The sequence below is a fragment of the Rhodanobacter sp. B2A1Ga4 genome (genome assembly GCF_018101315.1).
Taxonomy (GTDB): domain Bacteria; phylum Pseudomonadota; class Gammaproteobacteria; order Xanthomonadales; family Rhodanobacteraceae; genus Rhodanobacter; species Rhodanobacter thiooxydans_A.
In genome coordinates, this window is the sequence record NZ_JADBJR010000002.1 from 282,533 (window position 1) to 513,218 (window position 230,686).

Below are 230,686 nucleotides of genomic sequence, written 5' to 3' on the forward strand. Positions count from 1 at the left end.
TGTCCAGCCCGGCGCGGCGGCGCAGCCAGTCACCGAGGCTATGCCGGCCGCGCGGCGCGGCCAGACGTCCGGCGAGTACGGCCTCGCTGTAGCCGGGCACCAGGTCCAGTTGCAGCAAAGCTTCGCCGTGTTCACGGATCTGCTCACGCAGCTCGGCGCCGATCGCATAGACCAGGCTGCCCTCGATGCCGTACTCGCTGAGCACGCATTCGCCCTGGCGCGAATGGCCCACGCCGTGGCGGTCGATCCAGTGCGCCACCACCGGTTTCAACGGGGCGCCGGCGAAGCGGGTGGCCAGATGCTCGCTCCATGCCAGCTCGAAGCCGCAGTTCGCCGGCTGCAGTGGCGCAAGGTCGACGCCGGCCTGCCGCAGCGGCGCCACCCAGGCGCCATCGGAACCCAGCTGCGGCCAGCTGGCGCCGCCGAGCGCGAGCACCGTCGCCGCGGCCGCCACCGTGCGCTCGCCCTGTGCCGTGGCGAAGTGCAGCGCGCCATCGTCGTTCCAGCCCAGCCAGCGATGGCGCAGGTGGAACGTCACGCCGGACTCGCGCAGGCGGCGCAGCCAGCCGCGCAGCAACGGCGCCGCCTTCAGGTCGGAGGGAAACACCCGGCCGGAGCTGCCGGCGAAGGTCTCCACGCCGAGCCCGCGCGCCCAGGCGCGCAACGCCTCCGCGTCGAACGCGTCGAGCCAGCGTCCCACCTCGTCGCGACGCGCGCCGTAGCGCTCGACAAAACGGGCGCGCGGCTCGCCGTGGGTGAGGTTGAGGCCGCCCTTGCCGGCCAGCAGGAATTTCCGCCCGACAGAACCTTTCGCGTCGTACAGGTCGACCGCCACGCCAGCCGCGCAGGCGGCCTCCGCCGCCATCAGTCCCGCCGGACCGCCGCCGATGATCGCCAGTCGGGGAGAAGCTGTCCGGGTCATCCGCGCATGGTCGCATGCCGCCCGCACGCCATGCACGGATGGATGACGCCACACGCCACGACCGACCGGGCCGGAGTCCGCAAGTCCGAGCCAACTGAATCAGAAATAAACTGGATAACCCCATCGAGGCGGATTTATGCGGTTTATCGCCGGCGCGATTATCGCAAAATAACACGATACCTGCCGTGTCCGTTCCTGGAAAATCCGTCGAAACGCAGATAATTACGTATTCGCCAGCCTGATTCCGCATACGGGTGAACGATGCCGCCTCCCGCCCCGGTCGCCTGCAAACGCTTGGACCGGGCACGCGCCATGGCCATTCATCTGCTTGATATGAATGAAATAATATCACCATGCATGGTGCCGGCCACGAAATACATCCAGCGCCATTGCCCGGCATGCCGTGGCAACGACGATTATCGAAAATACCTGCGACTTAACCGCATCAACGTAATTCCATGATTATGTGACGGCAATCACCCATCATTTCAAAAAGTCCTATTGACTGGTTTCATCTGTAACTCATACCGTCGCCGCATCCGCCAATGGGGAGCTTGGCGGATGATCCTGCCGCCACGCCTCTGCAAGACCATTTCGATTCTGCATTCGGCCCTGAGGGAAAGCTGGGGGAGGGCCAGGCGCGAAGCACGGGATCGCAAGGCAATCCAAAAAACTCTGTGCCGCGTCTGTCCGCGGCACTCCATGACATGAGGTCCTCACGACCCCATCGGGGTTCGTTTGCCTCAAAAACTTTGGGAGTTCCACATGCTAGGCAATCTTCGAATGAAGTCGTGGGCCCTCGTGGCGGGGGCCGCCATCCTGGCGGCGTCCACCGCGGCGGCCACCAATGCGGTACCCGCACAAGGTGCGGCTACGCCAGCGGCGGCAAGCAACCCGACAACCAACCCCTACTCGCCGGCCTACGGTCATGCCTATCGTCATGGCGTGTTTCCCACCAAGGAAGCCCATGCCCGGATGAAGCAGTACCAGGCGCTGCAGGCGACCTCCACCACGGCCGCCACCGGCACCGAAACACTCAGCTACGGCGGTGGCGTCGACGGCATCGGCGTCACCAGCGGCACGCCGAAGGTCTACATCGTGGTCTACGGCAGCCAGTGGGGCACGGCCAGCACCAACAGCAGCGGCAACATGACCCTCTCGGGCGACGCCTACGGTGCCGTGCCTTACCTGGAAAACCTGTTCAAGGGCCTGGGTACCGGCGGCGAGCTGTGGTCGGGCGTGATGACGCAGTACTGCGACGGTTCCTCGGTATCCAGCGGCGCCACCTTCTGCCCCAGCGGCGCCCCGACCATCGGTTATCCGACCGGCGGCGCCTTCGTCAACATCTGGTACGACAATTCGGTGGCCTCGCCGTCCAACGCCACCGGCGCGCAGCTCGCGCAGGAAGCGATCAAGGCCGCGCAGCATTTCGGCAACACCACGGCGGCCTCCAACCGCTACGTGCAGTACGTGATCCTGTCACCGACCGGTACCCATCCCGACGGCTTCAACACCAGCACCGGGCAGTTCTGCGCCTGGCACGACTGGAACGGCGACCAGAGCGTCAGCTCGCCGGTGGGCGACGTTGCGTTCACCAACATGCCGTACGTGCATGACATGGGCACGAGCTGCGGCATGAACTCGGTCAACGGCAGCGCGGGTGCGCTGGACGGCTTCTCGATCGTGGAAGGCCACGAGTACGCCGAGACCGTCACCGACCAGAACCCGGCCGGCGGCTGGACCAACCATACCGGCGACGCGACCTACAACGGTCAGGAAAACGGTGACGAGTGCGCCTGGATCACCTCCGGCCAGGGTGCCACGGCGAACGTGACCATGGGCAACGGCACCTACCCGATGCAGAGCACCTGGTCGAACGACACCAACGAGTGCGACCTCTCCCACCCGATCGTGGGCGGCGGAACGTCGACCGGTGGCACGCCGGCGGCCAACTTCAGCTACACCACCAGCGGCCTCACCGCCAGCTTCACCGACAGCTCCACCGACAATGGCGGCACGCTTTCCGCCCACTCGTGGAACTTCGGCGACAGCAGCAGCTCGACCGCCACCAACCCGAGCCACACCTATGCGGCAGCCGGCACCTACAGCGTCAGCGAGACGGTGACCGACAGTGTGAATGGCCAGACCAGCAGCACCACGCAATCGGTGACGGTCTCCAGCGGCAGCGGCGGTGGCGGTAACGTGCTGCAGAACGGCGTGGCGATCACCGGCCAGTCCGGCGCGCAGGGCGCACAGTTGTTCTACACGGTGGTGATCCCGGCCGGCGCCAGCAACCTGGTGATCTCCGAGTCCGGCGGCACCGGCGACGCCGACCTGTACACCAAGTTCGGCTCCGCCCCGACCCTGACGAGCTATGACTGCCGGCCGTACCTCACCGGCAACAACGAGAGCTGCACCGTGGCCTCGCCCCAGGCCGGCACCTACTACGTCATGCTGAACGGCTACGCCGCGTTCTCCGGCGTCAGCGTCAAGGCCACCTGGAGCACCAGCAGCGGTGGCGGCGGCAACGTGCTGCAGAACGGCGTGGCGGCCACCGGCCTGACTGCCACCACCGGCAACAGCGTCAACTACACCATGGTCGTGCCCGCCGGCGCTACCAACCTGAGCTTCAAGATTGCCGGCAGCGTGGGTGACGCGGACCTGTACGTGAAGTTCGGTTCCGCCCCAACCACCTCGAGCTACGACTGCCGGCCGTACCTGACCGGCGACAACGAAACCTGCACGATCAGCAATGTGCAGGCCGGTACGTACTACGTGATGGTGCGTGCCTACCAGAGCTATTCGGGCGTCAGCCTGACCGGCAGCTACACGCCGTAAGCGGCATGGCATGAAACGGCGCGCAGGGACGCGCGCCGGAATCTGTCTGGAACCGGAGGCCCGATCGGCGACGATCGGGCCTTTTCGTTTCCACACGCCCGGGCACCCACCGCGTTGTATCGTTGCCATTCCGACGCCGAGGAAGATGGATGATGTTCCGAGCCATGCCGCTACTGCCTTTCCTCCTGCTGGCGGCGGCCAGCGCCAGCCAGGCGGCACAGGCGCCGGCCGCGCCGTTGCAGCAACCGGCGCTGCACGCGCTGGCCACGGCGCCAAGCGAGGCGGAACTGCGCGCCACGATCACCAAGCTGGTCGGCTTCGGCACCCGCCACACGCTATCCGACACGAAGTCCGATACCCGTGGCATCGGCGCCGCGCGGCGCTGGGTGAAGTCGCGCTTTGAGGCGATCTCGAAGGACTGCGGCGGCTGCATCGAGGTGGTCACGCCCTCGCAAGTCTTCAGCGGCAAGCGCATCCCCACGCCAACCGAGGTGATGGACGTGGTTGCGATCAAACGTGGCCGGCGCGACCCGCAGCGGGTGATCGTGATGACCGGCCACCTCGACTCGCGCGCCAGCGACGTGATGGACGCCACCAGCGACGCGCCCGGCGCGAACGACGACGCCTCCGGCGTGGCCGCGCTGATGGAAGCCGCGCGGCTGCTGTCGAAGCATGACAACGACGCCACCCTGGTGTTCGCCGCGCTGTCCGGCGAGGAGCAGGGCCTGTACGGCGGCAAGGTGCTGGCCGACTACGCGGTCGCGCACGGCTGGCAGGTCGAGGCCGATCTCAACAACGACATCGTGGGCAACAGCCAGGGCCAGAACGGGGTGCGCGACAACACCACGGTGCGGGTGTTCTCCGAGGGCACCCGCAGCAACGAGACGCCGGCCCAGGCCAACTACCGCCGCTACCACGGCGGCGAAGTGGATTCACCCTCGCGCAACCTCGCCCGCTACCTCGACCGCCTCGCCGACAACTACCTGCCCGACTTTCGCGTAAACATGATCTACCGCACCGACCGCTACGGCCGCGGCGGCGACCAGGTGCCGTTCCTGGAAGCCGGCTACCCTGCCGTGCGGGTCACCGAGGCGCACGAGGACTACACCCGGCAGCACCAGGACCTGCGCACCGAGCACGGCATCCATTACGGCGACACCCTCGACGGCATCGACTTCCGCTACCTCGCCCGCGTCACGGCGTTGAACACCATCGCCATGGCCGCGCTTAGCCGCGCGCCGGCGCCACCGACCGGCATCGACATCGCCGGGGCCGTGGCCACCGACACCACGCTGACATGGCACAAGGTGCCCGGCGCCGCCGGCTATCGCGTGCACTGGCGCGACACCACCGCGGCGCAATGGCAGCATGCGCGCGCGGTCGGCGACGTCGATCAGGCCGTGCTCAAGGACGTGGTGATCGACGACGGGTTCTTCGGCGTGTCCTCGGTCTCCGCCGACGGCTACGAGAGCCCGGTAGTGTTCCCCGGCGACGCCGGCAGCTTCGAGCGCTCGCCGGCACCCGCCGGCCAGCCCTGAGTCGGACTGCCGCCACTGCGCCCCCCTCAACGCCGAGGATACCGGCATCCCTTCGGGATTATCCCGGGCAGCGACAGACACCCGTTTCCGCAATAACTTTCGTATTAATCGCAATTAATTGATGTCGATTAATCCGATGGTGGAACGAAGGTGTTTTTCGCCGTGAAGATTCTGCTTTTTGTTCCATATTTGAAAAAATCCTATTGACGGTTTTCGCCCGCCTAACCTAAGTTGGCGGGATTCGCCAATCGGGGAGGTTGGCGAATGATCCCCGAGGGAGGCCCGGCCACACCGGTATCCCGGAAAAGCGACGGCGGTCTCGTCCGAAGGATGCAATCAGGGACGACCGCTGGTATTCACGGGATCCCGTTCCAGCCTGCAATGCCATTACTTGCCGCATGCAATGCGGCCATTCCTGCATGGGGTCGATTCGACCGCATCGGGTCCGTTTGTCCTGAAAATCCACGGGGAGTCATATGTCGACGTCATTGAAGCGCAATCTGCTCATCGCATTCGCCAGCACCGCCCTGCTCGCCGCAACCCTCGGCTCGGCAGTCGCCGGCAACACGGATGAATTCGCACCGAACCCGTATGCGCCCTCGTACGGGCATCCCTATCGCCACGGCGCGGTGCCCACCCAGGAAGCGCTGGCCCGCATGCGCCAGTACGACAACCTGCACGCCGCGGCGTCCCACAGCGGCTCGACCACCAGCGGCAAGACCCTGAGCTATGGCGGCGGCGTGGACGGCATCGGTGTCACCAGCGGCACGCCACACGTCTACATCGTGGTCTACGGCAGCCAGTGGGGCACCGCCGGCACCGACGCCAACGGCAACATGACCCTGAGCAACGACCCGGTGAGCGCCGTGCCGTACCTGCAGAACCTGTTCAAGGGGCTGGGTACCGGCGGCGAGCTGTGGTCGGGCGTGATGACCCAGTATTGCGACGGCAGCGGCGTCTCCACCGGCGCCACCTTCTGCGCGTCGAGCGCCAGCCACATCGGCTATCCCTCGAACGGCGCGCTGGTCTCCGTCTGGTACGACAACTCGGTGGCCTCGCCGCCCAACGCCACCGGCACGCAGCTGGCACAGGAGGCGATCAAGGCCGCGCAGCATTTCGGCAACACCACCGCCGCCGCCAACCGCTACGCGCAGTACATCATCCTGTCGCCGACCGGCACGCACCCGGACGGCTTCAACACCTCCACCGGCAACTTCTGCGCCTGGCATGACTGGCAGGGCGACAACTACGGCATCACCTCGCCGGTCGGTGACGTGGCCTTCACCAACATGCCGTACGTCTACGACATGGGCACCAGCTGCGGCGAGAACTTCGTCAACAGCGGCACCCAGGGCCTGGTGGACGGCTTCTCGATCGTCAATGGCCACGAGTACGCCGAGACGGTGACCGACCAGAACCCGGCTGGTGGCTGGACCAACCACGTCAAGGGCTCCCGCAGCAAGGGCCAGGAGAACGGTGACGAGTGCGCCTGGATCAGCTCCGGCCAGGGCAAATCCCAGAACGTGGTGATGGGCAACGGCAGTTACGCCATGCAGAGCACCTGGTCGAACGACACCAACGAGTGCGACATCACGCACCCGATCGTGCTGTAACACGGCACCCGCCGCCTGCACCTGCAGGCGGCGCGACGGGTCCATGCAAACCTGAAGACGATGGCCCGATCGGCGACGATCGGGCCATTTTTTTGCTGGCAAGGCGCCGCTTCGCGTTCGACCGGGACGCGAGAAGCGCCGCCGGCTCAGTCGCGCTGGAACAGCGCTGGCTCGGGCCGATGCAGGCTGAAACCCTGCACCCGGTTCACCCCCAACGCCGCCAGCGCCTGCACGGTTTCCGCGTCGGCCACCCATTCGGCGACCACTTCCAGGCCGAGTCGGTGGCCGATGTCGGTGACCGCCCTGACCATCAGGTGGCTGACCGGGTCGGTGAGCATGTCGCGCACGAAGCTGCCGTCGATCTTGATGATGTCCAGCGGCAGGTTCTTCAGATAAGTGAACGAGGACATGCCGGCGCCGAAATCGTCCAGCGCGATCCGGCAACCCACCGCACGCAGCTGTTCCATGAAGCGCACCACCTGCGACAGGTTGCGCACCGCCACGGTCTCGGTGATCTCGAAGCACACCCGCGACGGCTCGACCCGGTAGCGGCGCAGCAGGCCAATGATCAAGCCAGCCAGCGCCTCGTCCTCGACGCTGGCACCGGACAGGTTGATCGCCACCATGCGCAGCGCGCCACCGGACGGATGCAGCCGGTCGAAGTTCGCCAGCGTGGTCTCGATCACCCAGCGGTCGACCACCGGCATCAGGCCATAGCGCTCGGCCGCGGGCATGAACACGCCGGGCGCCACCAGCTGGCCGGATTCCTCGCGGAAACGCAGCAGCAGCTCGACATCGGGCTCGCCGCCGGCCGCCAGCGGCAGCGGCCAGATCTCCTGGTAGGTGAGCACCAGCCGATGCTCGTCGACCGCCCAGCGCAGGCGGTTCGCCCATTCCATCTCGCCATGCCGGCGCACCGTCTCGTCGTCGCGCTCGGAGAAGAAATGCACGCGATTTCGGCCGAGCTCCTTGGCCATGTAGCAGGCGGTGTCGGCCTGTGCCAGCAGGTCCTTCACCAGGATGCCGGGGCGGTCGATCATGACCCCGCCGATGCTGGCGCTGATGGTGCAGCTGCGCTGTTCCCAGATGAAGATGTAACCGTCGATGCAGCGGCGCACGCGTTCGGCGATCCGCTCGGCCTCGTCGCGGTCGGCCACATTGGTCGCCAGTACGCCGAATTCGTCGCCGCCCAGCCGCGCCAGCACGTCGGTGCCGCCCAGCTGCTTGCGCATCACGATCGCCAGCTGGGCCAGCAGCTGGTCGCCGGCGAGGTGGCCGGAGGTGTCGTTGATCAGCTTGAACTGGTCCAGGTCGATGTACAGCAGCACGGCCGGCGGGGTGCCGGCGCCGGTGGCCGCCAGCGTGTCATGCAGGCGGCGCTCGAACTCGCGCCGGTTGTACAGCTCGGTCAGCGCGTCGTGGCTGGCCTGGTGGCTGAGCAGCTCGGTCAGCTGGCGCTGTTCGCTGATGTCGCTGGCCACCATCAGCAGCTTGTCGCGCCCGTTCAGCCGTATCCGCGAGATCGCCACGCTGGCCCAGAAGGCGCCGCCTTCGTCGTTGCGCAGCAGCGCATCGACCCGGCTGCAGCCGCGGGTATCGTCCTGCTGCAGCTGCGCGCGCAGCTCCGGGTCCTCGAACAGCTCGGGCAGTTGCCGCTCGGTCGCGTGCCGGCCGAGGCGGTCGCGTGAAGCCTGGTTCGCATAGGTGACCGCCCCGCCCGCGGCTTCCGCCAGCAGCACCAGCGCCGGCAGCAGTTCGTTCAACGCGCGGAAACGCTCCTCGCTCTCGCGGTAGCGGCGGCTCATCCGCCAGCCCAACGCGAGCGCACGCTGGCGGGTGCTGGCGACGGAGTACGCCAGCAGTGCCAGCAGGATGCTCGCCACCACGCCGGCCAGCAGGGTCGCCCGGCCCCATCCGCCGGCACCCGCACCCGTGCGGTGCGGCAGCGGCTGCATCACGACATTCCACACGCGTCCGCCGTAGGTCAGCTTGCTCTCGTAGCGGTAGCCGTCAGGCGGCACCAGCAGGCCGGGCGTCGAATCGAACAGCGGCAGCGCGTCCGGCCCGGTGATGTCGCTGACCCGCACGCTCAGGTGTCGCGTCAACTGGTCGGGCAACGCGTTGCCGATCAGATCGTCCAGCCGGAACGACACGGCGATCGAACCGCGCACGCGCGCACGCCGCTCCTCGACGGTCCGCGGCGGCGGGCCCGGGCCGTAGATCGGCAGCCGCAAGGTGACACCTTCGCCCGTCATGCCGGCTTCGGCCAGCTGCGCCAGGTGGAACGGCGCGGACAGGGTCGCCAGGTCGTCGTCGCGCGAGGCAAGCAGGCCGGCAAGATTGCGCGGCTGCATGCCGACATCAAGCCCGACCACGCGCTCGTTGCCGGGCTCCGGCTCGACCCAGCGGGTCACGTAATGCTCGCCGTCCGGCCGCTGCTCGCGTTGTGCGTAGGCCAGTGCGAGCAGACCGGGAAATTGTTCGCGCGGACGCATGTTGGCGTAGAAGCCGGCGTATTCGCCAGCGTCCACCTCCTCCGACGAAAGGAACAGCGATTGCGCGGCGCGCAGCAGCGACTCGGCCGCATGCAGCCTGCCCTGCAGCGAGACGTAGGCCTTGCTGGCCATCTCGTTGCGGATCAGGGTGCGCTCGGCCTGCAGCCGCCGCATCTGCTGCTCATGCGCGGCCAGCGACAGCAAGAGCCCCAGCAGCAGGGCGAGCAGGCTCCACAGCCAGGCTGCCAGGTGCCACCGTGGGGGCTGCGGAATCGCGGGATCGACCATGCCGCCGTCCTCTGCCGGTGCGGAAGGCGAATTGTCGGAATGCTGTTTTCCGGGCAAGGAGACCACCACGCGGTGCCGTTCCCGGCGATGGTACACAAGCACCGAACAATCTTGCGTGACGCAGCGCCTGCCGCCGACGTGCGGATCGGCCTCAGCGTCGCTCGCGCGGCTTCGCCCGGTGGGTCGGGGTGGCCGTCCACGGGTCGTCCGGCCACGGGTGGCGCGGGTAGCGTCCCTTCAGTTCCTTCTTCACTTCCGGGTAGGTGCGTTCCCAGAAACCCTTCAGGTCCTGGGTCACCTGAATCGGCCGGCCTGCCGGCGAGAGCAGGTGCAGGGTGACCGGGATGCGCCCGCCGCCGACGCGCGGCGTGTCGGCCAGGCCGAACAGCTCCTGCAGCTTCACCGCCAGCACCGGCGGCTCGCCTTCGGCGTATTCCAGCCGGCGGCTCTGTCCGCTCGGCACGCGCAGGCTTTCCGGAGCCTGCGCGTCGAGCAAGCGGCGCTGCTCGTGGTCGAACCGCGAGGCCAGTGCCTGCGACAGTTGCTCCGCGTCCAGCGCGTCGAAGCGGTGCTTGCCGTCGAGGTACGGCGCCAGCCAGTCCTCCAGCGAAGCGAGCAGCGCCGGCTCGGAAACATCCGGCAGGCCCAGCTCGGGCAGCCACGCGCGCAGTGCCTGCATGCGTGCGCGCAATCGCCGCGCATGCTCGCTCCACGGCAGCGCGTCGAGCCCCTTCGCGCGCACCGCGGCCAGCAGCGCGGGCAGCGCATCGGCAGGTTTCACCGGCACGCTGCGCCGCTCCAGCACGATCGCGCCGAAACGGCGTTCGTCGAACGCCTCGGCGGCGGCGCGCTCGTCGTTCCAGCGCAGCGTGCGTTCGCGGGTGAAACGCTGCGGGAAGTCGCGTTCCAGCACCCGCGGATCGAGCGGCGCAGCGGCCAGGATCAGGCTGTCGCGCGCCTCGAAGCGCAGATCCAGCGCGACCAGCCACGGCTCACCCAGCAGCGCGGTGTTCTCGTGCAGGCGCGCGCCGCGGCCGTTGGCCAGTGTGTAGCGCAGCGAATTGCTGTCGTCGCGATGCGCGATGCGGTCGGGGAACGCGTGCAGCAGCAGGTCGCCGACCGCATGGCTGTCGGGCACGCCGCTGGCCGCGGTGCGCACGTCCAGGCGCCGACGCCAGCCCTTGCTGGCCTGCTCGATCGCGGCCAGCGCGCCGCTGTCCGCCTCGCCGCGCGTGGACGAACCACGGCGGTCGCGCCAGGCGTGCAGCGCGGTCACGCGGGCGCGGAAATCGTCGCTGCGCGCCTGCGCGCCGCGCAGCGGCGAACGTGCCTCCATCAATGCCAGCAGGTCGGCCACTAGCGCGTGCAGCTCCGGCGACGCGCGCAGCGCGGCGGCGCCGAGCCGTGGCGTGGCGCCCAGTTCCAGCATGCGCCGGCCGAGCGCGGTGATGCGGCCATCGGCGTCCAGCGCGGCAAGGTTCATCAGCAGTTCGCGCGCCTGTGCCAGCGCGCCGGGTGGCGGCGGGTCCAGCCAGTGCAGTTCGTCGCTGCCCCAGGCGGCCAGCTCCAGCGCCAGCGCGGACAGTTCGGCTTGCATGATCTCGGCCGTGCGCGCCGGCTCCAGCCGCCGGCCCTGCGCCCACAGCCGGTACGCCGTGCCCTCGGCCACGCGGCCGGCGCGGCCGGCGCGCTGGTCGGCCGAGGCCTGCGAGATGGTCACGGTTTCCAGCCGGGTGAAGCCGGAATTCGGATCGAAGCGCGGCTCGCGCGCCAGCCCGCTGTCGATCACCGCGCGGATGCCCGGCAAGGTGACGCTGGATTCGGCCACATTGGTGGCCAGCACGATGCGTCTCGTACCGGGCTCGGCCGGCGCCAGCGCCGCCTGCTGCTCGGCCAGCGACAACTCGCCGTGCAGCGCGACCAGCTCGACGTCATCACGCGCCAGCGTCTGCGCCAGCACCGCCTGCGCCCGTGCGATCTCGCGCCGGCCGGGCAGGAAGGCCAGCACGTCACCGTCGTTTTCTTCCAGCGCCTGCCGCGCGACGCGGGCCAGCTGGTGCTCGACCGTTTCCTGCGTGCGCGCCGGCGGATAGTCGACGCGCACCGGGAAACTGCGGCCCGGGCTGCTGAGCCGCGGCGCGCCCAGCCAGGCCGCGATGCGCTCGCCGTCCAGCGTGGCCGACATCACGAGCAGGCGCAGCTGCGGTCGCAGCGTGGCCTGCACGTCCAGCGCCAGCGCGGCGCCGAGGTCGCCGGCGAGGTGGCGTTCGTGGAACTCGTCGAACACGACCGCGCCGATGCCGGCCAGCTCCGGATCGTGCTGGATCAGGCGGGTGAGGATGCCTTCGGTGACCACTTCGATGCGGGTCGCCGCGCTCACTTTCGACTCGAAGCGGATGCGGTAGCCAACGGTCTGCCCGACCGCTTCGCCGAGCTGCTGCGCCATGAACTGCGCGGCGGCGCGCGCCGCGATCCGGCGCGGCTCCAGCATCACGATCTTCTGCCCGGCCAGCCATGGCGCATCGAGCAGGGCCAGCGGCACCTGGGTGGTCTTGCCGGCGCCCGGCGGCGCTTCCAGCACCAGCCGCGGCTGCGCCGCCAGCGATGCGCGGATCTCGGGCAGCAGCGGAGTGATCGGGAACGAAGGCGGCGCATTCATCGCGCCGATGATAGCGGGCGCCGCCGCGCGGGCGCCCCGGCGACACGCCGGGGCGCCCGTCTGCTACGGCTTGCTGCCGCTACCCGCGGGTGCGCGCAGCGGCGCCAGCGACTCGAACTTGCTCTGGTAGTCGTCGGTGATCTGCTTGGCGTCCGCGCCGCCGCGGATCACCCGCGGCGTGATCAGCACGATCAGCTCGGTACGGTTGCGGCTGCGGCTGGTGGTGCCGAACAGCCGGCCCAGCAGCGGCACGCGGTTGAGCCCGGGGATGCCGGTGTCGGTGTTGCCCTCGGCCTGTTCGATCAGGCCGCCCAGCAGCACGGTCTGGCCGCTCTGCACGGCGACCTGGGTGGCCAGCTTGCGCTGCGAGATGGCCGGGTTGCCGTTGACCAGCGGCACCGACTTGTCGGCCTGGCTGACCTCCTGGCTGATGTTCATGTAGACCAGGCCGCCGGGATTGATCCGCGGCTGCACGTTGAGAATCACACCGGTGCTCAGGTAGCTGACCTGGCTGTAGCTGGTGGGGTTGCCCAGGCCGGTGTTCACGCTGGTCTGGTTGATCGGGATCTGGTTGCCGACCGCGATGCTGGCCACCTGGTTGTTCATCACCACCATCGACGGCGCCGACAGCGTCTTGGTGTTGCCGCTGGTCTCCATCGCGCGCACGGCGACCTGCAGGTCGCTGTTGAGGAAGGAGTAGAAGAACGGCTCGCCGCGGAACGCGTTGCCACCCTGGCCCAGGCCGAGCTGGCGATGGCGGTACGGCTGGCCCGGCACGATGTTGCCGCTGCTGTCGGTGGTGCTGCCGGTCAGTCCTTCCAGGTACCACTGCACGCCGAACTGGAACTCGCCGGTGAGACTGACCTCGAGGATGCGCGTCTCGATCTGCACCTGCAGCGGCACGTTGTCGAGCTTGTTGATCGCGCCCTTGATCTCCTCCCACTGCGACGGGCGCGCGCGCACCAGCAGCTGGTTGCTGCCGTCGACCGAGCTGATCCGCACGCTGCCGTCGCTGGAGCTGTACTGCTGTTCGCTGGCCGCGCTGTTGCCGCCGCCGGCCGGGTTGCCGCCAAAACCGAGGGCGCTGCTGCCGAAGCCGCCGCCGGCCGCGGCGCCACCCTCGCGACCACCGCCGCTGGCGCCGAAGCCGCTGCTGCCCATGCCGGCGTTGACCTGGCCGCCGCCGCGCGACGCGTCGGCGGAGTTGCCGAAGCTGCCGGCGGTGCTGCCCATGCTGGTCGCGCCAGCGTTGTCGGCGCTGCCCAGGGTGGCCCCGGTCAGGCCCGGCCCGACCTGGCCGCCGCTGTCGCCGCCACCGCTGCCGGCGCCGTTGGTGTAGATCTGCGCCAGATACCGCGCCAGGTCCGACGCCTTGATGTTGCGCACGTCGTAGACGAACAGCTGCGGCTCGTTGCCGCCGCCGCGGTCGATGCGGGCGATCCAGTCGCCGACTTCCTGCAGGTAGTCGCTCTGGGTGCTGATCACCACCAGCGCGTTGGTGCGCTCGATCGGGATGAAGCGCAGCATGCCGGCCAGCGGGGTGTTGCCGTGCTCGCCGAACATCGCGTCCAGCTTCGGCATCAGCTCGCCGACCTTGGCGTACTGCAGGTTGAACACGCCCACCGACATGCCGCGCAGCCAGTCGACGTCGAAGGTGCGCACCATGCTCTGGTAGTTGGCCAGCTCCTGCGGCGTGCCGGACATCACCAGCAGGTTGCGCGCCGGGTCCACCAGCAAGGTGGCGTCCGGCCGCGCGAACGGCTTGATCAGCTTCTGCATCTCGGTGGCGGAGATGTAGTGCAGCGGGAACAGCCGCGCCTGCAGCCCGCCCGCCGGCGCGGCGGCGCCGAGGCTGGGCACCAGGTTGCCGGCCACCGCATCTTTCTGCGGCATCACCACGTAGCTGCCGGCGCGCAGCACCAGCGCGTTGCCGGTCCACGACAGCAGGGTCTCCAGGATCGGCAGCGCCTGGCTGGCATCGACCGGTTCGGAGGTGGCGAAGGAGATGTTGCCCTGCACGCCGGGCACGATCGTGTAGTTCTGCTTGAGCAGGTCGCCAAGGATCGCCTTGACCACCGCCTGCACCGGCTGGTTCTCGAAGTTGAAGGTGACCGCGCCGTTGCCGCCCGCCGCCGGCCGCGGCGTGGCCAGCGCACCGGGTCGGACGAACTGGCCGCTGCCGTGGCTCAGTTCGGTGGTCGCCGGCGCGGCGTGGCTGCTACTGCCGGTATTCAACGGCAGCGGCGCCGGCACCGGATTCTGCGTGCCGGCCATAGCCTCACGCTGCAGCGCGCCGTCGTCGTGCGGTGGCGGCAGGCTGGCGCAGGCGGCCAGGCCCACCGCGAGGGCAAGCGTGGCGCTGCGCAGGACTTGCTGGATGAGCATGCGGGACATGGATCAATGTTCTCCTTCGTGGGTCGCCGCAGCACGGGCGGCCCGACGTTTCTGGATGCTTTTGCGCAGCCGCTCGGCGGCCGATTCGGGGGCAGGCGGCGGCGCGGCCGCCGGGGCGAGATGCATCGGCACGGCGCCGCCGCGGTTGCGGTCGACCGCCGCGGCCCCGGCGGCGTCCGGCGCGAGCCGCACTGCCGCGTCGCCGGCCGGCGGCTGGCCGCGCACGTCCGCCGCGCCACGCGGCTGATCGATCGGCGCGCCGGCCGGCAGCTTCAGTTCGGTGCGCCCGGCCGACGAATCGAACAGCGCCGAGCGCGGGCGCAGCTCGACCAGCCTCACGCTGCCGTCGGGCAGCGCCTCACCTTCACGCAGGCGCACCTGCTTGTCGCCGTTGCGGTCGTGCAGCAGCGCCATGCGCAGGCCGGGGGTGAGGATGATGCCGGTCAGCTCGAGGTCGCCCAGGTTGCCGCCGCCGGCGCGGGCGGTCGGCTTGCGGTCGGGGCTGAACAGCGGCCGCTGCCAGACCAGCGCGTATTGCTGCAGCGGCACCGGTTGCGGCAGGTCGGCTTGCCGGGCGGCCGGCGGCAGCGGCGCGGGCGGGCGCGGCGCATCCCAGCGCACGCCGCGGCCGATCCCGCCCAGCAGCAACAGCAGCACGGCGCCCAGCAGCACGGCGAGCAGGGCCAGTACCGGCGTCAGCTGGCGCTGGTTGGCGGCGTTCATGGCGTGGCTCCCGTGTCGTCGGCTGCGCGCTCGGCGGGCACGGCTGCCGCACGTGCCGGGCGTACGTAGCCGGACAGGCTGAACTGCACTTCCAGTGCCGCGGCGTTGTTCTGCTGCGCGACCACCGGGTTGCGGTAGATGCTGAGGTCGTCGACGAACAGGTACGGCGTGCCCTGCTCCAGCGCCTGCAGCACCGCCGCCAGCGGCTCCATGTCGCAGTTCAGGCTGATGCTCACCGCCGCCTTGCGGTACGGCTCGCCGGCCGAAGTGGATGGGTTTGGCAGCTGCATCTTCTGGGTTACCGCGCAGTGCTCGCCGCCGGCGTTGGCGGCGACCACGTCGATCACCCGCTGCATCAGGTCGCCCGCGGCGGTGTTCGGATCGTCGGCGGCGAGGAACGCACTGCTGGCGGCCTGGCCGGCGCCGAGCGCGGCGAGGCGCTGCTGCAGCGCCGGCTTCTCGGCGATCGCCGCGGCATAGCGGCTGTGCGTGTCGCGCAGGTCGGCCATCTCGCTGCGCACCTGTTGTAGCGGCACCACGAACCACCAGTGCAGCAGCAGCAGATAGGCTAGCCCCAGCGCCAGCAACAGCAGCAGGATGGCCACGACGCGGCTGTCGCGCGGATTCATCGTGATGGTCTTCACGGCGTGCCCTCGTCGGTCGCCGTCGGGGGCGCTGCCGGTTTCGGCTGGTTTATGTGCGCAATCAGGTAGAAGCGTTCCTTGCCACTGGTGGGATCGGGCTGGATGCTGCCCTGGAAGCTGGCGCCGGTGACCAGCTTCGAATCCTTCAGGGCGTCGAGCAGCTTCACCGCCTGCTGGCTCTGCCCCTGCAGGCCGATCTGGCCGGTATTGTCGACGCTGAAGCGTTCCAGCCAGGCGCTGTCCGGCAGGCGCTCGGTGACGTCCTGCAGCAGGCTGAGCTTGGCCACCGTGTCGTGCTTGCGCCGGGCCAGGAAACCGGCGGCGCCGGCGTTGTCCTGCAATTGCTGGCGCAGCTCGGCCACCTGCTGCGCCTCACCGCGCATCGCCGCGACCTCGGCCTGCATCTGCGCCAGCGCCAGTTGCCGGTTGTGCAGCCACTCGCCCAACACAAGCACCAGCAGCAGCACGCAGGCCGCAGCCAGGATCAGGTTCAGCCGGCGGCGCGGATGCGCGTGATGTGGCACCTGTTCCGGCGGCAGCAGATTGACGCCGAGACGGCCGTCGCCCACGGCCAGGTCCACCGCGTCGACCGCGATGCCCTGCGCGCGCAGGCGTGCCAGCAACGGATCGAGCGTGTCGCGGGTAGCCACCACCAGCTCCGCGCTGAAGCGACCCGGCGGCGCGGGCGCGGCCAGCTCGCGCACGGCGTAGTACACCTGCGCCAGGGTGAACGGGGTCTGCCGGTCCATCTCGAAGCCGGCCACCTGCAGCAGGTTGTCGTGCGCCGCCAGCGGCAGCGCCAGCGTGCGCCGCAGCACCCGCGCCGGCGGCAGCAGCAGCGCCAGCCGCAGGTCCTCGCGATCCACGCGCTTGAGCGCCGCGCTCAACGCGACCGGCGCCACGCGCACGCCATCGGCGGCCGTGTCGGCGCCGTCGTCCCAGCTCGCCAGCACTTCGGCGTGGCCGCTGCGGCGAACGCTCCACTGCGTACCCGTGTGCTGCAGCAGGTGCCAGTCCGCGCCGCTGCCGAACCAGCCGCGCCAGCGCGGCGGCAGCAGCTCGCGCAGCTGGCCACCCCACCAGCCGAGGAAACCCGGCAACGGCGAGGCACGCCAGCCACGGCGCATGCGCTCCACCCACGGCCGCAGCGACTGCGTTGCCGTACTCATTCCGCCTCCCCCTCCTGCCAGCGCAGCACCATGTACGGTTGCGCCTGCCCCGCCTGCAGGCGCACCGTGGCGCGCAAAATTGCGCGCGTGCCGTCGGCCAGCGTAGCCTCCGAACGAATACTATGCGTGGTTCCGTTGTTGAGAACCAGCCGTGGGTCGGCCGCGTTGCGCTGCCGCACGGCCTGGATCTGGCTCAGTTGCTCCGGAGTCATCCCGGGAATCGCGGCCAGCGCCAGCGGCGGCGCGGTGTTCGGGTCCGGGCTGGTGGTGCCGGCCCAGATCGTCACCGCCGGCGCCATCTGCCGGTACAGCGCCGGCGTCATGCCCAGCACCATCTGCAGTTCCTCGATGCTGGCGAACGGGCCGCCGCGCGGGCCGTAGTCGCGGCCGCCCGCCTTGTAGATCGCGCGCTGGCTGGCAGCATCGCCTTCGAGCACGATCGGGTTGCGCCAGTCCAGCACGCGGCCGGTCAGCGCCTGCGCCTCGGCCGCCTTCAGCCCGGCCGCCTGGAACAGGCCGCGCAGCACCTCCGGTGAGGCGGCGTTGAGGTCGACCTTGCCACTCTCGTCGATCGCGCGCACGACGACCGTGGCCCGGTCGTAGCTGAACGCATACGGCCGGCCGTCGCCGGCCCAGTGCTGCTTCGGCCGCGGGTCCTGCAGGGCGTACAGCGCACGCATCAGGCCGGCCTCGGCGGCGTAGTGCGCCTGGGTCCGGGCGAACTGGTAGCGCGCCTGCAGGCCTTCGGTGCGCGCCAGCGCGGCGTAGCCGCCGAGCAGGATCGCCAGCAGCGTGCACGCCCACAGCACCAGCAGCAGGGCAACCCCGCGCTGGCTGGCCGGTGACCGCTGTGGCCGATACTTCATCGGATGCTCCCGCCGCGCATGCGCATGCGCGACAGCTCAGTCTGCGCCGGATTCGCGCGCAGCGGCACGTCCAGCTGCGGCCACGGCAGCGCGCCCGGCGCCTGCAGCTCGATCCGCACCAGCTGCGGCAGCAGGCGGCCGTCCGCCCATGCCGGCGACCACGGCAGCGCGGCGCCCTGCTGATCGACGCCGCGATAGGCGAAGCTGCCGGCCTTGATGTGGTCGAGCAGCACCTGCGGCTCGCCCAGTGGCTGCGGCGGCTGGCCGTCCGGTGGCAGCAGGGCCAGGCTCAGTTCCAGCCGCAGGCCGCCGTGGCCGTCGTCGACCAGTTGCAGTTGCTGCAGCTGCGGGCCGAGCTTGCCGAGGTAGCCGGGCAGCGGCGCCACGTAACGCATCTCGCGCGCACTGCCTTCGAAATAGACCGGCTCGCCCTGCTCGGTGCGGCCGATCGGCTGCAGCATGCTCTGCGCCAGTTCGCGGCGCAGGAACTGCTGCGCCGAGCGCACCTGGTCGACCCGTTCGATCGCCGCGGTGCCCGAGCGCACGCTGTGGCTGGCGGTGCGGATGCCCGAGTACACGCCGACCAGCAGCAACGCCAGCAGCACCAGCGCGGCGAGCACTTCCAGCAGGGTGAAGCCGGCGACGCGCTTCATCGCGATGCCTGCGCGTTGCCGGTGGGTGCCGGCGTGCCCAGCCGCAGCGTGCGGAAGTGTGCCGTGCGCGGATGCGCCGCCGCCCCCCACGACACGGTCAGGTCCAGCTGGTACAGCTGCAGCGTCGCACCGGGCACGGCCGGGCCGGCCGCATTCCACGGCGTCACGTCCAGCTGCCAGCGGTACTGCCGATCAAAGCGGCCGGAGCGGCTGCCCGGGGTGACCGGTTCGCCCACGAACGCGCTGTCGAGCAGGCTGCGCGCGTGCATCGCCGCCGCGCTGTGTTCGGCCGCGTTGTGGCTCAGGCTGATCGACGCACCGGCCACCTTCATCAGCGCGGTAAACGCGATCGCCAGCAGCATGATCGCGGCGATCACTTCCAGCAGGCTGAAGCCGCGCTGGCGCCGCCCGGCGTTCATCGCTGCGCCACCGTGTCGACCACGCGCACCTCGCCGGTCAGCCAGGCCACGTTGACGTGCCACTCGCGCCGGCCGCTGGTGAGCGTGATGCGCCCACCGGTGGAGCTGCCGTCGGGGAAGAAGCGGATGCGGCCGGTGTGGTCGTTCGGCTGGTCTTCCTTCGCGCTGGTGATGCTCACGCGCAGGCCTTTCGGCAGGTGCACGCCCTGCCGTTTCGCGCCGTCGTAGCTGTTGGCGCGGGTGTCCACGTCGAAGTGCTGCTCCTGGCCGCGCACGATCGCCTGCGCGCGGGTCGCGCGCAGGGCACCGGCCAGCTCGCTGCTGGCCGCGCGCACGCGCGCGCTGGCCAGGCCCTGGCTCACCGAGACCGACACCGCCGCCGCGGCAATGCCGATCAGCAGGATCACCGCCAGCATTTCCAGCAGGGTGAAGCCGTGGGCGCGTGGGGCTCTCACATGCCTACTGCCAGTTGCCCACGTCCTTGCTGTAGCCGTCGCCGCCGGGCTTGCCGTCCTGGCCGTAGAAGATCAGGTCGAAACTGCCGTGCTGGCCCGGGTACTGGTAGCCGAACGCGTGGCCCCAGGGATCCTTCAGGTCGGATGCCTTCGCGTACGGGCCCTGCCAGTTCGGCGCGTTCGCCGGCTTCACCGCCAGCCCTTCCAGCTGTTGCGGCGGCGAACCGTTGTCCAGCGCGTAGTTCTCGATCTTCTGGCTCAAGGTCATCAGCTGCGCCTTGCCGGCGCCGTACTTGCCCTTGTCGACGTTCTTGCCGACCTGGGTCACCACCACCGCACCGATGATGCCGATCAGCACGATCACCGCGAGCATTTCGAGCAGGGTGAAGCCGGCGCTCGCACCGGGTCGTCGTGGTTGTCTTTGCTGCATGGGAATCGCCTCGAAGATGCGGGTGGAAGGTCTATTGGATATTGCTGGTCAGGCTGAGCAGCGGCAGCAGGATCGCGGCCATGATGATCGCCACCAGCACGGTCATCACGATGGTCAGCGCGGGCACCAGTGCGGCCAGCAGGCGATCGATCGCGCGTTTGGACTCAAGTTCGAAGGTGTCGGCGACTTTCAGCAGCATGGTGTCGAGCTGACCAGCTTCCTCGCCGACCTGCACCATCTGCATCGCCAGCCGCGGGAGCAGTTTCGACTGACCCAGCGCCAGACTCAGGCCCGCGCCGCCCTTGACCTGTTCGTGCGCCGCGCTCAATGCCGCGTCCAGCGCGCGGTTGGCGGTGACCTGGCGCGCGATGGCCAGCGCGCTGAGCAACGGTACGCCATTCTTCAGCAAGGTGCCCAGCGTGCGCGCGATGCGTGCGGTCTCCACCTTCAGCAGCAGCGGGCCGACCACGCGCAGCCGCAGCAGTTTCGCGTGCCATGCCAGCCGCGCCGCCGGATCGCGCAAGCGCGTGCGCCACGCAAAGAAGCCGCCGCCGAGCAGCAGCAGGATCAGCCACCACCACGACTGCAGCGCGTTGCCGAGCGCCAGCACCGCGGCGGTGATCCACGGCACCGGCACCTGCATGTCCTCGAAGATCGGCACGAACTGCGGCACCACGTAGGCCAGCAGCAGCACCAGCGAACCGAGCACGCCGACCAGCAGGAACGCCGGATAGATCAGCGCATTGACGATGCTGCCGCGCAGCTGCTGCGCGCGCTCCAGGTAGTCGGCCAGCCGGCGCAGCGTCTCTTCCAGCGAACCGCCCGCCTCGCCGGCGCGCACCAGGCTGACGTACAGCTTGGGGAACACGCCATGCTCCTCGTCCAGCGCCGACGACAGGGTATTGCCGCCGCGCACGCGGTCGCGCACACGCTCGACCAGCTTCTTCGCGCTCTCGCCCTCGGGCAGCTCCAGCAGGATGCCGAGCGCGCGGTCCAGCGGCTGGCCGGCGCCCAGCAGGGTGGCCAGCTGGTGGGTGAACTGGGCCAGCTGGTCACCGCTGAACGGACCGCGCTTGAACAGCGCGGCGAAGCCGCTGCCACCGCCGGCACCGTCGGCCGGCAGCGCTTCCAGCGGCGTGTGCCCCTGGTCCTGCAGGCGGCCGATCACTTCCTCGACGCTGGCGGCTTCCATCTGCCCCTGCAGCGTCTCGCCGGCATCGTTGACCGCCTTGTAACGGAACTGCGCCACCTCAGCCTTCCTGCGTCACGCGCAGGACCTCTTCCAGCGTGGTGATGCCGGCCACGGCCTTGGCGATGCCGTCCTCGTACATGGTGCGCATGCCCTCGCTGCGCGCCTGCTTCTCGATGTCGCCCTCGTTCGCGCGCTGCATCACCAGCCGGCGCAGCGGGTCGCTCATGGTGAGGAACTCCATGATCGCGCGGCGGCCGCGGTAGCCGCTGGGGTTGGCCGCGCTGCTGCCCGGTTTCCACAGCCGGATCGGCCGCTCGTCGGTGTACTTGTGCAGCTCGAACTGCTCGATCACTTCGGGCAGTGCCTCGTACGCGATCGCGGTTTCCGGATCGAGCCGGCGTACCAGCCGCTGCGCCAGGATGCCGTTGATGGTGGAGCCGAGCAGGTAGTCTTCCACGCCCATGTCGAGCAGGCGCGTGATGCCGCCGGCCGCCGAGTTGGTGTGCAGGGTGGACAGCACCAGGTGGCCGGTCAGCGCGGACTGGATCGCGATGCGGCAGGTCTCCAGGTCGCGCATCTCGCCGATCATGATCACGTCCGGGTCCTGACGCATGATCGAGCGCAAGGCGCCGGAGAAATCCAGCCCGATCTGCGGCTTCACCTGGATCTGGTTGATGCCTTCGAGCTGGTATTCGACCGGGTCCTCGACGGTGATGATCTTCACGTCGTTGGTGTTGATCTGCGACAGCGCGGTGTACAGCGTGGTGGTCTTGCCGGAACCGGTGGGGCCGGTCACCAGCAGGATGCCGTGCGGCTTTTCCAGCACGTCGACGAAGCGCTGCTGGAAGCTGTCGGTGAAGCCCAGCGAGGCGAAATCGAACACCACCGATTCGCGGTCCAGGATGCGCATCACCACCGACTCGCCGAAGCTGGTCGGCACGGTCGAAACGCGCAGGTCCAGTTCCTTGCCCTGTACGCGCAGCTGGATGCGTCCGTCCTGCGGCAGGCGGCGCTCGGCGATGTTGAGCCGCGCCATGATCTTCACGCGCGAGATCACCGCGGCGGTGGAGGACGACGGTGGCGCTTCCACTTCATGCAGCACGCCGTCGATGCGGTAGCGCACCTTCAACCGGTTCTCGAACGGCTCGATGTGCACGTCCGACGCGCGCTGTTCGACCGCGCGCTGCAGGATCAGGTTCACCAGCCGGATGACGGGAGCCTCGGACGCCAGGTCGCGCAGGTGCTCGACGTCGTCCTCCTCCGCGGCGCTGCCGTCGAGGTTCTCCACGATGGTACCCATCGCCGAGCGACCGCTGCCGTAATAACGTTCGATCAGCCCATCGATTTCCGAACGCAGGCCCACCCGCAACGCCACCGGCCGGCCGGCGGCCAATTCGACCGCCTGCAGCGGATACGGATCGGCCGGATCGGCCACCAACAGCGCCAGGCCGTGCACGTCATCCTGCACCGGCACCACGTGCTGCTGTTTCAGGAAGCGCAGCGACAGCTCCAGCTCGGCCGGCGGCAGTTCCGGCGCATCGCGCGCGGCCAGCAACGGCACCTGCAGCAGCTCGGCCCAGGCCTCGGCCAGGTCACGCTCCGAGACCAGCCCGAGCCGCGCCATCAAGGTGGTCAGCGTGCCCTCGGCCGATTCCTCGTGCAGGCGGCGCGCACGGCCCAGGTCGCCGTCCTTCAGGCGTCCGCGCGCGACCAGCCAGGCGCAGACTTCCGCCTCGCGGTCATCCGCCACCTGAACCGACCCGCCGACCGCCGGCTCGATCACTGCCGACATCCTCCACCCCGCTCGATAACCGCGAAAAGCCGTCGACGCTCCCCTGCGGCGAAACGGCACGCACCATAGTTAGCACATCCGGCTGGCAGCAGGTGAATGCCGCTACGCCAGCCACCACGCCGGCACAAACATCCATTGTGGGGCATGCGCCCATAGCGTGGGACATCCGCAGCCTAGGAAAATTTCCTGTGCCGCCGCCGGCGTGACGCGGGTCGCAGGCTCGCGACGCGCCCGCCGCCGGTCGCGCGTTTGCGTCGCTGCCGGGGTCTGGGACAATGCCGCTTTCGATGACCGGCCGCACCATGCCACTGCTCGATATCGGCGCCAACCTCACCCACGAGTCGTTCCACCCCGACCTCGACGCCGTGCTGCAGCGCGCGCAGGCCCACGGCGTAATGCGGATGGTGGTGACCGGCGCCTCGCGCGAGGGCAGCGAACACGCGCTGGCGCTGGCCAAGGCGCACCCCGGCACGCTGTTCGCCACCGCCGGCGTACATCCGCACCACGCGCTCGACTATGACGACGCCACCGATGCGGTGTTGCGCGAACTGGCGCTGCAACCGCAGGTACGCGCGGTCGGCGAAACCGGGCTGGACTACAACCGCAACTATTCGCCGCGCGAGGTGCAGCTGCGGGTGTTCGAACGCCAGCTGCAGATCGCGGCCGACCTGCAGATGCCCCTGTTCCTGCACCAGCGCGATGCACACGCGGATTTCGTCGCCCTGCTCCGGCACTACCGCGACCGGGTGCCTGGCGCGGCGGTGCACTGCTTCACCGACACCGGCGAGGCGCTGCGCGACTACCTGGCGCTGGACTGCCACATCGGCATCACCGGCTGGATCTGCGACGAACGCCGCGGCACCCACCTGCGCGAACTGGTGCGCACGATTCCGGCCAACCGACTGATGCTGGAGACCGACGCACCCTACCTGCTGCCACGCACGGTGCGGCCGCCGCCCAGCCACCGGCGCAACGAGCCGATGTACCTGAAGCACATCTGCGAGGAAGTCGCCCGCGACCGCGGCGAGAGCGCGGAAGTCACCGCGGCGAACAGCACCGCCACGGCGGAGGCGTTCTTCGGCCTGGTCGAAGCGGCCTGAGCGTCACGCCACCCGCCCCACCTGCACGAAGAACGGCCAGCGCACCGCGCGCACCCGTTCGGGCTCGCCCCAGGCCGCAGCCAGCTCGGGGGCGGCCGCCTGCACCGCATCGTGGCCGGTGCGCTGCCGATGCCGCTGCGCCGCCGACCACGAGCGCAGGTAGGTGAGGAATTGAGCGAGGTTCCAGTCGGCACGCATCATGAAGCTGGGTGCATCAACGCGCTCGAACGGAAACGGCAGACTGGCGTATCCGGCATCCACCAAGGCGCGCTCGGGCGGCCAGTCTGGGGCCAGCGTATCGGCGTAGAGCCGCCGTTCGACCGCGTCGACGGCGCGGCTCACGCTGCAGTTGCCATAGGCCGAGATCGCCACCAGCGCGCCGCGCTTAGCCACGCGGCGCAGCTCGGCATGGAAGGCGGCGAGGTCGAACCAGTGCAGCGCCTGCGACACGCCGACCAGGCTGACGCTGCCGGCGGCGAGGCTGCTGCGTTCGGCCGGCTCGGTGCGGTAATCGATGCGCGGATGCGGCGTGGCCTGTGCGATCTGCGTGGCGCTGGGATCGGTGGCGACCAACCGCTCGAAATGCGCGGCCAGGCCCAGGCTGGCCTGGCCGTTGCCGCAGCCGGCATCCCAGGCCAGCGCGAGGTCGGGCGCCTGCGCCGCCAGCCAGTCGAACCAGTCGGCGGGCGGCAGCGGGCGGGCATCGCGGTACAGCGCGGCGTGGCCGGAGAAGTGGTCCTTGAAGTCCATGCGCATTTCCGGTGGCAGGGAATGCGTATTATCGCGCCCGCAACTGCGGATTCGGTCGAAGTGATCACCCACCCCGGTGGAGACTGAACGTGCTGCGGGTTGCGACCCATGCGGTCTTGGTGGTTTTGTGTTGCCTTCGGACCACCTGATCACCAAGTTGTCCCGGTCCGCTTTCGACCCGTTGCAGCCGGTGGCGGGCGTCCGCTTTCGGAAAGTTTTACGATCCATGGTCAGTCCACGCGTAGGCGCAGCTCGACAGCAGGACCCGAACCAAACCCAGAGGTTCTCAGCCTTTCACGGATCCGTGGCGCTGGTGCAGGAAATTGGCCACCGGGTAGCAGTCCGGCGGATTGCTGTTGCTCAGCACGATGATGGTTTCGCCGGTGTGCAGGTAGGTGCGTACGTCGACGCAGATACCCGCGGCGCTGCCTCCATGGCCCCAGCGGAAGTCGCTGGCAGGCACGCCAGGGCCGTAGCCGGTGGCGAAGAAGCCGAGGCCCATGAATTCGCGATACGTGCGGGTGGCTTCGGCGAACAGCGCGTGCGGGATGAGCTTGCCCGCCTGCAGCGCCTGCACGAAACGGTACATGTCGCGTGCCGTCGACACCTCGCCGCCAGCTGGGAATCCGCGCGCGGGCAGCGTCTCGCAGTTGGACACACGTTTGCCGTTTACCGTCGCGTAACCAACTGCGAGGTCCCGTGCGTGCGTGGTGCAGTCCACGAAGCCCGTACGCGTCATGCCTGCGGGTTGGAATATGTGCCTGCGCACGTAGCTCTCGTAGTCTTCGCCCGAGAGCACCTCGACCATGCGCCCGAGCACGACGTAGCCGAAATTGTCGTAGACCAGCTTCGTGCCCGGCTCGAATGCCGGTGGACGCCGGTCGTCCAATGCCAGCATCTCGGCGACGCTGTGCACGCGCGCGCGGTTGGCGGCGTTCTCCACCCCAAACAGATCGACATCACCGGCGCCCGAGGTGTGCGTAAGCAATTCGCGCACGGTGACGGTGTCAGCGAAGCGCCGGTTCGGGTAGTCCTTCAGCACGTCGCTTACGTGGGTGTCGAGTGAGATCCGCCCCGCCGCGATCTGCTGAAGGATCGCTACACTGGTGAACATCTTGCCGGCCGAGGCGAGATTGAAACGCATGTCCACGGTTGCCGGATCGTTTCCCTCGGCGTCCCGTTTTCCATAGGCTTTCTCGAATACCACGCCGTCGTCACGAGCGACCAGCACGACGCCCGAGAATCGCTTCACCTCGGCCAGTCCGAGTGCGAAACCATCGAGTCGCGCCAACTCCAACGCATAGGCGTTCGATCGGTCGGCGTTGAACGCTCTGCTTGTCGGCGTCGCGACAATGGTCAGGCCCAGGATTGCCCCCGCGAGGACGATACATCTCAGACCAAATGGCATGGTTTCCTCCTGCAGCTGGGTGGTGCCCGCTCAGCCAAGCATAGCCGCGAGCGTATTTCGAGCGTAGACGTCGAACGGCAGCTCGTGGCCGATAGCGGACTTTGCCGACTTCCGCATGCGGAAGCACCCGTGGCGTGTTCGCGTGCTATCGGAACAACGGCTGGCCGCCACCGGAATCCACATTCAGCCGAGCACCCGCGTTTCACCGGGCGCCAGGCCATCCAGCGCATGCTCGCCGATGCGCACGCGGATCAGGCGCAGGGTCGGGAAGCCGACCGCCGCAGTCATCCGGCGCACCTGGCGGTTGCGGCCTTCGCGCAGGGTCAGCGTGAGCCAGCTGGTCGGGATGGACTGGCGGAAGCGCACCGGCGGATCGCGCGGCCACAGCCAGTCCGGTTCGACGGCGAAGGCGGCTTCGGCCGGCAGGGTCGGGCCGTCGTTCAGCACCACGCCGCGGCGCAAGGCTTGCAGCGCGACCTCGTCAATGACGCCCTCGACTTGCGCGAGGTAGGTTTTGGCCTGCTTGTGGCGCGGGTCGGTGAGCCGGTGCGCCAGGCGGCCGTCGTCGGTCAGCAGCAGCAGGCCTTCGCTGTCCTGGTCCAGCCGTCCAGCCGCATAGACGTCTTTCTGCCTGACGAAATCCGCCAGCGTGGCGCGGCCGCGGTCATCGGTGAACTGGCACAGCACGCCGTACGGCTTGTTCAACGCGATCAGCATGGCGCGCTTCGACTCAGGGAGTCGAGGCCGCTGCCGGCACCACGGGCTTGACGAAGCGCAGGGTCATCCGGTCGGATTCGCCGATCGTCTGGTACTTCGCCTTGTCCTGCTCGCCCAGCGCGAGCGTGGGCGGCAGCGTCCACACACCCTTCGGGTAATCCTTCGTGTCCTTCGGGTTCGCGTTGATATCGCTGCTTTCGTCCAGCGTGAAACCCGCCTCGGTGGCGAGTTTCACCACGTAGCTGGTGGGCAGGTAGCCGCTGCGCTTCACCGCTTCCAGCGAGGCGCCGTCGTCGGCGCGGTGGTCGACCACGCCGAGCACGCCACCGGGCTTGAGCACGGCGAAGAACGCCTTGAACATCGCCGGCGCGGTGTCAGCCATCACCCAGTTGTGCACGTTGCGGAAAGTCAGCACCAGGTCGGCCGAAGCCGGCGCACCGAATACCGGTACCTTCGGATCGAACGGCACGATGCGGGCGTTGCCGTAGTGCGCTGCGTCGGCCGCGAATTTCCTGCGCAGCGCGCTGTCGTCATCGCGTGCCTCGCTGTCGGCGGCAGGCGCCTTCTCCGCCGCGATGTAGTGGCCGTTGTCATGCAGCAGCGGCGCCAGGATCTCGGCATACCAGCCGCCGCCGGGAGTGATCTCGATCACCGTGAGGTCTGGCCGCACGCCGAAGAACTGCAAGGTGGCCTTGGGGTGGCGGTACGCGTCGCGGGCGCGATTGGCCGGCGAACGCCAGCTGCCGGCCAGCACGCTGTCCAGCTGCGAGGCGGTGAAGTCGCTGGCACTGGTCGGCGGCACCAGCTCGTCCGCCGGCTGGTCCGGCTCAGCCGAGGCGGCCCGCGACGTCTGCGCGACAGCCATCGTGGGCAGGCCCAGGCAAGCGGCCAGCAGCAGCAGCGCGACCCGGCGCGCCGTACCCATCCTTGCCACTCGTATCCCGCGGTTCATCATTGACTCCCTGGCGCGTTGGCCGTCCGGATTTGATGCAATATCACGAAAATCATGTGCAGACTGGGTAGATGGCTCAGAACGGCCGCGGGCACACCGATTGCAGGCCGTCGATGTGTTCGTGCAGGTCCGGCGCGATGCCCTGCCACATCGGGTCGAGGATGAAGTCGATGCCTTCGTAGCGGGCCAGCTTCGCGGCCGGGATGAAATCGGCGTCGCCGGCGACCAGGATGATCTGGTCGACCAGCTTCTTGTAGGTCAGCGCGGCGATGTCGATGCCGATCTTCATGTCGACCTGGGTCTGCCGCATGTCCGGCTCGAAGTGCTCGTCGCTCAGGTCGTCCCAGTGCAGGCTGCCCTCGCGCAGCTGCTGGTAGGCGCTGCGCTTCAACTGCCATTCGCCGCGTTCGGCCAGCCGGCCCAGCCGCAGCGCCATCTTGCGCTGCCGGCGCAGCTGGTCGTGCAGCTCGCGGCGGAAGGCGGCGGCACCGGTGCGGCCGAAGTCGATGCTGCTGCCACTGATCGGCTTGACGAAGTTCTTTTCCAGCGGCGGACAGTCGTAGAAGTAGATGCGGTACAGCTGCTCGCGCGGGCGGTCGAGCGCCTTCAGGTGTTCCAGCGCCATGCTGAATACGGTCTTCGCCACCGCGCGCGCGTCGCCGGCGTCGCGCTCGCCGTAGACCTTGCGGTAACGGGCAAGAAAAAAGGCGCCGTCGACGAGGATGGCGGTGCGGTTCATGGAGCGACCTTGTGCGTGGCGTGTGCGAACATGAAAACGAGGCACGCCGCCGGCAGGATGGGGCCGGCAGCGTGCGCGCATTCTACGTCAGTAGTGGATCACCGAGCGGATCACCTGGCCGCCGTGCATTAGCTCGAACGCCTCGTTGATGCGCTCCAGCGGCAGCACTTCGGTGATCATCTCGTCGATGCGGATCTCGCCGGCCAGGTAGCGCTCGACGTAGCCGGGCAGCTGCGAGCGACCCTTCACACCGCCGAACGCCGAGCCGCGCCAGACGCGCCCGGTGACCAGCTGGAACGGCCGCGTGCAGATCTCCTGCCCGGCGCCGGCCACGCCGATGATGATCGACTCGCCCCAGCCCTTGTGGCAGCACTCCAGCGCCGAGCGCATCACGTTGACGTTGCCGATGCACTCGAACGAGTAATCCACGCCGCCGTCAGTGAGGTCGACGATGACCTGCTGGATCGGCGTGTCCGGGTAATCGCTGGTGTTGATGCAGTCGGTGGCGCCGAGCGCCTTCGCCATCGCGAATTTTTCCGGGTGGCGGTCGATCGCGATGATGCGCCCGGCCTTGGCCATCACCGCGCCCTGCACCACCGACAGGCCGATGCCGCCCAGGCCGAACACGGCCACCGTGGCGCCGGCTTCCACCTTGGCCGTGTTGAGCACCGCGCCGATGCCGGTGGTGATGCCGCAGCCGAGCAGGCAGACCTTTTCCAGCGGCGCGGCCTGGTTGATCTTCGCCAGCGAGATCTCCGGCAGCACGGTGTACTCGCTGAACGTGCTGGTGCCCATGTAGTGCAGCAGCGGCTTGCCGTTGAGCGAGAAGCGGCTGGTGCCGTCGGGCATCAGGCCCTGGCCCTGGGTGACGCGGATCTTCTGGCACAGGTTGGTCTTGCCGGACAGACAGAACTTGCACTCGCCGCATTCGGGCGTGTACAGCGGAATCACGTGGTCGCCGACCTTGAGCGAGGTGACGCCCGCGCCGACTTCCTCCACGATGCCGCCGCCCTCGTGGCCGAGGATCACCGGGAACTGCCCTTCCGGATCGGCGCCGGACAGGGTGAACGCGTCGGTGTGGCACACACCGGTGGCGACGATGCGCACCAGCACCTCGCCGGCCTTCGGCCCGGCCACGTCGACCTGTTCGATGGTGAGCGGCTGGCCTGCGGCCCAGGCGACGGCGGCGCGTGATTTCATGATTCGACTCCTGACGTTCGGCAACGACCCACGATGATGACGCGTTTGACTGCTTTGCGGAACCGCGTCAGCCGACCGGCTTGTCGTCGGGACGGAACGCCGACATCTGCCGACGGTAGTCGTCTGCCTCGGCCAGCAGCCAGTCGCGGAACAGTTGCAGGCCGCGGTGCTCCAGCGAGCGCGGCGGGTACACCAGCCAGTAGGCCTCCTCCACCGCCAGGTAGTTGTCGCCCAGCACTTCCAGCCGGCCGGCGTCGATCAGCGACTTCGAGGTCACCATCCGCCCCAGCGCCACGCCAAGGCCTTCCAGCGCGGCGTGGCGCAAGGCGTCCAGACTGTCGAACTGCGCCACATAACGTGCCGGTGGCGTGCCGCCGCTGCGGCCGAACCAGTCACTCCAGCGCCGGGACGGACTCGGCTCGCCCAGCAGCGGCCAGCGCGAGAGGTCGCGCGGGTCGGCGCCGCTCATCCGCGCGATCAGCGTCGGCGCCGCCACCGGCGCGATCCACTCGCCGAACAGGCGCTCGCTGTGCAGGCCCGCCCACTCACCGCGGCCGTAGCGCAGGGCCACATCCACCGGCTCGCGCTCGAAATCCACCAGGGTCGAACCCGATTGCAGGCTGAGTTCCAGCTCCGGATGCGCGGCCACCAGCCGCGGCAGCCGCGGCACCAGCCAACTCGACATGATGCCGGGGCTGGCACTGAGCGTGAGCGCGTCGTGGTGGCGGGTGCGATACCCCGCCAATGCGTGCTCGATGCCGTCGAAATGCGTGCCGACCGCTTCCAGCAGCACGCAACCGTCGGCGGTCAGCTTCACCCCGCGCGGGCCGCGCTCGAACAGGCGCCGTTCCAGGCGTTCCTCCAGCTGACGCATCTGGTGGCTCAGCGCGCTGACGGTGAGGTTGGCCTGCGCCGCGGCACGCGACAGGTTGCCCAGCCGGGCGACCAGCACGAACTGCTGCAGCAAGCCCAGCGGCAACCTTCCCATCTTGAATTCCTCTCAAGTCTGGCTTGCGAATATATCGCTTTTTGGCAGCCTGCCGCGCGCGTACCTTGAGCACTCCCCAAGCCCAAGGCTTCCCCAGGAGGCTTCCCCCATGCACTCGCTCTGGAAAGACATGTTGTTCCTGCACGGTCATCTGCTGCACAAGGACGACCTAGACTGGCGCCCGGAGCCGGAGCCCACGCCGGGCCCGGCCAGCAGCACCGGCACCCGCAACGTCGCCAGGACCGCACGCCGCGCGCTGGCGTGCTGCGCCAGCGTGTGGCCGCGGATCATGAGCCCGCGTTGAGCGCCGCCCGAGACTTGAATGCCGCCGATATGCAGCCACTTGGATGAGGGCGCGCGTGCTCACGCCGCGCGCCGATTCCCCGCTCGCTGCCTCCGGAGGCACCCCATGCAGAAACGTCCGCTCGGCCACTCGCCGCTCGCCATCGCCCCGCTCGCCTTCGGCGGCAACGTGTTCGGCTGGAGCGTGGACGAGAAGCGCTCGTTCGAGCTGCTCGATGCGTTCGTCGACGCCGGCGGCAACCTGATCGACACCGCGGACGTCTATTCGGCCTGGGTGCCGGGCAACCGCGGCGGCGAGTCGGAAACCATCCTCGGCAAGTGGCTGAAGCGCAGCGGCAAGCGCGAGCAGGTGGTGATCTCGACCAAGGTCGCCAAGTGGGCCGAGCAGCCGGGCCTGTCGCCGGTCAACATCCAGCAGGCAGTGGATGGCTCGCTCAAGCGCCTGCAGGTCGACTGCATCGACCTGTACCAGGCGCATGAAGACGACGCCAGCGTGCCGATGGAGGAAACCCTGGGCGCCTTCGCCCGGCTGATCGAGGCCGGCAAGGTGCGCGTGATCGGCGCCTCCAACTTCGACGCGGCGCGCTTCGCCGACGCGCTGGCCATGTCGAAACAGCACGGTCTGCCGCGCTACGAAAGCCTGCAGCCGGAATACAACCTGGTCAGCCGCGCCGGCTACGAGCAGGAGCTGGAACCGCTGATCCGCCGCGAGCACATCGGCGTGATCAGCTACTACGCGCTGGCCAGCGGGTTCTTGAGCGGCAAGTACCGCAGCGCGGCCGACCTGGCGAAGAGTGCCGCACGCGGCGGCGCGGTGAAGAAATTCCTGAACCCGCACGGCCTGCAGGTACTGGCCGCACTGGACGCGGTGGCCGCTACGCATCGCGCCACCCCGGCCCAGGTCGCGCTGGCCTGGCTGATCGCCCGCCCCGGCCTCACCGCGCCGATCGTCAGCGCCACCAGCGTGGAACAGCTGCACGAGCTGCTCGGCGCCACGTCATTGCAGCTGAACGACAACGAGATCGCGCAACTGGACTTGGCCAGCGCCTGACCGTTTGTAGGGCGGGCGCTGCCCGCCGGCTTTTGCTGCACATGACACCGTGACGAAGAGCGGCGGGCGCTGCCCGCCCTGCGAAAGGCCGTTCACTCCGGCGCGTCGACCTGGTAACCCTCGGCCTGCAGCGTGGCCAGATAACCATCCGGCTTCAACAGCTCGTCCATCGGCAGCAGCGCGAAAGTCTGCGCATTGGCTGCCAGCGCCTTGCGCGCGGCAGCCAGCCATACGGCGCGCTGCTTCGCCGGCACGTCATCGAGGCCGAGCGTCTGCGCAAAACCGGCGCCGGTGATGGCCGCCACGCAGGCATCGCGGCGATCGCTGTCGGGCAATTCGCGCAGCGCCTGCAGGTCACCGGTGGCCCAGGCGTTGGCGCGCGCAGTCATCGCCGGCAGGTCGTGCTCGACGCTGTCCAGGGTGCGGATGAAACAGGTGACGTCGCGCGGCGCGGCCTGCTTGAACGCCTTGATCGCCGCGCGCGGATGCTCGATCAGCACGTGGTAGTCGGTCGACAGCTCGGGTACGCCGTGGCGTTTGGCCAGTGCGTCGATATTCGCCTTGATCCCGCCGGAACGGCTCAGGCCGTTCGCCCTCAGCGCCTTCTTGTACAGCTCCTGCGACGCGAACAGCGGCCGCCAACGCTCGATGCCGCTCTCGTCGCCGAGGTATTTCTGCTTCAGCACCTGCCAGCGCGCATACACCGGCGGCGGCAGTACCTGCTGCAGGGTTTCGCCATCCGCGTTCTTGCGCGCGCCATAAGCCGATGGCAGCAGGAACAGCTTGCCGAGGAAACCGACGTCGGCCTTCAGCTGCACCGAAGGCGCCAGCAGCACCTGCTGCGAGGCGCCAATCACCTCATCCACCTCGCGCGATTGCCATTGCATGTCGCGCGGCAGCGGCGACAGCGTGCCGAGTACCCACATCACGTGCCCGCCCTTGCTCACCTTCCACAAGCCGGGACCGGGCTGCACACCGCTGACCACCACGACCGGAAGATCGGCGACGGCGGCGGTCGACGCAGCGGCCGGCGCAACCGGACTGGCCGCCGACTGTGCGAAGGCAGGCGACAACCCTGCCAGGGCGAGCACGAAAACAAGATGCAGCAAACGCATGCCGAGCGACTCCTCTTCAACAGTCGCCATTGTGGCAGGCCGATCCTGAGCCGCAGGTGGCCGCATGAACGAAACGGGGCGCCTCGCGGCGCCCCGTTTCGTTTCAAGCGCGCATGCTTCGGCGCATCACGCCGACAGCAGCGCCAGCGCGGCATTGAAGGTGGCGCTGGGCCGCATCGCCGCGCTCACCCGCGCCAGGTCGGGGTGGTAGTAGCCGCCGATGTCGACCGGCTTGCCCTGCACGCGGTTGAGTTCGTCGACGATGGTCGGCTCGTTCTCCGTCAGCGCCTTCGCCAGCGGCGCGAACTTCGCCTTCAATGCGGCGCTCACGTCCTGCGAAGCCAGCGCCTGCGCCCAGTACAGCGCGAGGTAGAAGTGGCTGCCGCGGTTGTCGATGCCGCCGAGCTTGCGCGAGGGCGACTTGTCGGTGTCGAGGAACTTGCCGTTGGCCTGGTCCAGCGTCTTCGCCAGCACGTCCACCTCGACGCTGCCCTGGCGGCCGGCCACGAACTCCAGCGACGCGGCCAGCGCCAGGAATTCGCCCAGCGAATCCCAGCGCAGGTAATCCTCTTCCAGGAACTGCTGCACGTGCTTCGGCGCCGAACCACCAGCCCCGGTTTCGAACAGGCCGCCGCCGGCCATCAGCGGCACGATCGACAGCATCTTCGCGCTGGTGCCCAGCTCCATGATCGGGAACAGGTCGGTGAGGTAATCGCGCAGCACGTTGCCGGTGACCGAGATGGTGTCCAGGCCCTGGCGGATGCGCTCCAGCGAGAACTTCGTGGCGGCGACCGGATCCATGATGCGGATGTCCAGGCCGCTGGTGTCGTGGTCCTTCAGGTAGCGCTCGACCTTCCTGATCACCTGCGCGTCGTGGGCGCGCTGCGGGTCGAGCCAGAACACCGCCGGCGTATGCCGCGCGCGGCTCACCGCCAGCTTCACCCAGTCCTGGATCGGCGCATCCTTGGTCTGGCACATGCGCCAGATGTCGCCGGCCTCCACCTCATGCTGCAGCAGCACGCTGCCGGCTTCGTCGAACACCTTGACCACGCCGTCGCCGGCGATCTGGAAAGTCTTGTCGTGCGAGCCGTATTCCTCGGCCGCCTGCGCCATCAGGCCCACGTTCGGCACGCTGCCCATGGTCGCCGGGTCAAACGCGCCATGCGCCTTGCAGTCCTCGATGGTGGCCTGGTAGACGCCGGCGTAGCTGCGGTCGGGGATCACCGCCTTGACGTCCTGCAGCTGGCCCTGCGCGTTCCACATCTTGCCGGAGTCGCGGATCATCGCCGGCATCGACGCATCGACGATCACGTCGCTGGGTACGTGCAGGTTGGTGATGCCCTTGTCCGAATTGACCATCGCCACGCCCGGGCGCTGCGCGTACTCGGCGTCGAGATCGGCCCTGATCGCCGCCTGCGTCGCCTCCGGCAGGGAACCGAGGCGCGCGTACAGGTCGCCGATGCCGTTGTTCGGGTTGAAGCCGGCCTGTTTCAGCGCGTCGGCGTGCTTCACCAGCACGTCCCGGTAGAACTCGCTGACCGCCACGCCGAACATGATCGGGTCGGACACCTTCATCATGGTCGCTTTGAGGTGCAGCGAGAACAGCACGCCCTGCCGCTTCGCATCCGCGATCTGCGCATCGATGAAGGCGGCCAGCGCCTTGCGGCTCATCACCGCCGCGTCGATGATCTCGCCGGCCAGCAGCGCAGTCTTCGGCTTCAGCACGGTGTGGCTGCCGTCCTTGCCGAACCACTCGATGCTGACGTTGCCGGCCTGCCCGACCAGCGCGGACTTCTCGCTGCCGTAGAAGTCGCCACTGTCCATGTGCGCCACGCGGGTCTTCGAATCGCGGCTCCAGGCGCCCATCTTGTGCGGGTGCTTGCGCGCGTAGTTCTTCACCGAGACCGGCGCGCGGCGGTCGGAGTTGCCCTCGCGCAGCACCGGGTTCACCGCGCTGCCCTTCACCTTGTCGTAGCGCGCCTTGATGTCCTTCTCGCCGTCGTTCTTCGGTGCATCCGGGTAATCCGGCAGTGCGTAGCCCTGGCCCTGCAGCTCCCTGATCGCTGCCTTCAACTGCGGCATCGAGGCGCTGATGTTCGGCAGCTTGATGATGTTCGCCTCCGGCGTGGTGGCCAGCTGGCCCAGTTCGGCGAGGCTGTCGGGAATGCGCTGGCCTTCCTGCAGCACCTCGGGGAACAGCGCGATGATGCGCCCGGCCAGCGAGATGTCGCGCGTCTCCACGCGAATCCCCGCCGTGCCGGTGAACGCGGCGATGATCGGCAGCAGCGACTGCGTGGCCAGGAACGGGGCTTCGTCGGTCAGTGTGTAGATGATCTTGGGCGTGCTGGACATTGTCTGTGTGAACCTCGGTGACTACTGCGTGGCCGGGAGGGGCCGCCGTGTTGCCGGATAGCGACGGCAGTCTGATGCAAGCCTCCCATTGTCGCGTTTTCGCCGGGGTGGGGAAAGCGCGACGCGGCCGTTGCCGGCAACCTGCGGTGACGTGTCGTGGTTCACGCGGGACAAACGACGGGGGCGCGGCATGGCCGCGCCCCCGTTTCGCCCCACCCTGGGGTGGCGACTGCTTCACCGGGAAGTCCTTGCTGGCGCCCTGGGCGCCATCCAGAGGAATGTCGACCTTGTAGTTGCCGGCCGGGAAACCAGCCGGCTTGCTGATCATGAACGCGGTGGTCTCCGGCACCGTCGCATCGAGCGTCTTGCTGTCTTCGTGCACGGTCGATTACACCCCGCCCTGCACATTGGAAAATCTGCCTTGCCGGTTTCATTGCCCATTGCATGCAACTCCGTCCGGAAGGAGAGGCCCAAGTGATAGCCACCTCACGGTTGATCGGTTGCGAGCTTGGTGGCAGGGCATTCAGCTGCGGCGCGGCTCTTGCGCCCGCTGATCCACATTCAAGCCACACCGTCACGCTGAACCGGCAGCGACCTGACGGACACCGTCATGATCCCGCCCCGGATGGCTCGGCAAGCCGCAATGAGCAGCGGCGCATTACGCCCCTGCCAACTGCCGCCGCCGCGCGGCCTTGCGCTGCTGTCGCCGCGCCCACCACGCCCTGCGCCGCTCGGCAAGGCACGAGAAGATCACGTACAGCGCCGGGGTGCTGAGCAGGGTGAGGCTTTGCGAAATGAGCAGGCCGCCGATCAGGGCGATACCGAGCGGGCGGCGCAGTTCGCTGCCTTCGCCCAGGCCGATCGCGATCGGCAGCGCGGCGAGGATGGCGACCATGGTGGTCATCATGATCGGGCGGAAGCGCACGATGCACGCCTCGCGGGCGGCTTCCAGCGGGCTCTTGCCGTGTTCGCGTTCGGCGACCAGGGCGAAGTCGATCATCATGATCGCGTTTTTCTTGACGATGCCGATCAACAGCACCAGCGCGATCTGCGCCACCACCGACAGTTCGGTGCCGGTGATCCACAGCGCCAGCAATGCGCCCACGCCGGCGGCCGGCAGGGTGGATAGGATGGTGATCGGGTGGATCAGGTTCTCGTACAGCATGCCGAGCACGATGTAGACGGTGAGCACGGCGGCCAGGATCAGCCAGCCCATGCCGCTCTGCGATTGCTGGAAGCGGCGGAAGTCGTTGCCCATCTGCACCTTGATGTCGCCGGGCATGCGCATGTTCTGCACGGTGGTCTGGATCACCGTCATCGCCTCACCCATGCTCACGCCGGGGGCGAGGTTGAAGCTCAGGTCCATGGTGGTGAACTGGTTTTCGTGGGTGATCTGCGACGGTGCCAGTCCCGGCTGCTGCCGCGCGAACGCGGTGATCGGGATCATCCGGCCGCTACTGGAGCGCACGTAGATGCGGTTGAGCGCTTCCGGTGTGGCGGTTTGTTCGGGTAGTGCGTTGACCACAACCTGGTACTGGTTGATGTCCGAGTAGATGGTGGACACCTGGCGCTGGCCGAACGCGTCGTACAACGCGCCGTCGATGCTGCCGATCGACACGCCGAGCCGCGCGGCCTTGTCGCGGTCGATCACGATGTTCTGGCGCAGGCCGGCCTCGTCGACGTCGGTGCCGACATCGCGCAGTTTCGGGTTCTTCTTCAGCTCGGCCTGCAGTTTCGGCAGCCACTCCTGCAGGCTGGCCAGGTCGTTGCCCTGCAGCGAGACCTGGTATTGCGCGCCCTGGCTGGTGCCGCCACCGCCGCCACTGGGCAGGTCCTGCACCGGGCGCAGGCGCAGATTGAGGTCGGGATAATTCGCCGCCTTTGCGCTGAGCCGCGCAAGCACCGCGAAGGTGTCGTCCGTGCGGCCGTCGGCACGGGTCTTCAGGTCGATGTTGAACGAGCCGCTGGTGCCCTGCCGGCTGCTGCCCAGGCGCGAGCCCACGGTGGCGACGTCGGGGTCGGCCATCAGCATCGCGGTGAGCCGCTCCAGCCGCTGCCGGCTTTCGGCAAACGACACGGTGGCGCTGGAACTGGCGCGGCCCCAGATCAGGCCGGTGTCCTGCGCCGGGAACAGGCCGGCCTTGACCACGCCGAACAGGTAGAAGGTGGCCACGATCAGCGCCAGCGGGGTCAGCGAGAATGCCAACGCATGGCGCAGCGAGAAGTTCAGCGCGCGGGTATACACGCGCAGCATGCTGGCGTGGAAGCCGTCCAGCGCGCGGGCGAGCCGCGACGGCGGCGCCTGCTCCTTCGCGGCATGGCCGCTGAGAAAGCGCCCGCACAGCGCCGGCGTCAAGGTCAGCGAGACCAGCGCGGAGACCACGATCGCCGCCACCAGGGTCACCGCGAACTCGTGCATGAACATGCCGGTGATGCCGCCGGCGAACAGCAGCGGGATGAACACGGCGATCAGCGAGGCGGTGATCGAGACGATGGTGAAGCCGATTTCGCGCGCGCCGGCGAGCGTCGCCTCCATCCGCGTCATGCCGGCATCCATGTGGCGGATGATGTTCTCGATCACCACGATCGCGTCGTCCACCACGAAGCCGATCGCGATCACCAGCGCCAGCAGGGTGAGGTTGTTCAGCGTGTAGCCGAGGATGTACATCACCACGAACGCGCCAGCCAGCGACAGCGGCACCGCCACCGCGGCGATCAGCGTGGGTGCGAGACGGCGCAGGAACAGCGCCATCACCAGGATCACCATCGCCAGCGAAATCAGCAGCGTGGCCTGCACCTCGTGCAGCGACGCGCGGATGGTCGGCGTGCCGTCGAAGAACGGAGTCAGCGCGGTGCCCGGCGGCAGGTAACCACGCAGCGTGGGCAGCTGGTCCCTGACCAGGTCGACGGTGGCGATGACGTTCGCGTCGGCCTTCTTGTAGACGTACATCAGCACGGCCGGCTTGCCGTGGAACCAGGCCGCCTGGTAGGCGTCCTGCTGGCCGGCGTAGACCTTGGCCACGTCGGCCAGCCGCACCGGCGTGCCGTTGTGGCTGGCGACCACCAGCTGGGCGAAATCCTCCGCGCTGTGCAGCTGGGTGGTGGCGCTGACCGCCATGGTGCTGGTGCCGTTGGACAGGAAGCCCTCCGGCGAGGTCACGTTGGCCGCGCTCAGCGCGTTGCGCAGCTGGTCCGGCGACAGACCCATCGCGTTCAGCGCACGCAGGTTCACGTCGACGCGGATCGCCGGCGTAGCCGCGCCGGCGATCTCCACCGACGACACGCCGGGCAACTGGCGCAACCGCTGCGCAAGCAAGGTGTCGGACAGGTTGTACAGGTCGGCCGCCGATTGCGTGGCCGAAGTCAGCGCCAGCGCGATGATCGGATCGTCGTTCGGGTTCGCCTTCTGGTAGCTGGGCGCGCCGTTGAGGCCGTTGGGCAGGTCCGGCGCGGCCGAGTTGATCGCCGCCTGCACGTCGCGCGCGGCGGAATCCAGATCGGTGCCATTGCGGAACATCATGAAGACGAAGGTGCGGCCCTCGGAACTGGACGAGCGCATCGTCTCGATCCCGGGCACCTGGCCCAGGTGGCGTTCCAGCGGTGCGGCCACGGTGGACGCCATCGTGCTGGCATCCGCGCCGGCCTGGCTGGCCTGCACGAAGATCGCCGGGAACTGCATGTTCGGCAGCGCCGCCACGCCGAGCAGGAAGTAACAGATCATGCCGGCCACGAACAGGCCCATCGCCAGCAGCGAGGTGCCGATCGGGCGGCGGATGAAGGTGCCGGAGATGTTCATGGATTCAACGGTGGCAAGGGCGGACGAAGGTGCAAGGGCGGATCATCCCACCCTCAACGTCCAGGCCGCGAAAAGGTTGATCGGTGCGGCTTCGCGAAAAGCGACCCCACCCCAACCCTCCCCTGCGAGCAGGGGAGGGCGCTGGGCACTGCGGCGGAATCACGCCGCGCGGCTGGCCTGGGTGTGGGCCAGCGCGCGCCGCTCGCGACGTTCGGCCAGCCAGTCGGAGAAACGCTCCATGTACAGGTAGATCACCGGCGTGGTGTACAGCGTGACCAGCTGCGACAGCAGCAGGCCGCCCACGATCGACACGCCCAGTGGCCGGCGCAGTTCCGCACCGATGCCGTTGCCCAATGCCAGCGGCAATGCGCCGAGCATCGCCGCGGCGGTGGTCATCATGATCGGACGGAAGCGCAGCAGGCAGGCGCGGCGGATCGCGTCGCGCGCGTTGAGGCCGGTGCGGCGTGCCTCGATCGCGAAGTCGATCATCATGATCGCGTTCTTCTTCACGATGCCGATCAGCAACACGATGCCGACGATGCCGTCCACCGACAGGCTCATGCCGCACAGGATCAGCGCGAGCAGGGCACCGACGCCGGCCGGCGGCAGCGTGGAGATGATCGTCAGCGGGTGGATGTAGCTCTCGTACAGCACGCCCAGCACAATGTAGATCACCACGATCGCAGCCAGCAGCAACAGCACTTCATCACCCAGCGAGGAGGTGAACTCGGCGGCCTTGCCGACGAACTCGCCGCGCACCTGCGGCGGGAAGTTCAGCTGCTGCTCGACCCCGTGGATCGCCGCCACCGCGTCGGACAGCGAGTAGCCCGGCGCCACGTTGAACGCCAGCGTCACCGCCGGCAGCTGCTGCTGGTGGCTGACCACCAGCGGCGCGCTGGTGACCTGCGCATTGACCAGCGAGGACAGCGGGATGGTGCCGCCGCCGCCGATCTGGAAGCCGACGTTGCCGGCGTTGCCGATGCCCGACGGGGTCGCCGAATTGCTCGACTTCAGCTGGCCGAAGCTGGTCGCGTTGCTGCCGGTGAGCGCGCCGTTGCCGTTGCCGCGTACGGTGAGCTTGGTCAGCAGGTCGTCGCTGGTGCGGAACTCCGGCGCCACCTCCAGCACCACGCGGTACTGGTTCAGCTGGGTGAAGATGGTGGAAATCTGGCGCTGGCCGAACGCGTCGTACAAGGTGTCGTCGATGCTCTGCACCGGCACGCCAAGGCGGCTGGCCTTCTCGCGGTCGATGGTCAGCTTCAGCGCATTGCCGTTGTCGGCCAGGTTGTTGTCGACGTCGGCCAGCTCCGGCCGCTGGCGCATCGCCTGGGTCATCTGGCTGGCGTAGCCGGCCAGCTCGGCCGAGTTCACGTCGGACAGCGAGTACTGGTATTCGGTGGCGGCGACGCGGCTGTCCAGGGTCACGTCCTGCACCGGCTTCAGGTACAGCGCCACGCCGGGGATGTTCGCCACCGCGTGCTGCAGCCGCGGCAGCAGTGTGTCCAGGCCGGCGCGGTCGCCGCGGTCCTTCAGCACGATCGAGAGCTGGCCCTGGTTGAGCGTCGGGTTGATCGTGCCGGCGCCGATGAAGGCGGCCACGCCGGCCACCGCAGGATCCTTGCGCAACGCCTCGGCGACCGCCTTGGTGCGGTCTTCCATCTGCGGGAAGGCGATGTTGTCGTCGGCCTGCACCACGCCGGTGATCAGACCGGTGTCCTGCTCGGGCAGCAGTCCCTTGGGGATCACGATGTACAGGAACACGGTGAGCACCACCGCGGCGCCGGCCACCAGCATGGTCAGGCGCTGGTGATCGAGTACCCAGTCCAGCGAGTTCTCGTAGATGGCGACGGTACGCGACCACACCGTGCGCTTGCCAGCCGCGGCGTGGCGCTCGTGCGCGTCATCGCCCTCCGGTAGCTGGTCGGGCTTGAGCAGGTAGGCGCACATCATCGGCGTCAGCGTCAGCGACACCAGCATCGAGATGGTCACCGCGATCGTCAGCACCCAGGCGAACTCGTGGAACAGCCGGCCGGTGACGCCGGGCATCAGCAGCAGCGGCAGGAACACCGCCACCAGCGACACAGTCAGCGACAGCACGGTGAAGCCGATCTCCTTCGCGCCGACCTCGGCCGCCTCCTTGCCGTCCCTGCCCTGCTCGATGTAGCGCACGATGTTCTCGATCATCACGATCGCATCGTCCACCACGAAGCCGGTGGCCACGGTCAGCGCCATCAAGGACAGGTTGTCCAGCGACATGCCGGTGAACGCCATCACGCCGAACGTGCCCATCAGCGACAGCGGCACCGCCACCGACGGGATGATGGTGGCCCACAGCCGGCGCAGGAACACGAAGATCACGCCGATCACCAGGAACACGGTGAGGATCAGGGTGAACTCGACGTCGTGCACCGAGGCGCGGATGGTCACCGTGCGGTCGGCGAACACGTCCAGGTGCACGTCGGCCGGCAGCGCGCTGCGCAGTTCCGGCAGCACGCGGCGGATCTGCTCCACCGTCTGCACGATGTTCGCACCGGGCTGGCGGCGCACATCCAGCAGCACCGCCGGCTGGCCGTTGGCCCACGCGGCGAGCTGGTCGTTCTCCACGCCGTCGACCACGTTCGCCACGTCGGACAGCCGCACCGGCGAGTTGTTCTTGTAGCTGATGATGGTGTTCTTGTACTCGGCCGCGTCGCTCAGCTGGTCGTTGGTACCGATCGAGTAGCTTTGCGTCTTGCCGTTCAGCGTGCCCTTGGGCGCGTTGACGTTGGCCTGGGTCAGCGCGCTGCGCACGTCCTCCATGGTGAGGCCGAGGTTGGACAGCTGCGCCGGGTTCACCTGCACGCGCACCGCGGGGCGCACGTTGCCGGCGATCGAGACCAGGCCCACGCCCTGCACCTGCGACAGCTTCTGCGCGATGATCGAGTCGGCCAGGTCGTTCACCTCGCGCAGCTGGCGGCTGTCGGAGGTGAGCTTCAAGGTAAGGATCGGCGCATCGGCCGGGTTGACCCGGTTGTACACCGGCGGATACGGCAGGTTGCCCGGCAGAGTGCCCTTGGCCTGGTTGATCGCCGCCTGCACGTCCTGCGCGGCGATGTCGACGTCACGGTCCATCGAGAACTGCAGGATGATCGTGGACAGCCCGGCGGAGGAATCCGAGCTCATCATGGTGAGCCCGGAGATCTGCCCCAGGTTGCGCTCCAGCGGGGTGGTGATCAGCGCCGCCATGGTGTTGGCGCTGGCGCCCGGGTACTGCGTGCTGACCACCAGGCTGGGCGCCTCGATTTCCGGCAGGGCGGACACCGGCAGCTGGCGGTAGCCGAGGATGCCGAGCAGCAGCACCGCCACCATCAACAGCGAGGTGGCGATCGGCCGGCGAATGAAGAGGGTCGAGAATCCCATGGCTATCCGTAAGGTGTAGGTGCGGGTTCAGCCGCGATCATGGCCGGGACACGGCCGGGTTCACACGACTGCAGTGGCGTTGCACTGGTCGGCACGCGGCCGCTCAGCCGCGACGGCGACCGCCACCCTTGCTGTTCTGCTTGGCTTTCTCCAGTTCGGCCGCGGTCGGCGCCGCCGGCACTTCGCCCGGCTTCAGCGCGTTGACCTTGCTGCCCGGCTTCAGCCGGAACTGGCCCTCGGTGACCACCCGGTCGCCGGCCTTGAGCCCGCTGCCGATCATCACGTGGCTGTCGCCCACTTCGCCGGCCACCGCCACCGCCTGCATCTTCACCGTGCTGTCGGCCTGCACCTGGTAGACGTAGTCGCCGTCCGGCCCGCGCTGCACCGCCTGCGCCGGGATCACCAGGCCGCCATCGACGGTATTCACCAGCAGCCGCACGTTGACGAACTGGCCCGGCCACAACTCGTTGTTCGCGTTCGGGAACTCCGACTTCAGGCGGAACGTGCCGGTGCTGGTGTCGATCTGGTTGTCGACCACCTTGAGCACGCCACCGCTGGCGATCGGGTGCGCATCGGTGCGGTCCAGCGCGGTCACCTGCAGCGCCGCGCCATCCTTCGCGGCGGCACCCCGCACCATGTCGAGGTTCTGCTCGGGCAGGGTGAACATCACGTTGATCGGGTGCAGCTGGGTCAGCGTGACGATCGCGCTGGCGGTGGTGACCACGTTGCCGGGATCGACCGCGCGGATGCCGGCGAGGCCGTCGATCGGCGACAGCACGCGGGTGTAGTTCAGCTGCACCTGGCTGTCGCGCACGCTGGCCGCGTCGGCGGCCACCGCGGCCTCGTACTGGGCGGCGGTGTTGTGCAGGGTGTCCAGGTCCTGCTTGGAGATGTAGCCCTTGGCGGCCAGGTCCTGGCTGCGCAGCAGGTTGCTTTTCGCGGTGGCCAGCAGCGCCTGGTCCTGGCGCTGGCGCGCCACGGCCTGGTCGTAGGCGGCCTGGTAGGTGCGCGGGTCGATCTGCGCCAGCAGCTGGCCCTTCTTCACCGGCTGGCCCTCGGTGAACTCCAGGCTGAGCAACTGGCCGCCCACCTGCGGGTTCACGGTGACCGTGTTGAGCGCCTGCACCGTGCCCAGCGCGGTCAGGTAGACCGGCACGTTCTGCTTGACCACCGGCACCACGGTGACCGGCACCGGCGGCGTCTCGTCCTTGCCGTCCTTGCCCTTGGCGGCCGCCTGCGTCGACGCGGAACCGGCCGGGACCGGCTTGTGCAGCAGGCGAAAGCCCACCGCCGCCACCACGATCACCGCAACGACGATCAACGCGATCTTCCAAAAACGCGACATGTAAAACTCCTGGACTGGACGGTGTGACCCACCGGCGCACGACTGTGCAGCATGCATTGGCGAAACGACAGGTGCGAGCCAGGCCCTGCCGGCGCGCATTCCTCGTGGTGAAAGCATAGGGGCAGTTCAACGAATTTGGACAATGCCGGTTGACATGGGTGCGGCATGACCGATGGCAGGGGCGACGCCCGCCGCACGGCCATCCGCAGACGCCTGGCGACCTGCCGCGGCGGGTCGTCACGAAGGGAGGCCTGAAACTTGTCGCGCGCTTCGTTTATAATCGGAGACTGCTTGCCTGTCCGACCCCGATCCCGGGCCGGACGACAAGCGTGACCCACGCCGTGCACTCACTCACGGCAAGCCGCACCGGGGCGCAGCCATCGTACCGGTGCGACGGCAATAGACTATTCAGGCAGGTCGGGGCCGCCATCGTGGCGTGCCGCCCTGCCCTCTGACAGGAGTACGTGCGTGAGCGGTTCCATGAGCAAGTCCGACCAGAGCGTCTTGCGCCAGTTTTCGATCATGATCGGCGGCCTGGCCGTGCTGACCGTGGTGCTGATCTTCGCGGCGCTGGCGATCCACGACCACGAGCCGAAGGAAACCAATCCGGACCAGCCGGCCCAGGTTGCCGCGCGGATCGCCCCTGCCGGCGCCGTGTATGCCGGCAACACCGGCCGCGCCGCCATGCAGGCCGCCGCGGATGCCGCCGCCAAGGCGGCCGCCTCGCAGGTCGCCTACGGCGGCACCACCGACGGCAAGGCGATCTACGACCACCTGTGCACCAGCTGCCACGCCTCCGGCGTCGCCGGCGCGCCAAAGACCGGCGACAAGGGCATGTGGGGCCCGCGCCTGGCGCAGGGCATCGACACCCTGGTCAAGCACGCAATCGAGGGCTACCACGGCCCGGACGGCAACTTCATGCCGCCCAAGGGCGGCAACCCGGCGCTCACCGACGAACAGGTGACGAACGCCGTGCACTGGCTGACCGATCAGGCGAAGTAAATCGCCTGATCCAACAAGCTTTCTTCAAACGCCGCCTTCGGGCGGCGTTTTCGTTGGCCCCTGCCCCTGCAACGCAGGGGGAGGTTGGCGACCGAAGGGAGTCCTTCAGGTGAGGGGGTTACACGTTACAGGGAAGATCAAAAGCAACCCTCCCCTGCTGTGCAGGGGAGGGAGCAAAGTCTCACCCCAAGTGCATGCCGATCCACTCCCGCGCAAAACTTTGCAGTTCCGGGAAGAACGCCTCGAAGCGCCCCTGCAATTCCACCTCCCGCTCCTGCAGCACCGGCAACGCCGAGGCCAGCGGATTGGCGCGGCTCAGGCGTTGCCCGATGCCGCCCAGCGCTTCGCCCAGCACGACGTCGTCGGTGTAAGCGGCCGGCAGGCCGTGCGCCTCCATGTAGCCGCGGAAACGCCGCAACGCCGGCGGCAGCAGCGCATCCTGCCGCCACAGCAGCGCGCGCAGGGCGAGCGAATACTCTTGCAGCGGCTGCACGCTCCATTGCGGGAAATCCCGCGCCAGGCAGCGGTCGAACCACATGTCCAGCAGGATCCCGGCATAGCGTCGATACGGCGCGGGCAGCAGCGCCCTGGCCGTCAGCACCTCGGGATGGGCGTCGGTGTAGACGTCGATCGCCCGGTGCAGGCGGATACCGGCGATCACCCGCGGCGGCAGCCGCGCAGCGTCCGGTTGGCCGTGCACGAAGTCGCCCAGCATCCCGCCGAGCTGCAAGGCCTCGTCGTCGCCTGCCAGCAGCGCATGCGCCAGATGGTTCATCCGGACCGCCCGGCGGTTATCATCACGTGCATGACGCCCACCGAGCTCCCCGCCGCGCCTGCCGGCTTTCCGGATGTCGCCGCCAGTTTCATGCTCGACGGCCCCGCCGGCAAGCTCGAAACCATCAGTGACGTCGCCGAAGCGGCCTGCGCGCGCTGCGGCGTGGCGGTGATCTGCCATCCGCTGACGATCGAGGGCGGCAGCATGCACAACAAGGTGGTGACAATGGCCGAGCGGGCGCTGCGCGAATCCGGCCTGGATACGGTGCGTTTCAATTTCCGCGGCGCCGGCAATTCGCAGGGCGACTACGACCAGGGCCACGGCGAAGGCGACGACCTCGCCACCGTGGTCGCCTGGGCGCGCCGCATGCGCCCGCACGACGCGTTGTGGCTGGCCGGCTTCTCGTTCGGCAGCTACGTGAGCATCGCCAACGCAGTGCGCCTGCGCGCCGATGCGTTGATCAGCATCGCACCGCCGGTCGGACGCTGGCCGTTCGACGCGGTCGCGCTGCCGCGCTGCCCGTGGCTGATCGTGCAGGGCGAGGCCGACGAGATCGTCGAGCCGCAGGCGGTGTTCGACTGGGTCGAGACACTGGAGCCCCGGCCCGAGCTGGTGCGCATGCCCGAGACCAGCCACTTCTTCCACCGCCGGCTGATGGACCTGCGCGGCGCGATCAAGCATGCGGTGCATGGCTGGTTGCCGCCGAAGCGGCATGCCTGACGCGCGCCGACCATCCCCTGCCAAGACCTGTCCGTTCCATGAGTGAACTCCCCTCGCTGGCGCCCACTGCGCGCTATCTCGAAGGCGTCGCCGCGCACCGCTGGGAGTCCGACCCGACCCAGCTGGCGCTGCTGCCGGAATTCGACCGCATGCACGCCGCGCTGTGCGCCGAACCGGCCAGCGGCAACGGCCTGCTCGGCCGGCTGAAATCCCTGCTCGGCAACGACCCGCCCGAAGCGGTGCCGGGGCTGTACCTGTGGGGTACGGTCGGTCGCGGCAAGACCTTCCTGATGGATCTGTTCGCCGCCAGCTTGCCGCACGGCGTGGTGCTGCGCCGGCACTTCCACCGTTTCATGGGCGAGGTGCACGAGCACCTGCGCACGCTGGGTGAGCGGCAGAACCCGCTGACCGAGGTCGCCGCCGACCTCGCCGCGCGCTGCCGCGTGCTGTGCCTGGACGAGTTCCTGGTCAACGACATCGGCGACGCGATGATCCTGTCGGGCCTGCTCGACGCACTGTTCGCGCGCGGCGTGAGCCTGGTCACCACCTCCAACACCGCGCCGGCGAACCTGTACCAGGGCGGCCTGCAGCGCGTGCGTTTCCTGCCCGCGATCGCGCTGATCGAACGGCACTGCCACGTGGTCGAGATGGCCTCCGCGCACGACTGGCGCCTGCGCGCGCTGACCCGGGCTTCGGTCTATCTCACCCCGCCCGGCGCCGAGGCGCACCGCGCGCTGGAGCGCATCTTCGCCAGCCAGGCCCGCGGCGCCGTGCAGGAAAACGGCAACCTGCACGTCAACGGCCGCGACATTCCGTTCGTCAGGCGCGACGACGACATCGTCTGGTTCGAGTTCGCCGCGCTGTGCGAAGGCCCGCGCGCAGTGGCCGACTACATCGCACTGGCCAAGGCCGGGCCGACCGTGATCGTCGCCAACGTGCCGCAATTCACCGTCTACAGCGAGGACGCGGCGAAGCGCTTCGTGCAATTGGTGGACGAGTTCTACGACCGCCACGTCAAGCTGGTGCTGTCTGCCGCCGCGCCGATCACCGAGCTGTACGACGGCGAACGCCTGCGCGCCGAATTCGGCCGCACCGAGTCGCGCCTGATCGAGATGCAGAGCGAGGAATACCTGGCACTGGAGCACCGGCCCGAGTGATCCGCCGCCGGCGCATTGCTCCCCCGCCATCGCCGCAGTAGCCTGCAACCGCTGACAGCACGCTGTCGCGCACGGGAGGGGACGATGAAGATGACGCAGGGATCGCTCGCGGATTTCCACGCGGGCGCCGGCATCGCGCGGCCAGCCGGCGACGCCGCGGACGAAGCGCATGCCCTGCCCGGTTTCGACGCCGTGTCGCGGCTGGCGGCCACCACGCTGGGCACGCCGCTGGTGGCGCTGCTGCTGGCCGACGGCAGTGCATTCTGGTACACGCCGCCCGGCCACAGCGACCCGATCCGGCTGGACGGCATGCTGCTGGCCGCCTGCCGGCAGGCCACCCGCCGCGGCGTCGCCGAGGTGGTGCCCGACGCGCGCAGCGACGCGCGTTTCCTGCCGGCCGACGCCGACCCGGCGCACGCCGCCATCGGCTTCTTCGCCTGCGAGCCGGTGTTCGCTCTGGACGGCCAGTTGCTGGGCGGGCTGTTTGCCGTGGACCGGCGCCCGCATCCCCCGCTCCACGCCGGCGAACGCAGCGCGCTGCGCGACGCCGCCTCGCTGGCCGGTACTGGCGCCGCGCTGCGCCACTACCTCGACCGCACCGACCCGGCGACCGGGCTGCCGCACCGCAATGCGTTCTTCGCCGACCTGCACGCGCACCTGCCCGGCGCGGACGATACCGCCTGGCTGCTCGCCGTCGAGGTGGCCCCGGTGGCGCGCTTCAACGCCTTCGTGCGGGCCATGGGACACAGCTACGCCGACGCGCTGATGCACGCGGTGGCGGCGCGGGTGCAGGCGTGGATGACGCCTGGCATGCAGCTCTACCAGGTCGGCACGGCGCGCCTGGCGCTCCTGCCGGCGCACCCGTACGACGAGCTGCTGCCCGCGCGCCTGGACGAATTCGTGGCCTTGCTGCGCGAGCCGATCGACTGCCTCGGCGTGCCGCTCACCCTGCAGCCCGGCGTGGGCCTGCTCAAGGTCGAGGCGCACGAACTGCGCGGCGGCGACCCGCTGCGGCGCGTGATGAACGCCGCCCACGTCGCGCAGGACAGCGTGCGCGGCTGGGCCGTGTACGACCGCGCGCAGGACGAACGGCAGCGGCAGGATTTCTTCCTGGTCACCGAGCTGGCCGCCGCGCTGTCCGAACGCACCGAGCTGGAACTGCACTACCAGCCGCGCGTGCAGCTGGCCAGCGGCCGCTGCGTGGCGCTGGAAGCGCTGGCGCGCTGGCGCCACCCCACCCTGGGCGCGGTACCGCCCGGCGTGTTCGTGCCGCTGGCCGAGCAGGCCGGGCTGATGCGTTCGCTGACCGACTGGGTGCTCGACCACGGCCTGGCGCAACTGGCCGCGTGGTTGCGCGACGGGCTCGACGTGCAGCTGTCGCTGAACGTGTCCAGCGCCGACCTCGACGCCACGCTGGAGACGCGCCTGACCGCCGCGGCGCTTCGGCACGCGGTGCCGCTGACGCGACTGGAACTGGAGTTCACCGAAAGCACGGCCATGCGCCACAGCGACGCCAACCGCTGCCACCTGGCCGCGCTGCGCGAGGCCGGCGTAGGCATCGCCATCGACGATTTCGGCATCGGCTACAGCAACCTCGACGCGCTGCGCCAGATGCCGGCCAGCTGCGTGAAGATCGACAAGTCACTGGTATGTGGGCTCGACACCAGCCGGCACGACGCGGCGGTGGTGCGTTCGATGGTGGCGCTGGCCCACGAACTGGGTTTCCGCGTGGTGATGGAAGGGGTGGAAACCGCGCACGTGCTGGAGGCCGTGCGCGACATGGCCTGCGACGAAGTGCAGGGCTTCCACATCGCCCACCCGCTGCCGGCGGCGGACGTGGCCGGCTGGCTGCGTCGGCATGCATCTGCCACGCCGGCGCAGCCGGCGGATCGCCCGCACGACTGAAGCGCCGCGGCCCCGCCCGCATCACACGGCGATCGTGCCGGGCCGGCGTGGTGGTGGCGAGTTACCATCGGCTTTCCCCGCCCCGGAGACGCCCATGTACCGTACCGCCCTCGCCCTGGCACTGGCCGCTGCCACCATCGCACCGTTGCACGCCGCCGACGCCTCCGCCGCGCAGGCGTTGGCGCAGCAGGCCCTGCCGCAGGCCATCGCATGGCGGCACGACATCCACCAGCATCCCGAACTGGGCAATCGTGAGGTACGCACCTCGGCGCTGGTCGCGCGGGAACTGAAGCGGCTGGGGCTGGAGGTGCACACCGGCATCGCGCACACCGGCGTGGTCGGCCTGCTGAAGGGCGACCTGCCCGGGCCGCGGCTGGCGCTCCGCGCCGACATGGATGCGCTGCCGGTGACCGAGGAAGTGAACCTGCCGTTCGCCTCGAAGGCGAAGGGCGAGTACCGCGGCAAGACCGTCGGGGTGATGCATGCCTGCGGCCACGACGCGCATACCGCCATGCTGCTGGGCATGGCGCAGGCGCTGGCCGGGATGAAGAAGCAGTTGCACGGCTCGGTGCTGTTCGTGTTCCAGCCGGCCGAGGAAGGCGCGCCGGCGGGTGAGGAAGGCGGCGCTGCGCTGATGCTGAAGGAGGGCCTGTTCCGGCAGTTCAAGCCGGACGCGATGTTCGGCATGCACGTGGTCAGCGCGCTCAACGTGGGCACGGTAGCGGTGCGGCCAGGGCCGACGATGGCCGGCTCGGACTGGTTCCGCATGGTGGTGCACGGCCGCCAGACCCACGGCGCGATGCCGTGGAACGGGGTCGACCCGATCGTCACCGCCGCCGAGATCATCAGCACCGCGCAGACCATCGTCAGCCGCAAGCTGGACATCGGCACGCTGCCGGCGGTGCTCAGCTTCGGCATCGTCGAGGGCGGCTCGCGCTACAACATCGTGCCGGACAAGGTGGAGCTGCAAGGCACCCTGCGCACGTTCGACGCCGGCATGCGCCAGCAGGCGATCGACAACCTGAAAAGCATCGCCGAACACGTCGCCGCGGCGAACGGCGCCACCGTGGAGGAACAGATCCCGGTCGGCGACAGCACCCCGGTGCTGGTCAACGACCCCGCGCTGGCCGCAAGGGTGAAAGCCAGCATCGCCACCGCGATCGGCGCCGGGCACGTGATCGAGGCGAAGCCGTGGATGGCCTCGGAGGACTTCGCCTACTTCGCGCAGGAAGTGCCGAGCGTGTATTTCTTCGTCGGCGCCACGCCAGCCGGCCAGGACGCCTCGAAAGCGCCGGCCAACCACTCGCCGAAATTCTTCCTCGACGAGGGCGCGCTGAAGATCGGCATGGCCTCGATGCTGCAGGCCAGCCTGGATTACCTCGGCACGCCCAGGTCCTGACGGCGGCAGCCCGGGGATGCGAAGGCGCCGCTACGCCGCGGTCGTGCCGGACTGCTGCATCCGCTGGAAGCGGCGATGGTGGACCAGCAGGCCGCTGAAGTAGGCAATGTAGTAGCCGACCAGCAGGCCGATCACCAGCATGGTCAGCGGGCTGGCGGCGTAAGCCATCGGCGGCATCGCGCCGGGCGCGGCCGGCACCTGCTGCATCTGCGGCCACGCCACCAGCATCCGCCAGGCCAGCCGGCCCAGCAGCAGCGCGGTCAGCAGCGCGCCGATCCACGGGTTCGGCACGTAGCAGTCGCCCTTGACCGGATCGACCTCGAAGCGGGTCAGGCGCAGCCCGAGCAGGCCCAACGCAGCGCCGAGCAGCACGCCGCCGGCGAGGCCCTCGGCCAGCGCAATGTGGTGGAGCCCGCCGAGCGCGAGCACACCGCCGAGGACCGCGAACATCACGATGCGGAAGATCATCCGCTTGCGCCGGATCGGCTGGCGGCCGAACTGCCGGCTCACCCGCCGCCACACCATCCAGGCCAGCAGCGGCAGCATCACGAGATATTGGGTCAGGTGGGCGGGCATGGGCATCTCACCGGGTGGATGGTGCCCAGCATAGTCGGCCGCGAAATGGCTGACGACTGACGTTTGTCACCCTTCGCCCGTGCGGCAGCAGCGCGGCGTGCTACTTCGCCTTGCCCTGGTTCGCCACCGCGGCCATCTTCGCCGCGATCGCGTCGGCATCGCCGAGGTAGTAATGGCGCAGCGGCTTCAGTTCGTCGTCGAACTCGTACACCAGCGGCACGCCGTTGGGGATGTTCAGCTCCACGATCGCTTCGTCGGAAATGCCGTCCAGGTACTTCACCAGCGCGCGCAGCGAATTGCCGTGCGCGGCGACCAGCACGCGCTGGCCGGAGCGGATCGCCGGCGCCAGCACTTCGTGCCAGTACGGCAGCACCCGGGCCACGGTGTCCTTCAGGCATTCGGTGTCAGGGATGTCCTTCGAGTCGAGCGCCGCGTAGCGCGGGTCGTGCACCGACTCGTTGGCGGCACGCTCCAGCGGCGGCGGCGGGATGTCGTAGCTGCGCCGCCAGACCTTCACCTGGTCCTCGCCGTACTTCGCCGCGGTCTCGGCCTTGTTCAGGCCGGTGAGGCCGCCGTAGTGGCGCTCGTTGAGGCGCCAGTCGGTGAGCACCGGGATCCACATCAGGTCCATCGCGTCCTGCACGCCCCACAGCGTGCGCACCGCGCGCTTGAGCACCGAGGTGTGCGCCACGTCGAACGTGTAACCGCCCTCGCGTAGCAGGCGACCGGCCTCGCACGCCTCGGCCATGCCCTGTTCGGTGAGGTCGACGTCGGCCCAGCCGCTGAAACGGTTGTCGAGGTTCCACTGCGATTGGCCGTGGCGGATCAGGACGAGCTTGTGCATGGGAGCGCCCAACAGTGATGAGTAAACCGGGAATGGTGCAGTCCGGCCCCGGCAGCGTCAAATGCGGCCCCTGCCACAGGTCATGCCCAACCCTTGGCCCGGTGGCTGCATCCTAGTGCTTACACACATCCACTGAAGACTCAAGGAGACTGCCATGCGTCGATTCCCGACGATCCTCATCCTGGCCGCGCTGGCGCTGGGCCTGGGCTTGCCGCCGCTGGCCAGTGCGCGTGACAACGACATCAGCAAAGTCAACGGTTCGGTGCAGGTCGAAGCCGGCCAACAGGTCGGCGACGTCAGCACGGTCAACGGTGCAGTGCACATCGCCGGCGGCGCCAGCGTGCACGAGGCCAGCACCGTCAACGGCGAGGTCGAGCTGGGCGACAAGGCGCAGGCGACCGAACTGGGCACGGTCAACGGCGCGATCAGCCTGGGCCGCGCCAGCCGGGTCAGCGGCAAGGTGAACGCGGTCAACGGCAGCATCCACCTGGCCCCGGGCGCCGAGATCGGCGGCCGGGTCGAGAACGTCAACGGCGCCATCGTGCTGGACGACGCCCACGTCGCCGGCGGCATCGGTACGGTGAGCGGCGACGTCACGGTGGGCGCCAACTCGCGCGTCGAGGGCGGCATCCTGGTCGACAAGCCGAACAACGGCTGGTTCCACTGGGGCAGCGAGCGCAAGCCGACCATCGTGATCGGCCCGCACGCCGTGGTGCAGGGCACGCTGGAGTTCCGCCGCGAGGTGGTACTGAAGGTCAGCGACAGCGCGCAGATCGGCCCGGTCAAGGGCGCCACGCCGGAGAAGTTCAGTGGCGCCACGCCGTAAAGCCGGTGCCTACACCCAGTCGCGCGGCTTCAGGTAATCGGCCAGCTTCGCTTCGGCGGAGCCGGCTTCCGGCTGGTACGCGTACTCGAAGCGCACGCGCGGCGGCAGGCTCATCAGGATCGACTCGGTGCGCCCGCCCGACTGCAGGCCGAACAAGGTGCCGCGGTCGTAGACCAGGTTGAACTCCACGTAGCGGCCGCGGCGGTACAGCTGGAATTCGCGCTCGCGCTCGCCGTATGGCATGGCCTTGCGGCGCGCCACGATCGGCAGGTAGGCATCGAGGAAACCCTGGCCCACATCCTTGGTGAAGTCGAAGCAGCGCTCGAAGCCGCCTTCGTTCATGTCGTCGTAAAACAGTCCACCGATGCCGCGGGTCTCGTCGCGATGCTTCAGGTAGAAGTACTCGTCGCACCATTGCTTGTAGCGCGGATAGACGTCCGCGCCATACGGTTCGCACAGGTCGCGCGCCACCGTGTGCCAGTGGCGCACGTCCTCGTCCACCGGATAGAACGGGGTGAGGTCGAAGCCGCCGCCGAACCACCACACCGGCTCCACGCCTTCCTTGCTGGCCTCGAAGTAGCGCACGTTGGCATGGGTGGTCGGCACGTGCGGGTTCTTCGGGTGCAGCACCAGCGACACGCCGGTGGCGATGAAGCTGCCGCCAGCCAGCTCCGGCCGGTGCGCGGTGGCGCTGGGCGGCAGCTGGTGGCCGTGCACGCGCGAGAAATTCACCCCGGCCTGCTCGAACACCGCACCACCCTGCAGCACGCGGGTGCGCCCGCCGCCACCGGCCGCGCGCGTCCAGGCGTCTTCCGTGAACCGCGCGCCGCCATCAGCCTGCTCGATCGCCGCGCAGATGCGGTCCTGCAGTTCGCGCAGGAAGGTTTCGGCCTGGCTGGCTTGCTCGCTCATCGTTTCGTCCTTTGATTTCAGGCGGCCAGCTTAGCAAGCTGCCGACACCCGCTCCTGCGGCGCCACGCCGCGCCGGGCTGAGCCAGATCAGCTGGCAGTTCAGCTGATCCGCGCCACCATCCGCCGATGCCCGATCAGCTGCGCCCAGCGCAGGCCCAGGTCGATCCACATCAGGTAACTGGCCTCGAGCAGCAACAGGCCGAGGTAGCGGCCCTGCCGCGGCAACGCCGGCTCGGCGGCGACCGGGGTACCGTCGAAACCGAGCCGACGCGCCAGCAGCAGGCAGCGCGCCAGGTGATAGCGGCTGGTCACCAGCGCCACCGGCGGCAGCCCGGCATCGCCGGCCTCGGTCAGCAGCAGGCGGCGCGCGTGGCGCAGGTTCTCCAGCGAGTCGACCGACTCCTGTTCCAGCTCCACCTGCACCTCGCCGGGCAGTCCGTGCAACCGCAGCCAGGCATGGCCGGCAGCGGCTTCGCTGCACTGGCCGCCGCTGCAGCCGCCGAGCAGCAGCAGGTGGCCGGTCTGTCGCTGTTCGGCCAGTGTCAGTGCACGGCGCAGGCGCTGCTGGTAGTCGTGCTCGGGCGCATCGCGCACGAGCCGGCGGCCGAACACCAGCGTCACCATCCGCCGCGGCGGCGCCAGCGGGCTGCGCAGGGCGATGCGGCAGACGTGGATCAGGTAACCCAGCCAGACCAGGCCCGCACTGAGCACCAGCGCCAGCATGGTCACCAGCGCGGCTTGCTGCACGTCGCGGTCACGCAGGTAGCGCCAGGGGTTGCGTGGTGGAGACGGATTCGGCAACACGGGGAAGTGCGGAGCGGGGATGCGCCAGCATAGCCGCAGCGCGCTGCCCGCGCCCGTTCGGTGGCTGAACGCCCGCCCCGCGCAGGCTAGGCATCCGCGGGGGTGCCGGCTACGCTTTCCTGATGCCTTCCCCGATGCCACCCCTCGCGATCACCGCGTACACCGCCACGTCCGCCATGGGCAGCGGCCTCGCCGCACAGCGCGACGCGCTCGAACACGCCCGCAGTGGCCTGCGCCCGAACGACATCAGCAGCGCGCCGCTGGCGTGCTGGATCGGCCGCGTCGATGGCGTGGAGGACACCGCCCTGCCCGCCGCGCTCGCCGCCTGGGATTGCCGCAACAACCGGCTGGCCTGGCTGGGCCTGAACCAGGACGGCTTCCTCGAACGCGCTCGCGCTGCGCGCACGCGCTACGGTGCCACCCGCGTGGCGCTGCTGCTGGGCACCTCCACCGCCAGCATCGGCGCCACCGAGGAAGCCTATCGCCGGCTCGATGCCGACGGCGGCTTCGCCGATGACATGCTGCGCCCGGCGATCCACGCGCCGCACTCGCTGGTCGCCTTCGTCGCCGCCGCGCTGGCGCTGGAAGGGCCGTGCCTGACCATCTCCACCGCCTGCTCGTCCAGCGCCAAGGTGTTCGCCAGCGCCGAGCGGATGATCCGGCTCGGCCTGGTCGATGCGGCGGTGGTCGGCGGCGTGGACACTTTGTGCGACAGCGTGCTGTTCGGCTTCAACGCGCTGGAGCTGGTGTCGCCCGAACCGTGCCGCCCGTTCGACGCCGCGCGCAACGGCATCTCGATCGGCGAGGCCGCCGGCTTCGCCCTGCTGGAGCGCGCCGACATGGCGCCCGACGCGCCACGGCTGCTCGGCTACGGCGAGGCCAGCGACGCGCACCACATGTCCACCCCGCATCCAGACGGCCTCGGCGCCGAGCTGGCGTTGAACGACGCGCTGGCGCGCGCCGGTCTCGACGCCGCCCGCGTCGACTACATCAACCTGCACGGCACCGCCAGCCAGAAGAACGACGAGGTCGAGGCGGCGCTGGTCGGCCGCGTCTTTCCGGCCCGCACGCGGGCCAGCTCGACCAAGGGCTACACCGGCCACACGCTGGGCGCGGCCGGCATCGTCGAGGCGACCATCGCGCTGCAGGCGATCGAACACGGCCTGGTGCCCGGCAACCTCGGCGGCGACACGCCCGATCCGATCTGCGGCGCGCACTTCGCCTGGCGCAACGAACGCCGGCGCGTCGACGTGGCGCTCAGCAACTCGTTCGGCTTCGGCGGCAACAACGCCTGCCTGGCGTTCGCCCGCGCGGGATTCGCCGCATGAGCGCACTGCGCGTCCACGTCGAGGGCGTCGGCCTGTGGTCGCCGCTGCTGGCCGACTTCGCCGCGCTGCGAAGCCTGCTTGCCGGCACCACGCCGGGGCCGCCGGCAACGCGGCCCGCCGCCGCCACACTGCCGCCGAACGAGCGCCGCCGCGCGCCGGAAAGCGTGCTGCTGGCGATCGAGGCGGCTGGCCAGGCGTTGGCGATGAGCGGCCGCGACGCCGCCACGCTGGCCTGCGTGTTCGCCTCCGCGCACGGCGACCAGGCGATCACCGACTACATGTGCGCCACCCTGGCGCAGGCGCCGACCGAGCTGTCGCCAACCCGCTTCCACAATTCGGTGCACAACGCCGCGGTCGGCTACTGGACCATCGCCACCGGCTGCCATGCGCCGTCCATCGCGGTCTGCGCCCAGCGTGAGAGCTTCGGTGCCGGCCTGCTGGAGGCGGCCGGCCAGGTGCTGGCCGAACAGCGCCCGGTGCTGCTGGTGTGCAGCGACACCGCCGGCAGTGGCCCGCTGGACGAAGTCACCGGCTGCCGCCAGCCCTTCGGCTGCGCGCTGGTGCTGGCGCCGCAGGCCGGCGCCGCCACGCTGGCCCGGCTCGACCTCGACCTGCAGCCGCGCGCGGCGACCGACGCGCCGCTGCCCGAGCCACTGGCCGGCTGGCGCGCGGGCAACCCGTCGGCGTCGAGCCTGCCGTTGCTGGCCCTGCTCGCCACCGGCCGTGGCGGCCACTGCCAACTGGCCGCCGCCGCTACACTGGCGCTGCACATCGACATGGAGTCCGTCGCTTGAACATCCCCGCTGCACGCTGGTGCGTGCTGATTCCCTGCCTCAACGAGGAAGCCGCGATCCGGTCCGTGCTCGAATCCGTGCTGGCGCTGGGCGCGCCGGTGATCGTGATCGACGACGGCTCGGACGACCGCACGCCCGAGATCGTCGCCGCCCTGCCGGTGACCCTGCTGCGCCACGACACGCGCCGCGGCAAGGGCGAGGCATTGCGCCACGGCTTTCGCGAAGCGCTGCGGCAGGGCTACGACGCGGTGCTGACCATGGACGGCGACGGCCAGCACCTGGCCGCCGACATCCCGCACATCGTGGCCGCCGCGCAACGCTACCCGGGGCACATCGTGATCGGCGCGCGCCTGCTCGACCGCGAGCAGCAGCCGAAGGGCCGCCGCCGCGCCAACGCGGTGGCCGACTGGGGCATCTCGTGGGCCTGCGCACAGCCGGTGGCCGACACCCAGAGCGGGCAGCGCTGGTACCCGCGCGCGGCGCTGGCACTGGTCGACCTGCCGGCGGAGAACTTCGTGTTCGAGGCGGCGATCCTGATCGCCGCCTCGCGCGAGAAGCAGCTCGGCGTGGTCTCGGTGCCGATCGCCTCGCGCTATCACGGTGCGTTCCGTCCCAGTCACCTCAAGCCGGTGCGCGACGTCACCCGCATCACCACCTACACCATCGGCCGGGTAGTCCATTACGGCCACGTGATCCGCAGCTATCGTCGCTCGCGCGGCGTGCCGCTCGTGGTCGACGGGCCCGCCGGCTGATCCGGCGGGCCGAACGATTACTCCAGGTCGCCGAGCATGCTGTCCTTGCCGGGCTGGGCCAGCCAGCCGGCAATGTCTTCACCGAGCGCCCTGACGGTGCGCCCGAGCACCGAGCAGTTGCCCTTGAAGCCGCCGAACGCGCCGCCCATCGAATTGCGCCGCCCGATGAAATTGCCCACCTCGGCGCCGTCTTGGTAGAGCCGGCCCTTCACCGTGGTGTGGGTATGGTGGCCGATGAACGCGTTGCCGTCGGCCACCGAGTCGGTGATCTCCACTACCAGCGCGCGGCCCGTCGAACCGGCGCTGGCCTGCGCCACCTGCGTCACCGTCACGCCCTTCTCCTGCCCGTACTTCTTGATGAAGCCGGACAGCTTCTCACCGAGCTGGCACTCACGCTTGACCGCACCGGCGATCACCGCATCCTGCGCGAAAGGAACCACCGCCGGCACGCTCACCGCGGCTGGCATCGCCGCGTTGTTGTCGGCGGCATGGGCAACGGAAAACACGCCGCACAACAAAGCGGCGGAAACAAGAACAGTCTTGCGCATCGAACATCCTCCATGATGGAGCCCCCTGGCTCCGTCCGCGCAGTATGCCGGCTCGCCGCCGCTCAGCCCATGCCGCCGTTGACGCCGATTAGCTGGCCGTTGATGTAGCCGGCCGCGTCCGAGCACAGGAAGGCGACCAGCGCGGCGACTTCCTCCGGCTTGCCGGCGCGCTGCGCGGGCACCAGTTCGCGGATGCGTTCGGGTGGGAAGGCCGCCTCGGCCATGCGCCCTTCGATCACGCCGGGCGCGACCACGTTGACGGTGACGCCGCGCGAGGCCATCTCGCGTGCCAGCGACTTGCTGGCGCCCACCAGCGCGGCCTTCGCCGCCGCGTAGTTGGTCTGGCCGCGGTTGCCCAGCTGCGCCGCCGCCGAGCCGATCGAGACGATGCGGCCGAAGCGCGCGCGTGCCATCGGCAGCAGCAGCGGCTGGGTGACGTGAAAGAAGCCGTGCAGCGAGACGTCGATCACCCGGCGCCACTGCGCGTCGCTCATGCCGGCCATCGGCGCGTCGTCGTGGATGCCGGCGTTGTTGACCAGCGCGTGGATCGGCCCTTCGCTTAGCAGCACGTCGAGCGCCGCGCGGGTCACCTCCGCGTCGGTGACGTTGAAGGCGACCGCCTGCGCGCGGCCGCCGCCGGCGACGATCGCCGCCGCGGCTTCCTCCGCCCGGGTCAGGCTGTGGTGGCCGTGCACGATCACCTGCCAGCCGGCCGCGGCGAGCGCGTGGCAGATCGCGCCGCCGAGTTCGCCGCTGCCGCCGGTGACCAGGGCGCGACGTGAGGTGGGAATCGAGGACATGACGGGCGCCTCAGGCTTAGGGATGGATCACCGCCGCCCGCCCGCTGGCAAGCAGGCGGCCACGATGTTCGACGCGGAACGCGTATTGTGCGCCACCCGCGGCGGCGTAGAGACATTCGGCATGGACGTCCAGATGGCCATCGAGCCGATCGACATATTCTTCGTGCAACTGCACCTCGCGCAGGCTGACCAGCCGACCGGGGCGTGCTCCGACGCTGCCATGCGCGCGCGCCAGCAGCGCACCGTGCACCGCCATCGCCTGCGCGCCGTATTCGGCCAGGTGCACCGCGTGCAGGCCGTGTTCGCCGCGCAGCGGGTTGTCCGCGCGCGCGTGACTGGCGCTGGTGGCGTGGATCGTGCGCTCGTCCCAGGCCAGCACTGCATCGAGCAGGCACATCGTGCCCGCGTGCGGGATCAGCTGCGCCCAGTCAGTCTTGTCGAGCATGCGGCGCCATCAGGATCGACAGGCAGAAGTGGAAGGCCACGCCCAGGCTCACGGTGAGCCCGATCGCGCGCAGCACCGGGATCGTCGCCCACGCCAGCATGCCGAACACCAGCAGCGCGGACAGCACGCAGACGATCGTGGCGTGCAGCGTGCGCCGCTGCTCGGCCGCGTCGCCGGTGTCGCGCTCAAAGAACAGCGCGTAGTGCAGGCCCAGTCCGCCGGCGAGGATCAGCGCGACCAGGTGGAACAGCGAGATCTCGACGCCAGCCACGCGCTCCACCGCCAGCACCAGGAAGGTGGCCAGGGTCATCGGCGCCAGCACGTGCCACGCGCGGCGCAGGCTGCGCAGCGCCAGTGCGATGGTCAGCACCAGCAGCACCGCGGCCGCCGCGAGCGCCTGCAGGATGCGCGTGCGGTAGTCGACCACCAGCGATTCGGAGGCGGCCTTCAGGTCGAGCAGGCGCACCGCGCCATACGTGCCTGCGCCCAGCGCCTGCAGCGCGGCCACGTCGTGCACGCCGCTGACCGTGCCCAGGCCCAGCCAGTGGCCATCGCGCTCGACCAGCATCGCGGCGAGGCGCTGGCCCAGCGGCGTCTGTGCGTAGCGTGCGGGCGTCAGCGGCGGCAAGCCGCGCGCGGTTTGCACATCGTCGACGAACGGCTGGAACAGGTCGGCGCGGAACGGCAGGCCCTGCGACGCCTCGTCCAGCGCGTGCTGCAGCGTGGCGCGGTCGGGCAGCTTCGCCTGCCGTTCGCGCTGCACGGCCACGCTGGGCAGATAGCGCGACGGCAGCTCCAGCGCATCGGCAGCATGCCGCGCCAGCAGCGCATCGACCCGCGGCTGCAGCGTTTCCGACAGCGCCAGCACGCCCTGTGCGCTCGACGCCTGCAGCACCAGCAGGTAGCGCACGTCGGGCGCGCCCAGCGCCTCGCGCAGGCGCGCGTCGTGCTGCAGCAGGTCCGGCGGCAGCGGGGTCAGCGCAGCGAGGTTGTCCTGCCAGAACGGGCCGCGGGCCAGCGCCAGCATCGCCACGATCGCCGCGGCGACCACGACGGGAATCCAGCGCGGCCGCGGCAGGCGATCGACGAAGGTGCGCGCCTGCAACAGCCAGCGCATGTCGGCCACGTCGCGCACGCGCCGCGGCAGCAGATGCGGCAGCAGATAGCGCGTGCTGAAGCCGGCCACCAGCAGGCCGACGATGGTGAACACCGCCAGCTGCTTCAACCCGTTCACGCCGGACGCGTAGAACGCCAGGTAGGCGATGCAGGCCGAGGCGATCGCGGTCAGCAGCAGCGGCCACAGCGCACGCACGCTGGCCACCGCGTCCTCGCCGGCGCGGCGATGGCTGAGCACGCGGATCGGGTACTCCTGCGCCACCCCGAGCAGGGTGAAGCCGAACGCCAGGGTGATCCCGTGCACTTCAGGAAACGCGAGCGTCAGCGCGGCGATGCCGGCCAGCGCGGCGCTGGCGATCGGCAGCGCCGACAGCAGCAGCGAACCGAAGCTGCGGTACGCCAGCAGCAGCAGCGCGATGAAACCGACGGTGGAGATGCGCCCGATCCAGTCGGCCTGGTGCCGCGTCTGCGCCGCGGCCACCACGCTGAAGTAACCTGGCCCGCTCAGTTCGAGCATCGCGCCGGCGCTGGCCGGCAGCGCGGCGAACGCGTGACGGATGCCGTCGATCGCCTGCTGTTGCGCGCCGGGGTCGAAACCGGCGGCGACCGTCTGCACCAGCAGCAGCGCCTCGCCCTGCGGCGAGAACCACACGCCCTCGCGCAGCTCCGGCGACTTCGCCGGCGCCCAGCGTTCGGCCAGCTTCAGCACCTCCAGCGTGGGGTCGCGCGGCAGCAGTCCCTTGAGCAGGCTGGCGGCGGGCGAAGACAGGTCGTCCAGCCGCTGCTGCAGCTGGTCGGCGAGGTACGCCTCGTCCAGTGGTTGCTTATCCAGCGTGGGCGACAGCAGGTAACGGTAGGGCAGCAAGCTGGCGTCCAGCGCACCGAGATCAAAGTTGCCGTTGAGCACCTGGCTGTAGCGCGGGTCCTTTTTCAGCGCGGCGGCGAGGCCCTGGCTCAGCGCGGCCAGCCGTTCATCGGACTGGCCATGGATGGAAAGCAGCAGCAAGCGCGAACCCGGCCCTTCGCCGACCTGCTCCATCAGCAGGCGCTGGTCCGGCGTGGTCGGCGCGGGCATGAAGCTGCGCAGGTCGGTGCTGACGCGCAGCCGCTGGCTGACCATCCAGCCCAGCCCGGCCAGCGCCAGCAGCCAGAGCACCAGCAGCGTCGCGCGGGCGCCGACGCGCATGCTCAAGGTGCGCCCTGGCACAGCGCCTCAAGCGTCTCGCGGGTGGGTGCGGCCGGCATCTGCGCGGCCAGCGGGCCGAGCAGGTCGACGGCGAGGTCGCCGTCGGCTTCCTGCAGGTGCATGCAGCGCGAGGCCTTCGCATAGCCGTCGATGCGGATGCTGGCCACGGTCTTCGCCACGCGGGCATCGCGCGGCACCAGGGTCAGCGTCCACGCGCCGTCGGCGTCGCCGCGCTGGTGGATCTCGAACGCCTGCTGCAGGCGCGCCGCGTCGCCGCTGAGCAACGCCACGAAGCTGTCCAGCAGCACCTGAAGCTGCGGCGCACGCTTCAGCGAGAAGTGCCGCGCGCTGCGGCCGTCGCGCTGCTGGGTCACTTCGCCGTCGGCGATGGTGGCAGTTTCCTGTTGCGGATGTTCGACGCGCCGCTGCAGCCGATCGCCGCCCAGCCACGACAATTGGCCGGAAACCACCAGCGGCCGGTCGAGCACCTGCAGGAAGCGCGCCTCGGCGAATGCGGTATGCGCCGGTGCCGGCTGGCCCAGCGCAGCCACCAGGGTCGATGCCGATGTCGCCGGGGCCGCTTCAGACGCCGACGTGCTCGCCCACGGCAACAGGCTCAGCAGCAGGCTCGGCAGCCACAGGCGCGTCTTGCCAGAAATCATAGAAATTGAACCAGTTGTAGGGAGCGACCTGGACGTAGTGTTCCAGCCGTTGCGCGTAGCGGGCAATCAACGCATCCAGCGCCGGACCGCGGTGCTGCCGCGGGATCTGCACCTGGTCGCTGAACGGCTCGAAGACCAGCTTGTAGCGGTTGCCGCCCAGGTACAGGCCGAAGCACAGTACCACCGGCACCTGCAGCGTATGCGCCAGCAGCCACGGGCTGATCGGGAACGGCGCCGGCGAGCCGAGGAAGCCGGTGCGCCGCAGCACCTCATGGCCACGGCCGCGATCGGCCAGCATCGCCACCAGCGCGCCGTCACGGCAGCCCTCGGCCATCGCCAGTGCGATGGTGGTGCCGTCCTGCGCCGCGTCGATCACGCAGGCGCCGACGTCCGGCGCCAACGCTTCGAGCAGCTCGGTCATCGCCGGCGTCTTCTGCTTGTCCAGCACCACCCGCAGCGGCATCTGCGGCCGGCGCGCACCGATCGCCCGCAACGCCTCGAAGCTGCCCTGGTGCGAACCGAACAGCAACACGCCGCGACCCTGCGCGATGCGCTCGTCCAGCAGGTCCAGGCCTTCGGTCTCGATCCGGAACGGCTTTTCGCCGTGCGCGAGCAGGAAGATCCGGTCCAGGATCGTCGCAGCGAAGCAGTGGATGTGCTTCAGCACCTGCCACGCCGTGGCCGGCCGGCCGAATACGCGCTGCAGGTACTGCCGCGAGGCCCGTCGCTCCGGCGCCCGGCGCAGGAAGAAGTACAGCGTGATCGGGTACAGGCACAGCCGGCCCAGGCGGCGCCCGCCGTGCAGTGCAATCGTGCGGATCAGCCACAGCGCGAAGCGGCCGCCGCCTTCGGGCCGGCTCTGCCAGTGTCCATGCGTGCTCATGTCGCTCCCTCGACCAGGCCGCGTGCCAGCAGCATGCCGTCACGCCGGATCTCGAAACGGATGCGCGATCCGTCCGTCGCCGTCAGATGCAGCTGCGCCGTCTCGTCCGGCAGCAGCGGTGCCGCGAATTTCGCTTCCAGCACGCGGCCCAGTCGCTGGCCGCGCCAGCTGCGCAGGGCCAGCGCCACCTGCTCCAGCAGCAGCACCCCCGGCACCAGCGGCGCGCCGGGAAAGTGGCCGGGCAAGGCGGGATGCTCCGCGCCGACGCGCAGCGTCTGTTCGAAGCCGGTGCTCATGGCGCCGCCACACGCTTGCCGCGCAGCAATTGCGGCCAGTGCAACGCCAGCTGCAGCAGCATGTCGTGCAGGCCGGGATGCGGCAGATGACGCAGCCGCCAGCGGCGACAGGCGTATTCCAGCAGGAACGCCGCGCCCAGCAGCAGGTAACCACCCAGGTGCAACCACGTCGCGGCCCAGCGCTCGGGTACCGACAGCGGCGAGGCCATGCCGGCGCGCGCCAGCAACCCGCTGTGATCGGCGCACAGCAGCAGCACGGCCAGCAGCAGCGCCTGGCCGCCCAGCAGCAGCGTCCAGAACCAGGTGACCTGGCGCGCATAGGCAGCCACGCCCGGCTGGCGCAGGCGCTCGGGACCCTCGATGGCAGCGATGAAGCGCTCCACCAGGGGTTCGGCCGTGGCCAGCGTGCGGCCGAACCACACTGCCAGCAGCGCATGGATGAGCACCGGCACCGCCTCCAGCAGCAACTCGGCAAAGCCGAAGCGCCAGCTCAGCAACAGGCCAGCCAGCACGCCCGACCACAGCAGCCACGCCGCCGTGCGGCGCGCCAGCAGCTGCGGCAGCAGCAGCACGGTCAGCAGCAGGGCCAGTGCCAGCAGCGCGAAAAACTGCTGCCCGGTCACCGCGCCGGCGATCGCCAGCAGCGGATAGGCCGGCAGCAACAACAGGCCGTAGCGCCGCGTGCTGTGGTCGGGTGAAAGTGAAGAGGATGTCATGCCGGGTTCCGCGTCGGCTCCGCCGGAACGTCGAGCCTGCCACGGGCGCTGGAACGCAGCATGAAGAAAGCGTGGTGAACGCAACCGGGACGCACCGCTGGCGTCAGCTGGCGCGGTTCTGCTCGACATGCGCGGACAGCGTGCGCAGGCAGGTGAAGATCTGCCGGTTGTCCGGGTTGTCCGAGCGCAGCTGGAAGCCGTAGCGTTTGGACACGGCCAGCGCGATTTCCAGTGCGTCGATCGAATCCAGCCCCAGCTCGCCGCCGAACAGCGGTGCATCGGGGTCGATCTGTTCCGGGGTCACGCTCTCCAGATTCAGGCATGCCACGATCAGGGTGGCCAATTCGTGCTGCGCCGCTGTCTGTTCCGCCATGCTCGGTTCCGTACTCTGGATTCATTGCCTCCCCCCGGTGGCAGTGGGCGCGGAGTGTAACATAGCGCCCTTGTCGTTCCCGGTTGTACGCCATGATGCAGGGATGTGAAAACCCCCAGATCGACCTGCAGCCGCGTCGCGCGCCGCAGGTGTCCTACCGCGTCGGCGAGGCCGCCGCGCTGCTGGCCGAACCCGGCACGCTGGCATTGTTCGGCTTCGGCGCCGGCACCCCGGCCAGCACCGACCCGCGCTGCCTGCAAGTGGCGCTGGAAGCGTTCGATGCGCCCGCGCCGCTGGAGCTGTGGCAAGTCGATGCGCCGGTCAGCTGCGGCAGCGATGGCGCACTGCGCTGGTCGGCCGGCGGCGGCTGGCTGTTTGTGGCGATCGAGCTGGACGAACGCGAACACGGCGGCCCGACCGCCGCCGCCCGGCTGGTCTACGAGCAGCTGCACCGCTTCGTCGCCACGCGCGAGGCGCAACACGTGCTGCGGGTCTGGAATTACCTCGGCGCGATCAACCACGGCGACGGCGACGCCGAGCGCTACAAACACTTCTGCGACGGCCGCGCCGCCGGCATGGGCGATTTCTTCGCCGAAGGCTTCCCCGCCGCCACCGCAATCGGCCACCACGGCGACGAACACCGCCTGCAGGTCTACCTGCTGGCCAGCGACCAGCCCGGCCTGCGGGTGGAAAACCCGCGCCAGGTCAGCGCCTGGTGCTACCCGCGCCAGTACGGCCGCACCCCGCCCAGCTTCGCCCGCGCGATGAGCCTGCCGGCGCAGGACGTGCTGGCGATCTCCGGCACCGCCGCGGTGGTCGGCCACGCCTCGGCGCACGAGGACGACCTCGACGCCCAGCTGGAAGAAACCCTGGTCAACCTCGAGGCGCTGCTGGCCAGCGCCGGCATGGCCGCCGGCTTCGACACCCGCTCGCCGCTGAAGGCCTACGTGCGCCATGCGGCGGACGCCGCGCGCGTGCGCGACTTCCTGCAACAGCGCCTGCCCGGCGTGCCGGTGCTGCTGCTGCACGGCGACATCTGCCGCCGCGAACTGCTGGTGGAAATCGACGGCTGGCGTTACGTCTGAGGCGAGAGCCGGGCGATGAGACGAGAAGTGGGAAACAAGGGCAAGCACGCCTGCGACCCGTTTCCCGCTCCATCACTCACTGCTGCTTTACCGGCCGCTTCCAGCCCTCGAACGTCTGCTGCTTGCCACGCGCCACGGTGAGTTCGCCGGCGGGGGCGTCGCGGGTGATCACCGAGCCGGCGCCGATGGTGGCCTGCGCGCCGATCGTCACCGGGGCGACCAGCGCGCTGTTGGAACCGATGAAGGCGCCGTCGTCGATGCGCGTGAGATGCTTGTTCACACCGTCGTAGTTGCAGGTGATGGTGCCGGCACCGATGTTGACGCCGCGGCCCACCACGGTGTCGCCAAGATACGTGAGGTGGTTAGCCTTGCTGCCTTCGCCGAGATGCGCCTTCTTGGTTTCCACGAAGTTGCCCACGTGCACGCCGGCGTCGAGCTCGGTGCCGGGGCGCAGCCGCGCGAACGGGCCGATCGTGCAGGGGCCATGGGTCACCACGCCGTCGAGGTCGCAGTGCGTCAGCACCACCGTGCCGGCGGCCAGCTGCACGTCCTTCAACCGGGTGAACGCGCCGATGCGCACGTCGTCGCCAAGCGTCACGCGGCCTTCCAGGATCACGTCGACGTCCAGCTCGACATCGTGCCCCGCCTCGACCGTGCCGCGCACGTCGATGCGCAGGGGATCGGCCAGCCGCACGCCGTCCCGCATCAGCGCACGCGCCGCACGCTGGCGGTACTCGGCCTCCAGCCCGGCGAGCTGCAGCGCATCGTTCGCGCCCGAAGCCTCCACCGGATCGGCGCACTCCACGCTGAGCGCGGGGCGCTTTTCCTCACTCGCCATCGCGAAGATGTCGGTGAGGTAGTACTCGCCCTGCGCGTTGTCACAGTCGAGTCCGGCGATCCAGACGCGCAGCGCGGCCGCAGACGCCACGAGGATGCCGGTGTTGACCAGGTTGACGGCACGCTGCTCCTCGTCGGCGTCCTTCTCCTCGATCACCTCCCGCACATGGCCGTTGCCGTCGCACAGCACGCGGCCGTAGCCACGCGGATCGGCCAGGCGCATGGTGAGCAGGCTGAAGCCTCCCTCCGCCGACGCCAGTTGTTGCAGGGTGTCGACCCGGGTCAGCGGCACGTCGCCGTACAGCACCAGCACGCGTGCGCTGTCGGGGATCTCGCCCAGCGCCTGCCCCACCGCATGGCCGGTGCCCAGCCGCTCGGCCTGCAGCACCCAGCACAGATCGGTCTGGCCGGCGAACGCGGCCCGTACCTGGTCGCCGCCGTGGCCATAGACGACATGGATGGCCGCCGGCTGCAGCGCCCGCGCGGTGTCGACCACGTGCGCCAGCAGCGGTCGCCCGGCCAGTGGCATCAGCACTTTCGGGCGACTCGATTTCATCCGCGTGCCGGCGCCGGCGGCGAGGATGACGACGTGGAGCGGAGTCTGGTTCATGGAATAAGGCCTTGACGCGTCCTGATCGAAAAAGCATAGCAGCCAGCCCGGCCCGGACGATGGCGGCCAGGGGGCTCAGCGCGGAGCCGCCGCGGCCGATACCGCGGGCTTGCCGGCGTGGCATTCGAAACGGAACACATAGGCCAGGCTGAAAGGTTTCGTCCCGCTGTCGACCACGTGGCTGTTGCCGTCGGCATCGGCGGCCCAGCGATTGATCGTCAGCGGACTGAATTGCCACTGCAGCGCAGCCACGCGCACGGCGTCGATGAAGGCCTGCCGGCCCGCATCGGCCTGCGCCTCGTCCGTCACGCGTACTTCGCCGACCTTGCCCTGCCCATCGACGATCAGCAGCGCCGGCACTTCCTGCGGCGGCGGACAGCTCGCCAGTTGGCCGGGCGGATACACCGGCACCACGCGCCGAAACGGCGTGGCGCCGCTGGACACCTCGCCCAGCGCCAGCGGATAGCGCACCGTGCCGGGTGACACCACCATCCGCCATGACGCATCGCCGGTGGCCGGCGGCGCTGGCGGGTGACGTGGCGTGGCGCAACCGGCCAGCAGCAGCAACAGCACGCAGCTGCCATGGCGGAAAGTGAACATCGATCCTGTCATCAACATCTTCCCTGTGCTGCCCAGACCGCATCGTGCCGATGCAGAAACGCCGGCACAAGGCCGGCGTTCTTTTCCGCGATATTCATCGAAGCGACCGCTTCATCCTTGAGTGCGGCATGGACGGCTGCCTTTTGATCTCACTCTGCACTCATGGATGAGTGCACGAACTTCACTTCCATGGATGGCCGCCGTTTGATCTCCGCGATCAGGGATGATCGCAAAAGCCTAGTGCTTGAGACTCTTGCGCAGCCGCTCCAGCGCCTGCAGCTGGGTGATCGCCTCGGCCAGCTTGGCCTGCGCCTCGGCGATTTCCATCGCGTCGGTGCGGTTGGCCAGCGCGTCCTCGGCTTCCTTCTTGGCGCGCTGCGCGGAGGCCTCGTCCAGATCGGCGGCGCGGGCGGCGGTGTCGGCCAGCACGGTGACCACCTGCGGCTGCACTTCCAGCATGCCACCGGAAATCCAGAACTGCTGGCGCTCGCCACCGGCCAGCAGCACGTCGACGTGGCCCGGCTTGAGGCGGGTGATCAGCGGCGCGTGGCGCGGCGTGATGCCGAGTTCGCCGATCTCGCCGGTGGCGATGACCATCGTCGCGTCGCCGGAGAAGATCTCGGCTTCGGCACTGACGATGTCGACGCGAATGGTGTGGGTCATGGCTCAGATTCCAGATACTTGAAGGCGGCGGGCGGACGCGCGGTCCGCCCGGTGGATCAGGCGGCCTTCTTGGCGCCCATCTCTTCCGCTTTCTTGATCGCCTCCTCGATGCCGCCGACCATGTAGAACGCCTGTTCCGGCAGGTGGTCGACGTCGCCGTCGACGATCATCTTGAAGCCGCGGATGGTTTCCTTCAGCGACACGTACTTGCCCGGCGAGCCGGTGAACACCTCAGCCACATGGAACGGCTGCGAGAAGAAGCGCTCGCACTTGCGCGCGCGGGCCACCGCCTGCTTGTCCTCTTCGCTGAGCTCGTCCATGCCGAGGATCGCGATGATGTCCTTCAGTTCCTTGTAGCGCTGCAGTGTGCCCTGCACCTTGCGCGCGACCTCGTAGTGCTCCTGGCCGATCACGTTCGGATCGAGCTGGCGGCTGGTCGAGTCGAGCGGGTCCACCGCCGGGTAGATACCCAGGCTGGCGATGTTGCGCGAGAGCACCACGGTCGCATCCAGATGGGCGAAGGTGGTGGCCGGCGACGGATCGGTCAGGTCGTCCGCGGGCACGTAGACGGCCTGGATCGAGGTGATCGAGCCGGTCTTGGTCGAGGTGATGCGCTCCTGCAGCACGCCCATTTCCTCGGCCAGGGTCGGCTGGTAGCCCACCGCCGACGGCATGCGGCCGAGCAGCGCGGACACCTCGGTACCGGCCAGCGTGTAGCGGTAGATGTTGTCGACGAACAGCAGCACGTCCTTGCCCTTGCCGGTCTCGTCCTTCTCGTCGCGGAAGTACTCGGCCATGGTCAGGCCGGTCAACGCCACGCGCAGACGGTTGCCCGGCGGCTCGTTCATCTGGCCGTACACCATCGCGACCTTGTCCAGCACGTTGGAGTCCTTCATCTCGTGGTAGAAGTCGTTGCCCTCGCGGGTACGCTCGCCCACGCCGGCGAACACGGACAGGCCCGCATGCGCCTTGGCGATGTTGTTGATCAGCTCCATCATGTTCACGGTCTTGCCCACGCCGGCGCCGCCGAACAGGCCGACCTTGCCACCCTTGGCGAACGGGCAGATCAGGTCGATCACCTTGATGCCGGTTTCCAGCAGATCGCTGGCGGCCGCCTGGTCGGCGTAGCTCGGCGCCTGGCGATGGATCACCCAGCGGTCCTGCTCGCCGATCGGGCCGGCTTCGTCGATCGGGTTGCCGAGCACGTCCATGATGCGGCCGAGCGTGGCCTTGCCGACCGGCACCTTGATGCCTTCACCGGTGTTGCGCGCTTCGAGGCCGCGCTTCAGGCCCTCGGTGGAGCCGAGCGCGATGGTGCGCACGATGCCGTCGCCCAGCACCTGCTGCACTTCCAGCGTGATGTCGGTGCCGTCGATCTTCAGCGCGTCATACACCTGCGGCACCTGGTCGCGCGGGAACTCCACGTCGATGACCGCGCCGATGATCTGAACAACTTTGCCCTGGCTCATGCTGATAGCTCCGGATGAATCTCTAAGATTTCGTTGTGTACAAAGCGCCAAATGAAACGTCGCTCTTACTAGGAGTGCGGCCACGGATGGCCGCCTTTTGATCTTTGCTTCTGCGATCAGGGATGATCGCAGTCAATAAACCCTTACACCGCTGCGGCACCACCGACAATCTCGGAAATTTCCTGGGTGATCGCGGCCTGGCGGGCCTTGTTGTAGACCAGGGTCAGTTCGCCGATCACCTTGTTCGCGTTGTCCGACGCGCTCTTCATCGCCACCATGCGCGCGGCGTGCTCGCTGGCCAGGTTCTCCAGCGCCGCCTGGTACACCACCGACTCGATGTAGCGGGTCAGCACGTGCTCCAGCACGGTCTGCGCGTCCGGCTCGTAGATGTAATCCCAGTCGTGGCTCGCTTCCAGCTTGACCCCGGCGTAGGCCGACTCGCCCGCGGCCTGGTGCGCTTCCATTTCCGTGGCCACCAGCGGCAGCGGCAGCAGCGCGTCGATGGTCGGCTTCTGCGTCATGGTGTTGACGAAGTCGTTGTAGGCGAGGAACACGCGGTCCAGGCCGTTGGCCTGGTAGGCGTCCATCATCACCTTGATCACGCCGACCAGCTGTTCGAGCTTCGGCTTCTCGCCGAGGTGGCTGACGCTGCCGACCAGGTTGACACCCTTGATGCGGCGGAAGAACGATACGGCCTTCTGGCCAATCGCCACCACGTCGACCTGCACGCCCTGTTTCTGCCACTCGGCGATCGCCGGCAACAGGCGGCGGAACAGGTTGGAGTTGAGGCCGCCGCACAGGCCGCGATCGGTCGACACCACGATGTAGCCGACCCGCGCCACGGCCTCGCGCTGGACCAGGAACGGATGGCTGAAGTCAGTGCTGGCCTGCGCCACGTGCGCGATCACCTTGCGCATCGAACGCGCGTACGGGCGCGAGGCCTTCATCAGGTCCTGCGCCTTGCGGATCTTCGAGGCCGAGACCATCTCGAGCGCGCGCGTCACCTTGCGCATGTTCTGCGTGCTCTTGATCTTGGTTTTGATTTCGCGTCCGCTGGCCATGCTCTACTCGCTCGCTTTGCTCACTCGTGGGAATCGGGAATGGGAGATCGGGAATGGTTCAAGGCGTGGCGCGAGGCGCCGTTGCTGTTCCGATTCCCGACTCCCGATTCTCTATTCCCGGCTCCTGATTACCAGCTGCCGGTCTTCTTGTACTCGTCCAGCGAGGCCTTGAAGACGGCCTCGATGTCCTTGTCCCAGTTGCCGGTGGCCACGATGGTCTTCATCAAGTCCGCGTGGTTCTGGTGCATGAACGCGTGCAGGCCCTTCTCGAACGGCAGCACCTGGTTCACCGGCAGGTCGTCCAGGTAGCCCTGCTCGGCGGCGTAGACCGACAGCGCCAGCTCCGCGATCGACAGCGGTGCGTACTGCTTCTGCTTCATCAGCTCGGTGACGCGCTGGCCGCGGTCCAGCTGCGCGCGGGTGGCCGGGTCCAGGTCCGAAGCGAACTGCGCGAACGCGGCCAGCTCGCGGAACTGCGCCAGGGCCAGCTTCACGCCGCCGGACAGCTTCTTGACGATCTTGGTCTGCGCGGCGCCGCCGACGCGGGACACCGAAATACCGGCGTTCACGGCCGGGCGGATGCCGGCGTTGAACAGGTCGGTCTCCAGGAAGATCTGGCCGTCGGTGATCGAGATCACGTTGGTCGGCACGAATGCGGAGACGTCGCCGCCCTGGGTCTCGATGATCGGCAGCGCGGTGAGCGATCCGGTCTTGCCCTTCACGGCGCCGTTGGTGAACTTCTCGACGTATTCCTCGGACACGCGCGAAGCGCGCTCGAGCAGTCGCGAGTGGAGATAGAACACGTCGCCCGGATACGCCTCGCGGCCCGGCGGGCGCTTCAGCAGCAGCGAGATCTGGCGATAGGCCACGGCCTGCTTGGACAGGTCGTCATAGACGATCAGCGCGTCTTCGCCGCGGTCGCGGAAGTACTCGCCCATCGCGCAGCCGGAGTACGGCGCGACGTACTGCAGCGCGGCCGACTCGGACGCCGAGGCGACCACGATGATGGTGTTGGCCAGCGCGCCGTTCTCGTCGAGCTTGCGCACCACGTTGGCGATCGACGAACGCTTCTGGCCGATCGCGACGTAGATGCACTTAATGCCGGAATCCTTCTGCGCGATGATCGCGTCGATCGCCAGCGCGGTCTTGCCGGTCTGGCGGTCGCCGATGATCAGCTCGCGCTGGCCGCGGCCGACCGGGATCATCGCGTCGACCGACTTGTAGCCGGTCTGCAGCGGCTGGTCGACCGACTTGCGCCAGATCACGCCCGGCGCGACCTTCTCGATCGGCGCGTTGAGCTTGGCGTTGAGCGGGCCCTTGCCGTCGATCGGGTTGCCCAGCGCGTCAACGACGCGGCCGAGCAGCTCCGGGCCGACCGGCACTTCGAGGATGCGGCCGGTGGTCTTGGCAGTGTCGCCTTCGCGCAGGTGCTGGTATTCACCGAGCACCACCGCGCCGACCGAGTCGCGCTCGAGGTTCAGCGCCAGCGCGAACGCGTTGCCCGGCAGCTCGATCATTTCGCCCTGCATCACATCGGCCAGGCCGTGGATGCGCACGATGCCGTCGGACACGCTGATGATCGTGCCCTCGTTGCGCGCTTCCGCGCCGAGCTTGAACTGCTCGATGCGGCTCTTGATCAGTTCGCTGATCTCGGACGGATTCAGTGTTGTGCTGGACATGGTTGCCTATCCCGAAATTGAATTCTCTTTTGAAGAGTCCAGCATGGAGCCGGGTTTTGCTCTTCGCGAAACGGACTTCGCTTGAAACTAATGGCTCAGCGTGCTGGCCAGCTTCGCCAGTCGACCGCGGGCGGAGCCGTCGATCACTTCGCTGCCGGTATCGATCACCACACCAGCCAGCAGCGAGGCATCGACTCGGGTTTCCAGTTCGATCTCGCGCTTGAAACGGCGCTTCAGCGAGGCTTTGAGCTGCTCGGACTGCGCCGCGTCCAGCGCCATCGCGCTGGTCACCTTGACCAGCAGCTGCGACTCGGACTCACGCTTGAACGCCTCGAACAGTTCCGCCGTTTCCGGCAGCAGCGCCAGCCGGCGCTGCTCGGCCATCTCGGCAAGGAAGTGCCCGAACGGGCTGTCAGCGGCCACGCCGGCGGGCAGATGCAGCGCCACCAGCTGCGCCGGCAGCACCCGCGGATCGTTGCCGAAGCCGGCCACGCGCGGGTCCTTCGCCACCGCGGCGGCGAACGCCAGCGCCTGCGACCATGCGGCCAGCGAACCGGCCGCATGCGCCACTTCAAACGCGGCACGGGCGTACGGGCGAGCGAGGGTGATTGCCTGGGCCATGGATCAAAGACCTGCCGCGAGCTGGTCGAGCAGGGCCTTGTGCGTGGAGGCATCAACCTCGCGCTGCACGATCTTGCTGGCGCCCTGCACGGCCAGCGCGCCAACCTGCTCGCGCAGCTGGTCGCGCGCGCGCTGTGCCATCGAGGCGATGTCGTCCTGCGCCGCCGCCTTCAGCCGGTTGATCTCGCTGACTGCTTCGCCACGGGCCTTGTCGATGATCTGGTTGGCCTGCTGCTGGGCCTTGTCGATGATCTCCGAGGCCTGCTGGCGTGCCTGCTTGATCTCGCCGGCCACCTTCACGTCCGCGCTCTTCAGCTCGGCGTGGGCGCGCTCGGCGGCATTCAGGCCCTCGGCGATCTTGATCTGGCGATCTTCGATGGCCTTGTTGATGTGCGGCCAGATGAAGTGGACGCTGAACCAGATCAGGATGGCGAACGAAATCATTTCGCCAATCAAGGTCGCGTTGAAATTCATCGCTGCGTTACCTGTAGTTGCTGTGTATTACGGGCAAACACGCCGAAGCGTCATTGCGGGAATGCGGCGCCGCCGAAGCGGCGCCGTGAGCCGATCGATCAGTGACCGGCTGCAGCGGTGGCAGCGCTCATCACGTTCGACAGCAGCGGGTTCGCCACGGCGAAGTACATCGCCAGCGCCACGCCGATCAGGAACGCGGCGTCGATCAGGCCGGCCAGCAGGAACATGCGGCCCTGCAGCAGCGGCACCAGCTCCGGCTGACGCGCAGCGGCTTCAAGGAACTTCGAACCCATGACGCCGATACCGATACAGGCACCAAGCGCGCCGAGGCCGATGATCAGGCCCAGTGCAATGGCGGTGAAAGACTGGACTTGAGCAATGTGAGCGATGAGTTCCACGACGATCTCCTGAGAAATTCAAACTGAAATGGACAAAGCGGTTGAAGCGAAAAGTTCGAGGTACGCGGATCAGTGGTGATCGTGTGCCATCGAGATGTACACGATCGTCAGCACCATGAAGATGAACGCCTGGATCGAGATGATCAGGATGTGGAAGATGCCCCACACCGTGTAGCCGATGATGCCCGCGCCGTACAGCGCCCAACCCGCCAGGCCGGCGCCGGCGCTGAACAGACCGGCGATCAGCATGAACACCAGCTCGCCCGCGTACATGTTGCCGAACAGTCGCATCGCCAGGCTCACCGGCTTGGAGGCCAGCTCGACCAGGTTCAGTGCAAAGTTCGGCAGCCACAGCAGCGGATGCTTGCCAAACGGCGCGGTGAACAACTCGTGCATGTAGCCGCCGGCGCCCTTGGCCTTGAAGCTGTAGAAGATGATCAGCACGAACACCGTCAGCGACATCGCGAAGGTCATGTTGATGTCGGCGGTGGGCACGGCGCGGAAGTGGCCGATGCCGAACTTTTCGGTGATCCACGGCAGCAGGTCGACCGGCAGCAGGTCCATTGCGTTCATCAGGAACACCCAGACGAACACGGTCAGCGCCAGCGGGCCCAGCACGCGGCGGTCGCCATGGAACACATCCTTGACCTGGCCGTCGACGAACTCCAGCACGATCTCGACGAAGGCCTGCCCCTTGCCCGGCACGCCGGCCGTGGCCTTGCGCGCCTTCAGCCAGAACCACAGGCAGAACAGCACGCCCAGCGCCAGCGACACGGTGACCGAGTCGACATGCACCGCCCAGAAACCGCCCTCGCTGGTGTGCGGGGTGAGGTGGGTCAGATGGTGCTGGATGTATTCGGTAAGACCGCCAGTCGGCTCGCTTGCCATGGATCAACCCTTGAATCTGAACGCCAGCAGATAAACCGCGTAAGCCGCCGCCAACCCCGTGATGGCGGCCAGCGGTGGCAACTTGAATTGGAACAGGATCACGACCAGCCCCCCGACGATCACGATCCATTTCAGGAACATGCCCGTCAGCAGGCGGCTCAACGCCAGGCCCGCCCCGCCGAGGCCGCTGAAGAATCGCGTCGACATCAACGCGGTACCCAGCGCCACCATCGCCGCGCCTGCCGCCGCCGACACCGCTTCACGGTGCCCCAGCGTCAGAAACACGAGGCCAGCCAGCAACGCCACCGCAAGCTGCAGCAGGACGATGCGCAAGGCGAGACGTCGACCAGAGGCAAGACTGTTGAGCACGTAGCGTCTCCGCGCGGCCTGCACCAGGCGGCACCGATACAGCTGCGGGCCACGATCCAATCCGCAAAAGTATATCAGTGCGGCAATTGCAGGAACAAGCCGTGCGGCCTGCGGCATCGTGCCCACAAGGCCAAATCCACTGTCTGATCGCCTGCCAGCCCATTGCCGCTGCACATGTTCTTGCGACGGCACACACAAACAGGGCCGAACACAAGGTTCGGCCCTGCTTCATTGCATATCGCACGACGGTACCGCGGAAATTACTTGGCGGCAGCCTTCTTGGCAGCGGCGACCGGCGCGGCAACCGCGTCATTGGCGGCCTGGCGCTGTTCCTGCACGAGCGCATTCAGCGACTCGGCAGTCTTCTGGGTGACCGCCAGGACTTCCTGCGAAACCGCCACTGCGCGCTCGGCATTCTCGCGGCTCAGGCTGACGCCCTTTTCCCACAGGCTGCGCAGGCCATTGATGTCACGCGTCTCCAGTGCCTCGGCGACGAACTCGGCGGAGACCTTGCTCTGCTCCTCGAGCGCCTTGAGCTGCAGCTCGGCCACCGTCTCCAGACCCTTCAGGGCCAGCGACTGGGCCTTGAAGGCACTGTCGGTGAACTGCTTGGTGAAGGCAAAAAGCTGGTTGTTGAGTTGCTGCGTCATGACGTTGTCCTCGTTGAGGATGGGGTAGTGGCAGGCACTCTAACAGCACTTTTTGTGCATTGCAATATATTTTTTGAGGTCTACTTGCGTTGTAAGAAAATATTCATTTAGAAACGCCAGTTTATGGCGCTTCGATGAAACATTGCGACGCGTCAAAGACTGTCGCGGCTACAACTCGCGCCCGACGTGCAGGTCTCGTGCACCACCACCTTGTCCAGCCCCACCAGGCGCGGCTGCAGGCGCTGCCAGATCCAGCGCGCCAGCGTCTCGCTGGTCGGGTTCTCCAGTCCTTCGATCTCATTGAGGTAGTGATGGTCGAGCTGGTCGAACAGCGGCGCGAAGGCCGCCTTCACGTCGGCGAAGTCCATCACCCAGCCCAACTGCGGGTCCGGCTCGCCGGCCACATGGATCTCGACCCGGAACGAATGCCCGTGCAGCCGTGCGCATTTGTGCCCGGCCGGCACGTTCGGCAGCCGATGCGCCGCCTCGAGCTGGAATACCTTGAAGATGTGCATGGCGTAGGCCTGCGTGATGCGATGGATGGACCGGCGGAAGGGTACACGCCCGGTTCTTGGTGGTATCTGGACGTCTTCGGACAGGCAGATGGTGGCTATGGGTGCACTCGAACAACGGCCTACAAGCCCTTGTCTTATGCAATTCTCTGAAGTATATCAGCAGCACCTACCGTCATAGTTACCGTCAGACGCTTCGTACTACCACTACAGGTTCCTGACCATTCTAACGGCTGTCGCTCACATCAGCATGCAATGAAGTCATTTGCGGTCCACACAGCGTGTGGCCCTAAGCCTGGCTAGTTAGTAACCAATCGCAACGAACTGAGCGTTAGAGCTTGTGTTGGCCAACGATAGGGCAGGCAGGATAGATGGGCCCAAGCATCAACGCGTGGGTTTTTGCTCTCGTGATAGCGACCCTGAGAATCTTGCGACTGCGATGGTAAGGGGGCTGGTCGCCCCACCACACGAATGACGAGACCAGTTGTTGTCCATCGTGCCTTGCTTCGCGAACCACGATGACGCCATCGAACTGCTTTCCTTTTGCCTTGTGCACATTCATCACTTGGATACCCATGCTCAGGGTCTTGCGCTTACCCGCAAACCGATAGTCTAGGCGCCACCAGCGCGAACCGCCCGGATTCAATAACAGGTACAAACCACCCCCATCGGTCAGCTTCAATGGCTTACTGGCGGACTTTGCGTTGCGTATGGCGATGTCGGTAAGCGGCATGACGGTAGCACCTCAGGTGGAGGGGTCAGCTACCGTCGAACCTACCGTCGCTTCCATCGAACTACAATGGACAGACTGGGACATGTACGGACAAAGAAGAGGCTTAAACCCTTGGTAAACCTGGGTTTTCTGGACTTCTGTGGACGTCTTCGGATAGGTTCTTGGTGGCTATGGGTGGACTCGAACCACCGACCCCAGCATTATGAGTGCTGTGCTCTAACCGGCTGAGCTACATAGCCTTGGGGGAACCCGCCGTACCGGCATCGGAACGATGCGGGCGGGGCGCGGCAGTTTAGTCGGGTAGCCCGGCAGGTTCAAGTCTGCCGCTTGCCGCCGCTTTGCGCGCCGTGGTTGAATCGGCGGCAGGACTTCGCTGCGGTCTTGCCGGCCATACGGTGCCGTTCGACCCCAGGAGACGACATGATTGATGTAGATGGCTATCGTCCGAATGTCGGTATCGTGCTGCTGAGTGCGGATGGCCGGCTGTTCTGGGCGCGCCGGGTCAATCGCGACGGCTGGCAGTTCCCGCAGGGCGGCATGCGCTCGGACGAGACCCCGCTGGAGGCGATGTACCGCGAGCTGGAAGAGGAAACCGGGCTGGCCGCGCACCACGTCGAGGTGATCAGCGCCACCCACGGCTGGCTGCGCTACCGCCTGCCGAACCGTTACGTGCGCCACCACCAGCGGCCCACCTGCATCGGCCAGAAGCAGGTCTGGTTCCTGCTCAAGCTGGTCGGTGACGAGGACGCGCTGAAACTGGACGCCTGCGACAAGCCGGAGTTCGACCTGTGGCGCTGGGTCGACTTCTGGTACCCCGCCGCGCACGTAGTCAACTTCAAGCGACAGGTGTACGAGCGGGCGCTGCGCCATTTCGCGCCGCTGGTCGAGGATCTGTTCGGCATCCAGCTGGGCAGCCTGCCGCCGCGCGAGGACGCCGGGAACCCGCCCACCGGTCCCCGCGACGGCCGCGCCGCCGCCTGAACGGATGGCCGCGGCCAGTCAATCATAGTTGACAATCATTCGCATTCGCGTTCCAATGCGCACCATGTATATCTGCATGTGCAACGCCGTCACCGACCACGACATTCGCCGCGAAGCCGCCGGTGGCGTGCACACCTTTGCCGAGCTGCAGGCCCGCACCGGCTGCTCGGACTGCTGCGGGTGCTGCGAGCAGGAAGCGCGTGCCACGTTCGACCAGGCCTTGTCGCAGTTCACCTGTTCGCTGCCGCTCGCCACCGCCTGAGCTTCCCTTTCATCGCCCCGCTGCGAAGTCCCCGACTCTGCGGCGACGGATCGTTGCCATTCACCTTGCCACCGATCACACGCGGAGTTTGTATAGTCCGTGTTGTCTTCGATCGGAGTGGAAACCATGAAAGGTGATGCCAGGGTCATCGAGTTCCTCAACAAGGTGCTCTACAACGAACTGACCGCGATCAACCAGTATTTCCTGCATTGCCGCATGCTCAAGAACTGGGGCTACACCGAGCTGGCCGAGCACGAGTACAAGGAATCGATCGAGGAGATGAAGCACGCCGATCACCTGATCGAGCGCATCCTGTTCCTCGACGGCCTGCCGAACCTGCAGCACTTGGGCAAGTTGCGCATCGGCGAGAACCCGCTGGAATCGCTGCAGGGTGACCTGGACCTGGAACTGGCCGCGGTGAAGGACCTGCGCGAGGCGATCGCCTACAGCGAAGGCATTGCCGATTACATCAGCCGCGATCTGTTCAAAAACATCCTGCACGACGAGGAAGAACACATCGACTGGCTGGAAACCCAGTTCAGCCTGGTCAAGGACATCGGCGCGGAACGCTACCTGCAGAGCAAGATGCAGGGCTGAGCCACGCGGCTTGCCGGCCGTCACCCACCCGCCGGCAGCGCCCTGAAGCGTGCTCCCGTTCCTTGACGCTTTCGTCACGCCGGGGCTATACCTTCGGTTTTCCCCGGAACGCGCCGCATGGCCTCACGACCACCACCGCGTTTTGTCGTGCGCCGGCACGACGACGCCAGCCACCGCCGACGCTGGCTGTGGCTGGGCCTGGCCTGGCTCGGCAGCCTGCTGGTGGTCAGCCTGGTCGTTGCTGCGCTGAGCCGGCAGGCGAATGCTCCGGCCGCGGTGGACAACCGCCAGCAACGCGCCCTGCTCGGCCAGATCGACGATCTGAAACAGCAGCTCGCCAACCTGCAGCGGGCGGCCCAGGTCAATGAAATCGCCACCCGCTCGCTGCGCGGCACCCTGGCCCAGCGCGAGGAAGAACTCAACGGCCTGCGCGCCGACCTGGGTTTCTACTCGCGGCTGGTCGGCGGCGACGCCCAGCGGCAGGGACTGAAGCTGCAGGAAGTGAAGCTGCAGCCGATCGCCGGCTCGCGCGGCTGGAACCTCAGCCTGAGCCTGACCCAGAACGCCAAGCGCGGCGACGAGATTTCCGGCAACGCCCTGGTCAGCGTGGAAGGCCTGCGCGGCGACCAGGTGGCGCGGCTGGACTGGCCGGCGCTGGGCGATGCCGCGCAGAAGAGCGGCCTGCCGTTCCGCTTCACCTATTTCCAGCAATTGCACGGCACCATCGTGCTGCCGGCGGATTTCCGTCCGACGCGATTGCGCATCAGCATTCAGCCTGCCAGTGGCGAGCCGGTCAACCGTGCCGTCGCATGGGGCGCCGCACTGAGCGGAAACATCACCAACACCGAAGGGGACCGCGATGCTCAACCGTAGACGCAGCGATCGCAACGATCGCAACAGCAGCAACGAAACCAGCCTGATCGCCCGCGGCACGGTGATCCGCGGCGACCTGCGCTTCAGCGGCGCGCTGCACCTGGACGGGCGCATCGAAGGCAGCGTGCTGGGCGAGGGCGAGGACGCCGTGTTCACGCTCAGCGAACACGGCCAGGTGCACGGCGAGATCCACGTGCCGCAGGCGGTGATCAATGGCCACGTGACCGGCGACGTCAACGTCAGCGTGCGGCTGGAACTGGCGCCGCAGGCACGCATCGACGGCGACCTGCGCTACCACACGCTGGAAATGGCCGCCGGTGCGCAGGTCAACGGGCGTATCTCGCGCCAGGCCGGAGACGCCCCGCGCGAATTGCCGGCGCCGGACGCCGAACTCGACGAGGCCATGCCGGCCTGAAGCGGTATGCTTGGCTCCAGTCCGCCCCGCCCCCATCTAGATGCCCATGGAAACTCTCGTCGCGATCCCCGATTACCGCAGCAGTGGTGCCCCGCTGGTGTTCACCGCCGCCGCCGCGCACAAGGTGCATGAGCTGATTGCCGAAGAAGGCAACCCGGCGCTGAAGCTGCGCGTATACATCTCCGGCGGCGGCTGCTCGGGCTTCCAGTATGGCTTCACCTTCGACGAGGCCCAGGCCGAGGACGACCTGGCGATCGAGCGCGACGGCGTGACCCTGCTGTGCGACCCGCTGTCGCTGCAATACCTGGGCGGCGCACAGATCGACTATGCCGAGAACCTCAGCGGCGCGCAGTTCGTGATCAGCAACCCGAACGCCAAGACCACCTGCGGCTGCGGCTCCTCGTTCTCGGCCTGAGCGCGCCGCCGATGGATCGGGCCAAACTGCCGCCGCCGAACACGTTCGCCGGGCTCAGCCTGGTCCTCGATCGCGTCGCCGAGTCGCGCGACGAGTCGGTGTGGATCGTCGAACAGGCCCGCTCGCCGCAAGCGCGCTACCTGCTGCTGGACCATGCCGGCGAAGCCTTCCTGCACCGCGACCGGGATGCGTTGCGCTGGCTCGACAGCGACGAGCGCGAACGGTGGCTCGGCGAGCAGCGCGCCAGCCTGCTCGGCATCGCCTACGAGCGTCCGCATTTCTTGCTGGTGGCGGACGACCCTACGCGCCTCGCCGAGCTGGAGCATGCACTCGACGCACGCCGCATGAGCCTGCGCGGCGCCGGCCTGCAACTGGCGACCGACGAGGCCGGCCTGTTCGCCTACGCCAAGGGCCTGGCGCACTGGCAGCGCGAGACGCGCTTCTGTGCGCATTGCGGCGCGCCGCTGCTGCTGGTCGCCGCCGGCCATCGCGCGCAATGCACCAACCCGGATTGCGCGCGGCTGCACTTCCCGCGCACCGACGCCGCCGTGATCATGCTGGTCGAGCACGACGGCGCCTGCCTGCTCGGCCGCCAGGCCGGCTGGCCGCCCGGCCGCTATTCCACCCTGGCCGGCTTCGTCGAGCCGGGCGAGGCGCTGGAGGACGCGGTGCGCCGCGAAGTGGCCGAGGAAGCCGGCGTGATCGTCGACGAGGTGCGCTACCACTCCTCGCAGCCGTGGCCGATGCCCGCCTCGCTGATGGTCGGCTTCATCGCCACGGCGCGCTCGCGGCACATCGCAAGGCGCGACCACGAGCTGGAAGACGCACGCTGGTTCACCCCCGAGCAGATCATCGACGGCATCGCCGACGGCAGCTTCCTGCCATCCACGCGCCTGTCGGTCTCCTACCAGTTGCTGGCGCACTGGCTGCGGCAGCGCGCGGGGCTGGAGCTGGATGCGCTGGTCGCCGGCGCCACACCGCGCTGACCCCGGCGCGAACTTCGCGTCAATCCTCCGGTCCCAGCCGCATCCACCACGAAGGATCGGCGGCGATGGCGCACGGAAGCACCCCGCACTCTGCCCGCGAGTCTTCGCCTGCGCGCTCCTGGCGGGCCGCATGCCGTCGCGGCGTCATCCTCGGCAGCGTCACGGCGCTGCACCTGCTCACCCTGGCGCTGGTGCTGCGCCCCGCGCTGCCGTACCGAGCGGCGCGCACCACCGGCCACGACAACGGCGAGGCATTGCAGCTCAGCTTCGTCGCACGGCCCGACAGGCCGCGATCCACCAACCCGCCGCCACGACTGCCGCGACCCCGGACGACGCGCCTGGCAAGGTCGGCGGCCGCAGCGCAAACACCGGGCGCCGTTGCGTCATCGCAGGTGCTCGTCACCTCCCCGCCGGCAAACCTGCCGGACGGCTCCGGTGACTACCACGCTGCCCTTGCCGGGGCGGGCAACACGCAATGGGCGCCACGCGTGCGCCTGCCGGGTTCGGGCCTGCCGCCACGCGCCGGTATCCTGCTGCGCAGCGGGCCGAGCCTGCGGCAGGCCGTGCGCGCGATGACCACCGCCAGCCGCTGCAAGTACGAGCGCATGAAGATGGAACGCAGCGCCAACCAGTTCGTTACGCGTCAGCTGGTCGAACGGGCGCTTGACGCCGACGGCTGCGGCCCGCAGCTCGATCGTGCGGCGGCCGACGGCACCGTCGATGCGATCTCGCATCGCGCGATTTTCGGCAACTGACCGCGCCGGGTGATACCGACGCCGGCACGTCGCTTACAATGCAGCCACTGTCTGCGAGTTCCTCCGTCATGGCCATCCGTCTGCTCGTTGCCCTCGTCGCCCTCGGTCTGCTGCACCTCATGCCGCAACTGGCACGCTGGCGCGGCGACGGCCTGTTCCGCCGCTGGGTGGCGCAATTGGCAGACACCAGCGGCGGCGGTCGCGTGGCGCTGGCCCTGCTGCTGCCGCTGATCCTGTGCGCGCTGCTGGAGTGGCTGCTCGGGCGTTCGCCGCTGGGCGAGTTGCTGCCGCTGCTGTTTGCGTTGGTGGTGTTGCTGTACTGCTTCGGCCCGCGCGAATTCGAAGCTGACCTGGAGGCGATCCTGGACGCCCCGGACGGCGCCAGCCGCGAAGCCGCGGCGCAGGCGCTGGCCGACGATGGTCAGCCGATTCCGTGGAACGCGCCGGCGCTGGGCGAAGCGATCGTCTATGCCGCGTTGCGCCGGCGCTTCGCCGTGCTGCTGTGGTTCTTCCTGCTCGGCCCGGCCGGTGCGCTGGGGTACCGGCTGGCGCAGACGCTGGGTCGCAACGACGCGCTGCGGCTCGATCCGGACGGCCGCCGCGCCGCCGGCTACGTGGCCAACGCGCTGGACTGGCTGCCGGCGCAGCTGCTGACCTTCACCCTGGCCGTGGTCGGCCACTGGGAAGCGGTGATCGGTGCCTGGCGGCGCTGGCACAGCCAGGCCGCGCCGACCAGCTGGTACGGCGCCGGCCCGGGTTTCCTGGGTGCCGCGGCACAGGCCGACGTGCTGATCGACATCGAGGCCGGCGACGGTTACGCCGAGGAGCACAGCGATCCGCTGGCCGAGCTGCGGCGTCTGCGCAGTGCCCTGCTGCGGGCACTGCTGGTCTGGCTCAGCGTGGTGGCGCTGATCGTGATCGGCGGCTGGGTGAGCTGATCCGCCCGACGCCCGCCGCGGGCGTCGACGTTACGCGAGATCGCCGCGCAATTCGCGCACCCGCGCCTCCAGGGACGCCGCCGTGACCTGCGATGATGGTTGCGCGGCATCCACCACCAGTTCCACCCGCGCCCGGAACCGCCGCGGCAGGCGCGCGCGGCGCAGCATCGAGTCGCGCCGGCTCCACACGCTGCCCCACAGGCCGCGCAACGCCATCGACACCACCGGCACCGGCCGCCGCGCCAGGATCTTCTCCACGCCGGGCCGGAATGGCGCGATTTCGCCGTCACCGGTCAAGCCGCCTTCCGGGAAGACGCACACCACCTCGCCCTCGGCCAGCGCCGCATCGATGGCGTCGTAGGCCTGCTGCAGCACCGCGGGATCTTCCTTGTGGCCGGCGATCGGGATCGCTTTGGCAGTGCGGAACACGAAGCTCAACAGCGGGATGTTGAAGATCCTGTAATACATCACGAAGCGCATCGGCCGGCGCAAGTTCGCCATCAGCAACAGCGGGTCCATGAAGCTGACGTGGTTGCACACCAACAGCGCCGGCCCTTCCTCGGGAATCTGTCCGGCACCATCGGCGCGCACCCGGTACAGCGTGTTTACCAGCACCCAGGTGATGAAGCGCATCAGGAACTCGGGCACCAGGGTGAAGATGTACCAGGCCACCAGCACGTTGAGCAGCGCCGCGGCCAGGAAGATCTGCGACGCATCCAGGCCCAGCGCACCCAGCCCCAGGCCGAAACCGGCCGCCAGCACGATCAGCAGCGCGTTCAGGATGTTGGTGCCGGCGATGATCCGCGACAGCTTCTCGCGCGGCGCGCGCGCCTGCACGAAGGCAAACAGCGGCACCACATAGAAGCCGGCGAACATGCCGATCAGGGTGAGGTCGAGCGCGACACGCCAGTTGCCCGCGCCGCGCAGGAAAGCCAGCCAGTCCAGCCCACGTACGGACGCCACACCGTGCCGCGCGAAGTACAGGTCCACGCCGAACGCAGTCAGCCCGAATGCGCCCAGTGGCACCAGTCCGATCTCCACCCGCCGGCCCGACATCTTCTCGCACAGCAACGCACCGAGGCCGGTGCCGATCGAGAACAGGGTCAGCACCAGCGTGTTCACCGAGCCGTCGCCGCCCAGCGTCTCGCGCGTGTAGATCGGCAACTGCGCGATCAGCACCGTGCCGAAGAACCAGAACCACGAGATGCCCAATACCGCGTTGAACACCGCGCGATCGGCGCGGGTGATCGCCAGCACCCGCGCGGTCTCGCTGAACGGATTCCAGTTGAATTTCAATTCCGGCGCGGTCGCCGGCGCCGGCGGAATCCGGCGACTGGCCAGATAGCCGGCCACCGCCACCGCGATGGTGGCACCCGACGCCAGCAGCGGCCCCACGCCGGCCACCAGCATCAGCGAGTTGCCGGCGATCATGCCCACCAGCATCGCCATCTGCGTGCCCATCTCCACCAATCCGTTGCCGCCGACCAGCTCGGCCGGCTTCAGCGCCTGCGGCAGGATCGCGTACTTGATCGGCCCGAACATGGTCGAGTGCATGCCCATCATGAACAGCACGACCAGCAGCAGCGACGTGTGGTGCGTGTAGAAACCGTACGCGGCCAGCGCCATCGCGCCGATCTCGAACAGCTTCACGTAGCGGGTGATCCGGCTCTTCTCGTACTTCTCGGCCAGCTGGCCCGCCGTGGCGGAGAACAGGAAGAACGGAATGATGAACAGTGCCGGTGCCAGGTTGGTGTAGAGCGACACCGTGTGATCGTCCAGCCCCATCTGGAACGCCACCAGCATCACCAGCGCATTGCGGAATGCATTGTCGTTGAACGCCCCCAGCGCCTGGGTCCAGAAGAACGGTGCAAAGCGCCGCTTGCCCAGCAATGCGAATTGGCTCATGCGATGTCCTGGGTTGGTGCCGCCACGCCCACCGCGGAGGGTGCGAGGGGACCTGGCAAGTATTGCCGCGTGTGACTTGCGGACACAACCAGACACAAAAAAACGCCACCCATCAAGGGTGGCGTTTCTTCAAGGCAAGTTCAGAGCGTCAGAACAGCATGCTCATCCCTTTGTACGTGTTGCTTAGTAGTCGTACGTCATGGAGAGACGCACGTAACGCGGCGACTGGAAGTAGGTGCCGAGACCATAGGTGTTCGAAACCGTACCCACGTCGGTCTGCGAGCGCGGGGTCGTGTTGGTAACCCGACGCTGGTTGAGCACGTTGAAGACGTTGAGCGAGAAGCCCAGCTTGTGGTCGGCAAACGCCGGACGGTAAGTCACCGCCAGATCGACCTTCTCCGTCCACGGCGTGTTGCCCACCGCACCCGGACCGCTGGGCTGACCGAAGCAGAAGTGGTAGTCGCCACCGTAGCCGATCGGATCAGTCTGGTTGGCACCAAAGCGACCCAAGCAGGTCTTCGGCGTACCCGACTGGATGCGCGCTGCGGCGGAGAGCAGCCATTCCGGCGTGAGCTGGTAGCTGCCGCGGATCTTCAACTGGTGCCGGCGGTTGTTCGCCAACAGGCCGCCGCTGGCAATCATCAGCTCGGCTGCATCCCAGTCTTCCGTCTTGGACACGTCATCCTGGCCCAGGTCGGAACGCACCTGACCCTCGGTGTTGCCCCAGCTGCGCGAGAACGTGTAGTCCACGCGTGCCTGCCACTTGCCGTTGAACGGGTGCTCCAGGTACATGTCGAGCGCGTAGTACTTACGCTTGGCACCCTGGTTGAAGCCCCAGTCAGCCTGCGACATCTGGACGCTCTTGTAGCCGCCGTTCGAGTCGTTGAGCAGGAAGGTGTTGGTGCGGCCCGGGTTGAAGATATAGCAGCTGTGAATGTCGAGCGTGGAGGTATCGACGCCCTGCGCAATCAGCTTGTCTTCGATCTTGCCGCCGTCGCAGACGTCATCGATCGCAGACTGCAGCTTGCGGTAGGTCGCCTTTGCACCATAGGCCCAATCCGAGCCCAGCGTCTTGTCGAAACCAAGAATGGCTTCATCCTGGTATTGCGACTTCAGATCGGTCGGGGCGAAGGTCTTGTTGTCCGGTGCGATACCGTACTCGCCGTTGGCCGACACCGGACCTGGACCCAGTGCGGTCAGACCGGTCGGGGCACCAGTCACCGGGTCGATACCGGTGTAGGTGGAGTACTCGCGCGTGAAAGTGGAGGCAGAGGCACCACGAATGGCCACGCTGTTGGGCAGCGCGAGGAAGTAGCGACCGAGGTTGCCATAAACCTTGAACGAGGAGTCACCGAACACGTCCCAGCTGGCGCCCAGACGCGGTGCCCACTGGTTCTTCTGATCGACGTACGGCTTGGCTGCGCTGTTGTAGTTGGTGAAGTGATCGTTGCGCACGCCCAGGCTGAGCATCACGTTGTCGCTGACCTGCCAGCGGTCTTCCAGATAGAACGCCTTCTGCTTGACCGACATGCTGGTGGTGGTCTTGAAGATGTACTTCTGGACGTAGTAGCCATTGCCGCCCGGAGCACCGACACCGAGCGCCGAATTGATCGGCGCAGTCGGCTTGCCGGACTTGCTGTAGATCCAGAGGTAACCCGGGCCACCCATGTCCTGGCCCTGGTTGTGGGCGAAGTAGGACTGGTTGTCGATACCGAGCGCGAGGTGGTGATCACCCAGCTGGTATTCCAAGTCGGCGCGCAGGCCGCGCGTCTTGCTGCCCGCATCCGGCGTGGTGATCACGTAATCCGTAACACCGTTGCGGATCGGGGTACCACCGGTGATGGCCGGATTCTGGTTGGTCACGCCCGAGAGGAACGGCAGTGTGGCGCTGAGCCCCGGGATGACAGTGTAGTTCTCGGTCTTGCTCTTGCCGTAAGTCACCGACAGCGTCAGGTCATCGGTGATGTAACCGGTGTACTTGGCGATATCGTACCTGTTGGCGTCCTTGGTCGAGGTCGGATGGCCCGTGATCCCGGCGCTGTGCATGCCGGTGGCATAGCTGTAGTTATACAGGTCGCCGCTGTAGGACGTGTTGCTCTTGATGTGGGTGTATTCCAGGATGTTGCTGTCGTTGATGTTCCAGTCGAACTTGGTGTACAGCTTGGGCAGGCTGTACTTGTACTCGTTGACTGTCTGCACGCCAGCGGCGGAGGTCGAGGTGCTCGTACCCCGCTGCTTTTCGGACTCGGCCGACACGAACATGTACAGGCGATCGCGGATCAGCGGACCACCGGCATAGACCGAATAGGTGGTATCCCAGCTGGTGTTGTTCTTGCGATTGCGATAGATCGTGCCCGGCAGGTTCGGGTTGGTATAGACATAGCCCGGCGGCAGCTGATTGTTCGGGTAGTAGATGTTTTCCGGATCATTGGCCAGCGACTTGGGCGCCCAAGTCACCTGGGCGCCGAAATGCCACTCGTTGGTACCGCGCTTGCCGACCTGGCTGATCACGCCGCCATCCGAACGACCGTACATGGCGCTGTAGCCGCCGGTGTAGGTTTCCTGCTGGTCAATCGAGCCATACGGCAGGCCAACGCCACCCAGAGCCTTCAGCGGATCGGTCGTGTTGAAACCGTTGATGTAGTAGGCATTCTCAGTGACGCCGGCACCGCCGAACGAAACCGTCCGGCCAAAGGCGCCATTGCCGGCGACCGCGCCCGGAGCAAGCAGGGCAATCGACTCGGCGTTGCGGCCGATCGGCAGCTTGGCCAGTTCCTGGGCGGTGATGACCGTGCGCGAGTCAACCGAGGAGACGTCGATCACGGGAAGCGCATTGGCCTGAACCGTCACCGCACCCAGGTTCTGGGCGTTTTCCACGCCAGCAAAGGACACCGCCGTACCGGCGCCAACAACAAGGTTGACATTGTCACGCGTGTCGACCGTCACGCCATCCTTCTTGAGGGTGACCGTGTAGGTGCCGAGCGGAAGATTGGCGACGCGGTAGCGTCCGGTGCTGTCAACAGCAACCTCGCGGGTAATACCGGTGGAGCCACTTACCGTGACGGTCTCGCCAGAGGCAGCTGGCGCCTGGCCGAAGATGCTGCCGGTGGTCGCCTGACCGAAGGCCATGCCACTGAAGCCCAGACCCAGCGCCAGGGCGAGCGCGGTGCGCTGCAGCTGCCCCGCCTTGAAATTTTTACGCGAATTCATCGTGGTGACTCCCCATGGTTCGGCCCGAAAGATCCGGGCACAAGAAACTTTTGTGTGTTCGTGACATCCAAGGGCGGCATCCTGGAAACTCTGCAAGCCCATGCCGATCCATATGATTTAGACTAGGTTTCTTACGCAAACAGACGCGTAAGTTATTGCGACGTTAATTCAAGAAAACGCGCAGGTCAACCGGCTCTTAACTTAAATTCGCAGATTTCTACACTTGACTTGTGACATAAACTTACACTAGACCCACTACACAAGGCGGTCTTCCTGATGGACGCGCAAATGCCTACTGCCCCGCAAGACGCAGAAACTTTCGCCGAACGCATCAAATTGCTGATCCAGCGCGTGGGGAGTGCCACGGAGATCGCCCGAATGTGCGGCTTCTCCGAGGGCGTGGTACGCAGCTGGCGCGACGGCAACACCGATCCATCGCGCGCACGTTGCGTGACACTGGCCAAAACGCTGGGCATCTCGCTGGTCTGGCTGGTGGCCGGCGAGGGAACGCTGCAGGTCGACCCCAGCCCCGTCGGCATGGATGAGCAGTACAGCTCGGAAAAGGCCTCGCCGCAGCGCGCCCATGCTCGCCTGGGTGCTGCGCATGACCACATCGCCACCACCACGGCGGTCGATGCGCAGCGGCTGGATACTGCCGTACGCATCCTGCAATCGGAGCTGAGCCTGGCCGACAGCCGTCTGTCGCTGTCCGAGAACACCGACCTGCTCAGTCAACTCTATGAGATGCTCGGTCCCGGCGGGACTCACGTGGATCCACTCGCCATGGTGACGTTCAACCAGCGGCTGGCCGAGCGGATCCGTCAGGAGCGCAACACGGCCTGACTCACGATCTGGTGCACCACCAAGAGAACGCGGCAGCCAACCAGGCTGCCGCGTTTTTTATGGCTTGCTCTCGGACTCAGAGCAGGGCGATGTCGGCGATGGCGCTGAACTGGGCTTTCAGCTGGCTCAGCAGGGCCAGCCGGTTGGCGCGCACTGCCGGGGTATCAGCGTTCACCAGCACGTTGTCGAAGAACGCATCCACCGATGCCTGCAGCTGCGACAGGCGAGCCAGCACCGCGGTGTAGTCGCCGGTGGCCAGGGCAGCCGCGCTGTCCTGCTGTGCCGAGGCCAATGCATCGGCCAAGTCGCGCTCCGCATCCGCCTCGAAGTGCGCCGGGTCGACGACCCGGCCGACCGGCGGCGCGCCGGCCTCTTCGGCCTGCTTGCGCAGGATGTTGGCGACCCGCTTGTTGGCGGCGGCCAGGCTGGCGGCTTCCGGGCGGCGACCGAACTCCGCCACCGCGCGCAGGCGGCGGTCGAAATCCGCCAGGCTGACCGGCTGCACCGCCAGCACCGCCTCGAACTGCGTGTTGTCGAACCCCTGCTCGGCGTAGTAGCCGCGCAGGCGGTCGAACACGAAGTCGTACAGCTCGTCGGTCAGGATCGCCCGCCGCTGGCCCGCGTTCAGGGCCGGCGGCTTGCCATCCTTGCCCGGCTTCAGACCCGCCGCCAGCGCCGCGTCCGGCAGCAGTTCCAGCGCTTCGATGAAGCTGGCACGCAGATCCAGTTCCAGGCCGCCCTCGATCAAGGTGCGGGCCAGGCCCAGCGCGGCGCGGCGCAGGGCGAACGGATCCTTGTTGCCGCCGGGCTTCATGCCTACCGCGAAGATGCCGGCCAGGGTGTCCAGCCGTTCGGCCACGGCCAGTACCTGGCCGAGCCGGTCGGCGGCGATGGTGTCACCACCGAAGCGCGGCTGGTAGTAGCTGTCCAGCGCCTCGGCCACCGCCGTCGTCTCGCCGTCGTGGCGGGCGTAATAGCGACCCATCACGCCCTGCAGTTCGGGGAACTCGCCGACCATGCGGGTCAGCAGGTCGCACTTGCTCAGCGAGGCGGCGCGGGTGGCCGAGGCGGCATCAACGCCGACCCGGTTCGCGACGACCCGTGCCAGTTCGGCCACACGCACGCTCTTGTCCCACAGGCTGCCCAGCGCCTGTTGGTAGGTGACGCCCTTGAGCTGCTCCTGGTAGCCGGCCAGCGGCGTCTTCAGATCCTCGTCCCAGAAGAACTTGGCGTCGGCGAAGCGCGGCCGGATCACCCGCTCGTAACCCTTGCGGATCTCGGCCGGGTCCTTGCTCTCGATGTTCGCGATGCCGATGAAATGCTCGGTCAGCTTGCCGTCGGCGTCGAATACCGGCACGAACTTCTGGTTCGCCACCATGGTGGTCACCAGCGCCTCGGGCGGCACGCCGAGGAACTCGCGCTCGAACGTGCAGGCGATCGCCACCGGCCATTCGGTGAGGTTGGCCAGCTCGTCCAGCAATGCATCGTCCAGCCGCGGCAGGCCGCCGGTGACCGCGGCGGCCACGCCGACCTGGTCGCGGATGCGCTGGCGCCGTTCGTGCGGATCGGCCAGCACGTTGCAGGCGCGCATCGCATCCAGCCAGCCATCCGCGTCGGCCAGGTGCACCGGCTGCGGGTGCATGAAGCGGTGGCCGCGCGACTTGCGGCCGCTGTGCAGGCCCAGCACGCTGCCGTCGATGATGTTGGCGCCGTGCAGGATCACCAGCCAGTGCGCCGGGCGCACGAAGCTGTAGTCATGGTCGGCCCAGCGCATCGGCCGCGGGATTGGTAGCGTCTTCAGCGCCTCGTCGATGATTTCCGGTAGCAGCGCCGCCACCGGCTGGCCCGGCTTGACCGTGCGCCAGACATACCAGCCGCCCTTGTCGGTTTCCAGTTTTTCCAGCTGTTCGACGCCGACGCCGCAGGACTGCGCGAAGCCAAGCAACGCCTTCGACGGCTGGCCCGCCGCATCGAGTGCCGCGGCCAGCGCCGGGCCACGGCGTTCCAGCGCCTGCTCCGGCTGAGTCACGGCTACCGCCGGGATATACGCGGCCAGGCGGCGCGGCGAGGCGTAGGCCTGGGCCAGATCGAGCCCGGCGTCGATGCCGCGCCTGGCCAGGCCGTCGCAGATGCCGCGCAGGAAAGCGGCGGACAGTTCATCCAGCGCCTTCGGCGGCAGCTCCTCGGTGCCCAGTTCGATCAACAGCGACTTGGCGACGCTCATGCGGCCTGCTCCTTCGCGTTCCTGGACGACGCGTGCTTCAGGCCCGGGAAACCGAGCTTCTCGCGCTGCGCCACATAGGTCTCGGCCACGCTGCGCGACAGCGTGCGCACGCGCAGGATGTAGCGCTGGCGCTCGGTGACGCTGATCGCGCGGCGCGCGTCGAGCAGGTTGAAGGTATGGCTGGCCTTCATCACCTGCTCATACGCCGGCAGCGGCAGATTCGCCGCAACCAGCTGGTTGGCAGTGGCCTCGCACACGTCGAACCAGTGCAGCAGCTCGGGCACATTCGCGTGCTCGAAGTTGTAGGTGCTCTGCTCCACCTCGTTCTGGTGGAACACGTCGCCGTAGGTCACGATGCCGCGCGGGCCGTCGGTCCAGACCAGGTCGTAGACGTTGTCCACGTTCTGCAGGTACATCGCCAGCCGCTCCAGGCCGTAGGTGATCTCGCCGGTCACCGGGCGGCATTCGAGTCCGCCAGCCTGCTGGAAGTAGGTGAACTGGGTGACTTCCATGCCGTTCAACCAGACTTCCCAGCCCAGGCCCCAGGCGCCCAAGGTCGGCGACTCCCAGTTGTCCTCGACGAAGCGCAGGTCGTGCACCAAGGGATCGAGGCCCAATTCTTTCAGCGAGCCGATGTAAAGATCGAGGATGTTCTCGGGATTGGGCTTCATCACCACCTGGTACTGGTAGTAATGCTGCAGCCGGTTCGGATTCTCGCCGTAGCGGCCATCGGTGGGCCGGCGCGAGGGCTGTACGTAGGCCGCCGCCCAAGGCTCGGGGCCAAGCGCGCGGAGAAACGTGGCGGGGTGGAAGGTGCCGGCGCCGACCTCGGTATCGAGTGGCTGCAGCAGCACACAGCCCTGCGCCGCCCAGTAGCGGTTGAGGGTCTGGATCACATCCTGGAAGGTGCGTGCGGACATGGTTTTCCGTGACCTTGGGTAAAGCGCGTTAGTATAGCTGCAGCGCGCTTTTCCGCCGGATTCCGGTCGGGAAGCGCATCGCGGGGGACGCATCCGGATGGCCGCTTCACCTCAAATTGCATCCCTGCTCGGCCGGCGTGGCCGACTGGAGCTGGACGAACTGCTGGCGACGCTGGTGGTCGACGGTTACCTGCTGGCCGATGATGCCAAACAGGTGCGCATGGGTGTTCGGGCCGGTCGCAGCACGGTCGAGCTGCATCCGCTGGTGCTGATCGCGAACGCCAGGTTGACGAACCAGCACGATCCGGGCCGCCCACTGAGCCTGGAGGGCCTGACCGAATGGCTGGCCAGCCATGCCGGGCTGCCGTACCTGAAGATCGACCCGATGAAGATCAACGTCGCCGCAGCGACCCAGGTGGTGAGCCACGCCTATGCCAAGCGCCACCGCATCCTGCCGATCGCGGCCGCACCGGGCGAAGTAACGTTCGCCACCTGCGAGCCGTTCGAAGCCGGCTGGGCGCCGGATCTGGCGCAGATGCTGCGGCGGGACATCAAGCGCGTGGTGGCCAGCCCGATCGACATCAACCGCTACCTGCAGGAGTTCTACGGCGTCCAGCGCTCGATCCAGCTGGCGCAGGACGCCAAGGGCGGCAGCGATGCCTCTTCCGCCATCCTCAATTTCGAGCAGCTGGTCGAGTTGGGCAAGAGCGGCGAAGTCGGCGCCGACGACCGCCACGTGGTGCACATCGTCGACTGGCTGTTGCAGTACGCGTTCGAGCAGCGTGCCTCGGACATCCACCTGGAACCACGCCGAGAGACCGGGCACATTCGCTTCCGCATCGACGGCGTGATGCAGAAGGTGTTCGAACTGCCCTCGCCGGTGATGACCGCAGTGACCGCGCGCATCAAGATCCTGGCGCGCATGGACGTGGCCGAAAAGCGCCGCCCACAGGATGGCCGCATCAAGACCCGCTCCTCATCCGGTCGCGAGGTGGAGCTGCGCATCTCGAACATGCCCACCGCATTCGGCGAGAAGGTGGTGATGCGCATCTTCGACCCCGATCTGGTGGTGAAGGATTTCGCCCAGCTCGGCTTCTCGCCAGGTGAGGGCGCCAACTGGCGCAGCATGGTCGAGCGGCCGCACGGCATCGTGCTGGTGACCGGCCCCACGGGCTCGGGCAAGACCACCACGCTGTATTCCACGCTGAAGCACCTGGCCACGCCGGAGCTCAACGTATGCACGGTGGAAGATCCGATCGAAATGGTCTCGCCGGAGTTCAACCAGATGCAGGTGCACGCGGCGATCGAGCTGGATTTTGCCGCCGGTGTGCGCACGCTGCTGCGGCAGGACCCGGACATCATCATGATCGGCGAGATCCGCGACCTGGAGACCGCGCAGATGGCGGTGCAGGCCTCGCTCACCGGCCACCTGGTGCTGTCCACCCTGCACACCAACGACGCACCGAGCGCGGTCACCCGCCTGCTCGACCTGGGCGTGCCGCATTACCTGATCCAGTCCACCCTCACCGGCGTGGTGGCGCAGCGACTGGTGCGCACGCTGTGCCCGCACTGCAAGCGGGCAGCCGCGCAGGACCCGCAGGCCTGGACCGTACTCACTCATGGCTGGAACATGCCGGTGCCGCCGCAGGTGTTCCAGCCGGTCGGCTGCCTGGAATGCCGCAATACCGGCTTCCTCGGCCGCACCGGCATCTACGAGATGCTGAAACTGTCGCCGCGGCTGCGCGGCATGATCTCGGCCCAGCTCGACCTGAGCGGGTTCGGTCAGGCGGCCCTGTCCGAGGGCATGCGCCCGCTGCGCATCTCTGCGGCGGATCAGGTGGCGGCCGGGCTGACCACCGTGCAGGAAGTCCTCACTGTCTTGCCGCCGATCGACGCATTCGATGATACTCAGCCGTAAAGACGTCCAGATGATGCGTGACCGACTCCCTGCATGAAATCCGTACTGATCATCCGCACCGGTCGCGCGCCGGACCGCATCCGGGCCCGTCACGGCGACTTTCCCCACTGGTTTCGGCTTGGCGCTAGATTGCACCCACAGCAGCTGCAGATTGTCGATGTCGCAGCCGGCGAGGCATTACCAGCGCCGCGGGAGGTCGCCGGAGCCATCATCACCGGCTCGGCAGCCATGGTCACCGAACGCTCGGTATGGAGCGAACGCACCGCCGGCTGGATCCGCGATGCGATGGACGTCGAGCTGCCCTTGTTCGGCGTCTGCTACGGCCACCAGCTGATGGCCCACGCGCTGGGCGGACGCGTCGATTATCTGCCGGGCGGTCGTGAAATCGGCACCCAGGCGATCGAGTTGTCAGCTACCGGGGCGCTGGATCCGTTGGCGCGTGGGCTACCGGCCAGCTTCCGCGCGCACACCACGCACGAACAAAGCGTGATCGAGCCACCGGGTGGTGCTGCCGTACTGGCTCGATCGGCGCGGGATCCGCATCAACTGCTGCGTTACGGACCACATGCGCTCAGCGCACAATTCCACCCCGAGTTCAATGCCGATGTGATGCGCGCCTATATCCGTCGCAAGCATGCCGACATGCAGCGCGAGGGTTCGGACCCGCAACAAATCTACAGCGCAGTGGCCGCCACGCCGATCGCCCGCGGACTGCTGCGCCAGTTCTCACGCCGCCACCGCTGGATCGCGGCCGCGGGCTGAAACCTCAGCTGCGCAGGCGGCGGGCGATCGCATCGCGCGAGAACAACGCAAACACCACGCCGAACAGAAAACCGCCGATGTGCGCCCACCAGACATAGGCGCCATAGCTCGGCCCCGCATAGCTGAACAGCAGTTGCAGCAGAACCCAGAGGCCGATCAGCAGGAACGCCGGCACCCGCACGAATTCCAGGTACAGCCCCAGCGGCAGCACCAGGCCGAGCCGCGCACGCGGGAACAGTGCCACATACGTGCCGACCACCGCCGATACCGCGCCGCTGCAACCGATGATCGGCAGGCGGACACCGGTCAGGGACAACGCGCCGATCAGATTCGCCACGACCCCGCCGACCACGAACAGCAGCAGGAACCGCAGCGAACCCAACGCACGCTCGCCCGGCAGCCCGAAGATCGCCAGGAACAGCAGGTTGCTCAGCAGATGCAGCCAGGTCACGTGGATGAACAACGCCGTGAACAGACGCAGCAAGGCCGGATCGGTCAGCTGCGGCAGCAGCGCCTCATGCGGGTCGAAGATATTCGCCGGCACCGTACCCCATTCCAGCAACAGGGAGATTCGCTGCGTGGCAGGCATCAACGCCAGCCCCACGAAACATACCACGCAGACCGTCACCATCAGCAAGGTGGCCCAGTGCCAGCGAGGGCGGCGGCGCGTTTCGACGTGGACAAACAAGGGCGCTCCCCAGGCATGCGCGCGGATCGCGGCGTGCCGACATCATAGGCGATGACGGACGACCCACATAAAGGCAATCAATCGGCCTGTCAGCCGACCGGCAGCCGTTGTTGGTCACGGCCAGCGGTGCCAGCGGCGCAAAAAGAAAAACCCCCACCGTTGCCGGTGAGGGTGTTTCAGGATAAAGCCCCTGGCGGTGACCTACTCTTGCATGGCAAAGCCACACTACCATCGGCGCATGCGCGTTTCACTTCTGAGTTCGGGATGGGATCAGGTGGGACCACGCCGCTATGGCCGCCAGGGAAGGGGTTGAAGCAGCGCAAGATGCGCCCGCTTCAGTCTGGAGACAAAGCCTTTCTGAAGAGTCCGCCATGGATGGCGGGTTTTGCTCTTCGCGAAAAGGACTTCGCGTCAATAAGGTGTAAACGAGTGACAAGCGTCGAGGTGAATTCGAATCAGACAAGCTTCGGGAACAAACGAAGCGTCTTGGGGTTATATGGTCAAGCCGCACGGCTCATTAGTATCAGTTAGCTGAACGCATTGCTGCGCTTCCACACCTGACCTATCAACCACCTGGTCTTGATGGTGCCTTAAGGAGAGTCAAGCTCTCGGGAGATCTCATCTTGGGGCGTGCTTCCCGCTTAGATGCTTTCAGCGGTTATCACTTCCGTTCGTAGCTACCGGGCAATGCCTCTGGCGAGACAACCCGAACACCAGCGGAACGTCCACTCCGGTCCTCTCGTACTAGGAGCAGCCCCCCCCAAATCTCCAACGCCCACGACAGATAGGGACCGAACTGTCTCACGACGTTCTGAACCCAGCTCGCGTACCACTTTAAATGGCGAACAGCCATACCCTTGGGACCGGCTACAGCCCCAGGATGTGATGAGCCGACATCGAGGTGCCAAACACCGCCGTCGATATGAACTCTTGGGCGGTATCAGCCTGTTATCCCCGGAGTACCTTTTATCCGTTGAGCGATGGCCCTTCCATACAGAACCACCGGATCACTAAGACCTACTTTCGTACCTGCTTGATCCGTCGATCTCGCAGTCAAGCACGCTTATGCCTTTGCACACAGTGCGCGATGTCCGACCGCGCTGAGCGTACCTTCGTGCTCCTCCGTTACTCTTTGGGAGGAGACCGCCCCAGTCAAACTACCCACCATACACGGTCCCTGACCCGGATTACGGGCCGAGGTTAGAACGTCAAGCACTTCAGGGTGGTATTTCAAGGATGGCTCCATGCAAACTGGCGTCTGCACTTCAAAGCCTCCCACCTATCCTACACAGAAGAACTCAACGTTCAGTGTAAAGCTATAGTAAAGGTTCACGGGGTCTTTCCGTCTTGCCGCGGGAACGCTGCATCTTCACAGCGAATTCAATTTCACTGAGTCTCGGGTGGAGACAGCGCCGCTGTCGTTACGCCATTCGTGCAGGTCGGAACTTACCCGACAAGGAATTTCGCTACCTTAGGACCGTTATAGTTACGGCCGCCGTTTACTGGGGCTTCGATCAAGAGCTTCGCCTTGCGGCTGACCCCATCAATTAACCTTCCAGCACCGGGCAGGCGTCACACCCTATACGTCCACTTTCGTGTTTGCAGAGTGCTGTGTTTTTGATAAACAGTCGCAGCGGCCAGGTTACTGCGACCCATCAACGCTCAGTCACGCACGTGACCACGTCGATGGGCGCACCTTCTCCCGAAGTTACGGTGCCATTTTGCCTAGTTCCTTCACCCGAGTTCTCTCAAGCGCCTTGGGATTCTCACCCTGCCTACCAGTGTCGGTTTACGGTACGGTTTTTCTACAGCTGAAGCTTAGTGGCTTTTCCTGGAAGCGTAGTATCGGTCACTTCGTCCAATAGGACTCGTCTCGGTGCTCGGCATAAAGGGTCCCGGATTTGCCTAAGACCCATGCCTACCGCCTTTCCCCGGGACAACCAACGCCCGGTAGACCTAACTTTCTCCGTCCCCACATCGCACTGTAGAAAAGTGCTGGAATATTAACCAGCTTCCCATCGACTACGCATTTCTGCCTCGCCTTAGGGGCCGACTCACCCTGCGCCGATGAACGTTGCGCGAGGAAACCTTGGGCTTTCGGCGTGGGGGCTTTTCACCCCCATTATCGTTACTCATGTCAGCATTCGCACTTCCGATACCTCCAGCAGACTTTACAATCCACCTTCACAGGCTTACGGAACGCTCCTCTACCGCGTGCACACAAGTGTGCACACCCCGAGCTTCGGTGCATGGCTTAGCCCCGTTAAATCTTCCGCGCAGACCGACTCGACCAGTGAGCTATTACGCTTTCTTTAAAGGATGGCTGCTTCTAAGCCAACCTCCTGGCTGTCTATGCCTTTCCACATCGTTTTCCACTTAGCCATGACTTTGGGACCTTAGCTGCGGGTCTGGGTTGTTTCCCTTTTCACGACGGACGTTAGCACCCGCCGTGTGTCTCCCGGATAGTCTGTCCTGGTATTCGGAGTTTGCCATGGTTTGGTAAGTCGCGATGACCCCCTAGCCATAACAGTGCTCTACCCCCAGGAAGATTCGTCCGAGGCGCTACCTAAATAGCTTTCGAGGAGAACCAGCTATCTCCGAGTTTGTTTAGCCTTTCACTCCTATCCTCAGCTCATCCCCATCTATTGCAACAGATGTGGGTTCGGTCCTCCAGTGCGTGTTACCGCACCTTCAACCTGGCCAAGGATAGATCACTCGGTTTCGGGTCTACTGCCAGAGACTATGCGCCCTATTCAGACTCGATTTCTCTTCGCCTCCCCTATACGGTTAAGCTTGCCACTGACAGTAAGTCGCTGACCCATTATACAAAAGGTACGCAGTCACCCTTGCGGGCTTCCACTGCTTGTACGTATACGGTTTCAGGGTCTATTTCACTCCCCTCTCCGGGGTTCTTTTCGCCTTTCCCTCACGGTACTAGTTCGCTATCGGTCAGTCAGTAGTATTTAGCCTTGGAGGATGGTCCCCCCATGTTCAGACAAGGTTTCACGTGCCCCGCCTTACTCAATTTCACACAAAGTGCCCTTTCGTCGACTGGGCTATCACCATCTATGGCCGGCCTTTCCATGCCGTTTGACTAGAACACAATGTGCTTTTGGGCTAGTCCCCGTTCGCTCGTCGCTACTCAGGGAATCTCGGTTGATTTCTTTTCCTCCGGGTACTTAGATATTTCAGTTCCCCGGGTTCGCCTTGCATGGCTATGTATTCACCATGCAATACCGCTTGCGCGGTGGGTTTCCCCATTCGGACATTGCCGGATCAAAGCTTGTTGCCAGCTCCCCGACACTTTTCGCAGGCTGCCACGTCCTTCATCGCCTCTGACTGCCAAGGCATCCACCGTATACGCTTAGTCGCTTGACCATATAACCCCAAGTCGCCTCGGGGCATGCACCCTCCTCAGGTGCAGCCAAGTTACTTCGTTTTCGTGCCTTAACACTTGCCTCGGTTCGGTTCGAACCAAGACGCTTGTCACTCGTTTACTTGTTTTCAAAGAACATCACGCCGGCCTCAATGCCGGATGATTTCAAAAATCTTTTGTGTGCTGATACTTCACGCGTAGATCGAACCTTGGTGGAGCCTGTCGGGATCGAACCGACGACCCCCTGCTTGCAAAGCAGGTGCTCTCCCAGCTGAGCTAAGGCCCCAAGGAAACCTTGGCATAATGGTGGGTCTGGGTGGACTCGAACCACCGGCCTCACCCTTATCAGGGGTGCGCTCTAACCACCTGAGCTACAGACCCATGAAGGATGAACCCCAGAACCCGCGAGCCAAACTACCTGGACAAACTGCCTAGGCCCAGATTCGAAGCCGCTGTTGATGAAGAGTCCGACCATGAATGGTCGGTCTTGATCTACGCTCTTCGCGACAGGATGTCGCGTGAAGTACAGGTGTCTTGTGTGGACGTCTTGCGTGAAGACTCACGCCGTCTATTACTTGAAAGGAGGTGATCCAGCCGCACCTTCCGATACGGCTACCTTGTTACGACTTCACCCCAGTCATGGACCACTCCGTGGGCGTCGTCCTCCTTGCGGTTAGACTAACGCCTTCTGGAGCAACCCACTCCCATGGTGTGACGGGCGGTGTGTACAAGGCCCGGGAACGTATTCACCGCGGCATAGCTGATCCGCGATTACTAGCGATTCCGACTTCACGGAGTCGAGTTGCAGACTCCGATCCGGACTGGGATCGGCTTTCTGGGATTGGCTCCACCTCGCGGTATTGCAACCCTCTGTACCGACCATTGTAGTACGTGTGTAGCCCTGGCCGTAAGGGCCATGATGACTTGACGTCATCCCCACCTTCCTCCGGTTTGTCACCGGCAGTCTCCTTAGAGTTCCCGACATTACTCGCTGGCAACTAAGGACAAGGGTTGCGCTCGTTGCGGGACTTAACCCAACATCTCACGACACGAGCTGACGACAGCCATGCAGCACCTGTGTTCCGATTCCCGAAGGCACTCCCGCATCTCTGCAGGATTCCGGACATGTCAAGGCCAGGTAAGGTTCTTCGCGTTGCATCGAATTAAACCACATACTCCACCGCTTGTGCGGGCCCCCGTCAATTCCTTTGAGTTTCAGTCTTGCGACCGTACTCCCCAGGCGGCGAACTTAACGCGTTAGCTTCGACACTGATCTCCGAGTTGAGACCAACATCCAGTTCGCATCGTTTAGGGCGTGGACTACCAGGGTATCTAATCCTGTTTGCTCCCCACGCTTTCGTGCTTCAGCGTCAGTGTTGTCCCAGATGGCCGCCTTCGCCACTGATGTTCCTCCCGATCTCTACGCATTTCACCGCTACACCGGGAATTCCACCATCCTCTGACACACTCTAGCTCGCCAGTATCCATCGCCATTCCCAGGTTGAGCCCGGGGATTTCACGACAGACTTAACGAACCGCCTACGCACCCTTTACGCCCAGTAATTCCGATTAACGCTTGCACCCTTCGTATTACCGCGGCTGCTGGCACGAAGTTAGCCGGTGCTTATTCCTCAGGTACCGTCAGCCCCATAGGGTATTAACCCGTGGTATTTCGCTCCTGATAAAAGTGCTTTACAACCCGAAGGCCTTCTTCACACACGCGGCATTGCTGGATCAGGCTTGCGCCCATTGTCCAATATTCCCCACTGCTGCCTCCCGTAGGAGTCTGGGCCGTGTCTCAGTCCCAGTGTGGCTGATCATCCTCTCAGACCAGCTAGCGATCGTCGCCTTGGTGGGCCATTACCCCGCCAACTAGCTAATCGCACATCGGTTCGTCCTGCCGCGCGAGGCCCGAAGGTCCCCCGCTTTCTCCCATAGGACGTATGCGGTATTAGTCCCGGTTTCCCGAGGTTATCCCCCACGTCAGGGTAGATCCCGATGCATTACTCACCCGTCCGCCACTCGCCACCCATCGTATTGCTACGACTGTGCTGCCGTTCGACTTGCATGTGTTAGGCATGCCGCCAGCGTTCAATCTGAGCCAGGATCAAACTCTTCACTTAAGTTTTCGACAACCTTACCCTCGCGGGCTTGGCCATCTATCTTTCTGAAGCGTTCTTCCCAACCAGTCAAAACTCATTACTGACTTTTTACTTGGTGGGACGCTTGCATTGCTTGGACAGGTCGTAACCCTCCAGCACAAGACGTCCACACAATTCACCTGCGCACACTGTCAAAGATCTTCTTTCGCCAACCACCGTTTCGGTGATCGCCCCAAGACCTTTCGTCCCGGGTGAGCCGCCCATTCTACATCGCTTTTCTTGACCGTCAACACCCTCGGTGAAGCTTCTTCGAGGTCCCGCCAGTCCGTCTTGCGACGTTGGGCGACTGCGGGCCGCGAATAATACGGCCTGTGCTTTTTTTGGCAAGTGTTTCTTGAGAGAAATTTCACGGAACCTGCGTAAACAACTGCAGTGACGGCAAATTTTTCTCTCGGGCGTGCTTGCACAACGCCATCCCTCGCCGGAGCGCACGCATCAGGCAGGCACGAGTCTCACCCGGGCAAAGTTGCGCTTGCCCACCTGCAGCACGCCTTCAAAGCCGGCGTGGAATACGCGTTGTGCATCCTCCGCCACTTCGGCATCGATGCGCACGGCACGCTCCTTCAATTTCCGATTCGCCTCGGAGTTGCTGGCGGTGAGCCCGGCCGCGGTGAGCAGGGTCGCCAGGCGCATGCCCTCGGCCGGCACCACGATATCGGCCTGCGGCAGCAGCGAAGTATCGCCTTCGCCACGGACCACCGCATGCCACCCGGCGAGCGCCTGTTCGGCAGCGGCCACGCCATGGAAGCGCGTGGCCAGTTCGCGTGCGAGACGCAGCTTGGCGTCGCGCGGGTTGAGGGCGCCGCTGGCGATGTCCTGTTTCATCCGGGCCAGTTCGTCCAGCGACACGTCGAAACTGAGCAGTTCGAACCAGCGCCACATCAGCTCGTCGCCGATCTTCATGGTCTTGGTGACGATGTCGATCGCCGGCTCGTTGATGCCGATGTAGTTGCCCAGCGACTTGGACATCTTGTTGACGCCGTCCAGGCCTTCGAGCAACGGCATGGTCAGCACGACCTGCGGCGGCTGGCCGTGGTGTTCCTGCAGCGCACGACCCATCAGCAGGTTGAACTTCTGGTCGGTGCCGCCCAGTTCCACATCCGCTTTCAGCGCGACCGAGTCGTAGCCCTGCACCAGCGGATACAGGAATTCATGGATCGCGATCGGCTGCTGCGCCGCGTAACGCTTGGTGAAGTCGTCGCGCTCGAGCATGCGCGCCACGGTGTGCTGGGCGGCGAGCCGGATCATGTCGGCCGCGCTCATTTTGCCGAACCACTCGGAATTGAAGCGCAGCTCGGTCTTCTCGCGGTCGAGCACCTTGTAGACCTGCTCGGCATAGGTCTCGGCGTTGGCCAGCACGTCTTCGCGGCTGAGTGGCTTGCGGGTGACATTCTTGCCGGTGGGATCGCCGATCATGCCGGTGAAGTCGCCGATCAGGAAGATCACCTGGTGGCCCAGGTCCTGGAACTGACGCATCTTGTTCAGCAAGACGGTATGACCCAGGTGCAGATCCGGTGCGGTCGGATCGAAGCCGGCCTTAATCCGCAACGGGCGACCGCTTTTTAGGCGCCCGGCCAGATCCTCCCGCTTGATGATTTCGTCGGCGCCGCGCGCAATCGTGGCCAGCGCCTGCTCAAGCTCGCTCATGGGTCTCCCTCTGATGAAGTGGGCCGCGGTCCGCAATGTGACCGTGCCGTCAACGTTAATTGTGTGTTAACCAGAAATGCGATGCAAACCCTTGATACGAAAGGCGTTGACGCCCTTTGCACATGACCGTTATGGTACGCGCAGTTTGTTACTTTGTAGCGCGGGCGTGTACAGCATGGCAGAAGAAAAGCAGGGGGCGCGGCAAGCTCGCAAGCAGGCGATCTGTCGCAAGGCACAACGTCGGCACTCCCATTTCTATGAGCGCTGTGCACATTGGTCGTTCAATCGCACAGGCGAGATCGAGCCGATCCACTGGCACCGCGAACGTCTGGTGCTCGCCGGCACCGCGTTGCTGATCACCTTGCTGTCCGGTTTCATCATGCCCGCCTGGGCCAGCGCCATGCGTCCCGCGCCCGCGCCGGAAATCCATTCACTGCTGCCGCTGGCGCTGCCCAAGATCGCGCCGGTCAGCGTCACCACCGCGACCGTGGACGATTGGCAAGTAGTGCGGGTGCAGCCGGGACAGACATTGTCGGACATCTTCACTGCGCGCGGCCTCGGCATGGCCGACCTGCAGAAGGTGATGGACACCGCCGGCGGCGCGAAATCCGCCCTGCACAGCATTCGTCCGGGCCAGGAATTCGACTTTCTGCTCGGCAGTGACGGCAGTCTCAAGGGCTTCCGCTTCGACCAGGACCAGGCCAGCCGCGCGACCATCCGCCTCGACGGTGCGCAGCCCACCGTCGCGATCCAGCAGCGCGACATGGACCTGCGTGAACAGGTGGCGCATGGCGTGATCCGCAGCAGCCTGTACGCCGCCGGCGACCAGGCCGGCATGGACGCGGCGATGGTCGGCAAGCTCGCCGACCTGTTCAAGTACGACATCGACTTCGTGCAGGACCTGCGCGTGGGCGACAGTTTCACGGTGATCTACGACGACATCTACCGCGATGGCGTGCGCTACGGCCAGGGCAACATCATCGCCGCCGAGTTCATCAACCAGGGCCAGCGCTACACCGCTTACCGCTTCAAGAAGGCCGACGGCAGCTACGGCTGGTACAGCGAGGACGGCCGGCCGATCCAGAAGTCGTTCCTGCGCATCCCGGTCGACTTCACCCGCATCTCCTCGCAATTCACCGCGGCACGGATGCACCCGATCCTCGGCCGCATGCGTGCGCACAAGGGCGTCGATTACGCCGCCCCCAGCGGTACCCCGATCCACGCGGCCGGCGATGGCGTGATCAAGTACCACGGTTGGGAACGCGGCTACGGCAACTTCGTGGTGATCCAGCACGACAGGAGCATCAGCACCGCCTACGGCCACATGTCGCGCTTCGTGAAGGGCCAGCACGTGGGCGAGCGCGTCCGCCAGGGTGAAGTGATTGGCTACGTCGGCATGACCGGACTGGCCACCGGCCCGCACCTGCACTACGAATTCCGCGTCAACGGCGTGCAGCGCAACCCGCAGACCGTCACGCTGCCGAAGCCCGAGCCGCTGCCAGCCGTGCAGATGGCGCGTTTCAAGGCCGAAGTGGTGAAACCCCAGCTGGCACGGCTGACCGAACTGGACGCCCGCATCAAGCTGGCACGTGTCAGCGCCCCCGCCAACCACGACAACTGAGCGCCCGCCGCGCGTGGACGACGATGCCTCGGCGCTTTACCTCGGGCTGATCTCCGGCACCAGCGCGGACAGCATCGACAGTGTGCTGGTCAGCTTCAGCCGCGGCGCACCGCAACTGCTGGCCAGCCACGCGCATCCCTGGCCCACCACGCTGCGTGAACGGATGCTGGCCCTGGCCCAGGGCGAAACCGCGCTGGACCTGGATGCGTTTGGACGGCTGGACGTCGAAATCGGCCACGGCTTCGCCGACGCCGCGATGCAATTGCTCGAACGCAGCGGCACGCCCGCAGCAGCCGTCCGCGCCATCGGTTCGCACGGCCAGACGCTGCGCCATCGCCCCGCCGGGGCGTATCCGTTCACGCTGCAGCTGGGCGATCCCAGCGTGATCGCCGAACGTTGCGGCATCGACGTGGTGGCGGATTTCCGCCGAGCCGACGTCGCCGCCGGCGGGCAGGGCGCCCCGTTGCTGCCGGCGTTGCACGCGATGCTGCTGGCCCGAGCGGGACACACCCGGGTAATACTCAACCTCGGCGGCATCGCGAACATCACCGTGCTCGGCAGCGACGGCCGCGTGCTCGGCTTCGACACCGGCCCGGCCAACGGCCTGCTCGATGCCTGGTGCCTGCGCCAGCGCGGCGAGCCGTTCGACCGCGACGGCGCGTATGCGGCCAGCGGCCGGCCCGATGCCGGCCTGCTCGATGTCCTGCTGGCCGATCCCTACTTTGCGCTGCCGCCACCGAAGAGTACCGGTCGCGAATACTTCCACCTGGACTGGCTGGCCACGCACGCGCCGCTCGCCGGGCTGGATCCGGCCGACATGCAGGCGACCCTGCTGGAACTCACCGCGCGCAGCGTGGCCGCGGCGATCACGCGGCACGCGCCGGAAGCGGACGAGGTGCTGGCCTGCGGCGGCGGCGTGCACAACGGTGCATTGATGCGACGCCTGGGCGAACTGCTGGCGCCTCGCGTGCTGCTGGGCACGTCGCGCTACGGCATCGACCCGGACTTCCTCGAGGCCACGGCGTTTGCCTGGCTGGCGCGACAGCGCCTGCTCGGCCTGCCCGGCAACCTGCCGGCGGTCACCGGTGCACGTGGCCCGCGGGTCCTGGGTGCGATCTACTCCGCACCCGCCGCGGGTTTGCCGTAACCGATACGCTCCGGTGCCAGCTGGGTCGGATTCGTCTGCGCCAGTGCGCACAGCGCTTCCTGGAACGCCCCCTGCTCCGCGGCTTCCCACTGACCTTCGAGTACGGCCAGCGTTTCCGGGTCGCGCAGGCTCTCGCTGAAACCCTGGGCGACGGAGATGCCCAGGCCCATGCGCAAGGCGTGCAGCATCACGTCATTGACCGTGCACTGACGATCCCTGGCCAACGCCCGGATGCGTTCGGTGAGCAGACCGTCGACGTGCTGCAAGATCATGTCCGGCACAAGCGTCACTCCATGTTACACGTGCCCCTGTCGTGCGGATGCTGGCACAGCCTTGGTAGAACCGGGCGCCGCGGCCGCGATTTCGTGGATGACTTGGCAGTTCCATTGTGACCGCCGCCACGCTGCTCCGGCTGGCCGCCTACGCAGCGGCTTCGACTGCCGCGCGCGCGCGCTCGGCGCCACGGAAGTAGCGCCACAGGCCGGCGAACAGCAGCATCGCCGGCAGCACTGCCAGCACCGTGATGACGAAATAGCCGCCGTAGCCGGTGGCGGTGGCGATGCCGCCGGCGAAGAAACCGAGCAGCTTGCCGGGCAGGTTGACCAGCGAACTCAGCAGCGCGTACTGGGTCGCGGTGTGCTGGCGGTTGACCAGCGAGGACAGGAACGCCACCGTCGGCGGCCCCAGCATGCCCAGGGTCAGGTTCTCGCCGGAGATCACCAGGGTCAGCACCAGCAGGTTGCCGGGATGGGCGATCAGCAGCAGGTACAGCAGGTTGCTGCAGCCGCACAGCACGATGGTGACGCCGAGCGGGCGCCACGCGCCCCAGCGCGCCACCGCGGCACCGCCGAGGAACACGCCGACGATGCCGATCCAGATTCCGTAGATCTTGGTGATGGTGCCGATCTCGGTCTTGGAGAAACCCATGTCGCGGTAGAACGGGCTCATGATGCCGCCGATCGTGGCCTGCTCGGGCATCTTGAACAACAGCAGGAACAGCAGCGTCACCCCGGCCAGCACCCAGCCGTAGCGACGGAAGAAATCGGCGAACGGATCGATCACGCCTTCGCGCATCGCGTCGCGCCAGCGCGCGGCCCGCACCCGCAACACGTCCGGCTCGCGCGCGACCAGCGTGGTCGCCACCGGCACCGCCATCGCCAGCGCCATCAGCGCGTAGACCAGCCGCCACGGCAGGTGGTCGGCCAGGATCAGCGCCACCGCGCCGGCCAGCAGCAGGCCGATCCGGTAGCCGAGCGAGTAGGTGGCGACCAGCGCGCCCTGCGCCTCGATCGGCGCGATCTCGATACGGTAGGCGTCCACCGCGATGTCCTGGGTGGCGCCGAAGAACGCCACCACCAGCGTGGCCGCCACGAACGGCACCAGCTGCACCGGCGTCAGCAGCGCCATCGCCAGCAGTCCGAGCACCACGCCCAGCTGCGCGAACAGCAGCCAGCCGCGGCGCTGGCCGAGGCGGGCGAAACCCGGAATCCGCCAGTGGTCGAGCAGCGGCGCCCACACGAACTTGAACGCGTAGGTCATGCCGGCACTGGCGATCATCGTGATGTCTTTCAGCTCGATGCCGTTTTCCTTCAGCCAGTACGCCAGCGTGCCGGCCACCAGCAGGAACGGCAGGCCGGAGGAGAAGCCGAACAGGAACATCGTCCACGCCGCCGGCTGGGCGAACGCACGCCATACCGACGGCCTGGCCGGCCGGCCTGCCGACTCAGTCGGCATAGTCGACGGTGTACGGCGCGTGGTCGGAGAAGCGTTCGTCGCGATAGATCGAACAAGCCTTCAGGCGTTCACGCAGACCTGGCGAGACCACCTGGTAGTCGATCCGCCACCCCACGTTGCTCTCACGCGCGCGGCCGCGGTTCGACCACCAGGTGTACTCGACGGCGTCCGGCTTGATCGCACGGAAGCTGTCGACCCAGCCACGCTGGTGGAACAGCAGGTCCAGCCAGGCACGCTCCTGCGGCAGACAGCCGGAGTTCTTCTGGTTGGACGACCAGTTCTTGATGTCGTTCTTGGTGTGCACGATGTTCCAGTCACCGCAGATCACGTAGTCGCGACCGCTCTCCAGCCACTGGTCAAAGATCGGTGTGATCCACTCCATCGCCCTGAACTTGAACTGCTGGCGCTCGTCGCCGGAGGAACCGGACGGGAAGTACAGCGAGACCACGCTGAGCTTGCCGAAGCGCGCCTCGATGTAGCGGCCCTCGTCGTCGAATTCGTCCCAGCCCAGTTCGGTCAGCACCTGGTCGGGCTCGCGCTTGGCGTAGATCGCCACGCCGCTGTAGCCCTTCTTGCTGCTGGCGTCGCGGTAGAAGCAGTGATGGCCGTCGGGGCGGAACATCGGGTCGCCCAGCTGGTCCTCCTGCGCCTTGGTTTCCTGCAGGCAGACCACGTCGGCATCCTGCTGGCGCAACCAGTCGAACACGCCCTTGGTCGCGGCCGAGCGGATGCCATTGGCGTTCAGGGTGACGATGCGCATGCTGACTACCGGGGCAATGCGGCCATCATAGCAACCGCGCCACCCCGTCCGCGCCGCCGTGGGCTGTACCATGGCGCCCGCCGTCCGGCTTTCACCGCTTGCGAGATCCACCGTGCACGACTACCAGCGCGAATTCATCGAACTCACCCTGCAACGCGAGGTGCTGCGCTTCGGCGAGTTCACCCTGAAATCCGGCCGCCACAGCCCGTACTTCTTCAACATGGGACGGATCGATTCCGGTGCCGCGCTGGCCCAGCTCGGCCGCGCCTACGCCGCCGCCATGGTGAATTCCGGCATCGCCATCGACATGTTGTTCGGCCCCGCCTACAAGGGCATCGCGCTGGCTGCCGCCACTGCCATCGCGCTGGCCGATGGTCACGGCCGCGACCTGCCGTGGGCGTACAACCGCAAGGAGGCGAAGGATCACGGCGAGGGCGGCGTGCTGGTCGGCGCTCCGCTCAAGGGCCGCGTGCTGATCGTCGACGACGTGATGACCGCCGGCACCGCGGTGCGCGAGTCGCTGGCGCTGATCCGTGCGCACGGCGCCGAACCGGCCGGCGTGCTGATCGCGCTGGACCGGCAGGAGCGCGGTCAGGGCGAGCGCTCCGCCGCGCAGGAAGTAGCCGCCGACTACGGCATCCCGGTGATCGCGATCACCAGCCTCGACGACGTGCTGGCCTACGCCGGCGAACACCCCCGGCTGGCCGCCGAGCACGCCCGGCTGCTGGCCTACCGCGAGCGCTACGGGGTTCAGCGCTGAGTTCGACAGGCTCAAGCGAACCCGGTCACACTGGCGGCCGCTAGCGCCGGCACGGAGCTAGGCAGCGCGACGGCGCTGGCTATACTGGGCAACGAGAGGGGTATCCATGCGCAAACCATTGCTCGTCATCGCTGCCGTCGTGCTGGCCACAAGCCTGTCGGCGCACGCCCAGAACACCGGCAACATCCGTTACAAGTGGTACGACGCTCAAGGCCTGATGCACTTCAGCGACAGCCTCACCGCCGAGGCGATGAAGTACGGCTACGACCTGGTCAACGACCGCGGCCTCGTGGTGCAACGCGTGCCGCGCCAGTTGAATGCCGCCGAACGCGCCGCCGCCAACAAGCTGGCGGCCGAACAGGCGGCCCAGCAGCGCGCCGCGCAGGAACGCGCGAACGCCGACTCGCAGATGCTGGCGGCCTACCCGGACGAGGAGTCCTACCAGATCTCGCTGCACCAGGCGCTGGACATGATCGACCAGCAGATCCACACCAGCCAGATCAACCTGCGCAGCCAGGAGAAGGCCCTGACCGACCTGCTCGGCCGCGCGGCTGATCTGGAGAACGCCAAGAGCCCGGTGCCGAAACCCCTGGCCGACAGCCTCACGCAGCAGCGCAACGTGGTCGCCGGACTGCGCGACACGCTGCGCCACCAGCAGGCCCTGCGCGCCGAAACCGTGCAACAGCAGGCCGGGCAGCTGGCGCACTATCGCGAAGTCAGGGCGGCGCAGGAGCGGGCGGCGAAGTAGGGCGACGCCAGCGGGGTGAACCTCTCGGCCATCCTGCCCTGCGCACCACTTCCCCCGCGGAGGGAGCCCTCACTCCGCACCCGGGCGCTGCTAGAAGGGCAGCTTCAATCCCGGGTCCACCGCCAGCAGCTGCTGGCGGAAGACCTGCTGGATCCGCTTCAGCACCGCCGGGTTGTCCGCCTCGAAACGCAGCACCAGCACCGGCGTGGTATTCGACGCGCGCACCAGCCCCCAGCCATCTGCCCAGTCCGCGCGCAAACCATCGAGGGTGATCAGGGTGGCGTCCTCGAAGCTGGCCTGCTGGCGCAGCTGGTCCATGAAGCGGTAGTGCTCACCCTCGGCCAGTTCGACCTTCAGCTCGGGCGTGGAAACGCTCTTCGGCAGCGTGGCGAAGATCTGCTCGGCACTGCGCCCTTGCAGGTCGCCGGCGAGGATCTCCAGCAGCCGCGCGGCGGCGTAGATGCCGTCGTCGAAGCCGTACCAGCGCTCCTTGAAGAAGAAGTGCCCGCTCATCTCGCCGGCCAGCTCGGCACCGGTCTCGCGCATCTTCGCCTTGATCAGCGAGTGCCCGGTACGCCACATCAGCGGGCTGCCGCCGGCGTCCAGGATCTGTCCCTTCAGGTGGCTGGTGCATTTCACGTCGTAGATCACCGTGGCGCCAGGCTGGCGTGACAGCACGTCGCGCGCGAACAGCATCAGCAGGCGGTCCGGGTAGATGATCTCGCCGGACTGGGTGACCACGCCGAGGCGGTCGCCATCGCCGTCGAACGCCATGCCCAGGTCGGCGCCGGTCTGCCGCACGGCGTGGATCAGGTCTTCCAGATTGGCCGGATCGGACGGGTCCGGATGATGATTCGGGAACGTGCCGTCGACGTCGCAGTACAGCGGGATCACCTCGCAACCGACGCCTTCCAGCACCTGCGGCGCGATCGCGCCGGGAATGCCGTTGCCGCAGTCGACCACCACCTTCAGGCGGCGCTCGGCCAGCACGTCGGAGATGATCTTCTCGATGTAGTCCGGGGCCACGTCGACCTGGCGCAGGCCACCGCCGCCGCCGCTGGCCAGCGCGCCACCGGCGATGCGCTGGTACAGGTCCTGGATCGCCCCTTCGGACAGGGTCTCGCCGCCGACCACGATCTTGAAGCCGTTGTAGTCCGGCGGGTTGTGGCTGCCGGTGACCGCCACGCCGCAACCGGTGTTGAAGCGGTAGGTGGCGTAATACACCACCGGTGTCGGCACCGCGCCGATGTCGATCACGTCCACCCCGGCCTCGCGCAGGCCTTCGGCCAGCGCCCCGGCCAGTTCCGGCCCGGACAGCCGGCCGTCGCGGCCGACCACGATCTCGCGCAGGCCTTTCTCGGCCATCAGCGTGCCGATCGACTGGCCCAGCGCGCGCGCCACCTCCTTGTTCAAGGTCTTGCCGACCACGCCGCGTACGTCGTAGGCGCGGAAGATGCTCGGGTCCACGCCGACCGCCGCGGCAGCCGACGGCTCCGGCGGCTTGGCCCGGGCCGGGGCACTCTGGCGCGCCGGCAGCGGCAGATCGGGCGCCTCGGCTTCCGGCTGCGCTTTCCAGCGCTGGCGCAGGTACAGCAGATAACCGCCGCCGCCAAGACCGAGCAGGGCCAGCAGCCCGCTCAACAGCCACCAGCGCGGCAACACGATGAAGGCGCCGGGCAGGCCGGCGCCCACACTGAACGCGCTGCCCGCCACCGGCTTGCCGGCAACCTCGGCCTCGACCGAACCGTTGCCGTGCGAGAACAGCTGCACGTTGCCGCGATCGTCGCCCTGACGCAGGTCGAGCCGGCCACCGGCCGGCGAAATCGCGTCGAAACGCTGCCTCAGCGGAGCAAACGGCAACTCGACCCAGACCCAGGCCTGGGCCTGCTGCGGCGGCCCCAGCGGAATCACCAGGCTCAGCCGGCGATCGCCGTTGCCGTAGGAGACGCTCTGCGCCAGCGGCACGCCTTCCGCACTCTGCGCGGCCATCAGCTGGGCCGCCTTGGCGTAGCCGAACTCGCGGTAATTGGCCTTGAGCACCTCGTTGAGGTCGCCGCTGTAGATATCCAGCCTCTTCGCCTGTGGCAGCTGCTGGCGCAGCGCCGCGGCGGATTGCGCCGGGTTGCTCAACAGGGTCGCCGGGTCCACCCCGGCCAGTACCTTCTCGACCGCGCCACGCTGGCTGGCGATTTCCCGGGACAGCGCCTGCACGGCCTCGTCCTGGGCCTGGTGCACGCGCCGGATCGCATGGCCCTCGTCGGCAATCAGCCAAGTCTGCCAGGCGCAGAACAGTCCCAGCAGCAGCAGCGCGGTGGCGCCGGCCAGCGGCAACAGGTCCCGCCAGTCGACCTGCAGGTTGCGCAGCCGTTCGTTCGCGATGTTCAACGCCATACCCACCCCTGCGACTGTCACTGTAGGCTGGCCCGATTGCCCGGGCCGACCCTGCTGGTTATTGGATACCGGTCGAGCCAAACCCGCCGCCACCACGCTCGCTGGGCGCGAAGTCGGTCACGATGTTCAACCGCGCCTGCGCCACCGGCACCAGCAGCAGCTGGGCGATGCGGTCGCCCACCGCGATGGTGTACGGCTGGCTGCCGCGATTCCAGCACGAAATCATCAACGGGCCCTGGTAGTCGGCGTCGATCACCCCGACCAGGTTGCCCATCACCAGACCATGTTTGTGACCCAGCCCCGAGCGCGGCACGATCAGCGCGCACCAGCCCGGATCGCCGATGTGGATGGCGATGCCGCTGGGCACCAGCGCGCTTTCGCCCGGCGCCAGGGTCAGCGGCACATCCAGCGCGGCGCGCAGGTCCATGCCGGCGCTGCCGGGCGTGGCGGCCTGCGGCAGCGCGATGCTGTCGCCCAGGCGCGGATCGAGGATCTTCAGCTCGACCTCGATCGTCATCCGCGCGTCGCCAGGTAGCGTTCGGCCACGTGGGCGATCAGCCGGCGCGCCAGTTCGGCTTTCGATGTCCGCGGCAGCTCGGCCACGCCATCGGCCCAGTACAGCGTCAACGCATTGTCGGCCGCCTCGAAGCCGAGGCCGCCGCCCACCTGGTTTGCCGCAATCATGTCCAGCCCCTTGTGGCGCAGCTTGCCCTGCGCATAGCTCGCCACATCATGCGTCTCCGCGGCGAATCCGACCAGGAACGGGTGCGCGGTTTGCGCGGAAAGGCTGGCCAGGATGTCCGGATTCTCGCCGAGGCGCAGGGTGAGTTCGCCGCCGTCGCGCTTCTTCAGCTTCTGCGCGGACACTTCCTGCGGGCGATAGTCGCCGACCGCCGCCGCGCCGATGTAGATGTCCGCCTGCGTCGCCGCTTGCAGTACCGCCGCGTGCATCTGCGCCGCGCTGCGCACATCGATGCGCTGGGTCACGCCGGGCGGTGTGACCAGGCTCACCGGCCCGGCCACCAGGGTCACCTCCGCACCAACCTGCGCAGCGGCCTCGGCCACCGCGAAACCCATCCGGCCGGAGCTGCGGTTGCCGATGAAGCGTACCGGGTCGATGTCCTCGTAGGTCGGCCCGGCGCTGACCAGCACCTTCAGCCCGGCCAGCGAACGATCGCCGAACGAGGCCACCAGCGCATCACGCAATTCGTGCGGCTCCAGCATGCGACCACTGCCGACGTCGCCGCAGGCCTGGTCACCCACCGCCGGCCCCAGTAGCTGCGCGCCGTGCTGGCGCAGGGTGGCGATATTCGCCTGCACCGCCGGGTGCGCCCACATCTGCTGGTTCATCGCCGGCGCCAGGTACAGCGGCGCGGCGCTGGCCAGGCACAGCGTGGTCAGCAGGTCGTCGGCCATGCCGTGTGCCAGCCGCGCCAGCAGGTCGGCGCTGGCCGGTGCGACCAGAACGCGTTCCGCCCAGCGCGCCAGCTCGATATGCCCCATCGCCGCCTCGGCCTGCGCGTCCCACAGGCTGACCCGCACGCTCTGGCCGGACAGCGCCTGGAACGTGGTCGGGCTGACGAAGTGGGTGGCGCCCTCGGTCATCACCACGCGCACCTCGGCGTCGAGGTCACGCAGGCGGCGAACCAGTTCGCAGGACTTGTAGGCGGCGATGCCACCCGACACTCCGAGCAGGATGCGGCGTTGGGCAAGACTCATGTAAGGCGGGCCTGACAATCGGGCAGAGGCCTAGCTTACCGGATTCACTCGTCTTGCCCGCTGCCCGGCGGCAGCATCAACGGGCAAGTTGGGGAGCATGAGCATCCGCGACTGGCCCGAAGGCGAACGTCCCCGTGAAAAACTGCTGGCGCGCGGCAGCAGCGCGCTGTCCGACGCCGAACTGCTGGCGGTGCTGCTGGGCAGCGGCAGCCGCGGCAAGGACGCGCTGGCGCTGGGTCGCGAACTGCTGAACACCGCCGGCAGCCTGGGCGCCCTGCTCGGCCGGACCGAGCACAACATCCGCGTCGGTGGACTGGGTCCGGCCAAGCGCGCCCGCATCGCCGCCGCACTGGAGCTGGCTCGGCGTAGCCTGGCCGAACAGTTGCTGGAGAAACCCAGCCTGGGCAACCCGCGCGACAGCGGCGACTACCTGCGCGCACGCCTGCGCCACCTTCCGTATGAGGTGTTCGGCTGCCTGTACCTGGACAACCGCCACCGCGTGCTGGCGTTCGAGGAGCTGTTCCGCGGCACCGTCGACGGCGCCAGCGTGCATCCGCGCGAAGTGGTGAGGGCCTGCCTGCAGCACAACGCCTGCGCGGTGATCTTCGCGCACAACCACCCCTCCGGCGTGGCCGAACCCAGCGCCGCCGACCGCGCGATCACCCACGAGCTGCGTGATGCATTGCAGCTGGTCGGCGTACGTGTGCTCGACCACCTGGTGATCGGCAGCGGCGAGCCGGTGTCGATGGCGGCCCGCGGCCTGATCTGAAACCGGCCCGCAGACAAAAAAACGGCGTGGCACAAGCCACGCCGTGAGGCCGATTGGGGGAGGTGGGGAGAGCGGCATCCCCGGTCGCCATGTCATGGAGGGGAGTTCATGTTCTGGCCCGTTCAGTATCGCAGTGCCGCATGACAAAACCATGACGCGAACCTCAACCGGAAGCACCGCCCAAGCCGCCGGGACTTATACACAAAGCAGCAATACCGGCACTTGCCACACCTATCGGGCATCGGCTCTAGGTTGACATCCCAATTCATTGATATTCATATTTAATTTCTTGGGATGAGTCGATGATTGACGGTCTCCGGGCCCGCACGGGCCGCAGTCCTCTGCTTTCCCCACAGACTTATCCACAGGCTGACTCGCCGCGGTGCGTCAAAATTCCGACGCGACCGGAAGCGACACCGGCCGCCCGCGCCGGGCCTCCCTGCCGGTGCGTTTCACCGGCAGGCGGTCTGTTAGGATTGGCGGTTCCATCACGAAACCGACCCCACCCGTGAAAGAACAGCTGCGCGAACTGGTGCTGCAGGCGATCCAGGCCCTGCAAGACGACGCCACCCTGCCTGCCGATCTCAGCCTGCCCGGCTTCGTGATCGAGCGCGCGCGCAGCCGCGACCATGGCGATTTCGCCAGCAACGTGGCGATGCTGCTGGCCAAGCCGGCGCGCGCCAAGCCGCGCGAGCTGGCGGAGAAACTGGTCGCCGCGCTGCCGGCGAACGCCCTGGTGGAGAAGGTCGAGATCGCCGGCCCCGGCTTCATCAACTTCTTCCTCGCCCCCGGCGCGTATCACGCCGAGGTACGCCGGATCATGGCCGAGGGCGACGCCTACGGCCGCAACGCCGGCGGCCACGGCAAGACGGTCGGCGTGGAATTCGTCTCGGCCAACCCGACCGGCCCGCTGCACGTGGGTCACGGCCGCGCCGCGGCGATCGGCGACTGCCTGAGCCGGCTGCTCGACGCCAGCGGCTGGCGCGTGAAGCGCGAGTTCTACTACAACGACGCCGGCGTGCAGATCGCCAACCTGGCGATCTCGGTGCAGGCGCGCGCGCGCGGAATCACCCCGGACGACAGCAGCTGGCCGGAAAACGGCTACCGCGGCGACTACATCGCCGAGGTGGCGCGCGCCTACCTCGATCGCGAATCGGTGATCGCCGATGGCGAGACGGTGACCGGCGCGGGCGACGTGGACGACCTCGACGCGATCCGCCGCTTCGCCGTGGCCAGCCTGCGCCACGAGCAGGACCTGGATCTGCAGGCGTTCGGCGTGGGCTTCGACACCTACTTCCTGGAATCCTCGCTGTACACCGACGGCAAGGTGGAGGAAACCGTACGCGAACTGGTCGCGCACGGCCACACCTACGAGGAAGGCGGCGCGCTGTGGCTGCGCACCACCGATTTCGGTGACGACAAGGACCGCGTGATGCGCAAGTCCGACGGCACCTATACCTACTTCCTGCCCGACGTGGCCTACCACCTCAGCAAGTGGCAGCGCGGCTACGAACGCGCGATCACCGAATTGGGTTCGGACCACCACGGCTCGCTGGCACGGGTGAAGGCCGGCCTGCAGGCACTGGATTGCGGCATCCCCAAGGGCTGGCCGGAATACGTGCTGCACCAGATGGTGACGGTGATGAAGGGCGGCGAGGAGGTGAAGATCTCCAAGCGCGCCGGCAGCTACGTCACCTTGCGCGACCTGATCGACGAGGTCGGCAAGGACGCCACGCGCTACTTCCTGATCTCGCGCAAGAGCGACTCGCAGCTGGTGTTCGACATCGACCTGGCGCGCTCGCAGTCGAACGACAACCCGGTGTACTACATCCAGTACGCGCACGCCCGCGTGTGCAGCGTGCTGCGCCAGGCGCCGGAGAAGGGCTACAGCGTCGACCTCGCCGACGGCCTCGCCCACCTTGACCGGCTGGACAACGAGCACGAGCAGATCCTGCTCACCGAACTGTCGAAGTACCCCGAGCTGGTTGAGGCCGCCGCGGCGAACCTGGAGCCGCACCTGGTCGCGGCGTGGCTGCGCGAACTGGCGAACGCGTTCCACACCTACTACAACTCGCACCAGTTCCTGGTCGAGGACGCCGCGCTGCGCAACGCACGTCTGGCGCTGGTGGTGGCGACCCGGCAGGTGTTGAAGAATGGTCTGGATTTGTTGGGCCTCGATGCCCCGGAGAAGATGTAATGGCAGCACGCAAGGGCAGGGGCCGGCAGGCCGTGCGCAACGGCAACAACGGTTTCCCGGGTTGGGGTTACGCGGTCATCGGCCTGGTCGCCGGCGCGATCCTGATGGCGGTGATGATGCGCGGCAGCCTGCTGACCAGCCTGCGCAAGGCCGACGGTCCGCAGGCGAACCCGCAGGCCACGGCCGAGCGCGGCAGCGCACCGGGCGTGCTCGAATCGAGCGGCGACAATGCACCGAAGAAGCCGCAGTTCGACTTCTACTCGGTGCTGTCGGAAAAAGAAGTGCGCATCCCCGACGCCGAGATCAGCGCGCAGGCGCGCGTCGAGCAGCAGCAGAAGCAGCAGCAGGCCGCCCAGTTGCAGGCGCAGCAGGCAGCCCAGGCGGCACCGCCGGCGAATGCGCCGGCCGCGGTCAGCCAGGACGTCACCGCCGCGCCGGCCAGTGCGGTGCCGCAACCTACTGCCGGCAGCGGCTACCTGCTGCAGGTCGGCGCCTTCCCGAACGCCGCCGACGCGGAAACGCTGAAGGCGAAACTCGCGTTGCAGGGCTTCGTGGCGAACGTGCAGTCGGTCAACATCGGCGGGCAGACTTACAACCGCGTGCGCCTGGGGCCGTTCCGCTCGGCCACCGAGCTGGAATCGACCAAGCAGCGCCTGGCCGGCGCCGGCATCAACGCGATCGCGCTGAAGGAAGGGCACTAGGCTCCCGCCTTCCGGTCATCCCGGCCACCCGAGGCCGCGCCCGCAGCGCGGCCTTTTTATTTCCTTAAGCACGCGTGAAACCCGCCCGGGGTAGCTTTCACGCCCCACTTACGCCAGCACTGCGCACCATCCTCGCCCGCCGCCCGTTACCAACATGCAGGGGAACCTCTGATCCACGCAACGGGACAAGTGCCCGGGGAGATTCGCATGAAAAACAGCACAGTCTGGCTGGCGCTGGCGTTTGCGCTCGCATGCAGCGGCGCGCAGGCGGCTGACAACGCCCGCGCCATCCGCGATTTTACCGACATGGTGGCGCCCGCCGAACAACAGGCGTACGTGGCCGGCTCCAAGGCGTTCAACCAGTGCCTGCGCCAGCACGATTTCAAGTACAACATGATCGCCTGGACGCACGAAACCGGCGATACCTACAGCTATTCCTATGTCACCGACCCGGTGCCATGGAGCACCTTCGACGCAATGGACGCCACGGTGAAAGCCTGCCTGCCGGTGATCGGCTCGCAGGTGAACCCGCACCTGAAGAGCGAGACCAGCGCCTTCATGCAGGCAATGCCCGAGCTGAGCCACCACTCCAGGCAGATGGGCCCGCCGCCGCCGCTGATCGAGGTGACCAATTTCACGCTCAAGTCTGGCCACCAGGCCGTGGCGGCCTTCACGACAGCGGCGAAGAAGATCGCCGCCGCCGCCGCGAAGTCGAACTGGCCCCACGACTACCAGATTGCCCGGCTGGTCGACGCGGGTGAGGGCGCTCCCGACTTCATCCTGGTGGTTCCCGCCAAGAACTGGGCGGACCTGGGCGCGGAACCCGATCCCGGCGTGTGGAAGATGGTCGAGAATGTGTACGGCAAGAGCGACGCTGCTGCGATCCGCCAGTCGCTCAATGACGCAGTCGTCAAGCAGGCCTCGCACGTGGACAGCTACAACGCGGAGCTGAGCTACATCGCCTCCGGCAAGTAAGCGACGCATGCGATCCGGGCGGCCGGCACGGTCGCCCGGATCCGCGCCAGCCACTACACTGGCGTGCATGACGACCAAGACTGCCTGGATCACCGGCGCCACCTCCGGGTTTGGCGCCGCCACCGTGGAACGTTTCGTGGCCGGCGGCTGGCGGGTGATCGCCAGCGGCCGCCGCATCGAGCGGCTGCAACAGCTGGTGAACCGGCACGGCGCCGGGCAGGTGCATGCGGCGGCGTTCGACATGCGCGACGAGGCGGCGATGCGCGCAGCCATCGACACGCTGCCGGAGGGATTCGCCGGCATCGACCTGCTGGTCAACAACGCCGGCCTGGCGCTGGGCACCGCGACGGCGCAGCAGGCAAGCCTGGCGCAGTGGAAACAAATGATCGACACCAACGTCACCGCGCTGGTGACGCTGACCCACCTGCTGCTGCCCCGGCTGATCGAACGGCGCGGCGCGATCGCCAACATCAGCTCGATCTCGGGCAGCTACCCCTACCGCGGCGGCAACGTGTACGGCGGCACCAAGGCCTTCGTCACCCAGTTCTCGCAGAACCTGCGCGTGGACCTGCACGGCAGCGGCGTGCGCGTCACCTCCATCGAGCCGGGCATGGCCGAGACCGAGTTCACCCTGGTGCGCACCGGCGGCGACCAGACCGCCTCCGACCAGCTCTATGCCGGCGCCCACCCGATCACCGCGGCCGACATCGCCGACACCCTCTGGTGGATCGCCAACCTGCCGCCGCACCTGGACGTCACGCGCCTGGAAATCATGCCGGTGAGCCAGTCGGCGGCCGGGCTGCAGGTGCATCGCGACGCGTAGAAACACCTCGCGCGCATGGCAGGCGCTGCCCGCCCTGCGCGCCTGCCCGTCCCGAATCCCGGCGGCTACTGCATGAACCAGCCGTGGCTGACCACGATCGACTGACCGGTCAGCGCCGCGGACGGGAAGGTGGCCAGGTACAGCGCCGTCTGCGCGATGTCCTCAACCGTGGTGAAGGTGGCATCGACGGTGTCCTTCAGCATCACGTTCCTGATCACCTCGTCCTCGCTGATACCCAGCTCCTTCGCCTGTTCGGGAATCTGCTTCTCCACCAGCGGCGTGCGCACGAAGCCGGGGCAGATCACGTGCGAGCGCACGTGGTGCGGCGCGCCTTCCTTGGCCAGCGTGCGGGTGAGGCCGAGCAGGCCGTGCTTGGCGGCGACATAGGCGGACTTCAGCTTCGACGCCTCGTGCGAATGCACCGAGCCCATGTAGATCACGATGCCGCCGCGGTCATCCTTGTACATGTGCTTGAGCGCCGCCTTGGTGGTGAGGAAGCCGCCGTCGAGGTGGATCGCCAGCATCTTCTTCCAGTCGGCGAAGGCGAACTGGTCGATCGGGTTGATGATCTGCACGCCGGCGTTGGAGATCAGGATGTCGAGCGCGCCGAAGGCCGCCACCACCTTGTCGGTGCCGGCGTTGACCGCGTCCTCGCTGGTCACGTCCATCGCCACGCCGAGCGCCTTGCCGCCGGCCGCGTTGATCTGTGCCGCCACCGCATCGGCGGCCTGCTGGTTGATGTCGGCGATCGCCACGCTGGCGCCATGCTTCGCGTACAGCTCGGCGATGGCCTTGCCGAGGCCGCTGGCCGCACCGGTGATCAGGGCCACCTTGCCGTTGAGACTTGTCATGTACTGCTCCTTGGAGAGGATGGGGCGGGCGTGATCACGGGATCGCGCCCATCGGCCGGATTGTAGGCCCCGCCACGGTGGCCGCCATCGGACCTTGGGACAGGCCATGCGGCCACCACCACACCGTCAGCGCAGGTCCTCGGCCAGGTAGGTGTACGCGGTGAGCCCGCCGTCGAGCGCGTCGTACAACTGCCCGGCTTCGGCGCCGGTCAGACCCGCGTCGGCGATGCGCTCGCGGTAGCTCCGGCGCAGCGCCTCGAGGTCGTAACCGACATAGTCGAGCATGAGATCGGTGGTGTCGCCGCGGCGTATATGCGCGAAGGTATAGCCGTCGCCGTCGACGCGCACGTTGACCGCGTCGGTGTCACCAAACAGGTTGTGGATGTCGCCCAGCGTCTCCTGGTAGGCGCCGACCATGAAGATGCCGAGCCGGTAGCTTTCACCGTCCCTGAGTGCATGCAGCGGCAGGCTGACGTCGACGCCCTCGGCATCGACGTAGTGGTCGATGCGGCCGTCCGAATCGCAGGTGAGGTCGACGATGACGCCGCGGCGCGTGGGCTGCTCGCCGAGTCGCGCGATCGGCGCGATCGGGAAGATCTGCCCGATCGCCCACACGTCGGGGATCGACTCGAACACCGAGAAGTTGACGAAGTACTTGTCGACCAGCTTCTCGTCCAGCTCGTCCAGCGCCTGCCGGTGCGAACGCTCGGCCGGCAGCAGGCGCGCGCGCACGGCGTTGGCGATCGCGTAGTACATCTCGTCCAGCCGCGCGCGGTCGGCCAATGGCAGCTGGCCCAGCGCGTACAGCGTCTGGCCTTCGCTGAGGTGATGCTGGGCCTCGTGGAACAGCTCCAGCGCGGGGCGCCGGTCCAGCTCTTCCCAGGTCTCGCGCAGCCGCCGCAGCACCGCCGGCTCGTCCGCACGCGGCGGCGGGATCGCGCCGTCCGGCACTTCCTCCACCTCGGTCACGTTGACCACCATCACCGCGTGGTGCGCAGTCATCGCGCGGCCGGCCTCGGTGAGGATGTGCGGCGCGGCCAGGCCTTCGGCGGCCACCGCCTCGGCCAGCGACTGCACGATGGTGGCGGCGTACTGCTCGATCGAATAGTTGATCGAGTTGTGGCTGCGCGAGCGCGAGCCCTCGTAGTCCACACCGAGGCCGCCGCCGACGTCGACGATCTCCAGCGGCACGCCCATCCGGCGCAGCTCGACGAAGTAACGGGTGGCCTCGCGCATGCCGTTGGCGATGTCACGCACGTTGGAGATCTGCGAGCCCATGTGGAAATGCTGCAGCTTCAGCGTGTGCTTGAGGCCGGCCGCGTCGAGCCGCTCGATCAGGGTCAGCACCTGCTGTGGCGACAGCCCGAACTTGCCCTTGTCGCCGCCGGTGTTCTGCCACTTGCCGGCGCCGATCGAGGCGAGTCGCACACGCACGCCGAGCAGCGGTTCAACACCCAGCGCCTGCGCCTCGCTGAACACGTGGTCCAGTTCGGACAGCTTCTCGATCACGATATGCACGCGCAGGCCGAGCTTGCGCCCGATCAGCGCCAGGCGGATGTATTCGCGATCCTTGTAGCCGTTGCAGATCACGATGGAACCGGGCCGCGCCATCGCCAGCACCGCCATCAGCTCGGGCTTGGAGCCCGCTTCCAGGCCGAAGCCGTGCGTGCCGGCAGCGACCAGCTCGCCAGCCACGCCACGCTGCTGGTTGACCTTGATCGGGTAGATGGCGGTATAGCCGCCGGCGTAGCCGTGCTCGTCGATGGCCTGGGCGAACGCACCCTGCAGCCGCGCCAGGCGGTCGGCCAGGATGTCGGGAAAACGCACCAGCAGCGGCAGCCGCAGGCCTTCGGCGCGGGCGCGTTCGACGATCTGCGGCAGCGACAACGCCGGGCCGTTGACGCCACGCGGACGCATCACGATGTCGCCGGCACCATCCACGTCGACGTAGCCGTCGCCCCAGTGCGGCACCGCGTAAGTGTGGCGGGCAGTGTCGGTATTCCAATGGTTCGCCATCAGCGAAATCTCCCTAATGAAAAAGGACGATGTCGTCGCAGCGGCGAGCCTTGACGTCTTGCTCAACAACAGGAGCACGAGCCCGAGCGACCGGAAGCCTCGCACGCCGCGGGGCCGATCGGACTGGTCGGCCGCCGGCGCATTGCCCGGCAAGGCCAGCCGCCATTGTAATGGCCGCCTGTGACGATATGTGCAACGCAGCCGCCCGGCTCGCGGGACGTTCACCACCGATATCGCTACAATTGGCGGTCTTTGTCCATCCACCCGGTTCGTCAGGAACATCACCCATGTCGCAGCAACCCACCTCGAATGAAACCAGCTGGTTCACTGAAGCCCACCAGGCTTCCGGCTCCTCCATCGGTTTCCGTACCGAGCAGCTGCTGCATGCGGAGAAGACCCCGTTCCAGACCATCGAGATCCACCAGACCACCGACTGGGGCAAGCTGATGGTGATCGATGGCTGCGTGATGCTGACCACCCGCGACAACTTCCTCTATCACGAGATGATGACCCACCCGGCGCTGTTCACCCATGCGCGCGCCAAGCGCGTGGTGATCATCGGCGGCGGCGACTGCGGCACGCTGCGCGAAGTGCTCCGCCACGAGGAAGTCGAACATGCGGTGCAGGTGGAGATCGACGAGCGCGTGACCCGGCTGGCCGAGCAGTATTTTCCCGAGCTGTGCGAATCGAATCACGACCCGCGCGCCGAGCTGCTGTTCATCGACGGCATCAAGTACATGGCCGACGCCGAGCCCGATTCGCTGGACCTGATCATCGTCGATTCGACCGATCCGGTCGGCCCGGCCGAGGGCCTGTTCAACGCCGCGTTCTACGCCAGCTGCTACAAGGCGCTGCGCCATGGTGGCCTGCTGGTGCAGCAGAGCGAATCGCCGCTGGCGCACCTGGAGCTGATCAAGTCGATGCGCTCGGCGATGCGCACCTCCGGCTTCAGCGCGGTGAAGACGTTGCCGTTCCCGCAGCCGTGCTACCCCACCGGCTGGTGGAGCTGCACCATGGCGCGCAAGGGTGGCGACCTGTCCGGCTTCCGCGAGCGCGGCGCTTCAGCCAAGAATTTCCACACGAAGTACTACAACGCCGAGATCCACAAGGCCGCGCTGGCCCAGCCGGAATTCATGCGCGAGGCGCTGGGGGAGTAAAGCCGGGATTTGAATGCGGGATGGGGGATGCGGAGGAGCCACGGCCCGGCGCTTTTCCGAAGCCCAGTCCCGAATCCCTGCCCTCAAAACATCTTCGAACGCACTTTCGGCAGCAGCACCAGCAGCAGCGTGGCCAGCGGGCCGAACAGCAGCGACAGCAGGAACCACAGCAGGCCGCTGCGGTTCTTGCCCTGCGCCAGGGCGGCATTGATCAAGGCCAGCGTGCCCCAGCCGACAAACCAGGGTGCGCCGCCGGCGAACGTCGTCAGATGATCCACTACGCGTCTCCCGAGCGATAAGCATGGAGGCGCGGTCCTGCGCCGGGGAACCCCATCGTAGCAAGCGGCGCCGCAGCGGCCACCCTTCACCGGCCGATGAATCAGCCGCGCTTAATCCTTGCAAGGTATGCTGCGCGCTTTGTTCGATCACGGAGCCGAGCCCATGATGCGTGGATGGCATTGCCTTGCCCTGGCCTGCGCCCTGTCGCTGGCCGCCGCGCCGGTATTCGCCGGCAAGCCCGCCGCCGGCAAGAACCGCGGCACACCGGACAAGTCGGCCCAGACCCGCGACAAGGCCCAGCTCGCGTTCCAGCGCGATCTGGTCAGCGTACTGGCGCCCGGCGGCGATCCGTCGCGGCTGCTCGGCGCGGCCCTGCTCGCCCGGCCGCTGTTCAACCAGCCGCCGGAGAACAGCTTCCACCGCCTGATCGAGCGTGCCACGCAGGCCGAAGGCGCCGACGCGGCGGTGTACTGGGTGCAACTGGCCGATTGCGATGCCGCCGCCGATACCTGCCCGAACGATGGGGCCCTGCAGCAACTACTGACCCGGGCGCCGGACAACGCCGCGGTGTGGCTGCTCAAGCTCGGTGTCGATGCGCGCAGCAAAAAGCAGGATGCCGCCCGCGAAGACCTGGCCCAGGCCGCTGCGGCGAAACGCTACGACGACTACACCGGCATCAGCCTGCAGGCGCTGGCCAATGCCGCCGGCGCGCTGCCGCCACCGCCCGCCACGCTGGACCCGGCCCACGCGGGCGGCGCGGTGGGCATGCAGGCCGTGCTGGTCTATGGCCTGGCCGGCACCCAGCCGCAGCCGGGCCTGCAGCTGGTCGCCCAACTGTGCGGAAACGCCGGCGGGGATGCCTCGATCAAGGCCGATTGCCTGGCCTTGGGCAAGACGCTGGAATGGGGTTCCAGCCCGCTGGCCCGTTCGCTCGGCCTGCACCTGCGCGAGGTGCTGGCCGACGACCCGGCGCAGCAGCAGGAAGCGAAGGACGCCCGCCGCAACCTGGTCTGGCAGGTGCAGAGCTTCGCCCAGCTGCTGGCCCGGGCGCAGGACGACGCGACGCTGGCGCAGCACCTGCTGGCGCTGGCCCGCCACGGCGGCACCGAGATGAGCCTGCAGCTGGCCGCCCTGCGCGAGAACGGCATCCCGGTCGAGGCGCCCGCCGGCTGGCAGCCGCATGCAGCGGGGAATCGGGAATAGAGGGCAGGGCATGATCGGGAGCCGTTGGTTCCTCTGATTCCCGATTCCCGATTCCCTATTCCCGGCCTACCGGCTAGGCTTGGTCCACCTTCCGTAGCAGGGGCGATCCGATGCTTACGACGCTGGTGGCAAGCAGCAAGGGTGGTTGCGGCAAGAGTACGCTGGTGACGCAACTGGCATCGCACTGGGCCCAGGCGGGGCAGCACACCGCGATCCTCGACGCCGACCGGCAGCACTCCAGCTTCCACTGGGCCGAGCTCAGACCGGACAACGTCCCCGGCGTACTGGCCCTCGACAGCGGCCGCCGCAGCCTGCAGCGCGTGCCGCCGGACACCCAGCAACTGCTGATCGACACCCCCGCCGGCGCCGATGAGCGCGAGCTGGAACCCTACCTCGACGTGGCCGACGTGCTGCTGGTGCCGGTGCTGCCGTCCTCGTTCGACCTCGACGCCACGCTGCATTTCCTCGATGAGCTGCAGGCGATCAAACGCATCCGCAGCGGCAAGCTGCCGGTGGCGCTGGTCGCCAACCGGCTCAAGCCGTGGACCCACGCCAGCCAGGACGCGCTCGCCCAGCTCGCCGAACAGTCGCCGTTCCCGATCGCCGCGCAACTGCGCGACAGTCAGGCCTACGTGCTGCTCGCCGGCCTCGGCAAGGGCATCTTCGACTACCAGTCCGAACAGGTGCGCAGCCACCAGCAGGACTGGAAGGCCCTGCTGCGCTGGATCAAGCGCCAGCACTGACGCGCGACCTTCCCGACGTTCACCGCGCCACCACCCCCGGAGCACTCCATGCACGAACTGATCCTGTTGCGACACGCCGAAGCCGTGCCGATGGAAACCACCGGCGACGACCCGCAGCGTCCGCTCAGCGTGCGCGGCGAGCGGGAGGCGCAGGCCGCCGGGCTGTGGCTGGCCGCGCACGGCCTGCACCCCGACCGCGTGCTGTGCTCGCCGAGCCGGCGCACCGACGAGACTACCCGGCTGGCGCTGGCCGCCATCGACAACGCACCGGTGCCGCAACAGGCCGACGAAATCTACGACGCCTCGCCCGGCGAACTGCTGGCCCTGCTCGACCAGCACGCCGACGCCGGCACCGTGCTGCTGGTCGGCCACAACCCTGGCATGGAGCGGCTGGTCGCCCTGCTGGTCGAGGGCCGCTCCGACGAATTCCGCGGCATGCCGCCCGGCGCGCTGGCCGTGCTGCACCTGGATGGCGCGCTGGAGCCGGGCAACGCGCGGCTGGACGCGTTCTGGTCGCCCTGACCCGCGCCGCGGCCCTCCGCCAGCGCCACGCCTCGCCCGCCTCCTCACGGCCCCGGCACGCGCAGAACGTATGATTCGCCCATGCCCGTCCTGCGCCGATTCGCTTTCCCGCTCGTACTCGCCCTGCTGTTGCTGCAGGGCTGCACGGTGCCGCGCGCGCAGATCCGCCGCGCCGATGCGATCGTCGCCGCCGGCGCCGACCGCATCAGTACCTGCGACCGGACCGACCATTGCGCGCTGCCGTCGCCACTGCTGGAGGCCGCCAACGCCGCGCTGGCCGCCTCCACCCCGCAGCAGCCGGTGCACGTGGTCACCCTGCTCGACGACTCCGCGCCGGCCATGGCCGCACGGATCAACCTGGTACGCGCCGCGCGCCAGTCGATCGACGTGCAGACCTACATCTGGGACCAGGACGACGCCGGCCAGCTGATGCTGGACGAACTGGTGCGCGCCGCACGGCGCGGCGTGCGCGTGCGCATCCTGGCCGACCAGCTGTTCTCCTTCAACGACCCGGACCTGCTCGACCGGCTGGCACGGATCAGCCCGAACCTCGAAGTGCGGTTGTACAACCCCACCTTCCACAAGGCCCACACCCAGCCGCTGGAATTCGCCGCCGGCTTGTTGTGTTGCTTCATGCAGTTCAACCAGCGCATGCACAACAAGCTGCTGCTGGTGGACGACGCCATCGGCATCACCGGCGGGCGCAACTACCAGGACCGCTACTTCAACTGGGACGACGCCTTCAACTACGTCGACCGCGACGCAATGGTCGGCGGGCCGGCCGCGCGGCAGATGGCGGCCAGCTTCGCGCTGTTCTGGAACCACAAGCGCTCGCTGCCGCTGACCCACCTGCGCGACATCAACCGGCGCATCCTGTCCGACCGTGTGCCGCCGGTGTGGCCGGCCCCACGCTACCGCCGGCCGGTGCGCGTGGCACGGGTGCAACAAGCCGCCGAAGACCCCGCCTGGCTGCAGACCTGGCTGGTCGACGCCTCGCGGCAGGTCGGCCAGGTGGAGTACTTCAGCGACCTGCCGGCGAAGACCGACAAGCCGGACAAACGACGCGCGCTGGAATTCACCCAGCACATCATGCGCATGATCAGCGAAGCGAAACGGGAGGTGCTGCTGCAGACACCGTACCTGGTGATGAGCAAACGCGCCCAGCACATCTTTCGCACGCTGCACCGGCGCACCGATCCGCCGCGGGTGATCGTCTCCACCAACTCGCTGGCCGCGACCGACGCCTTCGCCGTGTACGCGATGTCGTACAAGCACCGCAAGCGCTACCTGAAGAAATTCGGCTTCGAGGTGCACGAACTGAAGCCGCACGCGCCCAGCGCCGCGGTGGACAACGAACTGGCCAACCTCGACCTGGACACGACCGCGCTGCCGCCGTCGGAAGCCGCCAGCCTGGCCCACGTCCCCGCAGCGCGCTTCCACCTGCTCGGCAGCCGCGGCAGCAACAATCGGCCGGCGCCGCTGCAAAGCGAAGGCATGCGCTTCGGCCTGCATGCGAAGTCGATCGTGGTCGACGACATCTTCGCGATGGTCGGCTCGCACAACTTCGACCCGCGCTCGGACCACTACAACACCGAGTCAGGCGTGATCGTCTACGACCACGGCTTCGCCGACCAGCTGCGCCACAGCATCCTGCGCAGCACGCAGCCGGAGAACGCGTGGGTGATCGCCCCGCGGCAGTCGAAGGTGCCGGTGCTGACCGACATCAACCAGGCGATCGGCTCGGTTTCCGAGAGCCTGCCGCTGTTCGACCTGTGGCCGTTCCGTTACGCCACCAGCTTCGACCTCAAGCCCGGCTGCCAGCCGCTGCGCGCCACCGACCCGAATTTCTACGCCTGCTACGAACCGGTCGGCGACTTCCCCGACGTGGCGCTGTCGCCGAAACTGATCATCACGCGGCTGGTCACCGCGTTCGGGGTGGGGGCCAAGGGCATCCTGTGAGCGCCGCTCACCGTGCGGAAATCACTTCGCCACCTATTTCCCAGTTTGAAGCTCTTCGCTCTGAACCGACAAAGCGCGAAGCACCCATGCGACCGGGCAATAACCCTACGGCAACTGCGCGACGCGATCGCCCCGCGAGGTGAAGCGCATCGGCAGCTCGCCGCTGAGGCCGTCGGGATGGTCCGGCGGCACCGCGAAGCGCCAGCCGCGCACGCTGCGCAGGGCGTGCTGGTCGAGCACCGGGTCGCCGCTGGATTCGGCGAGGCTGGCGGCGCTGACGCGGCCGCCAGCGTCGATGTCGACGTGCAGCAGCACGCGGCCGTCGAGGTGGCCGCGCAACTCGTCCCATGGCTGCGAGGTATCGGCAGGCGTGGCCAGCGGTACCAGTTCCGGCGCAGGCGCGGGGGTGGCGACGGCGGCCTGCACTTCATCACCGGCGACCATCGGCGGCAGCGCCCGGCGCGTCGGCACCACGCGGGCCGGGCCGTGCGGGCGGCGCGGGGCAGGGTGGGCACGCATCGCGGTCGACGTGTCGACCCGCGCGGTGTAGCGCGCCGGCGGACCGGGCCAGATGCCGGTCTGGGTGCTGAGCCAGCCGGTGCCGGCGACGCCGACGGCCAGTGCGATCAGGCTGAGGGTGGTGGTGGTGCGCAGGCGAAACATGGCGGTCTTTATGCACCCCGCTGGGCGAATCGCGGCTGAAGCTGCCGAATCCTTCAGCGCTCGAGGATCGCGGTGACGCCCATGCCGCCGGCGGTGCAGATCGAGATCAGCCCGCGGCCGGCGCCCTTCTGTTCCAGCAGCTTCGCCAGTGTGGCGATGATCCGCGCGCCGGTGGCAGCGAACGGATGGCCCACGGCGAGGCTGGAGCCGTGTACGTTGAGCCTGGCCGGGTCGATCGAACCGAACGGCGCGTCCAGGCCGAGCCGGTGCTTGCAGTAGTCGGCCGATTCCCACGCGCGCAGCGTGCACAGCACCTGCGCCGCGAACGCCTCGTGGATCTCGTAGTAGTCGAAGTCCTGCAGGGTCAGCCCGTGGCGCGCCAGCATGCGCGGCACCGCGATGGTCGGCGCCATCAGCAGGCCTTCGCCGTGCACGAAATCCACCGCGGCGACTTCGGCGTCGCGCAGCCAGGCCTGGATTTTCAGCCCACGCTGCGCGGCCCACGCCTCGCTGCCCAGCAGCACCGCGGCGGCGCCGTCGGACAGGCCGGTGGAATTGCCGGCGGTGAGCGTGCCGTGGCCGGAGGTCTTGTCGAACGCGGGCTTCAGCGTGGCCAGCTTTTCCATGCTCGAATCGGGGCGCAGGAAACCATCGCGCTTCAGCCCGCGGAACGGCACCAGCAGGTCCCCGAAGAAACCCGCGTCATAGGCGGCGGCCAGCTTGCGGTGGCTGTCCAGCGCGAGCTGATCCTGCGCCTCGCGGCTGACGTGCCACTCCTTCGCCATCTGCTCGCAGTGGTCGCCCATCGACTTGCCGGTGCGCGGTTCGGCCACGCCGGGGAACGAGGGCTTCAGCTCGCCCAGCGAGAAGCCGCGCAGCGCCACCTTCAGCTTGTCCAGCGGCGTCTTCGCCCGGTTCATCGCCAGCAGGCGCTTGCGCAGGCGGGTGCCGTAGACGATCGGCACGTCGGAGGTGGTGTCCGAACCGCCGGCGATGCCGGCCTCGATCTGCCCGGCGGCAATCTTGTTGGCGATGATGATGGCGTTGTCGAGCGAGGTGCCGCAGGCGCGCGCGGTGGTGATGCCCGGCGTGGTCGGCGCCAGCCCGGAGCTGAGCAGCGCCTCGCGCGCCAGGTTCCAGTCGGACGGGTGCCTGATCACCGCGCCCATCGCCACTTCACCCAGTTCCACCCCGTGCAGGCCGAAGCGCTCGACCAGCGCGCCGAGCACCTTCACCGACATGCCGAAGTTGCCGACGTCGGCATACGCCGTGTTGTTGCGGCAGAACGGGATGCGCACACCGCCGATCACCCCGACGCGCTTCTGCGTGTTTTCCATGCTCGGAACAGTCCACCACTCAAGTCCGCCAAGGCTAACCCGCCATGCCGCGCGGCGAAAGCCCAAAAGCCTGAATGGTAGAATCGACACTCTTTGTCTGCCGGATCGCCGCCCGTGGAAGCACAAACACTGTCCGCCCTGCCTGTGGTGCTGGCGCTGGAACCGGTTGCGGGCGAAGCACCACGCATGACCCTGAGCCGCGACGAGGCCGCCGAACTGGCCGCGCTGGTCGCCAGCGACCTGCATGCGCTGGTGCCGCAGGTCGACGTCGCGCGGCTGGCGCTGGCCGGCGCGCTGTTCGACCAGGTCGAGCTGCTGCGGCCGGGCTTCCCGGTATGGGCCACGCTGGACGAGCTGGCGCGGCGCGTGCCGCGCAACCACCTGGGGAATGTGGTGGCCTTCGGCAGCCACGACGGGCACATGCCGCTGCCATCGCTGGAGCCGTCGCCGACCTACGCCGCAGGCCCGATGCGGCTGCTGCCGATGCATCTGCTGGCGCCGGCGGAGCAGGCCGAGGAACTGTCCGAGCAGCTGGAGATCCAGCTGGTCGGCCGCGGCGAGGCCGGTGCGCTGACCGCCGACTGGCTGATGCGCACGCTCGGCATCCGGCTGGAGCACGTGCGCTACCTCAGCCGCAACGACCTGCTGGCACTGACCTGCGTGCAGTACGAGCACGTCAACCTGGCGCCGCTGTGGGCGCTGCTGGAGACGGCGCTGCTGACCCCGGACCGCGAGGAAACGACGATGAGCGCGCGCGGGCTGGCCCTGCGCTACGCCGACGGCAAGGTGCTGGTGCAGCCGCCGTCGCAATGGCTGGCCGCGCAAACCGGCGACAGCGCCGAGCGCACGCACGATTTCGCCGGCATCGTGTTCGAGCTGCGCCAGTACGCCGCGCTGCTCGATGCGCACCAGCTGCCGCTGCAGTTGCAGCCGGACGCCACGCGGCAGACCGAGGCGGCCGCCGGCTACCTGCTGGAAACCCTGGCCGCGGCCGACCCCAGCTACGACCCGCCGGAGCTGTTCGCGCACGAGGCGCCCGGCCTCGGCGTGGTGGCGGTCACCCTGGCCCAGCGCGGCGATGGCGGGCATGCCCGCGCGCTGGCGCACGGCTATCCGCTGCAACCGCGGGCGCTGGGGCCGCTGCTGGCGCGGCTGGCCGACCGTTATGCGATCGCCGCCGAACTGCATGCGCTGGGCCGGATCGTGCTTGACGCCGACGGCCGGCTCGGCGCGCCGGCCACCGCCCTGCATTGATCGCCGCCGGGACGGCTGGGCAACGCCGGCAACTCGGCGCATGATGGCGGCGCGCTGACAGGGGGCGCCATGCTGACGGAATGACCATGCGGCCGCACAAGCCTGCCGAGGTATCGCCATCGCTTCCGGATGAAACCGACTGGCCGGCATGGGTCGCGCACGGCGCGCCCGCACTGCTGGCCTACCTCGACCACGAACAGCGCTTTCGCTACGCCAACGAAACCCATCGCCGCTGGCTTGGCATCGACCCGCAGCAGCTGATCGGCCGGCGCCTGATCGACGTGATCGGCCCGCGCAACCATGAGCTGGCCAGCGTGGCGCTGGATAGCGCCTATGCCGGCCACACGGCCAGCTACGAGGGCGAACTGTACAACGGCCGCGAGCGGCGCTATGCCCGCGGCAACTTCGAGCCCGACTTCGATGCCGGGGGCCGCGTCCGCGGCATCTTCACCGCGCTGGTCGACATCACCGAGCGGCGCGACCTGGAACTGCAGCTGCACGAGAGCGAGCAGCGCTTCTTCGGCGCGTTCCAGCATGCCGCGATCGGCATGGCGCTGGTTGCACCGGACAGCCGCTGGCTGCGGGTCAACGCGGCGCTTTGCGCGATGCTCGGCTACCACGAGGACGAATTCCTGTCGCGCACGACGCGCGACATCACGCACCCCGACGACATCGCGGCCAGCGACTCGCGGCATGAGCAGATGCTGGCTGGCGAGCTGGAATCGTGTCACATCGAGAAACGCTATTTCCACAAGAATGGCGACCCGGTGCATGTGCAGCTCAGCGTGTCGCTGGTGCGCGACAACGACAGCAGTCCGCTTTATTTCGTCGTGCAGATCCAGAACATCAGCCAGCGCAAGGCGTTCGAGGACGCGCTGCACCGCGAGCGCGAACTGGCCGAGGTGACCCTGCGCTCGATCGGCGACGCAGTGATCACCACCGACCCGCAACTGTGCATCACCTCGCTCAACCCGATCGCCGAGGCGATGACCGTCTGGAGCAGCATCGAGGCGCAGGGCCGGCCGATCGAGGAGATCTTCCAGCTGTTCGATGCCCACGACGGCCACGCCGTGGCCAATCCGCTGCGCGCGGCGATCGGCCACAACAGCATCGTCGACCTGGTCGGCAAGACCCTGCTGCGCCACCGCCACGGCTTCGACACGCCGGTGGAGGATTCCTCCGCGCCGATCCACGACCACGCCGGCAACGTGATCGGCGGCGTGCTGGTGTTCCACGACGTCAGCGAGACCCGCGCGCTGGCGCTGAAGATGATCCACCTGACCCAGCACGACACGCTCACCGGGTTGCCCAACCGCAGCCAGTTGCACGGGCACATCGGCCAGGCGATCGCCACCGCGAACCGGCGCCAGCAGCGCGCCGCGCTGCTCTACATCGACATCGACAACTTCAAGCAGGTCAACGAGCTGCACGGCCACGCCGCCGGCGACCAGGTACTGCGCGCGTTCACCGCCCAGCTGCAGCGCTGCCTGCCGGGCGACGAGCTGCTGAGCCGCTACGGCGGCGACGAATTCGTGGTGCTGCTGCCGCACCTGGAAAACGTGGGCGAGACGGCCAGCCTGTGCCAGACGCTGATCAACCAGGGCGAGCAGACCCGCGTCGACGGGCTGCCCGAGCTGGACCTGCACCTCAGCATCGGCATCAGCGTGTACCCGGACGATGCGACCGAACCGGAGGGTCTGCTGCAGCATGCGGAGACCGCGCTGGTCGCGGTGAAGGCGCAGGGCCTGCACGGCTACCGCTTCTTCACCGCGTCGATGAACGAGCGCACGCAGGCACGCCGGCGGATCGAGACGGCGTTGCGCCAGGCGCTGTCGCGGCACGAACTGGACCTGCACTACCAGCCCAAGGTGGAGGCGCAGAGCGGCCGCATCGTCGGCGCCGAGGCGCTGCTGCGCTGGTACGCGGACGGCCACGAGCAGTACAAGCCGGACCAGTTCATCCCGGTCGCCGAGGACACCGGGCTGATCCTGCCGATCGGCGCCTGGGTGCTGCGCCAGGCCTGCCGCCAGGCGCAACGGTGGCTGTATGCCGGCCACGCGATCCCGGTGTCGGTGAATGTGTCGCCGCTGCAGTTCCAGCACGCCGAGTTCTACCACTGGCTGGACGAGGTGCTGGACGAAAGCGGACTGGATGCCGGCCTGCTCGAACTGGAACTGACCGAGCGCATGGTGATGTCCGGCGGTGACGCGACCACCGGCCTGCTGCAACGGATCAAGCGGCGCGGCGTGCGGCTGTCGCTGGACGACTTCGGCACCGGCTACTGCAGCCTGTCGTACCTGAAGCATTTCCCGATCGACGCGCTGAAGATCGACCGTGTGTTCGTGCATGACCTCACCAGCGACCGCGACACCGCCACCATCACCAGCGCAATCATCGCGATGGCGCGCGGCCTCGACAAGGAAGTGGTCGCCGAAGGCGTGGAGACGCGCGAGCAGGCCGCGTTCCTGCGTCAGGCCGGCTGTTCGCAGCTGCAGGGTTTCCTGTTCGGCGCGCCCATGCCGACCGACGAGTTCCAGCGGCTGCTGGCCGAACCCGCCCGGATTTTACCTGACCCGTAGCGGCTCCCGCTCCGTGTCCCGAGGCGAAGCGGCGGGCAGCGCCCGCCTTACGAAACCGGCTTTGCCAGCGGCGCCTCGTACATGAAGTAGTGGCAGCGCTGCATGCCGAGCCCTTCGTAGGTCGCCTGCGCGCGCTGGTTCTCCGTTTCCACGTACAGCCGCAGGCCGACCGCGCCGGCCGCCGCGGCACGCTGCGCCACTTCGGCGTACAGCGCGCGGAACGCGCCGACGCGGCGCGCGGCGGGCGCCACGTAGACGCTCTGGATCCACCAAAAATCGCCGTTGCGCCAGTCGCTCCATTCGTAGGTCACCAGCAGGCAGCCGAGCGCCGCACCGTCGTGCTCGGCCACCAGGTAGAAGCCGCGCCGCGGCTGCTCGAACACGCCGCGCACGCCGCGTTCCAGCGTGGCGGGATCGAGCCGCTTGTGTTCGGTTTCCCAGGCCATCGCCGCGTTCCAGGCGACCAGGTCGGAAACGTCGGCAAGAGTGGCGGCGCGGATCTGCAGTGGCACGGCGTGACTCCGGTGGAGGCGGGCGCCCATCGTAGCGTGCACCGTCTTCACATGTCGGCGCGTAGGGTCGAACCGAGCCGGCGGTCGCAGCCCTCACACGGGTTCCCGCTGGCGCTCCGCCCACATGGATGCCTCGTGGCCGATTCCGCGAGGCCCAAGGAAAACCGCTTTTGAACATCGGCAACCTCCTCGACCGGCTCAAGCTGCGCAGGCTGAATGCGTTCCGCCGGCGCCGCGCCGCCGCACGCACGCGGCCGGAGCAGGAACCGGCGCTGCGCGCGGAGTTGTTCAGCGCCGAGCAGATGGAGCGGCACGGCCGCGCGCTGGCCGGCCAGCACCGGCTCGGTGCGCGGACCAGCATGGATTCGCTGCTGGTGCGGCTGGACGACAACAAGGCAGTGCTGACCCACACCTGCGAGCGGCTGACCGACGCCACCCGCAAGCGGCGGCGGATCACCCCGGCCGCCGAGTGGCTGCTGGACAACTTCTACCTGGTCGAGGAGCAGGTGCGGATCGCCCGCCGGCACCTGCCGAAAGGCTACAGCCGCGAACTGCCGCGGCTGGCCAGCGGGCCGTCGGCCGGCCTGCCGCGGGTCTACGACATCGCGCTGGAAATCATCTCGCACGGCGACGGTCGGGTCGACACACACATCCTGCAGCGCTTCATCGACGCCTACCAGGAAGTGAGCCCGCTGAAGCTGGGCGAGCTGTGGGCGATCCCGATCATGCTGCGGCTGGCGCTGATCGAGAACCTGCGCCGGGTGGCCGCGCGGGTGATGGCGGACTGGCGCCACCGCGGCAAGGCCGCGCGCTGGGCCGACGCGATGACCGCCACCGCCGGGCGCGAGCCGAACTCGGTGGTGCTGGTCGTGGCCGACATGGCGCGTTCGGACCCACCGATGAACGGCCCGTTCGTGGCCGAGATGGCGCGCCGGCTGCAGGGCCAGAGCCCGGCACTGGCGCTGCCGCTGAGCTGGATCGAGCAGCGCCTGGCCACCTCGGGGCAGAGCATCGAGCACCTGGTGCAGCTGGAGGCGCAGCAGCAGGCCGCCAACCAGGTCTCGATCAGCAACAGCATCGGCAGCCTGCGCACGCTGTCGGCGATCGACTGGCGCGACTTCGTCGAGCAGTGCAGCCTGGTCGAGCACGGCCTGCGCGAGGATCCGGCCGATGTCTATGCGGCGATGGATTTCGCCACCCGCGACCGCTATCGCCACGTGGTCGAGGCGATGGCGCGGCGGCACCGGCTGACCGAGTTGCAGGTGGCCGAGGCGGCGATCGCGCTGAGCCAGGCCGCGGCGCCCACCGACAGCAGCATGCCGCTGCCACAGCACGTCGGCTACTACCTGATCGATCGCGGACGGCCGCGGCTGGAACAACAGCTGGGCATCCACCCGCCGCTGCGCGAGACACTGCGCCGCGGCTTCGACCGCGCGCCGCTGCCGATCTACCTGGGTCTGCTGGCGTTGCTCACCTTCGCCTTCGCGCAGCCGCTGGTCGCCGTCGCCGCGCACCAGCACTGGTCGACGTGGGCGCTGGCCGCGCTGGCGGTGCCCGCGGCGATCCTGGCCAGCCAGCTGGGGTTGAGCCTGCTCAACTGGATCGCCACGCTGTCGATCGCGCCGCGGCAGCTGCCGCGGATGGATTACTCGCACGGCATTCCGGCCAGCGCGCGCACGCTGGTGGCGATCCCCAGCCTGGTCGCCAGCGCGCAGGACGTCGACGAACTGGCCGAAGCGCTGGAGGTGCGCTTCCTCGGCAACCGCGACGAGCACCTGCACTTCGCCCTGCTCACCGACTTCGCCGACGCCGCGCACGAGACCCTGCCCGGCGACGAGGCGCTGCTGCTGCGCGCGCAGCGGCGCATCGAGGCGCTCAATGATCGCTACGCCAGCGCCAGGGCCGACCGCTTCTTCCTGTTCCACCGGCCGCGCCGCTGGAATCCGGGCGAGCAATGCTGGATGGGCCACGAGCGCAAGCGCGGCAAGCTGGCCGACTTGAACGCGCTGCTGCGCGGCAACGCGCACGGCCGCTTCATGCTGATCGTGGGCGACATCGCGTCGCTGGGCCCGGTGCAATACGTGATCACCCTGGACACCGACACCGAACTGCCGCGCGACGCGGCGCAGGCCTTCGTCGGCACCATCGACCACCCGCTCAACCGCGCCGTGTACGACCCTGTCCTGCGCCGCGTGGTCAGCGGCTACGCGATCCTGCAGCCACGCGTGGGGATCAGCCTGCCCAGCACCGCGCGCTCGCGCTACGCCCAGCTGTACGGCAGCGACGCCGGCATCGACCCGTACACGCAGATGGTCTCGGACGTGTACCAGGACGTGTTCGGCGAAGGCTCGTTCATCGGCAAGGGCATCTACGCGATCGACCCGTTCGAGCGCGCCCTGGACGGCCGCTTTCCGGACAACCGCATCCTCAGCCACGACCTGGTCGAAGGCTGCCACGCGCGAGCGGGCCTGCTCAGCGACGTGCAGCTGTTCGAAAGCTACCCGGCGCGCTACGGCGCCGACGTGAAGCGCCGCCACCGCTGGATCCGCGGCGACTGGCAGCTGCTGCCGTGGCTGCTGCCGTGGGCGCCGACCGCGCACGATGGCTGGCGCCGCAACGCGCTGACCGCGCTGTCGCGCTGGAAGATCCTCGACAACCTGCGCCGCAGCCTGGTGCCGGTGGCGCTGCTGGTGCTGCTGCTGGTCGGCTGGCTGCTGATCGGCACGGTGCTGTCGTGGACCCTGGCGGTGCTGTCGATGGTGCTGCTGCCGCCGCTGCTGGCGGCCCTGCTCGAACTGGTGCAGAAGCCGCGCGAGGTGCAGCTCGACCAGCACCTGCGCGCCGGCTTCCAGGCCGGCCTGCAGCACCTGGCGCGGATGGCGCTGGGACTGGCGTGGCTGCCGCACGAGGCGCTGTACCACCTCGACGCGATCGTGCGCACGCTGTGGCGGGTGACGGTCAGCCAGCGCCACCTGCTGCAGTGGCAGACCTCCGGCGAGGTCGAGCGGCGCAGCGGCAACGCGCCGGCCGCGCTGTGGCGGCTGATGGGGATCGGCCCGGCGCTGGCGCTGCTGCTGGGCGTGGTGCTGGCGCATGAGCGTCCGCTGGTGCTGTGGCTGGCCGCGCCGTTGCTGCTGCTGTGGCTGGTCTCACCCGCGATCGCGTGGTGGATCAGCCAGCCGCGCGTGCCCGGCGCCTTCGCGCCGAGCACGGCGCAGCAGCGCTTCCTGCGCACGCTGGCACGGCAGACCTGGGCCTTCTTCGACACCCACGTAGGCGCGGCCGAGCACTGGCTGCCGCCAGACAACCTGCAGGAGCAACCCGGCCCGGCGATCGCCCACCGCACCTCGCCCACCAACATCGGCCTGGCGCTGCTGGCGAACCTGGCCGCGCACGACTTCGGCTTCCTCGGCAGCGGCCGCCTGCTCGAACGCACCGGCCACACGCTGGCCACCATGCAGCAACTGCCGCGCCACCGCGGCCACTTCTACAACTGGTACGACACGCAGAGCCTGCAGCCACTGGCGCCGCTGTACGTCTCGGCGGTGGACAGCGGCAACCTCGCCGGCCACCTGCTGACCCTGCGCCCCGGGCTGGAGGAACTGGCCGACCAGCCGGTGTTCCAGCCGCGCGTGCTGCACGGCCTGCGCGACACGCTGGCGCTGCTGCACGACACCCTGGATCCCGACCTCTCGCGCGCGCTGGACCCGCTCGACTGGCAGCTGCAGGAGAGCCTGGCCACGCCACCGGCGCGCACCGGCGCGGCCAGCGCGCTGCTGCTGCAACTGCGCGGCCACGCGCAGGCGCTGGTACCGCGGCTGGAGACCGAGCCCGGCAGCGAGTCGCGCTTCTGGCTCGACGCGCTGCTCGCGCAGTGCGACGAACTGTGCGCCGAGGCCGCCGCGTTCGAGCTGGACCCGCCGGCCGACGACGTGGCCGGCTTCGAGGGCATCCCCACGCTGCGCCAGCTGGCGCGGATCGAACCGCTGGCGTGGCCCGCCGGGGCCGACGCCGAGGGCGTGCGCGAACACGCGCGCGAACGCCTCGCCGTGATCGCGCAGCTGGCCCAGCAGGCCGGCGAACTGGCGCTGATGGACTACCGCTTCCTCTACGACAGCGCGCGCGACCTGCTGGCGATCGGCTACAACGTGGACCAGCGCCGGCTCGACGCCGGCTACTACGACCTGCTGGCGTCGGAGGCGCGGCTGGCCAGTTTCGTCGGCATCGCGCAGGGCCAGCTGCCGCAGGACAACTGGTTCGCGCTGGGCCGCCTGCTTACCACCGTGGGCGGCGAACCGGTGCTGCTGTCGTGGACCGGCTCGATGTTCGAGTATCTGATGCCGCTGCTGGTGATGCCCGGCTACGAAGGCACCCTGCTCGACCAGACCTGCCGCGCGGCGGTGGCGCGGCAGATCGAATACGGCAACCAGCTCGGCGTGCCGTGGGGCGTTTCCGAGTCCGGCTACAACACGCTGGACGCGCACTTCACCTACCAGTACCGCGCGTTCGGCGTGCCCGGGCTGGGCCTGAAGCGCGGGCTGGGCGACGACGTGGTGGTGGCGCCGTACGCCACCGCGCTGGCGCTGATGGTGGCGCCGGCGGCGGCCACCAAGAACCTGCAGCGGCTGGCCGAGGCCGGCGCGCGCGGCCGCTACGGCCTGTACGAGGCAATCGACTACACCCCGGCGCGGCTGCCGCTGGGCCAGGACTCGGCGCTGGTGCGGCAGTTCATGGCGCACCACCAGGGCATGAGCCTGCTCGCGCTGGGCCACGCGCTGCTGGGCCGGCCGATGCAGCGGCGCTTCGAATCCGACCCGCAGTTCCAGGCCACCAGCCTGCTGCTGCAGGAGCGCGTGCCGAAGACCGCGGCGGAATACCTGCACGCCTCCGGCTTCCCCGAGTCGGACGGCAGCCCGCGCCCGGCCGAGGCGCGGCTGCGCGTGTTCGCCGACCCGGACCGCGCGCGCCCGGCGGTGCAGCTGCTGTCGAATGGCCGCTACCACGTGATGCTGTCCAGCGCCGGCGGCGGCTACAGCCGGCGCGGCGAGCTGGCGCTGACGCGCTGGCACGAAGACATCACGCGCGACGCCTGGGGCATGTTCTGCTACCTGCGCGACGTGGCCAGCGGCGAGTGCTGGTCCACCGCCTACCAGCCCACGCTGATGAAGACCGAGCAGTTCGAGGCGATCTTCTCCGACGCACGCGCCGAGTTCCGCGTGCGCGAGCGCGAGTTCGACGCGCACACCGAGATCGTGGTGTCGCCGGAAGACGACATCGAGCTGCGCCGCACGCGCATCGGCAACCGCAGCCGCACGCGGCGCACGATCGAGCTGACCAGCTACGCCGAGGTGGTGCTGGCGCCGCCGCTCGCCGACGCAGCGCACCCGGCCTTCAGCAAGCTGTTCGTGCAGACCGAACTGGTGCCGGCGCTGCAGGCAATCGTGTGCACGCGCCGGCCACGCTCGGCCGACGAGCAGGTGCCGTGGATGTTCCACCTGCTGGCGGTGCATGACGCCGACATCGACGCGATCTCCTACGAGACCGACCGCGCCCGCTTCATCGGCCGCGGCCGCAGCACGGCCGAGCCGCAGGCGCTCGACCGCGAGCAGGCGCGGCTGTCCGACAGCGCCGGTTCGGTGCTCGACCCGATCGTGGCGATCCGCTGCCGCATCACGCTGGAGCCGGAGCAGTCGGCCACCATCGACTTCGTCACCGGCTACGCCGCGCAGCGCGACGGCTGCCTGCAGCTGATCGGCAAGTACCGCGACCGCCACCTCGCCGACCGCGTGTTCGACCTGGCCTGGACGCACAGCCAGGTGCTGCTGCGCCAGCTCAACGCCAGCCTCGCCGACGCGCAGCTGTACGAACACATGGCCACCGGCATCCTGTACCCGAACGCCGGCCTGCGCGCCGAGCCGGCCGTGCTGCGCGGCAACCGGCGCGGGCAGAGCGGGCTGTGGGGGCAGTCGGTCTCCGGCGACCTGCCGATCGTGCTGCTGCAGATCGCCAGCCCGTCGCGGATCGAGCTGGTGCGCCAGCTGGTGCAGGCGCACGCGTACTGGCGGCTGAAGGGGCTGGCGGTGGACCTGGTGATCTGGAACGAGGACCGCGCCGGCTACCGGCAGGAACTGCACGACCAGATCATGGGCCTGATCGCCTCGGGCAGCGAAGCCAGCCTGCTCGACCGCCCCGGCGGCATCTTCGTGCGCCCGGGGCAGCAGCTGTCCGGCGAGGACCGGCTGGTGATGCTGGCCAGTGCGCGGATCGTGCTCAACGACAGCCGCGGCAGCCTGGCCGAGCAGATCGGTCGGCGCCAGGTGGAAACCCACGCGCCGCGTTTCGAGCCGAGCCGGCCGCGGCGCATCGGCAGCGCCACGCTCGCCGCCAGCGCCCGCGCCCCGGCCACGCTGCAGCTGGCCAACCCACACGGCGGCTTCAGCAGCGACGGCCGCGAGTACGTGATCACCCTGGCCGCCGGCGACAGCACGCCGGCGCCGTGGGCGAACGTGCTGGCCAACCCGCAGTTCGGCACGGTGATCTCCGAGAGCGGCAGCGCCTACAGCTGGGGCGAGAACGCGCACGAATTCCGGCTCACCCCGTGGCACGACGACCCGGTCGGCGACGGCAGCGGCGAGGCGCTGTACCTGCGCGACGAAGAGACCGGCCAGGTATGGTCGCCGACCCCGCTGCCCTGCCGCGGCAGCGGCAGCTACGTCACCCGCCACGGCTTCGGCTACAGCGTGTTCGAGCACCACGAGGACGGCATCCACTCCGAACTGTGGATCTACGTGGCACTGGACGCCTCGGTGAAATTCTCGGTGCTGAAACTGCGCAACGACTCCGGCCAGCCGCGCCGGCTAAGCGTCACCGGCTACGTCGAATGGCTGCTCGGCGACCTGCGCGCGAAGACCGCGATGCACGTGGTCACCGAGTCGGACCCGGCCAGCGGCGCGCTGTTCGCGCGCAACGCGTACAACAGCGAGTTCCCGAACCGCGTGGCGTTCTTCGACGTGGACGACCCCGCGCGCGGCATCGACGGCGACCGCGGCGAATTCCTCGGCCGCAACGGCAGCATGCGCGCGCCGGCCGGGCTGGGTCGCGCCAACCTGTCCGGCCGGCTCGGCGCCGGGCTCGACCCCTGCGCGGCGCTGCAGACGCTGGTGACACTGGACAATGGCGAGCAGCGCCAGCTGATCTTCCGCCTCGGCCTGGGCCGCGACGCCGCCGAGGCCAGCGCGCTGGTGCAGCGCTTCCGCGGCAGCGGCAGCGCCGCCGACGCGCTGGACAGGGTGCGCGCGCACTGGGCGCGCGTGCTCGGCGCGGTGCAGGTGCGCACGCCGGAACCCGCGCTCGACGTGCTCGCCAACGGCTGGCTGCTGTACCAGACCATCGCCTGCCGGATCTGGGCACGCAGCGGCTACTACCAGAGCGGCGGCGCGTTCGGCTTCCGCGACCAGCTGCAGGACTCGATGGCGACCGTGCACGCCGCGCCGGAACTGTCGCGCGCGCAGCTGCTGCTGTGTGCCGCGCACCAGTTCGCCGAAGGCGACGTGCAGCACTGGTGGCACCCGCCGCTGGACCGCGGCGTGCGCACCACCTGTTCCGACGACTACCTGTGGCTGCCGCTGGCCATCGCGCGCTACGTGCTGGCCAGCGCCGACCGCGGCGTGCTGGACGAATGCGTCGGCTACATCGAGGGCCGCCCGCTGCACGACGGCGAGGAGTCGTACTACGACCTGCCGCAGCCCTCGGCCCTGCGCGAAACGCTGTATCGGCACGGCGTGCGCGCGCTCGAGCGCAGCTTCAGCCGGCGCGGCGCGCACGGCCTGCCGTTGATCGGTGGCGGCGACTGGAACGACGGCATGAACCGGGTCGGCGAACAGGGCCGCGGCGAAAGCGTGTGGCTGGGCTTCTTCTCCTGCGAAGTGCTGCAGCGCTTCGTCGAAGTGGCCCGGCTGCACGACGACGAGCCGTTCGCGCAACGCTGCGCAGGCGAAGTGGCCAGGTTGCGCACCGCGCTGGAACAGCACGGCTGGGACGGTGCCTGGTACCGCCGCGCCTACTTCGACGACGGCACACCGCTCGGCTCCGCCGGCAACGACGAATGCCGCATCGACTCGATCGCGCAGAGCTGGTCGGTGCTGTCCGGCATCGGCGCGCCGGCACGGCAGCGACAAGCGATGGCGTCGCTGGATGCGCACCTGGTGCGCCGCGACGCCGGCCTGGTGCAACTGCTGACCCCGCCGTTCGACCAATCCGCGCTCGACCCCGGCTACATCAAGGGCTACCTGCCCGGCGTGCGCGAGAACGGCGGCCAGTACACGCATGCCGCGATCTGGGCCACCATGGCGTTCGCCGAGCTCGGCGACAGCGCGCGTGCGTGGGAACTGCTGCGCATGATCAACCCGGTCAGCCACGGCCTCGACGACGCGCAAATGGACGTCTACAAGGTCGAACCCTACGTGGTCAGCGCCGACGTCTATGCGGTCGCCCCGCACACCGGCCGCGGCGGCTGGAGCTGGTACACCGGCTCCGCCGGCTGGATGTACCGGCTGATCGTGGAATCGCTGCTGGGCCTGCGCCTGGAAGCCGGCCAGCTGCGCTTCGCGCCGGTGCTGCCGCCGGAGTGGGAAGGTTTCACCATTGACTACCGCCACCGCGACACGCTCTACCGGATCCACCTGCGCCAGAGCGACGCCGGCACGATGAGCACGCTATGGCTGGACGGCACCGCGCAGGCCAATGGCCGCATCCCGCTGGCCGACGACGGCGCGGAGCACAGCGTGGAACTGAACTGGCCGCGCCGCCCATGAAGCCGGCCGCGGCTGCGTGCCCCTGCGCTCAACGGTCCAATGGGCTCAACACGCCGTGGCCGCCGCGGTTGAGCACATGCGTATAGATCTGGGTGGTGGCGACGTCCTTGTGGCCGAGCAATTCCTGGATCGTGCGGATGTCCTGACCCGCCTCCAGCAGGTGGGTGGCGAACGAGTGGCGCAGGGTGTGGCACGTCGCCGGCTTGACGAGGCCGGCCTTGAGCCGCGCATTGCGCACCGCGCGCTGCAGGCCGGCCTCGTCCACATGATGGCGCCGTCGCTCGCCGTCGCGCGGATCACGCGACAGTTGCTCCGACGGAAACACGTACTGCCAGCCGGGCTCGCGCGGCGCCGACGGATACTTGCGTGCCAGCGCATGCGGTAGCCACACCGCGCCCAGGCCCGCCGCCAGATCCTGCTGGTGGATCAAACGCACCCGCTCCAGCTGCGCCTGCAGCGCCTCGCGCAGGCGTCGCGGCAACGGCACATGCCGGTCCTTGCCGCCCTTGCCATCGCGCACGCAGATCTGGTTCAGCTCGAAATCCACGTCCTTCACGCGCAGGCGCACGCACTCCATCAGCCGCATACCCGAGCCGTACAACAGCGAGGCCATCAAACCGAAGCGCCCATCCATCATCGCCAGCAACCGGCTCACCTCATCGCGCGAGAGCACCACCGGCACCCGCTGCGGCCGCTTCGCCCGTACCACCGTCTCCATCCACGGCAACTCGACCGACAACACCTCTTTGTACAGAAACAGCAGTGCCGACAGCGCCTGGTTCTGCGTACCCGCCGCCACCTGACCCTCGACCGCCAACGTGCTCAGAAAGCCCTCAACCTCCGCCACCCCCATGTCGCGCGGATGCCGCTTGCCGGTGGCCAGGATGTCTATGCCAATCCGGACTCAGGCTGCCCGCCGGACGAATACGACAACTATCTCGCTCCTTGTCTGCGGCTATTGGAGCAGGACGCTTCAACAGAAGACCTAGCAAAATATCTTTCGTACATCGTTGGCGAGTACATGGGCCTCGGCACCACAGAACTTGTCTTGTCGCAATCGATCGCGTTCGCTGGCAAGCTCCAACAATGGTATGCGTCAGCCTGGCTAGGCAAACACGTCTAGGCGGGCTAACAATTCGTTCAAGGCGGACGGCTTCGCCGCCGCTTAACTCCAGCGTTAGTCGGCGGAGCGTTTCATTTGCTTCACAGGGTTGTTGGCGGCCGCGTCACGTTCACGGCCTTCCTCACCACCAAAGCCGCTTCGGCTGCTCCCAATGCAATCGTGTTGTGTTCCCTCTTCGGGTAGCCTGCGCTCATGGCATCATGGCTTCGTTCACCATCGCGGCAACGTCTGCTTCCGCCGTCTAACACGGCGGTCAAGCGGACGGCGTACCGCCGCCGCTTACCTCTGCGTTAGTCGGTAGCTCGTGCAGGTTCTTCGTGTGGTGTGTTTCGCCCAGCTTCGCGCTGGCTTGTCGTCCGTCGCCGCAGCAGCTTTCCGCGCGGCATCGTCGCAAGCCTGGGGCATCCAAAGCTGGTAGTTTGGGGTAGTCGGTTAACCAATCGTTCAAGGCGGACAGCTACGCCGCCGCTTAACTCCAGCGTTAGAGCCTATGAACATCTTCGCCCTATTACTCGGAGCGTCCATCGGATTGTTGAGCTGGTCGTTCCTCACACGTTTCTCCTACGCTGTTCATGACGCCACAAACAAGACCACTCTTGCCGCCAAGCTGGGCGACCCAAGTCGTGGCTCACTCGCCAAAATGTTGTGGTGGGTTACAGGGGCATCCGTCGTCTGGCTCGCGGTTTTCACAGGAGCATGCTTGCACTTTGCGCACTCGGATTCGTCCCAACAGTTTCTGGCGTGGTTCTTTGGGGGCATCGCAACCACACCTGTGTTTATCGCATTCACTACTACCAGATGGTTGCGTCGCTTCAAACAGCACAATGCCAAGCGCGCGCAGCTCTAACATCTCCTTGGGAGACTTCCCGTCAACCCCGTGCGCATGATGCTTTTGCCCTGAACTTTCGGGCGACTGCTGGTGATCGTGTTGTCCTTGGTGTTGCGTGCTGCTTTGTCAGTTGGATGCGGCGTCGAACGTTGCCAGACTGCATTTCCCTGGATGGTCTTGTCGGGTCGATGTTGCCGACCCGGACCAGGGTAGGGCGCGGCATCGCATGCTGGGCGTGCGTAGCCGAGTTTCCCCCCCGGCGTGTTCGATGCCGCCGGCGAGGTCATCGGCGGGACGGGGGTGAATCGCGTCAATCGCGCCCACGGCCTGGGCAGTCCCGGCGACTGGGTCCGCGGTACCACCCGTCATCGCGGCGTGGCCGCGGTCGCGGCCCGGCGCGATGGCCGCCACACAAGCGCGGCCTGACTTATGCATCGACTTAACCTGCCGACGTGCAGGCTGGAAAGTAGACCCGATGTCCGGCATGTTGGCGAAGCCCCGCCATGCCGCATCGCCTGCCGCCCGCACACGTCGGGCAGCAACACCCGCCAACCCCATGGAGAACACCCCCGCCATGCCGCCTCCCCGCTCGGATGCTCTGGTCTTTTTCGGCGCCACTGGCGACCTGGCCTACAAGAAGATCTTTCCGGCACTGCAGGCGATGATGCTGCGCGACGGGCTGGACCTGCCGATCATCGGCGTGGCGCACTCGGGCTGGAACGTGGAACAACTGCGCCAGCGCGCGCACGACAGCCTGGCGCACGCGGCGCAGGAGCAGGGCGGCACCATCGACGAGGCGGCGTTCGCGAAGCTGGCGGCGCGCCTGCAGTATGTCGACGGCGACTACAACGACGCGGCCACGTTCCGCCAGCTGAAGCAGGCGCTGGGCGCGGCGCAGCGGCCGCTGCACTACCTGGCGATTCCGCCCGGGCTGTTCGGGGTGGTGGCAAAAAGCCTCAAGCAGGCCGGCTGCGCGGACGATGCGCGGATCGTGGTGGAGAAGCCGTTCGGCCGTGACCTGGCCTCGGCGCAGGCACTCAACCGCACGCTGCACGCGGTGTTCCCGGAGTCGGCGATCTTCCGCATCGACCACTACCTGGGCAAGGAGCCGGTGCAGAACCTGTTGTACTTCCGTTTCGCCAACACCGTGCTGGAACCAGTGTGGAACAACCGCTACGTGGACCGCGTGCAGATCACCATGGCCGAGCAGTTCGGCGTGGACGGCCGCGGCGCGTTCTACGAGGGCGTCGGCGCGATCCGCGACGTGCTGCAGAACCACCTGCTGCAGGTGACCTCGCTGCTGGCGATGGACGCGCCGATCGGCAGTGAGCCGGAAGCACTGCGCACCGAGAAGCTGCGGCTGTTCCGCGCGATGCGCCCGCTCGATCCGGCCGAGGTGGTGCGCGGCCAGTTCAAGGGCTACCGCGAGGTCGACGGCGTGGCCGCCGATTCCAACGTGGAGACCTTCGTGGCGCTGCGCCTGTACATCGACACCTGGCGCTGGGCCGGCGTGCCGTTCCACATCCGCGCCGGCAAGAAGTTGCCCGTCACCACCACCGAGGTGATGGTGGACATGAAGGCGCCGCCGCTGTCGGTATTCGACGCAATCGGCGCGGCGCAGTCGAACTATTTCCGCTTCCGGCTCAGCCCGGAGGTGATCATCGCCGCGGGCATGCGGGTGAAGCAGCCCGGCGAGGAGATGCGCGGGGAGCCGGTGGAGCTGGTCATGCGGCACGACCTGGCGCCGGAGAAGTCGCCGTACGAGCGCCTGCTCGGCGACGCGATCCGCGGCGACAACGCGCTGTTCACCAGCGACGAATGCGTGGAGGCGGCGTGGGCGGTGGTGGACCGCGTGCTGGCCCACGAGGGCGCGGTGGACGTCTACGAGCCGGGCAGCTGGGGCCCGGCCGGAGCCGACCGCATCGCAGGCGACGAAGGCTGGCACGAGCCGCGGGCGGAAGAGGGCAAGCCATGCTGAGCCACCCTGCCGCCGAAGCCGCTGCGGTGGTGTTCCTGCTCGACGTGGACAATACCCTGCTCGACAACGACCGCTTCGGCGCCGACCTCGGCGCCACCCTGGAGGCGGCCTTCGGCGCCGGCGAACGCGCACGCTACTGGGCGATCTACGAGGAGCTGCGCGAGCAGTGCGGCTTCGCTGACTACCTCGGCACGCTGCAGCGCTTTCGCGCCGGCCTGGACAACGACCCGTCGCTGCTGCAGATGTCCGGCTACCTGCTGGACTATCCGTTCGCCGACCGCCTGTACCCGCATGCGCTGGAGACCGTGGCGCACCTGCGCACGCTGGGACCCACCGCGATCCTGTCCGACGGCGACGTGGTATTCCAGCCGCACAAGATCCGCCGTGCCGGGCTGTGGGCTGCGCTGGGCGGCGAGGTGCTGATCTACATCCACAAGCAGCAGATGCTGGTGGCGATGCAGCAACGCTACCCCGCCGTGCATTACGTGATGGTGGACGACAAGCCGCAGATCCTGGCCGCGATGAAACAGCACCTGGGCCGCAAGCTCACCACCGTGTTCGTGCGCCAGGGCCACTACGCGGCTGCCAGTGCCGGCGAAGCCATCGCGCCGGCGCCGGACCTCACCATCGCGTGCATCGGCGATCTGCGCCGGCGTAAGCTTGAAGACTTCCTGCCGGGCGCACCCGCGATCCCGCTGCCGGCGGAATAACATTCGAATCGGAAACACGGAGACAAGCATGAAAGCGACCCGCCAACTGCACGACCTCGGCCAGAGCCTGTGGCTGGACAACATCACCCGCAGCCTGCTCGACGACGGCACGCTGGCGCGCTACGTCGCCGAGGACTCGATCACCGGACTGACCTCGAACCCGAGCATCTTCGACGCGGCGATCGGCAACGGCGACGCCTACGACGCCGGCATCCACGCCAAGGCGCTGGCCAGACTGAGCGGCGAGGCGCTGTTCACCGAGCTGGCGCTGGAAGACCTGCGCCGCGCGGCCGACCTGTTCCGCCCGGTGTTCGACGCCACCGGCCAGGTCGACGGCTGGGTCTCGATGGAGGTCTCGCCGCTGCTGGCAGCCGACACTGCCGGCTCGATCGCCGCGGCGCGCCACATCCACCATCAGGGCCAGCGCGACAACCTGTTCGTGAAGATTCCCGGCACCCCCGAAGGCGTGCCGGCGATCGAGGAGGCGATCTTCCTCGGCATCCCGATCAACGTGACCCTGCTGTTTTCCTGCGCGCAGTACCAGGCGGTGGCCGAGGCCTACCTGCGCGGCATCGAGCGGCGCCTGGCTGCCGGGCTGGACCCGCACGTGGGTTCGGTCGCCTCGCTGTTCATCAGCCGCTGGGACGTGGCCGCCAACAAGCAGTTGCCGGACGCGTTGCACAACAAGCTGGGCATCGCGGTGGGCCAGCAGACCTACCGTGCCTACCGCGAACTGCTGGCCTCGAAGCGCTGGCAGAAACTCGCCGCCGCCGGCGCGCGGCCGCAGCGCCTGCTATGGGCCAGCACCGGCACCAAGGACCCGTCCGCGCCGGACACGCTGTACGTCAGCGCGCTGGCCGCGCCGGACACCATCAACACGATGCCGGAGAAGACCCTGCACGCATTCGCCGACCACGGCCAGCTGCACGGCGTGCTGTCCGACGACGGCGACGATGCGGACGCGGTGCTGGCGCAGATCGCCAGGGCCGGCGTGGATATCGACGCGCTGGCGCAGAAGCTGCAGCGCGACGGCGCCGCGGCGTTCGTGGTCTCGTGGCAGCAGCTGCTGCAGCGGATCGCCGACAAGGCCAATGCGCTGGACAAGGAATCCGAGCTGCCATGAGCGCACCGCGACTGACCCGCCTGCCCCAGTGGCAGGCGTTGCAACGGCATGCCGACACGATCGGCCACAAGCATCTGCGCGAATGGTTCGCCGCCGACCCGCAGCGCGGCGAGCGCCTCGTGCTGGAGGACGTCGGCCTGTACCTGGACTACTCCAAGCAGCGCGTGGACGCGGACGCGCTGCGCCTGCTCCACGAACTGGCCGAGGCCTGCGGCCTGCCGCAGCGGATCGCGGCGATGTTCCGCGGCGAGCGCATCAACACCACCGAGCACCGCGCCGTGCTGCACGTGGCGCTGCGCGCGCCGGCGGACGAGCAGATCCTGGTCGACGGCCACGACGTAGTGGCGGACGTGCACGTGGTGCTCGATCGCATGGCCGCGTTTGCCGAGCGCGTGCGCAGCGGCGCGTGGCTGGGCCACGGCGGCAGGCGCATCCGCAACGTGGTCAGCATCGGCATCGGCGGCTCGGACCTCGGCCCGGTGATGGCGTACGAGGCGCTGCGCGCTTACAGCCGGCGCGACATGACGTTCCGCTTCGTCTCCAACGTGGACGGCACCGACTTCACCGAGGCGGTGCACGGCCTGGACGCGGCCGAGACGCTGTTCATCGTCTGTTCGAAGACCTTCACCACGCTGGAGACCCTGGCCAACGCCCACGCCGCGCGTGCATGGAGCGTGGCCGCGCTGGGCGACGAGGCCGCGGTGGCGAAGCATTTCGTGGCGGTCTCCACCAACGCCGCCGAGGTGGCGAAGTTCGGCATCGACACCGCCAACATGTTCGGCTTCTGGGACTGGGTGGGCGGGCGCTATTCGATGGATTCGGCGATCGGCCTGTCCACCATGCTGGCGGTCGGCCCGGAGCATTTCCGCGACATGCTGGCCGGCTTCCATGCGATGGACGAGCATTTCCGGCATGCGCCGTTCGAGCGCAACCTGCCGGTGCTGATGGGCCTGCTGGCGGTGTGGAACAACAACTTCCTCGACGCCGCCAGCGTCGCGGTGCTGCCCTACGAGCAATACCTGAAGCGCTTCCCGGCCTACCTGCAGCAGCTGACCATGGAGAGCAACGGCAAGCGCGTCACCCGCGACGGCGCCGCGGTGGACTACGCCACCGGGCCGATCTACTGGGGCGAGCCGGGCACCAACGGCCAGCACTCGTTCTACCAGCTGCTGCACCAGGGCACGCGCATCGTGCCGTGCGACTTCATCGGCTTCGGCCAGAGCCTGAACCCCTTGCCCGTACAAGGCGGCGGCGACCAGCACGACCTGCTGCTGGCGAACCTGATCGCCCAGGGCGAGGCGCTGGCGTTCGGCAAGACCGCGGAGGAAGTGCGTGCCGCCGGCACCGATGCGGCGCTGGCCCCGCACCGCACGTTCCCCGGCAACCGCCCCAGCAGCACGATCCTCGCGCAACGGCTGACGCCGCGCGTGCTCGGCAGCTTGATCGCGCTGTACGAGCACAGCGTGTTCGTGCAGGGCGTGATCTGGGACATCGACTCGTTCGACCAGTGGGGTGTGGAATTGGGCAAGCAGCTGGCCAAGACCACCATCGCCGAACTGACCGCGACCGGTGAACCGCCGCTCGCCCACGACAGCTCCACCAACAACCTGATTCGCCGCTATCGCGCATTGCGCGACAGCCAGACAACGGAAGGTCCATGAGCCAGAAGATCAGCCCCCTCGCCGGCAAGCCGGCACCCCAGTCGATCCTGGTCGACATCCCGCAACTGCTGGCCGCGTACGCGGACCTGAAACCCGACCCGTCGATGCCGGCGCAGCGGGTGGCGTTCGGCACCTCCGGCCATCGCGGCAATTCGTTCGAGCGCAGCTTCAACGAGGCGCACATCCTGGCGATCAGCCAGGCGATCTGCGAGTACCGCCAGGGCAAGGGCATCGACGGCCCGCTGTTCATCGGCGCCGATACCCACGCGCTGTCGCAGCCTGCGTTCGAGAACGCGCTGGAGGTGCTGGCCGCGAACGGCGTGCAGGCGATGATCTCCAGCGGCGGCGAGTACACGCCGACGCCGGCGGTGTCGCACGCGATCCTGGTGTACAACCGCGGTCGCACGTCGGGCCTCGCCGACGGCATCGTGATCACGCCCTCGCACAACCCGCCCGACAACGGCGGCTTCAAGTACAACCCCACCAACGGCGGCCCGGCCGACAGCGACATCACCAAGTGGGTGGAGAACCGTGCCAACGCGCTGCTCGAAGGCGGCCTGAAGGACGTGCGCCGGATGCCGTACGCGCAGGCGCGCAAGGCGGCCAGCACGCACGAGCACGACTATCTCAATACCTACATCGCCGACCTGGCGAACATCGTCGACTTCGACGTGATCCGCGGCGCCGGCGTGCACATGGGCGTCGATCCGCTGGGTGGCGCCGGCGTGCACTACTGGGCGCCGATCGCCGAGCGCTACCAGCTCGACCTCACCGTGGTCAGCGCGGTGGTCGACCCGCAGTTCGCCTTCATGAGCGTGGACTGGGACGGCAAGATCCGCATGGACCCGTCGTCGAAGTACGCGATGCAGCGGCTGATCGGGCTGAAGGACCGCTACGACGTGGCGTTCGCCTGCGACACCGACCACGACCGCCACGGCATCGTCACCCGCAGCAGCGGGCTGATGGAGCCGAACCACTACCTGTCGGTGCTGGTCGACTACCTGTTCCGCCATCGGCCGCAGTGGGGCGCGCACGCCGCGGTGGGCAAGACCGTGGTCAGCACCGCGCTGATCGATCGCGTGGCCAAACGATTGGGACGACAGCTGTACGAGACGCCGGTCGGCTTCAAGTGGTTCGCACCCGGCCTGTTCGACGGCTCGCTCGGCTTCGGCTGCGAGGAAAGCGCCGGCGCCTCGCTGCTGCGCCACGACGGCTCAGCGTGGGCCACCGACAAGGACGGCCTGGTGCCGGCGCTGCTGTCGGCCGAGATCACCGCGCGCGAGGGCAAGGACCCGGGCGAGCTGTATGCGCAGCTGACCCGCGAACTCGGCAAGCCGTTCGCCAGCCGCGTCGACGCCGCCGCCACGCCGGCGCAGAAGGCGAAGCTGGCGAAGCTGTCGCCCGACCAGTTGAAGAGCGACCGGCTGGCTGGCGAGAAAATCGAGCAGGTGCTGGACAAGGCGCCCGGCAACGACGCCGCGATCGGCGGGATCAAGGCGGTCGCCGCCAGCGGCTGGTTCGCCGCGCGGCCGTCCGGCACCGAGGCGATCTACAAGATCTACGCCGAAAGCTTCAAGGACGAGCAACACCTGCAGAGCCTGCTCGACGAGGCACAGAAAATCGTCGACGCCGCCATCGCGTAGGACAGGCACCGCCCGCCGACCCGATGGCGGGGAGTGCCCGCCCTACGGTCGCATCGCATCCATTCCATCGGAGAATCATCATGTCCCATGACCTCGACCAGCAATGCATCAATACGCTTCGCTTCCTGTCGGTGGACATGGTGCAGCACGCCAACAGCGGCCATCCCGGCTTGCCGCTGGGCGCCGCGCCGATGGCGTACGCGTTGTGGACGCATCAGCTGAAGCACAACCCCGCCAACCCGCGCTGGCCCGACCGTGACCGCTTCGTGCTGTCCGCCGGGCACGGCTCGGCGCTGCTATACAGCCTGCTGTTCACCACCGGCTACGACCTCACGCTGGACGACTTGAAACAGTTCCGCCAGTGGAGCAGCAAGACGCCGGGGCACCCCGAATACGGCCACACGCCGGGCGTGGAGATCACCACCGGCCCGCTCGGCCAGGGCCTGGCCAACGCGGTGGGCATGGCGATCGGCGAGGCACACCTGGCCGCGCGCTACAACCGCGACGGCCACACGGTGATCGACCATCGCACCTGGGCCATCGTCAGCGACGGCGACCTGATGGAAGGCGTGGCCAGCGAGGCAGCCTCGCTGGCCGGCCACCTGAAACTCGGCAAGCTGGTCTGCCTGTACGACGACAACTACGTCACCCTCGCCGCCGGCACCGACATCACCTTCTCCGAGGATCGCGCCAAGCGCTTCGAGGCGTATGGCTGGCAGGTCATCCACGTGGCCGACGGCAACGACGTGGCGGCGATCGATGCCGCACTGGACGCCGCCCGCGCCGATACGGCACGGCCCTCGCTGATCCTGGTGCGCACGCACATCGGTTTCGGCTCGCCCGAGCAGGACAGCTTCAAGGCACACGGCTCGCCGCTGGGCGTCGAGGACGTCAGGAAGACGAAGCAGAAGCTGGGCTGGCCGGTCGAACCGGACTTCCTGCTGCCGGCGCCGGCGCTCAAGCACCTGCGCGAGGCGCTGGACCGCGGCGTGGAGGCCGAACGCGCCTGGAACAGCCGTATGGATGTCTATACCAGGGCGTTCCCCGAACTGGCCGCCGAGTTGCAAGGCCGCCTGGACGGCGAACTGCCGCCAGGCTGGGACGCGGGCATCCCGCTGTTCCCCGCCGACGCCAAGGGTCTCGCCACCCGCGTCGCCAGCGGCCAGGTGATGAACGCGATCGCGCCCAAGCTACCCCCGCTGTTCGGCGGATCGGCGGATCTGGACTCCTCCACGCATACCAACCTGAAGGGACTTGGCGACTTCAACCCGGCTGCCACGCCGGGACAGGACACGCAGGGTTCGGACAGCGCCGGCTGGAGCCACGCCGGCCGCAACCTGCACTTCGGCGTGCGCGAGCATGCGATGGGCGCGATCACCAACGGGCTGGCTGTGCATGGCGGCTTCGTGCCGTACGGCTCCACCTTCCTGATCTTCTCCGACTACATGCGGCCGGCGATCCGCCTCGCCGCGCTGATGAGCGTGCACGTGGTGCACGTGTTCACCCACGACAGCGTGGCGCTGGGCGAGGACGGTCCCACCCATCAGCCGATCGAACAGCTGGCCAGCCTGCGCGCGACCCCCAACCTCACCGTGATCCGCCCCGCCGACGCGAACGAGACCGCGGTGGCATGGAAAGTGGCGCTGGAAACGAAGAAACAGCCCGTGCTGCTGGCGCTGACCCGGCAGAACGTGCCCACACTGGACCGCAGCCACTACGCCAGCGCCGACGGGCTGCGCCGGGGCGCGTATGTACTCAGCGACGCGCCGGGCGGCAAGCCGTCACTGATCCTGCTCGCCAGCGGTTCCGAGGTGGGCCTGATCGTTGCCGCCTCGGAAAAGCTGCAGGCCGACGGCATCGCCGTGCGCTGCGTGTCGATGCCGAGCTGGGAACTGTTCGACGCGCAGCCGCAGGCCTATCGCGACAGCGTGCTGCCGCCCGACGTGCCGGCGCGGCTGGCGGTGGAACTGGGCACTTCGCAGGGCTGGCACCGTTACGTCGGCCCGCACGGCGACGTGCTCGGCATCGACCACTTCGGCGCCTCCGCCCCGGCGGAGAAGCTGCTGCAGGAGTTCGGCTTCACCGTCGACAACGTGGTGCATCGGGCGAAGGCGCTGCTGAGCAAATAGGCCGGCGGATCGCGACGATTCGCCGGCCTCGTCATTTGCAGCCGATCAGTTGCGCGACTGCAGCTTCGACAGCAGCCGCAGCAGTTCCAGGTACAGCCAGACCAGGGTGACCACCAGCGCGAACGCGCCGTACCACTCCATATACTTCGGCGCGCCTTGCTGGGCACCGGTTTCGATCAGGTCGAAGTCGAGGATCAGGTTCAGCGCGGCGATCACCACCACCACCGCGCTGAACGCGATGCCGATGCCGCTGCTGCCGTTGATGAAACCGATCGAGTGGCCGAAGAAGCCCATCGCGAAGTTGGCCAGGTACAGCAGCATGATGCCGCCGGTGGCGGCGACGATGCCCAGCTTGAACTTCTCGGTGGCGCGGATCAGTCCGCTGCGATAGGCCAGCAGCAGCGCGGCCATGGTGCCGAAAGTCAGCCCCACCGCCTGCATCACGATGCCGGGGTAGCGCATCTCGAAGATCGCCGACAGCGCGCCGATGAACAACCCTTCCGCCACTGCGTAAAGCGGCGCGGTGAACGGCGCCCAGGTCTTCTTGAACACGGTGACCAGGCCCAGCACCAGACCGCCGATGCAGCCGCCCAGCACCAGCGGCATCACCGCCGGCAGGCTGTCCGGACCGGCGAACCGGCTCCAGCTGACCATCGCGCCGACCAGTACCAGGAGCAGCAGCAGGCCGGTCTTGTTGACCGTGCCGTTGATCGTCATCACCTCGTCGTCGCGCGTGACGACGGCGCCACTGGCCGCGTCGAGGAAGGTGTTCTTGTTGAGCGCCGGATTGCCGCTTTGCATGACCGTCTCCCGTGGTTTGCCGCCATCGTAGCGGCTTTGCCGCCGCCCTGCGCCAATCTGCCGTTGCGCCGCCGTGCGCAAACTACGCGACAATGGCGGCCTGTCGAACGCCGCGGAGCCCCGATGAGCCTTTCCACCCTGCGTATCGCCACCCGCAAGAGCGCGCTCGCGCTGTGGCAGGCCGAGCATGTCGCCGCGCTGCTGCGCGCGGTGCACCCGGGGCTGACGGTGGAACTGGTGCCGATGAGCACGCGCGGCGACGAGATCCTCGACCAGCCGCTGGCCACCATCGGCGGCAAGGGGTTGTTTCTGAAAGAGCTTGAGGTGGCGATGCTGGAAGGCCGCGCCGACCTCGCGGTGCATTCGCTGAAGGACGTGCCGGCGCAGCTGGAGCCGGGTTTCGCGCTGCCGGCGATCCTGCCGCGTGCCGATGCCGCCGACGCATTCGTCAGCAACGATTACGCCGACCTCGCCGCGCTGCCCCATGGGGCGCGCGTGGGCACCTCGTCGCTGCGGCGGCAGGCGCAGTTGCGCGCGCTGCGGCCGGATCTGGTGCTGCTGGACCTGCGCGGCAATGTCGGCACCCGGCTGGGCAAGCTCGACGCCGGCGACTATGACGCGATCGTGCTGGCCTGCGCCGGGCTGGAACGCCTCGACCTCGCCGCGCGCATCCGCTCGCGGCTGACCGCACCGGACTGGCTGCCGGCGCCGGGCCAGGCGGCGATCGCGATCGAGGCGCGCGAAGGCCAGGCCCGCGTGCTGACGCTGCTGGCCGCGCTGGACGATGCCGACACCCGGCTCACCGTGAGCGCCGAGCGGGCACTGAACCAGGCCCTGGGTGGCAGCTGCACGGTACCGATCGGCGCCTGGTGCATGCTCGGCGAACACGGCCTGCACCTGCGCGGCATGGTCGGCGACGCGGCCAGCGGCCGGCTGCTGCATGCCGAAGCCAGCGGCCCCAGCGACCAGGCGGTTGCGCTGGGCCGGCAGGTGGCGGCGGCGCTGCTGGCGCAGGGCGCCGGCACCCTGCTCGGACTCTGAGGCGCCGCATCACGCAAACGGCCCTCCCGCTCGCGCGGAAGGGCCGTCATGGCCGCGACTCGGAAGTCCCGGTTTAGAAGCTGTAGACCAGGTTGGTGGTGGTCAGCGTGTCGGTCTTCCTGGTACCCGGCAGCACGTCGCTGTTGTGGCGCACCTGGAAGCCGACCTTCAACGCCAGCTTCTGGGTCATGCTGACCGCCACGCCGGCATCGTTCTGCAGGTAGGTGTTCTTGGAACCGGCTTCCATCAGGAAGGTGTCCTCGAACGCGGTGTTCTCGGTGAGCTTGTACTTGTAGTTGGCCAGGCCACGGGCAACCATCTCGCTCTGCGTCGTCTGGCGCTCCTTCGTTACCACGCCGCCGGTCACCACCTCGAGGTCGGCCGGGCGATAGCGCTTGTAACCGGGGCCGATTTCGAACGACAGCTCGTTGCGCTCGTCCTTCAGGGCGATGTAACCGTAGCCGAGCGAGACGATGCCCTGCCACAGGTTCGCGCCGAAGTCGTCGTGTTCATAGCGGGCGGCGCCGACGATGTAGCTGCGCGGGTCGAGCTTGAGGCCGACCGAGGCACCGCCGTCGTAGCGGTTCGCGGTGGTGTTGAACTGCTTGAGGGTGTTGCCGTTGCTGTCGACGATGGTCTGCTGGCTCTTGGAGCGCAGCGCGTCGACGAAGAAGTTGTTCTTCCACTGCTCGTTTTCCTGGCTCAGGCCGAGCTTGGCGTTGATGTTCTCCGAACGCGAGTTGCCGGTGGACGAGGCAAAGCCGAATTCGCCCGAACCGCTCCAGCCGCCGTTGCTGGCAGGAGTGGTGTCGGCATCCTGGGCCTGGACGGCGAAGCTGGCGAGGGCAGCCAGCAGCAGGCCGGCGATCAAGGTCTTTTTCATCGGGGGGACGGTCCATTTGTTAAACAATAGTAAGCCCGCTACCTTAACGGGGCGGCTTGAATTTGCCATGAACGGCGCTGCCAAGCCATTCGCGCCGCTTCATCCGCGGGCCGGCAAGCCGCCTGCCAGCGCCGTCTCGTAGACGCGCTGCTCCAGCATCTTGCCGAGCAGGCAACTGGGTACCGCCACCGCCGCCGCCAGCAGGCCGCCGCCGTAGCGTTCGGTCAGCAGCAGTGCGGCGCACGGCAGTACATAGACCAGAATCGCCGCCACGAAGCGCACTGGCAAGACGTGCTGCGCATCCATTTCGCCCACGCCATGCGGCAGACCCAGCGACTGCCAGCGCATGCCTTCGAGCAGGCCCAGCAGCAGGGCCAGCGCCAGCAGCAACAGGACCCAGGGATACGCGCGGTGCGGCGGCTCCAGCCCACCCTGCACCATCGTGCACAGCCACAACCACAGCCCGCCACCGTACCAGGCGGTGACCAGCCGGCTCACCGGCAGCGACGACGATATCTGCTGCAGGCCGGGCGACAGGCGGCGGCGATAGCGATAGGCGGTGTAGAACAGGCTGACCAGGCTGCACAGCAGCAGCGCCACGCCAGCCAGGCGTATCGCCGGGACATGGCCGTGGCCATCGCCCAGGATGATCAGCAGCAGCACCGGCAGGAAGGTCACCAGCGCCATCAGCATCGCACGCACGGGCCAGCGCTCGCGATCCGGCTGCCAGCCGTACCAGACCGACGTTGCCGGCAACCGCAGGCAGACCAGCAGCAGGCTGGCACCGACCAGTGCGGTGCCGAGGACCAGCGGCATCCGCATGTCGCAGCGGCCGATCCGCTCCATGCCCAGCGCCAGCGCCATGCCCAGCCAGGTCCACAGGCCGTAGCCGCTGATCGCCAGTACCCGCAGCAGGATCTCCGCGTAGCCCGATGGGTGCGCGTCGTCGAGGCCGGCGGCGGGCAGGAGGTCCGGTGGCTGTTCGCGCAGGGGCGGCATGAGGCGTCCGGTGGGAGTCGAAGGCGGCGACTTGCGACCGCCACGGGCCGCCGCCATGCTACACAAGGCCTCTTCCCCACGATATGCCGACGACCCCATGGATCGCTACGAACGCATACTGACCCTGCACCGGCTGCTGAAGTCGGCGCACTATCCGATTCCGCTGTCGCGCCTGCTCGGCGAGCTGGAGTGCTCGCGCGCCACGCTGTACCGCGACGTGGCCTTCCTGCGCGACGCGCTGGGCGCGCCGATCGAAAGCGCCGGCACCGACCAGGCCGCGTTCCGCTATGAAGCGGGCGAGGGCGAAAAGTTCGAATTGCCTGGGCTGTGGCTGACTTCCGACGAACTGGCCGCGCTGCTGGCGCTGAACGAGTTGATCGGACGTTCCGGCCCCGGCGTGCTGGCCGGCGCGCTGGCGCCGTTCAAGTCGCGCATCGAAGGCCTGCTGTCGCACCAGGACAGCGGCAAGGCGTTGCCGATCGAGCGCATCCGGGTGATCCCGTGGGGCGAACGCACGCTCGACCAGCAGGTGTTCCGCATCGTTGCCGGCGCGGTGCTGGAACGCCGGCAGCTGCGCTTCCGCTACCGCGCGCGCACCACCAACGCGGACAGCCGCCGCACGGTCTCGCCGCAACGGCTGACCCACTACCGCGACAACTGGTACCTCGACGTGTGGGACCACGACCGCCAGGCCTTGCGTAGCTTCGCGGTGGACCGCATCGCCGACGCGCAGGCGCTGGACACGCCCGCCACCGACGTGGCCGATGCCGACCTCAACGAGCTGCTCGCCTCCAGCTACGGCATCTTCGCCGGCAAGCCGAAGGCGTGGGCCACGATCCGCTTCTCGCAACACGCCGCGCGCTGGGTCGCCGACGAGCACTGGCATTCGCAGCAGAAGGGCGAGTGGCTGGCGGACGGCCGCTACGAGCTGAAGCTGCCCTATTCAAACTCGAAGGAACTGCTGATGGACGTGCTCAAGTACGGCCCGGACGCGGAAGTCGTGGCGCCGCTGTCACTGCGCGAGGAGATGAAGATCCTGCTGCAGCTGGCGCTCGGCGGCTACCAGCAGAAGCAAGTCTGAGCGATGAGCACCACCGGCATCACCGCCGCCCCGACGCCCGTGCCGCACAGGCCGACCGTGGCGCTGGCGCTCGGTGCCGGCGGCGCGAAGGGGCTGGCGCACATCGGCGTGATCGAGGAGATCGAGGCGCAGGGTTTCCAGATCGTGGCGATCGCGGGTGCTTCGATGGGCGCGCTGATCGGCGGCATCCATGCCACGGGCAAGCTCGACGTGTACCGCGACTGGGTCTGCGCGCTGGCCAAGCTCGACGTGCTCAAGCTGGTCGACTGGACGTTCACCGGCGGCGGCCTGATCAAGGGCGAAAAGATCATCGAGACCATGCGCGGGCTGATCGGCGACGTGCGCATCGAGGAACTGCCGCTGACCTTCACCGCGGTCGCCACCGACCTCGAGCGCGGCCGCGAGGTGTGGCTGAGCCGTGGCGGCCTGTTCGACGCGATCCGCGCGTCGATCGCGATCCCCACGGTATTCCGCCCGCACCTCATCGACGGTCGCCGGCTGGTCGATGGTGCGCTGCTCAATCCGGTGCCGGTGACGCCGCTGATCCGCGAAACCGCGGATTACCTGATTGCGGTCAGCGTGGATGGTCCGGCGGTGACGGTCACGCCGCCGGAACCGCCGATCCAGCCCGCGGTCGCCGAAAACGGCTATCGCCACCGCATCGGCGAGTTCATCGGCCGGATGATCCCGCGCGGTGAAATCCGCCCGCGCGAGCCGGGCACGTTTGAACTGCTGACCCAGTCGATGGACCTGATGCAGGCAAATCTGTCGCGCCTGCGCCTGGCCGCCTACGCGCCGGACCTGCTGATCCAGCTGCCGCACAACATGGCGCTCGCCTACGAGTTCTACCGCGCGCGCGAACTGATCGAGCTGGGCCGCGTGCAGGCGCGCGCGGCGCTGGCGAACTGGCCGCGCGCCGGTACGCCGCAGCGCGAAACCTGAGTCGGCCCCGGCCTCAGCGCGGGCCGTGCGTGTGCAACCAGTTTTCCAGGTACGCCTTCATCGCCACCGCGTTGTTGTGCTCTTCGTCGCGCGCGCCGTAGAGCAGGGTGACGTGGTGCCGCGCGGCCCGTTCGGCCAGCGGCTGCCAGTACTCGGCCAGCGCATCCAGCTCGCTGGCGTAGCGGTGGCGGAAACCGTCCCACAGCGCCGGGTCGTGCCCGAACCACTGGCGCAGGGCGGTCGACGGCGCCAGCTCCTTCGCCCACAGGTCCAGCGGCACCGCCTCCTTCTTCAATCCGCGCGGCCACAACCGGTCGATCAGCACGCGATAACCGTCAGCTTTCGCGGCCGGTTCGTAAACACGCTTGACGGTGATGCTCATGGGCGGTCTCCCGGAAGGAAGACTTCCAGCATACGACGACCGGATCAAGCCGACATGACCTGGATCAGAGTTCCTCGACCGCCGTCACCTTGCCGCGGCGCATCAGCCACGCCACGCCGCGCAGGTCGGCCAGGCCGACCCACAGCCGGTCCAGCATGCCGTACTTGGACACCCCGGCGGTGCGCGGACGGTGGCCGACCGGCACGCTCTGGCTGGCGAAGCCGGCACGCTTGACCAGCGCCGGCAGGTAGCGGTGCATGTGGTCGAAGTAGGGCAGGCGCAGGAATACCTCGCGCTCGAACAGCTTCAGGCCGCAGCCGGTGTCCGGGGTAGCGTCCTTCAGCATGCGCGAGCGCACCGCGTTGGCGACCTTCGAGGAGATGCGCTTGTTGAAGCTGTCGCGGCGGGTGGTGCGCCAGCCGGCGAACAGCCGCGTTTCGGCCGATGCCGCGGCGCGCGCGGCGAGCAGCTTCGGGATGTCGGCCGGATCGTTCTGGCCGTCGCCGTCCAGCGTGGCGATCCACGGCGAGGTCGCCGCGCGCACGCCGTTCCACACCGCCGTGCTCTGCCCGCTGCGGCTGACGTGGTGCAGCACGCGCAATTCCGGGTGGCTCGCCTTCTGCGCCGCCAGCACCGCGCGGCTGTCGTCGCTGGAGTCGTCGTCGACGTAGATCACTTCGTAATCGACCTTGCCACGCAGCGCGGCGGCGATCTCGGCCAGCAGCGGCGGGATGTTGTCGCGTTCGTTGAAGACGGGGACGACGACGGCAAGTTGCGGCATGGGACAGGCCTTTCAGCGGGAACGGGCGCCGCGGACGGCGGCGAATGCGCAGTTTAATGCCTGCCGGCACGGGCCGTCGAAACCGGGCACGAAACCTGTTGTAAGGAAATCCACGTCCACTGGGTCATCTACCGCAGCCGGAATCGTCCGGCATCCACGGGAGAGACCCATGCAAGCCCAGACCATCCTCAGCTCCGCCCTGCTCAGCCTGCTCGCCGCCGGCGCGCTGGGCGCCGCCGGCAGCGCCCACGCCGCCGACAAGATGGCCGCCAGCGCCATGCAGAAGTGCTACGGCGTCAACGCCGCGATGAAGAACGACTGCCAGTCCCCGGGTCATTCCTGCGCCGGCCAGGACAGCAAGGCGCGCGATCCGCAGGCCTTCGTGGCGGTGCCCGCCGGCCTGTGCGTCAAGCTCGACGGCGGTTCGCTGCAGGCCCAGGCCGCCATGTCGCACGACGCCATGATGAAGAAGAGCTGATAGCCGTGCCCTCGTCACGCCCCGTGCGTGCGCAGCCGATCCCGACTCAGGTCGGGATCGGGCTGCGGCCGGCGCACGTCGCCCACGTGCTGCAACGCCGGCCCGCCGTGCCGTTCTTCGAGCTGCACAGCGAGAATCTGTTCTGTGCCGGCGGCGCGCTGTGGGACGCGTTCGACGCGTTGCGCCGCGACTACCCGGTGAGCCTGCACGGCGTGGGCCTGTCGCTGGGTTCGTCAGATCCGCTCGATCCCGCCCACCTCGCCGCGCTGCGCGCGCTGGTGCAACGCGCCGAGCCCGCGCTGGTATCCGAGCACGTGTGCTGGGGCGCGATCGGCGGGCGCCACTACAACGACCTGCTGCCGCTGCCGTACACCGAGGAAGCGCTGGAGCTGATGGTGGCGCGCGTGGGCCAGTTGCAGGACACGCTGGGCCGCCGCGTGCTGGTGGAGAACGTCTCCAGCTACATCCATTTCAGCCACTCGACGCTGAGCGAGTGGGAGTTCCTCGCCGCGCTCGCCGCGCGCAGCGGCTGCGGCCTGCTGCTGGACGTCAACAACGTCTACGTCAACAGCGTCAACCACGGCTTCGACGCGCACGCCTTCATCGACGGCATCCCCGCCGACGCGGTGGGCGAACTGCACCTGGCCGGCTTCACCCGCAAGCAGGGACTGGGCGGCGAGCTGCTGATCGACTCGCACGACCAGCGCGTCGATGCCGCCGTGTGGGCACTGTACGGCTACACGCTGGCACGCATCGGAGCCAGGCCAACCCTGATCGAATGGGACCAGCACCTGCCCGATTTTGCCGTGCTGGAAGACGAGGCGCGGCTCGCCACGGAGCATCTCGATGTCGTCGCCGCTCTCGCTGCGTGAGCTGCAGCACGCCTTCGCCGCCGCCATCGTGGACGGTGCCGCGCCCGCGCTGGAACCGTGGATCGCCGCGCGCGGCATCGCGCCGGCCGCCCGTCTGCGCATCTACCGCCACGCCAACCTCGCGATCCACGTCGACGCGCTGGCCACCAGCTTTCCCGCGCTACAACGCTTGCTGGGCGAGGATTGCTTCGACGGCCTCGCCACCCGCCACGCCGCCTTCTGCGGCAACCGCAGCGGCAACCTGCAGGACTATGGCGCCGACTTCGCCGCATTCGTGGCCGCGCAACCGGAAGCCGCGCCGTGGCCCTGGCTGGGCGACGTGGCGCGGCTGGAATGGCTGCGCCAGGAAGTCGCGCTGGCCGCCGATGCCGTGCCCGCCGATGCCGCGGCCCTGGTCGCCGCGCTGGCCGACGCGGACCACCCGCCGCACCTGCGACCCTGCGTGCGCGTGCTGTCCTCCGCCTGGGCGGTGCTGGATCTGTGGCGCCATGCGCAGGCGCCGGAACACGACGCCATCGACCCCGCCGCGCCGCAATCCGTGCTGCTGTGGCGCGAAGGCAGCCAGGTCGCGATGCGCGTCATCGCACCCGCGCAGGCCGCGTTCATGCACGCGCTGCGGCGCGGATCATCGCTCGACCAGGCGCTTGCGGCCGCGCAGCGCATCGATGTGCAGATGCCGCCCGAAGCCCTGCTGCGCCCGCTGCTCGAACATGCGCTGCTCGCCGCCTGATCCGTCACACCACCTTCCCAGGAATCGCCCGCATGAACACCACCGTCGCCATCGCCCGCTGGTCGCACCTCACCGCCCAACTCGCCGTGCTCACCCCGCTCGCCCTGCTGCTGTTCCGCGTGTTCGTGGCGCTCGCGTTCTGGCGCGCCGGCACGGTGAAGTGGGACGACCCCAGCGGCACCGCCTACCTGTTCAACAACGAATACCAGGTACCCCTGCTCGCCCCCGCACTGGCCGCCACGCTCGCCACCTGGACCGAACTGGTGCTGCCGTGGTTCCTAGCGCTCGGCCTCGGCACCCGCGTGGTCGCCGCCGTGCTGTTCGTCTACAACATCGTCGCCGTGGTCTCGTATCCGGCGCTATGGCCGAACGGCCTCTGGCATGGACTGATCGGCAGCGACTTCAACGACCACAAGGCCTGGGGGTTGATGTTGCTGGCCTTGTTGGCGCTGGGGGCGGGGCGCTTTTCGCTGGATGCGTTGGTGAAGCGCGTGTTTCGGCTCGGGGCCACGGCCTCCTCGTAAGCTGCCGGGCGGTCAGGTCGAGCGGATTGCGTGTGCCGTAAGGTTCCCCGTCAAGCAGACAGATCAAAGCAGGACTTTCGGCGACTTATCGGCGGTACTCGGCCAGGATCATCCACAGAGGGAGCGTTGGCCCGCTGCGCACCGTGCTCGCCGTGGTACCACGCCAGCACGATCGCCACGAAAAATCCGATGACGAGCGCCAGTGTGATGCCTCGCTACAATCCGTCCGGCCAGCCGAACTGATGCGCAACGACATCCAACCCCTGGATCAGCGCGGACGCGAACGCGACATACGCCAGCGCCCACTGCAGCAGCTTGCGCTGTTTGAGGCGGGCGAAGAATCCGGTCATGGCGAAGTTCCATTTGCCGCTGCAATCGGGTGCGCGCCGGCATATTTCTTCAGAAGTAGTTGAAAGCGCGGATCACCGCGCAGCGGATCCCAGACCGGATCGAGCTTCAATCGGGCCACGCTCATCACTTCGCCGGCCGGCATCGCCAGCAGTTGCCCGACCAGTTCGAGCGCTTCGCCCTTGGCGCCGGCATGCGCCTCGACCTCGGCGAGCCCCGCAAGGGTGTATGCGCCGAAGTAGGCGTCCCTTGCAACCGACATGACTTCCGACGCGCGACGCGCCGCGGCAATCGCTTCCGCGTTGCGGCCCAGGCACACGTCCACCCAGGCGACCTGCTGCAGGTTGCCGATCACGTCGGGATTTTTCGCGAGTTCCGCTTCCAACGGCGGCTTCAGTTGCGCGCACTCGGATTGAATGGCGGACTGCCTTCCCGCAATGACCTGAATGGCGACGCGCGCGGCGCGGCGGGTGAGCCGTTCCGCATCGGTGCTGACGGGCGCCGAATCCCATGCAAGCAGCGCCTGGTCGAAGTGGCGTTCGAATACATCCGGGTAGACGATCGGGTTGACCAGGCCATCCACGTCCCCGGCGGCGATGTTCTTCGCGGTATCGAGTCTCCAGCCGGGCCGTGGAATGTAAGCGTTCCGGGCCTCCCCGGCATCGCCCAACCCGACCAGGCGTGTCGTCCACAATGCATCCTGATTGTTGGTTTTCCCGGGCTCCAGGGTCAGTGAACGCATCAGCACCTGCTCCGCTTCCGCGTAGCGCCGCATGATGCACAACGTCCAGCCGTATTCGCCCAGCATCTCGGCGTCGCGCGGCGCGATCAGCAACGCGCGTTGCAGCGTCGCCAACGCCTGCGGCCACTGCCCTCTCCGACGTTCGATGAACGCCAGCCCTCCAAGCGCCTCGACGTTGTTCGGCGCGAGCTGCAGCACTCGCTCGAACTCTCTGGCAGCCTCGGCATAACGGCGATAGCCCCAGTAGTAGTAATAGCCGAGCGCCAGATGTGCACCGGGAAGATCGGGAGCGATGGCCAGGGTACTGTCAATGGTCGCCTTGACCTTCGCCAGTTCGTCCGGCGGCAGCGGCGCGACGAACCAGTGGCTCACCATTTGCCAGTAAGCCAGTTGGGCCCCGGCCAGGGCGAAGCCAGGATCGAGCGCAATCGCCTTGCGGTAATCGGACTCGGCAAGCTCGAATTCCGCGCCGTCCTGAGCATCGAACGCCTTGTGAGCCTGATAATCCGCCTTCAGATACCAGTTGTAGGCGGCGGCGTTCTGGGTCGGGATCGCCGCGATGTTCTGCTGTTCGGTGCTGGTGAGCTTGGCCTTCAACGCATCGGCCACTTTCTGCGCAACCTCACCCTCCACGCCGAAAATATTGTCCAGCGTGCGCGTGTAGGACTCGGCCCACAGGTGGTTGTCGGAACGCGCATCAATCAACTGCACGTTGATCAACACCTGGTTGCCGGCCTTCTGCACGCTGCCTTCCAGGATCGCCGCCACGCCGAGTTGTTGCGCGATGATTTTCAGGTTGTCGGGATGGCTCTGGTACTTCGCGGTCGAGGTGCGCGAGATCACCTTGAGATCGCCAATATCCGCGAGCTTGGTAAGAATCAAATCCTGCATGCCGTCGGCAAAGTAGGCATTGTCCTTGTCGCCGCTCAAGTTCTCGAATGGCAGCACCGCGATGGACTTGGCGGGGATGTTCTGGGCGGCCGCGGGAGACGCGGCGATGGAAGCGGACGTCGAGCCAACTACCCGGCTCGCCGCTGCCGAGCTGTTCGCTGCGGCCACGCCCACGCTGGCGTCTGCTGCGGCGACACCGGGGATGCGTGCATATCGCCACAGCACGCCACCGCCCACCGCCAGCAGCAGGGTGATGATCAGCAACTCCGTGCCGCTCACCCTCTGCGCGCCGCGCTCGCCGTGGTACCACGCCAGCACCAGCATCACGAAAAACCCCAGCACCAGCGCCAGCGTGATGCCGCGCCGAACGCCTTCCGGCCAGCCGAATTGCTGGGCGACCACATCCACGCCCTGGATCAGCGCAAACGCAAAAGCCACATACGCTACCGCCCACTGCACCAGCTTGCGTTGCTTGAGCCTTGGCCAGAAATCAGTCACGTGCAGTGTCCTTTGCGGTCGCTGGCGCAGGAGTGAGCGTCGCACCGTTCTCCGGAGCGCGCACGGGGTATTTGATGGTTTGCGGTGGCGGCCAACGCAGTCCGGATTCGGCGAGCAGCGCCTTGAAGTAGGGCGTGGCGTCGAGGTCGAATGGCGCTCCGCACTGGCATTCGGTGACCACGAGGGCAAGCAGCAGGCCGCCCGCCGGTCGCGCGTCCAGCGCAGCGGCGCGGCGGTTGGCTTCGGCACGATCGCCCGACAACGAGGCTTCCACTGCGTCGGTGATGTCCCCCGTTTGAAGCTTCGAGCTTTTGCGATCCACTCTCTGCAGGCTGGCAAGCAGCTTTACCGGATCTTCCCCAGTGGCCCTGCCCACGATCAGTTGTGCGATGTAGTAAGCGTCGCCGCGCGGTTCCATTGATGCCAGCGTGGTCTGCGCTTCCCCAATCCGCCCAAGCATGGTCAGTGCGATGGCCTCGGATGCCGTCGGCATCGGACCACTTCCGCTCGCCTTCGCGACCAAGGCCAGTACATCCAGCACGCGCTGGGGATGACCGGTCGCCAGTGCCACTTCCACCCGGGTGTGGTAGTTGATGCCGTTCAGCGGGTCGCATACGTTGACGCGCGCGCCGAGGTTCTCGATCAGGTCGCCATAACCGAACGCGCTGGCGAATACCGGCATCCAGTTCGGTGCGCTGCACCCGGGCTGCTTGAGTGCGGTTTCAATGCGATCGGCCAGACCATGCCAGTCGTCGCTCAGCAGTTGCCGCTCGGCCAGCGCCAGATCGCGCTGCTGCGGATCGGGGCTGGTGTCGGCGGCGCGTTCGAGCGTGTGCAGGGCGGCACGCTGGGCATCGAGCAGTTCGGCATGGCTGCGACCATCGGCCATGAGCGTGTGTTCGTAAAGATCTGCCTCGGCGAAGTACGCGAAGGAGAAGTTGGGGTCCAGCGCGATCGCCTTGTCGAATTCCACGTTGGCCTGGCGTAGTCCATCGATGAGTTCAATTCCCGTTTTGAAGTGGGCCTCGATGTAGAGCTTCCAGCCCTTCTGGTAGGCGATGAAGGCATCCACGTTCTTCACGCCGGCCGCGCGCATGCGCGCACGCTGTTTGTCATCCAGCACCACGTTGAGTACGCCGGCGACCTGCTCGGCAATATCCAGTTGCACGGCCAGGCTGTCCTTGACGGTGCGGTCGTAGGTCTGCGACCACAGCTGGGTGCCATCGGCGGCACGGATCAGTTGCGCGGTGACGCGCGCCCGCTCCCCTTCACGCCGCACGCTGCCTTCCAGCAGGTTGGCCACCCCCAGCCGCGCGCCGATCGTGCGCGAATCCACGTCCTTGCCCTTGAACTGGAACGACGAGGTACGCCCGATCACGCGCAGGCCGTCGATGCGCGCCAGCGAGTTGAGGATCTCCTCGGACAGACCATCGGAGAAGAACACGTTGTCCTTGTCGTCGGACAGGTTCTCGAGCGGCAGCACGGCAATGGATTTGGCCGGAATGGCCGTCACGGTGGACGCTGGCACCGAGTTACCAGCGGCGGTCGCAGTGGGTGCCAACTCGGGAGCTCCTTGCGCAGCGGGCGTTGCCGAAAGCGCCGTGACGTCACGGCTTGGCGGCGCGCCGGCAAACTTCCACAAGAACCCGCCGCCCACCGCCAGCACCAGCGCGACCAGCAGCAATTCCGTGCCGCTGGCGCGTTGCCGGCCTTGGTCACCGTGGTACCAGGCCAGCACCAGCACGACAAAAAAACCGACCGCGAGCGCAAGAATCAGCAGCTTCTCGACCTGGTCGGGCCAGCCGAACCTCTGCGCCACGACATCCAGCACCTGGATCAGCGCGAACGCGAACGCGACGTAAGCCAGCGCCCATTGCACCAGCTTGCGTTCTTTCAAGCGGGCGATGAATTCAGTCATGCGCGGCCTCGTTCGAAGCTGCCGAAGCTGGCGTTGCGGGGCCCGCTGCATTCGGCACGATGGCGTCCGCCGACGCAGGTTTGTATCCGGCGTACTGTTGCAGAAACACCTGAAAACGCGGATCGTGACGGATCGGATCCCACACGGGATCGAGCCCCAACGTCGCGGGCGAATAAGTGGTGCCGAGTCCGGGGGGGGTGGGGAACGCCTTGGCAAGCAGCGGCAGCGCGAGATCAGCGCGTCCGGCCTGCGCATATGTCCCGGCATTGAGCCCCGTCACCCCCATCCCGAAAAAACGATCGCCGGACCGGGTGGACAGCGTTTGCGATTTGGCCGCTGCGGCCAGTGCGTCATCCAGTCGGCCCAGGCCCAGCTCGGCCACGGCGACATGGTTCCAGACAAAGCTCAGCTTGTCGTCGTTGCCGGCGAGCGTGGCGACCCGGGAACGCGATTTCGAAAGCGCCTGCGCATACAGCGCACGGGCCTGCGCATCGTCGCCCATCAGCCGATGCAAATTGGCCTGCCATAGCAACTTGGGGCCGGACTGGTAATTGAACGCATCAGCAGAATCGGGAATCTCGGCGAGCACCGAGAGCGCATCGGGATACTTGCGTTGGTACATCAGCAGTTGCACACGTTCCAATTGCAACTGCGGTGCTTCGCCTTGCGCCATTTCCAAGGCACGCGCCGCGTCGCCACTGCTGACGAGAATGAGGCTGGAGTAATCTGACCTCGCCTGGTAATTGTCCGGATCGAGGGCCAGGGCGCGCCGATAGTATTGCGCGGCCTCGACATAGCGACCGACAACCGCGCAGGTCTCGGCCAGATTGTCGGCAATGGTCGAGTTGCGCGGATCGAGCACGAGGGCTTGCTGCATCGCCCTGATGGCGGCGTCGAAATGCCCCTGCCGGCGCAACACGTAACCCGTTGCGGCGAGCGCCTCGGCGTCGTTGGGGCGCAGTTTCAGTGCCGCCGCGAACGCCTTGAGCGCAGCTGGATAATCCTGCCTTCCCCAATAGGCGTTATAGCCGAACGCCAGATAAGCCGTGACCAGGTTCGACTGCAACGCGAGCGCTTTTTCGGCCTGTGCACGGGCATCCGCGACAAGTTGCCTGACGTCGTCCTCGCCGCTGCCGAACCAGACCACGCCGCTCTCCGCGAAGGACAATCGCGCATACGCCAGCGCGAAGTCCGGGTCTTGCGCAATGGCTTGCCGGTACAGCGGAATCGCCGCGCGGAAATCGGCGGGGACGTAATTGACATTGCCTTTGTTGGCGAAGAATTCGGCGCGCAGGAACAGGTCGTACGCGGCCCGATTGGTGGTCGGCACGGCCGCAAGTTGCGCGGATTCCACGGGCGAGAGCGTGGCCTTCAACGCATCGGCAATTTTCTGCGCGACCTCGCCCTCCACGCCAAACACATTGTCGAGCGTGCGCGTGTAACTTTGCGCCCAGATGTGGTTGTCGCTGCGCGCGTCGATCAACTGCACGTTGATCAAGACCTGATTGCCGGCTTTCTGCACGCTGCCTTCGAGGATCGTGGCGACGCCGAGTTGCTGTGCAATGGTTTTCAGGTCATCCGGGTGGCTGGCGTACTTCATGGTCGAGGTGCGCGAGATCACCTTCAGCTCGCCGATGTCGGCCAGCTTGGTCAGGATCAGGTCCTGCATGCCATCGGAGAAATAGGCATTGTCCTTGTCCGAGCTGAGGTTCTCGAACGGCAGCACGGCGATGGATTTGGCCGGGATGGGCTGCGCAGCAACCATTCCCGGATTACGCTGCGCCCCATCCGGTCTACTCGTTGCAACGCGAGCGGTTTCGGCAGCCTCCGCAGCTGGTGACGTTGCGCGCCGCCCGAACTGCCAATACGCGCCGCCCGCGATCAGGGCAATCAGCACGCCGATCGCGCCCACCGTCGTGCCAGCGCGGTGTGAACGGCGCCGCATGCGCGGGTTCGCCCCAGCGTCCTGCGCGTCGGTCGCCACGATGCCATGCGGCGTGGCATCGAATGCCCACGCCAGCACCAACGCAATCGGGAATCCAACGAGGATCAAAAGCACCACGGCCTGATCGATCCAGTCCGGCAGGTGGAATACCGGAAACACCTGCGTCGTCACCTGGATCAGCAACCAGCCCACGACCGCGTACGCCGCCACCACCCGGTACACGTGTCGCCGCTTGAGTTCTTGCAGGAAGTTCATGGCGCTACACCCGTCGCGGGCGTGTACGGCAAGTCCATTTTCTTCAGCACCGCCTTGAAACGCGGAGTGTTCCGGATCCGGTCGAAAAGCGGATACCACAAAATTTGCGGCGTGGTGCTGTTGGCGCCAGTCGCCAACCCTTCGAGTACCGCCAATGCGCGGTCGTTTTCGCCGAGTTCAGCCAGGAACCCCGCATACAGGATGGCATCATCGCGGATGTCGGCCAGTTCGGGCGAAGTCTCCAAAGCCTCGACCGAGCTCGCCCGCAAACGCGGATCGACGATGCCGCGTATCAACAGCACCGCCATGTCCGGACGGTCCACGTTCCCCATGCGCATTTGCTGCTCCGCTTCGGGATAGCGATGCAGGCGGAGATAGATCCACATCGCCATGCGGTGTTCGAGCAGCCCACCCGGATGCGTGGCCAGTGTGCTCTCTATCTGTTTTACGGCGGCATCGTCGCGGTGCAGTGCCAACAGCAGTTCCGCGCGAATCGCGCCGTGGGTGCCGGAGAGCGGGTCACGTTGCAACGCACGTTCAATTTCCGCCAATGCGGGCTCAAGCTGTCCCGCGCCGAATAAAAATTGCGCATATTGATTCATCGCTTCCGCGTCGCCAGGCGCCAAAGCCAGCGCGCGACGGAATGCGCGATCGGCGTCCGCCCAGCGCATCTGGTTGGTGTAGACCATGCCTTGCGCGACATAGGCCAATGCAATGCTGGCATTCAACGTGAGCGCCCGCTGCGCGGCAGCCAGCGCGTGCGTATTGGCGGCATCTGCCGAAACCGGCGCATACGAAGGAAGCAACGCCTGCGCTTCGGCCAGCGCGGCCCACGCTTGCGCGTAATCCGGATCAACCGCAACCGCCTGCTGGAATGCATCAACTGCTTCGCTCACCGACCGTGCTGCCAGCAATGTCAATCCGCGCAGGTAGAAATCATGCGCGTGCGGATCAACGGCTTTTTGTTCGACGAGTGACTGACCGCTACCACCCGCCAACTGCACCTTGAGCTTGTCGGCGATCGCGTTGGAGATTTCATCTTCGACCGCGAAGATGCTGGTGAGCTTGCGATCGTATTTTTCCGACCACAGGTGATAACCGCTGCGGGTGTCGATTAGCTGTGCGGTGATGCGTACCTCATCGCCGGATTTCTGCACGCTGCCTTCCAGCACCGTCGCGACATCCAGCACTTCGCCGACCTTGCGCAAATCCTCGGCCTTGCCCTTGAACGCGAACGCCGAAGTGCGCGCGGCGACTTTCAGGTTCGGCACCTGCGCCAGCGCATCCAGGATTTCCTCGGTGATGCCGTCACTGAAGTAATCGTTTTTCGCATCGCCGCTCATGTTCACGAAGGGCAGCACGGCAACCGATTTGGCCGGAATCGGAGTGGTTTGCGGCGAACCATGCGTCGCAAAGGCAGGCGTCGCACTCCGCGGTTTCGACGAAGTCGCGTCGACAGCTGCATCCGGGCCACTCGTGATTGGGGTCGCGCGCTCGAATCGCCACAGCAGGCCGCCGCCGATCGCGAGCAGCAGCGCCAGGATCACGATCTCGGTGCCGCTGGCCTTCTGCGCGCCGCGCTCGCCGTGATACCACGCCAGCACCAGCGCGACGAGGAAACCCACGGCAAGCACCAGGATCAGCAGCTTCTCGATCTGGTCGGGCCAGCCGAAACGTTGCGCCACCACATCCAGTACCTGGATCAGTGCGAACGCGAAAGCGACATACGCGATCGCCCACTGCACCAGTTTGCGCTGCTTCAGGCGCGCGAAGAATCCGGGCGGGGTTTCGATCACGATGAAATCTCCTCTCCGCCGGGAGCTGGGCGCAGGACTTCAAACAGGCGTGTCAGGCGCGCGTTCATTGGCAGACAAATGCCTCCGCACCGGCAGACGGTGCAGGTTTGCACAGGTCCGGCCAGCCATAACGCTTCCAGTAATCCACCATGCCGATGCGCTACGCGAAGCCCTGAAATGCGGGCGCCTGGCGCGCCTTGCGCGACCAGGGTTCCGGCTGCCACAGCCAATTGAGATAAGCGTCGGACAAGCCGCTGTGGCCGCGCTCGAACAGATCGAGTGAACGCGCCGGTTCGCCCAGTTGCAACAGCATCGTCGGCGCCCTGGCTGCGCACCGAACCTTCCAGCACATTGCTCACATCCAGCGCTTTGCCGATCGTGCGCAGGTCGGCGTTTCGGCTGCCGTAGTAGAAAGAGGACGCGCGACCGGCAACTTTCAGATCCTGCACGCGCGCCAGCGCATTCAGCAGTTCCTCGGCCATGCCGGCCGAGAAATAGCCATGGTCGTGCCCGGGACTGAGATCTTCGAACGGCAGCACCGCAATGGACTTGGCGGGAGCGCTTGCGAGCGCGGAATCGCTCGCCAATCCCGCACCCTTGCGCCAGACGAAAGTATTGGTGAGCAACAACACCACCGCCACCACCAGCACCGCGATGATCCACTTGTCCAGCCTGCGGCCGGTGGAGCGTGCGATCGAATCGTCCGATGCGATCTCGCTTTCGCGTTTCAGACCTTGCGGAGTGAATTCGTAGAACCACGCGAACGCGATCCAGAACGGAAATCCGATCGCCGCAGCGATCAGGAACCATCGCGTCGCCCAATCCGGCAAGCCGACCGCCGGGCTGAATTGCGACAGCCCCTGCCCGAACGCCCACACCGCGCCCGCGTACAACACGCCTGCGCGCAGCACGTTGCGGCGCTTGAGTTCGGCGAACAGGGATGGCCGGCTATTCATGGTGTGCCCTTCGGCGTGGGCGAGCCCGGCAAGCCCATGCGTTTCAGCGCGGCCTTGAAGCGTGGGTCGCCACGCACCGGATCGAATGCGGGCTGCCAGACGTTGTCCTGGCCGAACATCACCTCGTGGCCGAGCCGCTGCAAGCCGTCCAGGGCGTCATCCCGGTCACCGAGCAACATCAGCCACTTGACGCGCGCGGGTGCGGTGAGTCGCTCATGCGTATCGCTGGAAGCGGCGGGTATCGCGCGTATCGCGGCGGCACGCTGCGCCGTACCGGCAATGCCGCCCACCAGCCGCGAATAGACTTCCGGACTCTCTCCCGTCTGCCGCGCGCCCATGTCCAATTGCGCTTTCGCTCCCGCGTAATCGTGGCGGTAGATCGCCACGTCTGCCGCAATGAAATGGCCCAGCGCATAGTCGGGATGGAGGCTGGTCACCCGCCCGATTTGCGTCTGCGCGTCGTCAAAACGGTGCAAGGCGGTGAGCACGTTCGTGCGCGTGGCGCCGATGATGCCCGACAGCGGATCGAGCTTCTGCGCGCGATCGATTTCCGCCAGCGCGTCCTGCAGACGTCCCACCGCGAGCAGGTACTGGCCATATTGGTCGGCGCTCTCGGCATCCCCGGGCGCGATCTTCAAGGCCTTCCGGAACGCCGCATCCGCTTCCGTCCATTTCCACAACACGCGATAGTGCATTGCGAGCGCGACGTAAGCGGTGGCTGTGTCCGGGTCTATTTCGAGCGCGCGATGGGCGGCCGCTTCCCCGGCGGGCGCGGCCGTCGCTTGCGGTTCGAGAAAATAATGCGGCAGCAGCAATTGCGCCTCCGCCAATGCCGCCCAGGCCTGTGCGTAATCCGGATCAATCGCCACCGCCTGCTGGAAATCGGCAACCGCCTCGCGCAACGCGGGCCCGCGCGCCGCGACCAGCGGCAGGCCGCGCAGATAGAAATCGTGCGCGCGCGGGTCAACCGTCTTCTGCGCGACCAGCGCCTGCCCGCTTCCACCCGACAACTGCACCTGCAGCTTGTCCGCGATGGCTTTCGAGATTTCATCCTCGACCGCGAAGATGCTGGTGAGCTTGCGGTCGTATTTCTCCGACCACAGGTGATAGCCGCTGCGCGCATCTATCAGTTGCGCGGTGATGCGCACCTCGTCGCCGGACTTCTGCACGCTGCCTTCCAGCACCGTCGCGACATCCAGCACCTCGCCGACCTTGCGCAGATCCTCGGCCTTGCCCTTGAAGGCGAACGCGGACGTGCGTGCGGCGATTTTCAGGTTGGGAAGCTGCGCCAGCGCATCCAGGATTTCCTCGGTGATGCCGTCGCTGAAGTATTCGTTCTTCGGATCGCCGCTCATGTTGACGAACGGCAGCACGGCGACGGATTTGAGGGGAATGGACGCGGCCGGCGCAATGCCGGGCATGGATGAAGTCGCGCCGGCGACGTAATCCGGGACGGCCTTCCCCAGATTCCGCTGCGCTGCATCCGGGCTACGGGACGCGACGGCTGTGCCCGGATTTGGCGCCTTGCGCTCGTACCCCCACAGCAGTCCCCCACCGATCGCCAGGAGCAGTGCGAGGATCACGATCTCGGTACCGCTCACCTTCTGCGCGCCGCGCTCGCCGTGGTACCACGCCAGCACCAGCATCACGAAAAACCCCAGCACCAGCGCGAGCGTGATGCCGCGCCGTACGCCTTCCGGCCAACCGAACTGCTGGGCGACCACGTCCACGCCCTGGATCAGCGCAAACGAAAAGGCCACGTAGGCAGCGGCCCACTGCACCAGCTTGCGTTGTTTCAGACGTGCGATGAAATCAGTCATTACCGCAATCCCCATATATCGTCATTCCGGGGCGCTCCGCAGGAGCGAACTCGACTGCGTTTGCAGGATTGCAAACGCGAACGGCGAAGCCGGCCCGAAGGGCGAGCGCCAAGGATGGCGCGAGTAAATCCAGTGACTTTCACGACGAAACCCACCAAGGCGAAGACGCTGGATCCCGGGTTCCGGCTGCGCCGGCCCCGGGATGACGAGCGAAATAAATGGCGCACGTCGCAATCGCTCACGGCATCGCCTTCGCATCGGTGGTGGTCGGCAATCCGACTTTTTTGCAGAACACCGCGAAGCGCGGGTCGTGCTGGTAGCGCAGGATCAACGGATCGAACAACAGCAATTCGACGCCGGCGTCGCGGTCGGCTACAGCACGATCCAGCCACTTGAACGTGTTGTCGGGATCTTTCCGCACCGCGTATATCTCGGCGATCTGATAGGCGGTGGTACTGGAATATTTGTCAATCATGTTCTTCAGCGCGGTGTCCGCGGCGGTGCGATCCGTGCCGACCTGCAGTGCCAGCGCCACCGCAAAATCATGCCAATACCCGGGCGGCGTCTTTTGCGCCGCAGACAACGCAGCAACGGAGTCGCCACGCAGCACCTCGATCATCGCCAGATAGGCGTGTGGACGGCTCGCACCCGGCGTCAATTTGATGGACTGGCGCAGCGCGGATTCCGCTTCGTCAAGTTGCCCGAGTCCGGCAAGCTTCCGACCCAAACCAAAATACGCTGTGGTGTTCAACGGCGCGCTGGCCAACGCTTGCCGTTCGAGTTTTACGGCAGACGCAACGTGCCCGAGCCTGGCTTGAGTGGCAGCAAGGCCAAATTTTGCCCCGGAATCGCCTGGCGCCAGTTCCACCGCGCGTTGGGACTCGGCCAATGCCCCTGTCCAGTTGAAGTCGAAAGCCCTCATCAGCCCGGCAAGCGCCCCATGCGCGGCCGCCAGATCGGGATCCAATTGCAGCGCCATGTTCGCGGCGGCACGGGCCTGGGCGATGTCGTTGCGCACAGCGACTGCGTCGGTATCGAATGTCGCAGCCAAGCCTCCCCAAACAACCGACGACGCCGCATAAGCCAGCGCGTAACGGGGATCCAGCCGAATGGCTTGATCGAATTGTGCGAGGGCCTGGTGCTGACCCGCTGCGGTCTCAAGGGACGCGTACGCAACGCCGCGCTGGTAGGCGGTGTAGGCGGCGAGATCACCGCTGGGTGGACGGTCGCTCTGCACCACCGCGCCGCCGCCTTCCAGCAGCTTGGCTTTCAATGCATTCGCCACCGCCTTGGTGATGTCGTCCTGCAGCGCAAACAGATCCTTGTACGGCCGGTCGTAGTGCTGCGACCACAAGGTGCTGCCGTCGGCCGCATTTACCAGTTCCGCGCTGATGCGCACTTCATCACCCAGCCGCTGCACGCTGCCTTCGAGCAAGTGCGCCACGCCGAGCTTCTCTCCGATGGCTTGTACGCTGTCCTTGCTGTCGCGGAACTGGAACGACGAATCGCGATTGATGACCTTGAGACCCGAGAACTGTGACAGCGCGGTGATCAAGTCTTCCGACAACCCGTCGGAAAAATACTGCTGATCCTTGTCGCCGCTTTCGTTGGCCAATGGCAGCACGGCGACGGATTTGGCAGGAATCGCAATCGCTTGGGCGGACACATTCGTGGTTGTGATTCCCGGATTTGGCTGCGCTGCATTCGGGCTACTTATCGCCGCATACTGACTACTCGTTGATGGAGTCATGCGCTCGAACTGCCACAACAACCCGCCGCCGATCGCCAGCAGCAACGCGAGGATCATGATCTCGGTACCGCTGACCTTCTGCGCGCCGCGCTCGCCGTGGTACCACGCCAGCACGACGGCCACGCAGAACCCGATGACGAGAACCAGCGTGATGCCACGCTGCAATCCATCCGGCCAGCCGAACTGGTGCGCAACCACATCCATGCCCTGCAACAACGCGAACGCGAACGCGACATACGCCACGGCCCACTGCACCAGCTTGCGTTGCTTGAGGCGTTGCAGGAAATCGTTCATGGCGTGGCACCGCTGCTGGCCGCTACCGGTTTGGAGCTGGCGTATTTCTTCTGCAGCGCTGCAAAGCGCGGGTCGTGGCGGATCGGATCCCATATGGACTTGGCGGCGCTCGCCGACACCAAACCACCATCAAGCCCCGCACTCCGGCGCCAGACGAAGATGTTGGTCAACAGCAACACCACCGCAACCACCAGCACCGCGATGATCCTCTTGTCCAGCGCGCGGCCTGTGCCGCGAACGATGGATGCATCCGTCGCGATCTCGCTCTCGCGTTTCAAACCTTGCGGCGTGAATTCGTAGATCCATGCGAATGCGATCCAGAACGGAAATCCGATCGCCGCAGCGATCAGGAACCATCGCGTCGCCCAATCCGGCAACCCGACCGCCGGGCTGAATTGCGACAGCCCCTGCCCGAACGCCCACACCGCGCCCGCATACAACACGCCCGCGCGCAGCACATTGCGGCGTTTGAGTTCGGCGAACAGGCTCACGGCTTCTCCTTCGCGACCGCGCGCAGCCCTTCGCGAATACCTCCATAGGACACCGTGAGATTGCCGAGATTGGTTTCAATATTGGCGATGCGCAAGCGGAGGAATTCGAGAAAATGCGGATCGTTGCGCAAAATGGCTGCATTGGCTGCCATGGCGCCTGGGGAGAGGCCCGGCGAGCACGGGTGGTCCAGCGAGTGTCCAATGGCCTTGTAGTCGCCGGTCGACACCAAACGGTCGCCACAGGCCGACTCGAGCGCGTTCTGCACCTCATACGGAATCGCCATGCGGAAGGCCTTGCGATACGGATTGTTTATGCCTTCTTCATGGATGGAGTCGAACATCGGGGCGGTGTAGAGGCGCACCGCCAGATCGCGCAATGCCGGGTCGCGGATCAATCCAATTCCGCCCGTCGAGGTCAGTTCGTCGTAGGTGGCCCGGCGGCGGATGTTGTAGCGATATTGGGTAGCGCGGTAGGCGGCGACCAGCAGTGCCTCGTCAGACAAGGGTGTTTTGCCGGAGAGGGCGTCCGCGGCATGCTTTGCACTGGCCAGTACCTCGTTGAAGTATCCGACCTCGTACTCATAACTCCAGGCTTCCTCGCGCAGGTCGCTGCGCAGCCGCTGAGTGAACACCGCGGCTTTCTGATCCGTCTCGCGCTGCTCGTTCCAGTTCGACGCCTGCACGCCAATGAACACGCCGACGACGACCACGACCAGCTCGATGAAAACCGCCATCCAGTCCTGGCGACGCAAATGCGAGATCACATGGCGCAACATGGTGATGCTCCTTCAACAATCGGGCGCGGCGATGTTCATCCTCGTCACGTTTCATCCAGTTCCAAAAAGCCGGCGTTCGCGCGCTCATTGGCAAACGAAACCATCAGACCCTTTTTCGGGGGCAGGTTTGCACAGATCCGGCCAGCCGTATTGTTTCCAGTAGGCAACCATTCCGATGCGCTGCGCGAAGCCCTGGAATGCGGGCGCCTGGCGCGCCTTGCGCGACCAGGGTTCCGGCTGCCACAGCCAATTGAGGTACGCATCGGACAGGCCGCTGTGGCCGTGCTCATACAAATCGAAAGAATGCTTCGGCTCGTCCAGTTGCAATAGCATCGTCGGGGTCCAGTCGTCATCCAGATGCGCATCGAGGATTTTCAGCGCAGTTTGGTGCCGTGCGACGTCGCCATAAGTGCCGCGATAGATCGCCTGCAGATCGGCGGCGGGAATCTTTGTGCCCATTTGGCTCGTCGAATCGGCAAACTGCCGGGCAGAGCCCGCCAGGTCGCCATGTGCGGCGGCATAGAACTCCAGCATCAACGCGCCGAATGCGGAATCCGCCACACCGCCGCGATGGATGTAGGCCAGCGCCCCGGCCTGATCGCCTTCGCGCCAACGCAACATGCTTTTGTAGAACAGCAGCAGCGGGTTGACCGGATCGTTGGCGAGGGCGACGTCGATCCGCACCTCGGCATCACGGGTTCGACCCATCGCCGCCAGCTCGTTGGACGCCCAGTAATTCACCGCGGAATTGTCGGGCGCCAATGTCAGCGCGCGTTGCATGGGCTCCACCATCGCCAGGTAATGTCGTTGCGAAAACTGGTTGTAACTGAGCGCGGCGTAGGCTTCTGCCGCGCTCGGATCAAGCGCGAGCGCATGATGTGCAGCGTCATCGGACGCTCGCCAGCTCGCTTTCCAATCGTTCCCCGTGTATTGCGACAGCACCGCGTAGGCGACCGCGAGCTTGGACCAGGCGCGCGCAAAATTCGGGTCGAGCGTGGTGGCTTTCTGCAGCAACCCAATAGCGCGCGGCAAGCTGTCACCAGTGCGTCGGTTGACCAGTTCCTGCGCAGTCACGAAATCCGCATAGGCTTCGGCGCTGGTGGTCGCTACCGGCACCAGTCTTGCCTGCTCGCTGCCAGTCAGGACGATCTTCAGGTGATCGGTGATCGCGCGCGCGATGCGCTCCTGCACGCCGAAGATATTGCGCATGTCACCGTCGTAGCTTTGCGACCATACCTCGAAACCATCATGGGTGCGGACCAGTTGCACGCTGATGCGCACCTCATCGCCCTGGCTGCGCACCGAACCTTCCAGCACATTGCTCACATCCAGCGCTTTGCCGATCGTGCGCAGGTCGGCGTTTCGGCTGCCGTAGTAGAAAGAGGACGCGCGACCGGCAACTTTCAGATCCTGCACGCGCGCCAGCGCATTCAGCAGTTCCTCGGCCATGCCGGCCGAGAAATAGCCATGGTCGTGCCCGGGACTGAGATCTTCGAACGGCAGCACCGCAATGGACTTGGCGGGAGCGCTTGCGAGCGCGGAATCGCTCGCCAATCCCGCACCCTTGCGCCAGACGAAAGTATTGGTGAGCAACAACACCACCGCCACCACCAGCACCGCGATGATCCACTTGTCCAGCCTGCGGCCGGTGGAGCGTGCGATCGAATCGTCCGATGCGATCTCGCTTTCGCGTTTCAGACCTTGCGGAGTGAATTCGTAGAACCACGCGAACGCGATCCAGAAGGGAAAGCCGGTCGCCGCGGCGATCAGGAACCATCGCGTCGCCCAATCCGGCAACCCGACCGCCGGGCTGAATTGCGACAGCCCCTGTCCGAACGCCCACACCGTGCCCGCGTAAAGCACGCCTGCGCGCAGCACGTTGCGGCGCTTCAGTTCCGCGAAGAAGGATGGACGCACGGCCACGGCAACACGAAGTCCCCGCCGGCGACAGACCGGCCCCCACGGGCGCGAGTGTAAACGAGCACGTGCGGGAATTCAGGTACGGCATAGCTACACCTGACGCGCTCTTTGTCCCCTGATCGTCCGCTTTCGCCCGGTCAACGGCCGCTCACCGGGGTGGCGGATGACCGCAACGGGTCGATAACGGCCACTTCCAATGCGGCGCATCGCTCCCACGACGGCCAACATGCATTCGACGAGGATGACCGGCGTGATCCGACCTCACGCATCTCGGGGTTCGGCGTATTTCACAGCGTTGATCGGCCCTCAAGGCGCCAACCGCCCCGGCTCCCCGTCCACCGCGCCGCTTCCCGCAATCTGCGCCCCACCCACCCCATCAATCGCCATCCGCCACCCTTGCGCCACCGCATCGAAATGCGGCGCGCCACCACGATCGGTGAGCATCACCAGGGTGCCGTGTTGCAGTGGCACGATGCGGCCGTGCCAACTGCCGCGATGGAAGTCGCTGGCCTTCGCCACCTGCTTGTGCGGCAGGTACAGCACGGCGACTGGCGTGCCGTCGACGCGGCTGACCAGGTGCACGGTCTTGTACGGGCCGACCGGGCAGTCGTGCACGTAGGTGACGTCGGCGGGGGCAGGGCCGTGCAGGCTGACGCCGCGATCGGCGAAGCCGGCGGCGATGGCCGGTGCGGCGATCGGCTGGACGAGGTCGAGCGAGTGGATCTCGCCCGGCATGTGCGCCACCGCCAGCGCGGGCAGCGAGTGCGCATCCAGCTGCCGCCAGCCGTAGCCACCGACGCCGAGCGCGAGCAGCAGTGAGGCGGCCAGCGCCAACGCGACGCGGTGCCGACGCACGGCGTGCTGGCGCTGGCCGGTGGCCTGGGCAAGCAATACGCGCTCGGCGAGGCCTTCGGGCACCGGCACGTCCAGCGCGCCCTGCAGCGCATGCTCGAAAGATTGCGCACGCTCCCACGCGGCCCTGCACGCGGCGCAGTCGTCGCGGTGCGCGAGACCTTCGGGATCGCGCACATGTGGCTCGGCGCCGAGGCGGCGGCGGAACTCAAGACAGTCCATGCTGCACCTCCGCATGCCCGCCCTGCAGGATGGATTTCAGCTTCTGCCGCGCGCGGAACAACTGGGTCATCACCGCGCCGGGCTGCTGGCCCAGCTCGGCGGCGATCTCGTCGCAGCTCATGCCGCCCAGTACCTGCAGCAGCAGTGGTTCGCGGTATTTGTGCGGCAGTTTCGACATGGCTTCACGCAGTTCGGCGGCGGCGCCGTGGCGTTCGGGGTTGGCCCACGCAGCGTCTTCGGCGAGATTGTCGTCCAGCTCGACGGTATCCATCGGCTTGCGCTCGTACAGACGTGCGTGTTCGCGGCGCAGGATGGTCAGCAGCCACGGCTTGGCGGACTCGGCCTCGCGCAGCGCGTCGAGGCTTTTCCACGCGCGCAGCAGGGTCTCCTGCACCAGATCCTGGGCCAGCGCGTCCTGCCCGCACAGCCAGTAGGCGAAACGGTACAGGTCGCCGGCGTGCGCGCGGGTCAGCGCCTCGAATTGACGTTGTCGGGAATTCACCACCCAGGAGACCGGCCCGAGGCGCTTCATCTTTCAACCCGTGGTCAACGCATCTTGCCGAGGATGCCTTCCAGCTCGTCGTTGCTGTGGTAGTGGATCACCAGCTTGCCGTGGCCGCCACGGCCCTGCGCCAGCTCGACGCGGGTGGCGAAGCGTTCGGCCAGTTCGCGCTCCAGCGCGCTGATGTTCGGATCGCGCGGCGCGCTCTTCGCCTTGCCTTTCGGCGCGGTCTGCGCGCGGCGCGCGGCTTCTTCCAGCTCGCGCACCGACCAGCCCAGGGTCGAGGCCTGGCGCGCCAGCGGCACGGCGATGGATTCTTCCAGGGTCAGCAGGCAACGGGCGTGGCCCATTTCCAGCTTGCCGTCGTCGAGCAGGCGCTTGATCGACTCCGGCATCTCGGTGAGCCGCAGCATGTTCGACACCGAGGCACGCGAACGGCCCACCGCGTCGGCGGCCTGCTGGTGGGTGAGGTCGAAGTCGTCGATCAGCCGCTTCAGCGCGTCGGCTTCTTCCAGCGGGGTGAGGTCCTGGCGCTGGATGTTCTCGATCAGCGCCATCGCCGGCACCGCGGCCTCCGGCACCGCCTTCACCAGCGCCGGCAGTTCGCCCAGCTGGGCGCGCTGCGCCGCCCGCCAGCGGCGTTCGCCGGCGATCAGCTCGTAGCTGTTCTTGCCGATCTCGCGCACCACCACCGGCTGGATCAGACCCTGCGCCTTGATCGAGGCGGCCAGTTCGTCCAGCGCCTCGTCGTTCCAGTGCCGCCGCGGCTGGTACTTGCCGGGCTGGATCTGCTGGATCGGCAGCACGCGCAGCTCGCCTTCCTGGGTCAGCACCGACGGCGCGGCATCGCCGTCGCCGCCGAGCAGGGCGTCGAGCCCGCGGCCCAATCCACGTTTTTTCGCAGCTGCCATGTCTAGAGCCTGTTTATGATCTCCAAGCACCCCGCGCCGGAAGCTGTTTGCGCGCAGGCCAAGGAAGAGTGAGGGAGTGGACGTCCGTCCACGACCGAATGATGACGCCGGCCTGCACGCAAACAGATCCGGCCCGACGGGTTGTCATCCCGTGGCCGCCATGCGGCAGCGCGCGGCTTGGCCTGCCGGCCAGGCAGGCCGGCGCCACGCACTACCACCTGACAGCCACGGGATGACAACGCGGGGTGTTTGGAGATCACAAACAGGCTCTCATTCCTGGTGGTTGGCGGCCGGCGCCTTGAGCGTCGGGCCGCTGTCGCCGTGTAATGGCGGTTCGATGTCGTCGAGCGCCTCGGCGTGGCCGGCACGCGGCGGCAGCCCGCGCTCGCGCCGGATCACCTCGCCGGCCAGGCCGATATAGGCGATCGCGCCGCGCGAGCTGCGATCGTACAGATGGATCGGCTGGCCGTGGCTGGGCGCCTCGGCCAGGCGCACGTTGCGCGGGATGATCGAGCGCAGCACCTTGTCGCCGAAATGCTGGGTGAGCTGAGCGGAGACTTCGTTGCCGAGGTTGTTGCGCACGTCGTACATGGTGCGCAGCAGGCCCTCGATCTCCAGCGTCGGGTTGAGTCGGTGGCGCACCGCCTTGACGGTCTCCAGCAGGCTGGACAGGCCTTCCAGCGCGAAGTATTCGCACTGCACCGGAATCAGCACGCCATCGGCGGCGGTCAGCGCGTTCAGCGTGAGCAGGTTCAGCGACGGCGGGCAGTCGATCAGGATGGTGTGGTAACTGGCCGAAACCTTGGCCAGCACTTCCTTCAGCCGATGCTCGCGCGCCAGTGCGTCCATCAGCTTCAGCTCGGCCGCGGTGAGGTCGCCGTTGCCCGGCAGCAGGTCGTAGTGCGCGTCGGTGGGCACGATCGCCGCAGCGGTCTCCACCTCTTCCAGCAGCACCTCGCAGCCGCTCGCCTTGATGTCGCGCTTGTTGACGCCCGAGGCCATGGTGGCGTTGCCCTGCGGGTCCAGGTCGACCAGCAATACCTTGCGCTTCGCGGCGGCCAGCGCAGCGGCGAGATTGACGGCAGTGGTGGTCTTGCCGACGCCGCCCTTCTGGTTGGCGACAGCGATGATGCGGGCCATGGATGGATAGCTACGGTTCGCGAAGGACGGCTAGATTAGCATTGCCGCGCAACCTTGCCTGCCTGCCAGGCCGGGCTCAGGCGCCGATCCGGTTGCCGCTGGCGGCATCGAACAGGTGCAGCCGCTCGGCCGCCAGACCCAGTGCCAACGTCGCGCCCGGTGCGGGCAGGGCCCGCGGCGCCACCCGCGAAACCAGCGCCTGGTCGCCGTAGCGCAGGTTCAGGAAGATTTCGTTGCCGACCGACTCGATGACTTCCAGCTGTGCGCTGAGCGCGGCGGCGGCATCCTGCGGCTGCAGGTCCTCCGGGCGGATGCCCAGCACCACCTCGCGGTCGCGCCACAGCTGCCAGGCCGCCGCCTGCGCGGGCTCACCCAGCGCGATGTCGCCGTGCGCGGTGGCCAGCTGCCAGCCATCGGCCAGCCTGAGCGTGCCGTGCAGCTGGTTCATCGCCGGGCTACCGACGAAGCCGGCCACGAACAGGTTGGCCGGCTTGTCATATAGGTTCATCGGCGTGTCGATCTGCTGGATCACCCCTCCGTCCAGCACCACGATGCGCTGGCCCAGGGTCATCGCCTCGATCTGGTCGTGGGTGACGTAGACCATGGTGGCGCCGAGCTGGCGGTGCAGCCGCGCGATCTCCACCCGCATCGACAGGCGCAGCTTGGCGTCCAGGTTGGACAGCGGTTCGTCCAGCAGGAACACCTTGGGCTCGCGCACCAGCGCCCGGCCCAGCGCCACGCGCTGGCGCTGGCCGCCGGACAGTGCGGCCGGACGCGACGCCAGCCGCGCTTCCAGCTCCAGCGTCTTCGCCGCCGCCGCCACGCGGCGGTCGATCTCGGCCCGTTTGTGCCCGCGCAGCTTCAGGCCGAAGCCGAGGTTCTCGGCCACCGTCATGTGCGGGTACAGCGCGTAGTTCTGGAACACCATCGCGATGTCGCGGTCCTTCGGCGCAACATCATTGACCACACGGCCATCGATGCTCAGCGTGCCGCCGCTGATCGACTCCAGCCCGGCGATCATGCGCAGCAGGGTGGTCTTGCCGCAGCCGGACGGCCCCACCAGCACCAGCAGCTCGCCGTCGGCAATCTCGAAGCTGGCGTCAGCCACGCCGACGTGGCCGTTCGGGTAGACCTTGCGCAGCTGATCCAGACGTACGGCGGCCATCGGCATCTCCGGTGCGGTTGGCCACGACGGCCGTCCCGCGCAGCATGCGCTGGCCTGCACTTCCGCGGGGCATTGGGCTATTCTGCCGATGTAATCGTTTACATCAAGCTTTTCGATCGAAGGAACGTCCATGACGCCCCCCGGCTTCCGCTTCCCCGACGGCTTCCACTGGGGCGCCGCCACTTCCGCCTACCAGATCGAGGGTTCGCCGCTGGCCGACGGCGCCGGCCCCAGCATCTGGCAGCGCTTCGCGCACACGCCGGGGATGATGGCCAACGGCGACACCGGCGATGTCGCCTGCGACCACTACCGCCGCTACCAGGGTGACGTGCAGCTGATGAAGGCGCTGGGCCTCAAGGGCTACCGCTTCAGCATCAACTGGGCGCGCGTGCTGCCCGAAGGCACCGGCCGGGTCAATCCGAAGGGGCTGGATTTCTATTCGCGGCTGGTGGATCAATTGCTGGAAAACGGCATCGCGCCGAACGCCACGCTGTTCCACTGGGACCTGCCGGCGGCGCTGGACGACCGCGGCGGCTGGCTCAACCGCGACAGCGCGCACTGGTTTGCCGAGTACGCCGAGGTGATGTTCAAGGCGCTGGACGACCGCGTGCCACGCTGGTCCACGCTCAACGAACCCTGGGTGGTCACCGACGGCGGCTACCTGCACGGCGCGCTGGCGCCGGGCCATCGCAACAAGTACGAGGCGCCGATCGCCGCGCACAACCTGATGCGCGCCAGCGGCGCGGGCATCCAGGCGTATCGCGCACATGGAAAACACGAGATCGGCGTGGTGTTCAACATCGAGCCGAAGTACCCGCACTCGGACCGCGCCGAGGATCTCGCCGCCACGGCCCGCGCGCACGCCTACATGAACCAGCAGTTCGCCGACCCGGCGCTGCTGGGCAGCTACCCGCCGGAGCTGAAGGAGATCTTCGATGACGCGTGGCCGGATTTCCCGCAAGACGATTTCAAACTGACGAAGCAGCCCGTCGACTTCGTCGGCATCAACTACTACACCCGCGCCGTGGTGAGGCACGACCCGAACCAGTACCCGCTACAGGCCGCGCCGGTACGCCAGCCGAACAGGACCTACACCGAGACCGGCTGGGAAGTGTTCGAGCAGGGCCTGACCGACACGCTGAGCTGGTTCAAGCAGCGCTACGGCGACATCCCGCTGTACATCACCGAGAATGGTTCGGCGTTCTACGACCCGCCGGTGGCCGAGAACGGCGTACTCGACGATCCGCTGCGCATGAACTACCTGCGCAAGCACCTCAAGGCCATGCACAAGGCGATCGAGGCTGGCGTCAACCTGAAGGGCTATTACGCCTGGTCGCTGCTGGACAACCTGGAGTGGTCGCTGGGCTTCTCCCGGCGCTTCGGCCTGTACCACGTCGATTTCGCCACCCAGCAGCGCACAGCCAAGGCCAGCGCGAAGCTGTACGCGCAGGTGATCGCAAGCAACGGCGCCGTGCTGGACGACTGAATCCGCTCCCGCTTCCCCTGCCATGCAGGGGAAGCTGCCCGGAGGGCCGATGGGGTGCTCCTGCTTTTCGCTTCTTAAAGCGCGGCTACGCCGCATCTCCCTTCCGCCTTCGGCACCTTCCCCCCCCAAACGGGGGGAAGGAACACCGTTCACACGGCGCGGCCGAGCACCAGCAGGTGGCGTTCGGCCGGCAGCCCCGGCACCGTCAATTCATGCGTGCCGCGCAGCGCGAAACCGGCCGGAATCCCCGGCAGTTCCTCGTCCGGCCGCTTGCCCTTCATCGCCAGCCAGATCCCGTCCGGCGCCAGCAGGTGGCCGCCCCAGCCGAGCATGTCGGCGAGGCTGGCGAACGCGCGCGCGGTGACGCAGTCGTACCGGCCCTCGACGTCTTCCACCCGCGACTGCAGCGCGCGCACGCCCTCCAGCTTCAGCGCGCGGATCGCCTCGCGCAGGAAGCGCACCTTCTTGCCGTTGGAATCGACCAGCAGGATCTGCCGGCCCGGCGCGGCGATCGCCAGCACGATGCCGGGCAGGCCGGGGCCGGTGCCCAGGTCGGCCAGGGTGGCGCCCTGCACGTAGGGCAGGATCGCCAGCGAATCGAGCAGGTGGCGGGTGACCATCTCCGCCGGGTCGCGCACGGCGGTGAGGTTGTAGGCCGCGTTCCAGCGTTCGAGCAGGGCCTGGTAGTCGAGCAGTCGCGGCACCGCGTCGGCCGGCAGCGACAGGCCCAGCGCGGCGATGCCCTGTTCGAGTTGGGTCCGCAAGGCGTCGCGCGTGGTCATCGGGTCACTCGTGGGCGTGGGGGCGCAAAGTATCCGCGGCCCGCGGCGGCATTGCCAATCCCGCCCAAAGAAAGACCCGCCGAGGCGGGTCGAAGGCTTGCAAATCCCCTGCGGCGCGGGCGCTCTCGGGCGCCCTGGCGCAATGCCGTGGTCAGGCCACGTCGAGCTCGACCCGGGTCACCATCATGCCGCGCTCGCGCAGCGCGCTGTTCAGGGACTGCTTTACTTTCGCGCCGAGGTCGCGGTGATCGGCCACCGGCTCGCTGCGCAGCGCTTCCTGCGCGCCGCGGCGGATCAGCTGGTCGACCTGCTCGAACACCGCGTCGGCGCGTTCCGGCTCCAGCACCTGCCAGTACACCGTGCCGCGCACGTCGTGCGCATCGGCCAGCGGCTCCTCGAAACGCAGGGTCTGGCCGGCCAGGTTGATCTTGTGCCCGACCCGATCCAGCAGCGGCAGCACCAGGTGCGTGCCCGCCTGCAGCACGCGCAGCAGTCGGCCGTGGCGATACAGGCTGTAGACCTGGCCGGCCGGCACGCGCCTGACCGCACTGGCAAGCAGTGCGGCGGGGATCACGAGCAACAAGGTCAGCAAAGTCATCATGGCCTGAGAAATCAGTATCTTGCCTTCAGTTTCTTCAAAACGCTCGGAGCTTTAGGATACAGCCGACTGAAGCTACGAAGATTAACCTTCATTTAACGGCAAAATCGAATCTTTAACAACAGGCGCCTGCCCGCTTATTGGCGACGCCAGTCACAGAACCGGAAGATCCATGCGAATGGCAAGCTTGAATCATGCCAACGAGCCGGCTGCTGCGACGCCGTAGCAAGCTCTGTGCGGGCCGTTGCCGCCAGCATCGACGATCTATCCCCTGTGAGCGCCCAAAGGCTGCTGCGGCGCGGCATGAAATTTTGGTTTCACAAGCACTTTACAACGCGCCATGAAAACGTTTACGTTGGCGCAGCAGTGCGGTTTTGGCCCCACCAGGACACCCCGACATGTCGGCAACCATCAAAGACGTGGCGCGCGAGGCCAAGGTATCCGTGGCCTCGGTGTCGCGTGCGCTGAATGGTGGCCGCGGGGTGACCGCGGCGACCAGCCAGCGCATCCATGAGGCTGCGCGGCGCCTGCACTACGTGCCGCATGCCGCGGCGCGCATGCTGATCACCCGCCGCACCAACACGGTCGGTGCACTGCTGCCGGACTTGTACGGCGAGTTTTTCTCCGAGCTGATCCGTGGCATCGACCTGGCCGCGCGGGCACGCGGCCTCCATTTGCTGGTTTCCAGTTCGCACGACGACGCCGATGCCGCCGCCGCCGCCCTGCGCGCCATGCAGGGCCGGGTCGATGGGCTGTTGCTGATGTCACCGCACGCCGATGCCGACTTCCTGCGGCAGAACCTGCCGCAGGATCTGCCCACCGTGCTGATGAACACCCGGCTGGCCGGCACCGGCTACTGCGCGTTGTCGGTAGACAACGACGGCGGCGCCCGGCTGATGGTCGAACACCTGCTGTCGCTGGGCCACCGGTGCATCGCCTTCATCCAGGGGCCGCCCGGCAACCGCGACGCCGGCGAGCGCGAACGCGGCTACCACGAGGCGCTGGCCAGCCGTGCGCCGGGCAGCACGGCCATCACCCTGTGCGGCGATTTCAGCGAGGAATCCGGTTACCGCGCCGGCCAGCAGGTACTGGCGATGCGACCACGGCCGGACGCCGTGTTCGCCGCCAACGACATGATGGCGATCGGCTGCATGGCGGCGCTGCGCGACGCCGGGATCTGCGTGCCGGAGGAGATCGCCGTCAGCGGCTTCGACGACGTGCCGATGGCGCGCTATGTAACGCCGCCGCTGACCACGATCCAGGTGCACATCGCCGAACTCGGTGGCCAGGCGATGGAGCTGCTGGGCGAGCAGATCGACAACCCCGGCAGCGTGCCGGCCGGCACCCGCCGCCACGTCGGTGCCGAACTGGTCGTGCGCGCGTCCAGCGGAGCGCCGATCGCCTAGCGGCGCAGACAGCTTGCCGATGCGGGATCGCGTCGGACTGAACCGCCCCCGGGACAGCGGGCGGCTGACGCGGAAGGATCGAGGGGATCCCTCCACGGGCAACACCCAGCAACGTGACAGCAGAAAAGTCCGAACTACTTGCACCGACCTACGGGAGAGGATCAGCTCATGGCCAATCAACGCACGTTACCCAGGCATATCTCACTGGCCCTCGCCGGCCTGCTGGTCAGTACGCTCGCACTGCCGGGCGTGCAGGCCCAGACCAGCACGGCGATCCTGCGCGGGCACGTCAGCGCCGCGCAGGGGCAGGTACCCACCGAGGTCGTCGCCACCAATGTCGCCACCGGCTTCGTCAGCAAGGCGAAGGTCAACGCCGACGGCAACTACACCCTGGCCGGACTGGCGCCGGGCAGCTACACCATCCGCTCCGGCGGGGCCAGCCAGACCGTCACCGTGCAGGTCGGCCAGTCGCTGAACCTGAACCTCGACGCCAGCGCCGCGCCCAGCAACGTCAACGCCACCAACTTGCAGGGCGTCACGGTGAATGCCGCCACGCTGGTGGAGACGCGCACCTCGGAAGTGGCCACCAACGTCACCCAGAAGCAGATCCAGACGCTGCCGCAGAACGAGCGCAACTTCCTCGATTTCGCCAAGCTGGTGCCGGGCGTGGTCACCTCGCGCGACCCCACCCAGAAAACCTTTTCCTCCGGTGGTCAGTCGGCCGAGAATGTAAACGTTTTCATCGACGGAGCCAGCCTGAAGAACAACGTGCTCAAGGGCGGCATCGCCGGCCAGGACTCGACCCGCGGCAACCCGTTCTCGCAGGAGGCGGTGCAGGAATTCCGCGTGCTGACCAACAACTACAAGGCCGAGTACGAGCAGGCCGGCACCGCGATCATCACCGCGGTCACCAAGTCGGGCACCAACGAGTTCCACGGCTCGCTGTACGACTACTACCAGAACCAGGGGATGATCGCGCAGAACTCGTTCGACAAGAAAAACCACGTCAAGAAACCCGACTACAAGCGCGAGCAGCGCGGCTTCACCCTGGGCGGCCCGATCATCAAGGACGTGGCGCAGTTCTTCATCAACTACGAGGAACGCAAGGACACCGCCAACAACACGGTGCAGATCAACGACCCGCGCTTTGCCCAGTACAACGGCACCTTCTCCGCACCGTTCAACGAAAAGACCTTCTTCGGCAAGTTGAGCTGGCAGCCGAACCACAACAACAACGTCGACCTCAGCCTGACCACCCGCCGCGACAGCGAACAGCTCGGCTTCGGCGGCAACACCACCTACAGCGCGCGCAGCAACCGCAAGAACAACGTCGACGACCTGCTGGTGAAATGGCAGTCGCGCGGCGACAGCTGGACCAACGACCTGCTGCTCGATGCCGGCACCGCGAAGTGGCACCCGACCTCGGCCGAATCCGGCTCGGTGCGCAGCATCTACGACCCCGGCATCGCGGTGATCGGCAGCGGCAGCGACCTGCAGGACAAGGGCCAGGACCAGCGCACCCTGCGCGACGACTTCACCTGGTTCGGCCTGGACAAGCACACCATCAAGGCTGGCGTGAAGTACGCCGCCTACGGCATCACGCTGGAGCAGAACAGCGCCACCGTGCCCACCTACTACTTCCAGGAGGGCGCCGCCTTCCCCGGCGGCTTCAATTCGCCGTACAAGGCGGTGTACTCGCCCACCGGCGCCAGCGCCAACCTGCATACCAACCAGCTCGGCCTGTACGTGCAGGACGACTGGGACATCACCGAACGCCTGCAGCTGAACCTGGGCCTGCGCTGGGATTACGAGACCAATGCGCTGAACAAGGACTACGTGACGCCGGCGGTGCAGATCCCCACGCTGCAATACCTGGGCCTGCAGAACTACATCAGCACCGGCGACCGCAAGGCCTACAAGGGTGCGATCCAGCCGCGGCTGGGTTTCTCGCTGGACGTCAGCAAGAACGGCGACCAGAGCACCACGATCTTCGGCGGGGCCGGCCGCTACTACGACCGCACGCCGTTCGACTGGATCAGCCAGGAGGAACTGCACTCGCTGGTGCCCAACTACACCTTCCTGTTCAGTCCCGGCGGCGTCACCCCCGGCACCATCGCGTGGAACCCGAGCTACCTCACGCCAGCCGGCCTCAACACCTTGCTGGCGTCCGGCGCGGCCGGCTTCAGCTCCGAGATCGACGTGATCAACAACAACACCCGGCCGCCGCACACCGACCAGTTCAGCCTCGGCGTGCGCCAGGTGCTGGGTGACTGGACCGCCTCGCTGACGCTGGCCCGCGTGCTCGGCTACGACCAGTTCACCTGGGTGTGGAACCGCCTGCCGGAACCGGGCTTCGTGCTGAACCAGATGCCGGGCAGCCCATACGGCGTGGTGCTGCACAACACCGACAAGAAGACCCAGTCCAGCAGCGTGCTGATCAGCATCGACAAGCCGTACACCGAGGCCTCCGGCTGGGGCGTGGGGCTGGCCTACACCTACCAGCGCGCGCGCCAGCAAGGCAACGACAACTACTCGCTCGACTACGTCGATCCGGCCGGCTATCCCGCCGACCACGTCGGCGAGAAGCAGCACCTGGTGCTGAACGGCATCGTGCGCGGGCCGTGGGACACCCGCCTGACCGGCATCTTCACCTACGGCTCCGGCCTGCCCTACGACTACTTCGCCAACGTGCCGGGCTGCGATTACAACTGCATCTTCTTCCACAACGGCAAGTACGGGCAGAAGTACCTCAACCTCGACCTGTCGATCGCCAAGGATTTCCGCTGGGGCGAGAGCCAGGCGCTGGAGCTGCGCTTCGACGTGATGAACGTGTTCAACCGCGACGTCGACAACGGCTACATCAACAACCAGTACAACTGGGGCACGACCAGCCCGAACCCCGACTTCGGCCGCGCCACCAGCGCCGACCCGAACCAGACCCGCCGCTTCCAGATCGGCGCGCGCTACACGTTCTGACCCACCTGCGGCAGCTGGTACCGCCGCTTCACCCGTCCGCCCGCAGACTGCGGGCGGACGTCTGCATGGCCTCCGTGAATCCGTGCGCAGGCACGGATTCGCGCGGCCGCAAACGCAAAGTACGGCAGAACCCTCATGACGTTTCCCCACCGCCGCTCATGGCTCTCCTCGCTCCTGCTGGGCCTCGCCCTGGTCGTCGCGGCCCCGGCCAGCCCCGCCTGGCAGGCGCAGCCCGCCGCCGCACAGGCCCGCGCGCCAGCCGTGCCGGCGCTGGTCAACGACCTCGAACAACGCAGCTTCCGTTTCTTCTGGGACAGCGCGAACCCCGCCAACGGGCTGATCCCCGACCACTATCCCGGCGAATCGTTTTCCAGCATCGCCGCGGTCGGCTTCGGCCTGACTGCCTACGGCGTGGGCGTGGAGCGCGGCTACATCACGCGCAGGCAGGCGATCGAACGCACCCTGGCCACGCTGCGCTTCTTCGACAGCGCGCCACAAAATGACAGCGAGGACGACGCCAGCGGCTACCGCGGCTTCTTCTACCACTTCCTCGACATGCACAGCGGCAAGCGCACCGCGCGCTGGACCGAGCTGTCCAGCGTGGACACCACCCTGCTGCTCGGCGGCGTGCTGTTCGCGCAGTCGTACTACGACCGCGACACGCCGGCCGAGCACGAGATCCGCACACTGGCCGACCGCATCTACCGCCGCGTCGACTGGCCGTGGATGCAGCCGCGCGCACCGCTGGTCAGCATGGGCTGGACGCCGGGCGGCCACTTCATCCCGCACGACTGGGAGGGCTACAACGAGGCCATGCTGCTGTACGTGCTGGCGCTGGGCTCGCCCACCCATCCGGTCGGCGCCGATGCATGGAAGGCATGGACCCGCACGTACGACCGCCACTGGGGCCAGTTCGAAGGCCAGCAACTGCTGAACTTCGGCCCGCTGTTCGGCCACCAGTACAGCCACGTGTGGATCGACTTCCGCGGCATCCGCGACGCCTGGAATCGCCAGCACGACCTGGACTACTTCGAGAACAGCCGCCGCGCGGTGATCGCCCAGCGCAACTACGCCATTGCCAACCCCGGCGGCTGGACCGGCTACGGCCCGAACGTGTGGGGGCTGACCGCCAGCAACGGTCCGGGCGGGGTCGTCATGGAGGGCCAGCGCCGGCGCGAGTTCCACGGCTACACCGCCCGTGGCGCCGGGCTCGGCTGGGTGGTCGACGACGGCACCATCGCGCCGACCGCGGCCGGCGGCTCGATCGCGTTCGCGCCGGAACTGGTGATCCCCGCGCTGGAGGCGATGAAGCACCGCTACGGCAAGGACATCTACGGCGAGTACGGCTTCGTCGACGCCTTCAACCCCAGCTTCCACATGCGCACGGAACTGCGCACCGGCAAACTGCTGCCGATGGGCTGGGTCGACACTGTCTACCTCGGCATCGACCAGGGCCCGATCGTGCTGATGATCGAGAACTGGCGCAGTGATTTCGTGTGGAAGGTGATGAAGAAGAACCCGTACATCCGCAAGGGACTGGAGCGCGCCGGCTTCGAAGGCGGCTGGCTGGGTGCGGGGGCGCCGGAAAAATGACCTGCGGCACGCGCCCGCAACGATCGCGGCGTGGCCTGTGGCTGGCCGGGATCGCCTTGTGCGGCGCATTGCTGGGCGGTTGTACGCCGGCACCGACGGGGCAGCAGCTCACGTTCTGGACGATCGGCCGCGAGGGCGAGGCGATCATCCAGCTGCTGCCGGCGTTCGAGCGTGCGCATCCGGACATTCACGTACAGGTACAGCAGCTGCCGCTGACCGCGGCGCACCAGAAGCTGCTCACCGCATTCGCCGGCGGTTCGACCCCCGACCTCAGCCAGCTCGGCAACACCTGGCTGCCGGAACTGGCGGCGCTGCACGCGCTGGAGCCGCTGCAGGGTCGCGTGGACCATTCGACGGTGGTGCAGCCACACGACTACTTCGCCAGCATCTGGGCGACCAATGTGATCGACGGCACCCTGTATGGCGTGCCGTGGTACGTCGATACGCGGTTGCTGTTCTATCGCCGCGACCTGCTCAAGGCCGCCGGCTTCGATGCACCGCCGCGCACCTGGGCGGAATGGCGGCGCATGCTCGCCGCGCTCAGCGATCCCGCGCGGCACCGCTACGGCATCCTGCTGCCGACCAACGAGTACGAGCAGCTGATGTCGCTGGCCTTGCAGCAGGACGAGCCGCTGCTGCGCGACGGCGGCCGCTACGGCAACTTCGAAAGCGCCGGCTTCAAGCGCGCGCTGGTGTTCTACGTCGACACGTTCAAGCTGAAACAAGCACCGGCAATCACCAACGTCGAGGCCGGCAACCCGTGGACCGAATTCGGCCGCGGCGTGTACGTGTTCTACCTGTCCGGGCCGTGGAACATCGGCGAGTTCCGCTCGCGCCTGAGCGCCGCACAGCAGGACGACTGGGCCACCGCGCCGCTGCCTGGCCCCGATGGCGCCGGCATCGGCGTGGCCGGCGGCTCCAGCCTGGTGATCTTCCGCGCCTCGAAACACAAGGACGCCGCCTGGCAGCTGATCGAATACCTGTCGCAGCCGGCGGTGCAGCAGCGCTTCTATGAGCTGCTCGGCGACCTGCCGCCGCGGCGCAGCTCGTGGCAGGGCGCTGCGCTGCGCGACGACCCGAAGCTGCGCGCGTTCCGCGATCAGCTGGAACAGGTGAAGCCCACGCCAGCGGTACCGGAGTGGGAGCGTATCGCCAACGAGATGCAGCTGGTCGCAGCCAAAGCGATCGCCGGCCGGCTGACGATTGACCAGGCGGCGGCCGAGATGGATCGCCGCGCCGACGCGATCCTGGCCAAGCGCCGCTGGGTGCTGGATCACGCCAGCGCCGGTCAGGCACCGGAGTCCGCCCGGTGAATTCGCCGCGCAGCGCGTGGCTGTTCCTCGCGCCGGCGCTGGTGGTGCTGGGCGTGTTCTTCCTGCTGCCGGTGCTGGCTGCGCTCGCGCTCAGCCTCACCGATTACGACCTCTACGCGCTGGCCGATATCCGCAACCTGCGCTTCGTGGCGCTGGGCAATTACTGGGAACTGCTGCAGCGGCCGCTGTTCTGGTCGGCGCTGGGCCACACGGTGTATTTCGTCGCGGTGGGCGTGCCATTGTCGATGGGCGCCTCGCTCGGTGCGGCGCTGCTGCTGAACTCGCCGCTGGCGCGTTGCAAGCCGCTGCTGCGCACCGCGCTGTTCGCGCCGGTGGTGACCACGGTGGTGGCCACCGCGGTGATCTGGCGCTACTTGTTCAACACCAAATACGGCATGGCGAACTATCTGCTGGGACTGCTGGACGTCCATCCGGTGGACTGGCTGGGCGACCCGCACTGGGCGATGCCGACGATCATCGCGTTCGCGGTGTGGAAGAACTTCGGCTACAACATGATCATCTTCCTGGCCGGCCTGCAGGCGATTCCGCCGGAGCTGTACGAGGCCGCGCGCATCGACGGCGCATCCAGCTGGCGGCAGTTCCGCCACATCACCCTGCCGATGCTGAAACCGACCCTGCTGATGGTGGGCATCCTCACCGTGTCGGGCTACTTCCAGCTGTTCGCCGAGCCCTACGTGATGACTGAGGGCGGCCCGCTGCAGAGCACCGTCAGCGTGCTGTACCTGATGTACGACGAGGGCTTCAAGTGGTGGAACCTCGGCTCGGCCTCGGCGGTGGCGTTCCTGCTGTTCCTGATCATGTTCGCGGTGACCGTGCTGATGCTGAAGCTGTCGCGCCGCGGAGACGCCTCGTGAATCCGCGGCTGGCCAAGGCACTGGTCAATGGCCTGCTGATCGGCGGCGCGGTGGTCGCGCTGTTCCCGCTGCTGTGGATGCTGTCGGTGTCGTTCATGGCGCCGGGCGAGGCCAGCGCGCTGCCGCCGCCGCTACTGCCGGCACATGCCACGCTCGGCAACTACCGCGAGTTGTTCGTGCGTGCCGGCATGGGTCGCTACCTGCTCAACAGCCTGCTGGTCGCCGGCGCGATCACCGCGCTGTCGCTGGTCTTCAACCTGATGGCCGGCTACGCCTTCGCCAAGCTGCGCTTCGCCGGCCGCGAACGATTGTTCCAGGCGCTGCTGGGCGCGCTGGTGATCCCCGCCCAGGTGGCGATGCTGCCGCTGTTCCTGCTGCTGAAGTCCATCGGCCTGGTCAACAGCTACGCCGGCGTGGTCGCGCCGGCGCTGGCCAGCGTGTTCGGCATCTTCCTGGTGCGCCAGTACGCGCGCGGCATCCCCGACGAACTGCTGGAGGCCGCGCGCATCGACGGCGCCGGCGAGTGGCGCATCTTCGCGCAGATCGTGCTGCCGCTGCTGAAGCCGGTCATCGTGACGCTGGCGATCTTCAGCTTCCTCGCCGCATGGAACGACTTCATGTGGCCGCTGATCGTGCTGACCGGGCAGGAGCACTACACGCTGCCGATCGGACTGGCCTCGCTGGCGCGCGAGCACGCGCAGGACAGCGAGCTGATGATGGCCGGCTCGGTGGTCACCGTGCTGCCGGTGCTCGTCCTGTTCCTGGCGCTGCAACGGTATTACCTGGAGGGTTTGTTGCTGGGCAGCGTGAAGGGCTGAGGCTGCTTGCCATCGCCTCCGCTCCCCGGCAGGGAGAGGAGGCGAACGCAACTGCTCAGAACTTGCCGGCGCGGAAGTCGGCGATCGCTTCGTGGATCTGTTCGGGCGTGTTCATCACGAACGGCCCGTAGCGCGCCACGCTTTCGTTCAGCGGCTTGCCGGCGACCACCAGCAGGCGCGATGGCGTGTCGCCGCCGGCCAGCTGCAGTTGCGTGCCGTCGGACAGCACGCCCAGTTCGCTGCGTTGCAGTTGCTCGCCGCCGACCAGGGCCGCCTCGCCATCGAACACGTAGGCGAAGCCGTGATGCCCGGCCGGAAGATCCAGCGTGAACTGCGCGCCCGGCTGCAGGCCGATGTCCAGGTACACCGGCGCGGTGACGATGCCCTCGACCGGACCGGTGGCGCCGGCCAGTTCGCCGGCGATCACCTTCACTTCGACGCCTGCGGCCGGCTGCACCACCGGAATCCGCTCGGGGCCGATGTCCTGGTAGCGCGGCGCGGTCATCTTGTCGGCCGCCGGCAGGTTCACCCACAGCTGGAAGCCCCACATCAGGCCATTTTCCTGCTGCGGCATTTCCGAATGCAGGATGCCGCGGCCGGCGGTCATCCACTGCACGCTGCCCGGGGTGAGGTCGCCGCGGTTGCCGTGGTTGTCCTGGTGCTGCATGTGCCCGGCCAGCATGTAGGTGACCGTCTCGAAGCCGCGATGTGGATGCTCCGGGAAACCGGCGATGTAGTCGCCGGCGCTGTCGGAGCGGAATTCGTCCAGCAGCAGGAACGGGTCGAGCATGTCCAGCCCGGGCTGGCCGATCACGCGCTTCAGCTTCACGCCGGCGCCGTCGGACGTGTCCATGCCGCGGATGCGGCGGGTGATGTGGCGGTCGCTCATGGCGTACTCCGGTTCAAGGATGACTGCACGCCAAGATGGTCCTGTTCACGCACTTGTCCAAGCACCCGGGCACGAACGGATCGTTCCACCCGCGCAACGCCGGCAGTCCGCCTCAGTGCACCCAGTGCCCGCTGCGCTGGCGCGGCGGATTGCCGTCGTCGCCGGTGTCGGGCTGCTGCTGGCGCACCATCGCCTCGACTTCGGCCTCGGTGGCGGGCTGGGCCTGCCAATACTGGTTCACCGCCCCGAGCACGGCCGGCACCTGCGACAGGCATTCGTCGTATTCGTCGTCGCTGAGCTTCTCGAATTCGGCGTCCGCGCTGAGAATGCCCTCGTCCACCGCCAGCGCCATCACCGGGCCGAGCAGTTCCATCAGCTGCGGGTCCTCGGCCAGCCGGCCCTCCCACAGCCCGGCACGCAGGTCGATGCCGCGGCTGAAGCCTTCGCACCAGCCGGCGGCGGACAGCATCGGGCCGCCTTCCAGCTCGACCTCGCCGAGGATCGGCTCGTAGGCGTCGACCTCCAGTTCGGCGATGATCGAATCGTTGAGCTTGGCCAGCAGCGCCAGCACCCGGTTGCCTTCGTCCTCGTCGGTGAACGGCTCGTGCAGCACCTCGGGCAGCCATTCGTCCGGCAGCACCAGCAGCGGGCCGACCGCCAGCGCCGAAAGCAGGCCGTGCACGCCATCCAGCAACAGGTCACCCTCGCCGGTGTGCGCGCGCAGGTAGCGGTCCAGCTCGTCCAGTTCGTTGTCGTCCAGCGAGCTGGGCCATTCGGTCTTCGAGGTCATTTCAGTCAGATATCCAGTTCCAGCGTCACCGGCGTGTGGTCGGAGGGGCGTTCCCAGCGGCGCGGCTCGCGGTCGATCGCTGCCGCGGTGGCGGCGGATTTCAGGGCTTCGCCGATCAGGATCAGGTCGATGCGCAGGCCCATGTTGCGGCGGAACGCGGCCTGCCGGTAGTCCCACCAGCTGTAGTGCCCGGCCTCGGCTTCGAACAGCCGGAAACTGTCGTGCAGGCCCAGGTCGGTGATCGCCTTCAGGGCGGCGCGCTCCGGCGGCGAGCACAGGATGTCCTCGCCCCAGGCGACCGGATCGTAGACGTCGCGCTCGTCCGGGCAGATGTTGAAATCACCCAGCACCACCAGCTTCGGGTGGCGCTCCAGCTCGCGTGCCAGGAATTCGCGCACCCTGGCCAGCCAGTCCAGCTTGTACGCGTACTTCTCGTCGCCGACCGCCTTGCCATTGACCACGTACAGGTCGACCACGCGCAGACCGCCGATGGTGGCGGCCAGGATGCGCCGCTGCGGGTCGTCCAGGCCGGGGATGTCGGTGACCACGTCGACGGGTTCGTCGCGGGCCAGGATCGCCACGCCGTTGTAGGTCTTCTGCCCCGAATACACCGCGCGATAGCCGGCCGCGGCCAGCTCGTCGAGCGGGAATTTCGCGTCCTCCAGCTTGGTTTCCTGCAACGCCACCACGTCCGGCTGCGCCTCGGCCAGCCACTGGGTCAGGTGCGGCAGGCGCACCTTCAGCGAATTGACGTTCCACGAGGCGATCTTCATGGCCACATTGTACGGGAAGCGCCGGCGGCCCCTGCGGCGCGGGCCGGGGTGGCCGGGCGACGGCACGAAGATGAACGGAAGCTGCGAAAAACCCCCGAAAGCGCGAATTCCAGTGTATGCTGCGCGAGCAAGAGTCCGAGGAAACTCCTATTTTTGCTCCTATTGCGGCCGTGCCTCAGCGTATCGGACCGCAGACACATCCATGCTTCAAAGGTAAAGTTACATGTCGGATCGTCAGAGCGGTACAGTCAAGTGGTTCAACGACGCCAAGGGTTTTGGCTTCATCACCCCGGAAAGCGGTGACGACCTGTTCGTGCATTTCCGCGCGATCCAGGGCACGGGCTTCAAGTCCCTGCAGGAAGGCCAGCGCGTCACGTTCATCGTCACCAAGGGCCAGAAGGGCCTGCAGGCTGAGGAAGTCCAGGCGGTCTGAAGTCCCACGGACTCCAACCCCTGAAGAAAAGCCCGCCTCGGCGGGCTTTTTTTTGCCCCTAGGCCAGCCCGTGGCTGCGCAGCAGCGCTTCCGGTTCCGGCTTGCGGCCGCGGAAGGCGATGAAGCTTTCCAGCGCCGGGCGACTGGCGCCGACCGCGAGGAACTCGCGGCGGAAGCGCTCACCGGTGCTGCGATCAATCACGCTGCCGTTTCTCTCGGCATGCTCCTCGAATGCACCGAATGCATCGGCGCTGAGCAATTCGGCCCACAGGTAGCTGTAGTAACCGGCCGCGTAGCCGCCGGCGAAGATGTGGCTGAACGCATGCGGGAAGCGTTGCCAGGCCGGTGGGTGCATCACGGCGACCTGCTTGCGCACCTCCTCCAGCACCGCCAGCGCCCGCGCGCCCTGCGCCGGGTCGTACTCCAGGTGCAGCAGGAAATCGAACAGCGCGAACTCCAGCTGGCGCACCAGGAACAGGCCGGCGTGGAAATGCCGCGCGGCCAGCATGCGTTCGAACAGCTCGTCGGGCAACCGCTCGCCGGTCTGCCAGTGGCGCGCGAACAGGTCCAGCGCCTCGCGGTTCCAGCCGAAGTTCTCCATGAACTGGCTGGGCAGCTCCACCGCGTCCCACTCCACGCCGTCGATGCCGCCAATCGAGGGCAACGCGATCGAAGTGAGCAGGTGGTGCAGGCCGTGGCCGAATTCGTGGAACAGGGTCAGCACGTCGTCGTGGGTGAGCAGGGCCGGCTTGCCCCCGGTGGGCGGCGCGAAGTTGCAGGTGAGGAAGGCCACCGGCAGCTGCAGGTTTTCGCCGTCGTCGAAGCGCGCGCGGCAGACGTCCATCCACGCGCCGCCGCGCTTGCCGTTGCGTGCGTACAGGTCGACGTAGGCGCCGGCGAACACGCGGCCGTCGGCATCACGCACGTCGTAGTAGCGCACCTCCGGATGCCACACGTCGACGCCGTCGCGCGGGGCGAGGGTGATGCCGTAGAGTTTTTCGGTGAGGCCGAACAGGCCGCCGATCACCGCCGGCAGCGGGAAGTATGGCTTCAGCTGTTCCTCGTCCAGCGCGTAGTCGCGCTGGCGCAGTTTCTCCGCGGCGTAGCCGACGTCCCACGATTCGAGGTTGTCGAGTTTCAGCTCGGCGCTGGCGAACTCGCGCAGCCGGGCCAGTTCGCGCTGTGCCACCGGCTTCGCCCGCACCGCCAGGTCGTGCAGGAACTCCAGCACTTCGGTCGGCGAGGCGGCCATCTTGGTCGCCAGCGATTCCTCCGCCGCGTTGGCGAAGCCAAGCAGCTGCGCCGCCTCGTGGCGCAGCGCCATGATCCGCTCGATGCGCGCGCCGTTGTCGAACTTGCCCGCATTCGGGCCCTGGTCGGACGCGCGCGTCTGGTAAGCCCAGTACACCCGCTCGCGCAGGCCGCGGTTGTCGGCGTAGGTCAGCACGGCCTGCACGCTGGGTTGCTTCAGGGTGACCAGATAGCCGTCCAGTTGCTGGTCTTCGGCGTACTGGCGCAGTACGGCGCGGCCGGACTCGGGCACCCCGGCGAGATCGCGTTCGTCGGTGACGTGCTCGTGCCATGCCTCGCTGGCGTCCAGCACGGCGTTGGAGAATTCGGTGGAGAGTTTGGACAGCTCCACCCCGATCTCGCGGAAGCGCGAGCGTGCCGGCTCCTCCAGCGCCACCCCGGACAATTTGAAGTCGCGCAGCGCGTGTTCGACCAGCGTGCGCTCCGGTCGCGGCAGCGCGGCGAAATCCGCCGCCTCGGCCAGCGCCCGCACCGCGGCGTACAGGTCGCGGTTCTGGCCCAGCTCGATCGCGTGCTCGGTGAGCTTCTCCTCGGCCGGCCCGTACACCTTGCGCAAGGCCTCGCTGTCGGCCACCGAGTGCAGGTGCGACACCGGCGCCCAGGCCCGCGCCAGGCGCTGCTCCAGCCGTTCCTGGGTCAGCATCACGTGGTCGAAGTCGCGCGCTGCGCCGGGGGCGACCAGTGCGTCGATGCCGGCACGGTAGTCGGCCAGGATCGTGTCGATCGCCGGTTCGACGTGTTCGGGGCGGATCTGCGTGAACGCCGGCAGCGCGTCGTCGGCCAGCAGCGGGTTGTGGTCACTCATGGACGCTCCTTTGCGAAGCTGCCAGCGTGGCGACCGCGCCGGGCGAAATCAAGCGTGGCGATGTGACGGCGCCGCGCCACTAGAATGCCCGGATGAATTCCCTGCGCAGCTTCAAGGGCATCGCGCCCAGCCTCGGCCAGCGTGTCTACGTCGACCCCGCCGCCAGCGTGATCGGCGACGTGGTGCTGGGCGACGACGTCTCGATCTGGCCCGGCGCGGTGCTGCGCGGCGACGTCAACCACATTCGTGTCGGCGCGAAGACCAGCATCCAGGACGGTGCCATCGTGCACGTCGCCCACGCCGGCCCGTACGGACCCGGTTACCCGTGCCTGATCGGCGAGGGCGTCACCGTCGGTCACGCCGCGGTGGTACATGCCTGCACCATCGGCGACTACTGCCTGATCGGCATGCACGCCAGCGTGCTGGATGGCGCGGTGGTGATGAAGCATGGCTTCGTCGGCGCCGGCGCGCTGGTGCCGCCGGGCAAGGTGGTCGGCGAGGGCGAGCTGTGGCTGGGCAACCCGGCGAGATGCGTGCGCCGGCTCGGCGAGCGCGAGATTGAGCAGCTGCACTACTCGGCCGACCACTACGTGCGGCTGAAAGACGTTTACCTCGCCAGCTGAACCCGCCTACTGCGGCGTGGTGACGCTCGCCTGCCGCGCGTTGATTGCCGCTGCCTCCGCCGCGTGGCGCCGGCCGAGCAGGATGCGCTGCGCATCGAGGTAGCCGGCGAGCAGCGCCAGCTGGTAGTTGCTGGCGTTGGTCTCGTAGTGCGACGGGTCGTACTGGTAGTTGCCGGCGTCGTACGCGCGCAGCAGCTGCAGCTCGCGCTGCGCATCGTCGAGATTGCCCGCGGCCACGGTCTGCTCGACCAGCGTGCAGGCCGGCTTGAATGCCTCGCGCAGGCCGTCCAGCGCCGCCTGGTTTTGCGGGTCGAGCTGCAGCACGCTGAAGTAGAACTCGAACGCGTTGTTGCCTTCCGGCGAGACCAGGCGGCCGTCGCGCACCGCGTCGCGGGCCAGCCCGAGCATGATCGTGCTGCCGCTCTGCGCCTCGTCGTCCGCCACGGCGGCCTTTTTCGCCGGCGCCGCGTCCGCGCTGGCCCGGCTGTGCCAGGCAAGACCGCCGGCCACCAGCAACAGGCACAGGCAGACCGCGGCGATCACATAGCGATGCGCGATGAGGAAGGCTGGACGAGGCATGACGGGGTGCGCCGGGGAACGCCGCGCGCGGGAGCCTGCGTCGTCGACGCGCTCCCGGCGGCAGGCAGCACCTTAGTGTCGCCATGTTGCAGTCTCGTGGCGAAGTGGCTTCAGCGTGTGACAGTGGCCGCTTCCAGCCGCGCCAGCCAGGCCAGCGCATGGGCGCGGTCGGCGCCGCACATCACCGGCTCGGGGCGCAGGCTGGCGCACACGGCGGGCCGCTCGGGACGGCCGAAGATCGCGCAGCGGTGGTCGTCGGTGAGCTGCACGCAGCGCACGCCGGCGGGTTTGCCCCCGGGCATGCCGGGGATCGGCGAACTGATCGACGGCGCGATGCAGCAGGCGCCGCAACCGACGCGGCAGGCCGGTGCGTTCACGCGCCTTGCTGGCGCAGCGACTGGTACACCGGCTCGGTGTCCGGGCGCTGGCCATGCCACAGCTCGAACGCGGCGGCGGCGGTTTCCAGCAGCATGCCGAGACCATCGACCGCGTAGCGCGCGCCGGCCGTGCGCGCCCAGTCAAGGAAGTCGATGGCAGCCCTGCCGTACGAAAGGTCGTAGCAAAGTGCGCGCGCCCCGACCAGCGAGAACGGCAACTGCAGCGCCGCGCCCAGCACGCCAGCCGAGGTGGCGTTGACGATCAGGTCGTAGCTGCCGATGTCGGCCAGGTCTTCCCAGTAGCGCGTATGCGCCCGCGCCGGATCGCCGATCGCGTCGGCGAGCGCGTCGGCCGCCGCAGGCGAACGGTTGACGATGGTCAGCGTTTCCACGCCGGCGTCCAGCAGGTTCCACGCCACGCCGTGCGCGGCGCCGCCGGCGCCCAGCAGCAGGGCGGTGTGGCCGCGCAGGTCCAGGTCATGGCGTTCGGTGAGGTCGCGCACCAGACCATCGCCATCGGTGTTGTGCGCGGCCAGCCCGCCGTCGGCTAGTGGAGTCAGCACGTTGGCGCTGCCGGCGCGGGTGGCCGTCACGCTGCGCTGCGCGGCCAGCGCGAACGCCGCGGCCTTGTGCGGCAGGGTGACGTTGGCGCCGCGGCCGCCGTCGGCGAAGAAGCGGTGCACCACCGCGGCGAAATCGGCCGGCGCCACGTCGATCGCGCGGTATTCCAGCTCGATGCCGAACTGCCGCGCGAATGCCTGGTGGATGGTCGGCGACAGCGAGTGGCTGATCGGATGGCCGAACACGGCGAACTGGGCGGCTGGCATGAAGATTTCCCGGTGGTGGCTGGCGGCCATTCTACGTGGGGGTCCGCCGCAAGGGGGTCGCAGCCGGTGAGATGGGCACGCGCCAGCCTGTGCTTGCCCATCCCGACGAGACGACCGCCATGCGCACGCCAGCCTTGCCACCCGCCCACCATCCACGCCTGCTCGGCGCGGCCACGCTGTGGCTGCTGGGCGGCGGCGCATTGCTGCTGAGCACACTCGTGCCGGCGCACACCGACTTGCTCGGCTGGACGCCGACGTTCTGGCTGCTCGGCGCGCCGCTGGTCGTGCTGCTGGCGCTGGAGCCTTCGCTGCCGCGGCAACTGCTGGCGCTGTGCCGGCCGCGGCGGCGCATGGTCCGACACGCGGCCTGGCATTAGCAGCGCCCCGCCCGGACCTTCCTCCGCGTTGCAGGGGAGGGCGCGCATCAGCGTCAGTCGGCGGTGTCGCCCTGGCGCTTGCGCTCCATCCGGCGCAGGAACTCCCGCATGACGCGCAGGTACAACTCTTCGCCGAGGTAGGCGTCCTCGACGCCGGCGTCGATCGATGGGTTGTCGTTCACCTCGATCACCACCGGCTTGTTGCCGACCTGCTTCAGGTCGACACCATAGAGGCCGTCGCCGATCGGCTGGGTCGCCTTCAGCGCCAGCTTGACCACCGCCGCCGGCGCCTCCTTCAGCGCGATGGTCTCGAAGCCGCCGGATTTTGCCGTGCCCTTGGCGCCGTGGTTGTAGATCTGCCAGTGGCCGCGCGACATGTAGTACTTGCAGGCGTAGATCGGCTGGCGGTTGAGCACGCCGATGCGCCAGTCGAACTCGGTGTAGACGTATTCCTGCGCCAGCAGCAGCGCGCTGTGCTGGAACAGGCCGCTGGCCGCGTGCGCCAGCGCCTCCTCGTCCTCGACCTTGACCACGCCGCGCGAGAACGAGCCGTCCGGGATCTTCAGCACCAGCGGGAAGCCGAGCCGGGCCACCACTTCCTTCATGCCCTTGCTGTCGTCGCGGTAGAGGATCTCGGTACGCGGCACCGCCAGCTTGCGCGAGACCATCAGGTCGTTGAGGTAGATCTTGTTGGTGCAGCGCAGGATCGAGCTGGGGTCGTCGATCACCACCATGCCTTCCTTCTCGGCGCGGTGGGCGAAGCGGTAGGTGTGGTTGTCGCTCGCGGTGGTCTCGCGGATGAACAGGCCGTCGTATTCGGCCAGGCGCTGGTAGTCGTTCTTGCCGATCGGGTCGACCTCGATGCCGAGCTCCCTGCCGGCGGCCACGAATGCCTTCAGCGCCTTCTTGTTCGACGGCGGCATCTGTTCCTTCGGGTCGACCAGCATGGCCAGGTCGTAGCGGTACTGACGCCGCGCACGCGGCTTGCGCCACAACTTGCGCGAGAAGCGGTCGAGCTCCTCGGCGAACGCGTCCTCCTGGGTGTCGACCAGGGTGTGCAGGCCGACCGGCTTGATCGAACTGACCTGCCACACGCGGTCACGCTCGAACTCGATGCGCAGCAGCGGGCAGGGGAACATTTCGAACACCTGCCGGGCCAGGTCCTGCAGCGCCGGGTAGGCGGTCTCGCCGAAGTAGACCAGGGTGCCGAAGTCGGTGGTGTCGCGGCCGCCGGCCGGCAGGAAGTGGGTGAGCTTCTGGTTGAGGTCGTCGATGTCCAGGCCGTACAGCGAGCGCCGGCGCAGGTCGTTCACCGTGCGCACCGACGGCATCACCTTGTGCCCGCGCGCCTCGGCCAGCAGCGACACGTAGTAACCGGTGCCCAGGTACTTGTAGCTGCGGCACAGGTTGATCACGTGGGTGCGTTCGTCGTCGCCGCCGACCGGCGTGCGCAGGTAGTCCATCGCGCTCATCACGTCGACCGACGGGTAGTACGAGCTCCAGTCGGAAGCTTTTTCGACAACGACGACCAGACGGGTCATGGCACCACTCGGGGGATACGGCGATGGCGGGCCGCCCTTGCGCGGGACGGGGCGGGATGTGCAAAACGCGGAGTTTGGCACAGCGTCGGCATGGCACAAGGGAAAGCGCTGAAGCGCGAGTGAACGAGTCCGGCGCATGCCGGCCAGCAGAAATCACCCGCACGCGCCGGGCCGGCTGCTAGAGTCCGCGCGTGCCGATCACCCTGCCCCTGCCGCCACATGACCACGCCCGCCGCGTCGTAGCGGAATCCACCGGGATGCCGCCGGCTTCCGCCAGCCTGCGCGTGCGCCGCGCCGCCGCGTCCGACCTGGACGAGCTGGTCGCGCTGGAGCTACGCAGCTTCAGCAGCGACCTGCTGAGTCGCGCGCAATACCGCCGCCACCTGGACAGCGATTCCGCGCTGGTGCTGGTGGCCAGCGCCAACCATCATCTTTTCCTCGGCAGCGCCGTGCTGTTCTTCCGCAAGCGCAGCACGGTGGCCCGCCTGTACTCGCTGGCCACCGCGCCGGAGACCCGCGGCCAGGGCGTCGGTGCCGCGCTGCTGGCCGCAGTGGCCGACGCCGCGCGACGCCGCGGCGCGCGCATCCTGAAACTGGAAGTGCGCACCGACAACGCCGCCGCGATCCGCTTGTACGAACGCCACGGCTTCCGCCGCAGCGGCCTCTACGCGCACTACTACGAAGACGGCGCCGACGCCTGGCGCTACGAGCAGACGCTCGGCTGACCCATGCGAGGGTGCGCGGCCTGATGTACATCAGGTCGCGCAAGGTCCGTCGCCGGCACAATGGCGCGGGTGCCGGCGTCGTGTCTGGCCGGAACCCCGATGGCCGCCACCGCGCAAGCACAACCGAACATTGCCCTGGTCAAATACTGGGGCAAACGCGACACGCGATTGAACCTGCCGGTCACCGGCTCCCTGTCGGTCACCCTGGACGCGTTGTGGACGCGCACCCGGGTCGAGCTCGATGCGTCGCTGCGGCATGACGAGCTGCGCCTGAACGGGGCGGAAGACCCGGCGACGCTGGCCCGGGCCAGTGCCTGCCTGGATCTGCTGCGGCAGCGCGCCGGCACCGCGCAGCGCGCGCGGATCGACACGCACAACAATTTCCCCACCGCGGCGGGACTGGCTTCCTCGGCATCCGGCTTCGCCGCGCTGGTGGTGGCGGCCGATGCAGCGCTCGGCCTCGCACTGGATCGCCAGACCCTGTCCATGCTGGCCCGGCAGGGCTCGGGCTCGGCGGCACGCTCGCTGTTCGGCGGCTTCGTCAGCATGGCCGCCGGCCAGCGCGACGACGGTGCGGACGCGGTCGCGCAACCCCTGCTCGACGCCGCCGCCTGGCCGCTGGCGGTGGTCGTCGCGGTGACCACGGATCGCCGCAAGCAGGTCGGCTCGGGCGCCGGCATGGAGCGCAGCCGCCGCACGTCGCCGTTCTACCCGGCGTGGGTGGACGGCGCGGCGGCGGACCTGGCGGCCGCGCAACACGCGGTGCGGGCGCGCGACTTCGCCGCGCTGGCCGAGCTGAGCGAACACAATTGCCTGAAGATGCATGCGGTGATGCAGTCCAGCCGGCCGCCACTGTTGTACTGGGACGGCGCCACCGTCGACTGCATGCAGCGCATTCGCGCCTTGCGCGAGGACGCGGGCGAGCCGGTCTTCTTCACCGTCGACGCCGGCGCCCAGGTGAAAGCCGTCTGCACGCCGGACGCGGCGCCCCGGGTCGCCGCCGCGCTGGCCGAGCTGCCCGGCGTCGAGCAGGTACTGAGCAGCCGCCTGGGCGAAGGCGCGCGGCGGCTCGACGACAGCGAGGCGCCCTGATGCGCGTGCTGGCCACGGCGCCGGGCAAGCTGGTGATCGCCGGCGAGTACGCGGTGCTGGAGGGTGCCCCCGCGCTGGTGCTGGCGATCGATCGCCAGGCGCGCGTGACGCTGGAAGACACCGGCGGCAGCGATTACGAGATCACGGCGCCAGGACTCGGCATCGATGCCGCGCGCGGCCGGCTGGATGCGACCGGGCGGATCGCCTGGCCGGCGCTGGATGCGGCGGCAAGCGCACCGCTGCGGCTGGTCGGCGCCATCCTGGAAACGCTCGGCGCGGAGGATCGGCCGCCGCCGTTCCGCGCCAGCCTGGACACCCGCGCGTTCCACGCCGGCGGCGATGGCCGGCGGAAGCTCGGCCTGGGTTCCAGCGCGGCACTGACCGTGGCGCTGGCCAGTGCGATCCGTGCGCTGGGCCGACGCAGCGCGCCGTCCCTCGACATGCTGCTCGCGGCGCACCGCCGGGCGCAGGGTGGCCACGGCAGCGGGCTGGACGTCGCCGCCAGCCTGACCGGCGGCCTGCTGCTCTATCGGCTGCACGACGGACAGCCACGGATCGCGCCGGCGACCTGGCCGCACGGGCTGGAGTGGTGCTGCGTATGGTCCGGCCGACCGGCCTCGACCGGCCACTTCCTGCAGCGGCTGGCCGCGTGGCGCGCGCGGGCGCCGGCACGACACGCCGCGGCGATGCGCGAGCTCGGCGACTGCGCCACGGCGGCCGCCAACGCGGCCAGCGCCGCCGCGCTGCTCGAGGCGTTGGCCGCTTGCGCGCAGGCGCTGGATCGCCTGGGCGCAGCCAGCGGCCTGGACATTTTCAGCCCCGAGCACCGCGCGCTGGCGGCGCTGGCGGCGTGCCTGGGGGTTGCCTACAAGACCTGCGGCGCCGGCGGCGGCGACATCGGCATCGCGCTGGCCACCGACGCCGCGCGCCTGCAAGCCTTCCGGCGGGCCGCCAACGCCGCCGGCTTTCCCGTGCTCGACCTGCACCCGGCCGCCGCCGCGAGCGTGCAGGTGCACTGATTCGACCGACCCATCCAGGAAAACCTACGTGGACTCGTTACCCGCAACCGGGCAGGCCGACTCGCCTGCCGCCACCCAGGCCGACGACACGCCGCGCGATCACGCGGCACACGCGCCCGAGCATCCCGCCCGCCTGCCCGGCTTCCATCGGCTGGCGCTGACCGAGCGGCTGCAGCTCCTGCGCAGTCGCGGGCTGCTGACCCAGGCTGACCATCGCGCGCTGACCAGCGGCGCGCAGCGGCTGGAACCGGCGCAGGCCGACAAGATGATCGAGAACGTCATCGGCGTGATGGGGCTGCCGGTGGGGCTGGGCCTGAACTTCCTGATCAACGGCAAGGACTACGTGGTGCCGCTGGTGGTCGAGGAGCCGTCGATCGTGGCCGCGCTGAGCGCCGCCGCCAAGCTGGTGCGCGGCTGCGGCGGTTTCACCACCGCGAGCGACCGGCCCCTGCTGATCGGCCAGGTCCAGCTGACCGGCCTGGCCCACTCGGGCAGGGCGCGCACGGCCTTGCTGCAGCGGCGCGAGGAGATCATCAACCTGGCCAACAGCCTGCATCCGAACATGGTCGCGCGCGGCGGCGGTGTGGTGGATGTCGAGGTGCTGATCCACGCCGCGCCGGACGGTGGCCCGGACATGGTGGTGCTGCACCTGCTGGTCGACACCTGCGACGCGATGGGCGCCAACCTGGTCAACACCATGTGCGAGGGCGTGGCCCCGCTGGCGGAGACGATCACCGGCGGCAAGGCCTGCCTGCGCATCCTGTCCAACCTGACCGACCGCGCACTGGTGCGCGCCAGCGCGGTGATCCCGGCGCACGCGCTCGCCGGCAAGGGCCACGATGGCGGGCAGGTGCGCGACGGCATCATCCTGGCCAACGACCTGGCCCTGGTCGATCCGTACCGTGCCGCGACCCACAACAAGGGCGTCATGAACGGCGTGGACGCGGTGGCGCTGGCCACCGGCAACGACTGGCGCGCGCTGGAGGCGGCGGTGCACGCCTACGCCGCGCGCGGCCAGGGCTACCGCGCGCTGACCCGCTGGTCGCGCAACGCGCAGGGCGACCTGGTCGGCAGCATCGAGCTGCCGCTCAAGGTCGGCACCGTGGGCGGCTCGCTGCAGGCGAACCCGATGGTGGCGATCAACCACCGCCTGCTGGGTTCGCCCGGCGCGCGCGAGCTGGCCGAGGTGATGGCCGCCGTCGGCCTGGCGCAGAACTTCTCCGCCCTGCGGGCGCTGGTCACCGACGGCATCCAGCAAGGCCACATGACCCTGCACGCGCGCAGCGTGGCGATGGCCGCCGGCGCCACGCCGCCGATGTTCGAGCAGGTGGTGGAACGCCTGCTGGCCGATGGCGAGATCAAGCTGTGGAAGGCGCAGCTGATCGTGGCCGAGCTGGGCGGGCAGGCGGCGGGACAAGCGGCAGGCGGCCAGCCGCGGGCCGGCACGCAGGAATGGGCGGCCGGCCACGGCAAGGTGATCCTGCTCGGCGAACACGCCGTGGTGTACGGCCGCCATGCGATCGCCGCGCCATTGCCGCTGGCGATCCGCGCGCGCGTGGAGGACGCGCGCGACGGCACCACGCTGCTGATCCCGCGCTGGGGCATCGAGCAGCGCCTGCAGCAGCAGCCGGCGCGCCCGGGTTCCTTCCTGCAGTCGCTGACGCTGCTGCTGGAACGGCTCGGCCTGGACCGGCGCGCGCTGCGCATCCAGGTGGCGCCGGAGATGCCCCGGGCGATGGGCCTGGGCGGCTCGGCGGCGCTGGCGGCGGCGGTGATCCGCGCACTGGATCGGCACTGCGCGCTGGGCCTCGACGAGGCCAGCGTCTGCGCGCTGGCTTTCGAGTGCGAGAAGATCGCCCACGGCACGCCCTCGGGCATCGACAACACGGTTGCCACCCACGGACAGGCGCTGCTGTACCGGCGCGGCGAGCCGGCGACGATCCGCCCGCTCGCGCTGAAGCAGCCGCTGCCGCTGGTGATCGGGCTGAGCGGCAGCGAAAGCCTGACCGCCAGGATGGTGGCGCGCGTGCGCCAGGCGTGGCTGCAGCATCCGGCGCACTACGAACGCATCTTCGACGAGATCGACGTGCTGACCCGGCACGCGCTCGACGCGCTGGAAGCCCACGACCTGGGCGAGCTCGGCGAACTGATGAACATCTGCCAGGGCCAGTTGAACGCGCTGCAGGTATCCAGCCGCGAGATCGAGGAGCTGGTCCAGCTGGCGCGCGAGCACGGCGCCGCGGGCGCCAAGCTGACCGGTGGCGGTGGCGGCGGCGCGGTGATCGCGCTGTGTCCCGATGGCGGCGCGCGCGTGGCCCGGGCGATGCGCGATGCCGGCTACCAGGCGCTGGAGGTGTCCTTTGGCTGACGCGTCGCCACGCCACCCCACGGTCTCCTCCGAAGCCGAGCAGCTGATCCTGGTCGACGCCGACGATCGCGCGGTCGGCCACGCCAGCAAGGCGGCCGCTCACGACGGTTGCGGCCAGCGCCATCGCGCCTTCTCGCTGTTCATCTTCAATGGGTACGGCGAGCTGCTGTTGCAGCAGCGCAGCCGCAGCAAGCGGCTGTGGCCCGGTTACTGGGCCAACAGCTGCTGCAGCCATCCGCACCAGGGGGAAAGCATGGAGCAGGCCACCGAACGGCGCCTGCAGCAGGAGCTGGGCATGCGCTGCCCGCTGCGCTACCTGTTCAAGTTCGAATACCAGGCCGATTACCGTGGGCTCGGCGCCGAACACGAATTGTGCTGGGTCTACGCCGGCACCTGCACGCAGCCGGTACGCGCCAATGCCACCGAGGTCGAGGCCTGGCGCTTCGTCGCGCCGGCCGCACTCGATCGCGAGATCGCCCGCTACCCGGAGCACTTCACGCCATGGCTGAAGCTCGAATGGGCGCAGCTGCGCCGCGACCCGGCACTGTCGGCCTGCCTCAGCCCCCCAGCGGGTGGCTGATTTTCTCCGCGGTCGCGGCATCCGGTCGCGCCACCAGCGCGCCGGTGCGCATCAGGCTCACCGCGTAATGCCCGCCATCGACCAGCGGCAGGAACGCGCCGCTGCCGTAGACGGTGTCGATTTCCGGCACCCAGCGCGGGTACTGTTTTTTCAGGCTGAGCAGGTCGAACGCGCCGGCTTCGTCGAAGCCGATCACCGTGCGTGGCGCCGTGGCCTCCTGCGCCGGATCATCGTAGCGGCCGGACAGCCGGTCGAGCCGGTACAGCGGCGGTACGCCAGCCAGCAGGGCCGGCAGCTTCCACTTCAGCACGATCGCCTCGACGCGCCAGGCGTCACCGGCCAGCGGCAGCTGGCGCGTGCTGCCGTCAGGCCAGCTGAGGGTGAGCGCCCAGCGCTGCGGCGACAGGATGCGCGCATCGATCTCGACCACCGGCGCCTCCTCGCCGAGCAGTCGGTAGCCGCGCAGGGCGAGCCCGGCACCGGCCAGCAGCAGGGTCAGCGCGAAGCAGGCCACGCATAGCAGCGCACGCCAGCTGGCGGCCAGATGCCGGCCGGCGTGCAGGCGCTGGCGCAGGGCCACCAGCTGCACCAGGGTGACCAAGGCAAACACCACCGCCAGCACCAGCACCACGGTCATCGGCATGCGCAGCAGCGCGCTCCAATCCATCGTCATCACCTCGTTGCCGCGTCGTGCACTTCGTATGCGCATCATAACGGGCGACGCCGCGGCCAAGCCGTCGCGCCTCGCTATACTGCCCCCGTCTTCAGGAATCCCGACCATGCGCCGATCCTTCTTGCTGCTGCCGTTCTGCCTCGCCATCGCCACGCTTGCCGGCTGCGGCAACAAGGGGCCGCTGGTGCTGCCGTTGAGTCAACCCGCCGCGGCATCGACCACGGTGAAACCGGCGGCGCCCGCGGTACCGGCCAGCGTCGGCGACCCGGCGGCCGGCCAGCACTGAGCGGCGGCCGTCCATGCAACTGCGCTTCTCGAAGATGCACGGCATCGGCAACGACTTCGTCGTGCTGGATTGCCGGGAACACCGGTTTCCGCTGGACGCGGCGCAGATCCGCGCGCTGGCCGACCGCCACACCGGCGTGGGCTTCGACCAGCTGCTGAGCATCGAGCCGGCACGCAGCCCGGCCGGCGCGTTCTACTACGGCATCTGGAACGCCGACGGTTCGCCGTCCGGCCAGTGCGGCAACGGCGTGCGCTGCGTGGCGGCGTGGCTGCACCATGCCGGTGCGCTGGCGATCGGCCAGGACGTGATGATCGAGAGCCCGTCCGGCCCGGTGACGGTGCGCCTGCTCGGCGCCAATGAGGTCACCGTGGACATGGGCGAGCCGGTGTTCGAGCCGGCGCGGATTCCGTTCGCGGCCGACGCCGCGGCCGATCACTACGCGATCGACGTGGCCGGCGAGACGCTGGACATCGGCGCGGTGTCGATGGGCAACCCGCATGCGGTGCTGGCGGTGGACGATCTCGCCGACCCCGCGCTGCAGCGGCTCGGACCGCTGCTGACAAACCACCCGCGCTTCGCGCAGGGCGCCAACGCCGGCTTCGTGCAGCGGCAGGACCGCGGCCACCTGCGCCTGCGCGTGCACGAACGCGGCGCCGGCTGGACCCTGGCCTGCGGTACCGGCGCCTGCGCCGCGATGGCGGTGCTGCACCGGCGCGGCGAGGTCGACGACGCGGTGGCGGTCGAGTTGCCCGGCGGCACGCTGCACATCGACTGGGCCGGCCCCGGCCACACGTTGTGGATGACCGGCCCGGCCGCGTTCGCCTTCGAGGGCGAATGGCCGGTTCCAATCGCCGCCGCCTGACGCGGCGGTTGAAGCGCGCCCGCGTCCATCGCACACTCCAGCCGGACGGCTCGCCTTCTTCGCGCGCCCCGCAACGGTTCGAGGATTTTCGCGCATGACTGCCACCCTGCTCGACGACGCCACCCAGGCCCGCGTGGTTGCCGCCTACCTGAAACGCCATCCGGAATTCCTCAGCGAATATCCCGAGCTGGCCGCCAGGCTGACCATGCCGCCGCGTGAGCAGGGCGGCGCGGTATCGTCGCTGGCGGTGTACCAGTTGCAGAGCCTGCGCGACAAGAACGCGGAACTCGAACGCCAGCTGGCCGAGCTGATCGCGATCGCCGCCGAGAACGAGAAGCTGATGGAGCGCGTGCACGCGCTCACCGTGGCGCTGCTGCGTGCGAACACGATGGAGGTCACCGCGCGCACGGTGGTCGCCAAGCTCAGCGCGGATTTCCACACCGAGCAGGTGCGCCTGCTGCTGTTCGGCGACGAGCCGCAGCTGCCGCGCGCGGACTGGCTGCAGCAGATTCCCGGTGGCGCTGCTGCGCTGCCGGAATTTCGCGAGTTCCTGCAAAAGAACGAGCCGGTCTCCGGCCGCCTGTCCACCGAGAAACTCGAACGCCTGTTCGGCGTCGACGCCGGGCAGATTCGTTCGGTTGCGATGATGCGGCTGGGCGACAGCGGCATCCTGGCGATCGGCAGCACCAACCCGGACCGTTTCCAGCCCGGCATGGGCACGCTGTTCCTGAAGATGATCGCGGCCACCATCACCGCCGCACTGGCCCGCTCGCGGGATGTTTCCTGAGCCGGCGATGACCCCCGCACAACAGGTCGAGCAATGGCTGGCCCGCCTCGCGGGTGAGCGTCATGCCTCGCCGCACACGCTGGCCGGCTACCGCCGCGACCTGGCCAAGCTGCTGCGCTTCATGCACGAGCAGCAGCTGGACGCGTTCGATGCGCTGGACGCGAACCGGATGCGCGCGTTCATCGCCGGCGAGCACCGCGCCGGCCTGGCGCCGAAGAGCCTGCAGCGCCTGTTGTCGTCCTGCCGCAGCCTGTTCCGCCAGCTCGCCCGCGAAGGCCAGCTGGCCAGTGATCCGCTGCTCGGCGTACGCGGCCCGAAGGTGCGCCGCAAGCTGCCGCAGGTGCTCGACGTGGACGAGGCCACCGCGCTGGTCGAGACCGACAGCGGTGGCCAGCTCGCCGTGCGCGACCGCGCGATGCTGGAGCTGTTCTATTCCAGCGGGCTGCGCCTGTCCGAGCTGGTCGGCCTGCGCTGGCTCGGCCTCAACCTCGACGAAGGCGAGGTGCGCGTGCTCGGCAAAGGCAGCAAGACGCGCATCGTGCCGGTCGGCCGCCACGCCGTCGCCGCGCTGCGCGCGCTCGGCGCCGCCGAGGGCATGCCGGCGGACGGCCCGGTGTTCCGCGGCCGCGGCGGCGCGCCGATCAACCCGCGCACGGTGCAGCTGCGCATGAACAAGCTGGCATTGCAGCAGGGCATCCCGAAGCACATCCACCCGCACCTGCTGCGGCATACCTTCGCCAGCCACATGCTGGAATCCTCCGGAGACCTGCGCGCGGTGCAGGAGCTGCTCGGCCACGCCGACATCGCCACCACCCAGATCTACACCCACCTGGATTTCCAGCACCTGGCGCGGGTCTACGACGCCGCGCACCCGCGGGCGAAACGCAAGCCGTGACGCCCGAACAACTCCCTCCCCTGCTTGCAGGGGAGGGCTGGGGAAGGGTGCTCTTGACCTGAAAGTCAAAAGCCTTGCCCCCTCCTGACCTTCCCCTGCAAGCAGGGGGAGGAACAGAAGCCCGACATTGAAGCGTTCCCACCGCGGCCCCATCTCATCCGCTCAGACATCTTCTAGCGGAGCTCCCATGGAATCCTTCCACGCCACCACCATCGTCTGCGTGCGCCGCGACGGCCGCGTCGTGATCGGCAGCGACGGCCAGGTCACGCTGGGCAACACGGTGATGAAGGGCAACGCGCGCAAGGTGCGCCGGCTGGGCAAGGCGGGCGAGGTGGTGGCCGGCTTCGCCGGCGCCACCGCCGATGCGTTCACCCTGTTCGAGCTGTTCGAGCAGAAGCTGGAGAAGCACAACAACAACCTCACCCGCGCCGCGGTGGAAATGGCCAAGGAATGGCGCACCGACCGCCGCTTCGGCAAGCTCGAGGCGATGCTGGCGGTGGCCGACAAGGAAACCTCGCTGCTGATCTCCGGCAACGGCGACGTAGTGGAGCCCGAACACGGCCTGATCGCGATCGGCTCCGGCGGTCCGTTCGCCCAGTCCGCCGCGATGGCCCTGCTCGAAAACACCGAACTGGACGCACGCACGATCGTCGAGAAGGCGCTGAAGATCGCCGGCGACATCTGCATCTACACCAACCACAACGTGTCGATCGAAGAGCTGTAGGCGCAACGCGCTGCTGCTCTCCAGGGTCGTCATTCCGGCGCAGGCCGGAATCGCTCTTGGTTGAAATGCGATTCCGGCCTGCGCCGGAATGACGGCCTTAAACCCAACCTTCCCGGTGCCCCCCATGTCCGAACTCACTCCCCGCGAAATCGTCAACGAACTCGACCGCTATATCATCGGCCAGCACGACGCCAAGCGCGCGGTGGCGGTGGCACTGCGCAGCCGCTGGCGGCGCATGCAGCTGCCGGCGGAGATGCGCAACGAGATCACCCCGAAGAACATCCTGATGATCGGCCCCACCGGCGTGGGCAAGACCGAGATCGCGCGTCGCTTGGCCACGCTGGCCAACGCGCCGTTCGTGAAGGTCGAGGCGACCAAGTTCACCGAGGTGGGCTACGTGGGCAAGGACGTGGAGTCGATCATCCGCGACCTCGCCGACGTGGCCTACAAGCTGACCCGCGAGCAGGCCGCCAAGCGCGTGCGCAGCCAGGCTGAGGACCGCGCCGAGGACCGCATCCTCGACGCGCTGCTGCCGCGCCGGCAGACGCCGACCGACTGGAGCCACGATGCCGCGCCGGCGACCGACAGCGACACCCGCCAGAAGCTGCGCAAGCAGCTGCGCGAGGGTGCGCTGGACGAGCGCGAGATCGAGCTGGACTTCACCGCAAGCGTGGGCGTGGAGATCATGTCGCCACCCGGCATGGAGGAGATGGGCGCGCAGCTGCGCCAGATGTTCCAGAACATCGGCGGCGGCAAGACCCAGAGCCGCAAACTGGCGATCAAGCTGGCGCGCCCGCTGCTGATCGACGAGGAGGCCGGCAAGCTGCTCAACGACGAAGAGGTCCGCGCGCAAGCGATGGAAGCGGCCGAGCAGAACGGCATCGTCTTCATCGACGAGATCGACAAGGTCGCCCAGCGCAGCGACCACGGCCACGCCGGAGTCAGTCGCGAGGGCGTGCAGCGCGACCTGCTGCCGCTGGTGGAAGGCTCCACCGTGTCGACCAAGTACGGCCCGATCAAGACCGACCACATGCTATTCATCGCCTCCGGTGCGTTCTCGCTGGCCAAACCGTCGGACCTGATCCCCGAGCTGCAGGGCCGCCTGCCGATCCGGGTGGAACTGTCCGCGCTCAGCGTGGACGACTTCAAGCGCATCCTGCGCGAGCCGCACAACGCACTGACCAAGCAGTACGTGGCCCTGCTCGGTACCGAGGGCGTCGGCATCGAGTTCACCGACTCGGGCGTCGACCGACTGGCCGAGGTGGCATTCCAGGTGAACGAGCGCACCGAGAACATTGGCGCGCGCCGGCTGCACACGGTGATGGAACGCCTGCTGGAGAAGATTTCCTTCGAGGCAGCGGACAAATCCGGCGAAAAATACCTGATCGACGCCGAACAGGTAGACAAAAACCTGGGAAGCCTGGTCAAGGACGAAGATCTCAGCCGCTACATCCTGTAAACAAGCCGGTCAGGCCGGTCTGCTAAAATGAGCACCGTGAACAACGTTATTGAATTGAAGAACACTGGCCAGCGCGCCCAGTTGCGCGAGGCGCAGCAGAAGCAGACGCTGGTGCGGTTGTGGCGCGAGGAGCTTGAACACGGCAGCTTCTGCGGCTACGTGGGTGGCGTGGGACGCGAATTCTTCCTGCTCTGGGTAGTCGGCGACGGCATCACCTACGACGGCATGTACGTGATGCGCCACCGCGACGTCACCGAACTGGAGGCGCCGGACAAGCACCACTCGTTCATGGAGAAGGCGCTGGCGCTGAAGCAGATCCTGCCACGGATGCCACGCGGCTTCCCGCTGGACGGCATCCGTGAGGTCATCCAGGCCGCCGGTGCCCAGGCGCCGGTGATCGGCGTGCATGTGGACAGCGAGGACGAGGACGAGGTCTGCTACATCGGCCGCCTGATCGATGTCGAGGAAGACGGCTTCAACCTGCAGGAACTGAGCCCCGACGCGGAATGGATGCGCGAGCCCTCGTTCTTCGCCTGGGACGAGGTCTCCACCGTCAGCATCGAGGACAGCTACGCGCAGTCCCTGCTCGCCGTGGCCGGCCCCGCGCCGGCCCTGCTGCCCGGCGACACCGGCATCGGCCGCGTCCCGTCTCCCTGACTGAGCTCTGCTCCCTCCCCTGCAAGGCAGGGGAGGGCCGGGGAGGGGTCGCTCTTCGCCCTCCTTTCGCGAAGAACCACACGGCTGAAGCCGCTCGCACAGACCGCAGCAGGTAAGCTCTCCCCTCCATCGTGAAACGGCGCAGGGGAGCGACAGATGACACGCATCGTCGTCGTCGGCAGCATCAACATGGATCTGGTCACCCAGGCGCCGCGCTTCGTCGGCCCCGGCGAGACCATCCTGGGCGAACGCTTCCTCACCGTGCCCGGCGGCAAGGGCGCCAACCAGGCCGTGGCCGCCGCGCGACTGGGCGCCGAGGTGGCCCTGGTCGGTGCCCTCGGTGACGACGCCTTCGGGCAACAGCTGCGTGCGGGCCTTGCCGCCGAAGGCGTCAACCTGGAGCACGTCGCGCGGCTTGCCGAAAGCGCCAGCGGCACCGCCTCGATCACCGTCGCCGGCGGCGAGAACCAGATCATCGTGGTACCGGGCGCCAACGCCCGCGTCACCCCCGCGCACGTCGAAGCCGCCCGATCCCTCATCGAGCCCGCCGACGCCGTGCTGGTGCAGATGGAGATCCCGCTGGACACCGTCGAAGCCACCGTGCGCCTGGGCCACCGCCTCGGCGTGCCGGTGACCCTCAACCCCGCGCCCGCGCAGAAGCTGCCGAACGACTGGCTCCGGCTCGCCTGCTACGTCACCCCAAACCAGCACGAGCTGGCGATTCTGCTCGGCGCCGACCCCGCGGAAGACTTCCAGACCCTGATGCAACGCACGCCCTGTCCCGTCGTGCTCACACGCGGTAGCGAAGGCGCCTGGTACCGCGAACACGGCGAACCACTGCACCAGCCCGGCTTCAGGGTTGACGTGGTCGACAGCACCGGCGCCGGAGACACTTTCAACGCGGCGCTGGCGGCGTTCCTGCACGAAGGCCTGCCGCTGGCGGTGCGCAAGGCCTGTGCCGCGGCGGCGCTGTCGGTGACGAAGCTCGGCGCGCAGGGCGGCATGCCGGACCTGCGTGAACTGGATGCTTTTCTCGCGCAGCAGCGCTGACTGATTACTTGCCAATGCAGAACGAGCCGAAGATCGCGCCGAGCAGATCATCACTGCTGTAGCTGCCGGTGATCTCGCCGAGCGCGTGCTGGGCGGCACGCAGTTCCTCGGCGGCGAGTTCGCCGGCGCGAGTGGTGGCAAGGATGGCGGTGGTGTGGTCGAGATGCATGCCGACTTGCTGCAGGGCGAGCACGTGGCGGCGTCTTGCGCTGAAGGCGCCTTCGCCGCTGCCGGCGCCGGCGAGTTGCTTGAGGTGGTCGCGCAGGGCGTCGAGGCCGACACCCGTCTTGGCCGAGGCCCACAGCCAGGTGACGCCATTGCGCGATTCACCGTGCGGAGCGAGTTGGTCGCGGTCGATCTTGTTGACCAGCACGATGCGTTCGATGCCGGACGGCAGTGGCGCGAAGAAGGCGAGGTCGGCGTTGGCGTGTTCGGCGTCGGTGACCAGCAGGGCCACGTCGGCGCGTTGCAGCTCGCCGTGGGCGCGGCGCACGCCTTCGCGTTCGACTTCGTCGTCGGTGTCGCGCAGGCCGGCGGTGTCGGCCAGTTCCAGCGCGATGCCGTCGAGGCTCAGGGCTTCGCGCAGCACGTCGCGGGTGGTGCCGGCGATCGGCGTGACGATGGCGCGGTCGGCGCCGGCCAGCGCGTTGAGCAGGCTGGACTTGCCAGCATTGGGGCGGCCGACGATGGCGACCTTGAGGCCGTCATTCAGGCGCACGCCGCGTTGTGCTTCGCGCAGCAGTTCGGCCAGCTCGGTACGCAGGTTCTCCAGTTGCGCGGTGATCGCGGGATCGGCGAGGAAGTCGATTTCCTCCTCGGGAAAGTCGATCGCCGCCTCGATGTGCACGCGCAGGGCGATCAGCGCTTGCAGCAGCGCGCCGACCTTGCGCGAGAACACGCCTTCCATCGACTGCAGCGCCGCCCGCGCGCCGGCTTGCGAGCGGGCGGCGATCAGGTCGGCGATGGCTTCGGCCTGGGCCAGGTCGAGCTTTCCGTTCAAGAAGGCGCGCTCGGTGAATTCGCCGGGGCGCGCCAGCCGCGCGCCAAGTTCGCAGACACGGCGCAGCAGCGCGTCAAGCAGCACCGCGCTGCCGTGGCCTTGCAGCTCCAGCACGTGTTCGCCGGTATACGAGGCCGGGGCGGGGAAGTGCAGCAGCAGGCCGCGATCGATCAGCTCGCCGGCAGCGTCGCGGAACGCGGCGAAGTGGGCGTGGCGCGGTTGCGGCACGCGGCCGAGCAGGGCCTGCGCGATCGCCGGTACCGCCGGCCCGGACACGCGCAGCACGCCCACGCCGGCCGCACCGGGGGCGCTGGCGATGGCGGCGATGGTGTCGGCGGCATGCTCGGTCATGGTTGGGTGACTCTAAACGAAAGCCGCCGCGACGGTTGCCCGGTCGCGGCGGCAGGGGACGCGCAACTCGACACTCAGGCCGGCTTGACCGCATCCTCGCGATCGATGTGGTGGGTGATCCACCACTGCTGGCCGAGGCCGACGATGCCGTTGACCGCGTAGTACAGGCACAGGCCGGCGGGGAAGAAGGCGAACATCACGGTGAACAGCAGCGGCATCACCTTCATCATCTTCGCCTGGGTCGGGTCCATGCCCGCGGCGACCGGGTTCAGCCATTGCGTGCCCAGCATCACCAGCGCGTAGATGATCGGCAGGATGTAGAACGGATCGGGTGCGCTCAGGTCGGGGATCCACAGGAACGGCGCGTGGCGCAGCTCCAGGCTGTACTCGAGCACGAAGAACAGGCCATAGAAGACGGGCAAGGTGATCAGCACCGGCAGGCAGCCGCCCATCGGGTTGACCTTCTCCTTCTTGTACAACTCCATCATCGCGACCTGCATCTTCTGCTTGTCGTCGCCGTAGCGCTCCTTGAGCGCCTGCACGCGCGGCTGCAGCTTGCGCATGCGGGCGCTGGAGCGGTACTGCATGGCGGTGAGCTTCCAGCTCAGGCCCTTGATCAGCAGCACCAGCAGGATGATCGCCACGCCCCAGTTCTTGGTGACGGCGTGGAACTGCGACAGCACCCAGTGCATCGGCACGGCGATGATCTTGAACATGCCGTAGTCGATGGTCAGATCCAGCCCCGGCGCGATGGCGTCCATCGTGCCCTGCTTGTTCGGGCCCACGTACAGGCGTGACTGGCTGGTCAGGCTCTGTCCCGGCGCCACGCTGAGCGCGGGGCCGACGGTGCGGATCAGGTAGCGCGGATGCGCGCTGTCCGGGTTGATCGTCTGGGTGACGTACTGCTCGGTCTGGTCGGCCGGCGGAATCCACGCGGTGACGAAGTACAGCTTCAGCATCGCCGCCCAGCCGCCCTTGATCGGGGTGTTGAGCTGGTCCTTCGGTTCGGCGAAGTTCTTGAACGGCAGCTTCTCGAACTTCTCGCCGGTGTACCAGGCGGCGCCCTGGAAGCTGCGCGTCTCCGGGTTGGTGTAGTTCGCCAGCCAGTTGCCGGCCTTCGGCGGCTCGACCCGCAGCAGTTGCTGGTAGGCGTTGCCCTGCCACGGTGCGGCGCTGTCATTGTCGATGCGCTGACTGACGCCGATGACGTAGCTGCCGCGCTTGAAGCTGTAGGTCTTGGTGACCTTGAGGCCGGCGGCGTCCTGCCAGGTGAGGTCGACCTTCAGTTCGTCCTGGCCATCGGCCAGCGCGTAGGTGGTCTTCTCGCTGTGGAACAGCGCCAGGTGGTTCGGCTGGTCTGCCGGCGCGCTGTCGCTGCTGCTGACCAGGCCGTTCTGCGCCACCGAGTAGCGCTCGGGATCGCTGGTCAGCAGCACCGTCGGCGGCGGGTTCGGCGCCTTGTGCGTGCGCGGCGCCTGCGGGTAGGCCAGCAGGTCGGCGTGCACCAGGCTGCCGCCGCGGGTGTCCACGCTCAACTTCAGCACGTCGGTGGTGATGGTGATCAGCTGCGCCGGGGCGGCAGCTGCCGTGTCGCCGGCGATCGTCGGCGCGGGCTTGGCGCCTGGCGTGGAGGCGAGCGGGATCGCGCCGGGTACGCTGGCGTCCGCCGCTGGCGTGGCTGCACTGGCACTGGTGGCGGCGGTGGCCGCCGGCGGCGGTGGTGCGTAATCCTTCTCCCAGGCCAGGAACAGGAAGTAGGCCACGGCAAACAGGGCGAACAGGAGGAAGGTGCGCGTTTGATTCATCGCGTAGCAGATCCGGGTAACGCCACGACACGTGTCAACGCCGCGGAGACAGAAGGGAGAAGGTCAACGCCCGATTGTGGTGGTGTCGCCGGCGGGCTTCAATGGCCCGGACGTCGTGGCATGGCTGGCCAGCAACTTCTTCCACAGGCCGTCGAGCTCGATCAGCAGTTGTGGCCCGGGTACGCCGGCGGCCTGTTCGCGCGCCATCACCATCATGTCGACCGCCGGCAGCTGGTGGCGCACGCGCCGGAACGACTCGCGCAGCAACCGCTTGATCCGGTTGCGCTCGACCGCCCGCTTGGAGACGCGCTTGGAAATCGCCAGGCCGAGCCGGGCATGGCCAAGCTCGTTGTCGCGGTAGCGCATATGAAAACAGCGGCCGCCTGCGCGTCCGCTGCTGGTCCGCAAGGCGGCGAAGTCACCCGGCCGACGTAGCCGCGCTTCGCGCGGCAGTCCGGCGCTGGACATGACGCTCGTGCCGATTACGGGATCAGGCGCTTGCGGCCCTTGGCGCGACGGGCGTTGAGGACTTTGCGGCCGTCGGCGGTGGCCATACGGGCACGGAAACCGTGCGTGCGAGCGCGCTTGAGCTTGCTGGGCTGGAAGGTCCGCTTCATGGCTTACTCCGAAGGGAATGTGGATAAAAAGGTTGGAAAGTATGTGGGGTAGCCGCTGCTGCTGTCAAATGGCGGGGAAGGCCATCTGCGCGCGCCCTGTGGATACCCGTGTGGATATGTGGCGGTCGGAGGCGCGGGGGAGGCTGCTAGACTAACCCATCACCCCGCGCGCAAGCGCTCCCAAGCCGTGGTTGATTTTATTCATGAGTGATCTGTGGCGGCGCTGCCTTGAGCGCCTCGAAGGCGAGCTGAGCGCCGAAGACCTGCATACCTGGCTGATGCCGCTGCAGTCGCGCGAAGATGCCAACGGCCTGCAGCTGTTCGCACCGAACTCCTACACCCTGGACACTGTGCGCGGGCGCTACCTGGAACAGATCGAAGCCGTGCTGCTGCAGCTTGGCGGCAAGCCCTGCCCGGTACGACTGGAGGTCGGCTCCAGCGCGGCCCGGCCAGCACCGCCCGCCAGGACGACGGTGGCACCCCGGGCCGCACCGGCGCCCGCCTTCAGCCACAACCTGGACCCGCACTACACCTTCGAGACCTTCGTCGAGGGCAAGTCGAACCAGCTCGGCAAGGCCGCCGCGATGCAGGTGGCGACCAACCCCGGCCGCGCCTACAACCCGCTGCTGCTATACGGCGGCACCGGCCTGGGCAAGACCCACCTGATGCACGCCGCCGGCAACCTGATGCGCGAGCGCAACCCGGACTGCAAGGTGCTGTACCTGCGTTCGGAGCAGTTCGTCGGCTCGATGATCGAGGCGCTGCGCGCCAAGAGCATGGACCAGTTCAAACAGCGCTTCCGCTCGGTCGATGCGCTCTTGATCGACGACATCCAGTTCTTCGCCGGCAAGGACACCACGCAGGAGGAGTTCTTCCACACCTTCAACGCGCTGTTCGAATCCAAACAGCAGATCATCCTTACCTGCGACCGCTACCCGAAGGAAGTGGACAAGCTGGAGCCGCGGCTGAAGTCGCGTCTGGGCTGGGGCCTCAGCGTGGCGATCGAGCCGCCGGACTTCGAGACGCGCGCGGCGATTCTGCTGTCCAAGGCGCACGACAAGGGCGTGGCGGTGGACGAGCACGTGGCGATGCTGCTGGCCAAGCGCATCCGCTCCAACGTGCGCGACCTCGAGGGCGCGCTGAACACGCTGGCGGCGCGGGCGAACTTCTACGGCAAGCCGATCACCACCGAGTTTGCCGAGGAAACCCTGCGCGACCTGCTGGCCACGCACGCGCAGGCGGTCACCATCGCCAACATCCAGAAAATCACCGCCGAATACTTCAACGTGCGCCTGCAGGATCTGCTGTCCAAGCGGCGCGTGCGTTCGCTGGCGCGGCCGCGGCAGATCGCGATGACCCTGTCCAAGGAACTCACCGAGCACAGCCTGCCGGAGATCGGCGAGGCGTTCGGCGGGCGCGATCACACCACGGTGATGCACGCCTGCAAGACGATCCGCAAGTTCATCGAGACCGACGCGCGCATGCGCCAGGACTGGGAGCAACTGATCCGCACGCTCACCGGTTGAGCCGTGATCGGCAAAGATTATGGATAAGCGGTGGCCCAAGCTGTGGATAATGGGTGGAAGGTTTCGCCCCTGAAGTTATCCCCAAACCGTCCACCGGCAGGCAGCCCGTTCAAGCACAACCAAGAAACATCATAAAACGTTGATTTTGAACAAGAAAACGGGGTAGAAAAGTTACCCACCGGTACAACAACAACCACTAAACTTCTTTTAAAGACAGAACAGCAGGTAGAGGGGAAGCACAGCCATGCAATTCAGCATCCAACGAGAAGCTCTGCTCAAACCGCTGCAGCAGGTGGTGGGTGTGGTTGAACGCCGCCAGACACTGCCCGTGCTGGCCAACCTGCTGGTCAAGGTCGGCGACGGGAAGCTGTCGCTGACCGGAACCGACCTCGAGGTGGAGATGGTGGCCACCGCCGAGGCGGAGAAACTGGCCGATGGCGAGATCACCATTCCCGCCCGCAAGCTGTTCGACATCGTGCGGGCGCTGCCTGACGGCGCGCGGATCGAGCTCAAGCTCAACGGCGACCGCGTGGCGCTGAACGCCGGGCGCAGCCGTTTCACGCTGACCACCCTGCCAGCCAGCGAATTTCCCACCGTCGACGAAATCGAGCTGGTGGAAAAAGTCAGCCTGCCGGAAGAGGCCTTGCGCGACCTGATGGAACGCACCGCGTTCGCGATGGCCAACCAGGACGTGCGCTACTACTTGAACGGCATGCTGCTGGACTTGCAGGAGCACACCCTGCGTTGCGTGGCCACCGACGGGCATCGCCTGGCCATGAAGGAAACCGGCTTGCAGAGCTCGGTCAGCACGCGCCGGCAGATCATCATTCCGCGCAAGGGCGTCAACGAGCTGATTGGCCTGCTGGAAACCGGCGATGGCCAGGTCGAGCTGGAGTTTGGCCGCAATCACCTGCGCGTGCGCCGCGGCGACGTGGTGTTCACCTCCAAGCTGATCGACGGCCGCTTCCCGGACTACGAAGCGGTGATTCCGCTGGGCGCGGACAAGACTGCCACGCTGGACCGCGAAGTGCTACGCGGCGCGCTGCAGCGCGCGGCGATCCTGTCGAACGAGAAGTACCGCGGCGTGCGGCTGGAACTGTCGCCGGGCAAGTTGCGCATCGTGGCGCACAACCCGGAGCAGGAGGAGGCGGTCGAGGAGGTCGAGGCTGACACCCATGTGTCCGACCTGGCGGTCGGCTTCAACGTGGGCTATCTGCTCGATGCGCTGGCGGCGCTGCGCGGCGACAAGGCACGCTTGAGCCTGCGCGATGCGCAGTCCAGCTGCCTGGTGCAGGAACACGACAACGAGCACGCCCGCCACGTGATCATGCCGCTGCGGCTCTGACAGGCAACGCATGGCCCTCGCTGCGCGCGACAGGCACAGGCAACGCCGGGGTTCCCGCCAGGGGCTCCGGCGTTGCTGTTTAGGGGTGTTTTCCGGATGAGGCTGGAACAACTCCGCGTGCGCGGACTGCGCTGCCTCACCGACGTCAGCGTGGCGCTGGACCCGGCGATCAACGTTTTCGTGGGGGCGAACGGCGCCGGCAAGACCAGCATGCTGGAAGCGGCCTTCCTGTTGTCGCATGCCCGTTCCTTTCGCAGCGGTGCCAAGGAAGCGCTGTTGCAGCGGGGTGCCGCGCAGCTGTCGGTTTTCGCCGAGTTGTGCCTCGCCGATCAACGGATCGCCCGGCTTGGCCTGGGCCGGGACGGGACTCGCTGGGAGGCGAAGCTGGACACCGTGAATGTGGCGCTCGGGCAACTGGTGGGCGAATGCGCGGTGGTCTGTTTCGAGCCGGGGTCGCATGCGTTGATCGCGGGTGCCGCCGAGGAGCGCCGTCGCTATCTGGACTGGGGTGTGTTCCACGTGGAACACGAATTCCTGGCCGGTTGGCGCCGCTACCAGCGGGCGTTGAAACAGCGCAACAGCCTGTTGCGTGCCGCCACGACGCCCACGGATGCGCTGCTCGCGCCATGGGAGGCAGAACTGGCGCAATCCGCCCATCAGATCGACCTGCAGCGGCGCGCCTACCTGGACCGATTGCGCCCGAAGTTGTTGGGCAGCGTCGCCCGTTTGCTGCCTGAACTGGGCGCCCTCGACCTGCGTTATCGCCGCGGTTGGTCGGATGAGCTGGACCTGGCCCAGCAATTGCGCGACCACCGGGGCAGGGATCTGGCCCGCGGGCATACCACGCTGGGGGCGCATCGGGCGGACTGGTCGATCACGTTCGAGCAGGCGCCGCTGCGCGAGCATCTGTCCCGTGGCCAGGAAAAGCTCACCGCGTTGGCCTGCATGCTGGCGCAGGCCGAGTTGTACGCCGAACACCGGGGGGAGTGGCCGATCGTCTGCCTGGACGACCTCGCCTCGGAGCTGGATCAGGCCCATCAGGCGGCGGTGGTGTCGCTGCTGGCGGCGGCCCACGCCCAGATCCTGCTGACCGGCACCGAATTGCCAGTCGCGCTGCAGGGTCTGCCGGCGCGCGTGTTCCACGTGGAACAAGGCGAGCTGGCGCGCCTGCTATAATCGAAGGGTTGCATCTCCCCGAGATCGCATAACCCTGTCCGGCCTTTCACGGCGCCGTGTCGGGCGGGTCGCTGGCGCCAGGAAACGGTCAACGCATGAACGAATCCATCAACGAATCGCACTACGACTCAAGCAACATCAAGGTCCTGAAGGGCCTGGAAGCGGTGCGCAAGCGCCCGGGCATGTACATCGGCGATACCGATGACGGCACCGGCCTGCACCACATGGTGTTCGAGGTCGTCGACAATGCGATCGACGAGGCGCTGGCCGGTTATTGCGACAGGGTCGTGGTCACCATCCTCGACGACGGCTCGGTCAGCGTCAGCGACAATGGCCGCGGCATTCCGGTCGACATCCATCCGGAAGAGGGCCGTTCCACCGCCGAGGTGGTGATGACGGTGCTGCACGCCGGCGGCAAGTTCGACGCGAATTCGTACAAGGTCTCCGGCGGCCTGCACGGCGTGGGCGTGTCGGTGGTGAATGCCTTGAGCGAGCACCTGTGGCTGACCATCCGCCGCGACGGCCATGAATACCTGCAGGAATACGCACACGGCGAGCCGCTGTATCCGTTGAAGGAAGTCGGCCCGTCGGACAAGCGCGGCACCCTGGTGCGCTTCCTGCCCAGCCCGGCCACGTTCACCCACAACATCGACTTCCACTACGAGATCCTGGCCAAGCGCCTGCGCGAGCTGGCCTTCCTCAATTCCGGCGTCACCATCGAGCTGAAGGACGAGCGCGGCGAGGGGCGGCAGGACACGTTTGCCTACGAAGGCGGCATCCGCTCGTTTGTGCAGCACCTGGCCGTGCTGAAAACCGCACTGCACCCGAACGTGATCAGCCTGGTTGCGGAGCAGGACGGCATCACGGTGGAAGTGGCGATGCAGTGGACCGACTCCTACCAGGAGACGATGTTCTGCTTTACCAACAACATTCCGCAGCGCGACGGCGGTACCCACCTCACCGGTTTCCGTGCCGCGCTGACCCGCTCGCTGCAGAACTACATCGAGAAGGAAGGGCTGGCCAAGAACGCCAAGGTCGCCCTGTCCGGCGACGACATGCGTGAAGGCATGATCGCGGTCCTGTCGGTGAAGGTGCCCGACCCGAAGTTTTCCTCGCAGACCAAGGACAAGCTGGTGTCCTCCGAGGTGAAGACCGCGGTGGAGCAGGCGGTCAACGAGAAGCTGGGCGAGTTCCTGCTGGAACACCCGAGCGAAGCCAGGGCGATCGCCTCCAAGGTGGTCGACGCCGCGCGCGCCCGTGAAGCTGCCCGCAAGGCGCGCGAGATGACCCGGCGCAAGGGTGCGCTGGACATCGCCGGGCTGCCCGGCAAGCTGGCCGACTGCCAGGAGAAGGACCCGGCGCTGTGCGAGCTGTTCCTGGTCGAGGGCGATTCCGCCGGCGGTTCGGCCAAGCAGGGCCGCAACCGCAAGACCCAGGCCGTGCTGCCACTGAAGGGCAAGATCCTCAACGTGGAGAAGGCACGCTTCGACCGCATGCTGGCCTCAGCCGAGGTCGGCACGCTGATCACCGCGCTGGGCACCGGCATCGGCAAGGAGGAGTACAACCCGGACAAGCTGCGCTACCACCGCATCATCCTGATGACCGATGCGGACGTCGACGGCTCGCATATCCGCACCCTGCTGCTGACCTTCTTCTACCGGCAGATGCCGGAGCTGATCGAGCGCGGCCACATCTACATCGGCCTGCCGCCGCTGTACAAGGTGAAGCAGGGCAAGCAGGAGCTGTACATCAAGGACGACACCGCGCTGAACGACTACCTGATCTCCAGCGCGGTCGACAACGCCGCACTCACCTACAACCCGGACGCGCCGCCGATCACCGGCGAGGCACTGGAGAAGCTGCTGCGCGGTTACCAGCATGCGCTGGACCAGATCGCCAAGCTGGCCCACCGCTTCGATGCCACCGTGCTGAACGCCCTGCTCGAACACCCGCCGATGGCGCCGGCGCTGTGGTCCGACCCGGTCGCGATGCAGGCCTGGCTGGACGGTGCCACCCGGCGCCTGGCCGCCAGCGGCCTGGGCAAGCCGCATTACCGCATGTCGCTGCGCCCGGCCCATGGCGAGCAGCCGGCGGCGATCGAGGTGGTGAAGGAACAGCACGGGCTCAGCCATACCTGGCTGTTGCCGCAGCCGTTCTTCGGCAGCGCCGAGTTCCGTCCGCTGCTGGCGATCAGCCAGCAGATCGCCGGCATGATCCAGCCCGACGCCGTGGTGCGTCGCGGCAACGCCTCGCGCGGCGTGCTCAGCTTCCTCGATGCGCGCAACTGGCTGCTGGACGAGGCGAAGAAGGGCCGCAGCATCCAGCGCTTCAAGGGCCTCGGTGAAATGAATCCGGAGCAGCTGTGGGACACCACGGTGAATCCGGAGACCCGGCGCATGCTGCAGGTCGGCATCGAGGACGCGATTGCCGCGGACCAGATGTTCTCGATGCTGATGGGCGAGGCGGTCGAGCCGCGCCGCGACTTCATCGAGGCGAACGCGCTGAAGGTCGCCAACCTGGACATCTGATCCGCTCTCGCCGATCCGAAGCCCCGCCCCGCCGCTGGCGTGGGGCCGGCGAACTCAGCGGGACCCGAGGAACGGGTGCCCGCGTGGTGGCCGGTGCAAGGCAAATAATTGCCCCTTGGTCAGGGAAGGTTGTCCAAGTAATTGATTTTTAACAACCTTTGATGCGGCGCTGCAACTTGTTATCCCGTGCCGGGTCAGGTTACG

Annotated in this window: 194 protein-coding genes, 3 tRNA genes, 3 rRNA genes and 2 pseudogenes (1 of these 202 only partly in view); 87 read left to right on the top strand and 115 right to left on the bottom strand. The window is 67.7% G+C overall.

Annotated elements, in window-relative coordinates:
- On the bottom strand, positions 1-922 hold the 5' portion of the coding sequence (locus IMW82_RS09930; RefSeq protein WP_108471784.1) for a TIGR03862 family flavoprotein. 317 nt of this gene lie to the left of the window's left edge; the window shows 922 of its 1,239 coding nt (coding positions 1-922); it begins with the start codon at positions 920-922; its stop codon lies beyond the left edge, outside the window.
- 783 nt (positions 923-1,705) lie between these two features.
- Between IMW82_RS09930 and IMW82_RS09935 the strand changes: the two genes are divergently transcribed.
- The 3 genes from IMW82_RS09935 to IMW82_RS09945 all read left to right on the top strand — a co-directional run bounded on the left by IMW82_RS09935 (position 1,706) and on the right by IMW82_RS09945 (position 6,911).
- On the top strand, positions 1,706-3,760 hold the full coding sequence (locus tag IMW82_RS09935) for a pre-peptidase C-terminal domain-containing protein (protein ID WP_234411329.1): 2,055 nt from the start codon (positions 1,706-1,708) through the stop codon (positions 3,758-3,760).
- Between the two features lie 164 nt (positions 3,761-3,924).
- Positions 3,925-5,298, top strand: coding sequence for a M20/M25/M40 family metallo-hydrolase (locus IMW82_RS09940; RefSeq protein ID WP_108471786.1), 1,374 nt, complete (start codon positions 3,925-3,927; stop codon positions 5,296-5,298).
- Between the two features lie 476 nt (positions 5,299-5,774).
- Complete coding sequence (locus IMW82_RS09945; protein WP_211004371.1) at positions 5,775-6,911, top strand: hypothetical protein; 1,137 nt, start codon at positions 5,775-5,777, stop codon at positions 6,909-6,911.
- Positions 6,912-7,057: 146 nt separating this feature from the next.
- Here the strand turns inward: IMW82_RS09945 and IMW82_RS09950 are convergent, their stop codons facing one another.
- The 13 genes from IMW82_RS09950 to gspE all read right to left on the bottom strand — a co-directional run bounded on the left by IMW82_RS09950 (position 7,058) and on the right by gspE (position 23,090).
- Positions 7,058-9,694: an EAL domain-containing protein gene (locus IMW82_RS09950; RefSeq protein ID WP_211004372.1), complete on the bottom strand. Its 2,637-nt coding sequence runs from the start codon at positions 9,692-9,694 to the stop codon at positions 7,058-7,060.
- Positions 9,695-9,845: 151 nt separating this feature from the next.
- The gene (hrpB, locus tag IMW82_RS09955) at positions 9,846-12,353 is read right to left on the bottom strand and encodes an ATP-dependent helicase HrpB (RefSeq protein ID WP_108471789.1); all 2,508 of its coding nucleotides are present in this window, start codon (positions 12,351-12,353) and stop codon (positions 9,846-9,848) included.
- 63 nt (positions 12,354-12,416) lie between these two features.
- A complete protein-coding gene (gene gspD / locus IMW82_RS09960) occupies positions 12,417-14,747 on the bottom strand; it encodes a type II secretion system secretin GspD (protein ID WP_108471790.1) in 2,331 nt (776 codons plus the stop codon).
- Between the two features lie 3 nt (positions 14,748-14,750).
- The gene (locus IMW82_RS09965) at positions 14,751-15,470 is read right to left on the bottom strand and encodes a general secretion pathway protein GspN (protein ID WP_108471791.1); all 720 of its coding nucleotides are present in this window, start codon (positions 15,468-15,470) and stop codon (positions 14,751-14,753) included.
- Positions 15,467-16,114 carry a type II secretion system protein GspM gene (gene gspM, locus IMW82_RS09970; RefSeq protein WP_108471792.1) on the bottom strand — a complete coding sequence of 216 codons (648 nt, stop codon included), beginning with the start codon at positions 16,112-16,114 and terminating at the stop codon, positions 15,467-15,469. Before gspM ends, IMW82_RS09965 begins: the two co-directional genes overlap by 4 nt.
- Positions 16,111-17,283 carry a PilN domain-containing protein gene (locus tag IMW82_RS09975; protein ID WP_159082186.1) on the bottom strand — a complete coding sequence of 391 codons (1,173 nt, stop codon included), beginning with the start codon at positions 17,281-17,283 and terminating at the stop codon, positions 16,111-16,113. Before IMW82_RS09975 ends, gspM begins: the two co-directional genes overlap by 4 nt.
- Entirely contained in the window at positions 17,280-18,149 is an 870-nt protein-coding gene (locus IMW82_RS09980) for a type II secretion system protein GspK (protein ID WP_108471793.1), read from the bottom strand. Before IMW82_RS09980 ends, IMW82_RS09975 begins: the two co-directional genes overlap by 4 nt.
- A complete protein-coding gene (locus tag IMW82_RS09985; protein WP_108471794.1) occupies positions 18,146-18,802 on the bottom strand; it encodes a prepilin-type N-terminal cleavage/methylation domain-containing protein in 657 nt (218 codons plus the stop codon). The genes IMW82_RS09980 and IMW82_RS09985 overlap by 4 nt, the downstream gene beginning before the upstream one ends.
- Positions 18,799-19,221 carry a prepilin-type N-terminal cleavage/methylation domain-containing protein gene (locus IMW82_RS09990; RefSeq protein WP_108471795.1) on the bottom strand — a complete coding sequence of 141 codons (423 nt, stop codon included), beginning with the start codon at positions 19,219-19,221 and terminating at the stop codon, positions 18,799-18,801. The genes IMW82_RS09985 and IMW82_RS09990 overlap by 4 nt, the downstream gene beginning before the upstream one ends.
- Positions 19,218-19,676, bottom strand: a complete 459-nt coding sequence (locus IMW82_RS09995) for a GspH/FimT family pseudopilin (protein WP_108471796.1) — start codon at positions 19,674-19,676, stop codon at positions 19,218-19,220. The genes IMW82_RS09990 and IMW82_RS09995 overlap by 4 nt, the downstream gene beginning before the upstream one ends.
- A gap of 4 nt (positions 19,677-19,680) precedes the next feature.
- Positions 19,681-20,106: a type II secretion system major pseudopilin GspG gene (gene gspG / locus IMW82_RS10000; RefSeq protein WP_108471797.1), complete on the bottom strand. Its 426-nt coding sequence runs from the start codon at positions 20,104-20,106 to the stop codon at positions 19,681-19,683.
- A gap of 31 nt (positions 20,107-20,137) precedes the next feature.
- Positions 20,138-21,355 (bottom strand): type II secretion system inner membrane protein GspF, encoded by a 1,218-nt coding sequence (gspF, locus tag IMW82_RS10005; protein ID WP_108471798.1) that lies wholly within the window; start codon positions 21,353-21,355, stop codon positions 20,138-20,140.
- A 1-nt stretch (position 21,356) separates the two neighbouring features.
- Positions 21,357-23,090: a type II secretion system ATPase GspE gene (gene gspE / locus IMW82_RS10010; RefSeq protein WP_108471799.1), complete on the bottom strand. Its 1,734-nt coding sequence runs from the start codon at positions 23,088-23,090 to the stop codon at positions 21,357-21,359.
- Positions 23,091-23,392: 302 nt separating this feature from the next.
- On the opposite strand from gspE, the gene IMW82_RS10015 reads away from it, so the two are divergent.
- Positions 23,393-24,190 (top strand): TatD family hydrolase, encoded by a 798-nt coding sequence (locus tag IMW82_RS10015; RefSeq protein ID WP_211004373.1) that lies wholly within the window; start codon positions 23,393-23,395, stop codon positions 24,188-24,190.
- Positions 24,191-24,193: 3 nt separating this feature from the next.
- Here the strand turns inward: IMW82_RS10015 and IMW82_RS10020 are convergent, their stop codons facing one another.
- The 7 genes from IMW82_RS10020 to IMW82_RS10050 all read right to left on the bottom strand — a co-directional run bounded on the left by IMW82_RS10020 (position 24,194) and on the right by IMW82_RS10050 (position 30,944).
- On the bottom strand, positions 24,194-24,940 hold the full coding sequence (locus IMW82_RS10020) for a class I SAM-dependent methyltransferase (protein ID WP_199909831.1): 747 nt from the start codon (positions 24,938-24,940) through the stop codon (positions 24,194-24,196).
- Positions 24,941-25,226: 286 nt separating this feature from the next.
- Positions 25,227-26,348 carry a serine hydrolase domain-containing protein gene (locus IMW82_RS10025; protein ID WP_108471801.1) on the bottom strand — a complete coding sequence of 374 codons (1,122 nt, stop codon included), beginning with the start codon at positions 26,346-26,348 and terminating at the stop codon, positions 25,227-25,229.
- 183 nt (positions 26,349-26,531) lie between these two features.
- Positions 26,532-27,065 carry a pseudouridine synthase gene (locus tag IMW82_RS10030; protein ID WP_108471802.1) on the bottom strand — a complete coding sequence of 178 codons (534 nt, stop codon included), beginning with the start codon at positions 27,063-27,065 and terminating at the stop codon, positions 26,532-26,534.
- A 13-nt stretch (positions 27,066-27,078) separates the two neighbouring features.
- Positions 27,079-27,990: a class I SAM-dependent methyltransferase gene (locus IMW82_RS10035; protein WP_199909832.1), complete on the bottom strand. Its 912-nt coding sequence runs from the start codon at positions 27,988-27,990 to the stop codon at positions 27,079-27,081.
- 103 nt (positions 27,991-28,093) lie between these two features.
- A complete protein-coding gene (locus IMW82_RS10040) occupies positions 28,094-28,756 on the bottom strand; it encodes an NYN domain-containing protein (protein WP_108471803.1) in 663 nt (220 codons plus the stop codon).
- A gap of 87 nt (positions 28,757-28,843) precedes the next feature.
- Positions 28,844-29,956, bottom strand: coding sequence for an S-(hydroxymethyl)glutathione dehydrogenase/class III alcohol dehydrogenase (locus IMW82_RS10045; protein WP_108471804.1), 1,113 nt, complete (start codon positions 29,954-29,956; stop codon positions 28,844-28,846).
- Positions 29,957-30,023: 67 nt separating this feature from the next.
- A complete protein-coding gene (locus tag IMW82_RS10050; RefSeq protein WP_108471805.1) occupies positions 30,024-30,944 on the bottom strand; it encodes a LysR substrate-binding domain-containing protein in 921 nt (306 codons plus the stop codon).
- Between the two features lie 109 nt (positions 30,945-31,053).
- Here IMW82_RS10050 and IMW82_RS10055 point away from each other — a divergent pair, with 109 nt between their 5' ends.
- Both IMW82_RS10055 and IMW82_RS10060 read left to right on the top strand, forming a co-directional pair.
- Positions 31,054-31,248 carry a hypothetical protein gene (locus IMW82_RS10055; RefSeq protein ID WP_108471806.1) on the top strand — a complete coding sequence of 65 codons (195 nt, stop codon included), beginning with the start codon at positions 31,054-31,056 and terminating at the stop codon, positions 31,246-31,248.
- A 105-nt stretch (positions 31,249-31,353) separates the two neighbouring features.
- Positions 31,354-32,298 carry an aldo/keto reductase gene (locus IMW82_RS10060; protein ID WP_108471807.1) on the top strand — a complete coding sequence of 315 codons (945 nt, stop codon included), beginning with the start codon at positions 31,354-31,356 and terminating at the stop codon, positions 32,296-32,298.
- 92 nt (positions 32,299-32,390) lie between these two features.
- Here IMW82_RS10060 and IMW82_RS10065 read toward each other — a convergent pair whose 3' ends face one another.
- The 5 genes from IMW82_RS10065 to IMW82_RS10085 form a co-directional block, all read right to left on the bottom strand.
- A complete protein-coding gene (locus IMW82_RS10065) occupies positions 32,391-33,413 on the bottom strand; it encodes a TraB/GumN family protein (RefSeq protein WP_108471808.1) in 1,023 nt (340 codons plus the stop codon).
- Between the two features lie 126 nt (positions 33,414-33,539).
- Positions 33,540-35,765, bottom strand: coding sequence for an NADP-dependent isocitrate dehydrogenase (locus tag IMW82_RS10070; protein ID WP_108471809.1), 2,226 nt, complete (start codon positions 35,763-35,765; stop codon positions 33,540-33,542).
- A 658-nt stretch (positions 35,766-36,423) separates the two neighbouring features.
- The gene (locus IMW82_RS10075) at positions 36,424-39,561 is read right to left on the bottom strand and encodes an efflux RND transporter permease subunit (RefSeq protein WP_211004374.1); all 3,138 of its coding nucleotides are present in this window, start codon (positions 39,559-39,561) and stop codon (positions 36,424-36,426) included.
- A 159-nt stretch (positions 39,562-39,720) separates the two neighbouring features.
- Positions 39,721-42,960, bottom strand: a complete 3,240-nt coding sequence (locus IMW82_RS10080; protein ID WP_108471811.1) for an efflux RND transporter permease subunit — start codon at positions 42,958-42,960, stop codon at positions 39,721-39,723.
- Between the two features lie 103 nt (positions 42,961-43,063).
- Complete coding sequence (locus IMW82_RS10085; protein WP_108471812.1) at positions 43,064-44,305, bottom strand: efflux RND transporter periplasmic adaptor subunit; 1,242 nt, start codon at positions 44,303-44,305, stop codon at positions 43,064-43,066.
- 480 nt (positions 44,306-44,785) lie between these two features.
- On the opposite strand from IMW82_RS10085, the gene IMW82_RS10090 reads away from it, so the two are divergent.
- Positions 44,786-45,307: a c-type cytochrome gene (locus IMW82_RS10090; protein ID WP_108471813.1), complete on the top strand. Its 522-nt coding sequence runs from the start codon at positions 44,786-44,788 to the stop codon at positions 45,305-45,307.
- Positions 45,308-45,488: 181 nt separating this feature from the next.
- Here the strand turns inward: IMW82_RS10090 and IMW82_RS10095 are convergent, their stop codons facing one another.
- Positions 45,489-46,082, bottom strand: a complete 594-nt coding sequence (locus IMW82_RS10095) for an ACP phosphodiesterase (protein ID WP_108471814.1) — start codon at positions 46,080-46,082, stop codon at positions 45,489-45,491.
- Between the two features lie 30 nt (positions 46,083-46,112).
- Between IMW82_RS10095 and IMW82_RS10100 the strand changes: the two genes are divergently transcribed.
- From IMW82_RS10100 to IMW82_RS10115, 4 genes are all read left to right on the top strand, one after another.
- A complete protein-coding gene (locus tag IMW82_RS10100; RefSeq protein ID WP_108471815.1) occupies positions 46,113-46,802 on the top strand; it encodes an alpha/beta hydrolase in 690 nt (229 codons plus the stop codon).
- Positions 46,803-46,840: 38 nt separating this feature from the next.
- Positions 46,841-47,959: a cell division protein ZapE gene (gene zapE, locus IMW82_RS10105; RefSeq protein WP_108471816.1), complete on the top strand. Its 1,119-nt coding sequence runs from the start codon at positions 46,841-46,843 to the stop codon at positions 47,957-47,959.
- A gap of 84 nt (positions 47,960-48,043) precedes the next feature.
- A complete protein-coding gene (locus tag IMW82_RS10110; protein ID WP_108471817.1) occupies positions 48,044-49,864 on the top strand; it encodes a sensor domain-containing phosphodiesterase in 1,821 nt (606 codons plus the stop codon).
- A 94-nt stretch (positions 49,865-49,958) separates the two neighbouring features.
- On the top strand, positions 49,959-51,263 hold the full coding sequence (locus IMW82_RS10115; protein ID WP_108471818.1) for an amidohydrolase: 1,305 nt from the start codon (positions 49,959-49,961) through the stop codon (positions 51,261-51,263).
- A gap of 30 nt (positions 51,264-51,293) precedes the next feature.
- Here the strand turns inward: IMW82_RS10115 and IMW82_RS10120 are convergent, their stop codons facing one another.
- Complete coding sequence (locus IMW82_RS10120; protein WP_108471819.1) at positions 51,294-51,839, bottom strand: DUF1453 domain-containing protein; 546 nt, start codon at positions 51,837-51,839, stop codon at positions 51,294-51,296.
- A gap of 100 nt (positions 51,840-51,939) precedes the next feature.
- Positions 51,940-52,683: a 2,3-diphosphoglycerate-dependent phosphoglycerate mutase gene (gene gpmA, locus IMW82_RS10125; protein ID WP_108471820.1), complete on the bottom strand. Its 744-nt coding sequence runs from the start codon at positions 52,681-52,683 to the stop codon at positions 51,940-51,942.
- A gap of 154 nt (positions 52,684-52,837) precedes the next feature.
- On the opposite strand from gpmA, the gene IMW82_RS10130 reads away from it, so the two are divergent.
- A complete protein-coding gene (locus tag IMW82_RS10130) occupies positions 52,838-53,509 on the top strand; it encodes a hypothetical protein (RefSeq protein WP_108471821.1) in 672 nt (223 codons plus the stop codon).
- A gap of 9 nt (positions 53,510-53,518) precedes the next feature.
- Here the strand turns inward: IMW82_RS10130 and hemF are convergent, their stop codons facing one another.
- Together hemF and IMW82_RS10140 are read right to left on the bottom strand one after the other, a co-directional pair.
- Positions 53,519-54,421, bottom strand: a complete 903-nt coding sequence (gene hemF / locus IMW82_RS10135) for an oxygen-dependent coproporphyrinogen oxidase (protein WP_108471822.1) — start codon at positions 54,419-54,421, stop codon at positions 53,519-53,521.
- Positions 54,422-54,520: 99 nt separating this feature from the next.
- Positions 54,521-55,225 (bottom strand): YdcF family protein, encoded by a 705-nt coding sequence (locus IMW82_RS10140; RefSeq protein ID WP_108471823.1) that lies wholly within the window; start codon positions 55,223-55,225, stop codon positions 54,521-54,523.
- A 134-nt stretch (positions 55,226-55,359) separates the two neighbouring features.
- Between IMW82_RS10140 and IMW82_RS10145 the strand changes: the two genes are divergently transcribed.
- From IMW82_RS10145 to IMW82_RS10155, 3 genes are read left to right on the top strand one after another with little or no spacing between them, the layout of a single operon-like run.
- Positions 55,360-56,553 (top strand): beta-ketoacyl-[acyl-carrier-protein] synthase family protein, encoded by a 1,194-nt coding sequence (locus IMW82_RS10145; protein WP_108471824.1) that lies wholly within the window; start codon positions 55,360-55,362, stop codon positions 56,551-56,553.
- On the top strand, positions 56,550-57,347 hold the full coding sequence (locus IMW82_RS10150; protein WP_108471825.1) for a beta-ketoacyl synthase chain length factor: 798 nt from the start codon (positions 56,550-56,552) through the stop codon (positions 57,345-57,347). Before IMW82_RS10145 ends, IMW82_RS10150 begins: the two co-directional genes overlap by 4 nt.
- Positions 57,344-58,099: a glycosyltransferase family 2 protein gene (locus IMW82_RS10155; protein ID WP_108471826.1), complete on the top strand. Its 756-nt coding sequence runs from the start codon at positions 57,344-57,346 to the stop codon at positions 58,097-58,099. Before IMW82_RS10150 ends, IMW82_RS10155 begins: the two co-directional genes overlap by 4 nt.
- 17 nt (positions 58,100-58,116) lie before the next feature.
- On the opposite strand, the gene IMW82_RS10160 is transcribed toward IMW82_RS10155, so the two are convergent.
- The 9 genes from IMW82_RS10160 to IMW82_RS10200 all read right to left on the bottom strand — a co-directional run bounded on the left by IMW82_RS10160 (position 58,117) and on the right by IMW82_RS10200 (position 65,124).
- Positions 58,117-58,647: a hypothetical protein gene (locus tag IMW82_RS10160; RefSeq protein ID WP_108471827.1), complete on the bottom strand. Its 531-nt coding sequence runs from the start codon at positions 58,645-58,647 to the stop codon at positions 58,117-58,119.
- A gap of 62 nt (positions 58,648-58,709) precedes the next feature.
- The gene (fabG, locus tag IMW82_RS10165) at positions 58,710-59,447 is read right to left on the bottom strand and encodes a 3-oxoacyl-ACP reductase FabG (protein ID WP_108471828.1); all 738 of its coding nucleotides are present in this window, start codon (positions 59,445-59,447) and stop codon (positions 58,710-58,712) included.
- 16 nt (positions 59,448-59,463) lie between these two features.
- Positions 59,464-59,892, bottom strand: coding sequence for a phosphotransferase (locus IMW82_RS10170; protein ID WP_108471829.1), 429 nt, complete (start codon positions 59,890-59,892; stop codon positions 59,464-59,466).
- On the bottom strand, positions 59,876-62,194 hold the full coding sequence (locus IMW82_RS10175; RefSeq protein WP_199909833.1) for an MMPL family transporter: 2,319 nt from the start codon (positions 62,192-62,194) through the stop codon (positions 59,876-59,878). The genes IMW82_RS10170 and IMW82_RS10175 overlap by 17 nt, the downstream gene beginning before the upstream one ends.
- Positions 62,195-62,196: 2 nt before the next feature.
- A complete protein-coding gene (locus IMW82_RS10180; RefSeq protein ID WP_108471831.1) occupies positions 62,197-62,856 on the bottom strand; it encodes a LolA-related protein in 660 nt (219 codons plus the stop codon).
- Positions 62,777-63,739 carry an acyltransferase gene (locus IMW82_RS10185; protein WP_108471832.1) on the bottom strand — a complete coding sequence of 321 codons (963 nt, stop codon included), beginning with the start codon at positions 63,737-63,739 and terminating at the stop codon, positions 62,777-62,779. Before IMW82_RS10185 ends, IMW82_RS10180 begins: the two co-directional genes overlap by 80 nt.
- Complete coding sequence (locus IMW82_RS10190; RefSeq protein WP_108471833.1) at positions 63,736-64,035, bottom strand: hydroxymyristoyl-ACP dehydratase; 300 nt, start codon at positions 64,033-64,035, stop codon at positions 63,736-63,738. Before IMW82_RS10190 ends, IMW82_RS10185 begins: the two co-directional genes overlap by 4 nt.
- Complete coding sequence (locus tag IMW82_RS10195) at positions 64,032-64,751, bottom strand: xanthomonadin biosynthesis protein (RefSeq protein WP_108471834.1); 720 nt, start codon at positions 64,749-64,751, stop codon at positions 64,032-64,034. Before IMW82_RS10195 ends, IMW82_RS10190 begins: the two co-directional genes overlap by 4 nt.
- Before the next feature lie 103 nt (positions 64,752-64,854).
- Positions 64,855-65,124, bottom strand: a complete 270-nt coding sequence (locus IMW82_RS10200) for a phosphopantetheine-binding protein (RefSeq protein ID WP_108471835.1) — start codon at positions 65,122-65,124, stop codon at positions 64,855-64,857.
- A gap of 92 nt (positions 65,125-65,216) precedes the next feature.
- Between IMW82_RS10200 and IMW82_RS10205 the strand changes: the two genes are divergently transcribed.
- On the top strand, positions 65,217-66,209 hold the full coding sequence (locus tag IMW82_RS10205) for a pteridine-dependent deoxygenase (protein ID WP_211004375.1): 993 nt from the start codon (positions 65,217-65,219) through the stop codon (positions 66,207-66,209).
- A gap of 76 nt (positions 66,210-66,285) precedes the next feature.
- Here IMW82_RS10205 and glmU read toward each other — a convergent pair whose 3' ends face one another.
- From glmU to IMW82_RS10280, 15 genes and pseudogenes are all read right to left on the bottom strand, one after another.
- Positions 66,286-67,656, bottom strand: coding sequence for a bifunctional UDP-N-acetylglucosamine diphosphorylase/glucosamine-1-phosphate N-acetyltransferase GlmU (glmU, locus tag IMW82_RS10210; protein ID WP_108471836.1), 1,371 nt, complete (start codon positions 67,654-67,656; stop codon positions 66,286-66,288).
- A gap of 75 nt (positions 67,657-67,731) precedes the next feature.
- On the bottom strand, positions 67,732-68,268 hold the full coding sequence (locus IMW82_RS10215; protein WP_234411330.1) for a hypothetical protein: 537 nt from the start codon (positions 68,266-68,268) through the stop codon (positions 67,732-67,734).
- Positions 68,269-68,493: 225 nt separating this feature from the next.
- Positions 68,494-68,919, bottom strand: coding sequence for a F0F1 ATP synthase subunit epsilon (locus tag IMW82_RS10220; RefSeq protein ID WP_108471838.1), 426 nt, complete (start codon positions 68,917-68,919; stop codon positions 68,494-68,496).
- 56 nt (positions 68,920-68,975) lie between these two features.
- Positions 68,976-70,388 (bottom strand): F0F1 ATP synthase subunit beta, encoded by a 1,413-nt coding sequence (gene atpD / locus IMW82_RS10225; protein WP_108471839.1) that lies wholly within the window; start codon positions 70,386-70,388, stop codon positions 68,976-68,978.
- 143 nt (positions 70,389-70,531) lie between these two features.
- Entirely contained in the window at positions 70,532-71,449 is a 918-nt protein-coding gene (gene atpG, locus IMW82_RS10230; RefSeq protein WP_108471840.1) for a F0F1 ATP synthase subunit gamma, read from the bottom strand.
- 128 nt (positions 71,450-71,577) lie between these two features.
- Positions 71,578-73,128 (bottom strand): F0F1 ATP synthase subunit alpha, encoded by a 1,551-nt coding sequence (gene atpA / locus IMW82_RS10235; protein ID WP_108471841.1) that lies wholly within the window; start codon positions 73,126-73,128, stop codon positions 71,578-71,580.
- Positions 73,129-73,215: 87 nt separating this feature from the next.
- Positions 73,216-73,749: a F0F1 ATP synthase subunit delta gene (locus IMW82_RS10240; protein WP_108471842.1), complete on the bottom strand. Its 534-nt coding sequence runs from the start codon at positions 73,747-73,749 to the stop codon at positions 73,216-73,218.
- A 3-nt stretch (positions 73,750-73,752) separates the two neighbouring features.
- Positions 73,753-74,223, bottom strand: a complete 471-nt coding sequence (locus tag IMW82_RS10245; protein WP_108471843.1) for a F0F1 ATP synthase subunit B — start codon at positions 74,221-74,223, stop codon at positions 73,753-73,755.
- A 98-nt stretch (positions 74,224-74,321) separates the two neighbouring features.
- Entirely contained in the window at positions 74,322-74,627 is a 306-nt protein-coding gene (gene atpE / locus IMW82_RS10250) for a F0F1 ATP synthase subunit C (RefSeq protein ID WP_199909837.1), read from the bottom strand.
- Between the two features lie 63 nt (positions 74,628-74,690).
- A complete protein-coding gene (gene atpB, locus IMW82_RS10255; protein WP_108471845.1) occupies positions 74,691-75,509 on the bottom strand; it encodes a F0F1 ATP synthase subunit A in 819 nt (272 codons plus the stop codon).
- Positions 75,510-75,512: 3 nt separating this feature from the next.
- Positions 75,513-75,878, bottom strand: a complete 366-nt coding sequence (locus tag IMW82_RS10260) for an ATP synthase subunit I (RefSeq protein WP_234411331.1) — start codon at positions 75,876-75,878, stop codon at positions 75,513-75,515.
- 260 nt (positions 75,879-76,138) lie between these two features.
- On the bottom strand, positions 76,139-76,528 hold the full coding sequence (locus tag IMW82_RS10265) for a phasin family protein (RefSeq protein ID WP_108471847.1): 390 nt from the start codon (positions 76,526-76,528) through the stop codon (positions 76,139-76,141).
- 152 nt (positions 76,529-76,680) lie between these two features.
- Complete coding sequence (queD, locus tag IMW82_RS10270; RefSeq protein WP_108471848.1) at positions 76,681-77,043, bottom strand: 6-carboxytetrahydropterin synthase QueD; 363 nt, start codon at positions 77,041-77,043, stop codon at positions 76,681-76,683.
- Positions 77,044-77,611: 568 nt separating this feature from the next.
- Positions 77,612-77,773, bottom strand: a pseudogene (locus tag IMW82_RS17855) (Arm DNA-binding domain-containing protein); the annotation flags it as partial.
- Between the two features lie 162 nt (positions 77,774-77,935).
- A tRNA-Met gene (locus IMW82_RS10280) sits at positions 77,936-78,012 on the bottom strand.
- A 181-nt stretch (positions 78,013-78,193) separates the two neighbouring features.
- Between IMW82_RS10280 and IMW82_RS10285 the strand changes: the two genes are divergently transcribed.
- The 9 genes from IMW82_RS10285 to ampE all read left to right on the top strand — a co-directional run bounded on the left by IMW82_RS10285 (position 78,194) and on the right by ampE (position 83,995).
- Positions 78,194-78,754, top strand: coding sequence for an RNA pyrophosphohydrolase (locus IMW82_RS10285; protein ID WP_108471874.1), 561 nt, complete (start codon positions 78,194-78,196; stop codon positions 78,752-78,754).
- Positions 78,755-78,818: 64 nt separating this feature from the next.
- Positions 78,819-79,016 (top strand): (2Fe-2S)-binding protein, encoded by a 198-nt coding sequence (locus IMW82_RS10290; RefSeq protein WP_199909838.1) that lies wholly within the window; start codon positions 78,819-78,821, stop codon positions 79,014-79,016.
- 126 nt (positions 79,017-79,142) lie between these two features.
- Complete coding sequence (gene bfr / locus IMW82_RS10295) at positions 79,143-79,613, top strand: bacterioferritin (RefSeq protein ID WP_108471876.1); 471 nt, start codon at positions 79,143-79,145, stop codon at positions 79,611-79,613.
- A gap of 117 nt (positions 79,614-79,730) precedes the next feature.
- On the top strand, positions 79,731-80,486 hold the full coding sequence (locus IMW82_RS10300; RefSeq protein ID WP_108471877.1) for a DUF6776 family protein: 756 nt from the start codon (positions 79,731-79,733) through the stop codon (positions 80,484-80,486).
- Complete coding sequence (locus IMW82_RS10305; protein WP_211004377.1) at positions 80,473-80,901, top strand: polymer-forming cytoskeletal protein; 429 nt, start codon at positions 80,473-80,475, stop codon at positions 80,899-80,901. Before IMW82_RS10300 ends, IMW82_RS10305 begins: the two co-directional genes overlap by 14 nt.
- Before the next feature lie 46 nt (positions 80,902-80,947).
- Positions 80,948-81,316, top strand: coding sequence for an iron-sulfur cluster insertion protein ErpA (gene erpA, locus IMW82_RS10310; protein ID WP_189339749.1), 369 nt, complete (start codon positions 80,948-80,950; stop codon positions 81,314-81,316).
- A gap of 11 nt (positions 81,317-81,327) precedes the next feature.
- Positions 81,328-82,302, top strand: coding sequence for an NAD(+) diphosphatase (gene nudC, locus IMW82_RS10315; RefSeq protein ID WP_108471880.1), 975 nt, complete (start codon positions 81,328-81,330; stop codon positions 82,300-82,302).
- Positions 82,303-82,367: 65 nt separating this feature from the next.
- Complete coding sequence (locus tag IMW82_RS10320) at positions 82,368-83,057, top strand: hypothetical protein (protein ID WP_108471881.1); 690 nt, start codon at positions 82,368-82,370, stop codon at positions 83,055-83,057.
- Between the two features lie 68 nt (positions 83,058-83,125).
- Positions 83,126-83,995, top strand: a complete 870-nt coding sequence (ampE, locus tag IMW82_RS10325; protein WP_211004378.1) for a regulatory signaling modulator protein AmpE — start codon at positions 83,126-83,128, stop codon at positions 83,993-83,995.
- 30 nt (positions 83,996-84,025) lie between these two features.
- On the opposite strand, the gene IMW82_RS10330 is transcribed toward ampE, so the two are convergent.
- Entirely contained in the window at positions 84,026-85,900 is a 1,875-nt protein-coding gene (locus tag IMW82_RS10330) for an MFS transporter (protein ID WP_211004379.1), read from the bottom strand.
- 183 nt (positions 85,901-86,083) lie between these two features.
- Positions 86,084-89,110, bottom strand: a complete 3,027-nt coding sequence (locus tag IMW82_RS10335; protein WP_108471884.1) for a TonB-dependent receptor — start codon at positions 89,108-89,110, stop codon at positions 86,084-86,086.
- Between the two features lie 276 nt (positions 89,111-89,386).
- On the opposite strand from IMW82_RS10335, the gene IMW82_RS10340 reads away from it, so the two are divergent.
- Positions 89,387-89,953: a helix-turn-helix transcriptional regulator gene (locus tag IMW82_RS10340; protein ID WP_108471885.1), complete on the top strand. Its 567-nt coding sequence runs from the start codon at positions 89,387-89,389 to the stop codon at positions 89,951-89,953.
- 76 nt (positions 89,954-90,029) lie between these two features.
- On the opposite strand, the gene glyS is transcribed toward IMW82_RS10340, so the two are convergent.
- Both glyS and glyQ read right to left on the bottom strand, forming a co-directional pair.
- On the bottom strand, positions 90,030-92,177 hold the full coding sequence (glyS, locus tag IMW82_RS10345; protein ID WP_108471886.1) for a glycine--tRNA ligase subunit beta: 2,148 nt from the start codon (positions 92,175-92,177) through the stop codon (positions 90,030-90,032).
- Positions 92,174-93,097: a glycine--tRNA ligase subunit alpha gene (gene glyQ / locus IMW82_RS10350; RefSeq protein ID WP_108471887.1), complete on the bottom strand. Its 924-nt coding sequence runs from the start codon at positions 93,095-93,097 to the stop codon at positions 92,174-92,176. Before glyQ ends, glyS begins: the two co-directional genes overlap by 4 nt.
- A 97-nt stretch (positions 93,098-93,194) precedes the next feature.
- Here glyQ and IMW82_RS10355 point away from each other — a divergent pair, with 97 nt between their 5' ends.
- Both IMW82_RS10355 and IMW82_RS10360 read left to right on the top strand, forming a co-directional pair.
- A complete protein-coding gene (locus IMW82_RS10355; RefSeq protein ID WP_108471888.1) occupies positions 93,195-95,015 on the top strand; it encodes a GspE/PulE family protein in 1,821 nt (606 codons plus the stop codon).
- Between the two features lie 33 nt (positions 95,016-95,048).
- Complete coding sequence (locus IMW82_RS10360) at positions 95,049-95,777, top strand: glutamine amidotransferase (protein ID WP_108471889.1); 729 nt, start codon at positions 95,049-95,051, stop codon at positions 95,775-95,777.
- A gap of 4 nt (positions 95,778-95,781) precedes the next feature.
- Here the strand turns inward: IMW82_RS10360 and IMW82_RS10365 are convergent, their stop codons facing one another.
- The 7 genes from IMW82_RS10365 to tyrS all read right to left on the bottom strand — a co-directional run bounded on the left by IMW82_RS10365 (position 95,782) and on the right by tyrS (position 103,650).
- Positions 95,782-96,465 (bottom strand): rhomboid family intramembrane serine protease, encoded by a 684-nt coding sequence (locus IMW82_RS10365; protein ID WP_108471890.1) that lies wholly within the window; start codon positions 96,463-96,465, stop codon positions 95,782-95,784.
- A gap of 188 nt (positions 96,466-96,653) precedes the next feature.
- Positions 96,654-96,767: ribosomal RNA gene (rrf, locus tag IMW82_RS10370) — 5S ribosomal RNA — on the bottom strand.
- Between the two features lie 194 nt (positions 96,768-96,961).
- A 23S ribosomal RNA gene (locus IMW82_RS10375) occupies positions 96,962-99,843 on the bottom strand.
- A gap of 208 nt (positions 99,844-100,051) precedes the next feature.
- A tRNA-Ala gene (locus IMW82_RS10380) sits at positions 100,052-100,127 on the bottom strand.
- Between the two features lie 18 nt (positions 100,128-100,145).
- Positions 100,146-100,222: transfer RNA gene (locus tag IMW82_RS10385), tRNA-Ile, on the bottom strand.
- 197 nt (positions 100,223-100,419) lie between these two features.
- Positions 100,420-101,964 (bottom strand): 16S ribosomal RNA (locus tag IMW82_RS10390).
- The 16S, 23S and 5S rRNA genes sit together here with 2 tRNA genes alongside, the layout of an rRNA operon.
- A 474-nt stretch (positions 101,965-102,438) precedes the next feature.
- Positions 102,439-103,650, bottom strand: coding sequence for a tyrosine--tRNA ligase (gene tyrS / locus IMW82_RS10395; protein ID WP_211004380.1), 1,212 nt, complete (start codon positions 103,648-103,650; stop codon positions 102,439-102,441).
- A 175-nt stretch (positions 103,651-103,825) separates the two neighbouring features.
- Here tyrS and IMW82_RS10400 point away from each other — a divergent pair, with 175 nt between their 5' ends.
- Positions 103,826-105,271, top strand: coding sequence for a peptidoglycan DD-metalloendopeptidase family protein (locus tag IMW82_RS10400; RefSeq protein WP_211004381.1), 1,446 nt, complete (start codon positions 103,826-103,828; stop codon positions 105,269-105,271).
- 13 nt (positions 105,272-105,284) lie between these two features.
- Positions 105,285-106,418, top strand: coding sequence for an anhydro-N-acetylmuramic acid kinase (locus IMW82_RS10405; RefSeq protein ID WP_211004382.1), 1,134 nt, complete (start codon positions 105,285-105,287; stop codon positions 106,416-106,418).
- On the opposite strand, the gene IMW82_RS10410 is transcribed toward IMW82_RS10405, so the two are convergent.
- The 3 genes from IMW82_RS10410 to IMW82_RS10420 all read right to left on the bottom strand — a co-directional run bounded on the left by IMW82_RS10410 (position 106,388) and on the right by IMW82_RS10420 (position 108,912).
- Positions 106,388-106,690, bottom strand: a complete 303-nt coding sequence (locus IMW82_RS10410) for a hypothetical protein (protein WP_211200204.1) — start codon at positions 106,688-106,690, stop codon at positions 106,388-106,390. The genes IMW82_RS10405 and IMW82_RS10410 overlap by 31 nt on opposite strands.
- A 148-nt stretch (positions 106,691-106,838) precedes the next feature.
- Positions 106,839-108,077, bottom strand: a complete 1,239-nt coding sequence (locus tag IMW82_RS10415; protein ID WP_211004448.1) for an MFS transporter — start codon at positions 108,075-108,077, stop codon at positions 106,839-106,841.
- 64 nt (positions 108,078-108,141) lie between these two features.
- Positions 108,142-108,912 (bottom strand): exodeoxyribonuclease III, encoded by a 771-nt coding sequence (locus IMW82_RS10420; RefSeq protein WP_211004384.1) that lies wholly within the window; start codon positions 108,910-108,912, stop codon positions 108,142-108,144.
- Positions 108,913-109,024: 112 nt separating this feature from the next.
- Here IMW82_RS10420 and pyrE point away from each other — a divergent pair, with 112 nt between their 5' ends.
- Together pyrE and IMW82_RS10430 are read left to right on the top strand one after the other, a co-directional pair.
- Positions 109,025-109,672, top strand: coding sequence for an orotate phosphoribosyltransferase (gene pyrE / locus IMW82_RS10425; protein ID WP_211004385.1), 648 nt, complete (start codon positions 109,025-109,027; stop codon positions 109,670-109,672).
- A gap of 106 nt (positions 109,673-109,778) precedes the next feature.
- Positions 109,779-110,420, top strand: coding sequence for a DUF4124 domain-containing protein (locus tag IMW82_RS10430; protein WP_211004386.1), 642 nt, complete (start codon positions 109,779-109,781; stop codon positions 110,418-110,420).
- Between the two features lie 90 nt (positions 110,421-110,510).
- Here IMW82_RS10430 and IMW82_RS17775 read toward each other — a convergent pair whose 3' ends face one another.
- Genes IMW82_RS17775 through coaBC form a run of 3 tightly spaced genes read right to left on the bottom strand, consistent with a single transcriptional unit; the run spans position 110,511 to position 114,530 of the window.
- Positions 110,511-112,811, bottom strand: coding sequence for a phosphomannomutase/phosphoglucomutase (locus IMW82_RS17775; protein ID WP_211200183.1), 2,301 nt, complete (start codon positions 112,809-112,811; stop codon positions 110,511-110,513).
- 58 nt (positions 112,812-112,869) lie between these two features.
- Complete coding sequence (dut, locus tag IMW82_RS10440; protein ID WP_108470288.1) at positions 112,870-113,328, bottom strand: dUTP diphosphatase; 459 nt, start codon at positions 113,326-113,328, stop codon at positions 112,870-112,872.
- The gene (gene coaBC, locus IMW82_RS10445) at positions 113,325-114,530 is read right to left on the bottom strand and encodes a bifunctional phosphopantothenoylcysteine decarboxylase/phosphopantothenate--cysteine ligase CoaBC (protein ID WP_211004387.1); all 1,206 of its coding nucleotides are present in this window, start codon (positions 114,528-114,530) and stop codon (positions 113,325-113,327) included. Before coaBC ends, dut begins: the two co-directional genes overlap by 4 nt.
- A gap of 97 nt (positions 114,531-114,627) precedes the next feature.
- On the opposite strand from coaBC, the gene radC reads away from it, so the two are divergent.
- From radC to IMW82_RS10470, 5 genes are all read left to right on the top strand, one after another.
- The gene (radC, locus tag IMW82_RS10450) at positions 114,628-115,299 is read left to right on the top strand and encodes a DNA repair protein RadC (protein WP_211004388.1); all 672 of its coding nucleotides are present in this window, start codon (positions 114,628-114,630) and stop codon (positions 115,297-115,299) included.
- Positions 115,300-115,807: 508 nt separating this feature from the next.
- Positions 115,808-117,496, top strand: coding sequence for an arginine--tRNA ligase (gene argS, locus IMW82_RS10455; protein WP_211004389.1), 1,689 nt, complete (start codon positions 115,808-115,810; stop codon positions 117,494-117,496).
- Positions 117,496-118,197 (top strand): SPOR domain-containing protein, encoded by a 702-nt coding sequence (locus tag IMW82_RS10460; protein WP_211004390.1) that lies wholly within the window; start codon positions 117,496-117,498, stop codon positions 118,195-118,197. The genes argS and IMW82_RS10460 overlap by 1 nt, the downstream gene beginning before the upstream one ends.
- A 207-nt stretch (positions 118,198-118,404) precedes the next feature.
- On the top strand, positions 118,405-119,172 hold the full coding sequence (locus tag IMW82_RS10465) for a hypothetical protein (RefSeq protein ID WP_108470283.1): 768 nt from the start codon (positions 118,405-118,407) through the stop codon (positions 119,170-119,172).
- Between the two features lie 67 nt (positions 119,173-119,239).
- The gene (locus IMW82_RS10470; RefSeq protein ID WP_211004391.1) at positions 119,240-119,995 is read left to right on the top strand and encodes an SDR family NAD(P)-dependent oxidoreductase; all 756 of its coding nucleotides are present in this window, start codon (positions 119,240-119,242) and stop codon (positions 119,993-119,995) included.
- A 65-nt stretch (positions 119,996-120,060) separates the two neighbouring features.
- On the opposite strand, the gene IMW82_RS10475 is transcribed toward IMW82_RS10470, so the two are convergent.
- Both IMW82_RS10475 and speA read right to left on the bottom strand, forming a co-directional pair.
- Positions 120,061-120,846, bottom strand: coding sequence for a 3-hydroxybutyrate dehydrogenase (locus IMW82_RS10475; RefSeq protein WP_211004392.1), 786 nt, complete (start codon positions 120,844-120,846; stop codon positions 120,061-120,063).
- 126 nt (positions 120,847-120,972) lie between these two features.
- Positions 120,973-122,862, bottom strand: coding sequence for a biosynthetic arginine decarboxylase (gene speA / locus IMW82_RS10480; protein WP_211004393.1), 1,890 nt, complete (start codon positions 122,860-122,862; stop codon positions 120,973-120,975).
- A 287-nt stretch (positions 122,863-123,149) separates the two neighbouring features.
- Here speA and speE point away from each other — a divergent pair, with 287 nt between their 5' ends.
- Positions 123,150-124,019 (top strand): polyamine aminopropyltransferase, encoded by an 870-nt coding sequence (gene speE, locus IMW82_RS10485; RefSeq protein ID WP_211004394.1) that lies wholly within the window; start codon positions 123,150-123,152, stop codon positions 124,017-124,019.
- Between the two features lie 83 nt (positions 124,020-124,102).
- Here speE and IMW82_RS10490 read toward each other — a convergent pair whose 3' ends face one another.
- A complete protein-coding gene (locus tag IMW82_RS10490) occupies positions 124,103-124,297 on the bottom strand; it encodes an antitermination protein NusB (RefSeq protein WP_108470278.1) in 195 nt (64 codons plus the stop codon).
- 163 nt (positions 124,298-124,460) lie between these two features.
- On the opposite strand from IMW82_RS10490, the gene IMW82_RS10495 reads away from it, so the two are divergent.
- The 4 genes from IMW82_RS10495 (at position 124,461) to IMW82_RS10510 (ending at position 128,725) form a co-directional block, all read left to right on the top strand.
- Positions 124,461-125,501, top strand: a complete 1,041-nt coding sequence (locus tag IMW82_RS10495; RefSeq protein ID WP_211004395.1) for a hypothetical protein — start codon at positions 124,461-124,463, stop codon at positions 125,499-125,501.
- Positions 125,502-125,611: 110 nt separating this feature from the next.
- Positions 125,612-126,244: a ParA family protein gene (locus IMW82_RS10500; RefSeq protein ID WP_211004396.1), complete on the top strand. Its 633-nt coding sequence runs from the start codon at positions 125,612-125,614 to the stop codon at positions 126,242-126,244.
- 48 nt (positions 126,245-126,292) lie between these two features.
- Positions 126,293-126,766, top strand: coding sequence for a histidine phosphatase family protein (locus IMW82_RS10505; protein WP_108470276.1), 474 nt, complete (start codon positions 126,293-126,295; stop codon positions 126,764-126,766).
- 81 nt (positions 126,767-126,847) lie between these two features.
- Positions 126,848-128,725 (top strand): phosphatidylserine/phosphatidylglycerophosphate/cardiolipin synthase family protein, encoded by a 1,878-nt coding sequence (locus IMW82_RS10510; protein ID WP_211004397.1) that lies wholly within the window; start codon positions 126,848-126,850, stop codon positions 128,723-128,725.
- 105 nt (positions 128,726-128,830) lie between these two features.
- Here the strand turns inward: IMW82_RS10510 and IMW82_RS10515 are convergent, their stop codons facing one another.
- Entirely contained in the window at positions 128,831-129,388 is a 558-nt protein-coding gene (locus tag IMW82_RS10515; protein WP_211004398.1) for an energy transducer TonB, read from the bottom strand.
- 53 nt (positions 129,389-129,441) lie between these two features.
- Positions 129,442-130,725 carry an acetyl-CoA C-acetyltransferase gene (locus IMW82_RS10520; RefSeq protein WP_108470273.1) on the bottom strand — a complete coding sequence of 428 codons (1,284 nt, stop codon included), beginning with the start codon at positions 130,723-130,725 and terminating at the stop codon, positions 129,442-129,444.
- Positions 130,726-130,839: 114 nt separating this feature from the next.
- Between IMW82_RS10520 and IMW82_RS10525 the strand changes: the two genes are divergently transcribed.
- Positions 130,840-131,979, top strand: a complete 1,140-nt coding sequence (locus IMW82_RS10525; protein ID WP_211004399.1) for a hypothetical protein — start codon at positions 130,840-130,842, stop codon at positions 131,977-131,979.
- An 86-nt stretch (positions 131,980-132,065) separates the two neighbouring features.
- A complete protein-coding gene (locus IMW82_RS10530; RefSeq protein WP_211004400.1) occupies positions 132,066-134,558 on the top strand; it encodes a GGDEF and EAL domain-containing protein in 2,493 nt (830 codons plus the stop codon).
- 47 nt (positions 134,559-134,605) lie between these two features.
- Here the strand turns inward: IMW82_RS10530 and IMW82_RS10535 are convergent, their stop codons facing one another.
- Positions 134,606-135,070, bottom strand: a complete 465-nt coding sequence (locus IMW82_RS10535) for a GNAT family N-acetyltransferase (protein ID WP_211004401.1) — start codon at positions 135,068-135,070, stop codon at positions 134,606-134,608.
- A 170-nt stretch (positions 135,071-135,240) separates the two neighbouring features.
- On the opposite strand from IMW82_RS10535, the gene IMW82_RS10540 reads away from it, so the two are divergent.
- Positions 135,241-143,883, top strand: coding sequence for a glucoamylase family protein (locus IMW82_RS10540; RefSeq protein ID WP_211004402.1), 8,643 nt, complete (start codon positions 135,241-135,243; stop codon positions 143,881-143,883).
- A gap of 28 nt (positions 143,884-143,911) precedes the next feature.
- Here the strand turns inward: IMW82_RS10540 and IMW82_RS10545 are convergent.
- Positions 143,912-144,769, bottom strand: a pseudogene (locus IMW82_RS10545) (integron integrase); the annotation flags it as partial.
- Here IMW82_RS10545 and IMW82_RS10550 point away from each other — a divergent pair.
- The 8 genes from IMW82_RS10550 to tkt all read left to right on the top strand — a co-directional run bounded on the left by IMW82_RS10550 (position 144,746) and on the right by tkt (position 155,079).
- Entirely contained in the window at positions 144,746-145,006 is a 261-nt protein-coding gene (locus tag IMW82_RS10550; RefSeq protein ID WP_211004404.1) for a hypothetical protein, read from the top strand. The pseudogene IMW82_RS10545 and the gene IMW82_RS10550 sit on opposite strands and share 24 nt — an antisense overlap.
- A gap of 490 nt (positions 145,007-145,496) precedes the next feature.
- Complete coding sequence (locus IMW82_RS10555) at positions 145,497-145,853, top strand: hypothetical protein (RefSeq protein ID WP_211004405.1); 357 nt, start codon at positions 145,497-145,499, stop codon at positions 145,851-145,853.
- Positions 145,854-146,409: 556 nt separating this feature from the next.
- Positions 146,410-147,813, top strand: coding sequence for a glucose-6-phosphate dehydrogenase (gene zwf, locus IMW82_RS10560; RefSeq protein WP_211004406.1), 1,404 nt, complete (start codon positions 146,410-146,412; stop codon positions 147,811-147,813).
- Positions 147,807-148,523, top strand: a complete 717-nt coding sequence (locus IMW82_RS10565) for an HAD family hydrolase (protein ID WP_211004407.1) — start codon at positions 147,807-147,809, stop codon at positions 148,521-148,523. The genes zwf and IMW82_RS10565 overlap by 7 nt, the downstream gene beginning before the upstream one ends.
- Positions 148,524-148,551: 28 nt before the next feature.
- Positions 148,552-149,646 carry a transaldolase gene (tal, locus tag IMW82_RS10570; protein ID WP_211004408.1) on the top strand — a complete coding sequence of 365 codons (1,095 nt, stop codon included), beginning with the start codon at positions 148,552-148,554 and terminating at the stop codon, positions 149,644-149,646.
- Positions 149,643-151,307, top strand: a complete 1,665-nt coding sequence (pgi, locus tag IMW82_RS10575; RefSeq protein ID WP_211004409.1) for a glucose-6-phosphate isomerase — start codon at positions 149,643-149,645, stop codon at positions 151,305-151,307. The genes tal and pgi overlap by 4 nt, the downstream gene beginning before the upstream one ends.
- On the top strand, positions 151,304-152,950 hold the full coding sequence (gene pgm, locus IMW82_RS10580; RefSeq protein ID WP_211004410.1) for a phosphoglucomutase (alpha-D-glucose-1,6-bisphosphate-dependent): 1,647 nt from the start codon (positions 151,304-151,306) through the stop codon (positions 152,948-152,950). Before pgi ends, pgm begins: the two co-directional genes overlap by 4 nt.
- A gap of 80 nt (positions 152,951-153,030) precedes the next feature.
- Positions 153,031-155,079, top strand: a complete 2,049-nt coding sequence (gene tkt / locus IMW82_RS10585) for a transketolase (RefSeq protein WP_108470262.1) — start codon at positions 153,031-153,033, stop codon at positions 155,077-155,079.
- 45 nt (positions 155,080-155,124) lie between these two features.
- On the opposite strand, the gene IMW82_RS10590 is transcribed toward tkt, so the two are convergent.
- Entirely contained in the window at positions 155,125-155,880 is a 756-nt protein-coding gene (locus tag IMW82_RS10590; protein ID WP_108470261.1) for a Bax inhibitor-1/YccA family protein, read from the bottom strand.
- A 123-nt stretch (positions 155,881-156,003) separates the two neighbouring features.
- Here IMW82_RS10590 and hemC point away from each other — a divergent pair, with 123 nt between their 5' ends.
- Positions 156,004-156,921 carry a hydroxymethylbilane synthase gene (gene hemC, locus IMW82_RS10595; protein WP_211004411.1) on the top strand — a complete coding sequence of 306 codons (918 nt, stop codon included), beginning with the start codon at positions 156,004-156,006 and terminating at the stop codon, positions 156,919-156,921.
- Positions 156,922-156,994: 73 nt separating this feature from the next.
- Here hemC and IMW82_RS10600 read toward each other — a convergent pair whose 3' ends face one another.
- Both IMW82_RS10600 and IMW82_RS10605 read right to left on the bottom strand, forming a co-directional pair.
- Positions 156,995-157,804: a DUF481 domain-containing protein gene (locus IMW82_RS10600; protein WP_108470259.1), complete on the bottom strand. Its 810-nt coding sequence runs from the start codon at positions 157,802-157,804 to the stop codon at positions 156,995-156,997.
- Positions 157,805-157,903: 99 nt separating this feature from the next.
- Positions 157,904-158,803 (bottom strand): hypothetical protein, encoded by a 900-nt coding sequence (locus IMW82_RS10605; RefSeq protein WP_244754266.1) that lies wholly within the window; start codon positions 158,801-158,803, stop codon positions 157,904-157,906.
- 97 nt (positions 158,804-158,900) lie between these two features.
- Between IMW82_RS10605 and IMW82_RS10610 the strand changes: the two genes are divergently transcribed.
- Together IMW82_RS10610 and IMW82_RS10615 are read left to right on the top strand one after the other, a co-directional pair.
- Positions 158,901-159,884 (top strand): YafY family protein, encoded by a 984-nt coding sequence (locus tag IMW82_RS10610; protein WP_211004412.1) that lies wholly within the window; start codon positions 158,901-158,903, stop codon positions 159,882-159,884.
- Between the two features lie 3 nt (positions 159,885-159,887).
- Entirely contained in the window at positions 159,888-160,826 is a 939-nt protein-coding gene (locus tag IMW82_RS10615) for a patatin-like phospholipase family protein (protein WP_211004413.1), read from the top strand.
- A gap of 13 nt (positions 160,827-160,839) precedes the next feature.
- Here IMW82_RS10615 and IMW82_RS10620 read toward each other — a convergent pair whose 3' ends face one another.
- Both IMW82_RS10620 and IMW82_RS10625 read right to left on the bottom strand, forming a co-directional pair.
- Entirely contained in the window at positions 160,840-161,208 is a 369-nt protein-coding gene (locus IMW82_RS10620; RefSeq protein WP_108470256.1) for a DUF488 domain-containing protein, read from the bottom strand.
- A gap of 64 nt (positions 161,209-161,272) precedes the next feature.
- Complete coding sequence (locus IMW82_RS10625; protein WP_108470255.1) at positions 161,273-161,989, bottom strand: glycosyltransferase family 2 protein; 717 nt, start codon at positions 161,987-161,989, stop codon at positions 161,273-161,275.
- Positions 161,990-162,158: 169 nt separating this feature from the next.
- Here IMW82_RS10625 and IMW82_RS10630 point away from each other — a divergent pair, with 169 nt between their 5' ends.
- The 4 genes from IMW82_RS10630 to IMW82_RS10645 are packed head-to-tail and all read left to right on the top strand — an operon-like array spanning position 162,159 to position 164,593.
- Positions 162,159-162,467 carry a DUF2282 domain-containing protein gene (locus IMW82_RS10630; RefSeq protein ID WP_108470254.1) on the top strand — a complete coding sequence of 103 codons (309 nt, stop codon included), beginning with the start codon at positions 162,159-162,161 and terminating at the stop codon, positions 162,465-162,467.
- A gap of 5 nt (positions 162,468-162,472) precedes the next feature.
- Positions 162,473-163,339 (top strand): DUF692 domain-containing protein, encoded by an 867-nt coding sequence (locus IMW82_RS10635; protein ID WP_234411238.1) that lies wholly within the window; start codon positions 162,473-162,475, stop codon positions 163,337-163,339.
- Entirely contained in the window at positions 163,314-164,069 is a 756-nt protein-coding gene (locus IMW82_RS10640) for a DNA-binding domain-containing protein (RefSeq protein ID WP_211004414.1), read from the top strand. Before IMW82_RS10635 ends, IMW82_RS10640 begins: the two co-directional genes overlap by 26 nt.
- A 32-nt stretch (positions 164,070-164,101) precedes the next feature.
- Positions 164,102-164,593, top strand: coding sequence for a DoxX family protein (locus IMW82_RS10645; RefSeq protein WP_211004415.1), 492 nt, complete (start codon positions 164,102-164,104; stop codon positions 164,591-164,593).
- 215 nt (positions 164,594-164,808) lie between these two features.
- On the opposite strand, the gene IMW82_RS17925 is transcribed toward IMW82_RS10645, so the two are convergent.
- From IMW82_RS17925 to ugpC, 16 genes are all read right to left on the bottom strand, one after another.
- Positions 164,809-164,943, bottom strand: a complete 135-nt coding sequence (locus IMW82_RS17925) for a hypothetical protein (RefSeq protein WP_280518358.1) — start codon at positions 164,941-164,943, stop codon at positions 164,809-164,811.
- Positions 164,940-167,072: a tetratricopeptide repeat protein gene (locus IMW82_RS17980; protein WP_211004416.1), complete on the bottom strand. Its 2,133-nt coding sequence runs from the start codon at positions 167,070-167,072 to the stop codon at positions 164,940-164,942. Before IMW82_RS17980 ends, IMW82_RS17925 begins: the two co-directional genes overlap by 4 nt.
- The gene (locus IMW82_RS10655) at positions 167,065-168,990 is read right to left on the bottom strand and encodes a hypothetical protein (protein WP_211004417.1); all 1,926 of its coding nucleotides are present in this window, start codon (positions 168,988-168,990) and stop codon (positions 167,065-167,067) included. The genes IMW82_RS17980 and IMW82_RS10655 overlap by 8 nt, the downstream gene beginning before the upstream one ends.
- A complete protein-coding gene (locus tag IMW82_RS10660; RefSeq protein ID WP_211004418.1) occupies positions 168,983-171,190 on the bottom strand; it encodes a tetratricopeptide repeat protein in 2,208 nt (735 codons plus the stop codon). Before IMW82_RS10660 ends, IMW82_RS10655 begins: the two co-directional genes overlap by 8 nt.
- Positions 171,187-172,986, bottom strand: a complete 1,800-nt coding sequence (locus IMW82_RS10665; protein ID WP_211004419.1) for a tetratricopeptide repeat protein — start codon at positions 172,984-172,986, stop codon at positions 171,187-171,189. Before IMW82_RS10665 ends, IMW82_RS10660 begins: the two co-directional genes overlap by 4 nt.
- Complete coding sequence (locus tag IMW82_RS10670) at positions 172,983-173,942, bottom strand: hypothetical protein (RefSeq protein ID WP_211004420.1); 960 nt, start codon at positions 173,940-173,942, stop codon at positions 172,983-172,985. Before IMW82_RS10670 ends, IMW82_RS10665 begins: the two co-directional genes overlap by 4 nt.
- Positions 173,939-175,762, bottom strand: a complete 1,824-nt coding sequence (locus IMW82_RS10675; RefSeq protein WP_211004421.1) for a tetratricopeptide repeat protein — start codon at positions 175,760-175,762, stop codon at positions 173,939-173,941. Before IMW82_RS10675 ends, IMW82_RS10670 begins: the two co-directional genes overlap by 4 nt.
- A 238-nt stretch (positions 175,763-176,000) precedes the next feature.
- Positions 176,001-177,806, bottom strand: coding sequence for a hypothetical protein (locus IMW82_RS10680; RefSeq protein ID WP_211004422.1), 1,806 nt, complete (start codon positions 177,804-177,806; stop codon positions 176,001-176,003).
- On the bottom strand, positions 177,803-178,297 hold the full coding sequence (locus IMW82_RS10685) for a hypothetical protein (RefSeq protein ID WP_211004423.1): 495 nt from the start codon (positions 178,295-178,297) through the stop codon (positions 177,803-177,805). The genes IMW82_RS10680 and IMW82_RS10685 overlap by 4 nt, the downstream gene beginning before the upstream one ends.
- Positions 178,294-179,073, bottom strand: coding sequence for a DUF6090 family protein (locus tag IMW82_RS10690; protein ID WP_211004424.1), 780 nt, complete (start codon positions 179,071-179,073; stop codon positions 178,294-178,296). The genes IMW82_RS10685 and IMW82_RS10690 overlap by 4 nt, the downstream gene beginning before the upstream one ends.
- A gap of 84 nt (positions 179,074-179,157) precedes the next feature.
- A complete protein-coding gene (locus tag IMW82_RS10695) occupies positions 179,158-180,996 on the bottom strand; it encodes a hypothetical protein (protein ID WP_108470246.1) in 1,839 nt (612 codons plus the stop codon).
- Positions 180,997-181,299: 303 nt separating this feature from the next.
- Positions 181,300-182,067, bottom strand: coding sequence for a DUF3379 family protein (locus IMW82_RS10700; RefSeq protein WP_159082133.1), 768 nt, complete (start codon positions 182,065-182,067; stop codon positions 181,300-181,302).
- The gene (locus tag IMW82_RS10705; RefSeq protein ID WP_108470244.1) at positions 182,054-182,599 is read right to left on the bottom strand and encodes a sigma-70 family RNA polymerase sigma factor; all 546 of its coding nucleotides are present in this window, start codon (positions 182,597-182,599) and stop codon (positions 182,054-182,056) included. The genes IMW82_RS10700 and IMW82_RS10705 overlap by 14 nt, the downstream gene beginning before the upstream one ends.
- A 14-nt stretch (positions 182,600-182,613) precedes the next feature.
- Entirely contained in the window at positions 182,614-183,480 is an 867-nt protein-coding gene (locus IMW82_RS10710) for a ParB/RepB/Spo0J family partition protein (protein WP_199909784.1), read from the bottom strand.
- Between the two features lie 270 nt (positions 183,481-183,750).
- Positions 183,751-184,620, bottom strand: coding sequence for a ParA family protein (locus tag IMW82_RS10715; protein WP_211004425.1), 870 nt, complete (start codon positions 184,618-184,620; stop codon positions 183,751-183,753).
- 76 nt (positions 184,621-184,696) lie between these two features.
- A complete protein-coding gene (ugpC, locus tag IMW82_RS10720; RefSeq protein WP_108470241.1) occupies positions 184,697-185,785 on the bottom strand; it encodes a sn-glycerol-3-phosphate ABC transporter ATP-binding protein UgpC in 1,089 nt (362 codons plus the stop codon).
- A 130-nt stretch (positions 185,786-185,915) separates the two neighbouring features.
- Between ugpC and IMW82_RS10725 the strand changes: the two genes are divergently transcribed.
- A complete protein-coding gene (locus IMW82_RS10725; RefSeq protein ID WP_108470240.1) occupies positions 185,916-187,271 on the top strand; it encodes a GH1 family beta-glucosidase in 1,356 nt (451 codons plus the stop codon).
- A 149-nt stretch (positions 187,272-187,420) separates the two neighbouring features.
- Here IMW82_RS10725 and rsmG read toward each other — a convergent pair whose 3' ends face one another.
- Positions 187,421-188,053 carry a 16S rRNA (guanine(527)-N(7))-methyltransferase RsmG gene (gene rsmG, locus IMW82_RS10730; protein ID WP_108470239.1) on the bottom strand — a complete coding sequence of 211 codons (633 nt, stop codon included), beginning with the start codon at positions 188,051-188,053 and terminating at the stop codon, positions 187,421-187,423.
- 151 nt (positions 188,054-188,204) lie between these two features.
- Entirely contained in the window at positions 188,205-188,654 is a 450-nt protein-coding gene (locus IMW82_RS10735; protein WP_108470238.1) for an SPFH domain-containing protein, read from the bottom strand.
- A gap of 395 nt (positions 188,655-189,049) precedes the next feature.
- Between IMW82_RS10735 and IMW82_RS10740 the strand changes: the two genes are divergently transcribed.
- From IMW82_RS10740 to IMW82_RS10765, 6 genes are all read left to right on the top strand, one after another.
- A complete protein-coding gene (locus tag IMW82_RS10740) occupies positions 189,050-190,057 on the top strand; it encodes a LacI family DNA-binding transcriptional regulator (protein ID WP_108470237.1) in 1,008 nt (335 codons plus the stop codon).
- Positions 190,058-190,225: 168 nt separating this feature from the next.
- The gene (locus IMW82_RS10745; protein WP_108470236.1) at positions 190,226-193,033 is read left to right on the top strand and encodes a TonB-dependent receptor; all 2,808 of its coding nucleotides are present in this window, start codon (positions 190,226-190,228) and stop codon (positions 193,031-193,033) included.
- Between the two features lie 135 nt (positions 193,034-193,168).
- Positions 193,169-194,626: a glucoamylase family protein gene (locus IMW82_RS10750; RefSeq protein WP_108470235.1), complete on the top strand. Its 1,458-nt coding sequence runs from the start codon at positions 193,169-193,171 to the stop codon at positions 194,624-194,626.
- Positions 194,623-195,939 (top strand): sugar ABC transporter substrate-binding protein, encoded by a 1,317-nt coding sequence (locus tag IMW82_RS10755; RefSeq protein ID WP_108470234.1) that lies wholly within the window; start codon positions 194,623-194,625, stop codon positions 195,937-195,939. Before IMW82_RS10750 ends, IMW82_RS10755 begins: the two co-directional genes overlap by 4 nt.
- Positions 195,936-196,814 (top strand): sugar ABC transporter permease, encoded by an 879-nt coding sequence (locus tag IMW82_RS10760; protein ID WP_108470233.1) that lies wholly within the window; start codon positions 195,936-195,938, stop codon positions 196,812-196,814. Before IMW82_RS10755 ends, IMW82_RS10760 begins: the two co-directional genes overlap by 4 nt.
- Entirely contained in the window at positions 196,811-197,632 is an 822-nt protein-coding gene (locus IMW82_RS10765) for a carbohydrate ABC transporter permease (protein ID WP_108470232.1), read from the top strand. Before IMW82_RS10760 ends, IMW82_RS10765 begins: the two co-directional genes overlap by 4 nt.
- A gap of 55 nt (positions 197,633-197,687) precedes the next feature.
- Here the strand turns inward: IMW82_RS10765 and IMW82_RS10770 are convergent, their stop codons facing one another.
- The 3 genes from IMW82_RS10770 to xth all read right to left on the bottom strand — a co-directional run bounded on the left by IMW82_RS10770 (position 197,688) and on the right by xth (position 200,084).
- A complete protein-coding gene (locus tag IMW82_RS10770) occupies positions 197,688-198,521 on the bottom strand; it encodes a pirin family protein (protein ID WP_108470231.1) in 834 nt (277 codons plus the stop codon).
- A gap of 112 nt (positions 198,522-198,633) precedes the next feature.
- Positions 198,634-199,311 (bottom strand): YecA family protein, encoded by a 678-nt coding sequence (locus tag IMW82_RS10775; RefSeq protein ID WP_108470230.1) that lies wholly within the window; start codon positions 199,309-199,311, stop codon positions 198,634-198,636.
- 5 nt (positions 199,312-199,316) lie between these two features.
- Positions 199,317-200,084, bottom strand: a complete 768-nt coding sequence (gene xth, locus IMW82_RS10780; RefSeq protein ID WP_108470229.1) for an exodeoxyribonuclease III — start codon at positions 200,082-200,084, stop codon at positions 199,317-199,319.
- A gap of 223 nt (positions 200,085-200,307) precedes the next feature.
- On the opposite strand from xth, the gene IMW82_RS10785 reads away from it, so the two are divergent.
- Positions 200,308-200,517: a cold-shock protein gene (locus IMW82_RS10785; protein WP_007512189.1), complete on the top strand. Its 210-nt coding sequence runs from the start codon at positions 200,308-200,310 to the stop codon at positions 200,515-200,517.
- Between the two features lie 58 nt (positions 200,518-200,575).
- Here IMW82_RS10785 and IMW82_RS10790 read toward each other — a convergent pair whose 3' ends face one another.
- Entirely contained in the window at positions 200,576-202,633 is a 2,058-nt protein-coding gene (locus IMW82_RS10790; protein ID WP_108470228.1) for a M3 family metallopeptidase, read from the bottom strand.
- A 92-nt stretch (positions 202,634-202,725) separates the two neighbouring features.
- Here IMW82_RS10790 and IMW82_RS10795 point away from each other — a divergent pair, with 92 nt between their 5' ends.
- On the top strand, positions 202,726-203,256 hold the full coding sequence (locus tag IMW82_RS10795) for a gamma carbonic anhydrase family protein (protein WP_108470227.1): 531 nt from the start codon (positions 202,726-202,728) through the stop codon (positions 203,254-203,256).
- Positions 203,257-203,262: 6 nt separating this feature from the next.
- Here the strand turns inward: IMW82_RS10795 and IMW82_RS10800 are convergent, their stop codons facing one another.
- The 3 genes from IMW82_RS10800 to aroE all read right to left on the bottom strand — a co-directional run bounded on the left by IMW82_RS10800 (position 203,263) and on the right by aroE (position 205,039).
- Positions 203,263-203,835: an energy transducer TonB gene (locus tag IMW82_RS10800; RefSeq protein ID WP_108470226.1), complete on the bottom strand. Its 573-nt coding sequence runs from the start codon at positions 203,833-203,835 to the stop codon at positions 203,263-203,265.
- A 110-nt stretch (positions 203,836-203,945) separates the two neighbouring features.
- On the bottom strand, positions 203,946-204,212 hold the full coding sequence (locus tag IMW82_RS10805) for a YkgJ family cysteine cluster protein (RefSeq protein WP_211004426.1): 267 nt from the start codon (positions 204,210-204,212) through the stop codon (positions 203,946-203,948).
- Positions 204,209-205,039, bottom strand: a complete 831-nt coding sequence (gene aroE, locus IMW82_RS10810) for a shikimate dehydrogenase (protein WP_108471285.1) — start codon at positions 205,037-205,039, stop codon at positions 204,209-204,211. Before aroE ends, IMW82_RS10805 begins: the two co-directional genes overlap by 4 nt.
- A 119-nt stretch (positions 205,040-205,158) precedes the next feature.
- On the opposite strand from aroE, the gene IMW82_RS10815 reads away from it, so the two are divergent.
- Positions 205,159-205,416 (top strand): hypothetical protein, encoded by a 258-nt coding sequence (locus IMW82_RS10815; RefSeq protein WP_108471260.1) that lies wholly within the window; start codon positions 205,159-205,161, stop codon positions 205,414-205,416.
- A gap of 53 nt (positions 205,417-205,469) precedes the next feature.
- Here IMW82_RS10815 and IMW82_RS10820 read toward each other — a convergent pair whose 3' ends face one another.
- Complete coding sequence (locus tag IMW82_RS10820; protein WP_108471259.1) at positions 205,470-206,957, bottom strand: RimK family protein; 1,488 nt, start codon at positions 206,955-206,957, stop codon at positions 205,470-205,472.
- Positions 206,958-207,214: 257 nt separating this feature from the next.
- Between IMW82_RS10820 and IMW82_RS10825 the strand changes: the two genes are divergently transcribed.
- The 5 genes from IMW82_RS10825 to idi all read left to right on the top strand — a co-directional run bounded on the left by IMW82_RS10825 (position 207,215) and on the right by idi (position 212,741).
- On the top strand, positions 207,215-207,682 hold the full coding sequence (locus tag IMW82_RS10825) for a GNAT family N-acetyltransferase (RefSeq protein WP_211004427.1): 468 nt from the start codon (positions 207,215-207,217) through the stop codon (positions 207,680-207,682).
- A gap of 99 nt (positions 207,683-207,781) precedes the next feature.
- Entirely contained in the window at positions 207,782-208,774 is a 993-nt protein-coding gene (gene mvaD, locus IMW82_RS10830; protein ID WP_211004428.1) for a diphosphomevalonate decarboxylase, read from the top strand.
- Entirely contained in the window at positions 208,774-209,793 is a 1,020-nt protein-coding gene (locus IMW82_RS10835; RefSeq protein WP_211004429.1) for a hypothetical protein, read from the top strand. Before mvaD ends, IMW82_RS10835 begins: the two co-directional genes overlap by 1 nt.
- A 28-nt stretch (positions 209,794-209,821) precedes the next feature.
- Entirely contained in the window at positions 209,822-212,161 is a 2,340-nt protein-coding gene (locus IMW82_RS10840; RefSeq protein ID WP_211004430.1) for a hydroxymethylglutaryl-CoA reductase, degradative, read from the top strand.
- On the top strand, positions 212,154-212,741 hold the full coding sequence (idi, locus tag IMW82_RS10845; protein ID WP_211004431.1) for an isopentenyl-diphosphate Delta-isomerase: 588 nt from the start codon (positions 212,154-212,156) through the stop codon (positions 212,739-212,741). The genes IMW82_RS10840 and idi overlap by 8 nt, the downstream gene beginning before the upstream one ends.
- Here the strand turns inward: idi and IMW82_RS10850 are convergent.
- A complete protein-coding gene (locus IMW82_RS10850; protein WP_211004450.1) occupies positions 212,719-213,408 on the bottom strand; it encodes a hypothetical protein in 690 nt (229 codons plus the stop codon). The two genes, idi and IMW82_RS10850, sit on opposite strands and share 23 nt — an antisense overlap.
- Positions 213,409-213,520: 112 nt before the next feature.
- On the opposite strand from IMW82_RS10850, the gene IMW82_RS10855 reads away from it, so the two are divergent.
- From IMW82_RS10855 to rbsK, 8 genes are all read left to right on the top strand, one after another.
- Positions 213,521-213,700 carry a lipoprotein gene (locus tag IMW82_RS10855; RefSeq protein ID WP_211004432.1) on the top strand — a complete coding sequence of 60 codons (180 nt, stop codon included), beginning with the start codon at positions 213,521-213,523 and terminating at the stop codon, positions 213,698-213,700.
- Positions 213,701-213,713: 13 nt separating this feature from the next.
- Positions 213,714-214,562: a diaminopimelate epimerase gene (dapF, locus tag IMW82_RS10860; RefSeq protein ID WP_211004433.1), complete on the top strand. Its 849-nt coding sequence runs from the start codon at positions 213,714-213,716 to the stop codon at positions 214,560-214,562.
- Between the two features lie 94 nt (positions 214,563-214,656).
- The gene (locus tag IMW82_RS10865; protein ID WP_211004434.1) at positions 214,657-215,349 is read left to right on the top strand and encodes a DUF484 family protein; all 693 of its coding nucleotides are present in this window, start codon (positions 214,657-214,659) and stop codon (positions 215,347-215,349) included.
- Between the two features lie 7 nt (positions 215,350-215,356).
- On the top strand, positions 215,357-216,244 hold the full coding sequence (gene xerC, locus IMW82_RS10870) for a tyrosine recombinase XerC (RefSeq protein ID WP_211004435.1): 888 nt from the start codon (positions 215,357-215,359) through the stop codon (positions 216,242-216,244).
- Between the two features lie 187 nt (positions 216,245-216,431).
- The gene (gene hslV / locus IMW82_RS10875; protein ID WP_108471249.1) at positions 216,432-216,968 is read left to right on the top strand and encodes an ATP-dependent protease subunit HslV; all 537 of its coding nucleotides are present in this window, start codon (positions 216,432-216,434) and stop codon (positions 216,966-216,968) included.
- Between the two features lie 124 nt (positions 216,969-217,092).
- Positions 217,093-218,427 (top strand): ATP-dependent protease ATPase subunit HslU, encoded by a 1,335-nt coding sequence (gene hslU / locus IMW82_RS10880; RefSeq protein ID WP_211004436.1) that lies wholly within the window; start codon positions 217,093-217,095, stop codon positions 218,425-218,427.
- Positions 218,428-218,454: 27 nt separating this feature from the next.
- Entirely contained in the window at positions 218,455-219,084 is a 630-nt protein-coding gene (locus IMW82_RS10885; protein ID WP_211004437.1) for a hypothetical protein, read from the top strand.
- A gap of 156 nt (positions 219,085-219,240) precedes the next feature.
- The gene (gene rbsK / locus IMW82_RS10890; RefSeq protein WP_211004438.1) at positions 219,241-220,134 is read left to right on the top strand and encodes a ribokinase; all 894 of its coding nucleotides are present in this window, start codon (positions 219,241-219,243) and stop codon (positions 220,132-220,134) included.
- Positions 220,135-220,138: 4 nt separating this feature from the next.
- Here the strand turns inward: rbsK and mnmE are convergent, their stop codons facing one another.
- The 4 genes from mnmE to rpmH form a co-directional block, all read right to left on the bottom strand.
- Entirely contained in the window at positions 220,139-221,485 is a 1,347-nt protein-coding gene (gene mnmE / locus IMW82_RS10895; protein WP_211004439.1) for a tRNA uridine-5-carboxymethylaminomethyl(34) synthesis GTPase MnmE, read from the bottom strand.
- 74 nt (positions 221,486-221,559) lie between these two features.
- Complete coding sequence (gene yidC, locus IMW82_RS10900) at positions 221,560-223,290, bottom strand: membrane protein insertase YidC (protein ID WP_211004440.1); 1,731 nt, start codon at positions 223,288-223,290, stop codon at positions 221,560-221,562.
- A 63-nt stretch (positions 223,291-223,353) separates the two neighbouring features.
- Positions 223,354-223,758 carry a ribonuclease P protein component gene (rnpA, locus tag IMW82_RS10905; RefSeq protein ID WP_211004441.1) on the bottom strand — a complete coding sequence of 135 codons (405 nt, stop codon included), beginning with the start codon at positions 223,756-223,758 and terminating at the stop codon, positions 223,354-223,356.
- A gap of 14 nt (positions 223,759-223,772) precedes the next feature.
- The gene (rpmH, locus tag IMW82_RS10910; protein ID WP_007510029.1) at positions 223,773-223,907 is read right to left on the bottom strand and encodes a 50S ribosomal protein L34; all 135 of its coding nucleotides are present in this window, start codon (positions 223,905-223,907) and stop codon (positions 223,773-223,775) included.
- A gap of 203 nt (positions 223,908-224,110) precedes the next feature.
- Between rpmH and dnaA the strand changes: the two genes are divergently transcribed.
- The 4 genes from dnaA (at position 224,111) to gyrB (ending at position 230,482) form a co-directional block, all read left to right on the top strand.
- Complete coding sequence (dnaA, locus tag IMW82_RS10915; RefSeq protein ID WP_211004442.1) at positions 224,111-225,433, top strand: chromosomal replication initiator protein DnaA; 1,323 nt, start codon at positions 224,111-224,113, stop codon at positions 225,431-225,433.
- 244 nt (positions 225,434-225,677) lie between these two features.
- Positions 225,678-226,778: a DNA polymerase III subunit beta gene (gene dnaN / locus IMW82_RS10920; RefSeq protein ID WP_108471242.1), complete on the top strand. Its 1,101-nt coding sequence runs from the start codon at positions 225,678-225,680 to the stop codon at positions 226,776-226,778.
- A 96-nt stretch (positions 226,779-226,874) separates the two neighbouring features.
- On the top strand, positions 226,875-227,954 hold the full coding sequence (gene recF / locus IMW82_RS10925) for a DNA replication/repair protein RecF (protein WP_211004443.1): 1,080 nt from the start codon (positions 226,875-226,877) through the stop codon (positions 227,952-227,954).
- A 95-nt stretch (positions 227,955-228,049) separates the two neighbouring features.
- On the top strand, positions 228,050-230,482 hold the full coding sequence (gyrB, locus tag IMW82_RS10930) for a DNA topoisomerase (ATP-hydrolyzing) subunit B (protein WP_211004444.1): 2,433 nt from the start codon (positions 228,050-228,052) through the stop codon (positions 230,480-230,482).
- The last annotated feature ends 204 nt before the right edge of the window (positions 230,483-230,686 follow it).

Coding starts and splice junctions, on each gene's coding strand:
- tal (WP_211004408.1), top strand. CDS start 148,552: ATGAAAGCGACCCGCCAACTGCACGACCTCGGCCAGAGCCTGTGGCTG.
- IMW82_RS10110 (WP_108471817.1), top strand. CDS start 48,044: ATGAAGATGACGCAGGGATCGCTCGCGGATTTCCACGCGGGCGCCGGC.
- IMW82_RS10300 (WP_108471877.1), top strand. CDS start 79,731: ATGGCCTCACGACCACCACCGCGTTTTGTCGTGCGCCGGCACGACGAC.
- IMW82_RS10835 (WP_211004429.1), top strand. CDS start 208,774: ATGCGCGTGCTGGCCACGGCGCCGGGCAAGCTGGTGATCGCCGGCGAG.
- IMW82_RS10550 (WP_211004404.1), top strand. CDS start 144,746: ATGCCGCTTGCCGGTGGCCAGGATGTCTATGCCAATCCGGACTCAGGC.
- IMW82_RS10465 (WP_108470283.1), top strand. CDS start 118,405: ATGAAAAACAGCACAGTCTGGCTGGCGCTGGCGTTTGCGCTCGCATGC.
- glmU (WP_108471836.1), bottom strand. CDS start 67,656: ATGAACCAGACTCCGCTCCACGTCGTCATCCTCGCCGCCGGCGCCGGC.
- IMW82_RS10615 (WP_211004413.1), top strand. CDS start 159,888: ATGAGCACCACCGGCATCACCGCCGCCCCGACGCCCGTGCCGCACAGG.
- IMW82_RS09990 (WP_108471795.1), bottom strand. CDS start 19,221: ATGAACGCCGGGCGGCGCCAGCGCGGCTTCAGCCTGCTGGAAGTGATC.
- IMW82_RS10775 (WP_108470230.1), bottom strand. CDS start 199,311: ATGACCTCGAAGACCGAATGGCCCAGCTCGCTGGACGACAACGAACTG.
- IMW82_RS17775 (WP_211200183.1), bottom strand. CDS start 112,811: ATGGCGTTGAACATCGCGAACGAACGGCTGCGCAACCTGCAGGTCGAC.
- IMW82_RS10745 (WP_108470236.1), top strand. CDS start 190,226: ATGGCCAATCAACGCACGTTACCCAGGCATATCTCACTGGCCCTCGCC.
- atpG (WP_108471840.1), bottom strand. CDS start 71,449: ATGGCCAGCGGACGCGAAATCAAAACCAAGATCAAGAGCACGCAGAAC.
- IMW82_RS10025 (WP_108471801.1), bottom strand. CDS start 26,348: ATGCCATTTGGTCTGAGATGTATCGTCCTCGCGGGGGCAATCCTGGGC.
- IMW82_RS10060 (WP_108471807.1), top strand. CDS start 31,354: ATGCAGAAACGTCCGCTCGGCCACTCGCCGCTCGCCATCGCCCCGCTC.
- IMW82_RS09940 (WP_108471786.1), top strand. CDS start 3,925: ATGCCGCTACTGCCTTTCCTCCTGCTGGCGGCGGCCAGCGCCAGCCAG.
- tkt (WP_108470262.1), top strand. CDS start 153,031: ATGTCCCATGACCTCGACCAGCAATGCATCAATACGCTTCGCTTCCTG.
- IMW82_RS10360 (WP_108471889.1), top strand. CDS start 95,049: ATGAAATCCGTACTGATCATCCGCACCGGTCGCGCGCCGGACCGCATC.
- IMW82_RS10825 (WP_211004427.1), top strand. CDS start 207,215: ATGCCGCCGGCTTCCGCCAGCCTGCGCGTGCGCCGCGCCGCCGCGTCC.
- IMW82_RS10195 (WP_108471834.1), bottom strand. CDS start 64,751: ATGACATCCTCTTCACTTTCACCCGACCACAGCACGCGGCGCTACGGC.
- IMW82_RS09950 (WP_211004372.1), bottom strand. CDS start 9,694: ATGGTCGATCCCGCGATTCCGCAGCCCCCACGGTGGCACCTGGCAGCC.
- IMW82_RS10185 (WP_108471832.1), bottom strand. CDS start 63,739: ATGAGCACGCATGGACACTGGCAGAGCCGGCCCGAAGGCGGCGGCCGC.
- rpmH (WP_007510029.1), bottom strand. CDS start 223,907: ATGAAGCGGACCTTCCAGCCCAGCAAGCTCAAGCGCGCTCGCACGCAC.
- IMW82_RS10795 (WP_108470227.1), top strand. CDS start 202,726: ATGAATTCCCTGCGCAGCTTCAAGGGCATCGCGCCCAGCCTCGGCCAG.
- IMW82_RS10115 (WP_108471818.1), top strand. CDS start 49,959: ATGTACCGTACCGCCCTCGCCCTGGCACTGGCCGCTGCCACCATCGCA.
- IMW82_RS10500 (WP_211004396.1), top strand. CDS start 125,612: ATGCTTACGACGCTGGTGGCAAGCAGCAAGGGTGGTTGCGGCAAGAGT.
- dut (WP_108470288.1), bottom strand. CDS start 113,328: ATGACGATCGAGGTCGAGCTGAAGATCCTCGATCCGCGCCTGGGCGAC.
- IMW82_RS09935 (WP_234411329.1), top strand. CDS start 1,706: ATGAAGTCGTGGGCCCTCGTGGCGGGGGCCGCCATCCTGGCGGCGTCC.
- IMW82_RS10410 (WP_211200204.1), bottom strand. CDS start 106,690: ATGATCTTGCAGCACGTCGACGGTCTGCTCACCGAACGCATCCGGGCG.
- rsmG (WP_108470239.1), bottom strand. CDS start 188,053: ATGACCACGCGCGACGCCTTGCGGACCCAACTCGAACAGGGCATCGCC.
- IMW82_RS10190 (WP_108471833.1), bottom strand. CDS start 64,035: ATGAGCACCGGCTTCGAACAGACGCTGCGCGTCGGCGCGGAGCATCCC.
- radC (WP_211004388.1), top strand. CDS start 114,628: ATGAGCATCCGCGACTGGCCCGAAGGCGAACGTCCCCGTGAAAAACTG.
- atpA (WP_108471841.1), bottom strand. CDS start 73,128: ATGTCCAGCACAACACTGAATCCGTCCGAGATCAGCGAACTGATCAAG.
- IMW82_RS10045 (WP_108471804.1), bottom strand. CDS start 29,956: ATGAAATCACGCGCCGCCGTCGCCTGGGCCGCAGGCCAGCCGCTCACC.
- IMW82_RS10770 (WP_108470231.1), bottom strand. CDS start 198,521: ATGAGCGACCGCCACATCACCCGCCGCATCCGCGGCATGGACACGTCC.
- IMW82_RS10680 (WP_211004422.1), bottom strand. CDS start 177,806: ATGAACGATTTCCTGCAACGCCTCAAGCAACGCAAGCTGGTGCAGTGG.
- IMW82_RS10800 (WP_108470226.1), bottom strand. CDS start 203,835: ATGCCTCGTCCAGCCTTCCTCATCGCGCATCGCTATGTGATCGCCGCG.
- pgi (WP_211004409.1), top strand. CDS start 149,643: ATGAGCGCACCGCGACTGACCCGCCTGCCCCAGTGGCAGGCGTTGCAA.
- IMW82_RS10205 (WP_211004375.1), top strand. CDS start 65,217: ATGATGCAGGGATGTGAAAACCCCCAGATCGACCTGCAGCCGCGTCGC.
- IMW82_RS10040 (WP_108471803.1), bottom strand. CDS start 28,756: ATGAACCGCACCGCCATCCTCGTCGACGGCGCCTTTTTTCTTGCCCGT.
- rnpA (WP_211004441.1), bottom strand. CDS start 223,758: ATGTCCAGCGCCGGACTGCCGCGCGAAGCGCGGCTACGTCGGCCGGGT.
- IMW82_RS10180 (WP_108471831.1), bottom strand. CDS start 62,856: ATGATTTCTGGCAAGACGCGCCTGTGGCTGCCGAGCCTGCTGCTGAGC.
- IMW82_RS10495 (WP_211004395.1), top strand. CDS start 124,461: ATGATGCGTGGATGGCATTGCCTTGCCCTGGCCTGCGCCCTGTCGCTG.
- IMW82_RS10355 (WP_108471888.1), top strand. CDS start 93,195: ATGGCCGCTTCACCTCAAATTGCATCCCTGCTCGGCCGGCGTGGCCGA.
- IMW82_RS10655 (WP_211004417.1), bottom strand. CDS start 168,990: ATGACTGAATTCATCGCCCGCTTGAAAGAACGCAAGCTGGTGCAATGG.
- IMW82_RS10470 (WP_211004391.1), top strand. CDS start 119,240: ATGACGACCAAGACTGCCTGGATCACCGGCGCCACCTCCGGGTTTGGC.
- IMW82_RS10075 (WP_211004374.1), bottom strand. CDS start 39,561: ATGAACATCTCCGGCACCTTCATCCGCCGCCCGATCGGCACCTCGCTG.
- IMW82_RS10130 (WP_108471821.1), top strand. CDS start 52,838: ATGCGTCGATTCCCGACGATCCTCATCCTGGCCGCGCTGGCGCTGGGC.
- IMW82_RS10080 (WP_108471811.1), bottom strand. CDS start 42,960: ATGGGATTCTCGACCCTCTTCATTCGCCGGCCGATCGCCACCTCGCTG.
- IMW82_RS10620 (WP_108470256.1), bottom strand. CDS start 161,208: ATGAGCATCACCGTCAAGCGTGTTTACGAACCGGCCGCGAAAGCTGAC.
- recF (WP_211004443.1), top strand. CDS start 226,875: ATGAGGCTGGAACAACTCCGCGTGCGCGGACTGCGCTGCCTCACCGAC.
- glyQ (WP_108471887.1), bottom strand. CDS start 93,097: ATGTCCGCACGCACCTTCCAGGATGTGATCCAGACCCTCAACCGCTAC.
- erpA (WP_189339749.1), top strand. CDS start 80,948: ATGGAAACTCTCGTCGCGATCCCCGATTACCGCAGCAGTGGTGCCCCG.
- IMW82_RS10565 (WP_211004407.1), top strand. CDS start 147,807: ATGCTGAGCCACCCTGCCGCCGAAGCCGCTGCGGTGGTGTTCCTGCTC.
- IMW82_RS10475 (WP_211004392.1), bottom strand. CDS start 120,846: ATGACAAGTCTCAACGGCAAGGTGGCCCTGATCACCGGTGCGGCCAGC.
- IMW82_RS10460 (WP_211004390.1), top strand. CDS start 117,496: ATGGCAGCACGCAAGGGCAGGGGCCGGCAGGCCGTGCGCAACGGCAAC.
- IMW82_RS09965 (WP_108471791.1), bottom strand. CDS start 15,470: ATGAACGCCGCCAACCAGCGCCAGCTGACGCCGGTACTGGCCCTGCTC.
- IMW82_RS10530 (WP_211004400.1), top strand. CDS start 132,066: ATGCGGCCGCACAAGCCTGCCGAGGTATCGCCATCGCTTCCGGATGAA.
- IMW82_RS10660 (WP_211004418.1), bottom strand. CDS start 171,190: ATGAACTTCCTGCAAGAACTCAAGCGGCGACACGTGTACCGGGTGGTG.
- dnaN (WP_108471242.1), top strand. CDS start 225,678: ATGCAATTCAGCATCCAACGAGAAGCTCTGCTCAAACCGCTGCAGCAG.
- IMW82_RS10055 (WP_108471806.1), top strand. CDS start 31,054: ATGCACTCGCTCTGGAAAGACATGTTGTTCCTGCACGGTCATCTGCTG.
- bfr (WP_108471876.1), top strand. CDS start 79,143: ATGAAAGGTGATGCCAGGGTCATCGAGTTCCTCAACAAGGTGCTCTAC.
- coaBC (WP_211004387.1), bottom strand. CDS start 114,530: ATGAGTCTTGCCCAACGCCGCATCCTGCTCGGAGTGTCGGGTGGCATC.
- xth (WP_108470229.1), bottom strand. CDS start 200,084: ATGAAGATCGCCTCGTGGAACGTCAATTCGCTGAAGGTGCGCCTGCCG.
- IMW82_RS10305 (WP_211004377.1), top strand. CDS start 80,473: ATGCTCAACCGTAGACGCAGCGATCGCAACGATCGCAACAGCAGCAAC.
- queD (WP_108471848.1), bottom strand. CDS start 77,043: ATGCACATCTTCAAGGTATTCCAGCTCGAGGCGGCGCATCGGCTGCCG.
- tyrS (WP_211004380.1), bottom strand. CDS start 103,650: ATGAGCGAGCTTGAGCAGGCGCTGGCCACGATTGCGCGCGGCGCCGAC.
- IMW82_RS10705 (WP_108470244.1), bottom strand. CDS start 182,599: ATGAAGCGCCTCGGGCCGGTCTCCTGGGTGGTGAATTCCCGACAACGT.
- IMW82_RS17925 (WP_280518358.1), bottom strand. CDS start 164,943: ATGACCGGATTCTTCGCCCGCCTCAAACAGCGCAAGCTGCTGCAGTGG.
- gspD (WP_108471790.1), bottom strand. CDS start 14,747: ATGTCCCGCATGCTCATCCAGCAAGTCCTGCGCAGCGCCACGCTTGCC.
- IMW82_RS10035 (WP_199909832.1), bottom strand. CDS start 27,990: ATGGGTACGGCGCGCCGGGTCGCGCTGCTGCTGCTGGCCGCTTGCCTG.
- hrpB (WP_108471789.1), bottom strand. CDS start 12,353: ATGAATGCGCCGCCTTCGTTCCCGATCACTCCGCTGCTGCCCGAGATC.
- IMW82_RS10815 (WP_108471260.1), top strand. CDS start 205,159: ATGCGCACGCCAGCCTTGCCACCCGCCCACCATCCACGCCTGCTCGGC.
- IMW82_RS10085 (WP_108471812.1), bottom strand. CDS start 44,305: ATGTCGCGTTTTTGGAAGATCGCGTTGATCGTCGTTGCGGTGATCGTG.
- IMW82_RS10590 (WP_108470261.1), bottom strand. CDS start 155,880: ATGCAAAGCGGCAATCCGGCGCTCAACAAGAACACCTTCCTCGACGCG.
- IMW82_RS10170 (WP_108471829.1), bottom strand. CDS start 59,892: ATGCTCGACAAGACTGACTGGGCGCAGCTGATCCCGCACGCGGGCACG.
- IMW82_RS10790 (WP_108470228.1), bottom strand. CDS start 202,633: ATGAGTGACCACAACCCGCTGCTGGCCGACGACGCGCTGCCGGCGTTC.
- IMW82_RS10700 (WP_159082133.1), bottom strand. CDS start 182,067: ATGGACTGTCTTGAGTTCCGCCGCCGCCTCGGCGCCGAGCCACATGTG.
- IMW82_RS10100 (WP_108471815.1), top strand. CDS start 46,113: ATGACGCCCACCGAGCTCCCCGCCGCGCCTGCCGGCTTTCCGGATGTC.
- IMW82_RS10340 (WP_108471885.1), top strand. CDS start 89,387: ATGGACGCGCAAATGCCTACTGCCCCGCAAGACGCAGAAACTTTCGCC.
- hslV (WP_108471249.1), top strand. CDS start 216,432: ATGGAATCCTTCCACGCCACCACCATCGTCTGCGTGCGCCGCGACGGC.
- speA (WP_211004393.1), bottom strand. CDS start 122,862: ATGGCGAACCATTGGAATACCGACACTGCCCGCCACACTTACGCGGTG.
- IMW82_RS10200 (WP_108471835.1), bottom strand. CDS start 65,124: ATGGCGGAACAGACAGCGGCGCAGCACGAATTGGCCACCCTGATCGTG.
- IMW82_RS10740 (WP_108470237.1), top strand. CDS start 189,050: ATGTCGGCAACCATCAAAGACGTGGCGCGCGAGGCCAAGGTATCCGTG.
- glyS (WP_108471886.1), bottom strand. CDS start 92,177: ATGAGCGTCGCCAAGTCGCTGTTGATCGAACTGGGCACCGAGGAGCTG.
- xerC (WP_211004435.1), top strand. CDS start 215,357: ATGACCCCCGCACAACAGGTCGAGCAATGGCTGGCCCGCCTCGCGGGT.
- IMW82_RS10690 (WP_211004424.1), bottom strand. CDS start 179,073: ATGTTGCGCCATGTGATCTCGCATTTGCGTCGCCAGGACTGGATGGCG.
- dapF (WP_211004433.1), top strand. CDS start 213,714: ATGCAACTGCGCTTCTCGAAGATGCACGGCATCGGCAACGACTTCGTC.
- ampE (WP_211004378.1), top strand. CDS start 83,126: ATGGCCATCCGTCTGCTCGTTGCCCTCGTCGCCCTCGGTCTGCTGCAC.
- IMW82_RS10420 (WP_211004384.1), bottom strand. CDS start 108,912: ATGCGCATCGTCACCCTGAACGCCAATGGCATCCGCTCGGCCGCGACC.
- IMW82_RS10645 (WP_211004415.1), top strand. CDS start 164,102: ATGAACACCACCGTCGCCATCGCCCGCTGGTCGCACCTCACCGCCCAA.
- hslU (WP_211004436.1), top strand. CDS start 217,093: ATGTCCGAACTCACTCCCCGCGAAATCGTCAACGAACTCGACCGCTAT.
- IMW82_RS10290 (WP_199909838.1), top strand. CDS start 78,819: ATGTATATCTGCATGTGCAACGCCGTCACCGACCACGACATTCGCCGC.
- IMW82_RS10145 (WP_108471824.1), top strand. CDS start 55,360: ATGCCACCCCTCGCGATCACCGCGTACACCGCCACGTCCGCCATGGGC.
- IMW82_RS10505 (WP_108470276.1), top strand. CDS start 126,293: ATGCACGAACTGATCCTGTTGCGACACGCCGAAGCCGTGCCGATGGAA.
- IMW82_RS10750 (WP_108470235.1), top strand. CDS start 193,169: ATGACGTTTCCCCACCGCCGCTCATGGCTCTCCTCGCTCCTGCTGGGC.
- IMW82_RS10605 (WP_244754266.1), bottom strand. CDS start 158,803: ATGCCGCCCCTGCGCGAACAGCCACCGGACCTCCTGCCCGCCGCCGGC.
- IMW82_RS10885 (WP_211004437.1), top strand. CDS start 218,455: ATGAGCACCGTGAACAACGTTATTGAATTGAAGAACACTGGCCAGCGC.
- gyrB (WP_211004444.1), top strand. CDS start 228,050: ATGAACGAATCCATCAACGAATCGCACTACGACTCAAGCAACATCAAG.
- IMW82_RS10670 (WP_211004420.1), bottom strand. CDS start 173,942: ATGAATAGCCGGCCATCCCTGTTCGCCGAACTCAAGCGCCGCAACGTG.
- IMW82_RS10735 (WP_108470238.1), bottom strand. CDS start 188,654: ATGATGACTTTGCTGACCTTGTTGCTCGTGATCCCCGCCGCACTGCTT.
- IMW82_RS10400 (WP_211004381.1), top strand. CDS start 103,826: ATGGCAGAAGAAAAGCAGGGGGCGCGGCAAGCTCGCAAGCAGGCGATC.
- pgm (WP_211004410.1), top strand. CDS start 151,304: ATGAGCCAGAAGATCAGCCCCCTCGCCGGCAAGCCGGCACCCCAGTCG.
- IMW82_RS10430 (WP_211004386.1), top strand. CDS start 109,779: ATGCGCAAACCATTGCTCGTCATCGCTGCCGTCGTGCTGGCCACAAGC.
- IMW82_RS10335 (WP_108471884.1), bottom strand. CDS start 89,110: ATGAATTCGCGTAAAAATTTCAAGGCGGGGCAGCTGCAGCGCACCGCG.
- IMW82_RS10855 (WP_211004432.1), top strand. CDS start 213,521: ATGCGCCGATCCTTCTTGCTGCTGCCGTTCTGCCTCGCCATCGCCACG.
- mvaD (WP_211004428.1), top strand. CDS start 207,782: ATGGCCGCCACCGCGCAAGCACAACCGAACATTGCCCTGGTCAAATAC.
- IMW82_RS10160 (WP_108471827.1), bottom strand. CDS start 58,647: ATGCGCAAGACTGTTCTTGTTTCCGCCGCTTTGTTGTGCGGCGTGTTT.
- IMW82_RS10090 (WP_108471813.1), top strand. CDS start 44,786: ATGAGCAAGTCCGACCAGAGCGTCTTGCGCCAGTTTTCGATCATGATC.
- IMW82_RS10600 (WP_108470259.1), bottom strand. CDS start 157,804: ATGAAAAAGACCTTGATCGCCGGCCTGCTGCTGGCTGCCCTCGCCAGC.
- IMW82_RS10220 (WP_108471838.1), bottom strand. CDS start 68,919: ATGACCCACACCATTCGCGTCGACATCGTCAGTGCCGAAGCCGAGATC.
- IMW82_RS09945 (WP_211004371.1), top strand. CDS start 5,775: ATGTCGACGTCATTGAAGCGCAATCTGCTCATCGCATTCGCCAGCACC.
- IMW82_RS10320 (WP_108471881.1), top strand. CDS start 82,368: ATGGCGCACGGAAGCACCCCGCACTCTGCCCGCGAGTCTTCGCCTGCG.
- IMW82_RS10715 (WP_211004425.1), bottom strand. CDS start 184,620: ATGGCCCGCATCATCGCTGTCGCCAACCAGAAGGGCGGCGTCGGCAAG.
- atpD (WP_108471839.1), bottom strand. CDS start 70,388: ATGAGCCAGGGCAAAGTTGTTCAGATCATCGGCGCGGTCATCGACGTG.
- IMW82_RS10265 (WP_108471847.1), bottom strand. CDS start 76,528: ATGACGCAGCAACTCAACAACCAGCTTTTTGCCTTCACCAAGCAGTTC.
- dnaA (WP_211004442.1), top strand. CDS start 224,111: ATGAGTGATCTGTGGCGGCGCTGCCTTGAGCGCCTCGAAGGCGAGCTG.
- IMW82_RS09975 (WP_159082186.1), bottom strand. CDS start 17,283: ATGAGTACGGCAACGCAGTCGCTGCGGCCGTGGGTGGAGCGCATGCGC.
- gpmA (WP_108471820.1), bottom strand. CDS start 52,683: ATGCACAAGCTCGTCCTGATCCGCCACGGCCAATCGCAGTGGAACCTC.
- gspE (WP_108471799.1), bottom strand. CDS start 23,090: ATGTCGGCAGTGATCGAGCCGGCGGTCGGCGGGTCGGTTCAGGTGGCG.
- nudC (WP_108471880.1), top strand. CDS start 81,328: ATGGATCGGGCCAAACTGCCGCCGCCGAACACGTTCGCCGGGCTCAGC.
- zwf (WP_211004406.1), top strand. CDS start 146,410: ATGCCGCCTCCCCGCTCGGATGCTCTGGTCTTTTTCGGCGCCACTGGC.
- IMW82_RS10020 (WP_199909831.1), bottom strand. CDS start 24,940: ATGGACTTCAAGGACCACTTCTCCGGCCACGCCGCGCTGTACCGCGAT.
- IMW82_RS10520 (WP_108470273.1), bottom strand. CDS start 130,725: ATGGAAAACACGCAGAAGCGCGTCGGGGTGATCGGCGGTGTGCGCATC.
- IMW82_RS10240 (WP_108471842.1), bottom strand. CDS start 73,749: ATGGCCCAGGCAATCACCCTCGCTCGCCCGTACGCCCGTGCCGCGTTT.
- IMW82_RS10785 (WP_007512189.1), top strand. CDS start 200,308: ATGTCGGATCGTCAGAGCGGTACAGTCAAGTGGTTCAACGACGCCAAG.
- yidC (WP_211004440.1), bottom strand. CDS start 223,290: ATGAATCAAACGCGCACCTTCCTCCTGTTCGCCCTGTTTGCCGTGGCC.
- zapE (WP_108471816.1), top strand. CDS start 46,841: ATGAGTGAACTCCCCTCGCTGGCGCCCACTGCGCGCTATCTCGAAGGC.
- gspG (WP_108471797.1), bottom strand. CDS start 20,106: ATGCAGCAAAGACAACCACGACGACCCGGTGCGAGCGCCGGCTTCACC.
- IMW82_RS10065 (WP_108471808.1), bottom strand. CDS start 33,413: ATGCGTTTGCTGCATCTTGTTTTCGTGCTCGCCCTGGCAGGGTTGTCG.
- IMW82_RS10675 (WP_211004421.1), bottom strand. CDS start 175,762: ATGACTGATTTCATCGCACGTCTGAAACAACGCAAGCTGGTGCAGTGG.
- IMW82_RS10050 (WP_108471805.1), bottom strand. CDS start 30,944: ATGGGAAGGTTGCCGCTGGGCTTGCTGCAGCAGTTCGTGCTGGTCGCC.
- IMW82_RS10630 (WP_108470254.1), top strand. CDS start 162,159: ATGCAAGCCCAGACCATCCTCAGCTCCGCCCTGCTCAGCCTGCTCGCC.
- IMW82_RS10095 (WP_108471814.1), bottom strand. CDS start 46,082: ATGAACCATCTGGCGCATGCGCTGCTGGCAGGCGACGACGAGGCCTTG.
- hemC (WP_211004411.1), top strand. CDS start 156,004: ATGAGCCTTTCCACCCTGCGTATCGCCACCCGCAAGAGCGCGCTCGCG.
- ugpC (WP_108470241.1), bottom strand. CDS start 185,785: ATGGCCGCCGTACGTCTGGATCAGCTGCGCAAGGTCTACCCGAACGGC.
- IMW82_RS10175 (WP_199909833.1), bottom strand. CDS start 62,194: ATGCGCGTCGGCGCCCGCGCGACGCTGCTGGTGCTCTGGCTGCTGGCG.
- IMW82_RS10610 (WP_211004412.1), top strand. CDS start 158,901: ATGGATCGCTACGAACGCATACTGACCCTGCACCGGCTGCTGAAGTCG.
- IMW82_RS10330 (WP_211004379.1), bottom strand. CDS start 85,900: ATGAGCCAATTCGCATTGCTGGGCAAGCGGCGCTTTGCACCGTTCTTC.
- IMW82_RS10820 (WP_108471259.1), bottom strand. CDS start 206,957: ATGACCCGTCTGGTCGTCGTTGTCGAAAAAGCTTCCGACTGGAGCTCG.
- IMW82_RS09980 (WP_108471793.1), bottom strand. CDS start 18,149: ATGAAGTATCGGCCACAGCGGTCACCGGCCAGCCAGCGCGGGGTTGCC.
- IMW82_RS10415 (WP_211004448.1), bottom strand. CDS start 108,077: ATGTTCCTGTTCGGCTTCTCCTCCGGCCTGCCGTTCCTGCTGGTGGCC.
- IMW82_RS10030 (WP_108471802.1), bottom strand. CDS start 27,065: ATGCTGATCGCGTTGAACAAGCCGTACGGCGTGCTGTGCCAGTTCACC.
- IMW82_RS10710 (WP_199909784.1), bottom strand. CDS start 183,480: ATGGCAGCTGCGAAAAAACGTGGATTGGGCCGCGGGCTCGACGCCCTG.
- fabG (WP_108471828.1), bottom strand. CDS start 59,447: ATGTCCTCGATTCCCACCTCACGTCGCGCCCTGGTCACCGGCGGCAGC.
- IMW82_RS10120 (WP_108471819.1), bottom strand. CDS start 51,839: ATGCCCGCCCACCTGACCCAATATCTCGTGATGCTGCCGCTGCTGGCC.
- IMW82_RS10640 (WP_211004414.1), top strand. CDS start 163,314: ATGTCGTCGCCGCTCTCGCTGCGTGAGCTGCAGCACGCCTTCGCCGCC.
- IMW82_RS09985 (WP_108471794.1), bottom strand. CDS start 18,802: ATGAAGCGCGTCGCCGGCTTCACCCTGCTGGAAGTGCTCGCCGCGCTG.
- aroE (WP_108471285.1), bottom strand. CDS start 205,039: ATGCCAGCCGCCCAGTTCGCCGTGTTCGGCCATCCGATCAGCCACTCG.
- IMW82_RS10150 (WP_108471825.1), top strand. CDS start 56,550: ATGAGCGCACTGCGCGTCCACGTCGAGGGCGTCGGCCTGTGGTCGCCG.
- IMW82_RS10725 (WP_108470240.1), top strand. CDS start 185,916: ATGACGCCCCCCGGCTTCCGCTTCCCCGACGGCTTCCACTGGGGCGCC.
- IMW82_RS10755 (WP_108470234.1), top strand. CDS start 194,623: ATGACCTGCGGCACGCGCCCGCAACGATCGCGGCGTGGCCTGTGGCTG.
- IMW82_RS10515 (WP_211004398.1), bottom strand. CDS start 129,388: ATGTTTCGCCTGCGCACCACCACCACCCTCAGCCTGATCGCACTGGCC.
- IMW82_RS10070 (WP_108471809.1), bottom strand. CDS start 35,765: ATGTCCAGCACGCCCAAGATCATCTACACACTGACCGACGAAGCCCCG.
- atpB (WP_108471845.1), bottom strand. CDS start 75,509: ATGGCAAGCGAGCCGACTGGCGGTCTTACCGAATACATCCAGCACCAT.
- speE (WP_211004394.1), top strand. CDS start 123,150: ATGTCGCAGCAACCCACCTCGAATGAAACCAGCTGGTTCACTGAAGCC.
- IMW82_RS10215 (WP_234411330.1), bottom strand. CDS start 68,268: ATGACAGGATCGATGTTCACTTTCCGCCATGGCAGCTGCGTGCTGTTG.
- IMW82_RS10625 (WP_108470255.1), bottom strand. CDS start 161,989: ATGCCGCAACTTGCCGTCGTCGTCCCCGTCTTCAACGAACGCGACAAC.
- mnmE (WP_211004439.1), bottom strand. CDS start 221,485: ATGACCGAGCATGCCGCCGACACCATCGCCGCCATCGCCAGCGCCCCC.
- IMW82_RS10555 (WP_211004405.1), top strand. CDS start 145,497: ATGAACATCTTCGCCCTATTACTCGGAGCGTCCATCGGATTGTTGAGC.
- IMW82_RS10285 (WP_108471874.1), top strand. CDS start 78,194: ATGATTGATGTAGATGGCTATCGTCCGAATGTCGGTATCGTGCTGCTG.
- IMW82_RS10015 (WP_211004373.1), top strand. CDS start 23,393: ATGCCACTGCTCGATATCGGCGCCAACCTCACCCACGAGTCGTTCCAC.
- IMW82_RS10850 (WP_211004450.1), bottom strand. CDS start 213,408: ATGGATTGGAGCGCGCTGCTGCGCATGCCGATGACCGTGGTGCTGGTG.
- IMW82_RS10510 (WP_211004397.1), top strand. CDS start 126,848: ATGCCCGTCCTGCGCCGATTCGCTTTCCCGCTCGTACTCGCCCTGCTG.
- rbsK (WP_211004438.1), top strand. CDS start 219,241: ATGACACGCATCGTCGTCGTCGGCAGCATCAACATGGATCTGGTCACC.
- IMW82_RS10245 (WP_108471843.1), bottom strand. CDS start 74,223: ATGAATTTCAACGCGACCTTGATTGGCGAAATGATTTCGTTCGCCATC.
- IMW82_RS10865 (WP_211004434.1), top strand. CDS start 214,657: ATGACTGCCACCCTGCTCGACGACGCCACCCAGGCCCGCGTGGTTGCC.
- hemF (WP_108471822.1), bottom strand. CDS start 54,421: ATGAGCGAGCAAGCCAGCCAGGCCGAAACCTTCCTGCGCGAACTGCAG.